Origin of the sequence: Streptomyces durmitorensis, from assembly GCF_023498005.1 — a bacterium.
Taxonomy (GTDB): domain Bacteria; phylum Actinomycetota; class Actinomycetes; order Streptomycetales; family Streptomycetaceae; genus Streptomyces; species Streptomyces durmitorensis.
In genome coordinates this window covers 5,402,728-5,632,692 of the sequence record NZ_CP097289.1, presented here as the reverse complement: position 1 = coordinate 5,632,692, position 229,965 = coordinate 5,402,728, and the positions used below count along the sequence as shown (strand labels likewise).

At 70.2% G+C, this 229,965-nt stretch carries 190 protein-coding genes, 4 tRNA genes and 1 riboswitch (1 of these 195 only partly in view); of the genes, 87 read left to right on the top strand and 107 right to left on the bottom strand.

The window, feature by feature from the left end; all coding sequences use genetic code 11:
* Positions 1–40 precede the first annotated feature (40 nt).
* Entirely contained in the window at positions 41–409 is a 369-nt protein-coding gene (locus M4V62_RS25280; RefSeq protein ID WP_249589512.1) for an STAS domain-containing protein, read from the bottom strand.
* A 238-nt stretch (positions 410–647) separates the two neighbouring features.
* Here M4V62_RS25280 and M4V62_RS25275 point away from each other — a divergent pair, with 238 nt between their 5' ends.
* Positions 648–1,619 (top strand): RNA polymerase sigma factor SigF, encoded by a 972-nt coding sequence (locus tag M4V62_RS25275; protein WP_249589511.1) that lies wholly within the window; start codon positions 648–650, stop codon positions 1,617–1,619.
* A gap of 156 nt (positions 1,620–1,775) precedes the next feature.
* On the opposite strand, the gene M4V62_RS25270 is transcribed toward M4V62_RS25275, so the two are convergent.
* On the bottom strand, positions 1,776–2,462 hold the full coding sequence (locus M4V62_RS25270; RefSeq protein WP_249589510.1) for an aspartate/glutamate racemase family protein: 687 nt from the start codon (positions 2,460–2,462) through the stop codon (positions 1,776–1,778).
* A 106-nt stretch (positions 2,463–2,568) separates the two neighbouring features.
* On the opposite strand from M4V62_RS25270, the gene M4V62_RS25265 reads away from it, so the two are divergent.
* On the top strand, positions 2,569–3,810 hold the full coding sequence (locus M4V62_RS25265) for an ATP-grasp domain-containing protein (protein WP_249589509.1): 1,242 nt from the start codon (positions 2,569–2,571) through the stop codon (positions 3,808–3,810).
* A gap of 40 nt (positions 3,811–3,850) precedes the next feature.
* Positions 3,851–5,881 (top strand): hypothetical protein, encoded by a 2,031-nt coding sequence (locus M4V62_RS25260; RefSeq protein ID WP_249589508.1) that lies wholly within the window; start codon positions 3,851–3,853, stop codon positions 5,879–5,881.
* A gap of 10 nt (positions 5,882–5,891) precedes the next feature.
* Here the strand turns inward: M4V62_RS25260 and hutI are convergent, their stop codons facing one another.
* The 4 genes from hutI to hutU form a co-directional block, all read right to left on the bottom strand.
* On the bottom strand, positions 5,892–7,064 hold the full coding sequence (hutI, locus tag M4V62_RS25255) for an imidazolonepropionase (protein ID WP_249589507.1): 1,173 nt from the start codon (positions 7,062–7,064) through the stop codon (positions 5,892–5,894).
* 246 nt (positions 7,065–7,310) lie between these two features.
* Positions 7,311–8,663: a formimidoylglutamate deiminase gene (locus tag M4V62_RS25250; RefSeq protein ID WP_249589506.1), complete on the bottom strand. Its 1,353-nt coding sequence runs from the start codon at positions 8,661–8,663 to the stop codon at positions 7,311–7,313.
* Positions 8,660–9,856, bottom strand: a complete 1,197-nt coding sequence (locus tag M4V62_RS25245; RefSeq protein WP_249592983.1) for an allantoate amidohydrolase — start codon at positions 9,854–9,856, stop codon at positions 8,660–8,662. The genes M4V62_RS25250 and M4V62_RS25245 overlap by 4 nt, the downstream gene beginning before the upstream one ends.
* A 17-nt stretch (positions 9,857–9,873) precedes the next feature.
* On the bottom strand, positions 9,874–11,538 hold the full coding sequence (gene hutU / locus M4V62_RS25240) for a urocanate hydratase (RefSeq protein WP_249589505.1): 1,665 nt from the start codon (positions 11,536–11,538) through the stop codon (positions 9,874–9,876).
* Between the two features lie 260 nt (positions 11,539–11,798).
* On the opposite strand from hutU, the gene M4V62_RS25235 reads away from it, so the two are divergent.
* On the top strand, positions 11,799–13,130 hold the full coding sequence (locus tag M4V62_RS25235; protein ID WP_249592982.1) for a type III PLP-dependent enzyme domain-containing protein: 1,332 nt from the start codon (positions 11,799–11,801) through the stop codon (positions 13,128–13,130).
* A gap of 113 nt (positions 13,131–13,243) precedes the next feature.
* Entirely contained in the window at positions 13,244–14,614 is a 1,371-nt protein-coding gene (locus M4V62_RS25230; protein ID WP_249589504.1) for an APC family permease, read from the top strand.
* Between the two features lie 24 nt (positions 14,615–14,638).
* Here the strand turns inward: M4V62_RS25230 and M4V62_RS25225 are convergent, their stop codons facing one another.
* From M4V62_RS25225 to M4V62_RS25205, 5 genes are all read right to left on the bottom strand, one after another.
* Positions 14,639–15,226 (bottom strand): hypothetical protein, encoded by a 588-nt coding sequence (locus tag M4V62_RS25225; RefSeq protein ID WP_249589503.1) that lies wholly within the window; start codon positions 15,224–15,226, stop codon positions 14,639–14,641.
* 89 nt (positions 15,227–15,315) lie between these two features.
* Entirely contained in the window at positions 15,316–15,732 is a 417-nt protein-coding gene (locus M4V62_RS25220; protein ID WP_249589502.1) for a type II toxin-antitoxin system VapC family toxin, read from the bottom strand.
* Complete coding sequence (locus M4V62_RS25215; protein WP_249589501.1) at positions 15,729–15,971, bottom strand: hypothetical protein; 243 nt, start codon at positions 15,969–15,971, stop codon at positions 15,729–15,731. The genes M4V62_RS25220 and M4V62_RS25215 overlap by 4 nt, the downstream gene beginning before the upstream one ends.
* A 68-nt stretch (positions 15,972–16,039) precedes the next feature.
* Positions 16,040–16,873, bottom strand: coding sequence for a MurR/RpiR family transcriptional regulator (locus M4V62_RS25210; protein WP_249589500.1), 834 nt, complete (start codon positions 16,871–16,873; stop codon positions 16,040–16,042).
* Positions 16,870–18,441 carry an aromatic amino acid ammonia-lyase gene (locus M4V62_RS25205; protein ID WP_249589499.1) on the bottom strand — a complete coding sequence of 524 codons (1,572 nt, stop codon included), beginning with the start codon at positions 18,439–18,441 and terminating at the stop codon, positions 16,870–16,872. Before M4V62_RS25205 ends, M4V62_RS25210 begins: the two co-directional genes overlap by 4 nt.
* 152 nt (positions 18,442–18,593) lie before the next feature.
* Here M4V62_RS25205 and M4V62_RS25200 point away from each other — a divergent pair, with 152 nt between their 5' ends.
* From M4V62_RS25200 to M4V62_RS25165, 8 genes are all read left to right on the top strand, one after another.
* Positions 18,594–19,733 carry an ABC transporter ATP-binding protein gene (locus M4V62_RS25200; protein ID WP_249589498.1) on the top strand — a complete coding sequence of 380 codons (1,140 nt, stop codon included), beginning with the start codon at positions 18,594–18,596 and terminating at the stop codon, positions 19,731–19,733.
* Entirely contained in the window at positions 19,730–20,377 is a 648-nt protein-coding gene (locus M4V62_RS25195; protein ID WP_249589497.1) for an ABC transporter permease, read from the top strand. The genes M4V62_RS25200 and M4V62_RS25195 overlap by 4 nt, the downstream gene beginning before the upstream one ends.
* A 1-nt stretch (position 20,378) precedes the next feature.
* A complete protein-coding gene (locus tag M4V62_RS25190) occupies positions 20,379–21,050 on the top strand; it encodes an ABC transporter permease (RefSeq protein ID WP_249589496.1) in 672 nt (223 codons plus the stop codon).
* Between the two features lie 20 nt (positions 21,051–21,070).
* Positions 21,071–22,006: an ABC transporter substrate-binding protein gene (locus M4V62_RS25185; RefSeq protein ID WP_249592981.1), complete on the top strand. Its 936-nt coding sequence runs from the start codon at positions 21,071–21,073 to the stop codon at positions 22,004–22,006.
* A 61-nt stretch (positions 22,007–22,067) separates the two neighbouring features.
* Complete coding sequence (locus tag M4V62_RS25180) at positions 22,068–23,486, top strand: purine-cytosine permease family protein (RefSeq protein WP_249589495.1); 1,419 nt, start codon at positions 22,068–22,070, stop codon at positions 23,484–23,486.
* 11 nt (positions 23,487–23,497) lie between these two features.
* Positions 23,498–23,923, top strand: a complete 426-nt coding sequence (locus M4V62_RS25175) for a hypothetical protein (RefSeq protein WP_249589494.1) — start codon at positions 23,498–23,500, stop codon at positions 23,921–23,923.
* Positions 23,924–24,012: 89 nt separating this feature from the next.
* Positions 24,013–24,801: a phosphodiesterase gene (locus tag M4V62_RS25170; RefSeq protein WP_249589493.1), complete on the top strand. Its 789-nt coding sequence runs from the start codon at positions 24,013–24,015 to the stop codon at positions 24,799–24,801.
* A gap of 157 nt (positions 24,802–24,958) precedes the next feature.
* Positions 24,959–25,567, top strand: a complete 609-nt coding sequence (locus tag M4V62_RS25165) for a short chain dehydrogenase (protein WP_249589492.1) — start codon at positions 24,959–24,961, stop codon at positions 25,565–25,567.
* Between the two features lie 367 nt (positions 25,568–25,934).
* Here M4V62_RS25165 and M4V62_RS25160 read toward each other — a convergent pair whose 3' ends face one another.
* Entirely contained in the window at positions 25,935–27,326 is a 1,392-nt protein-coding gene (locus tag M4V62_RS25160) for a cystathionine beta-synthase (protein WP_249589491.1), read from the bottom strand.
* A 166-nt stretch (positions 27,327–27,492) separates the two neighbouring features.
* On the opposite strand from M4V62_RS25160, the gene M4V62_RS25155 reads away from it, so the two are divergent.
* From M4V62_RS25155 to M4V62_RS25145, 3 genes are all read left to right on the top strand, one after another.
* A complete protein-coding gene (locus M4V62_RS25155; RefSeq protein WP_249589490.1) occupies positions 27,493–28,515 on the top strand; it encodes an SGNH/GDSL hydrolase family protein in 1,023 nt (340 codons plus the stop codon).
* 748 nt (positions 28,516–29,263) lie between these two features.
* Entirely contained in the window at positions 29,264–30,484 is a 1,221-nt protein-coding gene (locus tag M4V62_RS25150; RefSeq protein WP_249589489.1) for an acetyl-CoA C-acetyltransferase, read from the top strand.
* A gap of 234 nt (positions 30,485–30,718) precedes the next feature.
* Complete coding sequence (locus M4V62_RS25145; protein ID WP_249589488.1) at positions 30,719–31,546, top strand: hypothetical protein; 828 nt, start codon at positions 30,719–30,721, stop codon at positions 31,544–31,546.
* A 34-nt stretch (positions 31,547–31,580) separates the two neighbouring features.
* Here M4V62_RS25145 and M4V62_RS25140 read toward each other — a convergent pair whose 3' ends face one another.
* The gene (locus M4V62_RS25140) at positions 31,581–31,892 is read right to left on the bottom strand and encodes a hypothetical protein (RefSeq protein WP_249589487.1); all 312 of its coding nucleotides are present in this window, start codon (positions 31,890–31,892) and stop codon (positions 31,581–31,583) included.
* Positions 31,893–31,994: 102 nt separating this feature from the next.
* Here M4V62_RS25140 and M4V62_RS25135 point away from each other — a divergent pair, with 102 nt between their 5' ends.
* Entirely contained in the window at positions 31,995–32,225 is a 231-nt protein-coding gene (locus tag M4V62_RS25135) for a DUF4287 domain-containing protein (RefSeq protein WP_160505450.1), read from the top strand.
* A 104-nt stretch (positions 32,226–32,329) separates the two neighbouring features.
* Here the strand turns inward: M4V62_RS25135 and M4V62_RS25130 are convergent, their stop codons facing one another.
* From M4V62_RS25130 to M4V62_RS25120, 3 genes are all read right to left on the bottom strand, one after another.
* On the bottom strand, positions 32,330–33,244 hold the full coding sequence (locus M4V62_RS25130) for a Bax inhibitor-1/YccA family protein (RefSeq protein ID WP_249589486.1): 915 nt from the start codon (positions 33,242–33,244) through the stop codon (positions 32,330–32,332).
* Positions 33,245–33,310: 66 nt separating this feature from the next.
* Positions 33,311–34,708: an MFS transporter gene (locus M4V62_RS25125; RefSeq protein WP_249589485.1), complete on the bottom strand. Its 1,398-nt coding sequence runs from the start codon at positions 34,706–34,708 to the stop codon at positions 33,311–33,313.
* 45 nt (positions 34,709–34,753) lie between these two features.
* The gene (locus M4V62_RS25120) at positions 34,754–35,932 is read right to left on the bottom strand and encodes a 4-hydroxybenzoate 3-monooxygenase (RefSeq protein WP_249589484.1); all 1,179 of its coding nucleotides are present in this window, start codon (positions 35,930–35,932) and stop codon (positions 34,754–34,756) included.
* A 146-nt stretch (positions 35,933–36,078) separates the two neighbouring features.
* Here M4V62_RS25120 and M4V62_RS25115 point away from each other — a divergent pair, with 146 nt between their 5' ends.
* Positions 36,079–37,737, top strand: coding sequence for an IclR family transcriptional regulator domain-containing protein (locus tag M4V62_RS25115; RefSeq protein ID WP_249589483.1), 1,659 nt, complete (start codon positions 36,079–36,081; stop codon positions 37,735–37,737).
* Positions 37,738–37,765: 28 nt separating this feature from the next.
* Here the strand turns inward: M4V62_RS25115 and M4V62_RS25110 are convergent.
* A tRNA-Leu gene (locus M4V62_RS25110) sits at positions 37,766–37,848 on the bottom strand.
* Between the two features lie 387 nt (positions 37,849–38,235).
* Between M4V62_RS25110 and M4V62_RS25105 the strand changes: the two genes are divergently transcribed.
* Together M4V62_RS25105 and M4V62_RS25100 are read left to right on the top strand one after the other, a co-directional pair.
* Positions 38,236–39,006, top strand: coding sequence for an ABC transporter ATP-binding protein (locus tag M4V62_RS25105; RefSeq protein ID WP_249589482.1), 771 nt, complete (start codon positions 38,236–38,238; stop codon positions 39,004–39,006).
* A gap of 111 nt (positions 39,007–39,117) precedes the next feature.
* On the top strand, positions 39,118–41,625 hold the full coding sequence (locus M4V62_RS25100) for an ABC transporter permease (protein ID WP_249589481.1): 2,508 nt from the start codon (positions 39,118–39,120) through the stop codon (positions 41,623–41,625).
* A gap of 85 nt (positions 41,626–41,710) precedes the next feature.
* Here the strand turns inward: M4V62_RS25100 and M4V62_RS25095 are convergent, their stop codons facing one another.
* From M4V62_RS25095 to M4V62_RS25020, 16 genes are all read right to left on the bottom strand, one after another.
* Complete coding sequence (locus M4V62_RS25095) at positions 41,711–43,006, bottom strand: SAM-dependent methyltransferase (protein ID WP_249589480.1); 1,296 nt, start codon at positions 43,004–43,006, stop codon at positions 41,711–41,713.
* A gap of 204 nt (positions 43,007–43,210) precedes the next feature.
* Positions 43,211–44,641 (bottom strand): NAD(P)/FAD-dependent oxidoreductase, encoded by a 1,431-nt coding sequence (locus M4V62_RS25090; protein WP_249589479.1) that lies wholly within the window; start codon positions 44,639–44,641, stop codon positions 43,211–43,213.
* A 398-nt stretch (positions 44,642–45,039) separates the two neighbouring features.
* Positions 45,040–45,966: a Ppx/GppA phosphatase family protein gene (locus M4V62_RS25085; RefSeq protein ID WP_249589478.1), complete on the bottom strand. Its 927-nt coding sequence runs from the start codon at positions 45,964–45,966 to the stop codon at positions 45,040–45,042.
* A 64-nt stretch (positions 45,967–46,030) separates the two neighbouring features.
* Positions 46,031–46,552: a DUF501 domain-containing protein gene (locus M4V62_RS25080; protein WP_249589477.1), complete on the bottom strand. Its 522-nt coding sequence runs from the start codon at positions 46,550–46,552 to the stop codon at positions 46,031–46,033.
* A gap of 71 nt (positions 46,553–46,623) precedes the next feature.
* Positions 46,624–47,106 carry an FtsB family cell division protein gene (locus M4V62_RS25075; RefSeq protein WP_249589476.1) on the bottom strand — a complete coding sequence of 161 codons (483 nt, stop codon included), beginning with the start codon at positions 47,104–47,106 and terminating at the stop codon, positions 46,624–46,626.
* Positions 47,107–47,215: 109 nt separating this feature from the next.
* Entirely contained in the window at positions 47,216–48,508 is a 1,293-nt protein-coding gene (gene eno / locus M4V62_RS25070; protein ID WP_249589475.1) for a phosphopyruvate hydratase, read from the bottom strand.
* Between the two features lie 266 nt (positions 48,509–48,774).
* Positions 48,775–49,485 (bottom strand): transglycosylase family protein, encoded by a 711-nt coding sequence (locus M4V62_RS25065; protein WP_249589474.1) that lies wholly within the window; start codon positions 49,483–49,485, stop codon positions 48,775–48,777.
* A 3-nt stretch (positions 49,486–49,488) separates the two neighbouring features.
* A riboswitch (cyclic di-AMP (ydaO/yuaA leader) is annotated at positions 49,489–49,680 on the bottom strand.
* A gap of 181 nt (positions 49,681–49,861) precedes the next feature.
* The gene (locus tag M4V62_RS25060) at positions 49,862–50,854 is read right to left on the bottom strand and encodes a LysM peptidoglycan-binding domain-containing protein (protein WP_249589473.1); all 993 of its coding nucleotides are present in this window, start codon (positions 50,852–50,854) and stop codon (positions 49,862–49,864) included.
* 136 nt (positions 50,855–50,990) lie between these two features.
* Positions 50,991–52,358, bottom strand: coding sequence for a cytochrome P450 family protein (locus tag M4V62_RS25055; RefSeq protein WP_249589472.1), 1,368 nt, complete (start codon positions 52,356–52,358; stop codon positions 50,991–50,993).
* A gap of 46 nt (positions 52,359–52,404) precedes the next feature.
* Positions 52,405–52,809 carry a type II toxin-antitoxin system VapC family toxin gene (locus M4V62_RS25050; RefSeq protein ID WP_249589471.1) on the bottom strand — a complete coding sequence of 135 codons (405 nt, stop codon included), beginning with the start codon at positions 52,807–52,809 and terminating at the stop codon, positions 52,405–52,407.
* On the bottom strand, positions 52,806–53,087 hold the full coding sequence (locus tag M4V62_RS25045) for a type II toxin-antitoxin system Phd/YefM family antitoxin (RefSeq protein WP_249589470.1): 282 nt from the start codon (positions 53,085–53,087) through the stop codon (positions 52,806–52,808). Before M4V62_RS25045 ends, M4V62_RS25050 begins: the two co-directional genes overlap by 4 nt.
* 31 nt (positions 53,088–53,118) lie before the next feature.
* On the bottom strand, positions 53,119–54,108 hold the full coding sequence (locus tag M4V62_RS25040) for a nucleoside triphosphate pyrophosphohydrolase (protein ID WP_249589469.1): 990 nt from the start codon (positions 54,106–54,108) through the stop codon (positions 53,119–53,121).
* A gap of 58 nt (positions 54,109–54,166) precedes the next feature.
* Positions 54,167–54,832, bottom strand: a complete 666-nt coding sequence (locus M4V62_RS25035; protein ID WP_249589468.1) for a SurA N-terminal domain-containing protein — start codon at positions 54,830–54,832, stop codon at positions 54,167–54,169.
* A 132-nt stretch (positions 54,833–54,964) separates the two neighbouring features.
* The gene (locus tag M4V62_RS25030; protein WP_425575289.1) at positions 54,965–56,524 is read right to left on the bottom strand and encodes a serine/threonine-protein kinase; all 1,560 of its coding nucleotides are present in this window, start codon (positions 56,522–56,524) and stop codon (positions 54,965–54,967) included.
* A 2-nt stretch (positions 56,525–56,526) separates the two neighbouring features.
* Positions 56,527–57,093 carry a hypothetical protein gene (locus tag M4V62_RS25025; RefSeq protein ID WP_249589467.1) on the bottom strand — a complete coding sequence of 189 codons (567 nt, stop codon included), beginning with the start codon at positions 57,091–57,093 and terminating at the stop codon, positions 56,527–56,529.
* 207 nt (positions 57,094–57,300) lie between these two features.
* Positions 57,301–59,406, bottom strand: a complete 2,106-nt coding sequence (locus M4V62_RS25020; RefSeq protein WP_249589466.1) for an N-6 DNA methylase — start codon at positions 59,404–59,406, stop codon at positions 57,301–57,303.
* A 196-nt stretch (positions 59,407–59,602) separates the two neighbouring features.
* Between M4V62_RS25020 and M4V62_RS25015 the strand changes: the two genes are divergently transcribed.
* Positions 59,603–60,388, top strand: coding sequence for a hypothetical protein (locus M4V62_RS25015; protein WP_249589465.1), 786 nt, complete (start codon positions 59,603–59,605; stop codon positions 60,386–60,388).
* A gap of 32 nt (positions 60,389–60,420) precedes the next feature.
* Here the strand turns inward: M4V62_RS25015 and M4V62_RS25010 are convergent, their stop codons facing one another.
* From M4V62_RS25010 to M4V62_RS25000, 3 genes are all read right to left on the bottom strand, one after another.
* Positions 60,421–61,164, bottom strand: a complete 744-nt coding sequence (locus tag M4V62_RS25010) for an N-acetyltransferase (protein WP_249589464.1) — start codon at positions 61,162–61,164, stop codon at positions 60,421–60,423.
* A gap of 94 nt (positions 61,165–61,258) precedes the next feature.
* Positions 61,259–61,984: an HNH endonuclease family protein gene (locus tag M4V62_RS25005; protein WP_425575290.1), complete on the bottom strand. Its 726-nt coding sequence runs from the start codon at positions 61,982–61,984 to the stop codon at positions 61,259–61,261.
* Positions 61,981–62,757, bottom strand: coding sequence for an MOSC domain-containing protein (locus M4V62_RS25000; protein ID WP_283779107.1), 777 nt, complete (start codon positions 62,755–62,757; stop codon positions 61,981–61,983). Before M4V62_RS25000 ends, M4V62_RS25005 begins: the two co-directional genes overlap by 4 nt.
* A gap of 80 nt (positions 62,758–62,837) precedes the next feature.
* Here M4V62_RS25000 and M4V62_RS24995 point away from each other — a divergent pair, with 80 nt between their 5' ends.
* Positions 62,838–63,248: a nuclear transport factor 2 family protein gene (locus tag M4V62_RS24995; protein WP_249589463.1), complete on the top strand. Its 411-nt coding sequence runs from the start codon at positions 62,838–62,840 to the stop codon at positions 63,246–63,248.
* Between the two features lie 12 nt (positions 63,249–63,260).
* Here the strand turns inward: M4V62_RS24995 and mfd are convergent, their stop codons facing one another.
* The 3 genes from mfd to M4V62_RS24980 all read right to left on the bottom strand — a co-directional run bounded on the left by mfd (position 63,261) and on the right by M4V62_RS24980 (position 70,405).
* Positions 63,261–66,791, bottom strand: coding sequence for a transcription-repair coupling factor (gene mfd, locus M4V62_RS24990; RefSeq protein WP_249589462.1), 3,531 nt, complete (start codon positions 66,789–66,791; stop codon positions 63,261–63,263).
* Between the two features lie 243 nt (positions 66,792–67,034).
* Positions 67,035–69,620, bottom strand: coding sequence for an ABC transporter permease (locus M4V62_RS24985; protein ID WP_249589461.1), 2,586 nt, complete (start codon positions 69,618–69,620; stop codon positions 67,035–67,037).
* Complete coding sequence (locus M4V62_RS24980; protein WP_249589460.1) at positions 69,617–70,405, bottom strand: ABC transporter ATP-binding protein; 789 nt, start codon at positions 70,403–70,405, stop codon at positions 69,617–69,619. Before M4V62_RS24980 ends, M4V62_RS24985 begins: the two co-directional genes overlap by 4 nt.
* A 406-nt stretch (positions 70,406–70,811) precedes the next feature.
* Here M4V62_RS24980 and M4V62_RS24975 point away from each other — a divergent pair, with 406 nt between their 5' ends.
* The 3 genes from M4V62_RS24975 to M4V62_RS24965 all read left to right on the top strand — a co-directional run bounded on the left by M4V62_RS24975 (position 70,812) and on the right by M4V62_RS24965 (position 74,790).
* Positions 70,812–72,449, top strand: coding sequence for an MFS transporter (locus M4V62_RS24975; protein ID WP_425575291.1), 1,638 nt, complete (start codon positions 70,812–70,814; stop codon positions 72,447–72,449).
* 122 nt (positions 72,450–72,571) lie between these two features.
* The gene (locus M4V62_RS24970; RefSeq protein WP_249589459.1) at positions 72,572–73,135 is read left to right on the top strand and encodes a DUF485 domain-containing protein; all 564 of its coding nucleotides are present in this window, start codon (positions 72,572–72,574) and stop codon (positions 73,133–73,135) included.
* An 80-nt stretch (positions 73,136–73,215) separates the two neighbouring features.
* Positions 73,216–74,790 carry a sodium/solute symporter gene (locus M4V62_RS24965; RefSeq protein ID WP_249592976.1) on the top strand — a complete coding sequence of 525 codons (1,575 nt, stop codon included), beginning with the start codon at positions 73,216–73,218 and terminating at the stop codon, positions 74,788–74,790.
* Between the two features lie 304 nt (positions 74,791–75,094).
* Here M4V62_RS24965 and M4V62_RS24960 read toward each other — a convergent pair whose 3' ends face one another.
* The 3 genes from M4V62_RS24960 to M4V62_RS24950 form a co-directional block, all read right to left on the bottom strand.
* Complete coding sequence (locus tag M4V62_RS24960) at positions 75,095–75,994, bottom strand: coiled-coil domain-containing protein (RefSeq protein WP_249589458.1); 900 nt, start codon at positions 75,992–75,994, stop codon at positions 75,095–75,097.
* 397 nt (positions 75,995–76,391) lie between these two features.
* Positions 76,392–79,511, bottom strand: a complete 3,120-nt coding sequence (locus M4V62_RS24955) for an SUKH-4 family immunity protein (RefSeq protein ID WP_249589457.1) — start codon at positions 79,509–79,511, stop codon at positions 76,392–76,394.
* Between the two features lie 7 nt (positions 79,512–79,518).
* Positions 79,519–80,505, bottom strand: a complete 987-nt coding sequence (locus M4V62_RS24950; protein ID WP_249589456.1) for an SMI1/KNR4 family protein — start codon at positions 80,503–80,505, stop codon at positions 79,519–79,521.
* 330 nt (positions 80,506–80,835) lie between these two features.
* Here M4V62_RS24950 and M4V62_RS24945 point away from each other — a divergent pair, with 330 nt between their 5' ends.
* Together M4V62_RS24945 and M4V62_RS24940 are read left to right on the top strand one after the other, a co-directional pair.
* Positions 80,836–81,393 (top strand): YwqJ-related putative deaminase, encoded by a 558-nt coding sequence (locus tag M4V62_RS24945; RefSeq protein ID WP_249589455.1) that lies wholly within the window; start codon positions 80,836–80,838, stop codon positions 81,391–81,393.
* 39 nt (positions 81,394–81,432) lie between these two features.
* Complete coding sequence (locus tag M4V62_RS24940; RefSeq protein ID WP_249589454.1) at positions 81,433–81,957, top strand: SUKH-3 domain-containing protein; 525 nt, start codon at positions 81,433–81,435, stop codon at positions 81,955–81,957.
* Between the two features lie 35 nt (positions 81,958–81,992).
* On the opposite strand, the gene M4V62_RS24935 is transcribed toward M4V62_RS24940, so the two are convergent.
* Entirely contained in the window at positions 81,993–83,315 is a 1,323-nt protein-coding gene (locus M4V62_RS24935) for a sensor histidine kinase (protein ID WP_249589453.1), read from the bottom strand.
* Between the two features lie 167 nt (positions 83,316–83,482).
* Between M4V62_RS24935 and M4V62_RS24930 the strand changes: the two genes are divergently transcribed.
* The 7 genes from M4V62_RS24930 (at position 83,483) to M4V62_RS24900 (ending at position 89,148) form a co-directional block, all read left to right on the top strand.
* A complete protein-coding gene (locus M4V62_RS24930) occupies positions 83,483–84,355 on the top strand; it encodes a hypothetical protein (protein WP_249589452.1) in 873 nt (290 codons plus the stop codon).
* Positions 84,356–84,366: 11 nt separating this feature from the next.
* Positions 84,367–84,437: transfer RNA gene (locus M4V62_RS24925), tRNA-Gln, on the top strand.
* A 116-nt stretch (positions 84,438–84,553) separates the two neighbouring features.
* Complete coding sequence (glmU, locus tag M4V62_RS24920) at positions 84,554–86,011, top strand: bifunctional UDP-N-acetylglucosamine diphosphorylase/glucosamine-1-phosphate N-acetyltransferase GlmU (protein WP_249589451.1); 1,458 nt, start codon at positions 84,554–84,556, stop codon at positions 86,009–86,011.
* A 119-nt stretch (positions 86,012–86,130) separates the two neighbouring features.
* Positions 86,131–87,108, top strand: a complete 978-nt coding sequence (locus M4V62_RS24915; protein ID WP_249589450.1) for a ribose-phosphate diphosphokinase — start codon at positions 86,131–86,133, stop codon at positions 87,106–87,108.
* 183 nt (positions 87,109–87,291) lie between these two features.
* Complete coding sequence (locus M4V62_RS24910) at positions 87,292–87,885, top strand: 50S ribosomal protein L25/general stress protein Ctc (RefSeq protein ID WP_249589449.1); 594 nt, start codon at positions 87,292–87,294, stop codon at positions 87,883–87,885.
* Positions 87,886–88,020: 135 nt separating this feature from the next.
* On the top strand, positions 88,021–88,623 hold the full coding sequence (gene pth, locus M4V62_RS24905) for an aminoacyl-tRNA hydrolase (RefSeq protein ID WP_249589448.1): 603 nt from the start codon (positions 88,021–88,023) through the stop codon (positions 88,621–88,623).
* Between the two features lie 63 nt (positions 88,624–88,686).
* A complete protein-coding gene (locus M4V62_RS24900) occupies positions 88,687–89,148 on the top strand; it encodes a hypothetical protein (RefSeq protein WP_249589447.1) in 462 nt (153 codons plus the stop codon).
* 351 nt (positions 89,149–89,499) lie between these two features.
* Here M4V62_RS24900 and ppc read toward each other — a convergent pair whose 3' ends face one another.
* A complete protein-coding gene (ppc, locus tag M4V62_RS24895; protein WP_249589446.1) occupies positions 89,500–92,232 on the bottom strand; it encodes a phosphoenolpyruvate carboxylase in 2,733 nt (910 codons plus the stop codon).
* Between the two features lie 302 nt (positions 92,233–92,534).
* Between ppc and M4V62_RS24890 the strand changes: the two genes are divergently transcribed.
* Both M4V62_RS24890 and M4V62_RS24885 read left to right on the top strand, forming a co-directional pair.
* Positions 92,535–93,548 carry an acyl-CoA desaturase gene (locus tag M4V62_RS24890; RefSeq protein ID WP_249589445.1) on the top strand — a complete coding sequence of 338 codons (1,014 nt, stop codon included), beginning with the start codon at positions 92,535–92,537 and terminating at the stop codon, positions 93,546–93,548.
* A complete protein-coding gene (locus M4V62_RS24885) occupies positions 93,545–94,231 on the top strand; it encodes a TetR/AcrR family transcriptional regulator (RefSeq protein WP_249589444.1) in 687 nt (228 codons plus the stop codon). The genes M4V62_RS24890 and M4V62_RS24885 overlap by 4 nt, the downstream gene beginning before the upstream one ends.
* A gap of 29 nt (positions 94,232–94,260) precedes the next feature.
* Here M4V62_RS24885 and M4V62_RS24880 read toward each other — a convergent pair whose 3' ends face one another.
* The 3 genes from M4V62_RS24880 to M4V62_RS24870 form a co-directional block, all read right to left on the bottom strand.
* Entirely contained in the window at positions 94,261–94,881 is a 621-nt protein-coding gene (locus tag M4V62_RS24880; RefSeq protein ID WP_249589443.1) for a Uma2 family endonuclease, read from the bottom strand.
* Between the two features lie 123 nt (positions 94,882–95,004).
* Entirely contained in the window at positions 95,005–95,232 is a 228-nt protein-coding gene (locus M4V62_RS24875) for a VOC family protein (RefSeq protein WP_249592975.1), read from the bottom strand.
* A gap of 5 nt (positions 95,233–95,237) precedes the next feature.
* A complete protein-coding gene (locus tag M4V62_RS24870; protein WP_249589442.1) occupies positions 95,238–96,098 on the bottom strand; it encodes a trans-aconitate 2-methyltransferase in 861 nt (286 codons plus the stop codon).
* A 189-nt stretch (positions 96,099–96,287) separates the two neighbouring features.
* Between M4V62_RS24870 and M4V62_RS24865 the strand changes: the two genes are divergently transcribed.
* Complete coding sequence (locus M4V62_RS24865; RefSeq protein ID WP_160505514.1) at positions 96,288–96,785, top strand: MarR family winged helix-turn-helix transcriptional regulator; 498 nt, start codon at positions 96,288–96,290, stop codon at positions 96,783–96,785.
* On the opposite strand, the gene M4V62_RS24860 is transcribed toward M4V62_RS24865, so the two are convergent.
* Positions 96,744–97,520 carry a LuxR C-terminal-related transcriptional regulator gene (locus tag M4V62_RS24860; RefSeq protein WP_249589441.1) on the bottom strand — a complete coding sequence of 259 codons (777 nt, stop codon included), beginning with the start codon at positions 97,518–97,520 and terminating at the stop codon, positions 96,744–96,746. The genes M4V62_RS24865 and M4V62_RS24860 overlap by 42 nt on opposite strands.
* Before the next feature lie 273 nt (positions 97,521–97,793).
* On the opposite strand from M4V62_RS24860, the gene M4V62_RS24855 reads away from it, so the two are divergent.
* A complete protein-coding gene (locus tag M4V62_RS24855) occupies positions 97,794–98,249 on the top strand; it encodes a GNAT family N-acetyltransferase (RefSeq protein ID WP_249589440.1) in 456 nt (151 codons plus the stop codon).
* A gap of 18 nt (positions 98,250–98,267) precedes the next feature.
* Here M4V62_RS24855 and galK read toward each other — a convergent pair whose 3' ends face one another.
* The 3 genes from galK to galT are packed head-to-tail and all read right to left on the bottom strand — an operon-like array spanning position 98,268 to position 101,478.
* A complete protein-coding gene (gene galK, locus M4V62_RS24850) occupies positions 98,268–99,422 on the bottom strand; it encodes a galactokinase (RefSeq protein WP_249589439.1) in 1,155 nt (384 codons plus the stop codon).
* Positions 99,423–99,451: 29 nt separating this feature from the next.
* Positions 99,452–100,405: a UDP-glucose 4-epimerase GalE gene (gene galE / locus M4V62_RS24845; protein WP_249589438.1), complete on the bottom strand. Its 954-nt coding sequence runs from the start codon at positions 100,403–100,405 to the stop codon at positions 99,452–99,454.
* On the bottom strand, positions 100,402–101,478 hold the full coding sequence (gene galT / locus M4V62_RS24840) for a galactose-1-phosphate uridylyltransferase (RefSeq protein WP_249589437.1): 1,077 nt from the start codon (positions 101,476–101,478) through the stop codon (positions 100,402–100,404). Before galT ends, galE begins: the two co-directional genes overlap by 4 nt.
* 194 nt (positions 101,479–101,672) lie before the next feature.
* Between galT and M4V62_RS24835 the strand changes: the two genes are divergently transcribed.
* Positions 101,673–103,355: a sodium:solute symporter family protein gene (locus M4V62_RS24835; protein WP_249589436.1), complete on the top strand. Its 1,683-nt coding sequence runs from the start codon at positions 101,673–101,675 to the stop codon at positions 103,353–103,355.
* Positions 103,356–103,379: 24 nt separating this feature from the next.
* Positions 103,380–103,661: a hypothetical protein gene (locus M4V62_RS24830; protein WP_249589435.1), complete on the top strand. Its 282-nt coding sequence runs from the start codon at positions 103,380–103,382 to the stop codon at positions 103,659–103,661.
* A 29-nt stretch (positions 103,662–103,690) separates the two neighbouring features.
* On the opposite strand, the gene M4V62_RS24825 is transcribed toward M4V62_RS24830, so the two are convergent.
* From M4V62_RS24825 to rsmI, 11 genes are all read right to left on the bottom strand, one after another.
* Complete coding sequence (locus M4V62_RS24825; protein ID WP_249589434.1) at positions 103,691–104,416, bottom strand: helix-turn-helix transcriptional regulator; 726 nt, start codon at positions 104,414–104,416, stop codon at positions 103,691–103,693.
* 272 nt (positions 104,417–104,688) lie between these two features.
* Positions 104,689–106,560 (bottom strand): outer membrane protein assembly factor BamB family protein, encoded by a 1,872-nt coding sequence (locus M4V62_RS24820; protein ID WP_249589433.1) that lies wholly within the window; start codon positions 106,558–106,560, stop codon positions 104,689–104,691.
* A gap of 67 nt (positions 106,561–106,627) precedes the next feature.
* Positions 106,628–108,466: an outer membrane protein assembly factor BamB family protein gene (locus M4V62_RS24815; RefSeq protein WP_249589432.1), complete on the bottom strand. Its 1,839-nt coding sequence runs from the start codon at positions 108,464–108,466 to the stop codon at positions 106,628–106,630.
* Between the two features lie 146 nt (positions 108,467–108,612).
* On the bottom strand, positions 108,613–110,448 hold the full coding sequence (locus M4V62_RS24810) for an ABC-F family ATP-binding cassette domain-containing protein (RefSeq protein ID WP_249589431.1): 1,836 nt from the start codon (positions 110,446–110,448) through the stop codon (positions 108,613–108,615).
* 83 nt (positions 110,449–110,531) lie between these two features.
* On the bottom strand, positions 110,532–111,893 hold the full coding sequence (locus M4V62_RS24805; RefSeq protein ID WP_249589430.1) for an acyltransferase family protein: 1,362 nt from the start codon (positions 111,891–111,893) through the stop codon (positions 110,532–110,534).
* A gap of 76 nt (positions 111,894–111,969) precedes the next feature.
* Positions 111,970–112,857: a 4-(cytidine 5'-diphospho)-2-C-methyl-D-erythritol kinase gene (locus tag M4V62_RS24800; RefSeq protein ID WP_249589429.1), complete on the bottom strand. Its 888-nt coding sequence runs from the start codon at positions 112,855–112,857 to the stop codon at positions 111,970–111,972.
* Entirely contained in the window at positions 112,854–113,723 is an 870-nt protein-coding gene (gene rsmA, locus M4V62_RS24795; protein WP_249589428.1) for a 16S rRNA (adenine(1518)-N(6)/adenine(1519)-N(6))-dimethyltransferase RsmA, read from the bottom strand. The genes M4V62_RS24800 and rsmA overlap by 4 nt, the downstream gene beginning before the upstream one ends.
* A 334-nt stretch (positions 113,724–114,057) precedes the next feature.
* The gene (locus M4V62_RS24790) at positions 114,058–115,395 is read right to left on the bottom strand and encodes a resuscitation-promoting factor (protein WP_283779106.1); all 1,338 of its coding nucleotides are present in this window, start codon (positions 115,393–115,395) and stop codon (positions 114,058–114,060) included.
* 153 nt (positions 115,396–115,548) lie between these two features.
* On the bottom strand, positions 115,549–116,424 hold the full coding sequence (locus tag M4V62_RS24785; protein WP_249589427.1) for a TatD family hydrolase: 876 nt from the start codon (positions 116,422–116,424) through the stop codon (positions 115,549–115,551).
* 90 nt (positions 116,425–116,514) lie between these two features.
* The gene (locus M4V62_RS24780) at positions 116,515–116,970 is read right to left on the bottom strand and encodes a hypothetical protein (RefSeq protein WP_249589426.1); all 456 of its coding nucleotides are present in this window, start codon (positions 116,968–116,970) and stop codon (positions 116,515–116,517) included.
* A gap of 194 nt (positions 116,971–117,164) precedes the next feature.
* The gene (gene rsmI / locus M4V62_RS24775; RefSeq protein WP_249589425.1) at positions 117,165–118,091 is read right to left on the bottom strand and encodes a 16S rRNA (cytidine(1402)-2'-O)-methyltransferase; all 927 of its coding nucleotides are present in this window, start codon (positions 118,089–118,091) and stop codon (positions 117,165–117,167) included.
* A gap of 63 nt (positions 118,092–118,154) precedes the next feature.
* On the opposite strand from rsmI, the gene M4V62_RS24770 reads away from it, so the two are divergent.
* The 5 genes from M4V62_RS24770 to M4V62_RS24750 all read left to right on the top strand — a co-directional run bounded on the left by M4V62_RS24770 (position 118,155) and on the right by M4V62_RS24750 (position 124,985).
* Positions 118,155–119,903, top strand: coding sequence for a dolichyl-phosphate-mannose--protein mannosyltransferase (locus tag M4V62_RS24770; RefSeq protein ID WP_249589424.1), 1,749 nt, complete (start codon positions 118,155–118,157; stop codon positions 119,901–119,903).
* A gap of 147 nt (positions 119,904–120,050) precedes the next feature.
* Complete coding sequence (locus M4V62_RS24765) at positions 120,051–121,691, top strand: penicillin-binding transpeptidase domain-containing protein (RefSeq protein WP_249589423.1); 1,641 nt, start codon at positions 120,051–120,053, stop codon at positions 121,689–121,691.
* A 213-nt stretch (positions 121,692–121,904) separates the two neighbouring features.
* A complete protein-coding gene (locus M4V62_RS24760) occupies positions 121,905–123,554 on the top strand; it encodes a penicillin-binding transpeptidase domain-containing protein (protein WP_249592973.1) in 1,650 nt (549 codons plus the stop codon).
* Positions 123,555–123,633: 79 nt separating this feature from the next.
* Positions 123,634–124,137, top strand: a complete 504-nt coding sequence (locus M4V62_RS24755) for a YbaK/EbsC family protein (RefSeq protein ID WP_249589422.1) — start codon at positions 123,634–123,636, stop codon at positions 124,135–124,137.
* The gene (locus tag M4V62_RS24750) at positions 124,134–124,985 is read left to right on the top strand and encodes a DMT family transporter (RefSeq protein ID WP_249589421.1); all 852 of its coding nucleotides are present in this window, start codon (positions 124,134–124,136) and stop codon (positions 124,983–124,985) included. The genes M4V62_RS24755 and M4V62_RS24750 overlap by 4 nt, the downstream gene beginning before the upstream one ends.
* 18 nt (positions 124,986–125,003) lie before the next feature.
* Here M4V62_RS24750 and M4V62_RS24745 read toward each other — a convergent pair whose 3' ends face one another.
* Positions 125,004–125,249, bottom strand: coding sequence for a DUF397 domain-containing protein (locus M4V62_RS24745; RefSeq protein ID WP_249589420.1), 246 nt, complete (start codon positions 125,247–125,249; stop codon positions 125,004–125,006).
* Positions 125,246–126,097 (bottom strand): helix-turn-helix domain-containing protein, encoded by an 852-nt coding sequence (locus M4V62_RS24740; protein WP_249589419.1) that lies wholly within the window; start codon positions 126,095–126,097, stop codon positions 125,246–125,248. Before M4V62_RS24740 ends, M4V62_RS24745 begins: the two co-directional genes overlap by 4 nt.
* Before the next feature lie 159 nt (positions 126,098–126,256).
* Here M4V62_RS24740 and M4V62_RS24735 point away from each other — a divergent pair, with 159 nt between their 5' ends.
* Positions 126,257–126,721 carry an ATP-binding protein gene (locus M4V62_RS24735; protein WP_249589418.1) on the top strand — a complete coding sequence of 155 codons (465 nt, stop codon included), beginning with the start codon at positions 126,257–126,259 and terminating at the stop codon, positions 126,719–126,721.
* 801 nt (positions 126,722–127,522) lie between these two features.
* Positions 127,523–128,257, top strand: a complete 735-nt coding sequence (locus M4V62_RS24730) for a class I SAM-dependent methyltransferase (protein WP_249589417.1) — start codon at positions 127,523–127,525, stop codon at positions 128,255–128,257.
* On the opposite strand, the gene M4V62_RS24725 is transcribed toward M4V62_RS24730, so the two are convergent.
* Entirely contained in the window at positions 128,202–129,413 is a 1,212-nt protein-coding gene (locus tag M4V62_RS24725) for a serine hydrolase domain-containing protein (RefSeq protein WP_344646364.1), read from the bottom strand. The two genes, M4V62_RS24730 and M4V62_RS24725, sit on opposite strands and share 56 nt — an antisense overlap.
* 187 nt (positions 129,414–129,600) lie before the next feature.
* Between M4V62_RS24725 and M4V62_RS24720 the strand changes: the two genes are divergently transcribed.
* A complete protein-coding gene (locus M4V62_RS24720) occupies positions 129,601–134,172 on the top strand; it encodes a DUF6531 domain-containing protein (protein WP_249589415.1) in 4,572 nt (1,523 codons plus the stop codon).
* Positions 134,172–134,801: a hypothetical protein gene (locus tag M4V62_RS24715; RefSeq protein WP_249589414.1), complete on the top strand. Its 630-nt coding sequence runs from the start codon at positions 134,172–134,174 to the stop codon at positions 134,799–134,801. The genes M4V62_RS24720 and M4V62_RS24715 overlap by 1 nt, the downstream gene beginning before the upstream one ends.
* On the opposite strand, the gene M4V62_RS24710 is transcribed toward M4V62_RS24715, so the two are convergent.
* Genes M4V62_RS24710 through M4V62_RS24700 form a run of 3 tightly spaced genes read right to left on the bottom strand, consistent with a single transcriptional unit; the run spans position 134,802 to position 137,396 of the window.
* A complete protein-coding gene (locus tag M4V62_RS24710) occupies positions 134,802–135,584 on the bottom strand; it encodes an energy-coupling factor ABC transporter ATP-binding protein (RefSeq protein ID WP_249589413.1) in 783 nt (260 codons plus the stop codon).
* Complete coding sequence (cbiQ, locus tag M4V62_RS24705) at positions 135,572–136,333, bottom strand: cobalt ECF transporter T component CbiQ (RefSeq protein ID WP_249589412.1); 762 nt, start codon at positions 136,331–136,333, stop codon at positions 135,572–135,574. The genes M4V62_RS24710 and cbiQ overlap by 13 nt, the downstream gene beginning before the upstream one ends.
* A gap of 1 nt (position 136,334) precedes the next feature.
* Positions 136,335–137,396, bottom strand: coding sequence for an energy-coupling factor ABC transporter permease (locus M4V62_RS24700; protein ID WP_249589411.1), 1,062 nt, complete (start codon positions 137,394–137,396; stop codon positions 136,335–136,337).
* Positions 137,397–137,587: 191 nt separating this feature from the next.
* On the opposite strand from M4V62_RS24700, the gene M4V62_RS24695 reads away from it, so the two are divergent.
* The gene (locus M4V62_RS24695) at positions 137,588–137,941 is read left to right on the top strand and encodes an SsgA family sporulation/cell division regulator (RefSeq protein ID WP_249589410.1); all 354 of its coding nucleotides are present in this window, start codon (positions 137,588–137,590) and stop codon (positions 137,939–137,941) included.
* A gap of 34 nt (positions 137,942–137,975) precedes the next feature.
* Here M4V62_RS24695 and M4V62_RS24690 read toward each other — a convergent pair whose 3' ends face one another.
* Together M4V62_RS24690 and M4V62_RS24685 are read right to left on the bottom strand one after the other, a co-directional pair.
* Entirely contained in the window at positions 137,976–140,216 is a 2,241-nt protein-coding gene (locus M4V62_RS24690; protein WP_249589409.1) for an MMPL family transporter, read from the bottom strand.
* A gap of 108 nt (positions 140,217–140,324) precedes the next feature.
* Positions 140,325–140,897, bottom strand: coding sequence for a TetR/AcrR family transcriptional regulator (locus M4V62_RS24685; protein WP_249592972.1), 573 nt, complete (start codon positions 140,895–140,897; stop codon positions 140,325–140,327).
* A 189-nt stretch (positions 140,898–141,086) separates the two neighbouring features.
* Between M4V62_RS24685 and M4V62_RS24680 the strand changes: the two genes are divergently transcribed.
* Positions 141,087–144,365, top strand: a complete 3,279-nt coding sequence (locus M4V62_RS24680) for a S41 family peptidase (protein ID WP_249589408.1) — start codon at positions 141,087–141,089, stop codon at positions 144,363–144,365.
* A 125-nt stretch (positions 144,366–144,490) separates the two neighbouring features.
* Positions 144,491–144,730, top strand: a complete 240-nt coding sequence (locus M4V62_RS24675) for a hypothetical protein (RefSeq protein ID WP_249589407.1) — start codon at positions 144,491–144,493, stop codon at positions 144,728–144,730.
* A 112-nt stretch (positions 144,731–144,842) separates the two neighbouring features.
* On the opposite strand, the gene M4V62_RS24670 is transcribed toward M4V62_RS24675, so the two are convergent.
* The 3 genes from M4V62_RS24670 to M4V62_RS24660 are packed head-to-tail and all read right to left on the bottom strand — an operon-like array spanning position 144,843 to position 148,257.
* Positions 144,843–145,721, bottom strand: a complete 879-nt coding sequence (locus M4V62_RS24670) for an SDR family oxidoreductase (protein WP_249589406.1) — start codon at positions 145,719–145,721, stop codon at positions 144,843–144,845.
* Complete coding sequence (locus tag M4V62_RS24665; RefSeq protein WP_249589405.1) at positions 145,718–146,677, bottom strand: alpha/beta fold hydrolase; 960 nt, start codon at positions 146,675–146,677, stop codon at positions 145,718–145,720. The genes M4V62_RS24670 and M4V62_RS24665 overlap by 4 nt, the downstream gene beginning before the upstream one ends.
* Entirely contained in the window at positions 146,674–148,257 is a 1,584-nt protein-coding gene (locus M4V62_RS24660; protein WP_249589404.1) for a flavin-containing monooxygenase, read from the bottom strand. Before M4V62_RS24660 ends, M4V62_RS24665 begins: the two co-directional genes overlap by 4 nt.
* A gap of 177 nt (positions 148,258–148,434) precedes the next feature.
* Between M4V62_RS24660 and M4V62_RS24655 the strand changes: the two genes are divergently transcribed.
* Complete coding sequence (locus M4V62_RS24655) at positions 148,435–149,088, top strand: MerR family transcriptional regulator (RefSeq protein ID WP_249592971.1); 654 nt, start codon at positions 148,435–148,437, stop codon at positions 149,086–149,088.
* Positions 149,089–149,120: 32 nt separating this feature from the next.
* Here the strand turns inward: M4V62_RS24655 and M4V62_RS24650 are convergent, their stop codons facing one another.
* Positions 149,121–150,155 (bottom strand): DUF6528 family protein, encoded by a 1,035-nt coding sequence (locus tag M4V62_RS24650; RefSeq protein ID WP_249589403.1) that lies wholly within the window; start codon positions 150,153–150,155, stop codon positions 149,121–149,123.
* A gap of 76 nt (positions 150,156–150,231) precedes the next feature.
* Positions 150,232–151,035: an exodeoxyribonuclease III gene (locus tag M4V62_RS24645; protein WP_249589402.1), complete on the bottom strand. Its 804-nt coding sequence runs from the start codon at positions 151,033–151,035 to the stop codon at positions 150,232–150,234.
* A 71-nt stretch (positions 151,036–151,106) separates the two neighbouring features.
* Here M4V62_RS24645 and M4V62_RS24640 point away from each other — a divergent pair, with 71 nt between their 5' ends.
* Positions 151,107–151,619 (top strand): GNAT family N-acetyltransferase, encoded by a 513-nt coding sequence (locus tag M4V62_RS24640; protein WP_249589401.1) that lies wholly within the window; start codon positions 151,107–151,109, stop codon positions 151,617–151,619.
* Between the two features lie 93 nt (positions 151,620–151,712).
* Here M4V62_RS24640 and M4V62_RS24635 read toward each other — a convergent pair.
* The 7 genes from M4V62_RS24635 to galU form a co-directional block, all read right to left on the bottom strand.
* Positions 151,713–151,786 (bottom strand) — tRNA-Ala (locus M4V62_RS24635).
* Positions 151,787–151,901: 115 nt separating this feature from the next.
* Positions 151,902–153,230 carry a divisome protein SepX/GlpR gene (gene sepX, locus M4V62_RS24630; protein WP_249589400.1) on the bottom strand — a complete coding sequence of 443 codons (1,329 nt, stop codon included), beginning with the start codon at positions 153,228–153,230 and terminating at the stop codon, positions 151,902–151,904.
* 197 nt (positions 153,231–153,427) lie between these two features.
* Positions 153,428–154,051: a GNAT family N-acetyltransferase gene (locus M4V62_RS24625; protein WP_283779166.1), complete on the bottom strand. Its 624-nt coding sequence runs from the start codon at positions 154,049–154,051 to the stop codon at positions 153,428–153,430.
* A complete protein-coding gene (locus tag M4V62_RS24620) occupies positions 154,048–154,548 on the bottom strand; it encodes a MogA/MoaB family molybdenum cofactor biosynthesis protein (RefSeq protein WP_249589398.1) in 501 nt (166 codons plus the stop codon). The genes M4V62_RS24625 and M4V62_RS24620 overlap by 4 nt, the downstream gene beginning before the upstream one ends.
* Positions 154,545–155,036, bottom strand: a complete 492-nt coding sequence (gene moaC, locus M4V62_RS24615) for a cyclic pyranopterin monophosphate synthase MoaC (RefSeq protein ID WP_249589397.1) — start codon at positions 155,034–155,036, stop codon at positions 154,545–154,547. Before moaC ends, M4V62_RS24620 begins: the two co-directional genes overlap by 4 nt.
* Positions 155,037–155,215: 179 nt before the next feature.
* Positions 155,216–156,547 (bottom strand): molybdotransferase-like divisome protein Glp, encoded by a 1,332-nt coding sequence (glp, locus tag M4V62_RS24610; protein ID WP_249589396.1) that lies wholly within the window; start codon positions 156,545–156,547, stop codon positions 155,216–155,218.
* Positions 156,548–156,551: 4 nt separating this feature from the next.
* Entirely contained in the window at positions 156,552–157,457 is a 906-nt protein-coding gene (gene galU, locus M4V62_RS24605) for a UTP--glucose-1-phosphate uridylyltransferase GalU (protein ID WP_249589395.1), read from the bottom strand.
* A 94-nt stretch (positions 157,458–157,551) separates the two neighbouring features.
* On the opposite strand from galU, the gene M4V62_RS24600 reads away from it, so the two are divergent.
* Entirely contained in the window at positions 157,552–158,163 is a 612-nt protein-coding gene (locus M4V62_RS24600; RefSeq protein ID WP_249589394.1) for a 5-formyltetrahydrofolate cyclo-ligase, read from the top strand.
* 81 nt (positions 158,164–158,244) lie between these two features.
* Here the strand turns inward: M4V62_RS24600 and M4V62_RS24595 are convergent, their stop codons facing one another.
* Entirely contained in the window at positions 158,245–161,001 is a 2,757-nt protein-coding gene (locus M4V62_RS24595) for a penicillin acylase family protein (protein ID WP_249589393.1), read from the bottom strand.
* A gap of 213 nt (positions 161,002–161,214) precedes the next feature.
* Here M4V62_RS24595 and M4V62_RS24590 point away from each other — a divergent pair, with 213 nt between their 5' ends.
* The 6 genes from M4V62_RS24590 to mscL all read left to right on the top strand — a co-directional run bounded on the left by M4V62_RS24590 (position 161,215) and on the right by mscL (position 166,959).
* Complete coding sequence (locus M4V62_RS24590; RefSeq protein ID WP_249592970.1) at positions 161,215–162,735, top strand: potassium/proton antiporter; 1,521 nt, start codon at positions 161,215–161,217, stop codon at positions 162,733–162,735.
* 248 nt (positions 162,736–162,983) lie between these two features.
* A complete protein-coding gene (locus M4V62_RS24585) occupies positions 162,984–164,249 on the top strand; it encodes an MFS transporter (RefSeq protein ID WP_249589392.1) in 1,266 nt (421 codons plus the stop codon).
* Between the two features lie 67 nt (positions 164,250–164,316).
* Positions 164,317–164,688: an FmdB family zinc ribbon protein gene (locus tag M4V62_RS24580; RefSeq protein WP_249589391.1), complete on the top strand. Its 372-nt coding sequence runs from the start codon at positions 164,317–164,319 to the stop codon at positions 164,686–164,688.
* A gap of 75 nt (positions 164,689–164,763) precedes the next feature.
* Positions 164,764–165,624: an S-methyl-5'-thioadenosine phosphorylase gene (locus M4V62_RS24575; protein WP_249589390.1), complete on the top strand. Its 861-nt coding sequence runs from the start codon at positions 164,764–164,766 to the stop codon at positions 165,622–165,624.
* 180 nt (positions 165,625–165,804) lie between these two features.
* Positions 165,805–166,344: a hypothetical protein gene (locus M4V62_RS24570; RefSeq protein ID WP_425575186.1), complete on the top strand. Its 540-nt coding sequence runs from the start codon at positions 165,805–165,807 to the stop codon at positions 166,342–166,344.
* A 135-nt stretch (positions 166,345–166,479) separates the two neighbouring features.
* Complete coding sequence (gene mscL, locus M4V62_RS24565; RefSeq protein ID WP_425575187.1) at positions 166,480–166,959, top strand: large conductance mechanosensitive channel protein MscL; 480 nt, start codon at positions 166,480–166,482, stop codon at positions 166,957–166,959.
* Between the two features lie 7 nt (positions 166,960–166,966).
* Here mscL and M4V62_RS24560 read toward each other — a convergent pair whose 3' ends face one another.
* The 4 genes from M4V62_RS24560 to M4V62_RS24545 form a co-directional block, all read right to left on the bottom strand.
* Positions 166,967–167,194 carry a hypothetical protein gene (locus M4V62_RS24560; RefSeq protein WP_249589387.1) on the bottom strand — a complete coding sequence of 76 codons (228 nt, stop codon included), beginning with the start codon at positions 167,192–167,194 and terminating at the stop codon, positions 166,967–166,969.
* Between the two features lie 37 nt (positions 167,195–167,231).
* Positions 167,232–168,026 carry a pyruvate formate-lyase-activating protein gene (gene pflA, locus M4V62_RS24555; RefSeq protein ID WP_249589386.1) on the bottom strand — a complete coding sequence of 265 codons (795 nt, stop codon included), beginning with the start codon at positions 168,024–168,026 and terminating at the stop codon, positions 167,232–167,234.
* Between the two features lie 111 nt (positions 168,027–168,137).
* Positions 168,138–170,396 (bottom strand): formate C-acetyltransferase, encoded by a 2,259-nt coding sequence (gene pflB, locus M4V62_RS24550; protein WP_249589385.1) that lies wholly within the window; start codon positions 170,394–170,396, stop codon positions 168,138–168,140.
* A gap of 333 nt (positions 170,397–170,729) precedes the next feature.
* Positions 170,730–172,163, bottom strand: a complete 1,434-nt coding sequence (locus M4V62_RS24545) for a NarK family nitrate/nitrite MFS transporter (protein ID WP_249589384.1) — start codon at positions 172,161–172,163, stop codon at positions 170,730–170,732.
* A 262-nt stretch (positions 172,164–172,425) separates the two neighbouring features.
* On the opposite strand from M4V62_RS24545, the gene M4V62_RS24540 reads away from it, so the two are divergent.
* The 4 genes from M4V62_RS24540 to M4V62_RS24525 all read left to right on the top strand — a co-directional run bounded on the left by M4V62_RS24540 (position 172,426) and on the right by M4V62_RS24525 (position 177,239).
* Positions 172,426–173,664 (top strand): low temperature requirement protein A, encoded by a 1,239-nt coding sequence (locus M4V62_RS24540; RefSeq protein ID WP_249589383.1) that lies wholly within the window; start codon positions 172,426–172,428, stop codon positions 173,662–173,664.
* A gap of 26 nt (positions 173,665–173,690) precedes the next feature.
* Complete coding sequence (locus M4V62_RS24535; RefSeq protein WP_249589382.1) at positions 173,691–174,824, top strand: P1 family peptidase; 1,134 nt, start codon at positions 173,691–173,693, stop codon at positions 174,822–174,824.
* 233 nt (positions 174,825–175,057) lie between these two features.
* Positions 175,058–176,287 carry a L,D-transpeptidase gene (locus tag M4V62_RS24530; protein ID WP_249589381.1) on the top strand — a complete coding sequence of 410 codons (1,230 nt, stop codon included), beginning with the start codon at positions 175,058–175,060 and terminating at the stop codon, positions 176,285–176,287.
* A 160-nt stretch (positions 176,288–176,447) separates the two neighbouring features.
* Positions 176,448–177,239: a DUF6227 family protein gene (locus M4V62_RS24525; protein ID WP_249589380.1), complete on the top strand. Its 792-nt coding sequence runs from the start codon at positions 176,448–176,450 to the stop codon at positions 177,237–177,239.
* A 38-nt stretch (positions 177,240–177,277) separates the two neighbouring features.
* On the opposite strand, the gene M4V62_RS24520 is transcribed toward M4V62_RS24525, so the two are convergent.
* The 5 genes from M4V62_RS24520 to M4V62_RS24500 all read right to left on the bottom strand — a co-directional run bounded on the left by M4V62_RS24520 (position 177,278) and on the right by M4V62_RS24500 (position 182,425).
* A complete protein-coding gene (locus M4V62_RS24520) occupies positions 177,278–177,532 on the bottom strand; it encodes a hypothetical protein (protein WP_249589379.1) in 255 nt (84 codons plus the stop codon).
* 156 nt (positions 177,533–177,688) lie between these two features.
* A complete protein-coding gene (locus tag M4V62_RS24515) occupies positions 177,689–179,701 on the bottom strand; it encodes a PTS fructose transporter subunit IIABC (protein ID WP_249589378.1) in 2,013 nt (670 codons plus the stop codon).
* A gap of 142 nt (positions 179,702–179,843) precedes the next feature.
* Positions 179,844–180,791, bottom strand: a complete 948-nt coding sequence (gene pfkB / locus M4V62_RS24510; RefSeq protein WP_249592969.1) for a 1-phosphofructokinase — start codon at positions 180,789–180,791, stop codon at positions 179,844–179,846.
* A gap of 83 nt (positions 180,792–180,874) precedes the next feature.
* Positions 180,875–181,636 (bottom strand): DeoR/GlpR family DNA-binding transcription regulator, encoded by a 762-nt coding sequence (locus tag M4V62_RS24505; protein ID WP_249589377.1) that lies wholly within the window; start codon positions 181,634–181,636, stop codon positions 180,875–180,877.
* A gap of 129 nt (positions 181,637–181,765) precedes the next feature.
* Positions 181,766–182,425: a TetR/AcrR family transcriptional regulator gene (locus M4V62_RS24500; protein WP_249589376.1), complete on the bottom strand. Its 660-nt coding sequence runs from the start codon at positions 182,423–182,425 to the stop codon at positions 181,766–181,768.
* A 128-nt stretch (positions 182,426–182,553) separates the two neighbouring features.
* On the opposite strand from M4V62_RS24500, the gene M4V62_RS24495 reads away from it, so the two are divergent.
* Positions 182,554–183,825 carry an extracellular solute-binding protein gene (locus M4V62_RS24495; protein ID WP_249589375.1) on the top strand — a complete coding sequence of 424 codons (1,272 nt, stop codon included), beginning with the start codon at positions 182,554–182,556 and terminating at the stop codon, positions 183,823–183,825.
* A 58-nt stretch (positions 183,826–183,883) separates the two neighbouring features.
* On the opposite strand, the gene M4V62_RS24490 is transcribed toward M4V62_RS24495, so the two are convergent.
* Entirely contained in the window at positions 183,884–185,425 is a 1,542-nt protein-coding gene (locus M4V62_RS24490; protein WP_249589374.1) for an MFS transporter, read from the bottom strand.
* A gap of 62 nt (positions 185,426–185,487) precedes the next feature.
* Here M4V62_RS24490 and M4V62_RS24485 point away from each other — a divergent pair, with 62 nt between their 5' ends.
* Positions 185,488–186,486, top strand: coding sequence for a helix-turn-helix transcriptional regulator (locus M4V62_RS24485; RefSeq protein WP_249589373.1), 999 nt, complete (start codon positions 185,488–185,490; stop codon positions 186,484–186,486).
* 835 nt (positions 186,487–187,321) lie between these two features.
* On the opposite strand, the gene M4V62_RS24480 is transcribed toward M4V62_RS24485, so the two are convergent.
* Positions 187,322–188,329, bottom strand: coding sequence for a sigma-70 family RNA polymerase sigma factor (locus M4V62_RS24480; RefSeq protein WP_249589372.1), 1,008 nt, complete (start codon positions 188,327–188,329; stop codon positions 187,322–187,324).
* 184 nt (positions 188,330–188,513) lie between these two features.
* Here M4V62_RS24480 and M4V62_RS24475 point away from each other — a divergent pair, with 184 nt between their 5' ends.
* Positions 188,514–189,044 carry a GNAT family N-acetyltransferase gene (locus M4V62_RS24475; protein WP_249589371.1) on the top strand — a complete coding sequence of 177 codons (531 nt, stop codon included), beginning with the start codon at positions 188,514–188,516 and terminating at the stop codon, positions 189,042–189,044.
* 117 nt (positions 189,045–189,161) lie between these two features.
* Complete coding sequence (locus tag M4V62_RS24470; RefSeq protein ID WP_249589370.1) at positions 189,162–190,190, top strand: questin oxidase family protein; 1,029 nt, start codon at positions 189,162–189,164, stop codon at positions 190,188–190,190.
* Positions 190,191–190,199: 9 nt separating this feature from the next.
* On the opposite strand, the gene M4V62_RS24465 is transcribed toward M4V62_RS24470, so the two are convergent.
* Positions 190,200–190,982, bottom strand: a complete 783-nt coding sequence (locus M4V62_RS24465) for a dioxygenase family protein (RefSeq protein WP_249589369.1) — start codon at positions 190,980–190,982, stop codon at positions 190,200–190,202.
* 119 nt (positions 190,983–191,101) lie between these two features.
* Here M4V62_RS24465 and M4V62_RS24460 point away from each other — a divergent pair, with 119 nt between their 5' ends.
* The gene (locus M4V62_RS24460) at positions 191,102–191,617 is read left to right on the top strand and encodes a MarR family winged helix-turn-helix transcriptional regulator (protein ID WP_249589368.1); all 516 of its coding nucleotides are present in this window, start codon (positions 191,102–191,104) and stop codon (positions 191,615–191,617) included.
* Between the two features lie 22 nt (positions 191,618–191,639).
* Here the strand turns inward: M4V62_RS24460 and M4V62_RS24455 are convergent, their stop codons facing one another.
* Positions 191,640–193,154 (bottom strand): MFS transporter, encoded by a 1,515-nt coding sequence (locus M4V62_RS24455; RefSeq protein WP_249589367.1) that lies wholly within the window; start codon positions 193,152–193,154, stop codon positions 191,640–191,642.
* 134 nt (positions 193,155–193,288) lie between these two features.
* Positions 193,289–193,945 carry a TetR/AcrR family transcriptional regulator gene (locus M4V62_RS24450; RefSeq protein WP_249589366.1) on the bottom strand — a complete coding sequence of 219 codons (657 nt, stop codon included), beginning with the start codon at positions 193,943–193,945 and terminating at the stop codon, positions 193,289–193,291.
* Positions 193,946–194,267: 322 nt separating this feature from the next.
* Between M4V62_RS24450 and M4V62_RS24445 the strand changes: the two genes are divergently transcribed.
* Positions 194,268–195,551 (top strand): M6 family metalloprotease domain-containing protein, encoded by a 1,284-nt coding sequence (locus M4V62_RS24445; protein ID WP_249589365.1) that lies wholly within the window; start codon positions 194,268–194,270, stop codon positions 195,549–195,551.
* Between the two features lie 9 nt (positions 195,552–195,560).
* Here the strand turns inward: M4V62_RS24445 and rho are convergent, their stop codons facing one another.
* Entirely contained in the window at positions 195,561–196,745 is a 1,185-nt protein-coding gene (gene rho / locus M4V62_RS24440; RefSeq protein ID WP_249589364.1) for a transcription termination factor Rho, read from the bottom strand.
* 358 nt (positions 196,746–197,103) lie between these two features.
* On the opposite strand from rho, the gene M4V62_RS24435 reads away from it, so the two are divergent.
* The 3 genes from M4V62_RS24435 (at position 197,104) to M4V62_RS24425 (ending at position 201,315) form a co-directional block, all read left to right on the top strand.
* Complete coding sequence (locus tag M4V62_RS24435; protein WP_249589363.1) at positions 197,104–197,910, top strand: 3-hydroxybutyrate dehydrogenase; 807 nt, start codon at positions 197,104–197,106, stop codon at positions 197,908–197,910.
* 61 nt (positions 197,911–197,971) lie between these two features.
* Positions 197,972–199,366 carry an MFS transporter gene (locus tag M4V62_RS24430; RefSeq protein WP_249589362.1) on the top strand — a complete coding sequence of 465 codons (1,395 nt, stop codon included), beginning with the start codon at positions 197,972–197,974 and terminating at the stop codon, positions 199,364–199,366.
* A 35-nt stretch (positions 199,367–199,401) separates the two neighbouring features.
* The gene (locus M4V62_RS24425) at positions 199,402–201,315 is read left to right on the top strand and encodes a helix-turn-helix domain-containing protein (RefSeq protein WP_249589361.1); all 1,914 of its coding nucleotides are present in this window, start codon (positions 199,402–199,404) and stop codon (positions 201,313–201,315) included.
* Here the strand turns inward: M4V62_RS24425 and M4V62_RS24420 are convergent.
* The gene (locus tag M4V62_RS24420; RefSeq protein WP_249589360.1) at positions 201,288–202,922 is read right to left on the bottom strand and encodes a DHA2 family efflux MFS transporter permease subunit; all 1,635 of its coding nucleotides are present in this window, start codon (positions 202,920–202,922) and stop codon (positions 201,288–201,290) included. The two genes, M4V62_RS24425 and M4V62_RS24420, sit on opposite strands and share 28 nt — an antisense overlap.
* Positions 202,923–203,086: 164 nt before the next feature.
* Here M4V62_RS24420 and M4V62_RS24415 point away from each other — a divergent pair, with 164 nt between their 5' ends.
* Both M4V62_RS24415 and M4V62_RS24410 read left to right on the top strand, forming a co-directional pair.
* Positions 203,087–203,527: a MarR family winged helix-turn-helix transcriptional regulator gene (locus M4V62_RS24415; protein ID WP_249592968.1), complete on the top strand. Its 441-nt coding sequence runs from the start codon at positions 203,087–203,089 to the stop codon at positions 203,525–203,527.
* Between the two features lie 101 nt (positions 203,528–203,628).
* Entirely contained in the window at positions 203,629–205,746 is a 2,118-nt protein-coding gene (locus tag M4V62_RS24410; RefSeq protein WP_249589359.1) for a pectinesterase family protein, read from the top strand.
* Positions 205,747–205,758: 12 nt separating this feature from the next.
* On the opposite strand, the gene M4V62_RS24405 is transcribed toward M4V62_RS24410, so the two are convergent.
* Positions 205,759–206,835 carry a MerR family transcriptional regulator gene (locus M4V62_RS24405; protein ID WP_249589358.1) on the bottom strand — a complete coding sequence of 359 codons (1,077 nt, stop codon included), beginning with the start codon at positions 206,833–206,835 and terminating at the stop codon, positions 205,759–205,761.
* Entirely contained in the window at positions 206,829–207,584 is a 756-nt protein-coding gene (locus M4V62_RS24400; RefSeq protein ID WP_425575125.1) for a HEAT repeat domain-containing protein, read from the bottom strand. The genes M4V62_RS24405 and M4V62_RS24400 overlap by 7 nt, the downstream gene beginning before the upstream one ends.
* A 328-nt stretch (positions 207,585–207,912) precedes the next feature.
* Here M4V62_RS24400 and M4V62_RS24395 point away from each other — a divergent pair.
* The 3 genes from M4V62_RS24395 (at position 207,913) to M4V62_RS24385 (ending at position 209,235) form a co-directional block, all read left to right on the top strand.
* Positions 207,913–207,985, top strand: a tRNA-Arg gene (locus tag M4V62_RS24395).
* Between the two features lie 277 nt (positions 207,986–208,262).
* A complete protein-coding gene (locus M4V62_RS24390) occupies positions 208,263–208,886 on the top strand; it encodes a TetR/AcrR family transcriptional regulator (protein WP_249589357.1) in 624 nt (207 codons plus the stop codon).
* Positions 208,887–208,926: 40 nt separating this feature from the next.
* On the top strand, positions 208,927–209,235 hold the full coding sequence (locus M4V62_RS24385; RefSeq protein WP_249589356.1) for an antibiotic biosynthesis monooxygenase family protein: 309 nt from the start codon (positions 208,927–208,929) through the stop codon (positions 209,233–209,235).
* 42 nt (positions 209,236–209,277) lie between these two features.
* Here M4V62_RS24385 and M4V62_RS24380 read toward each other — a convergent pair whose 3' ends face one another.
* Positions 209,278–210,441, bottom strand: a complete 1,164-nt coding sequence (locus M4V62_RS24380) for a hypothetical protein (RefSeq protein WP_249589355.1) — start codon at positions 210,439–210,441, stop codon at positions 209,278–209,280.
* A gap of 455 nt (positions 210,442–210,896) precedes the next feature.
* Here M4V62_RS24380 and M4V62_RS24375 point away from each other — a divergent pair, with 455 nt between their 5' ends.
* From M4V62_RS24375 to M4V62_RS24365, 3 genes are all read left to right on the top strand, one after another.
* A complete protein-coding gene (locus M4V62_RS24375; RefSeq protein ID WP_249589354.1) occupies positions 210,897–212,969 on the top strand; it encodes a transglycosylase domain-containing protein in 2,073 nt (690 codons plus the stop codon).
* 90 nt (positions 212,970–213,059) lie between these two features.
* Positions 213,060–213,695, top strand: coding sequence for a hypothetical protein (locus M4V62_RS24370; protein ID WP_249589353.1), 636 nt, complete (start codon positions 213,060–213,062; stop codon positions 213,693–213,695).
* A gap of 70 nt (positions 213,696–213,765) precedes the next feature.
* Positions 213,766–214,650, top strand: a complete 885-nt coding sequence (locus M4V62_RS24365) for a MerR family transcriptional regulator (RefSeq protein ID WP_249589352.1) — start codon at positions 213,766–213,768, stop codon at positions 214,648–214,650.
* Positions 214,651–214,708: 58 nt separating this feature from the next.
* Here M4V62_RS24365 and M4V62_RS24360 read toward each other — a convergent pair whose 3' ends face one another.
* The gene (locus M4V62_RS24360; RefSeq protein WP_249589351.1) at positions 214,709–216,571 is read right to left on the bottom strand and encodes a DMT family transporter; all 1,863 of its coding nucleotides are present in this window, start codon (positions 216,569–216,571) and stop codon (positions 214,709–214,711) included.
* Between the two features lie 227 nt (positions 216,572–216,798).
* Entirely contained in the window at positions 216,799–219,471 is a 2,673-nt protein-coding gene (locus tag M4V62_RS24355; RefSeq protein ID WP_249589350.1) for a D-alanyl-D-alanine carboxypeptidase, read from the bottom strand.
* 168 nt (positions 219,472–219,639) lie between these two features.
* Between M4V62_RS24355 and M4V62_RS24350 the strand changes: the two genes are divergently transcribed.
* The 3 genes from M4V62_RS24350 (at position 219,640) to M4V62_RS24340 (ending at position 222,087) form a co-directional block, all read left to right on the top strand.
* The gene (locus M4V62_RS24350; protein WP_249589349.1) at positions 219,640–220,413 is read left to right on the top strand and encodes a GOLPH3/VPS74 family protein; all 774 of its coding nucleotides are present in this window, start codon (positions 219,640–219,642) and stop codon (positions 220,411–220,413) included.
* Positions 220,414–220,792: 379 nt separating this feature from the next.
* Entirely contained in the window at positions 220,793–221,650 is an 858-nt protein-coding gene (locus M4V62_RS24345; protein WP_249589348.1) for a helix-turn-helix domain-containing protein, read from the top strand.
* 227 nt (positions 221,651–221,877) lie between these two features.
* Positions 221,878–222,087: a DUF397 domain-containing protein gene (locus M4V62_RS24340; RefSeq protein WP_249589347.1), complete on the top strand. Its 210-nt coding sequence runs from the start codon at positions 221,878–221,880 to the stop codon at positions 222,085–222,087.
* A 157-nt stretch (positions 222,088–222,244) separates the two neighbouring features.
* Here the strand turns inward: M4V62_RS24340 and M4V62_RS24335 are convergent, their stop codons facing one another.
* Complete coding sequence (locus M4V62_RS24335; protein WP_249589346.1) at positions 222,245–223,120, bottom strand: hypothetical protein; 876 nt, start codon at positions 223,118–223,120, stop codon at positions 222,245–222,247.
* A 90-nt stretch (positions 223,121–223,210) separates the two neighbouring features.
* Here M4V62_RS24335 and M4V62_RS24330 point away from each other — a divergent pair, with 90 nt between their 5' ends.
* A complete protein-coding gene (locus M4V62_RS24330) occupies positions 223,211–224,002 on the top strand; it encodes an SDR family oxidoreductase (RefSeq protein WP_249589345.1) in 792 nt (263 codons plus the stop codon).
* 291 nt (positions 224,003–224,293) lie between these two features.
* Complete coding sequence (locus M4V62_RS24325; RefSeq protein ID WP_249589344.1) at positions 224,294–225,871, top strand: sodium:solute symporter family protein; 1,578 nt, start codon at positions 224,294–224,296, stop codon at positions 225,869–225,871.
* A gap of 80 nt (positions 225,872–225,951) precedes the next feature.
* Here the strand turns inward: M4V62_RS24325 and M4V62_RS24320 are convergent, their stop codons facing one another.
* Positions 225,952–227,070 (bottom strand): ADP-ribosylglycohydrolase family protein, encoded by a 1,119-nt coding sequence (locus tag M4V62_RS24320; RefSeq protein ID WP_249589343.1) that lies wholly within the window; start codon positions 227,068–227,070, stop codon positions 225,952–225,954.
* A 184-nt stretch (positions 227,071–227,254) separates the two neighbouring features.
* A protein-coding gene (locus M4V62_RS24315; RefSeq protein ID WP_344646337.1) for a tetratricopeptide repeat protein crosses the window boundary here: on the bottom strand, positions 227,255–229,965 show its 3' portion. It continues 682 nt past the right edge of the window; the window shows 2,711 of its 3,393 coding nt (coding positions 683–3,393); its start codon lies off the right edge, out of view; its stop codon occupies positions 227,255–227,257.

Genomic DNA, 229,965 nt, shown 5'->3' with positions numbered 1-229,965 from the left:
CGCGTAACTCTTGAGTACGCTCCGTCAGCGGGCCGCCCGGTCAGTCGGCCAACGCCGCTTCGAGCGTGTCGTGGACAGTGAAGACCGCCTCGGCTCCAGTGATCTCGAAGACTCGGGCCACCACCGGCTGCATCGCGGCCAGATGCACTCCGCCCCCCGCGGCCTCGGCCTTGAGCCGAGCCCCCAGCAGGACATTGAGTCCGGTGGAATCCATGAACTCCAGGCGCGAACAGTCGACGACGAGCCGCGAGAAGCCGTCGTCGAGGCAGGCCTCGAGTGGTTCACGCAACACATCGGCCGTGTGGTGATCCAACTCACCAGCCGGGGTCACGACGACGCTCGGGCCCTCGGCCCGGACTTCGACCAGAAGCCGGCCACCCTGCGCGCTACCGACTGTCCCGCGGTCCATTCCGTCACTCACTTCCGACCGTCGTGGCTGTTGATGACGCCCCTGAACATTACGCCTTCCACACGCGCTCGGGTACCCGAACATCCGCCCGGAATCGGACATTTCGCCTCAGAACGCACTTGCGACCGGGCCGTGGAAACGGGTAGGGGTAGAAGAGACAGCAATCAACACGGACGGCTTTGGAGGCGCCGCACACCGCAGTGCACGTATTGGCATCGGCAGCCATATGCCGAGAACGATGGAGGACACCATGTCACCCCGGCTCGACGAATCGCGCACTGACCGAGCGACGTCGACACTCTCACCGAACCGTATCGAGACCGAGATCCCGGGTCCCCGCACGGAAGCCACGCCGGACAACGTCCCGGCCCTGACGTCCGTACCGGAGGCGGAAGCCCTTGAGGGCCTCGCCGACCTGCCTGAGATCCCGCCGTTCGACGAGGTGGGACCGCTGGATGCGAGGGCTCTTTCCAAGACCCTCTTCGAACGCCTCGAGTCGCTCGAGGAAGGCACGCACGAGTACGCGTACGTGCGCAACACCCTGGTAGAACTCAACCTCGCCCTGGTCAAGTTCGCCGCCTCCCGGTTCCGCTCCCGCAGCGAGCCGATGGAGGACATCATCCAGGTCGGCACCATCGGCCTGATCAAGGCGATCGACCGCTTCGAGCTCAGCCGCGGCGTCGAGTTCCCCACCTTCGCGATGCCGACCATCGTCGGCGAGATCAAGCGCTTCTTCCGCGACACGAGTTGGTCGGTGCGCGTCCCGCGCCGCCTTCAGGAACTCCGACTGGACCTCGCCAAGGCGGGCGACGAACTCGCCCAGCAATTCGATCGCGCCCCCACGGTGGGCGAGCTCGCCGAGCGCCTGGGCATCTCCAACGACGAGGTCGTCGAAGGCATGGCGGCGTCCAACGCCTACACGGCGAGCTCGCTGGACGCCCAGCCCGAGGAGGACGACTCCGAGGGCGCGCTCGCGGACCGGATCGGCTACGAGGACCACGGACTCGAAGGCATCGAGTACGTCGAGTCGTTGAAGCCGCTGATCGCCGAACTCCCGTCCCGTGACCGGAAGATCCTCTCGCTCCGCTTCGTCGCCAACATGACGCAGTCGGAGATAGGCGAAGAGCTCGGCATCTCGCAGATGCATGTGTCGCGACTGCTGTCGCGGACTCTCGTCAAGTTGCGCAAGGGATTGACTGTCGACGAGTGAGGGTTCTCGCCGCTCGGCGTTTTTACGGGCTCCTGGACCGCCGCTTCGCGACGGATCACTCCCACCCACCCACCCGTTTGCCCCGCGTCATGTGCGCAGGGGCGGCGGGTGGGTTGTTTTTTGCGTCCGCCTGCGCCCGCTCGTACCCGCGGCTTCCTACAAGGCTGCCGCCACGGCCGCCTCCGCGTGCAGCCTGGTCGTCGGGAAGACCGGCACCGGGCTGTGCTCCTGCCCGATGAGCAGCTCGATTTCCGTGCATCCGAGAATCACACCCTCGGCTCCCTCTCGTACGAGATCGGCGATGACGTTCTGGTACCCGACACGGGACCGCGCATGCACCTCCCCGAGGCACAACTCCTCGTAGATCACGCGGTGCACGAGCGCGCGCCCTTCCGCGTCCGGCACCAGCACCTCAAGGCCCCGCGCGGCGAGCCGCTCCCGGTAGAAGTCCTGCTCCATGGTGAACGCGGTGCCGAGCAGCCCCACGCGCCGCAGGCCGCCGCGCAGCACCGCGTCGGCTGTCGCGTCCGCGAGGTGCAGGAGAGGCACGGAGAGAGCCTCCTGGACCTGTTCAGCGACCTTGTGCATGGTGTTGGTGCAGATGAGCACGAGATCGGCGCCCGCAGCCTCCACCCCTTTGGCCGCCCGCGCGAGCACCTCACCCGCCTGCTCCCACTCCCCCGCGACCTGGAGCTGCTCGATCTCGGCGAAGTCGACGGAGTACAGCACGCAGCGGGCGGAGTGCAGGCCGCCAAGGCGCTCGCGTACGAGTTCGTTGAGCAGCCGGTAGTACTCGGCGCTGGACTCCCAGCTCATGCCGCCGATGAGGCCGATGGTCTTCATGGGGCCAGGATCGCACCGGGCCTTGTTTGCGCGGCAGTTCGCCGGGCAGCGGTGGTCGTACCAGCCACGCCGTCGATGCGCGCGAGCGCCGAAGGAGAAACGGTCTATGACAAAGGGCGAACCGGCCACCAAGAACCCTGACAAAGGCTACGTAGCGCTTCTCGGCTGGAGTCTCAACGCGGTGGAAGCCCTCGACCGGTTCGACCGGAGATACGTCGTCGTGGCGCCGGAGTGGGCCGAGGAATACTGCGTCGACCACGGCATCCCCTTCGTACCGTGGAATTTCGAACGGCTCAACGACCGCTCCATGGAGATCGCCGAGACCCTTCAGAGCGAGGGCGTCGACGTCGCGATCCCGCTGTACGAGGAAACCGTCGAATGGGCCGGGGCGATCAACTCCGTCCTCCTCGACAACCCGCGTCTGTACGGTCAGGCCATGCTGCTGCGGGACAAGGCGCTGATGAAGCGCCGCGCACAACTCGGCGGCATCCGGGTCGGAATCTTCGAGGAGGCCCACGACCGGGACGACGTGACCCGCTTCCTCAAGCGCGTCAATCAGACCCTGCTCAAGCTGGACGGCGACCCGAACGACCCGATCCATCTCAAGGCGTTCGACAAGGCGGGATGCCTCGGGCACCGTGTCATCCGCACTCCGGACGAGGTCGACACGATTCCGGACGAGGAGTTCCCGTTTCTCATGGAATCCCATCTCGACGGCTGGGAGTTCGCGGTCGAGGCGTGGGTGCACAACGGGAAGATCAAGTTCCTCAACATCTCCGAATACGTCACGCTGGGATATTCGGTGTTCGTGCCGGCGACCCCCGAACTGGAGCGGTACCGCCCGCAGATCACTGCGCAGATCGAGAAGCTCATCAAGACGTTCGACATCGAATTCGGCTTCGTGCACCCGGAGTATTTCGTCACCAGTGACGGCGAGATGTACTTCGGCGAGGTCGCCTACCGGCCGCCGGGCTTCAAGGTGTTCGAGCTGCTGGAACGGGCATACGGGTTCAACGCGTACCAGGGTCTTGTGCTGGCCTTCGACCCGAAGACGACCGAGGAGGAGATAGACGCCTTCTTCCCGCGCGAGGTCGTCGACGCGTCCGGGATCGCAGGCTGCTTCGGTGTGTACCCGCGCCGTCGCGTCGTCAGCGACCTGGAGATCCCGGAGGAGACCGAGGACGACGACTACTACGAGTCGCACGACCTTTCGACCCCGCTAGAGGAGACTGTCACCAAGAGGACCGCGTTCGGCACCCACTGGGGTCTGGTGTACTTCTTCGGTGATGACCCTTACCGGATGCGCGACCTGTTGAAGAAGCAGGAAGAGCTCGACTTCTACGTCTGACGGCCCCGTCGACGCAGGAGGCCAACCCGAGGGAAACGCTTTGAAACCGACCGTCGACGTCAACAGTGAGGCCACGACGCTGGACAAGCGCGTGGCCTCGCTCGACGACGCCATCCAGGCCATGGCCGAGACCCGCGAGTTCGGCAAGCACACGAAGCTGCGGCGGGTCCTGGAAGCACTGCGGCGGGTGCTCATGCAGCCGGGCGGCGCCGCGGCGGTCCAGGCCAGGGCGCAGGCCCTCGAGGAAGCCGGGCTCTTCCACGAGACGGACTGGGCGTCACCGGAGATCCTCGTCCCGGCGCTGGTCGGCCCGAGCCTGCACAGCACGAACGCGGACACCGTCGTCATGGAGGCGGCCAGCGAGCTGCGCATGCTCGCCGTCGCCCGCGGCGACTTCGCGCACCCGACCTTGCCCGCCGAAGACGCCCGCCAGTTCCTCTCCCAGGTACTGGCGACCAACCTGGAGCTGCTGTTCGGCGCGCCCAGCGAGGCCGAACGCATCCAGCAGGGCCGCACCGCACAGCTCGTCCGGGACCTGTTCCGCCACCTCGCCGACGAGATCGGTTACGACAGCGTCCTGGACAACCTGGTCGACGAGATCTGGCGGATCCTGCGCCAGCGTCCGATCCAGGTCGAGACGGTGCAGTCCCTGATCACCCGGATCGCGGTCTACCGCGACGACCCGGACGTCGCTCTCGGCGTGTCGTCGGGGCAGGGCATCGACCGGCTCATCACGAGCCTGTTCGGGACCACCGAGGCGTGCCGGGACGACCCGGGCATCGACGTCTTCCGCTCCCGCCTCGAGGCGATGGACACCGGCGGCCTGCAGTACGAGGCGACGGGGTTCGCGCGGGCGATGCACGACACCGGCCTGGTGTCGCCGTACCACGCGGAACTGCTCCGGTTCCTGCTGCGCGAGAGCGACTACCTCGTCGGTGAGGCGCTCGGTCTCTCCGACACGGGCCGGAACTGCCTGCTGCGCTACAGCCAACTGGTGCACCGGCTGATCGAGGTGGCCGTGCACCCGCAGACCGCGCAGAGCATCTACGGCCTCGCGCTGCTGCTCGACCGCGGCATCCTCTACGAGCCGCCGGTCGTGCCCGCGCTGTGGCGCCAGCTTTCCCTTGAGCTCTCCCCGGTCGCGCGGGAGCGGTTGACGACGGTCTTCGGCGAGGTGCCGGGGCCTCGGGCGCGGCTGGTCGCCGGGGTGCTCTCGATGCTGGGCCAGCCGCTCGGCGTCGGCCAGGGCGACAACCCCACCTGCCAGTCGGCCCGCGCCCTTTCGATGTGGTCGTACAACGACCCGGACTACCTGCTGCAAATGGTGGTCTGGGCGGCCCGCGACGACGAGGTCCTCATGCACTTCGAGGGTCAGCCGATCTCGTCGAAGGACAGCGAGAGCGGAGTCGCGAGCACGCTGCCGATGGACCTGGATCCCGTATCGCTGCTCGTGGTGCCCCACCTGGACCGGATCTACGCCGAGATGGGGCGGCGCTGCGCCGCGCGGCCGGGGGACCCGCACCGGTGGATCAACCCCGAGTTCCACGGCTGGTGGTCGGCCCGTGGCTTCCACATCAACGTCGACGTCGCGACCGGCAACCTGGTCGATCTCGACGAGTTCCTGCGGCAGTTCCACACCAGCTACCACCCGTCCTACAACGGCGAGCAGCCGCTGATCCATCCGCAGCCGGCCGGCGTCGCCGTCACCGACAGCGCGGCCCGCTACGTCGGCTGGCACGCGATCACGATCCTGCGGACCGCGCCGGATCCGCAGGACGTCATGCGGGTGTATTTCTTCAACCCGAACAACGACAGCGGCCAGGACTGGGGCGACGGCGTCGTCGTCTCCACCGCGGGCAACGGCGAGCGGTTCGGCGAGGCCTCCCTGCCGTTCGACCAGTTCGCCTCGCGGCTCTACATCTTCCACGCCGACCCGCTCGAACACGGCGAACCGGAGCGGGTGCCCGCCGAAGACATCGCGCGGATCATCGGCTACATCGAGCGCAGCTGGGGCAACGACCGGCTGCCCGCGGGGACGCTGCAGGCCCTCGAAGGGCCCACCGGCCTGTGAGCCACGCGCGTCAGCTGGTGCGGATGCCCCGCTGCCACACCTCGCCGACCAGTGGAACGCCGGGACGGTAGGCCAGGTGGACATGGCTCGGAGCGTCGAGGAGTGCGAGGTCGGCGCGGGCGCCTTCGCGTACGACTCCGATGTCCGTGCGGCGCAGGGCCGCCGCGCCGCCCGCCGTGGCGGACCAGATCGCCTCGTCCGGGGTCATGCCCATGTCCCGTACGGCGAGGGCGATGCAGAAGGGCACTGAAGACGTGAAGGACGAGCCCGGGTTGCAGTCCGTGGAGAGGGCGACCGTCGCGCCCGCGTCCAGGATGCGGCGGGCGTCCGGCCACTCGGCGCGGGTGGAGAACTCCGCACCCGGGAGCAGTGTCGCCACCGTGTCGCTGTTCGCCAGGGCGTCCACGTCCGCGTCCGTGAGGTGCGTGCAGTGGTCTGCGCTCGCCGCGTCCAGTTCGACCGCCAGCTGGACGCCGGGGCCGTAGGAGAGCTGGTTGGCGTGGATGCGGGGGTGCAGGCCCTTCGCCCTGCCCGCGGTCAGGATCGCGCGGGCCTGGTCGCCGTCGAAGGCGCCCTTCTCGCAGAAGACGTCGATCCAGCGGGCGTGCGGGGCGCAGGCCTCCAGCATCTCGCCGGTGACGAGTTCGACGTACGCGGCCGGGTCCTCCGCGTAGTCCGGGGAGACGATGTGGGCGCCCATGAACGTGACTTCGTCCGTGTGGCGGGCCGCGATCTTCAGTGCGCGGGCCTCGTCCTCGGTGTTGAGGCCGTAGCCCGACTTCGTCTCGAACGTCGTCGTGCCCTGGCGTAGAGCCTCTCGGAGGTAGTGCGTGAGGTTCGCCTCCAGCGCGGCGTCCGTGGCCGCTCGGGTCGCCGCCACCGTCGTGCGGATGCCTCCGGCGGAGTACGCGCGGCCCGACATGCGGGCGTTGAACTCCTGGGTGCGGTCGCCCGCGAAGACCAGGTGGGAGTGGGAGTCGACGAAGCCGGGGATGGCGGCGCGGTTCTGGGCGTCGTGGGTGGTGTCCGCTGCGGGGGCCTTGGCGGCGGGGCCCACCCAGGCGATGGTCTCGCCGTCGAGGACGACGGCTGCGTCGGTGAGGAGGCCGAGGGGGGTGCCGTCCCCTTGCGAGGGGTCGTTGGTCACGAGGCTGGCGATGTTGGTGATGAGGGTGGTGGGCATGGCTGGCTCCGGGGGGGTGAGGTTTGGACAGGTTTTTCCCCAACCCCGCCCCTTCCCGAAAACCCGCTGGCGCGGGGGCCTTGGTTGCCGTCATCACCGGCTCCGCCGAGTTCGTCCTCAAACGCCGGACAGGCTGAAAGACGTACGGCCGGGCTGGGAACCTGCCGACGGGATGGGCGGGCAACCGCGGGGTATCGGGTGGGCGGGCGGGAAACATCCGCCGCGAAGCGGCGGTTCGGTCCGGCGTCAATCTCGCAGCGCCGACACCGCCTCCGCCAGCGCCCCCGGCACGTCGTCGACCAGGGTATGGACACCGTCCCGTACGACATGACGGCCCCCGGCCACGGTATGGCGCACATCCGCGGCGGACGCCGCGAACACCGCCGTCTCCGCCGCCAGGCGCGGCAGCGGGCCCGCCGTGCGGACCGAGTCGAGCGCGATCGTGGCGAAGTCGGCGAGCGCGCCCGTCTCGATCACGCCCGCATCCGACCAGCCGAGCGCCGCATGCCCCTCGGCCGTCGCCGCCCGCAGGAGCGCCGCCGCCGTCCAGTGGCCCCGCGTGTGCGAGCGCAGGCGCTCGTTCAGCTCCATGGCCCGCGCCTCTTCGAGGATGTCGATCACCGCGTGGCTGTCGCTGCCCAGGGAGAGCGGGCTGCCCGCGCGTTGCAGGCGTACCGCGGGGCCGATGCCGTCCGCCAGGTCGCGCTCCGTCGTGGGGCACATGCACGTGCCCGTCGTCGTGCGGCCGAGGAGCGCGATGTCCTCGTCCGTGAGGTGCGTGTTGTGCACGCCCGTCGTACGAGGGCCCAGCACCCCGTGGTCCGCCAGCAACCGCGTCGGCGTGCGGCCGTGCACCGCCAGGCACGCCTCGTTCTCCGCCGTCTGTTCGGAGAGGTGCACGTGGAGGGGGGCCAGGCGGGCGGTGGCCCATTCCGCCACCACTCCCAACTGCCGTGCGGGCACTGCCCGTACGGAGTGGATCGCCGCACCGATGCGTGCGTGGTCGCGATCCTTGAGCGCCGACGCCCGCTGCGCCCACGCCTCCGTCGTGCCGTCGGAGAAGCGCAGCTGGTGGCGGTTCGGGGGCTCGCCCCGTGACTCCGTCAGGAGCCCGGACGCCACGTACGCCGTGTCCAGGAGCGTGATGCGGATGCCCGCGTCCGCCGCCGCCTGGATCAGCGCCTCGCCCATCGCGTTCGGGTCGGAGTAGGCGACGCCGCCCGGCCCGTGGTGCAGGTAGTGGAACTCGCCGACCGTGGTGATGCCCGCCAGGGCCATCTCCGCGTACACCGCCCTGGCCAGCGCGTGGTACGTCTCCGGCGTCAGGCGGTCCGCCACCGAGTACATGACCTCGCGCCACGTCCAGAACGTGCCCGAGCCCACCTGGACCGTGCCGCGCAGCGCCCGGTGGAAGGCGTGCGAATGGGCGTTCGCGAGACCAGGGAGCGTCAGGCCGCGCAAGACCGTCGCGCCGGACGGCGGCGCGTCGACACCCCTGCGGACGGCCGTGATCCGGTCGCCCGTGACCTCCACCGCCACGCCCGGCTCCACCGTCGGGTCGAGCCAGGCCTGCTCCAGCCAGTACGTCTGAGTCGTCACCTGCACGCCAGCCCTTCCAGTACGTCGGCCAGTGCGGTCACCCCGGTCAGGCAGTCGTCCTCGGCGGCGAACTCGGCCGGGGAGTGCGAGATGCCCGTGGGGTTCCGTACGAACAGCATGGCGGTGGGGATCGATTCGGACAAAATGCCCGCGTCGTGTCCGGCGCCCGTGCCGAGGACGGGGATCGCCCGCTCCCCGCCCAGGATCGTGCCGAGCTCGTCCCGCAGGGCGTGCTCGAACTCGACCACCGGCGTGAAGGACTCACGTACGACATCCAGGTCGATGCCGTGCCGGTCCGCGTACTCGCGGGCCGCCTTCTCGATCCCCGTCACGACCGTGTCGAGGGTGGACTGGTCGGCAGCCCGTGAATCCAGCCAGCCCCTGACCAGGGACGGGATGGCGTTGACGCCGTTCGGCTCGACGGAGATCTTGCCGAAGGTCGCCACCGCCCCCGCCAGTTCGGCCTCCCTGCGGGCCGCGAGGACCGTCTCCGCGTACGTCAGCATCGGGTCGCGGCGGTCCACCAGGCGGGTGGTGCCCGCGTGGTTGGCCTCGCCCCTGAAGTCGAAGCGCCAGCGGCCGTGCGGCCAGATCGCGGACGCGATGCCGACCGGGTCGCCGGAGAGGTCGAGGGCCCGGCCCTGTTCCACGTGGAGCTCGACGAACGCGCCGATGCGGGCGAGTCGTTCGGGGTCGGGGCCGATGGCCGCGGGGTCGTACCCCGCCGCCTCCATCGCCCGCGGCAGCGTGATCCCGTCCGCGTCGGTCAGCTCGTACGCCTTCTCGCGCGTGAGCTTGCCCGCGGTCAGGCGTGAGCCCACGCAGGCAAGACCGAAGCGGGCACCCTCCTCGTCGCCGAAGTTGGTGATGGCGAGGGGGCGGTTGAACGACACCTTCCGTGCGCGGAGTTCGTCCAGGGCCGCGAAGGAGGAGACCACCCCGAGCGGGCCGTCGAAGGCGCCGCCGTCCGGGACGGAGTCCAGGTGGGAGCCGGTAACGACCGCGTCGCCCCGGGACGGGTCGCCGAGCCAGGCCCACTGGTTGCCGTTGCGGTCGACCTCGTAGTCGAGGCCTCGTGCCTCGGCCTGCGCCTGGAACCACAGGCGGCACTCGGCGTCGGCGCCGGTCCATGCGGAGCGGCGGTAGCCGCCGGAGGCTTCGCTGCGGCCGATGGGCCGCAGCGAGCGCCACATGGCGTGGAACGTGTCGCTCACGCGGTGCCGTCCTCGCGCATCGGGATCCGTACGCCCTTCTCGTCCGCCACCGACTCCGCGATGTCGTAGCCCGCGTCCACGTGCCGGATGACGCCCATGCCGGGGTCGTTGGTCAGGACGCGGCGGATCTTCTCGCCCGCCAGCTTCGTGCCGTCGGCGACCGAGACCTGGCCCGCGTGGATGGAGCGGCCCATGCCGACGCCGCCGCCGTGGTGGATGGAGACCCAGGAGGCGCCGGACGCGACGTTCACCATGGCGTTCAGGAGCGGCCAGTCGGCGATCGCGTCGGAGCCGTCGAGCATGGCCTCCGTCTCGCGGTACGGGGACGCCACCGAGCCGCAGTCCAGGTGGTCGCGGCCGATCGCGAGCGGGGCGGCGAGGGTGCCGTTGCCGACCATGTCGTTGAACATGTCGCCCGCCTTGTCGCGCTCGCCCTGGCCGAGCCAGCAGATGCGCGCCGGGAGGCCCTGGAAGTGGACCCGCTCGCCCGCCATCTTGATCCAGCGGTGCAGCGACTCGTTCTCGGGGAAGAGGTCCAGGAGCGCCTTGTCCGTCTTGTGGATGTCCGAGGCCTCGCCGGAGAGCGCGGCCCAGCGGAACGGGCCCTTGCCCTCGCAGAAGAGGGGGCGGATGTAGGCGGGGACGAAGCCGGGGAAGGCGAACGCACGGTCGTAGCCCGCGAGTTGGGCCTCACCGCGGATCGAGTTGCCGTAGTCGAAGACCTCGGCGCCCGCGTCCATGAAGCCGACCATGGCCTCGACGTGCTGGGCCATCGACTCGCGCGCGCGGGTGGTGAAGCCCGCCGGGTCCTTCGCCGCGGACGCCGCCATGTCGTCGAAGTCGACGCCGACGGGGAGGTAGGCGAGCGGGTCGTGGGCCGAGGTCTGGTCCGTGACGATGTCGATCGGGGCGCCCTCGGCCAGCATCCGCGGAAGCAGCTCCGCCGCGTTGCCGAGCAGGCCGATGGAGAGCGGACGGCGGGCGTCGCGCGCCTCGACGGCCAGTTGGAGCGCGTGCTCCAGGGAGTCGGCCTTCACGTCCAGGTACTTGTGCTCGATGCGGCGCCCGATGGCGCGCGGGTCGACGTCGATACAGATGGCGACGCCGTCGTTCATCGTGACGGCCAGCGGCTGGGCGCCACCCATGCCACCGAGCCCGGCGGTGAGGGTGATCGTGCCCGCGAGGGTCCCGTTGAACTTCTTCGCGGCGACGGCGGCGAAGGTCTCGTACGTGCCCTGGAGGATGCCCTGCGTGCCGATGTAGATCCACGAACCGGCCGTCATCTGGCCGTACATGGTGAGTCCGAGCTGCTCCAGGCGCCGGAACTCCTCCCAGTTCGCCCAGTCGCCCACGAGGTTCGAGTTGGCGATCAGGACGCGCGGGGCCCACTCGTGGGTCTGCATGACGCCGACGGGGCGGCCGGACTGGACGAGCATCGTCTCGTCCTGCTTGAGGGTCTTGAGCGTGCGCACCATCGCGTCGAAGGAGCGCCAGTCGCGGGCCGCCTTGCCCGTGCCGCCGTAGACGACGAGCTTGTCGGGGTGCTCGGCGACCTCGGGGTCGAGGTTGTTCTGGAGCATCCGGAGGGCGGCTTCCTGCTGCCATCCCAGGGCGCTCAGTTCACTGCCGCGCGGTGCCCGTACGGGGCGGGGTCCTGACATGGCGATGCCTCCTCCTGCTGGACTGCTGTGACCTTGTTATTCACATCCTGCGATGTTGAATAGAGCTAGTCAATACGTTGACGGGGCAGCGGGAGCGCGTCACGGATGATTGGCTGGAACGCATGAGCGATCAGGGCGCGGAGACCGCACACGCATCCGAGGCGGCATCCCAGGCGGGCACGGACCCGGAAGCCGCCACGCGACGCCTTACGGCGGCGGGTCCACCGGCGGCTCCCTCGGCAGACGCGGCCGCTGCTTCGATGGCGGATTCCGCGGCCCGGCGCGACCAGGCCGTCCGCGCCGCCGTCGAGCAGGGCCTCCTCGACCCCGCGTCCCCCATCGTCGGCCTCCTGGACGTCACCGGCATCCGCGCGTCCGCCGCAGCCCTGCGCGCCGCCTTCGAGGCGGTCACGCCCCCCGGCACGCCCGTCCTGCACGCCTTCGCGGTGAAGGCCTCGCCCCTGGTCCCGGTCCTGCGGCTGCTGCGCGACGAGGGCATCGGCGCCGAGGTGGCCAGCCCCGGAGAGCTCGCCCTCGCGCGGGCCGCCGGTGTGCCGCCCACGCACACCGTCCTCGACTCGCCCGCGAAGACCCCGGCCGAGCTGCGCGAGGCCCTCGCGCTCGGCATCGCCGTGAACGCGGACAACCCGCAGGAGCTCGCCCGCATCGACGCGATGACCCGCTCCGCGCCCACCCGCTCCCCCATCGGCCTGCGCGTGAACCCGCAGATCGGCGGCGGCTCCATCGGCGCCCTGTCCACCGCGACGGCGACCTCCAAGTTCGGCGTCGCGCTGCGCGACGAGGGCGCCCGCGAGTGGATCGTCCAGGCCTACCTGGACCGCCCCTGGCTGACGCGCCTGCACGCCCACTCCGGGTCGCAGGGCATGCCGCTGGAGCTGATGGTGCGGGGCGTCTCGGCGACGTACGAACTGGCCGAGGAGATCAACGAACGGGCCGGCAGGCAGCAGATCGACACCATCGACATCGGCGGCGGCCTGCCCGTCAACTTCGGCTCGGACGAGGAGAGCCCGACGCACGCGCAGTACGCGCGCCGCCTGAAGTCCCGCGTCCCCGGCCTGCTCGACGGGCGCTACGGCCTGGTCACCGAGTTCGGCCGCTCGCTGCTCGCCAAGCACGGCACGATCCTGGCCCGCGTCGAGTACGCCAAGTCGGCGGGCACCCGGCCCATCGCGGTGACGCACGCGGGCGTCCAGGTGGCGGCGCGCACGGTGTACGCGCCCGCGTCCTGGCCGCTGCGGATCGCCGCGTTCGACGCGAAGGGCCGCCCCAAGAGCGGACCGCCCGTCGGCCAGGACATCGCGGGCCCGGCCTGTTTCGCGGGCGACCTGCTCGCCGAGAACCGCCCGCTGCCGCTGCTCGAACAGGGCGACTACGCGGCGGTGCTCGACACGGGCGCGTACTACTTCGCGCACCACTACTCGTACAACAGCCTTGCCAGGCCCGGGATCTACGGCTTCGCGGCGGGCACGTCCGAGCCGGTCACCTTCGCCACCGTGCGGGAGCCGCAGACCCTGGAGGAGATCGTCGCCGAGTCGGGGGGCGCGCGGCGGGACGCGCTGCGCGACCTCTGAGTGCGCTCCGGGCCTCGCCCTGAAGTTCCTCTGAGGTTCCTCAACTCCCGCATCGTTGCCGCACTTCCGGGGCAGATGATCCCTCCAGGCACACCCTCGGGGGAGATGATCCTGTGACGACGTCCGACACACCCACCACCACCCCACCACCCGCGGAAGAACCCGGGCTGAAGCGCGCGATCGGCCCCAAGCTCCTGATCCTCTTCGTCATCGGCGACATCCTCGGCACCGGCATCTACGCCACCACCGGCAAGGTCGCGGGCAAGGTCGGCGGCGCGCTGTGGCTGCCGTTCGCGATCGGCTTCGTCGTGGCGATCCTGACGGCGGCGTCGTACGTCGAGCTGGTCGGGAAGTATCCGAAGGCGGCGGGCGCCGCCCTCTACACGCAGAAGGCCTTCAAGGTCCCGTTCCTCACCTTCATCATCGCCTTCATGGTGATGTGCTCGGGCCTGTCGTCGGCGAGCGCCGCGGCCCGCGCCTTCAGCGGCGACTACCTCGGGGAGCTGACGAGCGACGCGCTCCCGCCGACGCTCGTCGCGATCCTGTTCATCCTCGCGCTCGCGGCGCTGAACCTGCGGGGCGTGGCCGAGTCGGTGAAGACGAACGTGGTGCTCACGCTCGTCGAGCTGACGGGCCTGGCCATCATCCTCGCCATCGGCGCGTACGCGGTCCTGAGCGGGGACGGTGAACCGTCCCGCCTGACGGACTTCGAGGCCGGGGGCGACGGCACGGCCTACGCCCTGATGACGGGCGTGCTCGGCGCGACCGCGCTCGGCTTCTTCGCGTTCGTCGGCTTCGAGGACTCGGTGAACATGGCCGAGGAGACGAAGGACCCGACGCGTACGTTCCCGCGGGCGATCTTCATCGGGGTCGCGGTGACGGGCACGATCTACGTCCTGGTGGCGCTGGTGTCGTCCCTGCTCGTGGACTACAAGGTGTTGGAGGGATCGAGCGGCCCCCTCCTTGAGGTCGTGAAGGCGGGCGGCATCGACTTCCCGCACAAGCTCTTCGCGCTGATCGCCCTGTTCGCGGTCACCAACTCGGCGCTGATCAACATCATGATGGCCTCGCGGCTCTGTTACGGCATGGCCAACGAGCGCATCCTGCCGCGTGCGATGGGCCGGGTCCTGCCCAGCCGCCGCACGCCGGTGGTGGGCATCATCTTCGTCTCCGTCCTGGCCATCGGCCTGGTGTCGACGGGCGAGATCGAAGGCCTCGGCGACACAACGGCGTTCCTGCTCCTGTGCGTGTTCGCGGTGGTCAACATCGCGGTCCTGGTCCTGCGCAAGGACCGCGTGGACCACGAGCACTTCCGTACGCCGACGGTGCTGCCCGTGCTCGGCGCGATCACCGCCCTGGTCCTGGCGAGCCCCCTGGCGGACCGGCCCGCGGAGGTCTACATCCGGGCAGGGGTGCTCGTGGCCATCGGCATCGTCCTGTGGGCGGTCAACAAGGTGGTGATGAAGACGCAGGGCGAGGCCTGACGGCAGGACTGTTGGAAGGGGCGCTCAGACGCTCACGCGCTGCGGGCGGCGACGGGCGCCGCCCGGGGCGGCGTCCCCCGCCAAGAGGCCGGTGGAGCGGTAGCCCTTCACGCCCTTGCCCGCGGGAGCTCCGGCACGACGGCTGAGCCAGTCGACGCGCACCCACAGGAGCGCGTCGAGCTCCCGCTCGCGCCGCCCGAGCCAGGCGGCCCTGCCCCAGAGCCCGACGCCCGCCCCGGCCATGGCCATTCCACCGGCGGCGGGAATCACGAAGGCACTCCCCAGGGCCGCGAGGAACCCCGCGGCGATCCACCAGCGGTGGGCGCGGCGCCAGTTGCGTACGGTGACGGCGCGGTCCTGGAGGATGTCCTGCTTGGCGGCGCGGGTGGCCTCACCGGTGAGGGCGGTGTAGCGCTTGCGCCGGGAGTACGTGACGGCGACGGCCACCACGATGAACAGGGCGGCCCCCGCGAGAACACCGATGCGCCGCCCGGTGAGCCCCGGCGGCAGCGTCCCTACTCCTGCGGCGAGCACCCCCGCCCACCACAGGGGCAGGGCCCCCGCCCGCACGACCACCGAAACCCTGCCGAGCCCTTGCCCTCCGCGCCCCACGTCGCCCTCCCTGGCTGTCTGCCGCTGCTGTGGCGCAGGAGGTTAACGGGGAAATCTGAGGGGACGGTGAGAGCCTGAGGGGCGGCGCCTCAGGGCAGGATCGTGAAGCCCTGCACGTGCTGTGGCCGGACGGCGGAGAAGTGCCGGCGGTCGAGCGTCGCCACTTCGGCGAGACGCAGGCGCTCGGCCACGGCGACGACGGAGGCGTCCACGGTGCCGAGGGGGAAGTCGGCGTACTTGCGGACCAAATCGGCCGTACGGGCCAGATCCCGCGGCTCCAGCCCGACCAGTTCCAGCTGACCTGCCGCAACCGAGTCCAGAAAACTTGCCTCGGCTTCCGGAGACAAGTACCGCTCCAGCATCCAGGCTGTCTCGGTCACCACGGTCGGCAGCACCATGAGCCGCCCTTGAAAGCCTTCGGCGAAGGTCACGCAAGCCGCGTGGTGTGCGTCCCTTCGGTCCGCGATCGCGATCAGCACGCCTGTGTCGACCAGGATTTCCTTCACCGATCGAGCTCGATTCCGTCCTGGACCAACTCACGGTGGCGTTCCGAGAGGTCGGAACGGCCCGAATCCCCGACGCCCGCGAAGGACAGACGCCGCGCTGGCGGCTCGGCTCCGGCCTCCTCCGCGTAAGGCGCGGTCTGCGGGTCGGTGTCGACAATGACGCGGAGGTGCCGGAGCGTGGCCGGCGGCAGCGCGTCGAGCACGTGCCGGAGGTGATCGTAATCCTCTGCTGCGGTCATACCATCGAGGGTACGTCGCAGTACCAGCCACCGGCACGGAACGCGGTCCGTTCACCCAGAAGTGCTGCTCACTCCACGAACAACCCCCGCGCCGCCGCCCCCGCGTCGAACTCCTCAAGGCGCGCCTGCGCGTCCGGAAGGCCGTCGCACATCGCCTCCAGGAGCACCCGGCCGAGGAGCATCGGCGCGCACGCCGTGTCGAAGGCGAGGCCCGTTCCGACCGCTGCCGGGAGCAGGAGGTCGGAGTGTGCCGCCACGGGGGCGAACGCCGAGTCGGCCACCGTGACCACCGAGAGGCCCGCCCCCTGCGCGTAGGCCAGCGCGTCCACCACCTCCCGCGGGTGGCGGGGCAGCGCGAAGCAGAGGAGGGCCGAGGCCCCGGCCCGTACCGCCGCGTCGATCCGGTCGGCCAGCATCGTGCCGCCCGCGTCGAGGAGGCGTACGTCGGGGTGGACCTTCGCCGCGAAGTACGAGAAGCCGTACGCCTGGGACGCGGCGGCCCGCAGGCCGAGGACGGGCAGCGGGCGCGAGGAGGCGAGGATCCGCCCCGCACGCTCCACCGGCGCCGGGTCGGCGAGCACCTCCGCCAGGTTCCGGAGGTTCGCGATCTCCGCCTCGACCGCCTGCTGGTACTCGTTGAGGGAGGCCTCGCCCGCCGCCTCCGCGGGCGCCAGCTCCCGCAGGTGCCGCCGCAGCGCCGGATAGCCGTCGAAGCCGAGCGCCACCGCGAAACGGGTCACCGATGGCTGGCTCACCCCGGCGAGCTCCGCCAGCTCGACGCTGGAGAGGAAGGGGACGTCCGCCGCCCGCCGCACCATGCAGTGCGCGATGCGCCGCTGCGTGGGCGTGAGGCGGTGCCCCTCGAAGAGCACTTGCAGCCGCGCCGCAGGACTGTCACTCATACCGTTCCCCTCACAACACCCTGACTCTCAAAGGCCGTTCCGCCCACGGACCCGAGGTCCAGCCACAGCTCGGTGAACCGGTCGAGCAGCCCGGCCGCCGCCGTCACATCATCCGTCAACGGCCGGTCGGCCAGCTCCGCGTCGAGCACCGAGTCCGCGAGCGCGAAGGCCCGCCCGACGGGCAGCTCCGGGTCGAGCCGCATGTCCCGCTGCCTCAACGCCCTTACTGCCGCGACCAGTTCACAGCCGACCACCAGGCGGTACGCGTCGCACGCCCGCAGCGTCTGCCGCGCCGCGAGCGAGGCGAAGCTGGCCTGTTCCTCCACGCCGCGGGAGAGCACCGCGTGGCCGAGGGACGCCGGGGCGGAGAAGGCGCGCAGGTCACCGAGGGCCGCGCCGGCCGCGTACTCCAGGATCATCACGCCGGACGACGCCGGTTCGCCGTCCGCGAGGAAGGGGCGCAGGCGGGTGAAGCCCGGTTCGTTCAGGGTCGAGAGGCGCGAGGTCGACAGGCGTGCCGCCTGCGTCACCGCCAGCCTGAAGTGGTCGAGCGACAGGGCGAGTTGGGCCATGTAGAAGCCGCCGTGGTGGTACGCCGCCATATCCTCCGCCGAGATCAGCGGGTTCTCGGCGGCCGCGTTGATCTCGACCGTCAGGACGTTTTCGAGCGCGTCCGCCGCGTCGTGCGCGGGGCCGTGGATCTGCGGCACGCAGCGCAGGCCGTACGGGTCCTGGATCCGGCCGAGCGGCGGCGTGGGGCGATCCGGAGCGCCCAGGATCTGCCGCATCCGTTCGGCGACCGCGTACGAGCCCGCGTGGCGCCGCGCCTCGTGCACGGGCAGCGCGTACGCCTCGTAGGAACCGTCGACCGCCATCAGGGTCAGCGCCGCCACCACCTGCGTGGCCGCGACGAGCCCGCGCAGCTCGTGCAGGGCGAGCGCGGACTGGCCGAGCGTGAGGGCGTTGCTGCTGATCAGGGCGAGGGCGTCGTTGTTGTCGAGGGGCTGCGGGGCGGGGGCGGCGCCCGCGCCCTGCCAGGGGTGCTCGCCCGCGAGGGCGAGGCCCATCTGCGCGAGCGCGGCGATGTCGCCGGTGCCGACCGAGCCGAATTCGTTGACCTTCGGGTACGCGCCCGTCTCCAGGGCCTCGCAGAGCGCCGTGACGACGGTCGGGCGCAGGCCCGCGCCGCCCGCGAGGAGCTGGTTGGCGCGGACCGCGAGCATCGCGCGCACCTGCCGCGCGGGCAGCTCCTCGCCGATCGCTCCGGCGTGGCTGCGCAGCAGGCGCAGGCCGTGGTCGGAGGCCGCCTCGGTCGGCACGGACTCATTCCGGTTGGCGCCCACGCCGGTGGAGCGGCCGTAGACGCGACCCCAGGAAGCGATCTCCCGCGCCGCGTCCCAGGAAGCCTCGACGCGCTTCATGCCGTCCGTCCCCGGAACGGGCTTTGCGGTGGATTCGGCCATACGTACGACATCTGCGACCATCAGTCCGCGGCCGTCCAGGACGACGACCGAGCCGCTGTCGTCAGGTGCCCTGCCGGTCGCCCTGTCCGCGATACGAGACGACATCACTCGTAATTCCTCCTCAACCCGGACGCTCCGTCTTGCCCTGCGGCCACTCGTAACCAGTGATTTACGCCGGGGCGTGGACAAGCTATTGACAATCTATTCAGTCAACGAGAACTCTGCATGACGATATACAGCCGGGCAAGGGACTCCTCATGATCCAATTCGATACGGTCCACAAGCGCTTCCCGAACGGCACAACCGCGGTCGACGACCTCACACTTGAGATGCCGGAAGGGGGCGTGACCGTCCTCGTCGGATCTTCCGGTTGCGGCAAGACGACGACGCTCCGCATGATCAACCGGATGGTCGATCCGACCTCCGGGACGATCAGGGTGGGCGGCAAGGACGTCCTGGAGCAGGACGCCGCCGAGCTGCGCCGCTCCATCGGGTACGTGATCCAGCAGTCGGGGCTCTTCCCGCACCGCACCGTCCTGGACAACATCGCCACCGTGCCGCTGCTGCTCGGCTGGGGCCGCAAGAAGGCGAGGGCGCGGGCGGCGGAGCTCCTGGACACGGTCGGCCTCGCCGCCGACGCCGGGAAGCGCTACCCGCACCAGCTCTCCGGCGGCCAGCAGCAGCGCGTCGGCGTGGCCCGCGCACTGGCCGCCGACCCGCCGGTGCTCCTGATGGACGAGCCGTTCGGCGCGGTCGACCCCGTGGTCCGCACCCAGCTCCAGGACGAACTCCTGCGCCTCCAGCGGGAGTTGAACAAGACCATCGTCTTCGTCACGCACGACATCGACGAGGCGGTCAGGCTCGGCGACCGCATAGCCGTCTTCCGCACCGGCGGCCACCTCGTCCAGTGCGCGAGCCCCGCCGAGCTCCTGGCCCGCCCGGCGGACGACTTCGTCGCGGACTTCCTGGGCGCGGAGCGCGGCCTCAAGCTGCTCTCCCTGACGACACTTGCCGAGGTCCCGCAGGCCCCGGCTCCGGAGGGCGGCGCCTGGACGCTGCGGCTGGACTCGGCTGGGGCGCCGGTCGCCTGGCGGCACAAGGACGGCGCCGCGACGGACGTCCCCGTACGCCCCCTGCGCGACACGGACTCGCTGCTGGCCGCCCTCAACGAGTCCCTGTCCGCCCCGACCGGCCTGGTGGCCCGGGTCGACGAGACGGGCAGCCTGACCGGGGTGACGTCGCGGGAGGACATCCACGACCGGGCGGGCGCGGCGCACGAGAGGGGTCGGGCAGTCTGCGGGCCGGTGGGAACTGCGCGAGCAACCCAGGACGGCGGTCCCGACGGAGAACCCACGGAAACCACCCCTGCACCCGCTACCGCAAAGCGCACAACGTGAGCGTCGACTGGTCGTGGATATCCGACCACACCGACGACCTCACCACCCTCACCCTCTCCCACCTCCAGGCCGCCCTCACCGCCGTACTCCTCGGCCTGCTCATCTCGCTCCCCCTGGCCGTCGTCGCCCACCGCGTGCGCCCCCTGCGCGGACTGCTCCTCGGCCTGTCGAACATCCTCTTCACCATCCCGTCCATCGCCGTCTTCGTGCTGCTCCTGCCGGTCAGCGGGCTCACCCGCACCACCACCGTCATCGGCCTGACGATCTACACGCTCGTCGTGCTCCTGCGGAACACCGTCGAGGGCCTGGACTCCGTCCCCGCCAAGACCAAGGAAGCCGCGAAGGCCATGGGCACCCGGCCCCTGCGCACCCTCCTCACCGTCGAGCTCCCCCTCGCGCTCCCGGTGATCATGGCGGGCGTACGGATCGCGACGGTCATGGCGATCTCCCTCGTCTCCGTCGCGACCTACATCGGCGACGGCGGCCTCGGACAGCTCTTCACGGACGGGTTTCAGCGCAACTTCCCCACCCCCGTCATCGTCGGCGTCGTCCTGACCCTGCTCCTCGCGCTCGTCGCGGACGCGCTGCTCGTCACCCTCCAGTACGTCCTGACGCCCTGGACCCGCCGCAAGAGGAGCGCGTGACATGTACGAACTCTTCAAGGACCTCGGCGCCTGGCTGGTCAACGGCGAGCAGTGGGCCGGGTCCGACGGCATCGGGACCCGCCTCGCCGAGCACCTCCAGTACTCGCTGCTCGCGACCCTCATCGCCGCCGCCATCGCCCTTCCGGTCGGCCTGCTCATCGGGCACACCGGGCGCGGCGCCTTCCTCGCCATCAACCTCTCCAGCTTCGGGCGCGCGCTGCCCACGGTCGGCCTCGTCGTGCTGGTCTTCCTCGCCAGCGGCCTGTCGATGTGGCCCGTCTACATCGCGCTCGTCGCCCTCGCGGTGCCGTCCATCGTGACCAACACGTACGCCGGGATGACCGCCGTCGACCCGGAGGTGCGGGACGCCGCGCGCGGCCAGGGCATGCGCTGGCACCAGGTCCTCTTCCAGGTCGAACTGCCCCTCGCGCTCCCCCTGATCATGACCGGGCTGAGGCTCGCGCTCATCCAGGTCGTCGCGACCGCCACCATCGCCGCGTACGTCTCCTTCGGCGGGCTCGGCAGGTACGTCTTCGACGGGCTCGCCCAGCGCGACCTCGTACAGGTGCTCGGCGGCGCGGTCCTCGTGGCGCTCGTCGCCGTCGTACTCGACCTCGCGCTCTCCGGACTGCAGCGCGCCCTCTTCCGCCACCGCCCCGCCAAGTCGGCCTAGGAGCACACCAGATGGCCCCCATGAACCGCAGGACACTCCTCGGCGGACTCTTCGCCGCCGCGTCCGTCCCCGCGCTCGCCGCCTGCAGCGGCGGCATCACCTCCCTCGACGGGCAGGGCTCCGGCGGCACAGGCGGTGGCTCCAGCAAGAACGGCGTCACCATCGGCACCGCCAACTTCACCGAGAACCAGGTCCTCGGCTACCTCTACGCCGCCGCGCTCGAAGCGGAAGGCGTGAAGACGACCGTCCGCCCCAACCTCGGCACCCGCGAGATCCTCATCCCCGCCCTCAAGGGCGGCGACATCGACCTCCTGCCCGAGTACCAGGGCGCGCTCCTGCACTACCTCGACGCCAAGGCGAAGGCCACGGAGGAGGGCGAGATGCAGAACGCACTCGCCATGGTCCTGCCCCGCGGCCTGCAGATCCTGCCCTACGGCAAGGCCGAGGACTCCGACGCCTTCGTCGTCACCCGCGAGACCGCCGAGGAGTACGGCCTCAAGTCCCTCGCGGACCTCGCGAAGCACAACGGCAAGCTCGTCATCGGCGCCGCGCCCGAGGTCAAGAAGCGCACGGTCGGCTCGGTCGGCCTCAAGGACGTCTACGGAGTCGAGTTCAAGGAGTTCAAGTCCCTCGACTCCTCGGGTCCGCTGGTGAAGGGCGCCCTGAAGAAGGGCGACGTCGACGTCGCGAACCTCTTCACCACCGACACCGACATCGTCGCCGAGAAGTGGGTCGTGCTCACCGACCCCAAGAACCTGATCCCCGGCCAGCACGTCGTCCCGCTCATCGCCGACCGCAAGGCCGACTCGACGGTCCGTGCGGCGCTCGGCCGCCTCGGCAACGCGCTGACGACCAAGGACCTCACCGAGCTCAACCGCCTGGTGGACAAGGACAAGAAGGACCCGGAGGACGTCGCGAACGACTGGGCGGCGCGGCACGGGATCAGCAAGAAGTAGCCGACAGCAACAAGCAGCCGACCAAAGGCAGTTCGTACAGCAGCAGGGAGTTCACCGGATCATGGCAGACACTCTCGTGGAGCGGCGCTCCATCGACGTCGTCCCCGACGACGAACGGCACGGCACGGCGTTCAGCCAGTTCACCCTCTGGCTCGGTGCCAACCTGCAGATCACCGCGGTCGTCACGGGCGCGCTCGCCGTCGTCTTCGGGGGCGATGTGGTGTGGTCGGTGATCGGCCTGCTGCTCGGCAATCTGCTCGGCGGCGCGGTCATGGCCCTGCACTCGGCCCAGGGACCGAAGCTGGGCCTGCCCCAGATGATCCAGTCCCGCGCCCAGTTCGGGGTGCGCGGCGCGGTCGTGCCGCTCCTGCTCGTCATCCTCATGTACGTCGGCTTCTTCGCCAGCGGCAGCGTCCTCGCCGGACAGGCCACGGCCCAGCTCACGCACACGAACGACACCACCGGCATCATCATCTTCGCGGTGATCACCGCGGTGGTGGCGGCGGTCGGCTACCGCGTGATCCACGTCCTTGGCCGGGTGGCGAGCGTGATCTGCGCGCTCGCCTTCATCTACCTGGGCATCCGCCTCCTGGACCGCGTGGACATATCGGCACTGCTCGGCGACGCGCACTTCGACCTGCCGATGTTCCTGCTCGCGGTCTCCCTCTCGGCGTCCTGGCAGCTCGCCTTCGGACCGTACGTCGCGGACTACTCGCGCTATCTGCCGCGTACGACATCGGGGCGGGCCACGTTCTGGTGGACCCTGTCCGGCTCCGCGCTCGGCTCCCAGTGGTCGATGACCTTCGGCGTGCTCGTGGCGGCGACCGCGGGCGACGCGTTCCTCGCCAACCAGGTCGGATACGTGGTCGGCCTGGGCGGCGCGGGCCTCATCGCGTCCTTCCTCTACTTCGTGATCGCGCTGGGCAAGCTGACGATCAACGTGCTCAACACCTACGGCGGCTTCATGTCGATGGTGACCAGCATCAGCGGATTCCGCGGCCAGAAGACGCTCTCGCCGCGCGGCAGGGCGGCGTACATCGCGCTGATCATGGTGGCGGGCACGGTGGTGGCGCTGCTCGGCAAGGACAGCTTCCTGACGTCCTTCAAGGACTTCCTGCTGTTCCTGCTGACGTTCTTCACACCGTGGTCGGCGATCAACCTGGTCGACTACTACCTGATCTCCAAGGAGCGCTACGACATCCCGGCGCTCTCCGACCCCCACGGCCGCTACGGAGCCTGGCGCTGGGACGCGCTGACGGTCTACGGAGTGGGGCTGCTCGCCCAGCTCCCCTTCCTGGTGACGCACTTCTACACCGGCCCGCTGGTGGAGCCCCTTGGCGGCGCGGACATCTCGTGGATCGTGGGTCTGGTGGTCCCCGCGGCCCTGTACTGGCTCCTGGCCCGCCGCGACACGTCGCACATCCCGGCGGAGCCAGAAAGGGGGGATAGCCCCACTGTCACGCCCGCGTCGGCTGCGTAACGTAAAAGACTATGGAAGCCCGTGACGCCGAACTCAAAAAAGAACTCGACGCCACTCTGCACGCCCGCAGAGAGCTAGGCGAAGAGTATGAGTCCGCGCTGGTCGACTCTTTCCTCGGAAAGGTCGAGCAGCGCCTGGACGGCACCATCGACCGGCGGATGCGCCGGCACATGGCCGAGCAGCAGATGGTCGTCGCCCGCGGCTCCCGCGCACCGAACGGCGCCGTGGACTCCTGGGGCGAGCGCTTCGGCTTCGGCATCGTCTCGCTGATCCTCGCGATCCCGCTCTCGGCGATCGGCGTGGTCAACGCCGACCTGCCCGGCCTCTTCGTCACCTGGGGCGGCATCGTCGGCGTGAACGCGGTGCATTCGATGCGGGGCATGAACTTCGGGCGCGGCCGCAGGGAGCGCGAGCGGAAGTCGGAGTGGGACGACTGAGGTTCTGCCCCCCGGGTCACTGACGGCCGGGGTTCTGCTGTCAGCAGGACCGGTGGCGCGACCCGCCGCTCAGGGCGGACCGTGCCCTCATGACCACCTCTGTCGCACACCTCAGTGACCTGCACCTCACCACCGGCCCGCTGGCCGCCGAACCGGCGGCCGGCCTGCGCCGCGCGCTCGCCCGCGTCCTCGCCCTGGAACCCCGGCCCACCTGCGTGGTGCTCACCGGCGACCTGACGGAACACGGCCACCCCGACGAGTACGAGCAGCTGCGCGAACTCATCGCGGGCTTCCCGCTGCCCCTGCACCTGACGACCGGCAACCACGACGACCCGGCGGCCCTGGCCAAGACGTTCGGCGGCACGGCACACCTCGGCGGAACACACGCCACGCACTACACAGTCGAGTACGACGACCTGACGCTGATAGCCCTGGACTCGAACGTCCCCGGCGCCGGACACGGCCACCTGGGCGAGGCCCAACTCACCTGGCTGGACGAACAGTTGACGGCCCGTCCCGAGATCCCCGCCCTGGTCTGCGTACATCACCCGCCGACGGCCATCGGCATCCCGTACCTGGACGGCATGCGCCTCACGGACGGCGACGCCCTAACGGAGGTGGTGGCCCGCCACCCCCACGTGGTCCGGGTCCTCGCGGGCCACGTCCACCGCCCGATCACCGGCGGCTACGCGGGCACGACCCTGTCGACCGCCCCGTCGACGTACCTCCAGAGCGCCCTCGCGCTGAGCACGGACGACACCATGGGCTACGCACCCGAGCCGACGGCCTTCCAGCTCCACCTCCGGACGACCACGGGCGGCTGGGTCACGCACACGGTGGCGGTGAGCCATGCGGCGGCGAAGATCCAGGGGTACTGAAAGCCCACACCGAGGCCCGCGCCGAAGGTCATCCCCCGTGGTTATGACGACAGGTATTGGACGCGGTGACGCGCTCCCCCGAACCTGAACGAAGACCAGTTCAGCACCTCAGTGCTGCTCAACTCAGTACTGCTCAACGCCCAGGAGACGGGACCCCATGAAGATCGTCGTCATCGGTGCAAGCGGCACCATCGGATCCGCGCTCTCCGAGACCCTTGAGGCGAGCGGCGGCCACGAGGTCGTCCGGGCGTCGCGGCGCGGTCCTGTCGTGGTGGATCTGGCGCGGCCGGAGTCGATCGACGAGATGTTCGACGCGGTCGGGACCGTCGACGCGGTGGTCGCGGTCGCCGGGAGCGGGCAGATCGCGCGGATCGACGCCTCGTCCGACGAGGACTACTTCCGGGGCCTCGAAGGCAAGATGCTGGGCCAGATCCACCTCACACGCCGTGCGGCGCACCGCATCGCCGACGGCGGCTCGCTCACCCTCACCAACGGCATCTCGACGTTCTCCGAGCCCGGCCTCTCGTTCGCCGCCCTGGTCAACGGAGGCCTCGGCCACTTCGTGCCGACCGCGGCGGCCGAGATGCCGCGCGGGATCCGGCTGAACTCCGTCAGCCCGGGGTGGGTCGCCGAGACCCTGGAGAAGATGGGGCGCGACGGGGCGCAGGGGACGCCGGTGGCCGAGGTGGTCCGCGCGTACGTCGAGCTGATCGAGGGGACGGGGCGGGGCCTGGTGGTGGAACCCGGAGTGCCCGCGACGAGCTGAACTGACGGGACATCACGCGCCGCTCGGACGTACGCAGGTGTTCCGCAGACGCGTTCCGGCAGACGCGTTCCGGCAGACGTATACGAAGTTCATGCGCGGGGACCGCCGCACCCCCGGTTTCCCAGGGGGCGGGACGACGGCGGTCCCCGCGAGGGACGCGTGCCGGGTCAGGACCGGGCCTCGCGTCCAGGCGTTCAGAGGTCCGGGAGCCGCTCCGGAGTTCCTGTACGCCGACAACAACCAATGTGCCGGAGCCGTGTTAAGCGGGTGCTGCGCGGACGTGACGCGCTCGTACCACTTCCGCGAAGTTCGCCCCACGTCCCACGCCCCACGGCTCACCACACACGGCTCCCGGCGAACCCGGCGGCTACTGCCCCTGCTGCTCCGCGAGGAAGGCCAGCAGGTCCTGACGGCTCACCACACCGGTCGGCTTGCCCTCGACCAGGACGATCGCCGCGTCGGCCCCGCCGAGCACCGACATCAGGTCGGCGACCGGCTCACCGGAGCCGACCTGCGGCAGCGGGTCCGACATGTGCTTCTCCAGCGGGTCGGAGAGCGAGGCCCGCTGCGTGAACAGCGCGTCCAGGAGCTCGCGTTCGACGACGGAGCCGATGACCTCGGCCGCCATCACGTCCGGGTGGCCCGCGCCCGGCTTCACGATGGGCATCTGCGAGACGCCGTACTCACGCAGTACGTCGATGGCCTCGCCGACCGTCTCCTCCGGGTGCATGTGGACGAGTGAGGGCAGCTCGCCACCCTCCTTGCGGCGCAGTACGTCACCGACGCGAGGCGCGTCGCCTGCCTGCTCCAGGAACCCGTAGTCGTTCATCCACTCATCGCTGAAGATCTTGCTCATGTAGCCGCGCCCGGAATCGGGCAGGAGCACGACGACGACATCATCGGGACCGAGCCGCTCGGCGACCCGCAGCGCGGCCACGACGGCCATCCCGCAGGACCCGCCGACGAGCAGCCCCTCCTCCTTCGCGAGCCGCCGCGTCATCTGGAAGGAGTCCTTGTCGGACACCGCGATGATCTCGTCGGTCACGTTCCGGTCGTACGCCGTCGGCCAGAAGTCCTCACCGACGCCCTCGACGAGGTAGGGCCGCCCGGAGCCGCCGGAGTACACGGACCCCTCGGGGTCGGCACCGACGACGGTGACCGCACCCTTCGAGATCTCCTTGAGATACCCACCGGTCCCGGAAATGGTGCCGCCGGTCCCGATGCCGGTCACAAAGTGGGTGATCTTCCCTTCCGTCTGCTCCCACAGCTCAGGGCCGGTGGAGTGGTAGTGGGAGAGGGGGTTGTTCGGGTTGCTGTACTGGTCGGGCTTCCAGGCACCGGGGGTCTCGCGCACGAGGCGGTCGGAGACGTTGTAGTACGAGTCCGGGTGCTCGGGATCAACCGCCGTGGGGCAGACGACGACGTCGGCGCCGTAGGCCCGCAGCACATTGATCTTGTCCAGGGAAACCTTGTCCGGGCAGACGAAGATGCACTTGTAGCCCTTCTGCTGGGCCACGATGGCGAGCCCGACCCCGGTGTTGCCGGACGTCGGCTCGACGATCGTGCCGCCGGGCTTGAGCTCCCCGCTCTGCTCGGCCGCCTCGATCATGCGCAGCGCGATGCGGTCCTTCACGGAACCGCCGGGGTTGAAGTACTCGACCTTGGCCAGGACGGTCGCCTGAATGCCCGTGGTCACGTTGTTGAGCCTCACCAGCGGGGTGTTGCCGACGAGACTGATCATCGAGTCGTGGAATTGCACCGTTGTCTCCGGGCTGCGATGTAGTGCGACGAATGGGTGTCGTCAGACTAAGGGTCCCGTTCAGTTCCCGTTCAGTCGTTCACCTTCACCCGCGATTGGCCGACCGTCCTTACGGGGCAATGAGTTGATGTAGGGCGGTATGGCTACGAGGAGGTGGCTGCAGGGCATGTCGAGGGCGAGGGTGGCGCGGCGGATTGCTGCGGGCGCGGCTTACGGCGGCGGAGGTATCGGGCTGCTCGGGGCGGCGACCGTGGGAGTGGTCCTCGCCGAGGTGCAGCTGGCGAAGCGGTCCGTCGGGAACAGCGGGGAGCATCCGGCTCCACCGCGGGCGGACGGACGCTACGGCTGGGGGTTCGCGGACGGGCCCGAGGGCGCGGAGCCCTTGCGGTTCGCGATGCTCGGCGATTCGACCGCCGCGGGCCAGGGGGTGCACCGGGCCCGGCAGACTCCCGCCGCGCTGCTCGCGGCGGGGCTCGCCGCGGTGGCCGAGCGGCCGGTGGAGCTGCGGAACGTGGCGCTTCCCGGCGCCCAGTCGGACGACTTGGACCGCCAGGTCACGCTGATCCTGTCCGACCCCTCGTCCTGGGTCCCCGACGTCTGCGTCGTGATGATCGGCGCGAACGACGTGACGCACCGGATGCCGGCGACGCGCTCCGTGCGCCATCTGGCGGCGGCGGTGCGCAGGCTGCGTACGGCCGGGGCGGAGGTGGTGGTCGGGACGTGCCCGGACCTGGGGACGGTCGAGAACGTGTACCAACCCCTGCGGTGGATGGCGCGGCGGGTGTCGCGGCAGCTGGCCGCCGCGCAGACGATCGGCGTGGTCGAGCAGGGCGGGCGGACGGTGTCGCTCGGGGACCTGCTTGGCCCCGAGTTCCTGGCGAATCCGCGGGAGCTGTTCGGTCCCGACAACTACCACCCCTCCGCGGAGGGGTACGCGACGGCGGCGATGGCGGTGCTGCCGACGCTGTGCGCTGCGCTGGGGCTGTGGCCGGAGGAGGAGCGCCCCGACGTGTCGCGGCGCGAAGGGTTCCTGCCGGTGGCCCGTGCGGCTGCGCAGGCCGCGTCGGAGGGTGGCACGGAGGTGGCCGCGGCGATGCCCACGGGGCCCCGCGGCCCCTGGGCCCTGCTCAAGCGCCGCCGCCGCCGGCGCATCCACCACGCGCCGGACCCTTCACCGCTGCCGCAGTAGCCCTGCGGGGGGGGCTGGGGGGGATTGCTGGCCCGGCGATGCCGCCGGGGCGGGCCTGCGGGGCGCTCGCCCCGCCACGCCGGTGGGTGTCTGCGGGTCGCCACACACTGGCCCGCCGCTTCGCGCCGGATGTCTCCCTCCCACCCACCCGTTTACCCCGGAGCGAGATCGTCGCCAAGAGCAGCTGCAGGGGGGAACAGGCGGGCGGGAGCGGGTGAGACACCTGCCGGGCAATCGGGCGGGCGGGCGGGGAACATCCGCCGCGCAGCGGCAGGACAAGAAGCACCGCAGAAGCAGACGGAAGCAGGTAAGACACCTGCCGGGCAATCGGGCGGGCGGGCGGGGAACATCCGCCGCGCAGCGGCGGGACAAGAAGAACCGCAGAGACAGGCGGGAGCAGGTAAGACACCTGCCGGGCAATCGGGTGGGCGGGCGGGGAACATCCGCCGCGCAGCGGCGGGACAGGAAGAGCCGCAGAAGCAGGCGGGAGCAGGTAAGACCCGCCGGGCAATCGGGTGGGTGGGTGGGGGACATTCGCCGCGCAGCGGCGGGACAGGCCCACCGAGGTAGGAGCCACCACGGCAGGTGGGACCCCCGGCGGCACCACAGGCCCCCCAAGGCGCCCCCGCCAGACTGAGCAAGCGCTTAGAAAAATGCGGCCCGCATCACAGTCCCCGCCCGATGACTGATCGCGATACGTGCAGGTAACTTCCCAGGGAGTCCTGCCCCCTCGCCAATGGAGCCCCACATGCCCGAAGCCGTGATCGTCTCCGCCGCCCGCACCCCGATCGGTCGCGCCTTCAAGGGCTCCCTGAAGGATCTGCGCCCCGACGACCTGACCGCCACGATCATCGAGGCCGCCCTCGCCAAGGTGCCGGGTCTCGACCCGAGGGACATCGACGACCTGATGCTCGGCTGTGGTCTGCCGGGCGGCGAGCAGGGGCACAACCTCGGCCGCATCGTCGCCGTACAGATGGGCATGGACCACCTGCCGGGCTGCACCATCACCCGCTACTGCTCCTCCTCCCTGCAGACGAGCCGCATGGCCCTGCACGCCATCAAGGCGGGCGAGGGCGACGTCTTCATCTCCGCGGGCGTCGAGATGGTGTCCCGCAGCGTGAAGGGGTCGAGCGACGGGCTCCCCGACACCCACAACCCCCTCTTCGCCGACGCCGAGGCCCGCACCGAGGCCGTGTCCAAGAGCGAGGGCTCCACCTGGCACGACCCCCGTCAGGACGGCCTGATCCCGGACGCGTACATCGCGATGGGCCAGACCGCCGAGAACCTGGCCCGCGCCAAGGGCGTCACCCGCCAGGACATGGACGAGTTCGGTGTCCGGTCCCAGAACCTCGCCGAGGAAGCCCTCAAGAACGGCTTCTGGGAGCGCGAGATCACCCCGGTGACGACCCCCGACGGCACCGTCGTCAGCAAGGACGACGGGCCCCGCGCCGGCGTCACCCTCGAAGGCGTCCAGGGCCTCAAGCCCGTCTTCCGCCCCGACGGCCGCGTCACCGCCGCCAACTGCTGCCCGCTCAACGACGGCGCCGCCGCCCTCGTGATCATGAGCGACACCAAGGCCCGCGAGCTGGGCCTGACCCCGCTGGCCCGCATCGTCTCCACCGGCGTCACCGGCCTCTCCCCCGAGATCATGGGCCTCGGCCCGGTCGAGGCGTCGAAGCAGGCCCTGTCCCGCGCCGGTCTCACCGTCGACGACATCGACCTCTTCGAGATCAACGAGGCCTTCGCCGCCCAGGTGATCCCCTCCTACCGCGACCTGAACATCCCGATCGACAAGCTGAACGTCAACGGCGGCGCCATCGCCGTCGGCCACCCCTTCGGCATGACGGGCGCCCGCATCACCGGCACGCTCATCAACTCCCTCCAGTTCCACGACAAGCAGTTCGGTCTGGAGACCATGTGCGTCGGCGGCGGACAGGGCATGGCGATGGTCATCGAGCGCCTCAGCTGACCCTCCGGCCCCCTGCGGAACCCCCGCCTCTCCATTGATTCGTGACTCAATCTCCCCCAGGATGTGACCTATCTCCTGGGGGAGATGCATATGCCCAGGTCAGAGCATGTCTGTGGATAAACACCGGGCCGAAAGACCTGTCCAATTCGTGACGTAATGCACTGACAGGTGGATCGTGCAGGCTTCAAGCTGATGTAGGAAGTCGGGGGTCGACTTGAAACCGGGAGTACGTCAGTGAGCGCTTTGCCTCTTGCCTTGCTGCTCTCCACGGCCGCTGCCACGGCCGTGAGTGCCGCCGCCCTGCACGCCGTGCACGGGCTTCGGAAGCAGCTCGCAGAAATTACCGCCCTGCGAACCGAGCTGGCCCAGAGCCACTCGGCGACCGCACACGCCGCGGTGCCCGCCGCCCGCACCACTCCGGACACCGACGAGATACGCACGGCTGTCGCCGAGGCACTCGCCGAGGAACGGGAGCGCGAGCTGGCCGAGGCCCGGGCCTTCTGGGCCGCCCAGGAAGCCCGTGACGCCTCGGACGCGCCCTCGCTCCTGAGCGGCCTGCCCGGACTCTCCGACATGGCCGACGAGCTGTTCCTGCCCCGCCAGGCGGACTTCTCGGGCCTGGAGGCGGACAGCCTGGAGCCGGTCATCGAGCCGTACGGCGATCCGGCCGACGAGTTCGCGGGAGACTCCCCGGAGCTGGCCGCAGCCCGTCGCCGCCACCCCTCGCACCCGGATTTCGTCCCGGTGCAGTCGCCCGTCAACGGCGACCACGAGCGCACTGTCGCCTGTCTTGAGGAACTGGCCGACGCCCGCACGGCGCTCGCCGACGTCCGCCCGGGCCCGCTCGGCACGCTGGACGTCTACGTCTTCGCGGACGGCACGACGCTCTGCATGACCCCGGGCCACCGCGAGACCGCGGAGCTCCTGTCCGACGCCCTGCGCGACGGCCACACCCCGGTCCTGCTCGGCGGCTCCGGAGTCTCCGGCGCCTACGCCCTGACCTTCGAGTGCGGCACCGAGAACGTCTACATCCTGGCGGACCGCGTCATCGCCTCCGTCTGACCGAAGCGACCCCGGCACACGCCGGGGTCACGCGTCACACCCCGGCGCGCTTCTGCGCCTTCTCCACGAGTGTCAGTGCCTCGGCCAACTGGCCGGAATCCTCGAGCACAAGGGCCAAATCCCGCCCCGCGACCGTGATTTGGTCGGCCGCCGCGAACATCCCGGCGTCCGGCATCTCCCGCGGCTCCGCGTCCGGTACCTCGATCCGCTGCGCCCACGCCGCCAGTTCCCTGGCCAGAGCGAGCGCCTCGGTCGCCGCCCCCCGCTGCAGGCGACTCTGCGGGGCGGCCCGCAATCGGTCGGCGAATTGGTCCACTGCGGCCGTCAAAGGCGTCGTATCAAGCACCCGGCGACCTTATGCGCCTGGGCGGGACTGTTGCCAACGTCCCAACGCTCAGGCACGGTGTCGTGAAGGACGGAACACATCGCGACGCGTCCGGAGGCGCCGATGTCCCAAGTCTTCTCCGAGGAGACCCACCGCAATCTGATCGCCCGCATCCCCCACTGCACCGGTCGTGAGATCTCCGACTGGCTTCGCGCCGTAGACGAAGGCCCTTCGCTCTTCCGCTTCGAAGAGAAGGTCAGCTGGCTCCGCGCGGAACACAATCTGGCGTACGGGCACGCCAAGGCAATCATTCACGAGTACGACTTGCGGCGGGCCGCGCGCAAGCTGCTCTGACTCCCCTGTCCCCCTCACCCTCACTCACTCACACCCACCCACACACACGGCGAAGGGCCCCGCGGAACGCATGTTCCGCGGGGCCCTCCGGTGCGTCAGACGCGTCAGTCGTTGCCCTGCAAGATGGCGATCAGACGCAGGAACTCGAGGTAGATCCAGACGAGCGTCATCGTCAGACCGAACGCCGCGAGCCAGGCCTCTTCCTTCGGCGCTCCGTACGCGATGCCGTCCTCGACCTGCTTGAAGTCAAGGGCCAGGAAGCACGCACCGAGCAGGATGCCGACGATGCCGAAGACGATGCCGAGGCCGCCGCTGCGGAAGCCGAGGCCGTCGCCGCCGCCGAAGACCGCGAACAGCAGGTTCACGGCGGTCAGCAGCAGGAAGCCCATCGCCGCGGCCATCACGAAGCCGTAGAAGCGACGGTTGACGCGGATCCAGCCCGCCTTGTAGGCGATCAGGACGCCGACGAAGACGGCCATCGTGCCGAGCACGGCCTGCATGGCCGCGCCGTCCGCGATGCGGTTGTCGACGACGCTGGAGACGACGCCGAGGAAGACACCTTCCAGGGCGGCGTACGCCAGGATCAGCGGCGGCGAGGCCTTGCGCTTGAAGGCCTGCACCAGGCCGAGCACCATCGCGACGAGGCCTGCGCCGATCGCGATGCCGAACGACTTGCTGATGTTGGCGTCGTCCACCGGCAGCAGCGCCCAGGCGAGCGCGGCCGTGACCACGAGCGTGCCGAGCGTGGTGGCGGTGCGCATGACGACGTCGTCCATCGTCATGCGTCCTGCGGTGGTTACGGGCGCCTGGGGCGCGCCGTGCTGCAGGTCCTGCTGGGCGTACGGGTTCGTCGCGTACGGATTGGCCGGGGCCTGCTGGCCCGCGGTCGCGTACGGATTGCCCTGCTGGGTCTGTGTCCCGCCCGCGGGTCCCCCGGCCTGCGGCTGCGTGCCGAAGCCCGCGTAGCCGTTGTCGCGGCTGAACCCCCGTCGCGAGAAGACCGGGTTGCTGCTCCTCATTTCACTCCTCCATGGCCACCGGGCGTGGCTTTGGCTCAAGAGTAATGCGTAGGCAAAAGGAAGACCCTAGTGCTTGGGGAGGATCTTTCCCTCCTTGTGACCAAGAACGACGGGCCCGGTGCTCTCTGTTCCCGGTGAGGCGGTGGATACACCCTCGTCGGCCGGGGTCCGTCGGCTGCGCCGGACGAGTGGCACCAGCGAGATCGCGACGGCTCCGAGCACGGCGGCCACGGCGAACGTGGTGAATCCGAGTGACGCGTTTCCGCCGGAGACGACGGCGCCTCCCAGCCACGGCCCGACGACCGCGCCGGTGCGCCCGACGCCGGTGATCCAGCCGAGCCCCGTGGCGCGCTGAGCGGGCGTGTAGACGGAAGGGGCGGAGGCGTAGACCATCACCTGCGCCGAGAAGAGCCAGATGCCGGTCATGAAGACGATCACGTACGCGACGCCGAGCGGCAGCTCCGCCCTGAGCAGGAACGTGCCGCAGGCGGTGAGCAGGAACCAGATCGCGGAGATCCGCACGGCGCCGAACTTGTCGGCGGCCCGCCCCGCGACCAGCATGCCCACGATGCCGCCCGCGTTGATCACCATGAGGAAGGTCACGGAGGAGGAGAGCGAGTAGCCGGAGGCACGCATCAGCTCGGGGAGCCAGGTGGAGACCCCGTACACGAGGAGCAGACCGGCGAAGGACGCGAGCCACAGGAGCGGGGTCGCGAACCGCTGGCCGGGGCCGAAGAGCGAGGCGACGGCGGCGAAGCGGCCCTTGGCGCCCGCCTCGGGGGCTTCGGCGAGCGTCGGGGACGGCAGCAGGTACCGGGCGGCGACGGCCTCGGCCTCGCTCGCGCGGCCCTTGGCGAGGAGCACGCCCGGCGATTCGGGCAGCCACTTCAGTACGAGGGGGATGGCGACGACGGCGGGGATCACGCCGGCCCAGAAGACGACGCGCCAGCCGTGGTCGGGCCCGAGCCAGAGTCCGAGGCCCGTGGCCGCCATGCCGCCCGCGTGGTACGAGGTCATCATCAGGCCGGTGGCCAGCGCGGCCCTGCGCCGCGGCGCGAACTCGGCGACGATCGCGAGGCTGATCGGCATCAGGCCGCCGAGCCCGAGCCCGGCGATGAACCGTCCGCCGCCGAAGACGGCGGCGGTGGGCGCGAGCGCGCAGACCGCGGAGCCGAGGGAGAAGAGCGCGACGCTCCCCGTCACCATCGGCTTGCGGCCGACCCAGTCGGTGAGCGTGCCGCAGCCGAGGGCGCCGATGAGCATGCCGAAGGTGGTCCAGGAGCCGATGGTGCCCGCGGTCGACGCGGTGAAGCCGAAGCCCTTGTCGTCGATGAGGTGCGGCATCACGGCGCCGTAGATGTTGACGTCCATGCCGTCGAAGAAGACGACGAGCCAGCACAGGGCTATGACGGGGGCCACTGATCTGAAGGTGCGCTCGGGAGCGGCGCCTTGGGGAGCGGTCACGGGGTTCTCACTTCTTTGTGGGACCTGGTGGGGACGGGGATGCGTTCAGTCGAGCGGGAATCCGGTGTAGCTCTCCGCGAGGTCGGCATCGGCCGAGCGCGACGAGGCGATGCGGTCCAGCTGGGCGAGCTGGATGCGGTCGTCGAAGGGGGTGGCTTCGGGGGCGCGGTGCAGCATCGTGGTCATCGCGTACGAGAAGCGCTCGGCCTGCCAGACGCGGCGCAGGCAGGTCTCCGAGTACGCCTCCAGGCGGGCGTCGGAGCCGGTCTCGCGGTACTCGGCGAGGGCGCGGGCGAAGGTGACGACGTCGCCGACGGCGAGGTTGAGGCCCTTGGCGCCGGTGGGCGGGACGATGTGGGCGGCGTCCCCGGCGAGGAAGACGCGTCCGTGGCGCATCGGCTCGTGGACGTGGCTGCGCATGGGGGTGACGGACTTGGAGGTGATGGGTCCGCGCTTCAGCGTCCAGGCGGGGTCGTCCGTCTCCAGGCGGCGGTCGAGCTCGTCCCAGATCTCCTCGTCGCCCCAGTCGGCGGCGTCCGTGCCCGCGGGGACCTGGAGGTAGGCGCGCGTGACGGTGGGCGAGCGCATGGACAGGAGGGCGAAGCCGCGGTCGTGGCGGGCGTAGACCAGTTCGTCGTGCGAGGGCGGCACGTCGGCGAGGATGCCGAGCCAGCCGAAGGGGTACGTCCGCTCGAAGACCCGTGAGACATCGGCGGGCACGGCCTTGCGGGCCACGCCCCAGGAGCCGTCGCAGCCCACCACGTAGTCGCATGCGAGGACGTCCTCGCGGCCCTGGTGGCGGAAGCGGACGCGCGGGCTCTGGGTCTCGGCGCCCTCGACGGCGAGCGCCTCGGCCTCGAAGAGCAGCGGGCCGCCGGCGGCGAGCTGGAGGGCTATGAGGTCCTTGCAGACCTCGGTCTGGGCGTAGACCATCACGGACCGGCCGCCCGTGAGCGCGGGGAAGTCGACGCGGTGCCTGCGGCGGTCGAAGCGCAGCTCGATGCCGTCGTGCCCGATGCCCTCGCGGTCCATGCGGGCGGCGGCGCCCGCCTCGCGCAGGACGTCGACGGTGCCCTGCTCCAGGATCCCGGCGCGCTGGCGCTGCTCGACGTAGGCGCGGTCCCGGGTCTCCAGGACGACGGAATCGATGCCGGCGTTGTGCAGCAGGCGGGCGAGGAGCAGGCCCGCCGGTCCGGCTCCGATGATTCCGACGGTGGTGCGCATCGGCCGACCCCTCCACTTGTTCGTCTGGTGAACTTTCGTTCATAATGTGCTGACGGGAGTCTCCGACCGGACCCAGCGGCTGTCAACGGTTGCGGGGCAGCCACTTTCGGTGCGCCCGGTTCCACCCCCGCGCGAGGAGCGGCGCCATGCCAGAAGAGTCCGTACGCGAAAAGTCCGTACGCGAAGAGTCCGTACGCCCCCTGGAGCGCGGCCTCGCGGTCCTTCGCGCCCTCGCGGTCGCCGACCAGGCCAGGGCGGGCGACCTCGTCCGCGCCACCGGCCTGGCCCGCTCGACGGTGGACCGGGTCGTGGCGACCCTGGCCCGCATCGGGTACGTACGCGAACAGGGCCAGGAACTCCACCTCACGCCCCGCCTGATGGAGCTCGGCAACGCCTACCTCGCGGCGAGCGGGCTCAGCGGCGAGGTCGCGGCGCGCACCGCACGGCTCGCGGACGAGCTTGACGAGTCGGTGTCCCTCGCGGTGCCGGACGGCGACGGCGTCCGCTTCGTGACGCAGGCCGCGCGGCGCCGCGCCATGTCGGTGGCGTTCCGCATCGGCGATCTGCTCCCCGCCGAACGGTGCGCGCCGGGCGCGCTGTTCGCCGCCGAGTGGGACGAGGCCGCGTGGGCGGCGTGGCGGGCCCGGGTGGCCGCCGACCCCGAGGGGCGCGCCTTCCCCGCGCTGCCGCCGGGCCCCGCGTCCACACCCCCGGACCTCACGGACCGCGTGGAGCGCTCGCGCGTGACGGGCTGGGCCCTGGACGACCAGTTGATCGAGCCGGGCCTGATCGCGACGGCGGTCCCGGTGCGCGACGCGACGGGCCGCGCCCGGTACGCCCTGTCCGCGGTGAGCCACACCAGCAGGCACACGGCACAGGGCCTGGCGGATCTTGTGCTGCCGAGGCTGCGCGCGGAAGCGGCGCTCCTGGAGTCCCTGCCGACCGCACAAGCCACGTACGCGGAGCCTGAATTGACGGAGGTTCAGGAATCCGCCACGGCGGACGCCAAGGCCGAACTGGGTCCCGGCTTCCTCCAGTCGCTCGCCCGCGGCCTCACCGTCCTGCGCGCCCTGGGCCGGGCCCGCGGCGACGGCCTCCCGCTCACCGCCGTCGCCGCGGCCACGGGCCTGCCACGGGCCACCGCACGCCGCTGTCTGCACACCCTGGAGGCCGAGGGGTACGCGGCGCACGACGGCCGCCTCTACCGCCCGCTCCCCCGCATCATGGAGCTCGGCTACGCCCGCCTCTCCCGCCTCGGCTTCGCCGACATCGCCGAGCCGCACTTGCGTCAACTGACGGGCCGCGTCCACCAGTCGGCCTCGGTGACAGTGCTCGACGGCACGGACATCCTGTACGTGGCGCGGGCCGCGACGGTCCGCGTGATGAGCGTCCACATCACGCTCGGCACGCGCTTCCCCGCCTACCCCACGGCCATGGGCCGCGTCCTGCTCGCCGGGCTGCCGGAGGCGGAGCGCGCGCGCCTCCTGGAGGCGGCCCCGCCCAAGCCCCTCACCCGGCGCACCGTCACCGACCCGGCCGCCCTGCACCGCATCCTCGACCGGGCCGCCGCCGACGGCCACGCCACCGCGGACGAGGAGCTGGAGGAGGGCCTGCGCTCGGTCGCCGTACCGCTCAGGGACGCGGCAGGACGCGTGGTCGCCGCCCTGAACGTGGCCCAGCACGCGGGCACCGCCCCGCTGGAGGAGACCATCGAGGCGCTGCTTCCCGCGCTGCGCGAGACGGCGGCGGCGATCGAGGCGGACCTGCACACGGCGGCCCGCTTCAACGGCGTACTGATGCCGTAGCGCCATAGCGCCGACGGCTTGGTGGAGGTGCCCGGAGCCGGACTTGAACCGGCACGCCCGCTAGGGGCAGCGAGGTTTAAGCTCGCCGTGTCTGCATTCCACCATCCGGGCAGGCCATGGGCTCCGCATCAAGTGATTCGACCCTATCGGGAGGCGTCCCCCGAACAGCGGAACAACAGCCCGATGTTGTCTTATTTTATTGACGTCTGAGGGTGCATCAGCCACCGGTACAGCCCATCGGTACATGCCGCAGGCCCTTCCACCGCTGTGCGCCCTCCGGTACGGAATGACGGAATTTAGCCGCTTCCGGAATGTCCCCGGGTCACTGGCAGGTGCTACCCGTGTCAGGGGCCGAGGTCATCCCCAGGTATGACACAAGCGCCTCGAGTCCGACTGGAGAGGGCCCTCGGAACCGGAACAGCGGCTGACTACACGGCGCGGATCCGCAAGCACGATGGAGTACGTCCCCACTCGTCGTCCCGACAGGAGCACCGCCCCGTGACCACCACCCCCTTCGCCGCCCGCACCACCGCAGTGGCCGCGCGCGCCACGGACCTCTCCAAGGTGTACGGCCAGGGCGAGACCCAGGTGGTCGCCCTGGACCATGTCTCCGTCGACTTCCGGCAGGGCGAGTTCACCGCGATCATGGGCCCGTCGGGCTCCGGCAAGTCGACCCTGATGCACTGCGTCGCCGGGCTCGACAGCTTCAGCGGCGGCTCCGTGCGGATCGGCGAGACCGAGCTGTCCACCCTCAAGGACAAGCAGCTCACCAAGCTCCGCCGGGACAAGATCGGCTTCATCTTCCAGGCCTTCAACCTCCTCCCGACGCTGACGGCCCTGGAGAACATCACGCTGCCGATGGACATCGCGGGCCGCAAGCCGGACACTGCGTGGCTTGAGCAGGTCATCGCCATGGTCGGCCTGGCCGGGCGGCTCAAGCACCGGCCCACCGAGCTGTCCGGCGGGCAGCAGCAGCGTGTCGCCGTGGCCCGTGCGTTGGCCTCTCAGCCGGACATCATCTTCGGCGATGAGCCCACGGGAAACCTGGACTCCCGCTCGGGCGCCGAGGTCCTCGGCTTCCTGCGCAACTCCGTACGCGAACTGGGCCAGACCGTCGTGATGGTCACCCACGACCCGGTGGCCGCGGCGTACGCGGATCGCGTGATCTTCCTGGCCGACGGGCGCATCGTCGACGAGATGGTCGATCCGTCCGCCGACGGCGTGCTCGACCGGATGAAGGCCTTCGACGCCAAGGGACGAACGAGCTAGCGCCGTGCCACGTCCGCAGGTTCGCCGCCTGCGCGTACGTCGTGGCTGGTCGCGCAGTTCCCCGCGCCCCTTTGGGGCGCTCCTCTTCTCTCCCACCAGGACTTGACTCCCATGTTCCGTACCGCCCTGCGCAACGTGCTCGCGCACAAGGCCAGGCTGTTGATGACCGTGCTCGCCGTCATGCTCGGCGTCGCCTTCGTCTCCGGCACCCTGGTCTTCACCGACACCTTCGGCAACGCCTACAAGAACAAGTCGGCGAAGAGCTTCGACCATGTCTCCGTCGCCATCCAGCAGTTCGGCGGCGAGGACGACGAGACCAAGCAGAAGCCGCGCCTGACCGACTCCCTCGTGAAGAAGGCGGGCAGCCTGCCCGGCGCCGACTCCGCGATCGCCGGTGTCTCCGGCTTCACCGCGCTCGCCGACAAGGACGGCAAGCTGGTGGGCGGCGAGTGGGGCACCTCCGGCGCCAACTACTTCCCGGGCAAGGACGGCAAGGACCCGCGCTACGACTTCACCAAGGGCGCCGCCCCGAAGTCCGCCGGTGACATCGCCCTCGACTCCCGCACCGCCGCGCGCACCGGCTACAAGGTCGGCGACACCGTCCGCTACTCCACCGACGGACCGGTGAAGCAGGCCAAGGTCAGCGGCGTCTTCGACACCGAGGACGGCAGCGTCCTCGCGGGCGGCAGCCTGGTGGTGTTCGACAACGACACCGCGCGCACGGCCCTCGGCAAGACCGAGTACGACGAGATCGACGTGAAGGCCGCGGCGGGCACCTCCGAGACGGCGCTGAAGAGCTCGGTCGACAAGATCCTGCCGAAGGACACGGACGCCGTCACCGGCGCCGAGCTCAAGTCCGACCAGGACCGCATGATCGAGCAGCAGACCAGCTCGATGAGCCAGGTCCTGCTGATCTTCGCCGGCATCGCGCTCTTCGTCGGCATCTTCATCATCGCCAACACCTTCACCATGCTGGTCGCCCAGCGCACCAAGGAACTGGCCCTGATGCGCGCCGTCGGCGCCTCCCGCCGTCAGGTGACGCGCTCCGTGCTCATCGAGGCGTTCCTGGTGGGCCTGGTGGCCGCCGTGACCGGCTTCGCGCTCGGCATCGGCGTGGCCGTCGGCCTGGAGTCCCTGATGAACTCCGCGGGCGCCTCGCTGCCCGACGGGCCGCTCGTCATCGCCCCGCTCACGATCGTCGTCGCCCTGATCATCGGCGTGGTCGTGACCATGCTGGCCGCCTGGCTGCCGGGCCGCCGCGCCGCGCGGATCCCGCCGGTCGCCGCGATGAACAGCGTCCACGCGACGCCGACCGCACGTGGCCTGGTCGTCCGCAACACCATCGGCTCGGTCATCGTCGCCATCGGCACGGTCATGATGTTCATGGACGACAACTACGTGATGGCCGGGGGCGCCGCGACCATCCTCGTCGGCGTCATCGTCCTCACGCCGCTCCTGTCGCGCCCCTTCATCGCCGCGTCGGCCCCGCTCCTGAAGCCGTTCGGCGTCCCGGGAAAGCTGTCCCGGCTCAACTCGGTGCGCAACCCGCGCCGTACGGCGTCCACCGCCGCGGCGCTGATGATCGGCCTGACCCTCATCACGGCGATGACGGTCGTCGCGACCTCCATGAGCAGCGCCATCAACAAGATGGCCGCGGGCTCCCTGAAGGCCGACTACACCGTCTCCATGGCCAACTACGAGCCGCTGACCCCCGAGGTCCGCGAGAAGCTGGACAAGCTCCCCGACGTCGAGGCGAGCAGCCCGCTGCGCACGGCCTACGGCGAGCTGGACGGCTCGTACAACCAGGTCACCGGCGTCGACGAGAAGGACTTCGGCAAGGTCGCGAGCCTGGACTTCACCAGCGGCTCGCTCGCGGGCCTGAAGGGCGACTCCACGCTCCTGGACAAGAAGACCGCGGACAAGAAGGGCCTCAGGACCGGCGACACCGTCCCGGTGAAGTTCGACGACGACAAGACGGTCAAGCTGAAGATCGCCGGCATCTACGAGCAGAACGAGATGATCAACGGCCTGTTCACGCCGCTCTCCGTGGTCGACGCGCACATGTCCAAGATCACCGACCAGCAGGTCCTGGTGAAGATGGCGGGCGGCACCTCCGACAAGGCCGAGGACTCCATCGTCAAGGCGCTCGGTGACAACCCCGCCCTGAAGATCCAGGACAAGGACGCGATCAGCAACGAGATCGGTGGCGCGATCAACATGATGCTGAACATGCTCTACGGCCTCCTGGCGATGGCCATCCTGATCGCGGTGCTCGGCGTCATCAACACCCTGGCCATGTCGGTCTTCGAGCGGAAGCACGAGATCGGCATGTTGCGGGCCATCGGCCTCGACCGCGCGAAGGTCAAGCAGATGGTGCGCCTGGAGGCGGTCATCATCTCCCTGTTCGGCGCGGTGCTCGGCATCGGCCTCGGCCTCTTCATGGGCTGGGTCGCGGGCAACAGCATCTCCGGCACGGTGAAGACGTACTCCATGGAGATCCCGCTCGGCCGTATCGCGATCTTCCTCTGCATCGCGGGCCTCGTCGGTGTCCTCGCGGCGATGTGGCCGGCCCGCAGCGCGGCCAAGCTGAACCCGCTGATGGCGATCAAGGCCGAGTAGCACCGGCCGTTACGTGAACGAGTGGGGCCCCGGGCGATCGCCGCCCGGGGCCCCACTCGTTCACGTACGCACCGCCTCGTGCCGCCTAGTTCCAGTCGCGGGCCCGCAGCGGCATCCCCGAGGCGCCCACCTCGGAGGTCTTCACCGCGAGGACCTGGTTGACGCCGATGTGGTTGTGCTCGAAGGCGAGCGCGGACGCCGCCATGTACAGGCGCCAGATGCGGGCGCGGCCCGGTGACGTGAGCCGCTGGCCCTCCTTCCAGTGGGCCTCCAGGTTGGCGACCCAGCGGCGCAGCGTGAGGGCGTAGTGCTCGCGGATCGCCTCGACGTCGCGCACCTCGAACCCGGCGCGCTCCAGGAGCCCGACGGTGGACCCCACGGGGGCGAGCTCACCGCCGGGGAAGACATAGGCGTCGATGAAGTCGTCCACCGTGTACGACGACTCGTCGGCCTGCGGCCTGCGCGCGATCTGGTGGTTGAGGAGGCGCCCACCGGGTTTGAGAAGGGCGTGCAGGTCGTGTGCGTACTCCAAGTACCGCTCGGCGCCGACGTGTTCGGCCATACCGATGGAGGAGATCGCGTCGTACGGACCGTCGCGCACGTCGCGGTAGTCCTGGACGCGGATCTCGATCCGGTCGGTCAGGCCCTCCTCCGCGATGCGCTTCCTGCCGTACGCGGCCTGCTCCTGGGAGAGCGTGACGCCGACGACGGTGACGCCGTGCTCGCGCGCCGCGTGGATGGCCATGGAGCCCCAGCCGCAGCCGACGTCGAGCAGCCGCATGCCGGGCTTCAGGTCGAGCTTGCGGGAGATGAGCTCCAGCTTGTCGCGCTGGGCGTTCTCGAGGGTGGAGTCCTCTGACTCCCAGTAGGCGCACGAGTAGACCATCGAGGGGCCGAGCACCAGCTCGTAGAAGTCGTTGCCCACGTCGTAGTGGTGGCTGATGGCCTGGCGGTCGCTGCCCTTGGTGTGCAGATGGAGGGTGCCACGCCTGCGCATCTCCTCCTGCGGCGGGGACGGCGGCAGGAACGGCGCGGCGAGGCCGATCAGGGAGCGGGCGGCGGAGCGGAACTCGGGGTCGCGCAGGGACTCCCTGAGGGTCCGTGCGTCCTCCTCGCGCTGCCAGATGAAACCGGCGAGCCGGTCGAGCGCGGCGTACAGATCGCCCTCGACGTCCAGGTCCCCGGCCACCCAGGCACGGGCGAGGCCCAGCTCGCCGGGCTTCCACATGAGGCGGCGCAGGGCGCGGCGGTTGCGTACGACGAGGGTGGGGGCGCCCGGCGGGCCTGCTTCGGAACCGTCCCAGGCACGAATACGTACGGGGAGCGGGGCTCCCAGCAGTTGTTCGGCAAGGCTCTTCAGCCGCCGTGCGGCATCGGGCATGGTGCACACCTCCGTGATTCGGGATATCCCGGATAGGTTCAACACCACGTAAACACCAACCGGGCGCTCCCGCAGTCCCGTTGCCGCGTCACGGATCGGCAAAATACATGTAGCCAACACGTATAAAGGGCCGGAAAAACCCGAAGGGGCCGCCCGCACCACGGATGGCGGACGGCCCCTTCGGGGCTGTTCAACGACCGGAGGTCAGGAGGCCTTGGCCTTCTCCTCGGACCCGGCGGACCCGGCGGACCCGGCGGACCCGGCGGCGACCGGCTCGGCCTTGGCCGCGGCGGGCTTCGGCGCGGGCTTGGCGGCCTCGTAGAACTCCTCGCGCGGCGTCTCCATGGCGCCCAGCGAGACGACCTCACGCTTGAGGAAGACCGCGAGCGTCCAGTCGGCGAAGACACGGATCTTGCGGTTGAACGTCGGCATCGCCATGCCGTGGTACGCGCGGTGCATGTACCAGGCCAGACGGCCCTTGAGCTTGATCTTCATCTTGCCCATGACGATCATCGCGACGCCCTTGTGCAGGCCCAGACCGGCGACCGCACCCTTGTTGGCGTGGCTGTACTCCTTCTGCGGGAAGCCCCGCATGCCGGAGATCACGTTGTCGCCGAGGACCTTGGCCTGCCGCAGCGCGTGCTGGGCGTTCGGCGGGCACCAGGCGTTCTCGTTGCCGGCCTTGCGGCCGACCATGTCCGGCACCTGGGCGTTGTCGCCCGCGGCCCAGATGTAGTCGGTGCCCTGGACCTGGAGGGTCGTCTGGGTGTCGACGTGGCCACGGGGGCCGAGCGGCAGACCGAAGCGGGCGAGCGCCGGGTTCGGCTTGACGCCGGCGGTCCACACGATGGTGCTGGAGTCGACCTCAAGGCCGTTGTTGAGCACCACGTGGCCGTCCACGCAGGAGTCCATGCCGGTCTTGAGGTAGACCTCGACACCGCGGCCCTCGAGGTGCTCCTTGCCGTACTGGCCGAGCTTCGGGCCGACCTCGGGGAGGATCTTGTCCGCGACGTCGACGAGCACGAAGCGCATGTCCTCGCGCTTCACGTTGTTGTAGTACTTGGCCGCGTCGCGGGCCATGTCCTCGACCTCACCGATGGTCTCCGCACCCGCGAAGCCACCGCCGACGAAGACGAAGGTCAGCGCCTTGCGGCGGACGTCCTCGTCCGTCGTGGAGTCAGCCTTGTCCAGCTGCTCGAGGACGTGGTTGCGCAGGCCGATGGCCTCCTCGATGCCCTTCATGCCGATGCCCTGCTCGGCGAGGCCGGGGATCGGGAAGGTGCGGGAGACCGCGCCCATCGCGATGACCAGGTAGTCGAAAGGCAGCTCGTACGCCTCGCCCACGAGGGGGGCGATCGTCGCGACCTTGCGGTCCTGATCGATGGTGGTGACCCGGCCGGTCAGAACTTCCGCCTTGGGCAGCACGCGTCGCAGCGGGACGACGACGTGCCGAGGCGAAATGCTGCCGGCTGCGGCTTCGGGGAGGAAGGGCTGGTAGGTCATGTACGACCGGGGGTCGACGACCGTGACGGTCGCCTCTCCGTAGCGCATCTTCTTGAGGATGCGCCGAGCTGCGTACAGGCCTACGTACCCACCGCCTACTACGAGGATCCTGGGACGCTCCGTGGTGCTCATGCCATCGAGTATCCACCCGCCCGAGGGGGGTCGCTCGTGCGCCCCTTCACAAGCATGGGTAGGCCCTCTGCTACACTTCGCCGCCCACGTGACGCAGGTCATGACGCCCCAGGGGAACCACGGGATGACCCGAGACGTTGTGCACCCCTTGTGAGCTGCCGCTCTGGCCTCCGGGGCCCAGTGAACCACTCCCCCGGCCCACGCTCCGGGCCCACTCGCGAACCTTCACCATCGCGGGTCGCGAGGCCCTCTGGGATCACTTTTAGGGGTCCGGAACCCCTGAACATCGTCCAACCGAGCCGATTTCCTTGTGAAGAACTTCACGAAGTTTCCCGACGGCGTGTCGCCGCGGGGCCTTTCGACCCCCTCGACGGCCGCTCAGACGCTACATGACGCGCTCAGGCGATCGACCAGCCGATGCCGTCGAGGATGTCGTGCTCGCTGACGACGACCTCCCGGGCCCCGGTCCTTTCCATGATCGAAAGAAGCACGAGCGCGCCCGAGACGATGACGTCCACGCGCCCCGGATGCATCACCGGGATCGCGGCGCGCTCGTCGTGCGTGGCCCGGCTCAGGCGTCCGACGATCTCGCTGACCCGCTCGTACGAGACACGGGAGTGGTGGATCGCCTCGGAGTCGTACGCGTCGAGGCCGAGCGCGACGGCGGACACGGTGGTCACCGAGCCCGCGAGGCCGACCAGGGTCCGCGCCTCGCGGATCGGCACGGTCTCCTCCGCGAGGTCGAGCGCGGCCTCGATGTCGGCGCGTACGGCGTCCAGTTCGGCGGGAGCGGGCGGGTCGGTGCGGATGTGCCGCTCCGTGAGGCGCACGCAGCCGATGTCGACGGAGCGGGCGGCACGGACGTGGTCCTCGCCGACGACGAACTCCGTGGAGCCGCCGCCGATGTCCACGACGAGGTAGGGCTTGGCGAGGTGGTCGCTGCCCGCCAGCTCCTTCGTCGCGCCCGTGAAGGAGAACTCGGCCTCCTGGTCACCGCTGATGACCTCCGGCTCGACGCCGAGGATGTCCAGGACGCCGCGTACGAAGTCGTCGCGGTTCTCGGCGTCACGGGAGGCGGAGGTCGCCACGAAGCGGAGGCGTTCGGCGCCGTGGGACTTGATGACCTCGGCGTACTCGCGGCAGGCCGCGAAGGTGCGTTCCAGGGCCTCCGGAGCCAGACGGCCCGTCTTGTCGACGCCTTGGCCGAGGCGGACGATGGTCATCCTGCGGTCCAGGTCGACGAGTTCGCCTGTCTGCGGGTCCGCGTCTGCCACGAGCAGGCGGATCGAGTTCGTGCCGCAGTCGATGGCAGCTACGCGGGTCACTCTGGGGGCTCCTCAGTTGAATCGGTACTCGGCAGCTCGGCAGCTCGGCAACGAGGACGCCGACCTACTCCTCCGGCAGGGACACGCACGCGCCCTTGCGCCACCACTCCGGGAGCATCGCGATCGCCTCGTCGCCCAGGGGGTTCACTCCGGGGCCCGCGGCCAGGGAGTGGCCGACCAGGACGTGCAGGCACTTCACGCGGTCCGGCATGCCGCCCGCACTCGGGAAGCCCTCCAGGACCTCGATCGCGTCGCGGCGCGCGATGTAGTCCTCGTGCGCCGCGCGGTACGCGGCGGCGAGCTCCGGGTCCGTCGCGAGGCGCTCGGTCATCTCCTTCATGACGCCGTTCGCCTCCAGCGTGCCGATCGCGGAGGCCGCGCGGGGGCACGTCAGGTAGTACGTCGTCGGGAACGGCGTCCCGTCCGGAAGGCGCGGCGCCGTCTCGACGACGTCCGGCTGCCCGCACGGGCAGCGGTGGGCGATGGCCCGCAGGCCGCGCGGCGGGCGGCCGAGCTGCTGCTTGAAGGCCTCGACGTCGGCGTCGGTGGGCTCGGTGCGCGGGGTGGTCGGCGGGGGCGTTTCCATGCCTGTCTTTCGATCGGTTCCGTAGAAGTTCTGTGGGGCTCGGACTCGGATGTCAGAGGTTCTGATGTCGCTCAGTCGTCGTCGTCCGGGCGGTCGGCCTTGTCGACGCCGTCCCAGACGTTCGAGTACCAGGGCCTGGCGGCCGCCCCCTGGTCGGTGTGCTGCTTCTTCGCCGCCTCGGGGTCGACCACCGTGAAGCCGGTCTCGCCCGGCATCACATAGTGCAGCCGGTCCCGGATGCGCTGCTCCGCGTACTCGTCGTCCCGCCAGCGGGCCTTCTCGTCCCGCAGCTTCTCGACGTTCTCGCGGCGCTCGGCCTGCTCCTTGCGCTGATCGGCGATCTCCGCGCGCTGGGAGACGTACTGCCTTATCGGGTAGGCGAGCGCGACGACCAGCGAGCAGAGCACGAGCGCCAGGAGCGCGGCGCGTCCCGTGAGCCGGGAGCGGCGGGCCTGGCGCTTGGTCTGGGAGCGGTAGACACGCTCCGCGGTCTGTTCGCCGAGCAGCCGCAGCCTGGTCGCGGTGGAGAACCGGTCCCGGTCCTTCACGGCCATGTCCCCGCCTCCCGTTCACACGCGCGTACGTCCCCGCACACGGTACGGGACCGAGTACGGGGACGTACGTAACTACAGCGTGGCTACGGCTCAGCCCTTGCTGTGCCTATTAGTCCGCAAAGCGGAACCGCGGGAAGGCGCTGCGACCGGCGTAGACGGCCGCGTCGTCGAGGATCTCCTCGATGCGGAGCAGCTGGTTGTACTTGGCGACGCGCTCGGAGCGGGCCGGGGCGCCGGTCTTGATCTGGCCGCAGTTGGTGGCGACGGCGAGGTCGGCGATGGTGACGTCCTCGGTCTCACCGGAGCGGTGCGACATCATGCACTTGAAGCCGCTGCGCTGGGCCATCTCGACGGCGTCGAGGGTCTCGGTCAGCGAACCGATCTGGTTGACCTTCACCAGGAGGGCGTTGGCCGACTTCTCCTCGATGCCACGGGCCAGGCGCTCCGGGTTGGTGACGAACAGGTCGTCGCCCACGAGCTGGACCTTCTCGCCGAGCTTCTCGGTGATGACGTTCCAGCCGGCCCAGTCGTCCTCGAACAGCGGGTCCTCGATGGAGACGAGCGGGTACGCGGCGACGAGCTCCTCGTAGTACTCGGTCATCTCGGCGGCCGAGCGGGACTTGCCCTCGAACTCGTACTTGCCGTCCTTGTAGAACTCGGACGCGGCGACGTCGAGCGCGAGCGCGACCTGCTCGCCGGGGACGTAACCGGCCTGCTTGATGGCCTCGAGGATGAGGTCGAGCGCGGCGCGGTTGGAGTCCAGGTTCGGGGCGAAGCCGCCCTCGTCGCCCAGGCCGGTGGAGAGGCCCTTGTCCTTCAGGACCTTCTTCAGCGTGTGGTAGACCTCGGTGCCCCAGCGCAGGGCCTCGGAGAACGACTCGGCGCCGATCGGCGCGATCATGAACTCCTGGATGTCGACGTTCGAGTCGGCGTGCGACCCGCCGTTCAGGATGTTCATCATCGGAACGGGCAGCAGGTGCGCGTTCGGGCCGCCGAGGTAGCGGAAGAGCGGGAGGTCGGAGGCCTCCGACGCGGCGTGCGCGACGGCGAGCGAGACGCCGAGGATGGCGTTGGCGCCGAGCGAGCCCTTGTTGTCGGTGGCGTCGAGGTCGAACATCGCCTGGTCGATCAGGCGCTGCTCGGTCGCGTCGTACCCGACGAGCTCCGGGCCGATCTGCTCGATGACGGCGAGGACGGCCTTCTCCACGCCCTTGCCCTGGTAACGGTTGGGGTCACCGTCACGGAGTTCGATGGCCTCGAAAGCACCGGTGGAAGCACCGGACGGAACGGCGGCACGACCCGTGCTGCCGTCGTCGAGGCCGACCTCGACCTCGACCGTGGGGTTGCCTCGGGAGTCCAGGATTTCCCGGGCTACGACGACGTCGATGGACGGCACGAGCATCTCCTTCTGGGATGTGACGCGGGTACGCGGGGCGTTGGCCTCGCGGACACGAGCCTAACCGGCTCCCGGGCAACAGCCAGCCGAGCGACCGTCCTGTGGACAAACCGAGAGCAAAAAGTTTCCGAACGGAACAAAGCGGTGCGGACAAAAAAGAACCCCGCCCCGGTGCGTACGGGGGATACGCGCACCGGGACGGGGTGGACCCGTGGGGACGGGGGTGGGCGGGCGGCGCCTCCGCCGAAGCGCCGCCGCTCAGCTCTCAGCGCTTAGCTGAGGTGGAGCTGCTGGCCCGGGTAGATCATGTCGGCGTTGTCGATGATGTCGCCGTTGAGCTTGTACACCTTGTGCCAGCCGCCCTTGACGTCCTTCGCCTCGGCGATCTTGGAGAGGGTGTCACCCTTCTTGACCTTGTACTCGCCGTCGCCCTTCTTGACCTTCTTGCCGGTCGGGGTCTCGACGGTCTTCTTGGACTCGGTCTTGGGGGCCTCGGCCTTCGGAGCGGCCTGCTGCGGCTGCTCGGTCTGGGCGCTGGGCTGGCTCTTCGGCTGCTCCTGGGGCTGGGTCTGCTGCGGGGCGCTCTCCTGCGCACCGCCACCCTCGTTGGAGGCGCCCGAGAGGCCGACGCCGCAGCTCGGCCAGGCACCCTTGCCCTGACCCGCGAGGACCTTCTCGCCGATCTCGATCTGCTGGGCCTTGGAGGCCTTGTCGGCGGTGGGCGCGTACTTCGTACCGCCGTACGCGGCCCAGGTGGAGGACGAGAACTGCAGTCCGCCCGTGTAGCCGTTGCCGGTGTTGATGGACCAGTTGCCGCCCGACTCGCACTGGGCGACGGCGTCCCACTCGGAGTTGGTCGCGGCGGAGGCCGAGCCGGCCGCCATCAGCGGGGCGGCGACCGCTACACCGGTGACGCCGGCGAGCGTGGCGACACGGGTGGCCTTGGACGGGCGGCGGTGCTTGCCCTTGCTGGAAAACAGCATGAGTGATCCCCTCACCGACGCCTGCGAGGTGAGCTGTCGGGTTCGGGCCGATGAAGTTGCCCGGCCGCGCTTCCTGAGCGCGGCTTAACCCCTAGCCGTTCCCGTCCGTCTCTTCGCATCGCTCTCGCGATGCTGAACGGCCGGGCCCGGCGGAAACCTTGGTTCCCCCGCTCCTGCCTACGGCGCTTACGCGACGACTGTTCCCGAACGGCCGTTGGCAGGACTCGGCGTACCGACCGGCGGGGCCCGCTGTGGCGAGCGGTCACGACCGTAGACATGCGATCGGCCGAAACTCAAAGACGATCAGGGCTTCTGAGACCCATCTCTCACTTGCGCCAATTGGGACATCAAGCGCAAAGCGACTCGCCAACTACCCCTACTTTTCGCCCAAATCGAGGCTCTGACCGGGAAGGATGAGATCGGGGTCGGAGCCGACCGACTTCTCGTTCTCCTCGTACAGCTCGGCCCACCCGCCCTTCACGTCGAGGTCGTCCGCGATGCCCCAGAGGCTGTCTCCGGAGCGGACCGTGTACGTCCCGTCGGAGCCGTCCTTCTGACGCTCGTCGCCACGGGACGCGTGCCGGCCCGAACCCTCGCGGGTGGCGCCGTCGGAGGCCTTGTCGTCCGCGCTGCCGCCGCGGTGGCGGCCCTCACCCTCACCGGCGGGGGTGCCGGGGGCGGGTGAAGCCTCGTCGTTCTGACCGGACTTGCCCGAGTCGCCGGACTCATCCGACTCACCCGACTTGCCCGGCTCACCCGACTCGTCGTGATTCTTGTCTCGCGTCTCGTCGTCGGCGTCGGGCTTCTCGGAAGGCTTCGCCGAGGGCTTGTCCGAAGACTTGGTGTCGTCCGAGGGATCGGCCGACTCGCTCGGCGACGCACTCGGCTCGCCCGTCTCGGCCGACTCACCGTCACCGGGCTCGGTCGACTCCGACGGCTCGTCCGACGGCACCGTGGTGATCGGGGCGCCGGGGTCGACGTCGGCGGCGGCGCCGTCCTGGGTGAGACCGGCGATCGGCGCGCAGCTGGGCCAGGCGCTGATCCCCTGGTCGTCAAGAACCTTCTCGGCGACGGAGATCTGCTGCGAACGGCTGGCCTGGTCGGCGCTCGGCGCGAAGTCGAGGCCGCCGTACTCCTCCCAGACCTGCTGCGAGAGCTGGAGCCCGCCGTAGTAGCCGTTGCCGGCGTCCGCGCTCCAGGATCCGCCGCTCTCGCACTCCGCGAGCTTGTCCCACGTGGCGGTGTCCGCCGCGCTCGCACTGGTGGCGCCGAGCAGCGGGATGGCGATGGCCGATCCTGCGACTCCTGCCGCGACGATCAGGGCCGGGGCCTGGCGGGGGCGTCGGTGACGACCATTGCCGGAGATCATGCGGTTGCCTTTCGCGTGACTGGAGCGACGACTGCGGCACGGGATGCCGAGTCGTCGGTGAACGTAGCGGCAGTCGAACGCTTGTCACAAGTCGATGCAGCGGAGATCACGTGAAAGTCACAGTCTTGACGGTCCGTCAGCTAAACGTCGTTTCCGGGGTCGAATCTTTGCTCTGCTGTGCGGGTGTGAACTCCACGGGCAGCGTGCGGAGTCCGCGCATGATGAGCCCGCCGCGCCATCTCAAATCACCAGGTTCCACCGCGAGTCGCAGGTCAGGGAGGCGCCGCAGAAGAGTCGCGAGGGCGGCCTGCCCTTCGAGCCGGGCGAGCGGCGCACCGAGACAGTAATGAATGCCATGGCCGTAGCCGAGGTGTTGGTTGTCGCGCCGGGAGAGGTCGAGCGTGTCCGGCCGGTCGAAGCGTTCGGGGTCACGATCGGCGGCGGCGAGGACGACGAGGACGGGGTCGCCGGCGGCGATGTCCTCCCCTCCGATGGTCAGCGGCTCGGTGGCGAACCGCCACGTGGCGAGTTCGACGGGACCGTCGAAGCGGAGGAGCTCCTCAAGACCGGTCTCCAGGAGGCCGGTGTCGCCGTCCCTGAGGGAGCCCTGGAGCCGCTCGCGCTGCTCGGGGTGGGTGAGGAGGGCGTAGGTGCCGTTGCCGATGAGATTGACGGTGGTCTCGAACCCGGCGAAGAGAAGGATGAAGGCCATCGCGGCGGCCTCGTTCTCGGTGAGGTGCTCACCGTGGTCCGAGGCGCGGATGAGCCCGGAGATGAGGTCGTCGCCGGGTTCGAGGCGCTTGCGGTGGATCAGCTCGGCGAGGTACCCGCGCATCTTCTTCACCGACCGGGCGACACCGCCCCTGGGCCCTCCGCCGTGGCGGATCATCATCCCCGCCCAGTCACGGAAGTCGTCCTGGTCCTCGCGGGGCACGCCGAGCAGGTCGCAGATGGCGTAGATGGGGAGGGGGAAGGCGAAGTCGTGGATGAGGTCGGCTTCCCCCTTCTCCGCGAACTGGTCGATGAGCCGGTCGGTCAACTCCTGGACGCGGGGCGCGAATTCGGCGATACGGCGGGGCGTGAAGGCCTTGGAGACGAGGCGGCGCAGGCGGGTGTGGTCCGGCGGGTCGATGTTGAGCAGGTGCGTCATCAGGTTCGCGCTGCGTTCGCCCGGGATGCCGGTCTTGCTCTTCGCGTGCGCGGGCTCGCCGTGATGGGCGGGGTTCTTGCTGAGCCGCTGGTCGGCGAGCGCCTGCTTGGCGTCGACGTACCGGGTGACCAGCCAGGCCTCCACACCGCTGGGCAGCCGGGTCCTGTGCACGGGGGCGTGCTCGCGGAGCCAGGCATAGGCGGGGTAGGGGTCGGTGGCGAACTCCCACGTGAAGAGCTCTGGCCCCTGGGCCTCGTCTGACCCCTGGGCCTCGGGCGGGGCCCCTGCGGGGCAGGCCGCGGGGGTGGCCTCTGTGGGGGACGGCTCTGCGGGGGCGGGCGGCTGGTCTTGCATGACCCTGACGGTATCCGGCTCCCCGCGCCCCCGCGCCGCTGGTCCGTTACGCCGGGGAGCTCACCGGAAAGCCGAGCTCCTCGGCCGCGCGGGCTAGTTCCTGGCCGTAGGTGACGAACTCCGTGATGTCCTGCCGGAAGGGGTCCGCACTCGCCAGGTGGATGGCGTCGAGCGTGCCGAGCCGCTGAGTCCGATAGGCGGCGGCCCGCGCCATGACCGTGGTGGTGACGTCGGCGAGATAGACACCGCGTACGGCCTGCCCCACAAAGAAGGGGACGCGCTGATGGTCGACGCCCGCGCGATACAGGGTCCGGGTGATCTCCAGGCGGGCCAGTTCGCTGCCGAGCAGCTCCGTCCCGTCCGGCAGCCCGGCCCTCCAGGCGCGCAGCGCCTCGGTCTCCTTCTCCGGCTTGATGAACTTCAGGAGCACACAACTGTCGAGGTAGATCACCGGCGGCGCTCCCTGTCGCGCTCTTCGAGCAGGACGTCGGAGAGACTGCCGAGTTCGGGTGCGAGATCGGTGAACACCTCGGGCATGCCCTGCTCGGCGGGCGCGGTGACGTCGCCCGATTCGAGCAAGCGCTGCAACGTGCCGGGCGCTTCGGTCTCCGGAACCATGCGCAGGACCGGCTTGCCCCGGTCGGTGACGAGTATCGACGCCCCGGCCCGTACCCGGGCCACTGCCTTGGAGGGGTTCTGGTTCAGCTCGCGCAGGCCGATGGTTTCCATGCCCTCAATGTACCTACATCGTGTAGGTACATCAATCGGAAGGTGATCCGACCGCCTCGGCAGCGCGCACCGCATCCCGATAAGCCCGCGCCGCGCCCCGCAGCGCCGCCTCCGGGTCGACCCCCGCTGCCTCCGCGCGCAGGGCAAGCGCGAGGAGTTCGTAGCCGACTCCCTCCCCCGAGGGCAGGGACACCTCAAGGCCCGCTGTCCGCACCCGGGACGCCAGCTTCGCCGCCAGGGCGAGGCTCGGCTGGCCCAGGGGGATTCCCTCTGTCAGGGATGAGCGCTGCTTCTCCTCCGCCTTCGTGCGGAGCCAGTGCGCCTTCACGTCCTCGGGGGTGTCCGCCGAGTCGTCGCCGAAGACGTGCGGGTGGCGGTGGATCAGCTTCTCGACGATTCCGCCCGCCACGTCGTCCACAGAGAAGGGGGAATCCTCGTCGTCCTCGGCGATCCGCGCGTGGAAGACCACCTGGAGCAGGACGTCGCCCAGCTCCTCGCGGAGCTCCTCCCTGTCGCCCTCCTCGATCGCCTCGACCAGTTCGTACGCCTCCTCGATCGCGTACTTCGCCAGGCCCTTGTGCGTCTGCTGGGACGACCAGGGGCACTCGCCCCGGATCTGGTCCATGACCTGGACCAGGTCCAGGAGCCGCGCGCCCGGCAGGTCGTACGAAGCCGGGAGCAGCTCCAGGTCCGGCATCGACACGCGGCCCGAGCCCGCGAGCCTCGCCAGGCCGTCCGTCAGGGCGCGGTCCCCCTCGGCCGTGGCGATGACCAGGACCGTGCGGTCGCCTGCGCACGCCGCCACCAGGTCCTGCGCCGTGGGTGAGGCGTGGTCCACCGTCACACCCGCCTCGTGCAGATACGGCAGCTGGGGGTGCGTGGCGTCGGCGCACAGGACCTCGTCGGCCTCGTGCAGGGCCTGCCACGCGGGCCAGGAGAGCAGGCCGGGGGCCACCCGGTGGCTGGTGGTGAGGAGGATGACGCGGCCGGGGGCGTCGGCCGGGGGCGTGGTTTCGTTCACCCGTCGAACGTAACCCACGGCACTGGCAGCCCTCTCCCCGCGCCGGATCGGGCTCCTCTTACGCCTGCTTGGGACCCGCCGCGCCGTCCCCGGACACCTCACGCACCCACGGCGTCTTCGAGTCCGCGCGCTTGCTCTTGTCCACGTCCCACGTGCCGTACCGCGGGTTCAGGTCGACGTCCAGCTTCTTGGAGGCCTTGGAGAGTGCCTTCCAGAAGGTGGCCTGGCCCTCCGGGGCGTTCATGTCCGCGCCGAGGACCTTCGCCAGCTTCTGCGCCTCGATCTCCGTACGGAGGCTGTCCTCCAGGCGGGACGGGGCGACGCTGTACTGCTGGAGCCAGCCCTGTTCGAGTGCCTTCTTGCCGCCCGCCTGCTGTTCGAGGCCCGCTCTCATCGTCTGGATGTCGCGGCGCGACACCTCGACGCCCGCGTCGGCCGCGGCCTGGTGGAGGACCTTGTCCAGGACCATCGTGTGCAGCGTGCTGCGGGTGAGGCCGCCGGTCTTGGCGATGGCCTGCTCGTACTGCTGCTCGTCCGGGATCGCGGCGCGCTGCGCGTCCCGCACCTCGTTCACCCGGCCCTCCAGCTGCGAGACCGTGATCCGGTCGTTGCCCACGACGGCCGCGGCGCCCGGGTGGGCTTCGCTGCCGCAGGCGGTCAGGAGGGGGGCCGCGGCGATCGCGGCGGCGGAGAGGGTGAGCGCGGTGCGACGGCGGCGGTGCAAGTGAGCCTCCCGGTCGAGAGATTGTGCGGCGGTGCACAAAGTCTTGCGGTGATCGATGTTAGGCAGTGGCCGGTCTCTCGGCCACCCATTCGACCAACGATTCGGGTGGAGTTGGGGCACCCATGGCCCTCACTAACCGCGCACTTGTCCTAGCCACTGCAACGTACGCCTGATCTCCGCCGGGAACGGGTGCCCCACGCCATGCATCCGCTCGGCGTCCATGAGCAGCCGCGCCAGCGTGTCGTGCGCCGCCGCGCGGTCGCCGAGTGCGAGGAGCAGGTGGCCGATGCGGCGGCGGATTTCGAGGGGGCGTTCGCGGTCGTCGGAGGCGTAGCGGTTCTCGTAGTAAGGGAGGAGCGCCCGGTACTCCGCGAGTGCCGCCGCCGGTTCGCCCAGTTGTTCCAGGCACTGCGCGGCCTCGTAGCGGAACTGGAGGGAGTGCGGGTCGGCCTGGCCGGACTCGGCGGCGCGCTCGTCGGCGAGGCGGCGCAGTTCGGGCAGGGCGCGGCGGTACTGGCCGTCGTCCATGAGGGTGGCCGCGTACTGCTTGCGCAGGGAGCGGACCACCGGGGAGTGCTCTCCGTGCTTGGCGGCGGCCGCGGGCAGGATCGAGCCGAGGATGTCCACGGCCTGGGTGATGCGGCCCTCGCCCAGGAGCCGCTTGACCTCGTCGACCGCGCGGACGACGTCCGTCTGGCTGCCGGGTCCGCCCGGCACCTGGCCCTTGTCGGTCCTGTCCGGCTGGATGGCGGGGGTCGGCGCGGGTGTCGCCGCGCGGTCGGGCCACGGCGCGTGCGGGCGCAGGAAGGGGCGGGTGGGGTCGAGCGGGCCGCCGGTCGGTATGCCGCGCGCGGGCAGGAGAGGGGCCAGTTCCTCGTAGACCTCCTGGGCGCTGGCGTGCCGGTGCTGGGGGTCCTTGGCGAGGAGCCGGAGCACGAGGGCTTCGAGGGCCTCGGGGACCTCGGCGCGCAGCCGGCGGACGGGGAGCGGCGGTTCGTAGAGGTGGCGGTGCAGGACGCCGAGCGCGGTGGAGCCGGAGAACGGCACGTCTCCGCTGAGGAGTTCGTGGAGGAGGACACCCAGGGCGTAGAGGTCGGTGTACGGGCCGACCGCGCCGCCCATCGCCTGCTCGGGCGCCATGTACGCGGGGCTGCCGATGGGTGAACCGGTGTGCGTGAGGCGGGTGGTGTCGGTGTCCATGACCGAGGCGATGCCCAGGTCGAGGATGGAGATGGTGCCGTCCTGCTTGACCATCACGTTCCGCGGCTTGAGGTCGCGGTGCACGATCGGCACGGCGTGCACCGCGGAGAGCACGGCGCACAACTGCGCGGCGATCGCGACGGCCCACTGCCAGGGGTAGGGGTCGTGCTCGGCGAGGTGGTCGCCGAGGTCCGCCCCGTCGACGTACTGCATGACGAGGTAGAGGTCCTCGCCCTCCGTGCCCGCGTCGTGGACGGTGACCAGGCCCGGGTGGTCGACCTGCGCGGTGACGCGGCACTCGCGCACGAAGCGGCGGCGCAGCTCCTCGGCCTCGGCGCCCGCGACCCGGTCGGGGCGCAGGAGCTTGACCGCGACGCGGCGGTCGAGGCGTTGGTCGTACGCCGTCCAGACCTGGCCCATGCCGCCCTGGCCGATGAGCGTGGAGAGTTCGTAGCGCCCGGCGACAACGCGGCCGCCCGTCCCCGGTGACACGGTCAGTTGCCGCCTTCCTGCTTGCGCAGGTAGTCACTGAGCTCGTCGAGCTCGGCCTGTACTTGGTGGATGCGGGCCGGTGCGGGGCGCGTGGGCGGGGGCGGCGTCTGCTGGGCCGGCGGCTGGTGCGGCTGCGTGGGCCGGAGGTGGACGGGGGCGGGTCCGGGCTGCTGCGGGTAGCCGTAGGTGGGCTGCGGTCCTGCGTAGCCCATGTACTGCGGCTGCCGGAAGCGGCTGAAGTGCCGTATGTCCGCGAACAGGTAGTAGGCGACGGCGGCCACCAGTGTGCTCAGCAGGACGACCATGCCCGCGTTGCCCGGGCCCTGGAACTCGTCCTCGCCCGGGTCGATGCCCACGAGCACCAGAGCCGTCACGTCGAGCGCGGTCACGAGCCCGAACAGGACCCAGTCGTACGACTTGCGGGTCACGATCGCGAGCCGCAGCATCGGCGCCCAGGCGAGCAGACCGCATGTCACCACGGCGAGGACCACGAACACCACGCGCAGCGTCACATGAGTGCTGCCGGAGGTCGGCGGCGGTTGCTGCGGCGCATAGCCGTGGCCGTGCATGGCTGCTCCTGGTGCCTGATGCGGCCGTGCGTTCGCCTGGGGGAACGCACGGCCGAAGGTCGACATACGAACGAGTGCGGATTCGAGCGTATAGGCCGACAAGGAGAAGCGGTCCCGTGTTGTACCGAACCGTTGCCGTACTGGTCACGTCCTGATCGCGGCCCCCGGCGGAACCCGGTCGTGTCACTCCGGCGGAACCCAGTCGTGTCACTCCGGCGGAAGCGTGCCGTCCGTCAGTCCGTCGTGCAGTCCGCGCACCAACTGCTCGCCCAGCCTGCCCGCGAGACGCAGGGTGTCCTCGAAGGCGGCGAGCGCGCGGAACCGCTCTCCGTAGCCGCGCTGTCCGTCGAGGGGCAGGCGCGGAAGACGGATGCGGCGGACGTCGAGCCGGGCGGCGGTGGAGGCGTAGCTGCTCGCCTGGCGGTTGTTGGCGGTGCCGCGCAGGAACCCGGCGAGGAACCACGGGTCAAGGGCAGCCGGATCGGGGCGCAGGAGGGTGAGTCCCCGGCCGAGCGCGGCTCCGGCCGTGGTCTCGTCGATGACGCGGGCCGCGGTCCCGCCGCCGGAGAGGGGGATGACGACGTCGCCGGGCCGGGTCACCACGGAGTCGGCCGTTTCGCCGACGGCACTCTCCTGTAGTGGGGCGGCGGGCTCCCGTAGGGGGTCGACCGAGCCGGAGGGTTCCGTTCCGGCCAGCACGTCGTGCTCGGTGAGGACCCGCGTGACGCCGGGCGCCGCGGCCCCGGACACCGGACCCGTACGCAGCGAAAGCGCACCCGCGCGGGCGAGTTCACCCACCGTGGTCACCGGCCGGTGGGCCGCGTCGCCCTTCTTGGCGAGCGGCGGCATGAGGTCGGCCGTCCGCCGCACGGCGTCCCCGAGCCGCTCGCGGACGGCCGCGAGCTCCCCCGCACCGCCGCCCGCGGCCGGTGGCGGAAGGCGCCTGGCCGGGGCCAGGTCGACCTCGTCGTCGAGGAGTTCGAGCACCGGCACGCAACGCGCGAGCCCCGGCTGCTCGTCGACGCTCCCGTGCCGGTCGAAGCGCCGCCAGACGTCCACCACCGCGTCCTGCACCGGGCGCCACGCCTGCCGGTCCCTGCCGTCGGCCGCGGCGAGCCCCGCCGTCTCGACGAGGAGCAGCTCGGGCGAGGCCTGCGCGCCGGGCACCGGCTTCTTCAGGACCCACACGTGCAGCGGGATGTTGTACGGGGGCGCGGCGCCCGCGGGCAGCGCGATCACGGCACGCAGGGCGCCGCGGCGCAGCAGATCGGCCCGGACCCGGCGCCCCGAGCGGCGGGACGCGGCGGCGGGCGGCATCAGCAGGACGGCGGTGCCGCCGTCCCGGAGCCGGGCCAGCGCGTGCTGGACCCAGGCGAGTTCGGACTCCGTACGGGCCGGGAAGCCGTACTCCCAGCGGGGGTCGTAGGCGAGTTCTTCGTGCCCCCAGTTGCGCTCGTTGAACGGCGGGTGGCAGAGCACGGCGTCGGCCCGAGCCTGGCCGAAGGCGTCGGCGCGCAGGGTGTCGGCGGCGGCGGCGCGCACGGTGGCGTCGGAGTGCAGGGCCAGGCGAAGGGCCGTGAGGGCGGCGAGTTCGGGGGCGCTGTCCTGGCCGTGGAGGCACTGGTCGGGGCGCGGCTCGACGGCTCGCAGCAGGGCTCCGGTGCCGCAGGCCGGGTCGAGCACGGCCGTCGCGGGCCCGGCGAGCGCGGCCATCAGGTCGGCGGGGCCTGCCGGAGTGAGCGTGTACTGCCGGGGGTTGGCGTCGATGTGCCGCCCGATCAGGAACTCGTACGTCTGCCGGGCGCCCAGCTCGGATGCCAGCTCGGCCACGCCGCGCAGGAGCGGCACGGAGGGCAGGAGGCGCCCGGCGTCCGGGACGGACACGGCCTGCCGCGCACCCTCCGCTCCCCCGCCGAACCGCGGGGCGACCACGTCCTCCAGGACCCCCGGGAGCAGCTCGGCCATCCGCTCGTCCGACACCGCGCTCACCGTGAGCCAGTCCGGGTGCCGGTCGCGTACGAGGAGCAGGGCGCAGCCCGCGTGCAGGAGCGCGGTGACCGGGCCTTCAGGGTGGCCCGCGAGGTGCTGCCAGACGCGTTCCTTGAGCGGTACTTCGCCCAGCTTTCCCAGCTTGCCCTGGGTGCGCAGCCACTCCTCGACCTCGGCGAGTGCGAAGGAGGGGCTGGTCTCGGTGCCGCCGACGGGCTTGGGGAAGTCGGGGTGGCGGCGGCGCCAGTTGCTGACGGCCGCACGGCCGACGCCGGCGAGCCGGGCGATCCCGGCGGCGGTCACCTCTGTCGTGTTGTCCCGCACCGACTGGCTCCCCTCGGTCGCGCTGCCCCCGCCGCGGGTGTGCCCACCGCGGCGCTGTGGCGCCGATCATACCCATCCGCGCACGACCGCCCCCTTCACGACTGTTAACCCACAGTCCATCTCAATCCGTGTTGACTCGGTTCACAGCCTCTGCTGAGATGGCGAAAGCACTTCCGAGTCCCGTGGGGGGATCTTCATGCGACGTACCACTCTTGCCGCCGTGTGCCTGGCCGCTTCGGCGGCCGTCGGCCTGAGCGCCTGCGGCACCGAATCCGCCGGGTCCGGCGGGTCGGGCACCGCCAAGGAGAAGACCGCGAAAGAGGCGCCGAAGAAAGAGGCGGGCCCGTTCCCCGGCCTGTCCGGGCCGGACATCGTCGACAAGGCCGTGCGGGCGACGACCGACGCCTCGTCCCTCAGGGTGAAGGGCCGCGTCCCGGACGAGGCCGGCACCATCGAGCTGGACATGGCCTTCGACACCAAGGGCCGGTGCGCGGGCACGATGGGGATGGGCGGGGAGGGTTCGCTCGACCTGATCACGACCGCGAGCACGGTCTACATGAAGTACGACGAGGAGTTCCTGCGCGCCCAGGGCAAGGGCGAGCCCGCGGCCGACACCCAGGCCGCCGTGGACATGCTCGCGGGCAGGTGGGTCAAGACGGCCGCGACCGGTGCCGACGCGAAGGACATCGCCTCGTTCTGCGATCTGGACGTCTTGCTCGGCGAGTTCAAGGACGTCAACTCCGCCGCCCGCAGGGGGAAGCCGACCACGGTCGACGGCACACCGGCCCTCACGCTCACCGAGAGCGACGGCGCCGACCGGTACACCCTCTACGTCGCCACGGAGGGCAAGCCGTACCTGCTGAAGGTCGTGAACGAGACCGCGAAGACGCCGGAGAGCCTGGCGTTCAGCGAGTTCGACGAGCCGGTCGACGCGACGCCGCCCACCGGCGACGTCATGGACATCGACAAGCTCGCGGGCTGAACGCGCAGGGCACACGAGGGTGCGGCACGGGCTCACAGCACGTGCCGCACCCACACGTTCGGCTCCACGTACACCGCGTAGCCCCGCTCCGGCTCGCAGTGCACCGGCACCAGCGCACCGGGCACCTCGACGGGGCCCGCCGTGTCGAACGGAAGGCCCGTCCACGCCTGCCACTGCGCGGTCGATCCGGACACCGTCATCGACGCGTGCGCCACCTTCGCGATGGTGCCGCCCGCCCGCACGTGCACCCGCAGCCACGGGTCGGCGGGCAGACCGTCGTCCCGCTTGCGCTGTGCGTACGTGTCGATCAGTGCGGCCGGTTCGAGGTGCTTGGCGTTCGGGCGCACCGGAGCGACGACTTCCGCGAAGCCACGCGCGCGTGCGTTCTCGCGCATCGCGGCGAGCATCCGCCCGGACACTCCCTGCCCGAGGAAGGACTTCTCCACGGTGATCTCGATCGCGCTCACCGTGTCGGGTTTCCTGCCGTGCCGCAGGTCCGAGAACGCCCACAGCATGACCTGGTCCCAGCCGCCGTCCGGCAGCTCGCCGCGCCCGTCGGCACGCAGGGCGAACGGCACGCTGAACGCCTTGGCGACGACCGCGCCCCGCTCGTCCGTGGCGACCAGGACGTAATCGGGGAACTCCTTGACGATCCGCCCGATCAGCGACCACGCGATGGGGTCGTTGCCGATGAACTCCGGCCAGGTGTCGTCCATCTCCCAGAGCGGCCCGGCGAGTTCGGGCCGCTCGGCCAGCGTCGTGATCTTCAGGTCCATGTCCGGGACGCTAGCGGGCCATGACCCGCCTGTTAAGCGATTTTTCGCTCGTACGCGCGCAAGGGCGTACGAGCGCACGGACGAGAGCGGCCGGTCAGCGCGCGTGGAACCGTCCGGGCGCCGCCGTCGGGCTGCCCCCGGTCGGCAGCTTCTCCTGCGGGCAGCCCGTCAGGACCCGCTTCATGGCGTCCCGCTCGGCGCCCGTCACCCACACCCCGTACTTCTTCTTCACCGCCACCTGCCGGGCCACGTAGGCGCACCGGTAGCCCTTGTCCGGCGGCAGCCACGTGGCCGTGTCGCCGTCGCCCTTGCCACGGTTGGGGCCCGCGTCGACGGCGAGGAGATTGAGCGGGTCGTTGGCGAAGGCGATGCGCTTGCTCGGCTCCCACGTGCCGGCGCCCTTCTGCCAGGCGTCCGAGAGAGCCACGAGGTGGTCGATGTCGACCTGGCTGCGGCCGCGCACGAACGTCACGTCCTTGCCGGTGTAGGGGTCGGGCGAGAGCGACCCCGAGGCCACTTCGCAGTCACCCTCGCGGTACTTCACGTCCTCCAGGTCGCGCTTGAGGATGTCGTCGCGGGTGCCGCAGCCGTTCGAGTCCGTGTCGGCCCAGGGGCTGCCGAACCGGTCGCGGTCGTAACCCGTCCTGGGCGCACGGCCCTTGACAGTGAGCGCGTCGACAGCGGCGAGCGCGGGCCCCGCCTTGGCGTCGGGCCCTGCGGAGCCGCTGCCCTCCTCCTGCGGCGTGCAGCCGGTGACGGACCCCGTGACGAGGAGCACGAGCAGCAGCGCCGCCCGGACCGCGCCGGTACGGCGGTTCACTGGACGGCCACCTTCTCCCCGAGTACGAGCGCGCCGGGCGTCACGACGTCCGCGTACACACCGATGCACATGCCGCGCGACGCGGTGAGCGTCTTCAGGATGCGGCTGTCCGCCGGAAGGCCGCGCTGGGCCTGGTTGGTCATGACACAGCGGTCGATGCGATCGGTGACGCGAAGGCGCAGGCCGCCGTCGAAGGCGATCTCGCGTCCGACCCAGTCCTCCTCGACCCACGGCTCGTCGGTCCCGATCACGATGTTCTTGCGCAGCCGGCGTACGTCGACGGGGTCCCGGTCGCCGAGCAGCTCGCCGAGCGCGCGCAACGACGCGGTGCCGACGAGGGAGACGGCACCCAGGTCCTGATGGCTCGCCTCGCCCTCGCGCACCAACTCCGCACCCCCGCCGAAGAGTTCACCGATGCGGGGATCGCCGGGCCGCAGCGTCTCGCCGTCCGGCGTGGTGACGACCGGCCCTTCGGCGTCGTACACGGCGGTGTGCTCAAGGATCCCCGGCGTGCGCCGGAACCGGCGGTGGTTCTTGCCGCTCCCCAGCTTCCCGTCCTCGTACCGCAAGGCCCACAGCCGGTCACCGGCCACGCCGCGCTCGTCGACGACGACCCGCTCGCGCTCCTGGCCCAGCATCGACTTCACCGGAAAACAGACGAGCCCCACAACGGCCCCATGCCCCACGGCACTTCCCCTCCCCTGGCTCACACGCTCTCGTCCCGCACCGCCACCGTACCGAGTGACTGGTTTAGACCATAACGTCCCCCGCATTACCTCCGACGTAATCGACCCGCCCCCGGCCCTGCGGAAGTATCGACGACACCCGCAGGAACGCCGACCGAGGAGCCCGAATGACCACCGAAGACGCCACCCGCGCCGCCGTCCAGGCCTTCCTGAACCACAGGCTGACGGGCGACACCGAGGCCCTCACCGCCCTCTTCGCCGACGAGGTCGACTGGCTGCTCGCCGAGAACCCCGGCGTGCCGTGGATCCGGCCGCGGTCCACCGCCGCCGAGTGCGCGGCCCAGGCAGCCGAACTGGCCGCGCACACCGTCCCGGAGAAGGCAGGCGCCACCGTCGACACGATCCTCGTCGACGGCGCGGACGCGGTGATCCTCGGCCGCCTCTGGGGCACCGTGCGCGACACCGGCAAGTCCTTCGAGGGACCCTTCGCGCTGCGCCTGACCGTCGAGGACGGACGGGTCACGCGCCACCACCTCTACGAGAACAGCCGCTCGATCGCCGACGCCTGCGCCCCCTGAGGGAGCCGCGCGCTACGACCCCAGGATCGTCGTCAGGAACTCCCCGACCCAGCCCAGGAGTTCACGCCCGATCAACGGCTTTCCGCCGACCTTCGCCGTCTTCGGGCGCGGGACGAGGATCTGGTGGGCGTTCTCCTTGATGACCGTGCCGGGGTAGAGCCGCTTGAGCCTGAGCTCCTGCGACTCCCGCAGCTCCACCGGCGCGAACCGGATGTTGTTGCCCTGCAGCACGATCTCGCCGACCTCGCACGCGCGCGCCAGCATGCGCAGGCCCGCCACCAGGAGGAGATTCTCCACGGGCTCGGGCAACTTGCCGTAGCGGTCGGTGAGTTCCTCGCGCACCGCCTTGACGTCCTGCTCGCTGCTCGCGGAGGCGATCGAGCGGTAGGCCGCGAGGCGAAGGCGCTCGCCGGGGGCGTAGTCGTGCGGGACGTGCGCGTCGACCGGCAGCTCGACCTTGACCTCCAGCGGCGGCTCCTCCTCCACGCCGCCCTCCAGGGACGCGCGGTAGTCGGCCACGGCCTCGCCCACCATGCGTACGTAGAGGTCGAAGCCGACGCCCGCGATGTGTCCCGACTGTTCGCCGCCCAGGAGGTTGCCCGCGCCGCGGATCTCCAGGTCCTTCATCGCCACGTACATGCCCGCGCCCATCTCCGTGTGCTGGGCGATGGTCGCCAGGCGCTCGTGGGCCGTCTCCGTGAGGGGCTTCTCCGGCGGGTAGAGGAAGTACGAATAACCGCGCTCGCGGCCTCGGCCCACGCGGCCTCGCAGCTGGTGGAGCTGCGAGAGGCCGAAGTTGTCGCCGCGCTCGACGATCAGCGTGTTGGCGTTCGAGATGTCGATGCCCGACTCGACGATCGTCGTGGAGACGAGCACGTCGAACTTCTTCTCCCAGAAGTCCACCACCACTTGCTCCAGGGCCTGTTCGGACATCTGGCCGTGCGCGGTGGCGATGCGCGCCTCGGGCACGATGTCCCTGAGGCGGGCCGCCGCCCGGTCGATGGACTCGACGCGGTTGTGGATGTAGAAGACCTGGCCCTCGCGCAGCAGTTCACGGCGGATGGCCGCGCCGATCTGCTTCTCCTCGTAGGGCCCGACGAAGGTCAGGACGGGGTGGCGCTCCTCGGGGGGCGTGGTGATCGTCGACATCTCGCGGATGCCGGTCACGGCCATTTCGAGCGTACGGGGAATGGGGGTGGCCGACATGGTCAGGACGTCGACGTTGGCCCGCAGCTTCTTCAGCTGCTCCTTGTGCTCGACGCCGAAGCGCTGCTCCTCGTCGACGATGACCAGGCCCAGATCCTTGAACTTCGTCTCGGAGGAGAAGAGGCGGTGCGTGCCGATCACGATGTCGACCGAGCCGTCGCGCAGGCCCTCCAGGGTCGCCTTGGACTCCGTCTCCGTCTGGAAGCGGCTCAACGCCCTTACCTTGACGGGGAATTGGGAGTAGCGCTCGGAGAACGTACCGAAGTGCTGCTGCACCAGGAGCGTGGTCGGGACGAGGACGGCGACCTGCTTGCCGTCCTGGACCGCCTTGAAGGCGGCGCGGACGGCGATCTCCGTCTTGCCGTAGCCGACGTCGCCACAGATCAGGCGGTCCATCGGGACCGTCTTCTCCATGTCGTCCTTCACCTCGGCGATGGTGGTCAGCTGGTCGGGCGTCTCCACGTACGGGAAGGCGTCCTCCAGCTCGCGCTGCCAGGGGGTGTCGGGGGCGAAGGCGTGGCCGGGGGCCGCCATGCGGGCGCTGTAGAGCTTGATGAGGTCGGCGGCGATCTCCTTGACCGCCTTCTTCGCGCGCGCCTTCGTCTTCGTCCAGTCGGCGCCGCCCAGGCGGTGCAGGGTGGGGGCCTCGCCGCCGACGTACTTGGTGATCTGCTCCAGCTGGTCGGTGGGGATGTAGAGCCGGTCGCCGGGCTGGCCGCGCTTGGCGGGGGCGTACTCCACGACCAGGTACTCGCGGGTGGCGCCCTGGACCGTGCGCTGCACCATTTCGATGTAGCGGCCGACGCCGTGCCCCTCGTGGACGATGTAGTCGCCGACCTCCAGGGTCAGCGGGTCGATCGTCTTCCTGCGGCGCGCGGGCATCCGCTGGCCGTCCTTGCCGGCCGCCTTCTGCCCCGAGAGGTCGGTCTCGGTGAGGACCGCGAGCTTGAGGGCCGGGTCCAGGAAACCGAAGTCGATCGAGCCGCAGGAGACGTGCACGACGGACGGCGTGAGCTCGCTGAGGTCGGCGTCGAGGCGGGCCGCGATGCCCTCGCCGCCCAGGACCTCGACGGTGCGGGCCGCGGGCCCGTGGCCCTCCGTCACGTACACCGTGCGCCAGCCGTCGGCGAGCCAGCCCTTGGTGTCGGCGAGCGCCTTCGCGGTGTCGCCGCGGTAGGTCTCGGTGGCGTGCATGCCGAGCTTGAGGGTGTCCTCGTCCAGGTCCTCGTCGGCGGCGAACGGGGAGACCGACCACCACATCATGCCGAGGTCGCTCGCGTGGTCGCGGACGTCCGCGATGCCCCAGAGGGAGGCCGCGCCCACGTCGATGGGGGCCTCTCCGCCACCGGCCGTCGCGGCCCAGCTGGCCTGGAGGAACTCCTGCGAGGTCGCCACCAGGTCGGCCGCGCGGGTGCGCACGCGCTCGGGGTCGCAGACCACGGCCATGCTGTGCTCCGGCAGGACGTCGAGCAGCAGCTCCATGTCGTCGACCAGGACAGGGGCGAGGGACTCCATGCCCTCGACGGCGATGCCCTCGGCGATCTTGCCGAGCAGCTCACCGAGCTCGGGGTGGGCCTCGGCCAGTGCGGCGGCCCTTTCGCGCACGTCGTCCGTGAGGAGCAGCTCGCGGCAGGGCGGCGCCCACAGGCCGTGCGCGGCGACCTCCAGGGAGCGCTGGTCGGCGACCTTGAAGTAGCGGATCTCCTCGACGTCGTCGCCCCAGAACTCGACGCGGAGGGGGTGCTCCTCGGTCGGCGGGAAGACGTCCAGGATGCCGCCGCGCACGGCGAACTCGCCGCGCTTCTCGACCAGCTCCACACGGGAGTACGCGGCTGCCGCGAGGGCCTCCACGGTCTCGTTCAGGTCCGTGGACTCACCGGTGCGCAGGGCCACGGGCTCCAGGTCTCCCAGGCCCTTGACCTGCGGCTGGAGGACCGAGCGCACGGGGGCGACGATGACGGAGACGGGGCCCGTCTCGGGGTCGTCGGGACGCGGGTGCGCCAGGCGGCGCAGGACGGCGAGGCGGCGGCCGACGGTGTCGGAGCGGGGCGAGAGGCGCTCGTGCGGGAGCGTCTCCCAGGAGGGGTACTCGACGACTCCGTCCGGCGGCAGGATCGTGCGCAGGGCCGCCGCCAGGTCCTCGGCCTCGCGGCCGGTCGCCGTCACGGCGAGGACGGTGCGGTTCGTCTCGCGGGCAAGAGCGGCGACCGCGAAGGGGCGGGCGGCGGGCGGGCCGACCAGGTCTACGTGGGTGCGGTTGCCGTCGGTCGCGGCCTTGACCGCTTCGGCGAGTGCGGAGTCCTTGACGACAGCGTCGAGCAGACCGTGCAGGCTCATGTGGGCTTTCGCTTTCCGTCCAGGTGCCAGGGCGCGCGGGGGGCAACGCGAACCGCCCGGCACGTCGTACGGGCCGGGGGTCTCCAGCGTACGACTCCGGAGTGACAGGCGCGGCTCGGTCCGCCCCGGCGGTCACCAGGGAGGCCGAAAGCAGGCGGCCCCGGCGGCGCTGACGCGCGCCGCCGGGGCCGTTCTCCCCGCACCCCCGTGGCGGGAGCTTTTCCGTGACCGCCGCAGCGGGAGCTATTCCGTGGCGATGGCATTAAGGACGTTCATCCGGCCCGCGCGGAAAGCGGGAACCAGGGCCGCGAACAGGCCCACGAACGCGGAGCCGATGAAGACGGTGATGATCGTCGGCCAGGGGATCTCCAGGACCTTCAGACCCTCCAGGGCGAGCAGCTTCTGGGCCGTCGCCCCCCAGCCCATGCCGAGCCCCAGGCCGAGCAGCGCTCCGAAGAGGGCAATGACCACCGACTCCAGGCGGATCATGCGGCGCAGCTGTCGGCGCGAGAGGCCGATCGCCCGCATCAGGCCGATCTCCCTGGTGCGCTCGACCACCGAGAGGGCCAGGGTGTTCACGACACCCAGGATCGCGACGATGATCGCGAGACCGAGCAGGCCGTAGACCATGTTCAGCATCTGGCCGACCTGGTCCTTCAGCGTCTGCTTGAAGTCGGTCTGGTCCATGACCTTGTACTGCGGGTAGTCGGCCATGGCCGCCTTCAGCGACTTGTACGCCGCGTCCTGCTGACCCTTGGCCGCCTTGGCGAACATGATCTCGTTCGGCGGCATCCGGTCGGCGGGCACGTACTTCGCCGCGGTCGAGATGTTCACGTACATCGCGCCGGAGTCGATCGAGGTCCCGCTCGCCGTGATGGCCCGGACCGTCATCTCACCGGTCCTGCCGTGGTCGAAGGCGAGCTTCACCTTGTCGCCGAGAGCGATGCCGTGGTCCTTGGCGAAGTCCTCGTCGACCGACATCGAGTCCGGCTTGTAGGCGTCGGCGAGCTTGCCCGCGACGGTCTCGCTGCGCAGGTCCTCGGCGTACGTCGCGTCGGCGGCGCTCAGGCCGACCTTCTTCGTGGCCTTGCCGTTCGGGGCGGTCAGGTCCGCCCTGATGTCCTTGTACTGGGTGATGTGGGCGACGTGGTCGGCCTTCTCCAGGGACTTCGCAGCCTTCGGCGTGATCGCCTGGCCGTTGTCGGACTGGATGATGAAGTCCGCGCCGACCGACTTGTCGAGCTCGTCCGTGGCGGAGGCGACCATCGAGGAGCCGACCACGGAGAGGCACGCGACCAGGGCGAGGCCGATCATCAGGGCCGCGCCGGTGGCGCCGGTGCGGCGCGGGTTGCGCAGGGCGTTGCGCTCGGCCATGCGTCCCACGGGGCCGAACATCCTCAGGACGAGGACGCTGATGACGCGGACCACGCCGTTGGCGAGGACAGGGCCGATCACGACGAAGCCGATGAGGGTGAGCACCACACCGCCGCCGAGGAAGAGCGAGCCCTCGCTCGCCTTGTCCGCCTGGGACGCGGTGTAGAGGCCGAAGCCGCCGGCGCCGGTGAGGACCAGGCCGATGATGGCGCGCAGGACGCTCGCCTTGCCGTCGGCCGGTGTCCCGGCGTCGCGCAGGGCTGCCATCGGGGAGACCTTGGCGGCGCGCCTGGCGGGGAGGTAGGCGGCCAGGACGGTGACGACGATGCCGAGGACCATGCCCACCACGGGGGTCGTCCACTTGACCGTGAGGTCCTGCGTGGACAGTTCCATGCCCATGCCGGACATGAGCTGCATCAGGCCGACGGCGAGCCCGACGCCCGCGCCGACACCGAGGACCGAGCCGATGACACCGAGAAGGAGCGCCTCGACGAGCACGGAGCGGTTGACCTGCTTGCGGCTGGAGCCGATGGCACGCATCAGACCGATCTCGCGGGTGCGCTGGGCGACCAGCATCGAGAAGGTGTTGATGATGAGGAAGATGCCGACGAGGAAGGCGATTCCGGCGAAGCCGAGCATCGCGTACTTCATGACGTCCAGGAAGCCGCTGACGCTCTTGCGGCCGTCGTCCGAGGTCTCCTGCTGCGTCTTGACCTTGTACGCGGAGGCGTCCGCGCCCATCGTCTCGGCGACGTTCCGCTTGAGCACCGAGTCGCTGACACCGGCGGCGGCACTCACGTTGACGTGCGTGAACCTGCCGGTGGCGCCGAGGAGTTCGCGCTGTGCGGTCGCGGTGTCGAAGTAGACGATCGCGGCGCCGGGGTTGGTCACCTTGAAGGTGGCGATGCCGGAGATCTTCGCGGTGTGGTCGCCGGAGACGGCGATGGTGCGCAGCTCGTCACCGATCTTGAGGTGGTGCTTGTCGGCGGTGTCGGAGTCGATCATCACGTCGGTGGGTCCGCGCGGGGCGTGCCCGGAGGTGATGTCCATCGAACGCAGGTCGTTGTGCGTCCAGTTGCCGGCGATGGTCGGGCCGCCGCCGGTGGGACCGACGTTCTCCTTCTTGGAGTTGACGACGGTGACGGAGGTGCTGCTGACCGCGCCCTCCGCGGACTTCGCGCCGTCGGCCTTCTTGGCCTGGCCGACGACCGACGCGGGTATCGACTCGGGCCTGCCGCTCTCGGGGGTCTCCCCCGAGTCCTTCGCCGCCTTGCTCGTGACGGTGACATCGGCGGACGTCGCGGCGAAGAGCTTGTCGAACGTCGTGTTCATCGTGTCGGAGAAGACGAGCGTGCCGCAGACGAACGCCACCGACAGGACCACTGCCACGGCGGAGAGCGCCATGCGGCCCTTGTGCGCGAAGAAGTTGCGCATCGAGGTCTTGAGGACGGTCATGACGTACGCCCCCGCGCGTCGAAGTCCTTCATGCGGTCCAGGACGGTCTCGGCGGTCGGCGCGTACATCTCGTCGACGATCCGGCCGTCCGCGAGATAGAGCACCCGGTCCGCGTACGAGGCCGCCACCGGGTCGTGCGTGACCATCACGATGGTCTGGCCCAGCTCGGTCACCGACTTGCGCAGGAAGCCCAACACCTCTGCGCCCGCACGGGAGTCAAGGTTTCCGGTCGGCTCGTCACCGAAGATGATCTCGGGGCGCGCGGCCAGGGCGCGGGCCACGGCGACGCGCTGCTGCTGGCCGCCGGAGAGCTCGGTCGGGCGGTGCTTGAGGCGGCCCGCGAGACCGACGGTCTCCACGACCTGGTCGAGCCAGCCGCGGTCGGGCTTGCGGCCCGCGATGTCCATCGGGAGCGTGATGTTCTCGATGGCGTTCAGCGTCGGAAGGAGGTTGAACGCCTGGAAGATGAAGCCGATCCGGTCCCGGCGCAGCTGCGTGAGCTTCTTGTCCTTCAGGCCGGTGATCTCGGTCTCGTCGAGGTAGATCTGCCCGGAGGACACGGTGTCGAGGCCCGCGAGGCAGTGCATCAGGGTCGACTTGCCGGAGCCGGAGGGACCCATGATCGCGGTGAACTGCCCGCGGGCGATGTCCACATCGATCTCGTCGAGCGCCACGACCCGGGTCTCCCCGGTCCCGTACGCCTTCACGACCTGGCGCGCCCGTGCCGCCACGGCCGTACGCCCTCCAGTGCCCCCGTGCCTGGGAATGGTTACAGCCGATGTCACGGTAAGTCTCCTAAGTCGGTTACGCGGCGGGTCAGGTGTGTTCGCTACGCATAAAGAGTCTGGTCGTCCGAGGGCTCCGGCGCGCTGGTGCCCAGCGCAGTCTTTTGCGGGGGAAAACCCCACCCCCGAAGGTGTGGCTGGTCGGACCCGAGGAAGCTTTCCCTGGTCCGACCCCGTCGGCATAAAGCCAATCTAAGAAGCGGCCAAGGCCTTCTCGTCCTCCAGCAGTACGAACGGCCCCCGGTCCGTAGTACGGAGGAACCCCTAGGGGATCTCCACCCGCCGGTGGAGCCGTTCTCGGGGTCGCTCCACCCTCCTGCCGAGCGGACACCGGCCCACCTGCCCGGATGTTCTCCACCCCTGCCCCGGATGCGCACCGGGTGAGAAGGTGGCCCGGAGAAAGTAGATGCAGGGGGAAGGAATCTCGGTGGGTACAGCCGGAGCGAGCGGCACGGCAGGTTCGGGGACGGACGGCATACGTTCGGGCACGGACGGCGGACGGCGGCGCGGACCCGTCGTCGCCGCGCTCATGCTCGCCATGGCGCTCGCCGCCCTGGACTCCACCATCGTCTCGACCGCCATCCCCCAGATCGTCGGCGACCTCGGCGGCTTCTCCGTCTTCTCCTGGCTCTTCTCCGGCTATCTGCTCGCGGTCACCGTCACCCTGCCCATCTACGGCAAGCTCTCCGACACCTTCGGCCGCAAGCCCGTCCTCATCGCGGGCAGCATCCTCTTCCTGATCGGCTCGGCCCTGTGCGCCGTGGCCTGGAACATGGGTGCCCTCATCGCCTTCCGCGTCGTCCAGGGCCTGGGCGGCGGCGCGCTCCAGGGAACGGTCCAGACACTCGCCGCCGACCTCTACCCCCTCAAGGAACGCCCCAAGATCCAGGCCAAGTTGTCCACCGTATGGGCCGCTTCCTCCATCGCGGGCCCCGCACTCGGCGGCCTGATCGCCGCGTACGCGGACTGGCGCTGGATCTTCCTGATCAATCTGCCGATCGGGGCGGTGGCCCTGTGGCTGATCGTGCGCCACCTGCACGAGCCGGAGCGCGAGGCGGTCACGCGAGGGCGCACCGACTGGGCGGGCGCGCTGGCCGTCTTCGCCTGCGGCGGCGTCCTGCTCACCGCGCTCGTGCAGGGCGGCGTCGCCTGGGGCTGGCTCTCCGCGCCCTCGCTCGCGCTGTTCGCGGGCGGGCTGCTGCTCGCGGCGGCCGTCGTGGTCATCGAGCGGCGCGCGGCGGAGCCGATCATCCCCGGCTGGGTCTGGCGCAGGCGCACCATCGCGGCGGTCAACCTCGCCCTCGGCGCGCTCGGCCTCCTGATGGTCGCGCCCACCATCTTCCTGCCGACGTACGCCCAGTCCGTGCTCGGCCTCGCGCCGATCGCCGCCGGGTTCGTGCTCTCCGTGATGACGCTGAGCTGGCCGGTCTCCGCCGCCCTGAGCCAGCACGTCTACCGCAGGCTGGGCTTTCGCGACACGGCGCTCATCGGCATCGGCGGGGCCGCGCTCTTCCTCTTCGCGTTCCCCTTCCTGCCCTACCCGGGGCAGGCCTGGCAGCCGGCCCTGATCATGCTGCTGCTCGGCGCGGCGCTCGGCCTCTTCCAACTGCCGCTGATCGTCGGCGTGCAGTCCACCGTCGGCTGGTCGGAGCGCGGCACGGCCACGGCGTCCATCCTCTTCTGCCGCCAGATAGGCCAGACCCTGGGCGCGGCGCTCTTCGGCGCGATCGCCAACGGAGTCCTCACGTCGCGGCTCGGCGGCGCGGGCTCACTGGACTCGGTGGCCCACGCCCTGGAGGACCCGGCCTCGATCGCCGACCCCGAACGGCTGCGCAGGGCCGTCGACTCGGCGGTCGACACGGTGTACGTCGGTGCGGGGTGCGCGGCGGTCCTCGCACTCCTCGTTCTGGTGTTCATCGCCCCGCGGCGCTTTCCGGTAATCGGGGCCAAGGCCCCGGAAAACGGCGAGGTGGGAGCCCTGGAGGGCGCGGAGAACACCGAACTTGCCCCGCGCCAGGGCCACCTGAACAGGCCCGCCGAATAGACCGACCGAGCAGTATGTGCAAAACCCTTCGCGGCTCTACTACTTACAAGTAACGTGCTCGATTCTCACCTCTCGCTCCCTGCGGTCCCGCACCGGACCGACGCCGCGCAAGGAGAACCGGGATGCCCTACCCTCACCAGCCCCACCACCCTCACAACCCACAGCACCCCCACCGTCCACAGAACCCTCAACCCCCGCAACACCCTCAGTACCCGCAACCCCCGCAACCCCCGCAACACCCGCAACACCCGCAACACCCGCAGCACCCCGAAGCCGCCTACCAACCCCACCTCCCCCCACACGACTCCTCCCCCTCCTACCCCACCTATCCCTGGCAGCCCGTCGCGCCGCCGCCTCCCCCACCACCCCCGAGACTCCCCCGCCACCCCGCACTCGGCCGCCACAGCGACCTGCGCCACCTGCGCAGCGCCTACCGCTGGCAGCGCCGCGTCGCCACCCTCACGGCGCTCGGCTACTTCACGCTCTTCCTGATCCTCTCCGCCGTCGCCCCGTCCCTGATGACGGACACGGTCTCCGGCGGGCTGACCACCGGGCTGCTGCTCGGCCTGTGCCAGGTGCCCGTCACCCTGATCGCCATAGCGCTGTACGAGTTCACGGCCCGCCGCAGGGTCGACCCACTGGCCGAACGGCTGCGCAAACTGGCGGAGTTGGAGGCCAACCGATGAGCTCCGACACCGCCATCACCCTCACCACCGACACCGCCCTGGCCGCCGACATCACCCTGGCCACCGACTCGGCACAGGCCATGTCCCTGGTGGCGTTCACCGCCGTCGTCACCCTCACGCTGCTCCTGTGCGTGATGACGGGCCCCGACCGCGACAACCTCGGCGAGTTCTACGCGGGTTACGGCGCCCTCTCGCCGATGCGCAACGGCCTGGCCATCGCGGGCGACTACATCTCGGCGGCCACCGTCCTCGGCACGGGCGGGATCATCGCGCTCCTCGGGTACGACGGGGTCGTCCTCGCCCTCAGCACGGCCCTGTCCCTGATGCTCCTGATGTTCCTGCTCGCCGAACCCCTGCGCAACGCGGGCCAGTTCACCATGGGCGACGTACTGGCCCGCCGGATGCCGGGCCGCACCGTACGCATCACCGCGTGCGCGGCGACACTGGCCGCGCTGATCCCCCTCATGCTGGTGCAGCTGGCGGGCGCGGGCGACCTGCTCTCCTTCATCCTCGGGTTCTCCGGCGAGGGCGTGAAGACGGGATGCGTCGTCGCACTCGGCGCACTCATGATCAGCTACGCGGCGATCGGCGGCATGAAGGGCACCGCCCTCATCCAGATCCTGAAGATCGTGATGCTGCTCGGCTCCGGAGTGGTCATCGCCGCCCTGATCCTGCGCCGCTTCGACTGGGACCTGGGCGCACTCCTCGCCGCCGCCGAGAAGGGCAGCGGGGTCGGCCCGGCGTTCCTCCAGTCCGGCCTCCAGTTCCAGGGCGGCCCCAACCCCCGTCTGGACATGATCAGTTCGGAGCTGACGGTGGTACTCGGCGGCGCCTGCCTGCCGCACGTCACGATGCGCATGTACACGGCGCGCAGCGCGCGCGAGGTGCGCCGCTCGATGTCCTGGGCGGTGTCCTCGGTGGCGCTCTTCGTCCTCATCATCGCGATCGTCGGCTTCGGCGCGACGGCGATGCTCGGCCGGGCGGCGATCGCGAAGGCGGACCCGCAGGGCAACACGGCGTACCTGCTCGGCTCCAAGGCGGTGTTCGGCGCGAACGCGTCGACGGCGGAGACCCTCGTCTTCACGACGGTCACCACAGCGATCTTCCTGACGCTGCTCGCCTCGGTCGCCGGAATGATCCTGGCCTGCGCCAACTCCCTGGCGCACGACGTCTTCGCGCATCTCCGCACGGAGCTCACCCCGCGCCGGGAGATGACGCTGGCCCGCGTCTCGGCACTCGCCATAGGCGGCCTGGCGATCGCCCTCGCGGTCATGGTCCAGCACCACAACCTGCAACCGCTGGTGACGCTCTCCTTCTGCCTGGGCGCGTCCGCCCTCGCCCCGGCACTCGTCTACAGCCTCTTCTGGCGCCGCTACACCCGCAGGGGCCTGCTCTGGACCCTGATCGGCGGCACGCTCGGCTCCGTCATCCTCATGACGGGCACCAACCTGGTCTCGGGCGCCCCCACTTCGGCGTTCCCGAACCACGACTTCAACTGGTTCCCCTTCACGACGACAGGCCTGGCATCCATCCCCCTCGGCTTCTTCCTGGGCTGGCTCGGCACGGTGTCATCGGGCCGCCGGGAGGCGGAGGAACAGCGCGGCCGGTACGAGGCGGTGGAGGGGTGGATCCTGGCGGGGGTGACGAGGAGGTAAAACGCGACGGGGCAATCGACGACCCAACCCAGGGGGAACGCAACGCGGGGCAAACGACGACCCCGCCCAAGAGGGAACACGACGCGGGCCAAACGACGGCCCCACCCAAGAGGGAACACGACGCGAGGTATACGACGGCCCCACCCGGGGGAACTCGACGCGAGGCAAACGACGACCCCACCCGAGGCAACTCGACGCGAGGCAAACGACGACCCCACCCAAGGGAACTCGACGCGGGGTAATCGGGTGGGTGGGCGGGAAAGATCCGCCGCGAAGCGGCGGCCTTGAACAAGCCCGCCCAGAGCTAGGGGGCACCCTCAGCAGCAGCCCGCCCAGTCAGCGCAGCGAGACTGCTCCGCACATGCTCCATGTGCGCCCGCACCTCGTCCCACTCCTCACCATGCTCACGCAACAACCGCTCGGTCTCCCGGGCGATCCCCTCCTCCCGCGCCCCCGCGGCAGCGACAAGCTCCGCACCCCGCGCCTCGGCGTCCTCCTGCCCGTGCCGAGCGGACTCCTCCGCCTCCGCGAAGGCCCGCTTGGCCTCGGACAGGCGGGCCTCGGCGGCGGCCACGAGCGAAGCCTCGTGCGCCTGAGCCTCGGCCTCCCGCAGGGCGATCTCCCGCTCGGCGGCCTCCCAGCGCTCGGCCTGCTCCTTCTCCTGCTCCTCCAGGAGCGCGGCACTGCGCTCCCGCATCTCCCGCAGCGCGGCGAGGGCCTCGCCGCGCCACTCCTTCACGTCACGGCGGGCCGAGATCCGCGATTCGTCCGCGGTGGCGCGGCAGGCGAGCAGCCGCTGCCGGGCCCGTTCGTCGGCCTCGCCGAGGATCTCGTCGGCGTACGCACGGGCGGCCTCACGGACCTCGCGCGCCTCCGCGTCGGCCGACTCCGTCACGCGCTGCACGTCGGCATCGGCCGCCGCCCGCACGGCCACGGCCTCCGCCTCGCTCAGGGCGAGGATGTTCCGCGCGCGCTCGCCCAGCGTCTCGTACGTCTGAGGGGCGAGGCGCGACACCACGTCCCGCAGCCGTTCCGCCTCCGCCTCCATCTCCTTGGCGAGGACGGTGAGCCGGGCGGCGCGTTCCCACGCGCCGTCGCGGTCCTGGGACAGATCGAGGGCGTACGCGTCCACCTGCTCGGGACGGTAGCCACGTCCGCGTACGGAGACGAAGCCGTGCTCCGAGGCCGTTGCACCGCTGCTCATCCTGGAATCCCTCCTCCGACGCGCCACGCGCGTATTACGCGATTGGCGCACATCTTGATGGATCAAGCGGAAGTGCTCATAACGCGACACTCCGCTCATCTCATCCGCTCAAGGATGCGCTATTCCTGCCGGAAGTCGGAATCGAGGGGTGCTGTTCCTCCGGAGGGCGACGGGCACGGCTTTGGCAGCCGCACCAAGCCCGCCGCTTCGCGGCGATTTTCCCCGCCCACCCACCCGATTACCCCGGGGTGCTCGGGTGGGTGGGCGGGAAAGATCCGCCGCGAAGCGGCGGCACAGGGACGGCACCCCCGGCGGCGCGGAAACGCACAAGGCGCCCGACCCCCGCACAGGGGGTCAAGCGCCTCGCACACCTACACTGCCCCGCCCAGGGGCGAGATCAGAGCAGGCCGTCCCACATCTGCTCAAGAAGCACCGACCACCAGCTCTCCGGCGAAGCCAACGCCGCCGGATCAAGCGCAGCCAGCTGCCCCTGGAAGTCGACCGTCCAGCGACCCGCCTGCTCCTGGTTCAACCCGAACCGCAGCCGCCACATGCGGCCAAGGAGCGCCAGGCAGCGCGCGAACTCGGGCAGGCCCGTGTTCACGAACTGCGGCGGCACCGGCGCCCCGCCAGGACCCGCCTCCACCGGCACGGCGACGATGTTCGCCGTGCCGTACTGGACGCAGATCGCGCGGCCGAAGTCGCTGCCCATGACGAGGTACGAACCGGCGTCCGACGCCGGCTGCACCCCACGCTCCTGAGCCGTCTCGGCGAGCGTCGGCACCGGCCGCCCCGGCTGGGCCTGCGCCCAGAAGAACGGGCCGAAGTCGACGGGCAGACCCGCCACGACGAGCGTGTGCGCCACGAGGTCGGGCACGCCCTGCCGGGAGACCGCCCGCTGGTCGAAGCGGAAGATGCCGGGCCCGAAAGCGCCCACCAGCTCCTGCGCCACGCCCTCCGGCGGGATCGGCGGCGCGGGCTGCACCTGCGGCAGCGCCGCGCGCACCGGCGCGGGGCGCGCCGGACCGTCGGCGACCTGGTGCAACTCGGCCTGGTGCGCGATGAGCTGCTGCATGCCGCCCTGCCGGGACGCGTGGTCCCTGCCGTACGGGGCGATGCTCGTGATCCGCGCCTGCGGCCAGGTCTCGCGGATCATCCGGGCGCAGTACGCGCCGGGCAGCTCGCAGGACTCCAGCTCGGTGTGGAGTTCGAGCACCTGCTGCGGCGGCACGTTCATGCCGCGCAGCTCGTGCAGGATCTGCCACTCCGGGTGCGGGGTGCCGGGCGCCGAGCGGCGGATGAGCTGCTGCTCGGAGCCGTCCTGCGCGCGGTAGCGGAGTACGGCCTGGTAGCCGGGGCCGACGGTCGGCTGACCGGTGGGCGGCTGCGGGTAGCCGTAGGGCTGACCGGGGGCGGGCTGGTGCTGGCCCGGCGCCGGAGGCGGCATGCCGGGAACACCCGGGCCACCGGGAGCACCCGGAGCGCCAGGAGCACCCGGGGCCTGCGGCGGCATGGGCGCACCGGGGCCACCGACAGCGGGCCCGGCCAGCATCGTCGCTGCGTGGTGGACGCCACCGCCGGGAGCACCAGGGGCGCCAGGAGCGCCAGGAGCGCCAGGAGGCTGCGGCGCACCAGGAACACCGGGCGGACCGGGAGGCTGCGGCGCACCAGGAGCACCCGGAGCACCAGGAGCACCCGGCGGCTTGATCCCACCCGGACCACCCAAGCTCGGGTCCGCCAGCATCGTCGCCGCATGGTGCACACCACCGGGAGGCGTACCCGGAGCACCGGGCGGCCCAGGAGGCTGCGGCGCACCAGGAGCACCCGGAGCACCAGGAGCACCCGGCGGCTTGATCCCACCCGGACCACCCAAGCTCGGGTCCGCCAGCATCGTCGCCGCATGGTGCACACCACCGGGAGGCGTACCCGGAGCACCGGGCGGCCCAGGAGGCTGCGGCGCACCAGGAGCGCCAGGAGCACCCGGCGGCTTGATCCCACCAGGACCGCCCAGGCTCGGGTCCGCCAGCATCGTCGCCGCATGGTGGACACCCCCACCGGGGGGCGGAGTGCTGCCGGGAGCGTTCGGCGGAGCCGGCGGCTGCGGCGCACCAGGAGCCGCGGGCGGCTGAGGTCCGTCGGGGCCGAGCGCGGAGACGAGCTGCGTCGGGACGTAACCGCCCGCCGGGGTGCCCGGAGCACCGGGACCGGACGGCGGCGGCGTACTCCCGGGAGGCATGCCGGGCGGCATGCCGGGGGTCCCCGGGGCGCTGGGCGGAGGCGGCGTACTCGCACCGCCCCCACGGGCACCCCGCGGCGGCTGCGCCTTGCTGGTCGCGGCGTCGGCGATGTCCCCGGCACCGGGCGGCACGGAGTGCTGAGCCGCGGCGGGCGCCGCCCCCTGCGGGTAGCCGTACGCGGACGGGTCGGGAACACCGGCGCCCGGAGGCGGCGGCATGTTCACCGCGGCACCGGCGGGCGGAGGCGGCAGATTCGGGCCCGGAGCCGCCGTGCCCGGAGCGGGCGGCGCCTGCGCACCCGGGCCCTGCGGATAGCCGTACGCGGACGCGTCCGGAGCACCGGCGCCCGGAGGCGGCGGCATGTTCACCGCGGCACCGGCGGGCGGAGGCGGCAGATTCGGGCCCGGAGCCGCCGTGCCCGGAGCGGGCGGCGCCTGCGAACCCGGGCCCTGCGGATAGCCGTACGCGGACGCGTCCGGAGCACCGGCGCCCGGAGGCGGCGGCAGATTCGGGCCGTCGAGCGCGGGCGCGACCGTCGTCGACGGAAGGCCGCTCCCGCCATGCATCAGCGCGGTCTTGGCCTCCGGCGCCACACCGGGCGGCGGAGTGTCGTCGTCGTCACCGCCGACCAACGGCGGCGCGAACACCGTCGCGGGCGCGGGCACCGAGCGGTCGTCGTCGCCGGAATCCGCGTTGGTGTCCGTGCCCGCCCACGGGGTGGCCCCGGCGGACGGACCCGATTCCCCGGCAGCGGGCCACGGCGTACCGCCACCGGGCGCTTCGGGAGCGGCCGAGGCGGCAGGCGCCACGGGTGCCGCGGGCGTGACAGGAGCCGACGGCGCAGGCGAGGAAGACGAGGCCGACGAGTCGGCCCTGCTCGCCGACTCCGCCCTGCGATCCGGGATGCCCAGCTTGTCCGCCGCCTCCTGGAGCCACTCCGGAGGGCTCAACAGGAACGACGTCTGATTCAGGTCGACTCGCTCCGGCGGGGCGGGAGTCGCATCCTGAGGCGCCGCGTCCGGGACGCCGTACTCCTCCTCGTACCGGCGGATCACCTCACCGACCGGCAGACCCGGCCAGAGCGAGGCATCGCCGCTGTCGCGCGCGATGACGAGCCGCTGACGGCCGCCGTCGGACACCGGACCGTTCTCACGGTCCTCCGCCCACACGACGAAACCCAGCTCGAACTCCCGCACCCGCACCTCACGATGCTGGTATCCGGGCACATCGCCGTTGATCCACTCCTCGGCGCGCTCCTGCGCCTGCGCGAAGGTCACCATCGACAAGTCACTCCCCCACCGGGACGGCGCGCGCGAAGCCGCCGTCCACCATCAGGTTCGCCACGGTCTCCAGCTCCGGCGGATTCCCCGCCAGCCGGGACAAGAACGCGTCGAAGTCGTCACCGCACGGCAGCAGCAGCCGCTGCACCCGCTCGGCGGGCGCCCAGCCGTCCGTCTCCGAGACGTCCCGTGCGTCGTCGTACGCGCAGAACCACACCGAACCGATCCGGTCACCCTTGACCTTCACGGCGAGAATGCCGCCCTGCACGAAACCAACTCCCAAATAGTCCTTGGTGAGATGGTCGCGCAAGCACTTGTTCACGTACACCAGGTCGTTGACCGCGGCCTCGTCCCGCACCGTGAAGAACGGCTGGTCGATCAGGAGACCGAGCTCCGCGTCCAGGGCCGTGCCGACCGGCGCGCAGCCGCCCGCCGCCTTCAGGAACGAGCGGTAGGCACCGGGCAGCCGGTAGCCCAGCTCCTCCTCGGCGCCGAGGACCTCCTGCTCGGTCACCGCGACCGACGACTTCGGCAGCGCCAGATGCGCGGGACGGGTCTCCTGGAGCGGACGCGTACCCCGCTTGTTCTGGTCCACCGGCGTCGTGGCGAGCCCGCCGTGATGCCGCAGGAGCGCCTTCACCTCCACCGGGACCAGCTCAAGACGCCGACCGCCCGGCACGTGGTGCCAGGTCCAGCCGTGCGGGGTCGCCACCGGCGGAATCGTGTCCCACAGGTCGTGGTCCGCCGCGGCCATCGCCGCGTTCGCGGAGACGTAGTCCGTCAGACGCAGCTCGTCGACGCCGAAACCCTCCGGGGGCTCGGCGATCTCGGCGGCCGCGCGCGCGTAGACCGAGAAGTCCGGATAGCCGTGCTCGTCCACACGCACACCCCTGGGATGGCGCGTGGCCCGGACCGGATCCGGGAAGTGCACGACCTGCCCGGCGTAGGCCGCGTTCGGCGGCGCGGCTTGCTGCCCCAGCCGACCTGTCGTCATGGCGGTTGCCCCCTGCGGCACTGTTAATGGCTCTGCGGATCACTGTGCGTGGATTCGCTGTGCATGGATTCGCTGTGCGTGGATTGTGCGTACTTCGTCCTGCGTTCCGCAGACTGCGGATGTCGACAGCCTATGCGTAAGGACGACACGGGTCACCGGGCCTCCGGTTCCATGACCAGCAGCCACCGAACCGTCACCGTGCGACGAAAGCCGGGCGTGTCGCGGTGCCCCAGCTTCCGCACCACCCGCCCCATTTGGCAGGCTGTCCCCGCAACGCGGGGGCGTGGCACACGCGGTCACACCGCGAGTTGCGGGGAGGGAAGCACCACCATGCACACGGCACAGACCGGTACGGCAGGACACACGGCGGCCACGACAGCGCCTTCGGCGAGCGCCGAGAACCCCACCGACGCGGGGGACCCGCGCGTCGGCTGGAGCAGCACCTCCGCGCACGCGCCCACGCTGCGCCAGCGCCGCGACGGCATACTTCCCACCGTCGCCGCCGCACTCTCCGTCCGCGGCGCGACCCTCACCTGCACCGCCGGCCGCGGCGAGGAACCTCCCGCTCTGCACCCACTCGTACAGGACTTCCTCGACACCCTCACAAGCGGCCAGCGCGAGCGCTTCACCGGGCGGTGCGCCGAAGCCATCCTCATCTCGCGCCACCTCACGGCGGCCGACAAGAGCCGCTCCAAACGGGCCGCCCGAAAACCCATGACCAACGGCGAGGCCCGCAAGGCCCTCAAGCACGCCAAGCTCACCACCCGCCGCATCCGCGAGGACGGCGACCCCCTGCACGGCGGCTTCGCCCGCCCGTGCCGCTCGTGCACCGCCCTCACCTCGCACTTCGGCGTACGGATCGTGGACCCCACGACACAGGACTCCTGACCCCCACCACCGAGCCGCGAACCGCAACGAGGGCCACCCATGCACACGGAACAGCACACCGAGAACCACCCCGCACCCCAGACAGCCGCGTCACCCCGCTTCCCCGTCCCCGTCGATGCCGCCCTGCGCGCCGCGGGCTGGACCCCCGGACGCTGGGACATAAAACAGGCCGAGATCTGGGCCGACGTCCTGCGCCGCCACACCTCACCGGCAGGACACCAGCACGCCGTCTTCCCCGCCGCCGTCGAGGCCTGGGCCGAATTCGGCGGACTGCACATCACCCCACAGGGCCCCGGCCGCCACCTGGCACCCGCCGCCGTACACCTCGACCCCCTGTACGGACTCCACCTCGCCCGCACCCTCGGCGACCTCGGCCGCGCCCTCGACAGCGAGGTCTGCCCCATAGGAGAGGAGACGGAGACCCAGGCCCTGCTCGCCATCGACGCCGAGGGCCGCGTCTACAGCCTCGACCACAGCGGCGACTGGTACCTCGGCTCCCACATCGACGAAGCCCTCGCCACCCTGGCATCGGGCACCCAGCCGGAACGCCTCAAGGCGGGCTGAGCAAAGCCCGCGGCCCACACCGGCGACAAGGCGGCCTACGCGGCCGCGGGCAACACCGCGGACACCCGGAAACCACCCGCGTCCGTCGGCCCCGACACGAAGACACCGCCCAACGCGGTCACCCGCTCCTTCATGCCCACCAAGCCATTGCCGCCACTGGGCAGCCGGGCATCCCCCGGGCCCGCCTCCGGCGGCGGCTCGTTCTCCACCTGCATCGCGATCTCCGCACCACGGTGGGCGAGCCGGACGTACGTCTTGGCGCCCGCAGCGTGCTTGTGCACGTTCGTCAACGCCTCCTGGACCACCCGATACGCGGTCTGCTCCACGTCCGCCGCATACGCACGCGACTCACCCTCCACGGAGAGATCCACCGCCATCCCCGCCGCCCGGGACTGCCCCACCAGCTCCTCGATCTCCTCCAGGCACGGCCCGTCCTCATCCACCGCACGCGAGGCAGCAGCAGCCGCGGCGAACCCCACGGCGGCCAACGGCACCACATCGGACTCCGACCCGTGCCTGCCCCCCACCGCGGGCCTGCTCTCCCCGGTCCGCAGCACACCGAGCATCTCGCGCAACTCCGTCAGCGCCTGCCGCCCCATGTCACCGACAAGAGCCGCGTTCTTGACGGCCTTCTCCGGGTCCTTCCGCGCCACCGCCTGCAACGCCGCGGCATGCACCACCATCAGACTCACCCGATGCGCGACGACGTCATGCATCTCCCGCGCGATCCGCGTCCGCTCCTCGTTACGCGCCCACTCCGCTCGCTCCTCGGCCCGCTCGGCCAGAAGCTGCAACTCCCGCTCCAAGCTGTCCGCACGCTCCCGCAGACTCTCCATGAGCCGCCGCCGCGCCCCCACATACAGCCCGAGCAGAATCGGCGGCGCCGTCAGCCCGATGGAGGTCGTGATCGCGATGAACGGTATGAACCCCTCCGCGAACCCCAGCTCCCCGCTCTCCATGTCCTGCCGCGTCCGCACCAGCGTCACGATCAGCGTCCCGACCAACGACATCCCGGCCAGCGACCCGATGATCCGCCGAGGCAATTCAGAAGCGGCCAACGTGTAGAGCCCGACGACAGTCAGGAAGATCCCCATCTGCGCAGGCGTGATCGCGATGGAGATCAGCACCACCGCGATCGGCCACCGCCGCCGCAACACCAGCGACGCCCCCGCAAGCACCCCGAACGCGACCCCCACCCCCGTGGGAACCCCCGTATCCCCCGCGAACGTGATCCCCTCGGCCCCGCACTCCGCGGCCGAGGCCAACGCAAGCCCCACATCCAGCACGGCACTACGCCGCCGCTCCCACCACCACGGCCCGTTCACGGCCGCGCTGTGGCTATCCCCCGTCGTGGTCATGCCTTCCAGCCTACGGGCGACAAGCCCTCCTTTTCCGGCGAGTTTCCGGCTCAGTGATCGAACGCACGCGCTGTTCGATGCAAAACGAAACAGCCAGAAATCCCTCGAACTATTGAACCGCTCACCGCCTCCGGCCGGACGTCCGCATTCCGGACGAGGGTCGTCGCATGACAGAGACCACGGGCAAGTACGCCGACTTCGAGGACCTGCGGGAGCGAGCGATCGCGCTGCGGCGGGAGGGACTGAGCCGCCGCCAGATCCGGGACCGTCTACACCTCGACAACAACGACATCCTGAACCGCCTCCTGGACGGCGAGCCTGCCCCGGAGTGGACGAAGCGCCCCAACGCGAAGGACAACCTCCGGGAGCGGGCACGGGAGCTGCGGCTCCAGGGCCTGACCTACGACCAGATCCAGGTGGAGCTGGGGTGCTCGAAGGGTTCGATCTCGCTTTGGGTGCGGGATCTGCCGAAGCCTGAGCGACGGGATCCGTCGGAGCAGGCGAAGCTGGCGGCGCGGAAGCGGTGGGAGCACGAGCTCGCGGTGCGGGACGAGGAACGGCGGCAGACAAAGGAAGCAGCCGCTCAGTCGGTCGGAGAGATGTCGGAGCGCGAACTGCTCCTCGTAGGAGTCGCCCTCTACTGGGCCGAGGGCAGCAAGGACAAGCCGTACGACCGCCGGGAGAACGTCACGTTCGTGAACAGCGACCCCGGGATGATCCAGGTGTACCTGGCCTGGCTCGACCTTCTCGCGGTGGAGCGCCGACACCTGCGCTTCTCGGTGATGATCCACGAATCCGCCGACGTGGCTGCCGCCGAGCGCTACTGGGCCGACCTCGTCGGCGTCGATCGCGCCACCTTCAACAAGACGACGCTCAAGAAGCACAACCCGAAGACAGTCCGCAAGAACGTGGGCGCCGCCTACCGCGGCTGCCTGGTGGTCAAAGTCCTGCAAGGCGCCGACTTGTACCGTCGCATCGAAGGCACTTGGTACGGCATAGTGTTGTCCGCGCGTCAGCCCGATCGACAGAATCGGACATAGCGCACGAACCATCCCGGGTCGTCTAATGGCAGGACAAATGGTTTTGGTCCATTGAATGAGGGTTCGATTCCTTCCCCGGGAGCAGTACGGCACGGGTCCTGACCGCAAGGTCGGGACCCGCCCTCATTTCCGCCCCACAACGCCCCGGTATCCTGCGGATGTCCACTCCCCGCACATCCGAAGCCGAAGGGCACCCCCGTGAGCGCCAACAGCCCGGCAGCCGTCGTCGTCCTCGCAGCGGGTGAGGGCACCCGTATGAAGTCGGCCACCCCCAAGGTCCTGCATGAGATCTGTGGGCGTTCCCTCATCGGGCATGTGCTCGAAGCCGCGTACGCGCTGAGCCCCGAGCGGCTCGTCACCGTCGTCGGGTTCGCCCGCGAGCAGGTCGTCGCGCACCTGGGGACCATCGCCCCGGACGTGCGCACGGCGTACCAGAGCGAGCAGAAGGGCACCGGCCACGCCGTCCGGATCGGCCTGGACGAGCTCGGCGGTGCCGTGGACGGGACCGTGATCGTCGTCTGTGGTGACACCCCGCTCCTGACGGGCGCGACGCTGCAGAAGCTGGCGGCGACGCACACCGGTGACGGCAACGCCGTGACGGTGCTGACCGCCGAGGTGCCTGACGCGACGGGCTACGGCCGCATCGTGCGGGACGGCGAGAGCGGTGCGGTGACGGGCATCGTGGAGCACAAGGACGCCACGGAGACGCAGCGTCTGATCCGTGAGATCAACTCCGGGGTGTTCGCGTTCGACGGGCAGCTGCTCGCGAAGGCGCTGGGCAAGGTGCGCACGGACAACAGTCAGGGCGAGGAGTATCTGACGGATGTCCTGGGGATCCTTCGGGAAGCGGGTCATCGGGTGGGGGCCGCCGTCGCCGGTGATCATGAGGAGATCGCGGGCATCAACAACCGCGTGCAACTGGCCGAGGCCCGCCGCACCTTGAACGACCGCCTCCTGACCCAGGCCATGCTGGCGGGTGTGACGGTCGTGGATCCGGTGTCGACGTGGATCGACGCGACGGTGACGTACGAGCAGGACGCGCTGGTGCACCCCGGTACGCAGCTTCAGGGCGCCACGCATCTCGGTGAGGGTGCCGAGGTCGGGCCCAACTGCCGCCTGACGAACGTGCGGGTGGGTGCGGGGGCGCGCGTGGACAACACGGTCGCGTACGACTCCGAGGTCGGGGAGCAGGCGAGTGTCGGTCCGTACGCGTATCTGCGGCCGGGCACCCGGCTGGGTGTGAAGGCCAAGGCGGGTACGTACGTGGAGATGAAGAACGCGACGATCGGTGAGGGCACGAAGGTCCCGCATCTTTCGTACGTGGGTGACGCGACGATCGGTGATTTCTCCAACATCGGTGCTGCGAGCGTCTTTGTGAATTACGACGGTGAGGCGAAGCACCACACGACGGTGGGGTCTCATTGCAAGACGGGTTCGGACAACATGTTTGTGGCTCCTGTCACGGTCGGGGACGGCGCTTATACGGCGGCGGGTTCGGTGATCACGAAGGATGTTCCGGCTGGTTCGCTGGCTGTGGCCCGTGGCCAGCAGCGGAATATCGAGGGTTGGGTGGCGCGGAAGCGTCCGGGGAGCGCGGCTGCGCGGGCGGCGGAGGCGGCGTCCGGGGAGTCCAGGAATTCGGCAAGCGGAAGCTGACCGGAAACAGGTGCGTCGGACACGGCGTACCGTGATAGGTGCACACCATTTCGGCCGACTCAGCGCACGGGACGCGCGGTTTCGGCAGCGGGAAGAACTCGTCTGAGGAGACAAGTGCTGTGACCGGGATCAAGACGACCGGCGAGAAGAAGTTGATGCTCTTCTCCGGCCGCGCCCACCCCGAGTTGGCCGAGGAGGTCGCACACAAGCTGGGTGTCGGCATCGTGCCGACGAAGGCTTTCGATTTCGCCAACGGCGAGATCTACGTGCGGTACCAGGAGTCGGCTCGTGGCGCGGACTGCTTCTTGATCCAGAGCCACACGGCTCCGATCAACAAGTGGATCATGGAGCAGTTGATCATGATCGACGCGCTGAAGCGCGCGTCGGCCCGCTCCATCACCGTGATCGTGCCGTTCTACGGCTACGCACGCCAGGACAAGAAGCACCGCGGTCGTGAGCCGATCTCGGCCCGCATGGTGGCGGACCTGATGAAGACCGCGGGTGCGGACCGCATTCTCACGGTCGACCTGCACACGGACCAGATCCAGGGCTTCTTCGACGGCCCGGTCGACCACCTCTTCGCGCTGCCGATCCTGGCGGACTACGTGGGTGCGAAGGTCGACCGCGACAAGCTGACCGTGGTCTCTCCCGACGCCGGCCGCGTGCGCGTCGCCGACCGCTGGTGCGACCGCCTCGGCGCTCCGCTGGCCATCGTGCACAAGCGCCGCGACAAGGACGTCGCCAACCAGGTCACCGTCCACGAGGTCGTGGGTGAGGTGAAGGGCCGCGTCTGCGTCCTGGTCGACGACATGATCGACACGGGTGGCACGATCTGCGCCGCCGCCGACGCACTGTTCGCGCACGGTGCGGAGGACGTCATCGTGACGGCGACGCACGGTGTGCTGTCCGGTCCGGCAGCGGACCGTCTGAAGAACTCCAAGGTGAGCGAGTTCGTGTTCACGGACACGCTGCCCGACCCGGGCGACCTGGAGCTCGACAAGATCACGGTGCTCTCGATCGCGCCGACCATCGCGAACGCGGTGCGTGAGGTCTTCGAGGACGGTTCGGTGACGAGCCTCTTCGAGGAGCAGGCGTAAAGATCCACTTTGGGCTGCGGCCTCCCCGCCGGGTAGACTCACCGAGTTGCTCGGCGAGGGAGGCCGTACTCATGTGAAGTACGGTCGTCCGTTATCGACGCGCTCTTCGTAGCAGGCCAGTAGTCGCATGGCCGGGTAACCGACCCCATCCGACGTTTCTGATCCGACATACGAGGAGTGCACATGTCTGAGGTCAAGCTCGCCGCTGAGACCCGCACCGAGTTCGGCAAGGGCGCTGCCCGCCGTATCCGCCGCGAGGCCAAGGTTCCGGCCGTTGTCTACGGTCACGGCGCCGACCCCGTCCACATCACGCTTCCGGGCCACGAGCTGCACCTCGCGCTCCGTACGTCCAACGTCCTTCTCGCCCTGGACATCGACGGCAAGAAGCACCTGGCGATCCCGAAGGCCGTCCAGCGTGACGCCATCAAGGGCTTCCTCGAGCACGTCGACCTGCTGCTCGTCCGTCAGGGCGAGAAGGTCAACGTCGACATCTACGTCCACACCGAGGGCGAGCTCGCCCCGGGCGGCAACCTGCTCGAGCACGTGCTGAACGCGCTGCCCGTCGAGGCCGAGGCCACGCACATCCCGGAGTCGGTCACCGTCTCCATCGCCGGTCTCGAGGCCGGTGCGACCATCCTCGCCAAGGACATCCCGCTGCCCGCCGGCACCACCCTGAACGTCGAGGACGACGTCGTCGTTCTTCAGGTGCTCGCCGCGCAGGCCGAGGAGGCCGCCGAGACCACCGAGGGTGACGCCGACGCCGCCGCCGAGGCCTGAGCCTCGACCGCTGTCGCGATCGACTGAGCTCGATCCGGTTTCAGCTGGGCTCGATCCCGTTTCGGCTCAGCTCGACTCTGCCAACCGCCGCTCCGCGCTCCGTGCGCGGGGCGGCGGTTGGGCTATGAAGGAGACATGCAGATGACGACGGACCCCAGCGCGCCCTGGCTGATCGTGGGTCTGGGCAATCCAGGCCCTGGGTACGCCATGAACCGGCACAACGTGGGCTTCATGGTGGCCGATCTCCTCGCGGAGCGGATCGGCGGCTCGTTCAAGCGCAGCGGGCGTACGCAGGCGCAGGTGCTGGAGGGCCGGATCGGTCCGGTGGGTCCGGCGAACCGCCGGGTCGTCCTGGCGAAGCCGATGTCGTACATGAATGTGTCGGGTGGCCCGGTGACGGCGCTGCGCGATTTCTACAAGGTCCCGACGGCGAACATCGTGGCGGTCCACGACGAGCTGGACATCGACTACGGCACGCTGCGGCTGAAGCTGGGCGGCGGCGACAACGGCCACAACGGTCTGAAGTCGATGACGAAGGCGATGGGCCCGGACTACCACCGGGTGCGGTTCGGGATCGGGCGTCCGCCGGGGCGTATGCAGGTCGCGGACTTCGTCCTGAAGGACTTCTCGTCGGCGGAGCGCAAGGAGCTGGGCTACTTCGTGGACCGGGCGGCGGATGCGGCCGAGGCGCTGGTGATCGAGGGGTTGGAGCGGGCGCAGAGCTCGTACAACTCCTGAGCTTCTGGGCGGTTGGCCGAGAGCTGTTGACTCAGCGCAGCGCCATGGCCAAGGATCGCCGCCATGAATCTGCTGCTTCTGGGGCGCCGGACGGCCATGGGCGTGCTCGCGGCGCTGCTGCTCGTCGCGGGTTTCTGGGCGTCCTGGGGCACGGCTCAGCATGTGATGCTGGGCGATTCGCGTGAGCGGGGCACGATGCGGGTCGCGCGGTGCACGTCGGACGCCTGCGTCGGTCCGTACACCCCTTCGTCCGCCGGCTTCCAGCCACGCGAGCGTGTCGTGATCGACCGCTCGATCGCGGAGAAGAAGGGGGTGCGGATTCCGGTGGCGGTGAAGCCGGGTACCTCCGAGGTCGTACGCACGGGTGGCCCCGGGTTCCTCCACGCGTGGCTGCCGCTGGGCGGTGCGCTGCTCCTGTCCGCGGTGGTGGTGGCCGGGGGCCTGCGCCTGCCCCGCACGGCGTGGGCCCTGGCCTTGGCGGGCGGCACGCTGCTGACGGCGTCTTTCGCGACGCTGGCGTTCTGAGGGTCCGCGGGTCCGCTGCGCGGCGGCTGAAACGGCGCCTCAAGCCCGCCGCTGCGCGGCGGATCTTTCCCGCCCACCCACCCGATTGCCCCGCAGCGCGGGGAGGGGGTGAGGGGCGGGCTGCTCTGCGATTGCTGCGTTGTCATCGTCCGCAGCCGCCGCTTCGCGGCGATCTCCCCCACCCACCCACCCAAGCACCCAGGTAGCCCCGCCTACCCGACGCGGGGCAATCGGGTGGGTGGGCGGGAAAACATCCGCCGCGAAGCGGCGGGACAGGGGCGCCCCGCCGGGCCCGACGGCGAACGCACCCGCCCCGCGCCCCGCGAGCCAAGGCGCCCCCGCCAGGAAAAATCAGCCGGTGTTCCGCAGCCCCGCCGCCACACCGTTCACCGTGAGGAGCAGCGCGCGGCCCAGGAGCGGGTCCGCCTCCTCGCCTGCTGCTGCCGCGTCACGCTGGCGCTTCAGGAGGGCTACCTGGAGGTACGAGATCGGGTCCAGGTAGGCGTCGCGGATGCCGAACGTCTGCTGGAGCTCCGGGTGGGAGTCGAGCAGTTCCTCGCCGCCGGTGACGCGAAGGACCTCCTGCACCGTCAGCGCGTGCTCCGCCTCGATCACGTCGAAGACGTGCTTCAGCTCGTCGGGGACGAGCGTGTCCACGTAGTGGCGGGCGATCCGCAGGTCCGTCTTCGCCAGGGTCATCTCCACGTTCGAGATGAAGTTCCGGAAGAAGTGCCAGTGCTCCTGCATCTCGCCGAGCACGGTGTCCAGACCGGCCTCACGCAGCGCCTTCAGGCCCGAGCCGACGCCGAACCAGCCCGGCACGATCTGCCGCGACTGCGTCCAGCCGAAGACCCACGGGATGGCGCGCAGGCCGTCGAGCGAGACGCCCGAGCCGGGGCGGCGGGAGGGCCTGGAGCCGAGGTGCAGGTCGGCGAGCTGGTCGACCGGCGTCGACGCGAGGAAGTACGTCGGCAGGTCCGGGTCCTCGACGAGCCGCCGGTAGGCGGAGTGCGCGGCGTCCGAGACCACGTCCATCGCCGCGTCCCAGCGGGCCAGCGCCTCGTCCGACTGGCGGGGAGCGGTGTGCAGGGCCGATGCCTGCAGCGTCGCCGCCACCGTCAGTTCGAGGTTCTCCCGGGCGAGCGACGGCACGAGGTACTTGTCGGAGATGACCTCGCCCTGCTCGGTCACCTTGATCTCGCCCTCGAGCGTGCCCCAGGGCTGCGCGAGGATCGCGTCGTGCGAGGGGCCGCCGCCACGGCCGACGGTGCCGCCGCGGCCGTGGAAGAGGCGCAGGCGCACGCCGTAGCGGTGCGCGACGTCACGCAGCCGCCTCTGCGCCCGGTGGATCTCCCACTGCGAGGTCGTGATGCCGCCGAACTTGGACGAGTCCGAGTAGCCGAGCATGACCTCCTGGACGTCACCGCGAAGCGCCACCAGCCTGCGGTAGGACGGGTCGGCGAGCATCTCGTCGAGGATGACGTCGGCGGCGCGCAGCTCGTCCGTCGTCTCCAGGAGCGGCACGATGCCGATCTTCGCCCAGCCCGCGTGCAGGTCGATGAGCCCGGCCTCGCGGGCCAGGACGGCCGCCGCGAAGACGTCGTCCGCGCCCTGGCACATGGAGATGATGTACGACTCGATGACCTCGGGCCCGAAGACCTGCAGGGCCTTCTTGACGGTGAGGAAGACCCCGAGGGTCTTCTCCCCCGCGGCGTCCAGCGGAGCCGGCGAGGGACCGAGCGGCCTGCGCGAGCGCAGCTCCTTGGCGAGCAGCTTCTGGCGGTACTCGCGCGGCATGTCCACGTACCGCCAGGACTCCTCGCCCAGGCGGTCGAAGAGCTGACCGAGCGCGTGGTGGTGGGCGTCGGCGTGCTCACGTACGTCCATGGTGGCGAGCTGCAGACCGAACGCGGCGAGCGTACGGATCGTGCGGTTCATCCGGCCGTCGGCGAACAGGGCGCCCTTGTGCTCGCGCAGCGACGTCTGGACGAGGGTGAGGTCGTGCAGGAGCTCACCGGTGCCGAGGTAGTCGCGGCCGTCCTCGTGGGCGGTGCCGCGGGCCAGGCGCTCCTTGGTGTTCTCCAGCTTCTGCCGGATGCAGGTGGCCTTGAGGCGGTAGGGCTCCTCGGAGTTCAGCCGCTTGTAGCGCGGGCTGATCTCGGGCAGCCGCTCCAGGTCGAGCTGGAGGGAGGCCTTCAGTTCCTCGGTGGCTCCGGTGTAGCGGATGGAGTTGGAGAGGAAGCCGCGCAGCTCGTCGACGAGGGCGAGCGCGTCGTTGATGCCGTGCTCGTGCTGGAGGATCAGGACGTCCCAGGTGACCTCGGGCGTCACGTTCGGGTTGCCGTCGCGGTCGCCGCCGATCCAGGTGCCGAAGGTGAGCGGCCGGGTGCCTTCCGGGAGCTGGACGCCGACGCGCTCCAGCTCGGCGGTGAGGTCTTCCAGTACGTCCCCGACGGCGCCGGCGTGCAGCTCGTCCAGGTAGTAGATGGCGTTGCGTGCCTCGTCCGCGGGTTCGGGACGGACGACGCGCAGTTCGTCGGTCTGCCACACCAGGTCGATGTTCTCGGCGAGGCGGGTGTCGTGACGGCGCCGGTCGGCCTCGATGACCGGGGTCTCCAGGAGCTCGGCGACGCGGCGCAGCTTGTTGAGGACGGAGCGGCGTGCCGCCTCGGTGGGGTGCGCGGTGAAGACGGGGCGCACGTTCAGGTGCTCCACGGTCTGGCGCAGGTGCTCGGGGTCGGCGTCCTTGAGTCGGTCCGCGGTGCGGGCCAGGAGCCCGCCCTCGGCGGCGCGCCGGGCGCGCAGCTCGCGACCGCGGTGGACCTGCTCGGTCACGTTGGCCAGGTGGAAGTACGTGGAGAAGGCGCGGACCAGCTTGGCCGCGGTCTCCAGTTCGGTGCCACCGAGCAGGCGGGCCGCGGCCTCGCCGTCCTCACGGGTCAGGCGGCGGACCTTCTCGACCAGTTCGAGGAGCTCTGAGCCCTCCTGACGTACGAGGGTCTCGCCCAGCAGGTCGCCGAGGCGGCGGATGTCTGCGCGCAGCTCGGTGCTGGCTGTGGTGGTCTGGTCGTCGGCACTGCTCACAGGTGCGGCTCCTTGCAGTGTTGAAGCACGTCAGGTCTGGGAGGGGCCCTCGGCCGGATAGGAATCCGTATTCCGGGGGACTCGGGAGACAGAGAGCGGACCGCGCTGTCCGACCGTTTCCGTTTCCAAGGATAGGTGTCACATCGCGGCACGGACTCGCATCCTCTTGCCGCGAGGTTCCGCGCTGCCATACTTACGACGCCGTAGGTTACGGGACCGTAGATAACGCGGGACCCCGTGACCGTGCGCCCGCCGCACTCGCGCCGTGACCCTCAACCCTCGACCCCACAGGGGACGTGCCCATGACCACATCTTCCGATGCGTATTCCGACACCGATGTGATCGAAGACGCTTCGCGATCGACGACCGACGCCCCCTCCCCGCCTTCCGTCCCTTCCGCGACGCTGGGCGGTGAGCAGAAGCGCTCGCTGGAGCAGATCACGCTGCTTCTGTTCATCACCCTCCCGTTCCTGGCCCTGGTCGCGGCGGTGCCGCTGGCCTGGGGGTGGGGGGTGAGCTGGCTGGACCTCGGCCTGCTGGTGTTCATGTACTACCTGGGCTGCCACGGCATCACGATCGGTTTCCACCGCTACTTCACGCATGGCTCCTTCAAGGCGAAGCGTCCGCTGCGGATCGCGCTGGCCGTGGCGGGGTCGATGGCGGTGGAGGGGCCGCTGGTCCGCTGGGTGGCGGACCACCGCAAGCATCACAAGTTCTCGGACGCGGAGGGCGACCCGCACTCCCCGTGGCGCTTCGGCGAGACGGTCCCGGCCCTGATGAAGGGCCTGTGGTGGGCGCACATCGGCTGGATGTTCGACGAGGAGCAGACGTCGCAGGAGAAGTACGCACCGGATCTGATCAAGGATCCGGCGATCCGTGCCGTCTCCCGCCAGTTCCTGTTCTGGACGATCGTGTCGCTCGCGATTCCGCCGCTGGTCGGCGGCCTGGTGACGATGTCGTGGTGGGGTGCCTTCACGGCGTTCTTCTGGGGCTCGCTGGTCCGGGTCGCGCTGCTGCACCACGTCACGTGGTCGATCAACTCGATCTGCCACGCGGTGGGCAAGCGCCCCTTCAAGTCGCGCGACCGCTCGGGCAATGTGTGGTGGCTCGCGGTCCTGTCCTGCGGTGAGTCCTGGCACAACCTCCACCACGCCGACCCGACGTCGGCGCGGCACGGTGTCCTGAAGGGCCAGGTCGACTCCTCCGCGCGGATCATCCGCTGGTGCGAGCAGCTGGGCTGGGCGACGGACGTGCGCTGGCCGTCGGAGTCCCGTATCGACTCCCGCCGGAAGCCGAAGACCGTCGGCCCGGCATGATTGACGACGTGCCGACCGACTCCAGCAGTACAAGCCCCTCCAGCAAAGAGAAGCAGCCCCGGCGTACGCGCCGGACCCGGATGACGGGTGCCGAGCGCCGGGAGCAGTTGCTGGACATCGGCCGCACCCTCTTCGCCGCCAAGGGTTTCGAGGGCACGTCGGTGGAGGAGATCGCGGCGAAGGCCGGCGTCTCCAAGCCCGTCGTGTACGAGCACTTCGGCGGCAAGGAGGGGCTGTACGCGGTGGTGGTGGACCGCGAGATGCGGGCGCTGCTCGACGGTGTGACGGGTGCGCTGACGGCGGGGCATCCGCGGGAGCTGCTGGAGCAGGCGGCGTTCGCCCTCCTCGACTACATCGAGACGTACACGGACGGCTTCCGCATCCTGGTCCGCGACTCGCCGGTGGCGCAGTCGACGGGCACGTTCGCCTCGCTGATCTCGGACATCGCGACGCAGGTGGAGGACATCCTGGGTCAGGAGTTCAAGACGCGGGGCTTCGACCAGAAACTGGCGCCGCTGTACGCCCAGGCGCTGGTCGGCATGGTCGCGCTGACGGGCCAGTGGTGGCTGGACGTGCGCAAGCCGAAGAAGGCGGAGGTGGCGGCGCACCTGGTGAACCTGGCGTGGCACGGCCTTGATGGGCTTGAGCCCAAGCCGCGGTTGATAGGGCACAGGAAGAGCTGACGCCGGGGCGGGGAGGAATGCGGGCGCGGTCAGCTCCGCGTGATCTCCTCGCCGATGGCGAAACCCTTGGCGGGCCCGCTCGGGATGATCGCCTCGGTGCCGTAGGGGACGCGGTGTTCGTCCTCGTACGTGGCCTTCTTCGGGTTGGGCGCGGTCAGCACGAGGACGGCACCCTCCTCGTCGAAGTCATCGACGATCACGTAGACGGGGATGCCCGCGCGGGCGTACTCACGGCGCTTGCGGACGCGGTCGCGCTCGATGTTGCGGCGGCCCGGCGAGACGACCTCGACGACCATGGGGACTCCGGCGGCGTCGACGCCGAGGTCCTCTTCGTCGGGGATCTCGTCGGGATCGAGCGGGCCGACAAAAAGGTCCGGGATCCAGCACTTCCGGCGGTGGAAGACGTTGCCGTCATGCCACACCGTGTACTCGCTGCTGCCCAGATGTTTTTCCAGGGCGCGGCGGAGGCGGTTGATGAGCACCATGTGACGACGGCGGCCGGTGGGCGACACTTCGATGGCTCCCTCAATGATCTCGGCCCGGTAGCCCTCGGGGAGATCCATGGCCTTCCACGCCTGCCACAGGACCTCGTCCAGGTCGGGTACCGGGTTGTCCACCACGGGGGTCACCTCATGTGCGAGAGCGGTCATCGTGCAGCACCTCCTCCATCAGTGTGGGCGCGGGCGCCACTGCGGCACAAGCGACACGGGGACGCTATGGCTCGCGCCGCCCCGGTGGGCCGGAAATCCCTGCGATCACTCAAAAGTGCGAGGTCAGGCCAACGCTTCGAGGAATTCGAGCCGGTTGCCCACCGGGTCGTCCGCGTAGAAGCGCCGGTGGCCCGGCAGGGCGTGGTCCCAGGTGACGGGCACGCCCCGCGAGGCCAGCGCCCCCGGCTTGGGGATCTCCGTCATGCCGAGCACCCCGCAGTAGAAGGCCCGCAGCTCCGGCTCGCTGCCGGGGGGAGCGGCCAGCTGGACGTGGTCGATGCCGGTCAGCAAGGAGCTCACCCCTCCCGCCGGGCCACCCCGAAGACCCTGCGGAAGGGGAAGACCGTGCCGCCCGTACCCGCCGGGTAGGCGTGGCGCAGAAGCTTCGCGTACTCCGACAAGAACGCCTCCCTCGCCTCCTCATCGCCCGCGAGGGCGGTCAGCACCGGCCGCAGGCCCGTCCCCTTCACCCAGTCGAGGACCGGGTCCTGCCCCTCGAGGAGGTGCAGATACGTCGTCTCCCACGCGTCCACCTCGCACCCCAGCGAGACCAGCCGCTCCAGGTAGGCCGCAGGCGAGAGCACCGCGTCCGCGTGGCGCAGCCGCCCGCCGAGCCGGTCGCACCACCGCTCCGACTCGCTCAGCTCGCGCATCAGGACGTGGCTGGGGGCATCGAAGTTGCCGGGGACCTGGAAGGCGAACGTGCCGCCGGGGGCCAGCGCCGCGATCCAGGCGGGGAAGGAGTCCGGGTGTCCTGGGACCCATTGGAGTGTCGCGTTGGACAGGATCAGGTCGTACGTCCCCTCGGGCGGCGCCCAGTCCGACGCGTCCGCCTCCGCGAAGTCCAGGCGGCCGCCCTGCACCGTGGGTCCCGCGAGCTCCTCGGCCCGGTCCAGCATCTGAGGGGAGTTGTCGAAGCCCGTGATGTACGCCGTGGGCCAGCGCTCGGCGAGGAGGCGGGTGACGTTGCCGGGGCCGCAGCCCAGGTCCGCGATGCGCGGCGCGCGGCCGTCGGCGGTGGCGGGGAGCTCGGGGATGCGGGCCAGGAGGTCGACGAAGGGCCGGGCGCGGTGCCCGGAGTGGCGCAGATACTGGCCCGGGTCCCACGTGGGGGTGCGGTTGCTGCTGCTGGAAACGGCGGGCGTGGCGGCGGACATGGTTGGGCCTCCTCTGTGCAAGGACCTCAGGACCTCGGACCTCGGCGTCGTGGACACGTCGGCTCGACTTCGTACGGGCGTCACATCAGCGTCGTACGGGCGCCACGGACGCGTCGTAGGGCCATCCTCGACCTGAAGTATCTTGACGTCAAGAGACTTCATGTCGACAGACCCCCTACACTGATCGTCATGGAGGACGAGGTCGACCGTCTGGTCGCAGCGTGGCGCCGGGAGCGCCCTGACCTCGACGTGGAACCACTCGAGGTGCTCAGCCGCGTCAGCAGGCTCGCGCGGCATCTCGACAGGGCTCGTCGGCTCGCGTTCTCCGAGCACAATCTGGAGCCGTGGGAGTTCGACGTACTGACGTCGCTGCGGCGCGCGGGCGCCCCCTATCAGCTCTCCCCCGGACAGCTCCTCACCCAGACCCTGGTGACGTCCGGCACGATGACCAACCGCATCGACCGCCTCGCGAAGAAGGGTCTTGTCGAGCGGCTGCCGGATCCGAGTGACCGGCGGGGCGTGCTCGTGCGGCTGACGGAGGAGGGGCAGGACCGGGCCGACCAGGCGCTCGCCGGTCTCCTGAAGCAGGAGCGGGCGATCCTCGCCGAGCTCTCGCGCGGACAGCGGGGCGAACTGGCCGGGCTGCTACGCCAGTTGACCGCCCCGTTCGACAACATCCCCGGCTAGGTCGACCGGCCCCACCCCGGCCCTGCGCGCAAGGGCGACGGCCGCGAGCGTGGAGTGGACGCCCAGCTTTCCCAGGACGTTCTGCATGTGCGTACGCACCGTGTGCGGGGAGAGGAAGAGGCGCTCGGCCACGGCCTTCCTGCCCAGGCCCGCCACCATGCAGCGAAGGACCTCACGCTCGCGCGGGGTCAGGGACTCCACCAGGCGCTCGGATTCCGTGCGGTGCTTGCGCGCCGCGGTCAACTCACGCAGAACGCCGGTGAGCAGCGCGGGCGGCAGATGGGTCTCCTCCCGCAGCACGCCCCGTATGACCGTCAGGAGCCGGGACAGGGAGCAGTCCTTGGCGACCCATCCCGAGGCGCCTGCCTGCAGCGCGAGGGCGGCCCTGCGGGGGTCGTCCTTCTCGGCGAGCACGACCGTGCGGACCATCGGCTGGCCCGAACGGACCCCGGCCACCAGGGAGATGCCGTCCACCAGGGCGTCCGCGTTGCCCTCCTGGACCGAAGGCGCGGGGCGGACACCCTGCATGGCGCTCGCGGACGCGCCCAGGTCGGCGTCGACGAGCAGCACGTCGTATCTGCGCCCCTCGGCTATCGCCCGCTCCAGGCAGCGCAGCGCGGCAGGGCCGCTGCCCGCCGCGGACACGTCCACATCAGGCTCCGCCGCCAGTGCCGCCGCGAGCGACTCGGCGAAGATGCGATGGTCGTCGACGACCAGGACTCGGATCCGGACCACTGAAACCCCCTCCCCCAAGCTCTCCTCGAAGAGCAGGGGATACCCCCGTCAAAATGACGTCGGAGGACATACGGTGCGGGTACGACACCCGGAACGGGGGTCGCCGCAGTCGCACGGCCGCCGCCGTGCTGTGACTGCTACCCCCACGCCGGGCGTCGTACCCGACTGTCTCGCCCCCTGATCAGTGCCGGCCCCCACCGGCACTGCCACTCAGAGTAGGGCCGCACGGCAGGAGCGGAAGGTAATTTACAGAACTGACTGGCCAGCGCGTTTATGGTGAGCCGTATGTTTCGTATTGAGACAGGAGTCGACAAAGAGCGGTCCGCTCTGCTCCTCGCCCGGCTCCAGGAAGCGAACACCGCCGCTTCACCCGTGATCCGCGCACTGCGCGGCACCCCTCAGGACCGCGAAACACCGCTGGCCGTCTGGCTGATGGAGCGCACGGAGGGCCTGGTCGGCGGCCTCGCGGGGCACACCTGGGGCCGCTGGCTCCACGTGAACCACCTCTGGGTCAGCGAGCAGCACCAGGGCGCGGGCCTTGGCGCACAGCTCCTGGCCGAGGCGGAGCGGATCGCGCGGGACGAGCGGGACTGCCTCAACTCCCGTGTGGAGACATGGGACTTCCAGGCGCCCGGGTTCTACCGCGGTCAGGGGTACGACGTGGTGTCGGTGATCCCCGACTACCCGGAAGGGGCCAAGGAGTTCACCTTGACGAAGCGGCTCGGGTAGGCGGGGATCCGGGGGAGGTCACGCCAGGCGGCGCGCCCCCGCCGAAGGCACCGCGGGGAACACCCGCGGCGCCGTGAAGCCCGCCGAGGTGAACGCCTCCAGGATCGACTTCGTGACCGGCGCCGCGTCCACCTCGTCCACGAGGACGATCGCCGAGCCGCCGAAGCCGCCGCCCGTCATGCGCGCGCCGATCGCGCCCGCCGCGTTCGCGGTGGACACCACCAGGTCCAACTCCTCGCAGGAGATGCGCAGATCGTCCCGCAGCGAGGCGTGCCCCTCGGTCAGGACGGGGCCGATCGCCCGCACCTCGCCCGCGTCGAGCAGGCCGATGACCTGCTCCACCCGGTGGTCGTCCGAGACGATGTGGCGTACGTAGCGGCGGATCTTCTCGTCCGTCAGTTTCGCCAGGGCGGCGGGGAGTTGGGCGTACTCGACGTCCCGCAGGTGGGAGACGCCCAGGATGCGCGCGCCCTCCTCGCACCCGGCCCGCCGCTCGGCGTACGCCCCGTCGCCCAGCTCGTGCTTGACCCGGGTGTCGACCACCAGGAGCTGGAGGCCCTGTGCCGCAAGGTCGAAGGGGACCTGGCGTATCGACAGGTCGCGGCAGTCCAGGTGCAGGGCGTGGCCCTCGGTGGCGCACGCGGAGGCCATCTGGTCCATCACGCCGCACGGCACGCCGACGAAGGCGTTCTCGGCGCGCTGGGCGAGGACCGCCAACCGGGGTGCGTCCAGGCCCAGTTCGTACAGGTCGTTCAGGGCGAGTGCCGTGACGACCTCCAGGGCGGCCGACGAGGAAAGGCCCGCCCCGGTCGGCACGGTCGACGCGAGGTGGATGTCGGCGCCACCGGAGACCGCGTGGCCCGCGTCCCGCAGCGCCCACACCACGCCCGCCGGGTAGGCGGCCCAGCCGCCCTGCCCGTATTTCGACAGGGGGGTCAGCTCGTCGACGCGCAGTTCGGCGACGGGAGCGTCGATGTCCGCCGAGTGGAGCCGCAGGACGCCGTCGGTGCGGCGCGCCACCGCCGCCACCGCGGTGTGCGGCAGCGCGAGCGGCATCACGAAGCCCTCGTTGAAGTCCGTGTACTCGCCGATGAGGTTGACCCGGCCCGGGGCCGACCAGACCCCCTGCGCCTCGTACCCGTACAGCTCCGCGAACTGCCCCGCTACGTCCATCAGTTACCCCTCAAGCCCTGTTGAACCGGTTAACGCTGGGCGAACGCCCACGCGTCGGCGACGATGCCCGCGAGGTCCGCGCGGGACGGATTCCAGCCGAGCCGTTCCCGCGCGGTGGCCGCGGACGCGACGAGGACCGCCGGGTCGCCGCCGCGGCGCGGGGCCATGACCTCGGGGATCGGGTGTCCGGTGACCTGGCGGACGGTCTCGATGACCTCGCGCACGGAGAAGCCGTTGCCGTTGCCGAGGTTGCAGATCAGGTGCTCGCCGGAGGTGGCCGCCTCGACGGCGAGGAGGTGGGCCTGCGCCAGGTCCGCGACGTGGATGTAGTCGCGGACGCAGGTGCCGTCCGGGGTCGGGTAGTCGTCACCGAAGACGTTGATCGCCTCACGGCGGCCCTGCGCGACCTGGAGGACCAGCGGGATGAGGTGCGACTCGGGGTCGTGCCGCTCCCCGTACTGGCCGTAGGCGCCCGCCACGTTGAAGTAGCGAAGGGACACCGCGGCCAGGCCGTGGGCCGCGGCCTCACCGGTGATCATGTGGTCGACGGCGAGCTTCGACGCGCCGTACGGCGAGGTCGGGGCGGTCGGGTCCGTCTCGGTGATGGGGGTGCTGACCGGCTCGCCGTACGTGGCCGCGGTGGACGAGAACACCAGCTTGCGCACGCCCGCGTCGCGCATCGCGGCGAGCAGCGCCATCGTGCCGCCGACGTTGTTGTCCCAGTACTTCTCGGGCTTCACGACGGACTCGCCGACCTGCGAGAAGGCGGCGAAATGCAACACGGCGTCGAAGGAGGAGTCCAGCCACTTGGCGGCATCGCGGATGTCGCCCTCGACGAAGGTCGCGCCGGACGGGACGCCCTCGCGGAACCCGGTGGAGAGGTTGTCGAGGACGGTCACCTCGTGCCCGGCCTCGATCAGATGCTGGGCCACCACGCTTCCCACATAGCCCGCCCCGCCGGTGACCAGGTACTTACCGCTCATGAACTCGCTACCTCTCGCAGTCGCTGGGCCGCGGCTTCCGGCGGCACGTCGTTGATGAACACGCTCATGCCGGATTCGGAACCCGCGAGGAACTTCAGCTTGCCCGAAGTGCGGCGAATGGTGAAAAGCTCGAGGTGGAGCGCGAAGTCGTCCCGATTGACCCCTTCGTGCTCCTCCAGGGCACCGAAGGGCGCCTGGTGCCACGCCGCGATGTACGGAGTGAGCGCCTCGCCCTCGGTCCCGCCTTCACCCTCGCCGAAGATCCGGTCGAAGCGCCTCAACAGTTCCAGATAGACCTGGGGAAACTCTGTGCGTGCCGCTTCGTCGAGCCCGAGCAGGTCCGGCACCCGGCGCTTGGGGTAGAGGTGCACCTCGTAGGGCCAGTGCGCGGCGTGGGGGACGAACGCCACCCACTGCTCGGTCTCCAGGACCACGCGCTCACCGGCCGACTCCTCGGCGACGACGTCGTCGAAGAGATTGCGCCCCGTCGCCTCCTTGTGCGCGGCAAGCGACCTCAGCATCAGGGACGTGCGCGGGGTGACGAAGGGATACGCGTAGATCTGCCCGTGCGGGTGGCCCAGGGTCACGCCGATCTCGGCGCCGCGGTTCTCGAAGCAGAACACCTGCTGCACGGAGGGCAGGTGCGAGAGCTCGGCGGTCCTGTCCGTCCACGCGTCGAGGACCAGGCCCGCCTGCTCCTGCGTGAGGTCGGCGAAGGACGAGTCGTGGTCGGAGGTGAAGCAGACGACCTCGCACCGTCCGGCGTCCCCGGCCAGCGAGGGGAAGCGGTTCTCGAAGACCACCACGTCGTACGAGGAGTCGGGGACCTCGCTCAGCCGCTCTCCCTCGGAGGGGCACAGCGGGCACTCGTCGGCCGGCGGGTGGTAGGTGCGGCCCTGGCGGTGCGAGGCGATGGCGACCGCGTCGCCCAGGAGCGGGTCCCTGCGGATCTCCGAGGTGGTGGCGATGGGGTCCAGGGGCCTTTGGTCGATGGCGTCGCGCACCGCGTCGTCGCGCGAGTCGTAGTAGATGAGCTCACGACCGTCTGCGAGACGGGTCGAGGTCTTCTTCACGTCCGGGGCTCCTCACCAACACCCACCCAACATAACCGAACATAACAAATCACAAGGCAACAGCATCGTCAATGCGGTCGTAGCGATGAGTCCGATCACAATCCAACAAAGAACACCAACAGAAGTCTTCAGTTATTGAAGTGAGAAGCGTAGGTTCCGGTCTGATCAGTTCGCGCAACGAAGCGAGTTCACGCATGCAGTCCCCCACACAGACCCTGGCCGAGGGGCTTCGGCTGCCCACCAACGGCCTCGACTACGCGATCCTCGCGATCTACTTCATCGTGGTCCTCGGCATCGGCTTCGCCGCCCGGCGCTCCGTGAAGACCAGCCTCGACTTCTTCCTCTCGGGCCGTTCGCTGCCCGCCTGGGTCACCGGTCTCGCGTTCGTCGCCGCGAACCTCGGCGCCACCGAGATCCTGGGCATGGCCGCGACCGGCGCCCAGTACGGCGTCGCGGTCGTCCACTGGTACTGGATCGGCGCCATCCCCGCGATGGTCTTCCTCGGCCTCGTGATGATGCCGTTCTACTACCGCAGCAAGGTCCGCTCGGTCCCCGAGTACCTGCTCCAGCGCTTCGACAAATCGGCACACCTGCTGAGCTCCGTGCTCTTCGCCTTCGCGGCGATACTCATCGCGGGTGTGAACCTCTACGCCCTCTCGATCGTCGTCGAGGCGCTCCTCGGCTGGCCGCAGTGGGTGGCGATCGTGGTCGCCGGATTCTTCGTCCTCGCGTACATCACGATCGGCGGGCTCTCCTCGGCGATCTACAACGAAGTACTCCAGTTCTTCGTGATCCTGGCCGCGCTCATCCCGATCTGCGTCATCGGCCTCAAGAAGGTCGGCGGCTGGGACGGCATGTCCGACTCACTCGTGAAGGCGCACGGCGAGGACTTCATGAGCGCGTGGGGCGGCACCGGCATCGGTGACGCCAACCCGCTGGGCGCGAACTGGCTGACGATCATCCTCGGCCTCGGCTTCGTGCTCTCGTTCGGCTACTGGACGACCAACTTCGCCGAGGTGCAGCGCGCCCTGTCCGCGAAGAACCTCTCCGCCGCCCAGCGCACGCCGCTGATCGCCGCCTTCCCGAAGATCTTCATCGTCTTCCTGGTGATGATCCCGGGCCTGGTCGCGGCCGTACTCGTCCCGAAGATCGGCACGGCGGGCTCGGACCTCACCTACAACGACGCGATCCCGTACCTGATGCAGGAGCTGCTGCCCAACGGCGTGCTCGGCATCGCGGTGACCGGTCTGCTCGCGGCGTTCATGGCGGGCATGGCGGCGAACGTGTCGTCCTTCAACACCGTCTTCACGTACGACATCTGGTCGAAGTACGTGGTCAAGAACCGCGAGGACGGCTACTACCTGAAGTTCGGCCGCGTGATCACCGCGATCGGCGTCCTCGCCTCGGTCGGAACGGCCTTCATCGCCTCGTCGTTCTCGAACATCATGGGGTACCTCCAGACGCTGTTCTCCTTCTTCAACGTCCCGATGTTCGTGGTCTTCATCATCGGCATGTTCTGGAAGCGCGCGTCGATGAAGTCCGGTGTGTGGGGCCTGCTCGCGGGCACGACCGCCGCGATGGTCAACTACTTCTGGATCTACAAGCAGGGCGTCATCGACATCCCGACCGACCAGGGCGCCAACTTCGTCTCGGCGATCGTCGGCTTCGTCGCGGGCGCCGTGGTGATGGTCGTGGTCACGCTCTTCACCGCCCCCAAGCCGGAGGCCGAACTGGCCGGTCTGGTCTACGGGACGACGTCGCCGGACCTGGAGGAGCCGCCCGCGGAGGGCGACGACGCCTGGTACCGCAAGCCCGCGCTGCTCGGCTGGGGAGCGATCGTGCTCGCCGCGCTCTGCTACCTGCCGTACTCGCTCTAACCCCGATCGGAGGTCTGGAAGAACATGTCTGAACTGCGACGCGAAGTCTCCGAGCTGGAGAGCAAGTCCGCCACGGCGGCCCGCCTCTTCGACATCCGGCGGATCATCGGTGGTCTGTTCGTCGTCTACGGAATCATCGTGACGATCGCCGGAATCTCACCGTCCGACGCCGACATGAAGAAGGCGGAGGACATCAACATCAACCTGTGGACGGGCCTGGCCATGCTGGCGCTCGGGCTCTTCTTCCTCGGCTGGCTGTGGCTGCGCCCCACGCCGCCGCCCACCGAGGCACCGGAAGCCGAGTAACACCCGACACCCCCGGCCGGGGCCCGAGTTCACTGCGACGGTGACTCGGGCCCCGTCGGTGTCTCCGAGTCGTTCGCGTAGCCCGCGGCGGGCCGTTCCGCGCGGTCGAGCAGGCCGGTGCGGGCGGCGAGCGCCGCGGCCTCAAGACGGGATCCGACGCCCAGCTTCATCAGGACGCGCTGCACGTGCGTGCGCGCCGTGCTGGGCGCGATCCCCATCCCGGCGGCGATGAGACGGGTGTCCTCGCCGTCCGCGACCCGCACCAGGACCTCGACCTCGCGGGGCGTCAGCATCTGAAGGAGCCGCTGCCCCTCGTCGTCGGGCTGAGCGGCAGGATTGAGCAGCTCGCTGAAGGCGCCCTGGAGCAGCTGCGGTGCGACGGCGGCCTCCCCGGCTCTCGCCTTCATGATCGCGCGCTCGACGCCCTCGATGCGCTCGTCATGACGTACGTACCCCGAAGCGCCCGCGGCGAAGGCCGCGGCGATGCCGCGCGGGCTGGGCACCGGGCCGAGCACCACCACGGCGACCTGTGGGCGCTCCCGCTTGATCTTCACGACCGGATCGAACATTCCGGCCTCGGCGGGCGTCGCCGTACCGAGCAGGCAGACCTCGGGAGCGCGGCTGATCACCAGCTCCGCCGCCCCGGCCGCGGGTGCGGCCGCGGCGAGCACCCGGTGCCCGCGCAGCTTCAAGGCCGAGGCGAGTGCCTCGGCGAGCAGTCGGTGGTCGTCGACCACCATGAGTCGCACACCCATCGAGCAACCCCCCACTTTCCCCCACGAATCCCCCACGGATCGAGGGCCCCCCGGCCCTGCACCCACTCATCCCCCGGAAGCTACACGCTTGTTCGACGTCGCGCGCCCCCTACCGGCGATAAGCGGCCCGGAATGCCTAAATCCCGGCCATGGAGGAGTGAGAGGGAGTACGTGCGTACGGAATGGTCCGCGGGGAAAGCGGAACAGCGCGAAACGGCCCCGCTCCTCATCAGGAACGGGGCCGTCCGGTGCGTACGCGGAGGTCACAAGGCCTACTGGGCGACGAATCCCAGGGCCGTGTACTCCTTCTCGTCCTTCGAGTACGGCTTGCTGATCAGCTCCTTGCCGAGGTACAGCTTGCCGTCGCCGTAAAGGAGTTCGTTCGATTTCGGGACCATGCTGCTGATCGCGCTGCCGACGGACTCGGCGGCGGGGGTCTCCAGGAGCTTGGTCTCCTTCATCGTCTTGCCGTTGAGGGAGATGACCTGGGCGCCCTTGTCGTAACCCGCGTCCTTGTACGCCAGGATGTTGCCGCCGTCCATGCGGATCGGGAACATCTCGCCGTTCTCGCCCGCGTCGGCGCGGTCGCCGGTGGTCTTCCCGGTGGCCAGCGAGAACGAGATGATCTCGTTCGTCTGGCTGTAGCTGTCACCGCCGCCGTCGTGCTGACGGGTGGGGACGTAGAGCTTGTCGTTGCCGACCGCCAGCGAGGAGCAGGCGTAGACGACGTTGACCTCGCAGTCGTGGTCGTACTTGCCGTCGGGGAGCGAGATCTTGGCGCGGAGCTCGCCCTTGTCGTCGATCGAGAAGACGTCCGTGACGCCGCTCGCGGTGATCTCCTGGGTGTCCTGGCCGAAGACGACGGGACGGGTCGAGATGATCTTGGCGTTGTCGACGCCCGGCGTCACCGGGTAGGTCCACTTCTCGTCGCCGGTCTTGGAGTCGATGAGCTGGACCTTGAGCTTCTCGTCGCCGTAGTCACCGCACTTCTGGACGGCGACGAGCTGCTCGCCGCCGGCGTAGCCCTCGTCCTGGCACTCGTCGCCGGGGTTGGGCTCCCACAGGTGCTTGCCCTCGGTGATCTCGAAGGCGGCGCCGCCCGCGCTGGATCCGACCGCGACGGTGCTGCCGCTGATGGTGAGCTCCTCGACCCGGGCGGCCGCGCTGCCCTCGTCGATGGTCTCCGTCCAGAGCCGCTTGCCCTTCTTCAGGTCGATCGCGGAGATCTGCGAGCAGGTCTCGTGGTCGCCCTTCTTGGTTCGCTTGCCCTCTTCGTACGCGACCGCGGCGATGCCGTCCTTGGTGACCTCGCGCGATCCCGCGCAGGTCTGGCCCGCGAGCGGCAGGGTCCACAGTTCCTTGCCGTCGGCCGGGTTGTAGCCGACGATCTCGTTGACGCCCGCCTTGGCGTAGACGTCATCGGTGAGCCAGGAGCCCTTGATGCTCCAGACGTCGTCCTTGGGGACCTCCGGCTGCGGGAGCTGCATGGAGACCGTGGCGCTGGTGTTGGACGGGACCTTCTCCGTGCCGGGGCCGCTCGGCCCCTGCTCGTTGCCGCCCTTCTGCTCGCCGCCCTTGCCGTCCTTGCCACCGGTGGAGCCCTCGGAGCTCGCCTCGGTGTCGTCCTTGGCGGTCGTGGCGTAGATGACACCGCCGCCGACGATCAGGGCGATCGCGACGACCGCACCGATGATGATCTTCATCTGGCTGCTGAGCTTCGAACCGCCCCCGGCCGGGGCGCCCGGCTGCGGCGACATCGGCATCGTCGGGGGCTGCTGCTGGTAGGCACCGTAAGGCGGCTGCTGCCCGTACGGGGACGGGGCCTGCTGGCCGTACGGCTGGGTCGGCTGACCCGGGTAGCCGTAGCCCTGGGGCTGGCCGGGAGGCGGGGTGCCGGGGGCCTGCGGCGCCTGGGGGTAGCCGTAGTTGGGCTGGCCCTGCGGCGGCGGGGGCGGCGTCGGCGGCTGGGCCGGCGGCGGGGTCTGCGGGTAGCCGTACGACGGGTTCGGATCCGGCTCGGGAGCCTTGCCGAAGCCCACCGGCGGCGGATCCTGGGGAGCGCCGAAACCACCCGGCGGGGGGTCCTGGGGGGCGCCGAACCCGCCCTGCGGGGGCTCGTTGGGCGGCTGGGGCGGCTGGGTCATGACGTCGATTCCTTGGGGACGAGAGTTGAACTGAGCGACGAAGAGGGCGACGTGCCCGCGGAGAAGATCACTTGCCGTAGGCCAGCATCAGCTTCTCCTGGCCCTTTGCGCTGCCCGAGAGCCGCGTGGTGGAGATGTAGAAGCGACCGTCCACGTAATCGACCGCCTTCGAGTAGAAGCCGCTCTCGATCTCCGAGGTCCCCTCGGGGTTCTTCAGGAGCGTCTTCGGCTTGTGCGAGCCCGAGAGCGGGATCGACACGACCTGGCCGCCGGAGTCGTACGAGGGGTTGACGTAGGCGATGACCGAACCGCCGTCGACCTTCATCGGCAGCATCGATTCCTCAAGCGGGGACTTCGTGCGCCAGGCCTCCTTGCCGGTGGCGAGGCTGATCGCCACGACCTCGTTGGCGCCGGACGTCGCCTTGGTCGGCAGGTAGAGGTTCTTGTCGTCGGTCGTCGCGCCCAGGCAGCCCTGCAGACTCCCGCCGAGGAACGTCGAGCCGTCGCACTCGGGTGCGAAGTCCTCGTCTACGCCGACCTCGGAGCGGGTGTCACTGCTGTTGGGCTTCAGCGTGGTGATGTTCCACTTCTTCTTGTCCTCGTTGGTGAGGTAGATGATCGTCGGGCTCTCGGAGTAGATCCGGCCGATCTTCCAGCCCTTGGGGAACTTCTTCGTCCACACGGCGTCGCCGGTCTTCGGGTCGATCTGCTGCAGCTCGTCGTGCTCGGTGGGCGAGCTAGCCCCGCACGAGTAGGCGACGAGCAGCTTCTTGCCGCCGGCGAAGCCGCTGGGGAAGCAGGTCCCCGGGTCCTTCTTGTCGGCGACGAAGAGTTCCTTGCCGTCGCTCATCCGCAGCGCCGTGCCGGACTGGGAGCGGCCGACCATCAGGGTGTCGCCGGTGAGGGAGAGGTCCACGTTGGTGGCGAAGTCGAAGAGACCTTCCTCCTTGACCGGCTTCGCCCAGCCCTTGCCGCCCGTCTTCAGGTCGACGACCTGGATCCGGCTGCACTTGGCGTCGTCCTTCTGGCCGTCCTTGTACGCGACGACGATCTTGTTGTCCTTCGTGATCTGCGGCGTCGTGCCACAGATCTTCTGCGGGAACTTGATCGTCGGCCAGGCGCTGTCGCCCGTCTTGACGTTGTAGGCGGTGATCTCCTTGTACGCGGCCTTGACGGCGATGTCGTCCTTGACCCACATGCCCTTGGCGTCGGCGCCGGAACCGGGCACCTTGGGCGCCTCCTTGTACCAGAGCACCTTCGACTCGCCGGGTTGGCGGCCCGCGTTGAGGTCTTCCTGCTTCTCGTCCCCGTCGCCGCTGCCGTCGCCCGGGTTGACCGGCGCGGAGCCGCTGGCCTTGGGGTCGTCGGACTTGCCGGCGACCGGCTTCTTCTTCTTGCCGCCGTCGTCACCGCCGACGACCGCCCAGGCGACACCGCCGATGACGAGCGCGCCCGCCGCGACGGCGGCCACGATCAGGCCGGGCTTGCCCTTGAAGGGGTTCTTGCTCCCGCCGCCGGGCGGGGTTCCGGGCATGCCGGGGCCGCCGGGGAACTGCGCCTGCTGCTGCGGGTAGCCGTACTGGGGCTGGGCGTAGGGGCCCGGCTGCGTGGGCTGGCCGTAGGGGCCCGGCTGACCGGGCTGCGTGGGCTGGCCGTAAGGTCCGGGCTGGTTGTACGGTCCGGGCTGGCCGGGCTGCTGCGGGTAGCCGTAACCCGGCTGGGCAGGCGGCGGGGTCTGCGGGTAGCCGTAGCCGGGCTGGGGCGCGGGCGGAGTCTGCGGGGCCCCCGGCGGCGGGGTCTGCGGGGCCTGCGGTGGCTGGCCCGGTGGCTGCGGCGCGGCTCCCTGCTGCGGATCCTGCGGAGCTCCGAAACCGCCGGAGGGCGGTTGGTTGGGCGGCTGAGTCATCAGCGCTTCCCCCTTCACTGATTTTTCGGCACGCCAAGTGGTGCTCAGGCCGACCTTTCTATCACCCTGACCGCCTAGCACAGATGACCGGTCCGTCCCCTGTTCCCAAGGGAGGACCGGCCCGTGATGCGTCCGTTACGAGACCTCTACGCGCTCTCCGCGAGCTCCAGCCAGCGCATCTCCAACTCGTCGCGCTCGCTGACGAGTTCACGCAACTCCGCGTCCAGTTTGGCCACCTTTCCGAAGTCGGTGGCGTTATCGGCGATTTGGGCGTGCAGCCATGTCTCCTTCGTCGACATCTTGTCCAGCTGCCGCTCGATCTTCTGGAGTTCCTTCTTCGCGGCGCGGGCGTCGGCGGAGGAGACCGTCTTCTGCGGGGCGGCCGGTGCGGCGGACTCGGCAGAAGCCGCCGACGCGGCGAGAGGGGCCGCGGGGGTGCCCGCGTCCGCCATCCGCTTGCGCCGCTCCAGGTACTCGTCGATGCCGCGCGGGAGCATCCGCATCGTGGCGTCGCCGAGCAGCGCGAAGACCTTGTCGGTGGTGCGCTCCAGGAAGAACCGGTCGTGGGAGATCACGACCATGGACCCCGGCCAGCCGTCGAGAACGTCTTCGAGCTGGGTCAGCGTCTCGATGTCGAGGTCGTTCGTCGGCTCGTCGAGGAAGAGGACGTTCGGCTCGTCCATGAGGAGCCGCAGGAGCTGGAGCCGCCGCCGCTCGCCACCGGACAGATCACCGACGGGCGTCCACTGCTTCTCCTTGTTGAAGCCGAACGTCTCGCAGAGCTGCCCCGCGGTCATCTCCCGGCCCTTGCCGAGGTCGACCCGCTCGCGCACCTGCTGCACGGCCTGCAACACCCGCAGCGTCGGGGAGAGTTCGGCCACTTCCTGCGAGAGATAGGCGAGCTTCACGGTCTTGCCGACCACCACACGCCCCGCCTCGGGCTGCACGTCGCCGTCGGAGCGCTGGGCCTCGGCCATCGCCCGCAGGAGCGAGGTCTTGCCCGCGCCGTTGACCCCCACGAGGCCGATGCGGTCGCCGGGGCCGAGCTGCCAGGTCAGATGCTTCAGGAGCAGCTTCGGCCCGGCCTGGACGGTCACGTCCTCAAGATCGAAGACGGTCTTGCCGAGCCGCGTCGTCGCGAACTTCATCAGCTCGCTGCTGTCACGCGGCGGCGGCACATCGGCGATGAGTTCGTTCGCGGCCTCGATGCGGTACCGCGGCTTGCTGGTGCGGGCGGGGGCGCCGCGCCGCAGCCAGGCCAGCTCCTTGCGCATCAGGTTCTTGCGCTTGGTCTCCTCGGTGGCCGCGATGCGCTCGCGCTCGGCACGCGCGAAGACGTAGTCGGAGTACCCGCCCTCGTACTCGAAGACGTCCCCGCTCTGTACGTCCCACATGCGCGTGCACACCTGGTCCAGGAACCAGCGGTCGTGCGTGACGCAGACGAGCGCCGAGCGCCGCGTCCGCAGGTGCTCGGCGAGCCAGGCGATGCCCTCGACGTCGAGGTGGTTGGTCGGCTCGTCGAGCACGATCAGGTCGGGCTCGCCGATGAGCAGCTTCGCGAGCGCGATACGCCGCCGCTCGCCGCCGGAGAGCGGACCGATGACGGTGTCGAGGCCCTGCGGGAAGCCCGGCATGTCCAGGCCGCCGAAGAGCCCGGTGAGGACGTCACGGATCTTTGCGCTGCCCGCCCACTCGTGATCGGCGAGATCGCCGATCACCTCGTGCCGCACGGTGGCCCCGGGGTCGAGCGAGTCGTGCTGGGTCAGCACGCCGAGCTGCAGACCGCCGTTGTGCGTGACGCGCCCGGAGTCCGTCTCCTCCAGCTTGGCGAGCATCCGGATGAGGGTCGTCTTGCCGTCGCCGTTGCGCCCCACGACGCCGATCCGGTCCCCCTCGGACACGCCGAGGGAGACACCGTCGAGCAGGGCACGCGTGCCGTACACCTTGCTGACTGCCTCGACATTGACCAGGTTGACGGCCATTAACGCTCCAGGGAAGGGGATCGATCGACCTCCAGCGTAGTCGGAGGCGGCGACCACGGGCCCGGCGGCCGCTGCGGGGACGATCAGCCGGTCCCGCGGGCGGAGCCGGGGAGCGACGGACGCCCGGCCCGCTCCACGAGCAGCCACCCCGCCAACGCCATCCCCACCGCCACGGGCGCCGTCATCCGCACGGCCACCACCATCGCCGTACGCCCTTCGAGCAGGCCCCCGAAGCCGACCATGGAGAGCCCGAGCACCCCGAAGAGGCAGAGCACGACCCCCACCGCGGCCGCGGGCCCCGAGGCCGCGCCCGGTGTGCCGCCCGGCTCCCGCACCGCACCCGGCTTCTCGAAGCGACGGAACGCCGCGACCAGCAGCCCGGTGACCACCACCGCGGCCGCCATGCGCAGGGGCACCTGCGTCCACCACTGGGCGGTGGCGGGCTCGGGCAGCCGCACGTCCGCCGCGATCAGCACCCCGTACACCCCGAGCATCGCCGTCAGGTGCCACAGGAACGCCGTCATCGAGACCCCGTTCGCCGCCACCACACCCCGCCACACCCGCGGCCGCGCGAGCCACCGCACCGCGGGCCCCCGCAGCAGCTCCACCGCGCCCACCAGCCACATCCCGTGGCAGAGCAGCGCGAAGGTCGGCGGTGCCATGTTCGACACACGCTCACCGGGCATCCCGACCATCGACAAGGGATAGGGCCCGAAGGCCACCAGAGCCGCCGCACCCGCGAGCCCCGTCACGGCCAGGGCGACGGGCATCCGCAGCCTGCCGTCCGCCCGCAGGAAGCCCAGCTGATGGACGGCGAGCCACACGAAGGCGAAGTTCAGGAACTCCACGTACGGCACACCGAAGGCGAAGCGCGCCACGTCCACCGCGCCCGCGGCGAGGACGAGACCGCCGAACGCGCCCCACCCGTACCGCTCGTGCAGACCGAGCAGCAGCGGTGTGAAGGCGACCATCGCCAGATAGATGCCGATGAACCACAGCGGCTGGGCGACGAGCCGGAGCGTCACGTCGAGCAACGCGCCGCCCTGGCCGAGGAGTTGGACCACCAGGGCGGCAAGTCCCCACACTCCTATGAAGACCATCGTCGGCCGCAGCAGCCGCTGGAGGCGGGCCCGCAGGAACACCGAGTAGACCGACGCGCCCGCCTCGGCCTTCCGGCTCAGGGAGCGGTACGACAGCGCGTGCGAGAAGCCGCCGACGAAGAAGAACACCGGCATGATCTGCAGGACCCAGGTGAGGAGTTGCAGCTCGGGCACGACGGCGAGGAGGTTGCCGACCTCGGTGCGGCCGTCGTCCCCGACGGTCACCGCCGCCATCAGCCAGTGCCCGACGACGACCGTGCCGAGCGAGGCGACCCGCAGCAGGTCGATGTACCGGTCGCGCCCGGTGGGCGTCTTCTCGGCCAGTTCGCGAACGCTTGATCCCATGTACGTACGGTCGCGCGCACCGCGGCCCCCGCGTCAGCGCGTACATACTCAGATCCGCGCCTGAGTACCTACACCCCTAGAGCAGCGTCGCGCCCGGCGCCGGTGAGTCCGCGACGCGGGCCGTGCGGCAGGTGCCGGAGGCCGAAAGCGCCGCCGCGATCCGTCGCGCGGAGGCGGCGTCCGCGGCGAGGAACGCCGTCGTGGGCCCGGATCCGGAGACCAGCGCGGCCAGGGCGCCGGCGTCGGTACCGGCGGCGAGGGTGCCGGAGAGCGAGGGGAAGAGCGAAAGAGCCGCGGGCTGCAGGTCATTGGCGACGGCACCGGCGAGAGCCTCGACATCCCCCTTGCGCAGGGCGTCGAGCAAGGCAGCCGATGCCTTGGGGGCGGGGGCTTCCGGGGTCAGGCGGTCGAACTCGCGGTAGACCGCGGGCGTGGAGAGCCCGCCGTCGGCGACGGCGAAGACCCAGTGAAAGGCCCCGCCGACCTCAAGGACCTCCAACTGCTCGCCACGCCCGGTGCCAAGCGCGGCCCCACCCACCAGGCTGAACGGCACATCACTGCCCAACTCGGCGCAGATGTCGAGAAGTTCATCGCGCGAGGCCTCGGTCCCCCACAGCGCGTCGCACGCCACGAGCGCGCCCGCACCGTCCGCGCTGCCACCGGCCATGCCGCCCGCGACGGGGATGTCCTTGGCGATGTGGATGTGCACATCGGCCGTACGACCATGCCGGGCGGCGAGCAGCTCGGCGGCCCTGGCCGCCAAGTTCGTACGGTCCAGGGGCACTTGGGCGGCATCGGGCCCGGAGCAGGTCACGCGCAGCTGCTCGGCGGGGGTCACGGTGACCTCGTCGTAGAGCCCTACGGCGAGGAAGACATTGGCGAGGTCATGAAAACCGTCCGCGCGCGCGGCCCCCACCGCGAGCTGGACGTTGACCTTCGCGGGAACGCGTACGGTCACGCTCACGCGCCCGCTCCCTTGTGCTCGGCGATCCGCGCGAACTCCTCCACCGTCAGGGCTTCGCCGCGTGCCTGCGGCGAGACTCCGGCGGCGACGAGCGCCGCCTCCGCCGCCGCGGCCGAGCCCGCCCATCCGGCGAGCGCGGCCCGCAGGGTCTTGCGGCGCTGGGCGAAGGCGGCGTCGACGACGGCGAAGACCTCACGCTTCGACGCTGTGGTCTCGACGGGCGCGGCGCGCCGCACCAGGGAGACGAGCCCCGAGTCGACGTTGGGGGCGGGCCAGAAGACGTTCCGCCCGATGGAACCGGCGCGCTTCACGTCGGCGTACCAGTTCGCCTTCACCGAGGGCACGCCGTACACCTTCGAGCCCGGGTCGGCGGCGAGGCGGTCGGCGACCTCGGCCTGCACCATCACGAGCGTGCGCTCGATACTGGGGAAGGTGTCGAGCATGTGCAGCAGCACGGGCACGGCCACGTTGTACGGGAGGTTGGCGACCAGCGCGGTCGGGGCGGGGCCCGGCAGCTCGCGCACGAGCATGGCGTCGCTGTGCACGAGCGCGAAGGATGCGGCCTTCGCCGGGAGCCGGGCCTCGACGGTCGCCGGAAGGGCCCCGGCGAGCACGTCGTCGATCTCGACCGCGATGACGCTGTCCGCGGTGTCGAGCAGCGCGAGGGTCAGCGAGCCGAGCCCCGGCCCGACCTCGACGACCACGTCCTTCGGGCCGACTTCCGCGGTGCGGACGATGCGGCGGACGGTGTTGGCGTCGATGACGAAATTCTGGCCGCGCTGCTTGGTCGGGCGTACGCCCAGGGCAGCGGCCAGCTCGCGGATGTCGGCGGCGCCGAAAAGGGCCCCGGGCTCACTGTTACTCACCACCCCAGGTTACGGGCCCTGGCCCCTGGGCCCTGACCAGACCTCTCCCACCCACCCGCCCGTTCACCCCGCATCCGACCCTCGACGAACGAGCTTTCCCGCCCACCCACCCGATTGCCCCGCGGTGACGAGGGTTGGGTGGGCGATCGGCCCTCACGCGCTCGCAGTCGGCGACGCACGCGAGGGGACGGGCCGGTATGTCCGCCCGGAGCACGGTTCGCGGCGCTCCCCCGCCGCAGTAGCCCATCGGCCACCGGACGATAGCGAGGACGGACATACCGGCGCGGCCCCGCCCCCAAGACGGACCATCCCCGCAGCCGAAGCAGCCCCCCCCCTACAACCGCCCCCCACAATGCGGCCAAGGACTGGCCCCCCGCTGCACGTACAGCTTCTTCGCGCGGAACGTCTGTTCCTCCGCCGGAGCGTCCTGCGGGCGACCCGACCCGCCAAGGCCCTGCCACGTCCGCGTATCGAACTGGTACAGGCCCCCGTACGTCCCCGACGCGTCCACCGCGTTCGGGCGGCCGCCCGACTCGCAGTGCGCCAGCGAGCCCCAGTTCAGGCCGTCCGCGCCCGACACCGAATTCGGCAGCTGCTTCGTCCCCACCTTCACGATCTGCGTCTGCGGCTCCCGCACCACCTCCGACCGCACCCGCCGCGGCTTCTGCTTGACGCCGTTGACCGTCCGCAGCGCGTACGTGACCCGCCGGGTCCCCTGGTGGCCCTGCCGCTCCACGACCTCCGTACCGGCGAACAGCGACGGATCGTCCGTCCGTTGCACGTCGAACGGGATCGGCTCCTCCCGCACCTCCTTGCGCCCGGAGATCCGCATGACGGTGACCGTCTGCCCGTCGCGCGGGAAGCTGCCGGGCGCGACGGACGTCGTGTCCTGGCCGTTCAGGGTGATCCCGGACTCCGCGACCGCCTCCCGCACCGTCGCCGCGTTCGTACGGATGGTCCGCTCACGCCCGTCCGCCATGATCGTCACGGTGCGCTCGGTCCGTACGTCGAGATCAAGACCGTCCCGCTCGATCCGCTTGCTCCGCGAGGCCGACAGATAGGCGCCCTCGGCCCGCACCCCGAGCTGCCGCAGCGCGCCGTCCACCGTGCGCGCCGTCGTCCACACCTCGCGCCGCTGCCCGTCGAGGGTGAGCTTGACCGGCCGACCGTAGCGGACGGCGATCTCGTCGCCGCTGGCCAGGGCCGTGCTCGCGGTCGGCGCCACGATGTCGTGCGTGCCGAAGTCCACGCCTTCGTCCTCGAGCAGCTCCCCCACGTCGTCCGCGAAGGTGTGCAGGGTCCGCGACTCGCCGTCGACGCTCAGCCGCACGGCCTTGTCGTTGGCGACGAAGGCGGAGGTACCGCCCGCGAGGAAGGCGACGACCAGCGCCTGCGGCAGCAGCCGCCGGAACGTATCGGGCCGCCCGGCGGAAGGGGACGAGCCCTTCGACCGCCCGCCCGACCGCGGGCTCGACGACCGCGGCTTCGTCTTCTTCCGCCGGGCGGCCCGCCGCGCCTCGGCCCGCCCTCCGTCGGGCACGGCCCCGGTGGCCTGCCGGGGGAAGTAGTCCCCGGCATCAAGCTCCTGCTCAGGCCACAGCCCAGGCTCCGGCTCCGGCTCATAGGTCGTGCCGCCCCCATAAGACGTCTCGTACTGCGGCGCATGACTCACGACGACGCTCCAGCGTTCTCGTTCTGGTCCGGATCGGGCGAGGCGGACCAGAACCTAGCGGAGCAATCGTCACTCTCCAAAGCAGCTCGACTACGCAGTGTCGCGACCGAGCCCTGAACCCGCCCTGAACCAGGGGGCCAGGGGCGTTATCGGTCAGTAATCAAATGCGCGCGCCGTATTGACCGAGGTCGCCTCGGCCATGGCGTCCTCGCCGATACCGCGCACCTCGGCCATGGCCCGCAATGTGACCGGAATGAGATACGGCGCGTTAGGCCGTCCGCGGTAGGGAGCGGGCGTGAGGAAGGGCGCGTCCGTCTCCACGAGCACGAGCTCCAGCGGGGCGACGGCCAGCGCGTCCCGCAGTCCCTGCGCGTTCTTGAACGTCATGTTGCCCGCGAAGGACATGAAGTAGCCGTTCTCCGCGCACACTTGGGCCATCGCCGCGTCGCCCGAGTAGCAGTGGAAGACGGTGCGCTCCGGAGCGCCCTCCTCCTTCAGGACCCGCAGCACATCCTCGTGCGCCTCGCGATCGTGGATGACCAGGGCCTTGCCGTGCCGCTTGGCGATCTCGATGTGGGCGCGGAAGGACCGCTCCTGGGCGGCCTTGCCCTCGGGTCCTGTGCGGAAGTAGTCGAGCCCGGTCTCGCCCACGCCCTTGACCTGCGGCAACGCGGCGAGCTTGTCGATCTCGGCGAGCGCGGCGTCGAGCGCGCCCTCGCCGCCCGCCTCGCGCGCCCCCTGCCGGGACCAGCCGTCGGGGTCGCCGAGCACGATGCGCGGCGCCTCGTTGGGATGCAGGGCGACGGTGGCGTGCACGCTCTCGTACGCGGCGGCCGTCTGGGCGGCCCAGCGCGAGCCCCGCACGTCGCAGCCCACCTGGACGACCGTCGTCACGCCCACCGCCGCGGCCTTGGCGAGCCCCTCGTCCACCGTCCCCGACTGCATGTCGAGGTGGGTGTGGGAGTCGGCGACCGGAACCCGCAGGGGTTCGGGCAGCGGCGGCGCGGCGTTCTTGGCGTCGGAAGGCATGCCCCCGATCCTACGAAGGGGACGTCAGCCGACCCTACGAAGGGGACGTCAGCCCACCCAAAGAGCCGTCATCCCGCCTTCAAAGAGCCGTCATCCCGCCTTGCGGTGGTGGAAGGGATGCAGCAGCGCCGACAGATGCCAGTGGTGATGCTTGGCCTCATGGGTCTCCGCCGCATCGGCCCCGGACTCGGCCTCGGACTCGGCCCCGGACTCGGACTTGTCCCCCGCCGCCGCGCGCGGCGCGTGATGCCGCTGCATCAGGTTGAGCACCGACGACACCTGCCCCGCCCGCATGATCCGTACGACATGCCCGTCGCAGTTCAGGCACGTCGGCCGGGTCAGGGGCGACGGCACATGCAGGCCGTCCGCCACGTACATCACGAATTCCTTGCCCTTGCCGTCCACGTGATGCTCGATCTCGTACGACTGTTCCCAACCGTGCCCGCACCGCATACAGGCGAAGGCGTACGACTCGTGAGCGGTGTTCGTCCTGGATGTCGCGGTGGACGCCGTGGTGTCGTGACCGGTGTCGGCGATCTCACTCATGCCAGCTCCTCTTGTCCGCTGGACAAGCGCTGCCGGGCCGGGGATTCCTCCCGGCCGGAAGCGTGGGGACGGGTGCGTCCCCTTTGACCAGTGGACGCCTTTCCCGGAGCGAGCGCATCAGACCTGTCGACAGTTGAAGGCGATTTGGCCTTTCCATAGCCTTCAGGCCCGGTGCGCGGCCCGCACTTTGCTTTTTACGATAGTCCTTTGCCGTCCGATGGGGCGGCCTGAGCCGCGTTCTTTGCCGCCACGACCGCATCGAACACGTCGCGCTTGGGTACCCCCGCATCGGCCGCGACGGCGGCGATCGCCTCCTTGCGTCGCTCCCCCGCCTCCTCGCGCACCCGCACCCTGCGCACCAGCTCCTCCGGACCCAGGTCACCTGGGCTTTTCTCGGGTGCGCCCTCGACGACGACGGTGATCTCACCGCGTACGCCGTCGGCCGCCCACTCCGCGAGGTCCTTCAGCGAACCGCGCTTGACCTCTTCGTACGTCTTGGTCAGCTCGCGGCAGACCGCCGCCCTGCGCTCGTCGCCGAACGCCTCAGCCATCGCGACGAGGGTGTCGTCGATCCGGTGCGGTGCCTCGAAGTAGACGAGAGTGCGACGGTCCTCGGCCACCTCGCGCAGCCGCGAGAGCCGCTCGCCCGCCTTGCGCGGCAGGAAGCCCTCGAAGCAGAAGCGGTCCACCGGAAGCCCCGAGAGCGCGAGCGCGGTGAGCACGGCGGACGGGCCGGGCACGGCGGTGACCCGGATGTCCTTCTCCACGGCCGCGGCGACGAGCCGGTACCCGGGGTCGGAGACCGACGGCATCCCCGCGTCGGTCACGAGCAGCACCCGCGCACCGCCGACCAGCGCCTCGACGAGCTCGGGCGTGCGCGCGGTCTCGTTGCCCTCGAAGTACGAGACGACCCGCCCGCCCACCTGCACGCCGAGCGCCTGGGTGAGCCTGCGCAGCCGCCGGGTGTCTTCGGCGGCCACCACATCGGCCGATTCCAGCTCGGTGGCGAGCCGCGGCGGGGCGTCCGCGACGTCGCCGATGGGCGTGCCCGCGAGGACGAGGGTTCCGGGGGAGGTGTTTCCGGGGGACGGGTTTCCGGGGGAATCAGCGCTTCCTGTCACGGTTCCATCCTCGCAGGGGCCAGGGGACGGGACTCACACAGTCGGGTTCCCTACGATGGCGCGGTGACCAGTACCGCGTCTTCCCCGGACACCCGCCAAAGCCAGGCAGCCGAGGAGCAGCAGCCGTCGTGGCAGCACAGGCTGCGCCGCTTCGGTTACGTGGCGCGCACCACCGGGCCCACTCCCGATGTCCGGGCCCGGCTCGTGCCCGCGTACACCGAACCGAGCCCCCGGCTGTGGGCGTCGATCGGCATGCCCAGGAGCTACGCCGATCAACTGGTCCGGTGGTCCGGCTGGATCGGCCCGCTGCTGATCACGCTCGTCGCGGGGATCACCCGGTTCTGGAATCTCGGCAACCCGAAGGCCGTGATATTCGACGAGACGTATTACGCGAAGGACGCCTGGGCGCTGATCCACCGGGGCTTCGAGGTCAACTGGCCCGAGAAGGTCAACGACACCGTCCTGGAGCAGGGATCGAACGTCACGATCCCCACGGACGCCGCGTACGTGGTGCATCCGCCGGTCGGCAAGTACGTCATCGGCATCGGCGAGTGGATCTTCGGCTTCGATCCCTTCGGCTGGCGCTTCATGACGGCGGTGCTCGGCACCCTGTCGGTCCTGATGCTGTGCAGGATCGGGCGGCGGCTCTTCCGCTCGACGTTCCTGGGCTGTCTGGCGGGCGCGCTGCTCGCGGTGGACGGTCTGCATTTCGTGATGAGCCGCACCGCGCTGCTCGACCAGGTCCTGATGTTCTTCGTGCTCGCCGCGTTCGGCTGCTTCCTGATCGACCGGGACAAGGCGCGGGAGAAACTCGCGGCCGCGCTGCCCAAGGACGAGGACGGGATCGTCCGCCCGGACGTGTACGTCGCCGAGAACCTGCGCCTTGGCTGGCGGCCCTGGCGCTGGGCTGCCGGTCTCTGCCTGGGCCTGGCCTTCGGGACCAAGTGGAACGGCCTGTACATCATGGTCTTCTTCTGCTTGATGACCGTCCTGTGGGACGTGGGCGGCCGTCGCGTCGCCGGGGCCGTGCGCCCCTACCGCGCGGTCCTGAAGCGGGACGTGTTCCCGGCGTTCGTCTCGACGGTGCCGGTCGCGATCGGCACGTACGTCCTGTCCTGGCTCGGCTGGATCCTCTCCCCGACCGACGGCACGGGCGGCTACTACCGCAACTGGGCGGCCACGGACGGCAAGGGCGGCTCCTGGACGATCCTGCCGGACTGGCTGCGCAGCCTGTGGCACTACGAACACGCGGTGTACGACTTCCACGTGGGGCTCTCCTCGCCGCACACGTACCAGTCGAACCCGTGGAGCTGGATCGTCGACGGCCGCCCCGTCTCGTACTTCTACGAGTCGCCGCTGCCCGGCAAGGACGGCTGCCCCGCAGGCACCGCCGAGAAGTGCGCCCGCGAGGTCCTCGCGCTCGGCACTCCGATGCTGTGGTGGGCGGGGGCGTTCGCGCTGCTCTACGTGCTGTGGCGGTGGGTGTTCCGCCGTGACTGGCGCGCGGGGGCGATCGTGTGCGGGATCGCGGCGGGTTATCTGCCGTGGTTCATGTACCAGGAGCGGACGATCTTCTTCTTCTACGCCGTCGTCTTCGTGCCGTTCCTCTGCCTCGCGGTGGCGATGATGATCGGCGCGATCCTGGGCCCGCCCGGCTCCAGCGAACGGCGGCGGGTCGTGGGCGCCGCGGCATCGGGCGTCCTGGTGCTCCTGATCCTCTGGAACTTCATCTGGTTCTGGCCCATTTACACCGGCCAGGCCATTCCCATCGACTCCTGGCGGGCCCGCATGCTCCTGGACACGTGGGTCTAGGACATGGGGGCCATCGATGTCCATGTAGTGGGCACCTTGGACACCTTCGGATAACAGCTCCCTCGTACGTCACCTCCTCCGCTTAGGGTTCGGGGCGAACCACCCTCCCGGACGCATTCGGGAGGGCTCCTGGGGAGGGGGCGCGCGATGCGCAAAGGGGTAAAGGTCACTCTGGTCGGCGGGGTGTTCGCAGTCATGGTGGGGGGCGCCGGGTACGGCGCGTACAACCTGGTGAACGGCGTGACCGGGGGCGGCGGTTCGCCGGCCGCGGGCCCGGCGGCCGTGAAGACGGGGCCGCCGACGAGCGGCGAGATCGGCGCGACGACGGAGAAGTTCTTCACCGCGTGGGCCAAGGGCGATGCCGAGGAAGCCGCTTCGTACACGAACAACGCCGAAGTGGCCTCGAAGATCCTGACCGGCTACCGCGAGGACGCCCACCTGACGAAGGTGAAGCTCACACCGGGCAGGGCGACCGGCACGATCGTGCCGTTCTCCGTCCGGGCCACGGTGTCGCACAAGGGGAAGACCAAGGCGCTCGCCTACGACTCCGAACTGACCGTCGTGCGCGGCGAGACCACCGGCCGCGCGCTCGTCGACTGGGACCCCTCGGTCGTCCACCCGGACCTGAAGAGGGACGACACCCTGCGGACCGGCGAGGCCGCGGCGCCTCCCATCCAGGCCGTCGACCGGCACGGCACGGTCCTGGACAAGAAGGACTACCCGTCGCTCGGCCCGGTCCTTGACCAGCTGCGCGCGAAGTACGGCGACAAGGCGGGCGGCACCCCCGGCGTCGAGCTCTACGTCCAGCACGGGGACGCGGACGATGAAGCCGCGGGAACCGAGACGCTCCTCACGCTCGCCAAGGGCAAGGCGGGCCAGTTGAGGACGACGCTGAGCGCGCCCGCGCAGCGCGCCGCGGAGAAGGCGGTGGCGCGGCACGCGAACTCCTCGGTGGTCGCCGTGCGGCCGAGCTCCGGCGAGGTCCTGGCGGTGGCCAACCACCGGCAGGACGAGTTCAACGCGGCCTTCGAGGGCAAGATGGCCCCGGGCTCGACGATGAAGATCGTCTCGGCGGCGACGCTCATCGACAAGGGCGTGGCGAAGGCGAGCGGTCCCGCGCCCTGCCCGGACAGCGCGACCTGGCAGAGCCGCACGGTCAGCAACCTGCCGGGCCTGGCCCCGGACGAGAACGCGACCCTGGCGGACAGCTTCGCGCGCTCCTGCAACACCGCGTTCGTGAAGCTGGTCGACGAGGAAGGCATGACGGACGGGACCCTCAGCGAGGAGGCGCAGAACCGGTTCGGCCTTGGCCTCGACTGGAAGGTGGGCATCCGGACGGTGGACGGCTCGGTCCCCGCGTCCGGGGGCGGCGACCGCGCGATGAACATGATCGGCCAGGGCGAGGTGCAGATGAACCCGCTCAACATGGCGTCGGTCACGGCGACCGCGATGACGGGAGCCTTCCGGCAGCCGGTCATCGTCGCCCAGGGCCTGGACGACCGTGAACTGGCCCAGGCGGACGGCCTGCCCGCGTCCACGGTCCAGCAGCTGCGCCAGATGATGAACCGCACGGCGGTCAGCGGCACCGGCGCCCGCGCCATGGCCGGGCTCAGCGGCAGCATCGGCGCGAAGACGGGCTCTGCGGAGGTCGACGGCCAGGAGACGCCCAACAGCTGGTTCACGGGCTACCGAGGGGACGTGGCGGCCGCCGCGGTGGCCCAGGAGGGCGGCCACGGAGGCGATACGGCGGGTCCTATCGTGGCGGCGGTGCTTGCCGCAGGCAGTTGAGGTGATTGGTCGGGGGCTTCATGAAAGCCCCCTAGTGTGGGGCCTTCCGGTGCAGAGCTTGGGGGCTCTGGGATTTGCGGAGGGTCAGTGGGCAAGCGAGGGCGCGCCAGCGAGCGCAAGGGCATCAAGATCATCACGGGCAGACCGGGTAATCCCGGTACGCCGGGCACACCTGGCACACCTGGTGCGAAGAGCGCCAAGGTGCACCCCGGTGTGCTCGGCGGCGCCGCCGCCGTGGTCGTGTGCGGCGTGGGCATCGCCGCGTACAGCCTGATCGGCGGCTCGTCCGGCGACGACGGAGACTCGACGGTCGACGAGAAGCCGGTGGCCGCGGGCCCGCCGACGGCCGCCGAGGTCCGTGCCACCACGAACGACTTCCTCGCCGCGTGGGAGAAGGGCGACGTGGCGAAGGCCGCGGCGTTCACGGACGACCGGACGGCGGCGAAGACCGCGCTCACCGCGTACGCCAAGGACTCCCACCTCACGCGGGTGAAGATGGAGCCGGGCAAGCGGGCGGGCGCCAAGGTGCCGTTCTCGGTCTCGTCGACGGTCTCGTACGAGGGAAAGAGCAAGCCCTTCGCCTACGAGTCCGAGCTCACCGTGGTGCGCAGGAAGCACGACGGCAAGACGCTGGTCGGCTGGCAGCCCTCCGTCGTCCACCCGGACCTGAAGGACGGCGACCGCCTGGTCACCGGCGAGGCCGGGGACCCGCCGATCAAGGCGGTGGACCGGGACGGCGGCGAGCTGACCAAGGCGAAGTACCCCTCCCTCGGCACGGTGCTCGACAGCATGCGCGAGAAGTTCGGCGACAAGGCCGGCGGCAAGGCGGGCGTGGAGCTGCGCGTCGTACGCAAGAACAGCGCGAAGGACGCCGAGAAGTCGGCGACGACGAAGGACGACGCCAAGGCGACGCCCGACAAGACGCTGCTCACGCTCTCCCCCGGCACCCCCGGCACCCTGAAGACGACCTTCGACGCCTCGCTCCAAGCGGCGGCGGAGAAGGAGACGGGCAAGCGCAAGCAGGCGTCGGTGGTCCTGGTGAAGCCGAGCACGGGCGAGATCCTGGCGGCCGCCAACTCCAATCCCAGCGGCTTCAACACGGCGTTCCAGGGTTCGCTGGCCCCCGGCTCGACGATGAAGGTCATCACGTCGTCCCTCCTCCTGGAGAAGAACCTCGCGGGCGTCGACAAGAAGCATCCGTGCCCGAAGTACGTGACGTACGGCGGCTGGAAGTTCCAGAACGACGACAAGTTCCAGATCAAGGACGGCACGTTCCGCGCGAGCTTCGCCCGGTCCTGCAACACGGCCTTCATCAGCCAGGCCAAGAAGCTTCAGAACGACTCCCTGACCAAGCAGGCGCAGGAGGTCTTCGGTCTCGGCCGCGACAACTGGTCGATCGGCGCCCCGTCCTTCGACGGTGCGATCCCCGTGCAGAGCGACGCGCAGATGGGGGCGTCGCTGATCGGTCAGGGCGGGGTCCGCATGAACCCGCTGAACATGGCGTCGGTGGCGGCCACGGTGAAGTCGGGCACGTTCAAGCAGCCGTACCTGGTCTCCCCGGACGTCGACAAGCGCACGCTCGCGACGGCGCCCCGGAAGATGTCGGGCGCGACGGCTTCGGCGCTGCGAGACCTGATGCACTACACGGCTGTCGCGGGCACCGCGGTGAAGCCCATGTCCGGGCTCGGCTCCGACATGGGCGCGAAGACGGGTTCCGCGGAGGTCGACGGCCAGAAGAAGCCCAACGGCTGGTTCACGGCATACCGCGGTGATCTGGCGGCGGGAGCGGTGGTGCAGGAGGGCGGACACGGCGGCGACTCGGCGGGGCCGCTGGTGCGGGCGATGTTCCAGGCGGGTCGGTAGTCGCTCTGCCCGGTGCCGGCTGTCCGATATGCGGATACGTGGTCGCGTGCCCCGTACACGGACCGCTAGCGTGCCGGGCATGAGCGCTACAGAGTCCCCCGCCCACCCCCGTTTCGCCGCCGCCCTGGCCGAGCTCGGCCTCGCTGACCTGGTCAACGAGGTCCGCCGCTTCCCGGAGGCGACGCGCACCGCGCAGGAGGCCGCGGCGGCCATCGGCTGCGAGCTGAGCCAGATCTGCAAGTCGCTGATCTTCGCGGCGGACGGGGTGCCGGTCCTTGTCCTGATGGACGGGGCCTCGCGGGTCGACCTGGAGCTCGTGCGGTGGGAGCTGTGCGCGGCGAAGGTGACGCGCGCGAAGGCGGACGTCGTCCGGGAGACCACGGGGTACGCGATCGGCGGCGTACCGCCCTTCGGTCACGTGACGAAGACGCGCGTCCTGGCGGACCGCTCCCTGCTCGACCACGACGTGGTGTGGGCGGCGGCGGGCACTCCCTACGCGGTCTTCCCGATGTCCCCCAAGGACCTGATCAACCACGCGAACGGCACCCTGGTGAACGTGCGCGAGCTCGAGCTCGACAAGTGACGCCGCTGGTCACGGCGGCGGTCCTGCTGGCCGCCGTCACGCACGCGTGCTGGAACGCGATCGCGCACCACATCACGGACAAGTTGGTCGGCTTCACGCTGATATCGGGCGGCGGGTTGCTGATCGGCCTGCTGATCGCCCCGTTCGCGGCGATACCGGCGGCCGGGGCATGGCCGTACCTGGTGCTCTCAGCACTGATACACATCGGCTACTACGCCCTGCTCATGAAGTCGTTCAAGCTGGGCGACTTCGGCCAGGCGTACCCGATCGCGCGCGGCACGGCGCCGCTGGTGGTCACCGTCCTGGCCGCGGTCTTCGCGGGCGAGGTACCGGACGGCTGGCAGGCGGCGGGAGTCGCGGTCTCCTGCGCGGGCCTGACGGGGTTGGCGCTCTGGGGCATACGAGGATCGGGCCGACGCCCCGACTGGACGGCGATCGGCGCGGCGCTGGCCACGGGTGTCTCGATCGCGGCGTACACGGTGGTGGACGGTCTCGGCGTCCGAGCCTCCGGGTCCTCCATGGGCTACATCGCGTGGCTGATGATCCTGGAGGGCCTCGCCATCCCGCTGTACGCGGCGTACCGCTGGCGGGGCGAACTGGTGGGGCGGCTGCGGCCGTTCGCGGCGGTGGGGCTGCTCGGCGCGGCTCTGTCGGTGGCGGCGTACGGCCTGGTCCTGTGGGCCCAGACGAAGGCGGACCTGGCCCCGATCTCGGCGCTCAGGGAGTCCTCGATCATCGTCGGGGCGGCGATAGGCGCGATCTTCTTCAAGGAGAAGTTCGGGGCGCCGAGGCTTGTGGCGGCGGGGTTGATGGTGGCGGGGATCGGGTTGATGTTGCACGCGGGGTGAGGGGGGGCGGGCGTCGCGTCAGTCCTTCGTCGCGTACGAGAGGAAGGACTGCCACGCTCCCGCGGGGACCGCGAACTGCGGACTCTGCCGAAGCTTGGAGTCCCGTACGTGGACGGCCTCGGGGCACGTGGCGACCTCGACGCAGTCGCCCTGACTGCCGCTGCTGTAGCTGGACTTGCGCCAGGAGAGGGCGACCTCGACGCAGTCGTCGCCCTGCGAGCCGCTGTAGCTGCTCTTGAACCAAGCCAGGTCGGACGTGTTCATAGCGCTCCTCGCAATCGCTTCAACAGGCCCAGGGAGTCCTCTGGAGTCAGGGCCTGTGAGCGCATCTTGGCATAGCGCTGATGGAGGCGGCTCATCTCTTTCGCGTCAGTGATGAGGCGTCCGTTCTCCTGGCCTTCCGAGTAGCCGAACCAACAACTGTCAGCCGTCTCCGCCAGCCGCAACGGCCCATCCAACCCCGCATGCACCGGCTGTCGCAGGGGCATCAGCTGGAACTCCACGTTCCAGTGCCGCTCGATCACGCCGAGGAGGTGGTCGTACAGCTCCCGCGCCACTTCCTCCCCACCCGTATACCGCTCAAGTACCGCCTGCTCCACGATGAAACTGAACGCCGTCGGCGGCTTCCGGCTCGTGGCCAGCAGGTCCTGGCGGGCGAGCCGCGCCGCGATGCGCTCGCTCAGCTGCTGCTCGTCCGGCAGCGGTGGCACGCTGAAGGACACCGCCCGTGCGTACGCCTCCGTCTGCAACAGGCCTGGCACCACCCGGCATTCGTACGTGTACAGGCTCACCGCCTCCGCCTCGAACTTCGCCCACTGCCGGAACCAACTCGCCAGCCCCGGCTGGCGCGAAAGATGCCGCGCCGCACCCCGCAGCGTCCCGAAGGCGTCCAGAGTCTCCTCCGCCCGCTCCACGAAGTCCGGCTGCGGAAAGCGGCGGCCCTGCTCGATCTTGGCGACCGTCTGAACCGAGTAGCCGACCAACTCGGCGAATTCCTCCTGGGTCAGGCCCGCCCGTTTACGGAAGGCCTTGAAGACCTCGCCGAAAGTCCTCAGGCTGTCCGACACCTCAGGCTCACTGCATCCCGGCGACCCGCCCGCACCGTCCGTCATACGAGGACACCTCCGTTGCGCCTGCCCCGCGACCCGCTCCCAACTCACGTATGGTTACGGACAGTTGCCACCCCTGTCCGCTCTCCGTACTAGTACGCTGACGCAGAGTGCTATTCGCTGACCTGGTGAGTGGAGCCCCCGGGCGGCCACTTTGGGGCCATGACGCCCAGCCAGACTCCCCAAGCCCCGGTCACCGAGCGTGTGTTCGCCCAGCGGTTCAGCTCCACTCCGCGAGGTGCACGCCTCGCCCGCCACCTCGCCCTGCACCGCCTGAACGCATGGGGCATCCCGTACGACTCCGACGCCTCGGACACCGCCGCGCTGCTCGTCGCCGAGCTGGCCGCCAACGCCGTCACCCACGGCCACGTTCCCGGCCGCGACTTCGAGGTGCGGCTCAGTCTCGATGCGCAGACCCTCCGCATCGACGTGTCGGACCCGCGCGGTGAGCGTCGCGTCGACGGACCAGGAACCGTCGCCGCCCCGCCGGCCGGGGCGGACGGCGGGCGGGGGCTTCTTCTCGTCGAGGCGCTGGCCGACCGGTGGGCCGTTCTCGACCGCCTGCCCATCGGAAAGACGGTCCGCGCGGAGCTGGACGGCATCGGCACCCCGGGTGAAGGGCTTTGATTAGCGTGGTTGGTGTGGGTGGGTGGCTGAGCGAGCCTCCATCCCCCGTGGGCCCACTCGGGTCGGTGGGGGCTGACTTTCGTCGCCTGACGTTCGAACGTGGCCACGGGTTGGACACCGGGGTTTACACGACGGGCTGGGCCGACCCCGAGGGCGGCGTCAATGCCCGCCCCGAAGCAGCGCCCAACAACCACAAAAGACGCAGCAACAGCAACGGGGGCGGCTGTGGGTGGTGACGGAGGGGTGCGCCGTCTGCCGACCTCCTCGCTGGGCGTCACCGGACTGTCCAGCTCTTCCGTCGGGCCGTCCGTTTTCGGCGTCGATGAGCCTCCATTGCAGGAAAGTCCCACCTGGTTGGGCGGTGAGCTGGGGTTTACGGGGGAGGAAGTGGAACTTTTCTGCAATCGGCCCCGCGAGGCCCATCCGCGAAGCCCTCGCCCCACGCGTGCGCCACCCGCCCGCCCCCCTGTTGCTGCTGTCTTTTGGCCCTCGGGCAGACGTAGCGGGGGTGTTGTCGTTGGGGGGTGCTGTACGGGGTGTTGGCCGTTGATCGTCGTTAAGGGGATTGCTGAATCGGGGGCCGTACGTAGATCAGCCGACGAAAGTCAGCCCCCACCGAACCCGCGCGGGCCCACACGGGATGGAGGCTCGCTCAGCCACCCACTCACACCAACCACGCTAATCAATACCCCTCACCCCAGGGTGCCCTACGGCCCGTCGGCCCGTCGGCCGCCGAGCCGGAAGCGCCGATACGGTATCCAGCTCGAAGGAGACCGGTCCCGCCAGCCCCCGAGGAGCTTCATGCCCCACGAGCCCACGACACCGGCCGAGTACTGGGACAAGTACAAGCCCCACAAGGGGAAGGGCCCCCAGCCGGCACCGCAGACGGACCGGTTCAATTGGACCCAGTACTCCGATCACGGACCCGGCGCCGAAATCCTCGGCAGCCCCCGCCGCGCCCTTGAGCTGGGACCGGCCGAAGGCACGGAAGCCGCCCACCTGGCACACCAAGGCGTGGACGTGACGGCGGTGGACTTCTCCTCGGTCCAGGTCGCGCGGGCTCGGGCCCTCTGGCAGGGGACACCCGGCCTGGCCTTCGTCCATGCGGAAGCCCGCGCTTTTCTCGCCTCCGGCTCCACGGCGTACGACGCGATCTACTCGGTATGGGGCGCCGTGTGGTTCACAGAGCCCGAAGAACTGTTCCCGGCCGTCGCCAAGCGCCTCGCCCCCGGTGGCATTTTCGCGTTCTCCCAGGCCGAGCCCGTTGCCGGGCTCCACGGACCCCAGCCGATGCGAGGGAAGTGGCTCGAAGGCCGCGAGCACGAACTCACCGTACTTCGCTGGCAGTTCACTCCCGAGATGTGGGCGGACATCCTCAAACGGCACGGCTTCACCCACATCGACGCCCACATCCTCAAGGCCCTCGATCCCAGGGACCAAGGCACCCTCATGGTCCGCGCGCAGGCACCCGCGCAGCGGGCTACACCGCCTCGCGCAGCGCCCATATCAACGCCTGGGCCCGCGGGTCCGCCGTGACGCCCTTGTTCATGCCGTTGGTGACGTATCCGAAGGCCGTGCCCGACTCCGGGTCGGCGAAGCCGAGGGCGCCGCCTCGGCCGGGGTGGCCGAAGGAGCCGGGGGCGAGGAGCGGGGAGGCACCCCCGTGCAGCATGTAGCCGAGCCCGAAGCGCGTCTTCACCACCAGAACCCGGTCCGCCCCCGCGGACACCTCGCCCCGCGCCAGCGCCACCGTCTCCGGAGTGAACAGCCTTGCCCCGCCCTCGACTTCACCGATCAGCGAGGCGTAGAACCGCGCCAGTGACGCGGCCGTCGCGATGCCGTTCGACGCGGGGAGGACCGCCGCCCGGTACGCCGGGTCGTTCTCGTCCGGCGACGGGGTGATCGCACCGAAGGCCCGCTGGGTGAGGGAATCGGGGTTCGCGTACGCCTCGGCGACATTCCGCCGGGGACGGGTCTTGAGGCCGCCCGCCGCCGAAGGGGCCTCGATACGGCCGATCCGCCCGACGCGGCCCGCCTCCCCCTCCGGAAGCCCGATCCACAGGTCGAGGCCGAGCGGCCCGGCGATCTCCGAGGCCACCCACTCCCCGATGGACCGCCCCGTCACGCGTCGCACCAACTCCCCGGTGAGCCAGCTGTACGTCTGCGCGTGGTAGCCGTGATCCTCGCCCGGCTCCCAGAACGGGGCCTGGGCCGCGACCGCCGCGGCGGCGAAGTCGGCGTCGGCCGCTTCCGCGGGCGTCAGCGGACGGTCGAGGGCGGGCACCCCCGCCCGGTGCGCGAGCACATCGCGGACCAGCGCCCTCTCCTTGCCCGCCGCCTTGAACTCCGGCCAGTAGGACCCGACGGGCGCGTCCAGGTCCAGCTCTCCGCGCTGGTGGAGGAGGAGCAGGACCGCGGCGGCCACGCCCTTGGTGGCCGAGCGCACGACCTGCGCGGTCCCGCGCTCCCAGGCCCCGCCCCCGTCGAACGACTCCGTACCGCCCCACAGATCCACGACCGGCCGCCCGTCGCGGTACACGGTGACGGCGGCTCCCCGCTCCCCCCGCTCACCAAAGTTGCGAACGAAAGCATCGCGAACCGGCTCGAATCCGGCAGCCACCGTGCCCTGTACGGCAACACCCGACTCGGCGTCCACGTCCGCGTCCATACCCGCCTCCACACCGTCACTCATAGCAAGGCGAACAGTCATGCCCACCCATCGATTCCCCACCGAACGCCTCAGCAGCCCTTCAGTTCGAAACCGAAACGGAGCCCCTCCGCACCCCGGGCGCCCACACGCCCCTTCCCTCACTCTGACCGCAGCCAGTAACCTCACAGCCTCGTAGTCAGGGGTGCACGAAGGTCTCGGGGGGCAACACATGGGGGGCAATCGTCCGGCGGATTGGCATGTCCTTGACCTGGACAAGGATCCGACTCCCGGTGATCCGGACCGGGTGCGGAACCTGGCGAAGAATCTGCACGACTTCGCCGACGACGTCTCGAAGGTTCTTCGTGACATCAAGGGGATGGCAGGTGAGGACGCCATCCTCACCTGGGCGGGCAAGACCGCCGAGTCCTTCACCGCGGAGTTCGAGGATGCGCCGGGCAAGCTGAAGAAGCTCAAGAAGAGCTACGAGATGGCCGGCGACGCCCTCTCCACCTACTGGCCCGAACTCGAACGCGCCCAGGCCCTCGCCGACAAGGCCCTCGTCAAGGGCCGTGAGGCGCAGGGCGATCTGTCCTCCGCCCAGACCCGCCTCACCTCCGCCGACTCCTGGATGGACAAGGCGGGCAAGGAAGCCGACAAGTACAAGGACGACAAAGACAGCGGGAAAGACGTCCCCAAGCCCGACCCGGACAAGGTCAAGGCCGCCACCCGCAACGCCAACTCCGCCGAGAAGGCCCAGACCGCCGCCCAGTCCGACGTGTCCACCGCGAAGAGCAACCTCGACGCCGCCAAGAAGATGGCCGAGGACGCGCGCAAGATGCGCCAGGACGCGGCCGGGACCGCCAAGAAGAAGCTCGAAGACGCCTCCGACGCCGGTATTCAGAACCGCAAGTGGTGGGAGGAGGTCGGGGACTGGGTCACCGACAACTGGGACACCATCGTCGCCGTCTGCAAGGTCGTCGTCGCCGTACTCGGCGTCATCGCGATGATCATCGGCGGCCCGATCCTCGGCGCCATCGTCCTCATCGCCGCCCTCGTCGTCCTCGCCGACACCCTCAACAAATACGCCAACGGCGAGGCCTCCCTATGGGACGTAGCCTTCGCCGCCCTCGACTGCATCCCCGGCATGAAGGGCCTCACCTCCCTCCGCGGCCTCGCCAAGGGACTCAAGGGCATGAGGATGGGCCTCAAGGGCGGGCTCAAGGCCATGGGGCGGCAGATGAAGAAGCTCTTCACCTGCGGCGACCCGGTCGACATGGCCACCGGCGAGATGGTGATGGCCGCGACCGACATCGAGCTGCCCGGCGAACTTCCACTGGTCTTCCAGCGCAGTCACCGCAGCGGCGTGCGCAGTGGCCTTTTCATGGGCCCCAGTTGGACCTCGACCCTCGATCAGCGGCTGTCACTCGATGAGGCAGGCGTGCAGTTCGCCACCGACGACGGGATGATCCTGCACTATCCCGTTCCGGTGGCCGGAGCCGGTGCCGAGCCGCCCCTCGAAGGTCCGGTCTGGCCCCTGAGCTGGGATGGAGCCCCGGGCGGCGAGCTCACGGTGCACCAGCCGGAGACCGGCACGACACTGCGCTTCCGGCCGTTGCCGGGGCAGCCGCCCACCGCCCTGCCCCTCGCCGAGATCAGCGACCGCAACGGCAACACGATCACCTTCACGTACGACGCCGCGGGCCTGCCTCAGGAGATCGCCCACCACGGCGGCTACCGCATCGCGGTGACCTGCGAGAACAGCCGCGTCGTCGCCCTCACCCTGGCCAGTCATCCGGACCGGCCCATGCTGATGCGCTACGGATACGACGAGCACGGCGACCTCGTGGAGATCTACACGTCGTCGGAGCGACCGCAGCGGCTGTCCTACGACGACGCGCACCGCGTCACCGGGTGGGAGGACCGCAACGGCACCTGGTACCGCTACGAGTTCGACGCCGCAGGACGGTGCTCCGCGACGTACGGCATGGAAGGAGTCCTCAGCTACGCCTTCTCCTACGCGGAAGGCGCCGACCGGACGCGGACGACGACTGCCGTCAACTCCCTTGGCCATGCCACGGTCTACCGGTTCAACGACGCCTGCCAGCTCGTCGCCGAGACGGACCCGCTGGGCAACACCTCGGTCATGGAGTGGGACCGGCGTGACCAACTCCTGTCCGCCACCGACGCGTTGGGCCACACCACGCGCATGGAGTGGGACGCCTCCGGCAACCGGACGGCCGTCCACCTGCCGGACGGCACGCACACGTCCGCCCGCTACAACTCCCTGAACCTGCCGGTGGAGGAGACGGCCCAGGACGGCGCGGTCTGGCGGCAGGAGTACGACGAGCGCGGCAACTGCGTCTCGGTCACCGTGCCCGACGGGGCCACCACCCTGTTCACGCACGACGGGACGGGCGCCGTGACCTCGGTCACCGACGCGACCGGCGCCACCCAGCGATTCGTCAACAACGCGGCAGGGCTGCCGGTTTCGGAGACGGATCCGCTCGGCGCGGTCACCCGCGTCGTCTACGACCCGTTCGGCCGAACAGTCGAGGCCACCGACCCGACGGACGCCACCACAAAGCTGGCGTGGACGGTCGAGGGCCACCTCGCGAGCAGGACGGCCCCGGACGGCGCCACCGAGTCGTGGACGTACGACGACGAGGACAACCGGCTCAGTCACACCGACGCCGTGGGCCGCGTCACCCGCTTCTCGTACGCCCCCTTCGGCCTGCTCGCCTCGCGCACCACGGCGGACGGCGTGCGCCACGCGTTCACGCACGACACCGAGCTGCGGCTCACCAGGGTCACCAACCCCCACGGCCTCACCTGGGACTACGAGTTCGACGCCGCGGGCAGGCTCGCCTCGGAGACCGATTTCGACGGACGTACGCTCACGTACACCTATGACGCGGTCGGCCGCCTGACCAGCCGGACCAACCCGCTCGGGCAGGCCATCTCCCTGACGTACGACAGCGTGGGCTCGCCGCTCTCGAAGACCGTCGACGGCAGGACGACCACCTACTCCAACGACGCCGCGGGCCGCCTCCTGCGGGCCGCGGGTCCGGACGCGACGCTCACCTACCGGTACGACCGCAGCGGTCGCATCACGGGCGAGGCCGTCGACGAGCGCGCACTGCGCATCGCCTACGACGCGGCGGGCCGCCCGACGGTGCGCACCACACCGTCGGGTGTCACCACGGCGTACACGTACGACGCGGTCGGCAACCGCACCACGCTCACCTCATCGGGCCGCACCTTCTCGTCCTCGTACGACGCCCTCGGCCGCGAGACCTCGCGGCGGCTCGGCGCCGACGGGCCCAGGATCGGGCGGACCTGGGACTCGGGCGACCGGGTCACCGGGCAGACCCTGACGGCGCCGGGCGCCGCACGGCCGCTGAAGGCGCAGTCCTTCACCTACCGGCCCGACGGCAACCTGACCGCCCTGGACGACCAGGACACCGGCCGTCGCACCTTCGACCTGGCCACCAGCGGGCACGTCACGGCGGTCCGCGCCGCCGACTGGACGGAGTCCTACGCCTACGACGCCGCGGGCAACCAGACACGGGCCTCGTGGCCCGACCGGATGCCGGACGAGGAGGCGCGCGGCGAGCGCTCCTACAGCGGCAACCGCGTGACCGGCGCGGGATCCGTGCACTACGAGTACGACGCGGCGGGGCGCGTGGTGCTGCGCCGCAAGACGCGGCTCTCCCGCAAGCCGGACGTCTGGCGCTACGGCTGGGACGCCGAGGACCGCCTCACCTCCGTGGTCACACCGGACGGGACGGTCTGGCGCTACCTCTACGACGCGGTGGGGCGCCGCACGGCGAAGCAGCGGCTGGCCGCGGGGCACGCCGCCGGATCGGATCCGGGTGCGGCGGACCTGGAGGTCGTCGAGGAGGTGCTCTTCACCTGGGACGGGCCGCACCTCGTCGAGCAGACCACGACCTCCACCGGAGCCGGCGGCCCCGAAGCGGTCACGCTCACCTGGGACCGCGACGGTGTACGCCCCCTGGCGCAGACGGAACGCCGGGTGTCGGCCGATGCCCCGCAGGAGGTCATCGACGAACGCTTCTTCGCGATCGTCACCGATCTCGTCGGCACGCCCACGGAACTCGTCTCCGAATCCGGTGACATCGCCTGGCACGGCGATGCCACGCTGTGGGGCATCACCGCGTGGAACGACGAGGCGGCCGCCTACACACCGCTCCGCTTTCCCGGACAGTATTTCGACCCCGAGACCCAGCTCCACTACAACTATTTCCGGCATTACGACCCCGCGACCGCGCTTTACATCAGCCCGGACCCGCTCGGAATGGACGCCGGGCCCAACCCTCGTGCTTATGTGCTCAATCCGCTGGGTTGGATAGACTATTTGGGCCTTCTGACCTGTCGGCAGAACGCACGGCGGCTGCGCAGGAACATGCGGCGGGAAGGGCGCGGCCCGGCGCGTGGTGAGGCAGCGGCGCACCTCGTGCCATCGGGTGGCACGCACGGCCACTGGGCACCTGGCGTCCGCAGCCGGGCCCTTCTGGACAGATACGGAGTGAATATCAATGACGCAGCCAACGGCATCCCGCTCGGGCATCCGAGCCCGCACAATTACACGCACCGCGGGCCTTTCCTCACCCGTCTCAACGACCGTCTGCACGCGGTGGAGGCGGACCGCCTCGCCCGCGGATTCGGTGACCGCGCGATTCGTACGGAACTGCGGCGCGAACTCCGGAGCATCGGCCGTGAGGTCTCGTCGGAGCTCGCGACCGGACAGCCAGGTCGCGGGGCTTTCTGGACGGTGCCGTGATGTCTGAGAACGCTTCGAACGCCGAAAAGCCGCTTTCCGTATACCGATTGATGCCCCGCATGACCGCCGTGCGGAATCTTCAGTACGACCGCTCGCTCGTCGGCCTGATCCGCTGGCAGATCAACGGATCCGTTCCCGCGGACGCGCCGACGTCGATCAGCGGCGAATGGATCGGGAATCCGCGGGAGCGGGCATCCGAATTCCCGTCGGGGACTCCCGGGGCACCGGCGCTCAGCAGGCGGGTCGCGGATCAGTGGCGGGACGAACTGCTCAGGGCGGGACGTCTGCTGCCGGTCGACATCGTGAGCGCGGACCCCAAGGCATCCGACCCCGGTGAGTACGTGCTCTACCTCGTAGAGAGCGTCGTCGACTGTGTGGACCTGCGGAGGTCGTCGAAGCCGAAGAAGACGACGGGCGAGTTCAAGCAGGCGGTCTTCCTGCCCGACGCCGTACCCCGCGATCTGCCCGCGTTCCGCCTGCCTCAGTTCCCGGGCGGCGTCCACTGGAACGGCTGGGCGGTGGACCGTCTGACCGAACTGCTCGGTGACCGCGCCTCCGACGTCGAGGCCCGCCTGGTGTGGTCCGAGGACCCGGCGCTCACCCCGCACCCCGACCCGTGGGGCTTCTGACTAGCCGGAGGTCCGGGCCTTGACCGTCTTCGGATCGAAGCCGAACGGCAGCTCAAGCCGATGAGCCCCCATCAGGTCCTCGTCGCCGAGCAGCTCCCCCGTCGGCCCGTCCGCCGCGATCACGCCCTCGCTCAGGATCAGGGCCCGGGGGCAGAGTTCGAGTGCGTACGGCAGGTCGTGCGTGACCATCAGGACCGTCACGTCCAACGACCGCAGGATGTCGGCGAGTTCGCGGCGCGATGCCGGGTCCAGGTTCGATGACGGTTCGTCGAGGACCAGGATCTCCGGCTCCATCGCGAGGACCGTCGCCACCGCGACCCGCCTGCGCTGGCCGAAGGAGAGATGGTGCGGGGGGCGGTCCGCGAACTCCGCCATGCCCACCTGTGACAGCGCCTTGTGGACCCTGGCCTCCAGTTCGGGGCCGCGCATCCCGGCCGCCGCCGGGCCGAAGGCCACGTCCTCCCGCACCGTCGGCATGAAGAGTTGGTCGTCGGGGTCCTGGAAGACGATGCCGACCCGGCGCCTGATCTCCGCCATGTGCTTCTTGCCGACGGGCAGGCCCGCGACGGTGACCGTGCCCGCGCCGCCCGTCAGGATGCCGTTCAGGTGCAGGACGAGCGTCGTCTTGCCCGCGCCGTTCGGGCCGAGCAGCGCGACCCGCTCGCCCCGGCCGATCGTCATGTCGACGCCGAAGAGCGCCTGGTGCCCGTCGGGGTAGGCGAAGGCGAGGCCGGAGACCTCAAGGGAGGCGGGTACAGGGGCTTGAGCGGTCACAACATCCATCCCAGCAGGCAGACGACAAGAGCGGCACCCGGCAGGGCGAAGGCGTAGGTCCACTGTGCACGCGAGGCGGTCACCTCGTCGATCACCGGCATCGAACCGGCGTAACCCCGGCTGACCATGGCCAGGTGCACCCGCTCGCCCCTCTCGTACGAGCGGATGAAGAGCGCGCCCGCGGACTTCGCGAGGACGCCCCACTGCTGTACGCCCCGCGCCTCGAAGCCGCGCGACTCGCGCGCGATCTTCATGCGGCGCATCTCGTCCGTGATCACGTCGCCGTACCGGATCATGAACGAGGCGATCTGGACGAGCAGCGGCGGCAGCTTCAGGCGCTGGAGGCCGAGCAGCAGCGAGCGCAGTTCGGTGGTGGAGGCGAGCAGCACGGACGCCGCGACGCCGAGTGTGCCCTTGGCGAGGACGTTCCAGGCGCCCCAGAGGCCGTTCACGCTCAGGGACATGCCCAGTACGTCGACGCGCTCGCCCTCCGCCACGAACGGCATGAGCACCGCGAACGCCACGAACGGGACCTCGATGAGCAGCCGCTTGAGGAGGAAGGGGAGCGGGACGCGGGACGCGTACGCCACCGCGCCGAGGAGCACCGCGTACAGGCCGAACGCCCACATCGCCTCGCGCGGCGTGGAGACCACCACGACCACGAAGCAGAAGACCGCCGCCAGCTTGGTGTGCGGGGGCAGCGCGTGCACCGGGGAGTGGCCGTGCCGGTAGAGCCGGTGGGCGTGGCCCGCGCCCATGTCAGGCGTTCTCGGAGACCGACGTCGTCGACGCCGGGTCCGTGTCCGTCGTACGGCGGCGGCGCAGCGCCCAGAAGACCGCCGAGCCCGCGACGACGGTGACGCCGACGCCGATGACGCCCGCGAGGCCGCCGGAGAGGCGGCTGTCGGTGATGTCCTTGACGCCGTAGTCGGCGAGCGGGGAGTCCGAGGTGGCGTGCTCCTCGGCCTTCTTGTCGATGCCCTTGTCGTGGGCGACCTTCTCCAGGCCGTCGGGGTTCGCGGAGGCGTAGAAGCTGACGAAGCCCGCGAGGACAAGGGAGGTGACAAGGCCCGCGATCCACACCTTGCGGTGCGAGCGGGCGGCGACGGGAGCGGGCTCTTCGGCCGCCGGGGCGTCGACCAGTTCGCCGCCGACGCGGAGCTTGAGCTTCTGGGTCAGGCCGCGGGCGCCGTACACGAGGTCGGGGCGGACGGCGATGACGGCGCCGACGGTGAGCGCGGTGATGGCCGCCTCGCCGATGCCGATGAGGACGTGCACGCCGATCATGGCCGTGGCGACCTTGCCGATGGAGACGTCGGTGGTGCCGCCGAGCGCGTAGAGGAACGTGAAGGCGACCGCGGCGGCGGGCACGGAGATCAGCGCGGCGACGAAGGAGGAGGCGGTGATGGAGCGGCGGGTGCGCGGGAGCACCTTCACCAGGCCGCGGAAGATGAGATAGGCCACGACGGTCGTGACGATCGCCATGTCCGTGATGTTCACGCCGAGCGCGGTCAGGCCGCCGTCCGCGAAGAGGACGCCCTGCATGAGGAGGACGACGGACACGCACAGGACGCCTGTGTAGGGGCCGACGAGTATCGCGGCGAGCGCCCCGCCGAGCAGGTGTCCGCTGGTGCCCGCGGCGACCGGGAAGTTCAGCATCTGCACCGCGAAGATGAACGCGGCCACGAGGCCGGCCAGCGGCGCCGTCCGTTCGTCCAGTTCGCGCCGTGCGCCACGGAGGCTGACGGCTATCGCTCCGGCGGCGATGACCCCGGTGGCGGCGGAGACGGGTGCGTTGATGAATCCGTCGGGGACATGCATGCGCGCGCTCCTGGGCAGGACAGGAAGAGGAAGGCAGAGCGGATCGCTCGTGAACCGTTCAATGATAGTGCCTTGTTGCGAACGGCTTGCAAGAGCGGCGCTTACCCAGTTATCCCGGTCACACTTGGAGCAAGAATCGGAATATATGGGACATTAGAGGGCAGAAGGCACGTGATGGTGAGGAGTTCGCGATGTCCGCAGTAGAGCAGTTCGCACGTGCCCACGTCGTCACGGACTCCCCTGACGACCAGCTCACCGTCCCCGCCGTCCTCCGGTACGACCCGGAGGCCGACCCGCAAGCGGTGCGGATCGGCCTCCCTGGTTCACACGAGGGTTCCCACGAATGGACCTTCGCCCGGCAGCTGCTCGAACAGGGCCTGCGGGCCCCGACCACCAGCGGCGACGTGCACATCTGGCCCTGCGGGCGGGTCCAGACGGTCATGGAGTTCCACTCCGCGCAGGGGGTGGCGGTCGTGCAGTTCGACGCTTCGGCGCTGATCCGCTTTCTGCGCCGCACGTACGCGGCCGCCCCCGTTCCCCACTGACGCGCGGGTCACACGCGCGGGTCAGACGCGCGGGTCAGACGCGCGTGAGCTCCCGGTCCTCGTCCGACGGGCCCTGCGGGCCGGCCTCGTCGGCGTCACGCAGCCCCTCGCCCTCGACGTCGACGTTCGGCAGCGCGCGGTCCAGCCACTTCGGCAGCCACCACGCCTTCTTGCCGAGCAGCGCGAGCACGGCCGGGACCAGCGCCATGCGCACGATGAACGCGTCGAAGAAGACGGCGATCGCGAGACCGAAGCCGATCATCTTCACCATCTGCTCGCTGGACCCGATGAACCCCGCGAAGACGGCCATCATGATCACGGCGGCCGCCGAGACCACGCGCGCCCCGTGCCGGAAGCCGGTCACGATGGCCTGGCCGGGCCGCTCCCCGTGGACGTACGCCTCGCGCATGCGCGTCACGAGGAAGACCTCGTAGTCCATCGCGAGGCCGAAGACGACGCCCACCATGAAGATCGGCATCATGCTCATGATCGGGCCGGTCTGCTCGACGCCGAAGAGCGAGCCGAGCCAGCCCCACTGGAAGACCGCGACGACCGCGCCCAGGGCCGCGAGGACCGAGAGCAGGAAGCCGAGCGCCGCCTTGAGCGGGACCAGGATCGAGCGGAAGACGACGATCAGGAGGAGGAAGGCGAGGCCGACGACCAGTGCCAGGTAGGGCAGCAGGGCGTCGTTCAGCTTCTGTGAGACGTCGATGTTCATGGCCGTCGTGCCGGTGACCATGACGCTCGCGCCGGTGTCGGACTTGATGTCGGCGCCCGCGTCGCGGATCGAGTGGACGAGGTTCTCGGTCTCGATGCCGCTGGGCTTGGAGGACGGGACGACGCTGATGATCGCCGTGTCGCCCGCCTTGTTGATCATCGGCGGGGCGACCGAGAGGACGTCGTCGAGTCCGGAGATCGTCTTGGTGATCTCACCGGCCGCGGCCTTCGGGTCGTCGGAACCCTTGAGGTCGGCGACCGTCATCAGCGGGCCGTTGAAGCCGGGCCCGAATCCGTCGGACACCAGGTCGTACGCCTTGCGCTGGGTCGTGGACGTCGGCTGTGCGCCGTCGTCCGGGAGGCCCAGTTCGAGGGAGGAGACGGGCAGTGCGGCGGCGCCCAGGCCGATGACACCGACGAGCAGGACGGTGAGCGGACGGCGGACGACGAAGCGTGCCCAGCGGGTGCCGAGGTTGTCCTTCGGCTCGGCGCCTTCAGCGGCGGCGGCCTTCTTCCTGCCACCGCCGAGCACCTTGCTCTTCTCGCCCGTGGGCTTGACCTTCTTGCCCGCGTAGCCGAGCAGCGCCGGGATCAGGGTGAGTGCGATGAGTACGGCGATGACCACCGTGCCGGCGGCCGCGAAGCCCATCTTGGTGAGCATCGGGATGTTCACCACGGCGAGGCCGACAAGGGCGATGACGACGGTGAGCCCGGCGAAGACCACGGCCGAACCGGCCGTCCCCACCGCGCGGCCCGCCGCGTCCTCGCGGTCCCGGCCGTCGGCGAGTTCGCCGCGGTAGCGCGAGACGATGAAGAGCGCGTAGTCGATGCCGACCGCGAGGCCGATCATCATGGCGAGCGTGGAGGTGGTCGTCCCCAGGTCCAGCGCGCTGGCGAGCGCGGTGATCGAGGAGACACCGATGCCCACGCCGATCAGCGCGGTGAGCAGGGGAAGCCCCGCAGCGATCAGCGAGCCGAAGGTGATGACGAGGACGACGGCCGCGACCGCGATGCCGATGATCTCGGTGGCCCCGGTCTCGGGCATGGCCTGCAGCGCGTCGCCGCCGACCTCCACCGTGAGCCCGGACTCCCGCGCCTGGTCGGTCGTCTTCTCCAGCGCGTCACGGCTCTCGTCGGTCAGCTCCATCGAGGTGACCTTGTACGAGACCGAGGCGTACGCGGTGGAGCCGTCCTTGCTGACCGTCTTGGTCTGGAAGGGGCTGTCCGCCCTGGCCACCTCGTCCGAACCGGACTTGAGGGCGGCGACGGTCTTCTGGATCTCGGCCTTGTTGGCCGGGTCCGTGACCTTCTCGCCGTCCGGCGCCTTGAAGACGACACGGGCGCTCGCGCCGTCGGCCTTGGCCTCGGGCACACGCTCGTCGAGCAGGTCGAAGGCCTTCTGGGCCTCCGTCCCCGGAATGGAGAAGGAGCTGGAGGCGGCGGTGGGCGCGGACGCGGCGCCGACTCCGGCGAGCGTCAGGAGCGCCACCCAGATCAGGGCGACGAAGTGCCGTCGCCTGAAGGCGAGTCGGCCCATTTTGTAAAGGAAAGTGGCCACGAGGGCGTACTCCCGGTCAGGTCGTGGTGTCTACAGGGCAGGGGGGATCAGCCCGACGACGTGAGCGGTCGCGTCAGGTGGAGGGGGTGGTCCTGTGAGAGGGGTGGATCAGACGCCGAGAGCGGGGAGGATCACGGCGTCGATGTAGGAACGGAGGAACTCACGGTCGACCGTGCGGTCCTCGATCAGGTCACGGGCGACGAAGCCGCCGACCATCATGTGGATGACGTAGTCCAACGCGGGGTTGTCCGCGGCCACTTCACCGCGCTCCACGGCCCTGCGCAGCAGTTCGTTCAGGCCGGTGATCTCCGGCTCGATGAGCAACTGCCTGAGCGCCTGGTGGAGTTCGGGGTTCTCGTGAATGGCATGGAACAGGCTCCGCATCAGCGCGGCGTCCCGCTCCATCTGGCAGTCGTCCGAACGGTTCGCGGACTCCAGGAGGTCACCGCGGAGGGACCCGGTGTCGATGTCCTCGATGGACACCGGCTTGTTGGCCCGCAGCGCCCTGACGATCAGCTCCGGCTTGCTCCCCCACTGGCGGTAGAGGGTGGCCTTGCTGGATTTCGTGCGGGCCGCGATGGCGTCCATCGTCAGCGCTTCATAGCCGACCTCGCGGAGCAGATCGAGCACGGCCGCATACAGCTCGGCCTCGCGCTCGGGTGTGATCCGGCTGCGCCGCACCGTTGCCGCCTCAGCCATGATCCCTCCGCTCCTCGTCGAAACCGTTCCGTACGCCATGACTGTACCCGCGGCCTTAACGAAACGAAACCGTTTCGTACGTGTGCTGCGTCACGCGCTCCGCGGCTCCGCACTCCCTTCCGCCCCCGTGTACGAGTTGCCGGGCCCTGCGCACCGGAAAAGCATGGTGAAGTGACCGACGCGCGCGATGAAGCCCATGCTGACCACGCCTACCTGCGATTTCCGCACCTCAGCGGCGACCGTCTCTGTTTCGCGGCCGAGGACGATCTCTGGGTGGCCCCGCTGAACCCCGACGGCGCGCCCGCGGGCCGGGCCTGGCGGGTGACCGTCGACCGGACCAAGGTGAGCCATCCGCGCTTCTCGCCGGACGGCCGCCACATCGCGTACACGACATGGCGCAGCCTCGACCCGGAGATCCATCTCGCCCCGGTGGACGGCGGCCCGTCCCGGCGGCTCACCTACTGGGGGAGCACGGACACCCGGGTCTGCGGCTGGTCCCCCGACGGCGACATCCTCGCCGTCTCCTCGCACGGCCAGCCCTTCTCCTACTTCTGCTGGGCCTACAGCGTGCCGACCGACGGATCACCCGGCGGCAAGCTGCCCTGGGGTCCGGTGTACGACATCGCGGTCAACGACATCGAGGGCGAGCGCAAGACCCTCCTCCTGACCGGGAAGCCGCCGCACGAGCCCGCCGCCTGGAAGCGCTACCGGGGCGGGGCGACGGGCCGCCTGTGGCTGCACGGCGAGCAGCTCCTGCCCGACCTCGACGGACACCTGGACGCCCCGATGTTCGTGGACGGCAGGATCGCCTTCCTCTCCGACCACGAGGGCGTCGGCAACCTGTACTCCTGCCTGCCGGACGGCTCCGACCTGCGGCGGCACACCGACCACGACGCGTTCTACGCCCGGCACGCCTCCAGCGACGGCACGCGCGTCGTCTACCAGTGCGCGGGCGACGTCTGGCTGGTGGACGACCTGTCCGCAGGCTCCGTGCCGCGCCGCCTCGACGTACGCCTGGGCGGGCCGCGCGCCGGACGCCGGATCTATCAGGTGCCGGCCGCGCAGCACGTCGACTCGCTCTCCGTGGACACGACGGGCCGGGCCAGCGCCGTCGTCGTACGCGGCAGCCTGTACTGGCTCACGCACCGGGACGGGCCCGCCCGCACCATCACGGACACCCCGGGCGTGCGCGTGCGGCTCCCGGAGATGCTCGGCAAGGGCGGGCAGGTCGCCTACGTCACCGACGCGGAGGGCGAGGACGCCGTCGAGATCGCCTATCTGCCGCGCGCCAGCGGCGAGCGCGAGCCGCGCAGGCTGGCACAGGGCGAGCTCGGCCGGGTCCTGGAGCTGCTCTCCGACCCGGACGGCGAACGGCTCGCGATCGCCTCGAACGACGGCAGGCTCCTCCTGGTCGACGCGACCGAGGAGTCGAACGGCGAGGTGACGGAGCTGATCCGCTCCATCAACGGCCCGGTCCGTGACCTGGCGTTCTCGCCGGACGGGGCCTGGCTGACCTGGTCGCACCCGGGCATCGGCCGATCCCTCCGGCAGATCAAGATGGCCCGCATCCACGGTCCGGGCGCCCGCACGATCGTCGACGTGACCAACGGCCGCTTCGAGGACGAGAACCCGGTCTTCACCCGCGACGGCCGCTATCTGGCGTTCCTGTCCTGGCGCGGCTTCGACCCGGTCTACGACGTGCACACCGGCGATCTGTCCTTCCCGCTCGGCTGCCGCCCCTACCTGGTCCCCCTCTCGTCGGCGACCCCCTCCCCCTTCGCGCTCTCCCCCGACGGCCGCCCCGCGGCGGGCGGGCTCGACCCGGCCGACGGCGGTTCGGAGGACGGCGCGGTGATCGTGGAGGTGGAGGGCCTGGAGAGCAGGGTGACGCCGTTCCCGGTATCGGCGTCGAAGTACTCGGCGCTCCACCCCGTCAGCGGCGGCGGCCTCGTCTGGCTGCGCTGGCCGATCTCGGGCGCGCTCGGCGAGACGTTCGCCAACCCCTCGGACACCTCGGGCCGCCCCACCCTGGAGTACTTCAACATCACCAAGGGGAAGAAGTCCGCGCTTGTCGACCACCTCGACTGGTTCGCGCTCAGCGGCGACGGCTCGCGGCTCGTGGTGGTCGACGAGGGCGATCTGCGCGCGGTGCCCTCCACGGAGACCGGTGACGTCGACACGACCGTCTGGATCGACCTGCGCCGCATCCTGCACGAGGTCGACCCGGCGGCCGAATGGCGCCAGGCCTACGACGAGGCGGGCCGCCTCATCCGCGCCTACTTCTGGGAGCCGCACATGTGCGGCATCGACTGGCCCGCGATCCTGGACCAGTACCGTCCGCTGGTGGAACGGGTCGCGTCCCCCGACGAGTTCGCGGACCTGCTCCGCGAGGTCCTGGGCGAACTGGGCACGTCCCATGCGTACGTGACCGCGGCCCGCCGCAACGAAGGACCACCCCACTACCAGCGGGCGATGGGCCTGCTCGGCGCCAACCTGGTCTGCCGGGACGGCAGTTGGATGATCAAGCGGATCCTGCCGGGCGACTCCTCCGACTCCAAGGCGCGCTCGCCGCTCGCGGGCGCGGGCATCCGCGAGGGCGCGGTCCTCACGCACATCGACGGCCGCCCGGTGGACCCGGTGGCGGGCCCCTTCCCCCTGCTCGCGGCCGCGGGCGGCACGACGGTGGAGCTGACGTTCCAGCCGGCGGAGCGGGAGGGAAGGGCGAGGAGGGTGGCGATCGTCCCCCTCATCAACGAACGCCCCCTGCGCTACCAGGACTGGGTGGCCAAACGCCGTGAGGTCGTACGGGAGTTGAGCGCGGGCAAGTGCGGCTACCTGCACATCCCCGACATGGGCGGCTCCGGCTGGGCGCAGTTCAACCGGGACCTGCGCCTTGAGGTCTCGCGTCCGGCCCTGATCGTGGACGTGCGCGGCAACGCGGGGGGCCACATCAGCGAGCTGGTGGTCGAGAAGCTGACGCGGAAGATCCTGGGCTGGGACCTGACACGCAACGCCCAGCCGGTGTCGTACGCGTCGAATGCGCCCCGAGGCCCTGTGGTGGCCCTGGCCGACGAGGCGACGTCATCGGACGGCGACATGATCACGGCGGCCTTCAAGCTGCTCGGCCTCGGCCCTGTGGTGGGCCAGCGCACGTGGGGCGGCGTGGTGGGGATGACCGGGCGGCACGTGCTCGGTGACGGGACGATCATCACGGTGCCGATGAACGCGGGGTGGTTCGACGAGTACGGCTGGTCCGTGGAGAACCACGGCGTGACCCCGGACCTGGAGGTCCTGCGCACGCCCCTGGACTGGGCGGAGGGCCGGCACGCCCAGCTCGACGACGCGGTGGGGGTGGCGCTCGACCTCCTGGCACGGCAGCCCGCGGCGACTCCGCCGGGCCTGGACGACGTGCCGGACCGGCGGCGGCCGAAGCTTCCGCCGCGGGAGTAGCGGACCGTCCCGGGCAGGGCTTTTCGCGGTTCGTCACTGCCGGTCAATGATCGAAATGCGAGGAATGTGCCCTCATGTAAGTCTGGTCGAGGCCCTTCCAACCTCACCCTCTAGGAGTGAACCGCATGGGCATCAAGGACCAGTTCCAGGACAAGGCCAACGACCTCTCCGCCAAGGCGAAGGGCGCCATGGGTGGCGAGAAGGACGAGGCGAGCGAGCGCGCCTCGCAGGCCCGCGACGACGCGCAGGAGCGCGGCTCGCAGGCCCAGGAGCAGGCGCGTGAGCGTTCCGCGAAGTCTCCTGACGACGCGCAGCGTGCGGCGCGGGAGCAGCAGGACAAGTTCAACCAGGACTACGACGCCTGACGCTGCGCTGAGCTTTGACCAGTGGGGCCCACCCGGGACGCCGGGCGGGCCCCACCGCCGTGGGGGCACGGTGCGCCTCCTGCCCGCCCGGCAGCAGGACCCAAGGAATCAACTACCGCCCCGCACGGCCCTGCTCATCGGCGGAGCCCCCCGCCCCCACGAGCCCCGTGGAGACCGACCCGAGCCGGGGCTCGAACCTCCGCATCTCGCGCTGGCCCACCGAGCCGATGACCCCCGGCAGGTACCCCCGGATGCCCTGCATCCCCCGCAGCCACCACTGCGCGTACACATGGCTGGACCGGCGCTCGATCCCGGCGACGATCCGGTCCACCGCCGGACCCAGCGGGTACGTCTTGCTGGCCGGCCACGGCAGGCGCTGCCGCAACTCCCGCATCACGTCGTCCTGGTCCGCGCCCCGCACCATGTCCGTGTCCGTCCAGGACAGGTAACCGACGCCCACCTTCACGCCCTTGTAGCCGACCTCGGCCCGCAGACAGTGCGCGTACGCCTCGACACCCGACTTCGAAGCGCAGTACGCCGTCATCATCGGTGCCGGAGTGATCGCCGCCAGCGAGGCGATCTGGAGGAGATAGCCGCGGCTCTCCATCAACACCGGCAGGAACGCCCTGCCCGTCACCGCGCTGCCGATGAGGTTGACCTCGATCACCCGGCGCCACGCCTCGGGGTCGGACTCGACGAAAGGACCGCCGTTGGCGACGCCCGCGTTGGCGACGACGATGTCGACCTTCCCGAACCGCTCCTTGACCTCCTGGGCGACCCGGGCCATCGCGACATGGTCCGTCACGTCCGCGTGCCAGGCCTCGGCCTCCGTGTGCAGCCGCCCCGCCACCTGCTTCAGCTCGTCCGGCTCCAGGCCGACGAGCGCGATCTTCGCGCCCCGCGCCGACAGCTTGCGCGCGAGCAGTTCCCCCACGCCCCGCGCCGCCCCGGTGACGACCGCGACCTGACCCTCCAGGCTGACCTTGCTCATGCGCTGCTCCCCTCAAGTCCCTGGACCTGTGACTGTGACGCGTCCACCCGTACGTACGACTCCACGAGATCCCTGATCCCCGCCGTTATCGCTTCCGGCGCCTCGACCGGCGTCATGTGACCGAGCCCCGGCAGCTCGGTGAGACCGAGGGAGTCCGGCAGCATCGCGGCGATGCGCCGCGCGCCCGCGACGGGCGTCATCCGGTCCGCGGTGCCCGCGACGACCGCGGTCGGCACCGTCAACTCCAGGACGCCCGCGTCGAGTTCGAGCTCGTCGAGCACATGCGACCAGCGGTAGCGGACCACCCTCGGGCACCCGTGCACGATCCGCGCGCACACATCGACCCGCTCCGGGGGCGAACCGGCGCCCATCGTCGCGTACTTGAGGATCTTGCGGGCCAGCGGCGTCACGGGCCCCAGCGGCGCCTTCGCGCCGAGGACCGACCGCGTGATCCGCGTCCGCAGCCAACCGGCCCGCATCGGCACCACGAGCGACTCGGCGACGAGCCGCGAACTCCCCGTGCTGCACAGCAGAACCGCCGCCGCGTGCTCCCGGAACCCTGCCCGCGTGCTCGCGGCCATGATCGTCATGCCGCCCATGGAGTGCCCGGCGAGCACGGCCCGCTCCCCGGGCTCCAGCGTCGCCGCGAGCACCGCCTCCAGGTCGTCGGCGAGTGCGGTCGTGCTGTAGCCCTCGACGCCGTCCGGCGCGGCACTGCGCCCGTGCCCCCGCTGGTCGTACGCGATCACCCGGTGGTCGACGGCCAGGTCACGTATCTGCGCCGCCCAGAAGGCGGTCGAGCACGTCCACCCGTGCGCGAGCACAACGGCGGGCGCGCCCTCGGGACCGTGCACCTCGGCGTGCAGCCGTGCGCCGTCTGCCGACACGACGGTCAGCTCCCGTGCGGCGGGGGGCGGGGCGAAGGGCCCGCTCGTCACATGCGTCAGCCTGCTCATGCCTCTGCCTCGACCTTCTTCGCCTTACGGGACTTCGGCCTCGCCGCCTCCGCACTCACCTTCGGCGGCCGCACCACCTCGTACTCGGCGAGATCGACCCGCCGCGTGGCACCCCGGAACTCGCTCGTCGTACCCGGCCAGATCGTGGTGTTCACGCCGTTCTCGTCGAGGTACCAGCTGTTGCAGCCGCCGGTGTTCCACACGGTGCGCTTCATGCGCTCCTGCACCTGGTCGTTCCAGGCGTGCACGGCGCTCATCCGCGCGGCGAGCGCGGCGCGGTCGCCCAGGACGTCCAACTGCCGCATGTAGTCGGCGAGATAGTTCAGCTGGGACTCGATCATCAGGATCATCGAGGAGTTGCCGAGACCGGTGTTCGGGCCGATGACCGTCATGAAGTTGGGGAAGCCCGCGGCGGTCGCGCCGCGCAGGGACTTCATCCCGTCCTTCCAGGACTCCATCAGCGTCCCGCCGTCGGCGCCCACCACGCGGTTGGCGATCGGCATGTCCGTCACATGGAATCCCGTACCGAAGATGATCACGTCGACCTCGGTCTCGGTGCCGTCCGCGGCGACGACGGTGTTCCCGCGCACCTCGCTGAGCCCGCTGGCGACGACGTCCACATTGGGCTGCGCGAGCGCCGGGTAATAGGTGTTGGAGAGCAGGATCCGCTTGCAGCCGATGCGGTACGAGGGCGTCAGCTTGGCCCGCAGCGCCGGGTCCTTGATGGCGCGTGCGATGTTCCGCTTGGCGAGCTGCTCGACCGCGCCGAGCTCGTTCGGCCGCTTGGTGAACGCCTGGACCTGCAACTCCCTTATGCCCCACAGGATTCCGCGCCGGGCGTGCGTGGTGAACGGCAGCTGGCGGTGCACCCAGCGCTCGGCCTTGCTGATGGCGCGGTCCATGCGTGGCATCACCCAGGGCGGAGTGCGCTGGAAGAGGGTGAGCCTGCCGACCTCGCGTTGGATCGCGGGCACGATCTGGATGGCGGACGCGCCGGTTCCGATCATCGCGACGCGCTTGCCGCGCAGGTCGTAGTCGTGGTCCCAGCGCGCGGAGTGGAAGACCTTGCCCTCGAAGGTGTCCAGGCCGGGAATGTCGGGGAGCTTGGGGTCGGAGAGCGGCCCGGTGGCGGAGACGACGACGTCGGCGGTGAGGGTGCCGTCGCTGGTCTCGACCTCCCACCACAGCTTGTCCGCGTCCCAACGCAGCTGTGTCACCTCGGTGTTGAGGCGGATGTGCGAGCGCAGCCGGAAGGTGTCGGCGACCTGCTCCAGGTACTCCTGGATCTTCTCCTGGCCCGAGAAGGTGCGCGGCCAGTCGGGGTTGGGCGCGAAGGAGAACGAGTACAGATGCGAGGGCACGTCGCACGCGCAGCCCGGGTAGCTGTTGTCCCGCCAGGTGCCGCCCACCGCGCCGGCCCGCTCCAGGACGACGAAGTCGGTGACGCCCTCCCGGCGCAGCCGGACCGCGGCACCGATCCCGCCGAAGCCGGACCCGATCACCGCCACCCGCACATGCTCGCGTTCGCCCCCGAGCTCGGACCCCTGCCCGCGCTCCTGCTGGCGCTCGTCCTCGGCCATGCCGCCGCCTCCCGAACTGCTTCACGACTCTGCCAGTGACCACTGGCGCAATTGGGAGAGTAGAACAGCTGCGTACTGATGGGTAGGGGTCTGGCGTCGTGAGTTACCGCCGGTAGAACACGCGCACGATCCGGCAGCACATAGGCTGCTGCCGTGGCAGAGACACGCGAGTACCGCATGGAGGAGCTGGCCAAGGCGGCCGGTATCACGGTGCGCACCGTGCGCTTCTACCGTGAGCGCGGCCTGATCCCGCCGCCCCGCCGCGAGGGCCGTATCGCCTGGTACGACGACCACCACCTGGCCAGACTGCGCACGATCGCCGCGCTCCTCGACCGTGGCCACACCCTGAGCGGCATCGCGGAACTGGCGGAGGCCTTCGAGAACGGCCGCGACGTCGGCGAGCTCCTCGGCATCGGCGAACCCACCGAGGAGACCCCGGTCCGCCTCACCCCCGAGGAACTGGCCGACCACTTCGCGGGCGAGGTCACCCCCGAGAACCTCGCCGCGGCCCTCGACCTCGGCTACCTCGGCACGGACGGCGAGGAGATCGTGCACGTCAGCCGCCGCCTCCTGGACGTCTCGTCGGCCCTGGTCCGCGAGGGCATACCGCTGGCGGCGGTCCTGGAGGCGGGCCAGCGCGTGCGCGAACACGCGGACGCGCTGGCGGAGTTGTTCATCACGATCATCCGCGCCCACACGCCGCCCGATGCGGGCGACGTCAGCATCGACCGCCTGCGCCCGCTGGCGAAGAGCGTGGTGGAGGCGGAGCTGTCGATGGCCCTGGACCGCCGCCTCGCCTCGGAGAAGCCGGAGGAGGCGGAGGAGGCGTAGCCCCGCCGCGGCCCGCCCCGGCCCGGACGCCCCTACCTCGGCAGGAACCACCGCGCCTTGTAGATCCCGCCGCCGACCAGCTTGTACTCACTCTGCGGCTGATGCACGCCCACCTTCGTCGTCCACCAGGTCTCCTCGAGCCCGCTCTCCGGCACGGTGGTGATGACCTGTCCCGTCCGCGGATCGTTGCCGACGCCCTTGACCGACTTCCGGGAGATCTCCGCGGCCCCCGCGAAGTCCTGCACGAAGACCCCGCCCCGGATGTCGTACTGGAAGACGGACGCGTTCGTCGTCACCCAGAGCCGGTCCGGACGCCCCGCCACGGGGAAGAGGTCGTGGCCGCCGGGGGTCTTGCCCGGTGTCCCGATCGGGAGTCCGACCGAGGACCGACGCGTCAGCTCGGGCCTGGCCCGCGTGCCGCCCACCTCATACGTGACCAGCTCGTCGTCGCCGATGGCCCACAGCACCTCGCGCCCGCCGTCCCAGTGCAGCCCGTGCGCGCCCTTGAGCTCCGCCTCGGCGTACCGCGACGCTCGCGGCCCCTGCGACGCCGCGTACAGCCTGACCAGAGCACCCGTGCTGCACGCCACCGCGACATTGCCGTCCGGCAGGATCTCCGCGCTGTGCGGATTGAAGAGGTCGTCGCCGGGGCCGATCGCCGTGCCCCAGTAGCGCCTGCCCGAGGGGTAGTCGACGACGGCCACGAAACCGAAGGACGCGGTCGTCAGGACGTACGTACGCCCCTTGAGTCCGCGCACCTTCGACTCGCTCGGATACACCCAGCTGTCCTCGGGCCGAAGGTCCTTGTACCGCGCGTCCCCATGCGGCGAGAACGCCCACCGCACCACGGAAGGATCGGCCTCCCGGTCCCAGACCCTGCGCCGCGGATCGAGTACGAGAATGTGCTGGGTCGCCTGTTCCGTGAGGAGTACGGGCGGGGTGCCCCGGGGTACACCGCCCGAGGCGGCGGCGGACGACGCGGAGGCCAGCGGCAACCCCGCCCCGATCCCGGCGCCCAGAGCGCTCAGCAGCACACCCCGACGGGACGGCAATGACATACCGGACATGAAGTCTCCCCCACACGGCTGACAGTTGAGTCATTGTCAGGTACGTGCCCGCAACATGCCATGGCGCCGCGCGGCGTCACATGTCGTAGACCACCGTGACGGGTGCGTGGTCCGACCACCGCTCGTCATGACTGGCCGCCCGCTCCACGAACCCCTTGACCGCGCGCTCCGCGAGCCCCGGCGTCGCCACGTGGTAGTCGATGCGCCAGCCCGTGTCGTTGTCGAAGGCGCGCCCCCGGTAGGACCACCATGAGTAGGGCCCCTCGACATCGGGATGCAGCGCCCGCACCACGTCGACGTAGCCGCCGGACTCCCCCTCGAAGACCTCACTGAGCCAGGCACGCTCCTCGGGCAGGAAGCCCGAGTTCTTCTTGTTGCCCTTCCAGTTCTTGAGGTCGGCCTCCTGGTGGGCGATGTTCCAGTCGCCGCAGACCACGACCTGGCGCCCCTCTGCCGCGGCCCGCTGCTTGAGCCCCTTCAGATACGTGAGGAACTCCCCCATGAAGCGGATCTTCTCGTCCTGCCGCTCCGTGCCGACCTCACCGGAGGGCAGATAGAGGCTCGCGACCGTGACGCCGGGCAGATCGGCCTCGACGTAGCGCCCACTGCCGTCGAACTCCTCCGACCCGAACCCGATCTGCACGCGATCCGGCTCACGGCGCGTATAGAGGGAGACACCCGCGCGCCCCTTGGCGGCGGCCGGCGCGTGCACGACGTGCCAGCCCTCGGGCTCCCGCACGCCCTCCGGCAGCTGCTGCGGCTCGGCCCGCACCTCCTGGAGGCAGAGCACGTCGGCCGAGGTCCCGGCGAGCCACTCGACGAAGCCCTTCTTGGCGGCGGCGCGCAGCCCGTTCACATTCACACTGGTCACTGTGAGCATCCCGGAACGATACCGGCACACTTAATGGACACCCGCACACATCCCCACCGCATAGAAGTACGATGGTCCGCATGAGTATCCAGTCATCGTTGCAGCGCCCCGCCGTAGAGCTGCGCGCCACCTCCTTCGACCACCCCGACGCGGTCGAGCTCAACGACCGCGTCCAGCTCGAGTACGCGCGGCGGTACGGGGACGAGGGCGACGTCACACCCCTCGACCCGGCCATGTTCACGGCCCCGCGCGGCCTGTACCTCATCGCGTACGACGAGAACGGCACCCCGCTGGCCACCGGCGGCTGGCGCGGTCACGACGAGAACGACGAGGGGTACGCGCACGGCGACGCCGAGATCAAGCGCATGTACGTCACCCCGGAGGCCCGCGGCCTCGGCCTGGCCCGCCGCATCCTGGCGGCTCTGGAGGACGACGCGAGGGCGGCGGGCCGTACGCGCATGGTCCTGGAGACGGGCACGAAGCAGCCGGAGGCGATAGCCCTCTACACCTCGACCGGCTACACCCCGGCCCCCAACAAGTTCGGCCTCTACCGCTTCGAGGACCTGAGCCGCTGCTTCGCGAAGCCGCTGTAGTCCTCCCGAACCGCACGTTCTCCCAGGCCGCACATCCGAGGCACAGCAAAGATCCCGCCCAGTTCGATGAACTGGACGGGATCTCATGTGCAGTGGACCTGTGGGGATTTGAACCCCAGACCCCCTCGATGCGAACGAGGTGCGCTACCAGACTGCGCCACAGGCCCTTGCAACGAGTGAAACTCTAGCATCCCGATCCGGGTGCTCGGAAATCCGTTCCTGGCCGGTGACCTGCCCGGTGACCTGGCCGGTGACCTGGCTGGTCGCCCGGCCGGTCAGGCCTCACTCGTTGGCGGCCCGGGGGCGCTGCCCGTCGTCGTACTGATCGAAGAGCGGCGTACGTCCGCGCTCGCGGGCCCGGCGTGCGGACGCGGCCCGCCGTGCGTCACTGCGACCGCCGACCCCGTCCACGCCGTCGGCGCCTTCTGTGTCCTCGACGTACTCGCCGTACTCGCCGTACTCCGCGTACTCGCCCTCGTCCGACTCGTCGGCCGCGGGCTCCACGGAGCTCGACCGCGCCGAGCTCCAGGCGTCGGGCGCGCCCAGGTCGACGTCACCGGTGGCCCGCGGGGCGACCGGCGCGGTCACGTACGTCGGCAGGGGCACCGGCACCGGGTCCCAGCTGTCGCCGTGCCCCGGGCGGCGCTGCCGCTCACGCTGCTGGTCGACCCACTCGGCGTGGTCGGTCTGCTCGACCAGGGCCCGGCGGTCGGCGGCGAGTGCGGAGAGGCCGGTCTCCGTGTCGGGGGCCGGTCCTTCCTCCGCGTCGTCGACGACCGCTTCCGCGCCGCTCGAAGCGCGCCTGCGCGGCTGACGCTCCCGCAGCCGCTGCGCCGCGACCTCGGCCCGGCGCCGGTCCATGGTGTAGGTGAAGCGGCGTCGCTCCTGGCCCCGCAGGTACACGATGTACGCGCTCAGGAGCGCGGCCGGTGCGGCGGGCGCCCAGAGGAACGCGAGCCCGCCGACCGCGGCGACGATCGTGCCGATCGTGAAGGCGACGAACAGCATCACGGTCGTGCGCCGACGGCGCGCGAGCACCTTCACGCGCCGGGCGCGCGCGGCGGCTTCCGCCGATGCGGCACGCCGGGCGGGCGACTGCTGGGGCCGCGCGGCGCTCTTCGCCGGGGCCTGCGCTGACGCCTGTGCCTGTGCCTGTGCCTGCGCCTGTGCCTGCGCCTGTGCCTGCGCCTGCGCCGGGGCGTTCGCCTGGGCCTTCACGGAGGGCCTTGCCGGAGACTGCGCCGCCGGCTGCGGCTTGGACCGTGCGGGAGGCTGCTGCGCCTGGGGTTTGACCGGCGCCTTGGCCTGCGGCTCGGGCCGCTCTTCCTGGTCGCCCTGCCGATGCGCGGGCGCGACGAAGGCCCGGACGTCCACCGCGCCGGTGGCGTCGTCCGGGTCGCGCGACTCCTCCTCTTCAGGCGAGCGCGCTTGCAGGTCCTTGGCGTACCGGCGCTCCATCCCCGCCCGTCCGGACAAGAGCCGGATGGCGGTGCTGAAGCGTTCCGTCGGACGGGCTTCATTGAGCTCGTCCTGCCTACGGAGCCACATCGGCACCAAGTAGGCGGCCCAGGCCCCGACGATGACTGCGTAGATGAGGCCGCTGCTGCTCACGCCTCACACGGTAGAGGGGTTTGCTTGAGGCCATCTGCCAATTGAGCCGGTGTGTCGCACGATCTGGCTGATATCTCGAACTTTTTTTGTGACTGATGCGATCAACAGGTCACCGAGACCGTGAAATTAATGCCGTAGGGGGATCAAGTCGGGCCCCAGACGGTCGATCACCGATCAATTTCAAACACTTATTCTATTTACGCGGTCTTCCGGGGTCGTGCCTGGTGCCAGCGCCGCAGCAACCCTTCCGGTACCTCTTCCGCGGTGAGCGCGAAGACAAGATGGTCGCGCCAGGCGCCATCGATGTGGAGATAGCGTGGACGAAGCCCCTCCTCGCGGAATCCGAGTTTCTCCACGACCCTGCGACTTGGCCCGTTCTCCGGTCGAATACAGACCTCGATACGGTGCAGCCCCACCGAGCGGAAGCAATGGTCGACCGCGAGCGCGACGGCGGTCGGCATCACGCCGCGGCCCGCGACCGACTGGTCGACCCAGTAGCCGACATGGCCCGAGCACATCGATCCCCAGGTGATCCCGGCGACCGTCAACTGCCCGACAAGGCGCCCCTGGTACTCGATCACGAAGGGCAGCATGCGCCCGGCGTGCGCCTCGGCGCGCAGGTGCCGGACCATCTGACGGTACGTCGGGCGGTGCACGATCGGGCCGCTGGGCGTGGGCGGCGGGATCGTCGCCTCCCAGGGGCGCAGCCAGTCCCGGTTGCGCCGGTTGACCTCACGCCAGGGCCTCTGGTCGCGCATCTTTATCGGACGGAGGGCGACATCGCCGTCCGTCAGCTCGACGGGCCAGGAAGGGCTGTTCAGCTCGCACCACCTGAGGGTCTGGGATGGTCGCCGCCCCTGAGCTGCTCGACGGCGTGCGTCAGCAGGGGCTCCAGGACGGCGAGGCCGTCCCGTACGCCGCCGGTGGAGCCCGGCAGGTTCACGATGAGCGTGCGCCCCGCGACTCCGGCGAGGCCTCGGGAGAGCGCGGCCGTGGGCACCTTCTCCCTGCCGTACGCGCGAATCGCCTCCGGGATGCCCGGCACTTCGTGGTCGATGACGGCGCGGGTGGCCTCGGGGGTGCGGTCGGTGGGCGAGATGCCGGTGCCGCCTGTGGTGAGGATCACGTCGTATCCGGCGTCGGCTCCGGCGCGCAGGGCCTGCTCGACGGGGTCGCCGTCGGGGACGACCTGGGGGCCTTCGACGTCGAAGCCGAGGGCGGCAAGGGCATCGGCGATGAGCGGCCCGCCCCGGTCCGCGTAGACACCGGCGGCAGCGCGGTTGGAGGCGGTGACGACGAGCGCGCGGTAGGCGGTCATGCGCCGACTCCTTCGCGGCTCCAGTCCCCCGATTTCCCGCCGGTCTTCTCCTCGACGCGTACGTCCGTGATGACCGCGCCCTTGTCGACGGCCTTGACCATGTCGATCACCGTGAGGGCGGCGACGGTCACCGCGGTGAGGGCCTCCATCTCGACGCCCGTGCGGTCCGTCGTCTTCACCGTGGCGAGGATCTCGACGGCGTCGTCCGCCACGGAGAGGTCGAGTTTCACTCCGGAGACGGCCAGCGGGTGACAGAGGGGGATCAGGTCGGGGGTGCGCTTGGCGCCCATGATGCCCGCGATCCGCGCGGTGGCCAGGGCGTCGCCCTTGGGGACGCCCTCCCCGCGCAGCAGCTCGATCACGCGGGGCGATACCAGGACGCGGCCACTGGCGCGGGCGGTGCGCGCGGTCACGTCCTTCGCGGATACGTCGACCATGCGGGCCGCGCCCGCTTCGTCGATGTGCGTCAGTCGCTGCTGGCTACTCATGTGCTGTGGCGCTCCCGGTCCGGGCCCTCCCGCGGTGCGGCGCTAGGGCCTGTCGTCAAACTCCCGTCGTCCGCCCGGTGTGACGAGAGTGCGTGCATGGCGTCGCGGGGCAGACGGGCGTTTGACGACAGGCCCTAGGGGGCCTACGTGCGCGACACCGTACCGCGCGGGAGTGCCTTTCAGCCGAGCAGGACCACTTCGACGTCGGCACCCGGCTCCACCGATGCGGTGTCCTCCGGGACGACGATCAGCGCGTTCGCGTGCGCGAGGGCCGCGACGAGATGGGAGCCGGCGCCGCCCACGGGCCGCACGCTGCCCGCCTCGGCGTCGTACTGCCCGCGCAGGAACTGTCGCTTCCCCTTGGGTGAGGTCAGCGCCTTGTCGGCGCTGAGCACCGCGCGCGCCGTGGGCCGGTGCACGTCCGGGAGGCCCATCAGGGCGCGCACCGCGGGACGTACGAAGATCTCGAAGGAGACGTACGACGACACCGGGTTGCCCGGCAGTGCGAGCAGCGGGGTGTGGTCGGGGCCGATGGAGCCGAAGCCCTGCGGCTTGCCCGGCTGCATGGCGAGCTTGCGGAACTCGATGCCGCTGCCGGCCTCGTCCTCGTCCCCCACCGAGGAGAGTGCTTCCTTCACGACGTCGTACGCGCCGACGCTGACGCCGCCCGTGGTGACGATGAGGTCGGCGCGGATGAGCTGGTCCTCGATGGTGGAGCGCAGTGTCTCGGCGTCGTCGGCGACCGCGCCCACGCGGTAGGCGATCGCTCCGGCCTCCCGGGCGGCGGCGGTCAGGGAGAAGCTGTTGGAGTCGTAGATCTGGCCCTTGGCCAACTCCTCGCCGGGCTGGATCAGCTCGCTGCCGGTGGACATGACGACCACGCGGGGGCGCGGGCGCACCTTGACCGTGCCGCGGCCGATCGCGGCGAGCAGGCCGATCTGCGGGGCGCCGAGGACCGTGCCCGCGGCCAGTGCGCGGTCACCGGCCTGGACGTCGCTGCCGCGGGCCCGCACGTGCGCGCGTGCCTCGGCGGGGCGGTGCACGCGGACCTCTCCGAAGGCTCCGTCGGGGGCGGCGCTGTGCGCGCGCATTCCGGAGACGGGGCCTTCGCCGAGGCCTCCGTCGGTCCACTCCACGGGGACGACGGCTTCCGCGCCGGGCGGCAGCGGGGCGCCGGTCATGATGCGGGCGGCCTCGCCCGCGCCGACGGTGGGCTGTTCGCCCTGGCCGGCGGCGACGTCACCGATGACCGTCAGGACGGCGGGGAACTCCTCGCTCGCGCCCGCGATGTCGGCGACCCGGACGGCATATCCGTCCATGGAGCTGTTGTCGAAGGGCGGCAGCGAGACAGGCACCGTGACGTCCTCGACGAGGACGCAGCCCTGTGCGTCGAGGAGTTGGAGCTCGATGGGCTCCAGGGGGCGGACGGATCCGAGGATGTCGTCCAGGTGCTCGCTCACCGACCAGACGTGTTCCTGGCCGGTGACTTCGGTCGTCGCGCTGCTGCTCAAAGTGCTACATCTCCTCGGACACGTAACTGCGAAGCCAGGCCTGGAAGTCCGGGCCCAGGTCTTCACGTTCGCACGCGAGTCTGACAATGGCACGCAGATAGTCGCCGCGGTCGCCGGTGTCATAGCGGCGGCCCTTGAAGACGACGCCGTGCACGGGGCCGCCGACCTTCTCGTCGACGGCGAGCTGCTGGAGTGCGTCGGTGAGCTGGATCTCGCCGCCGCGGCCGGGCTCGGTCTTGCGCAGTATGTCGAAGACGTGCGGGTCAAGGACATAGCGGCCGATGATGGCGTAGTTGCTGGGGGCATCCGCCGCGTCGGGCTTCTCGACCAGGCCCGTCACCTTGACGACGTCACCCTCGTCCGTGGCGTCGACCGCCGCGCAGCCGTAGAGGTGGATCTGCTCGGGGGCCACCTCCATGAGGGCGATGACGCTGCCGCCGTGCCGCTCCTGGACCTCGACCATGCGGGCGAGGAGCGGGTCGCGCGGGTCGATCAGGTCGTCGCCGAGGAGGACGGCGAACGGTTCGTCGCCGACGTGCGGCGCGGCGCACAGGACGGCGTGACCGAGTCCCTTGGGGTCTCCCTGGCGTACGTAGTGCATGGTCGCGAGGTCGCTGGACTCCTGGACCTTCGCCAGTCTCGCCTCGTCGCCCTTCTTCAGAAGGGCCGACTCCAGCTCGTAGTTGCGGTCGAAGTGGTCCTCCAGGGGGCGCTTGTTGCGGCCCGTGATCATGAGGACGTCATCGAGGCCTGCGGAGGCGGCCTCCTCGACCACGTACTGAATCGCCGGCTTGTCGACGACCGGCAGCATCTCCTTGGGAGTGGCCTTGGTCGCCGGCAGGAACCGGGTGCCCAGACCTGCTGCCGGAATGACAGCCTTGCTGATCCTGTGGGGGTGAGACTCAGTCATGTCGGTAACCATAACCGGTGAGTATGTGCGGAATCTGTGCCTCCGGACATTTTGTTCTCATATGAGCGCACCTGGAAGGGTTTGTGAGCGCACCATGGAAGAAACCGGCCCGGCCGAGCCAACCAAGCGCACATTGCGCGGAGAATTCCTCGCGGTGAGAAGCCGGTTGACTAGGGATGACGCGCAGAAGGCCGCCGCGGTTCTCGCCGACCGCGCATCGGAGCTGCCGGAGCTCGCCGGGGCGCGCACGGTCGCGGCGTACGTCTCCGTGGGGAGCGAGCCGGGGACGCGAGCGCTCCTCGACGTCCTCCACGCGCGCGGGACGCGGGTCCTGCTCCCGGTGCTCCTCGCGGACAACGACCTGGACTGGGCGGCCTATGAGGGCGAGGGCTCGCTGGCCCGCGTGCAACACCCGGGAAAGATGGCGCTCTTGGAGCCCTCAGGGGCGCGGCTCGGTCCCGATGCCGTCGTGGCGGCGGACGCCGTGCTGCTTCCGGGCCTGGCCGTGGACGAGCGCGGGATGCGGCTCGGGCGCGGCGGCGGGTCCTACGACAGGGTGCTCGCCCGGCTCGGACGGGCCGGGGCCGATCCCGCCCTGGTGGTGCTCCTGTACGACACGGAGGTCGTCGCCCACGTACCCCAGGAGGCGCACGACAAGCCGGTGCACGCCGTCGTCACGCCGTCGGGAGTGCGGCGCTTCCGCTGACCCTCCGCCCGCACGCCAAAGGGCCCTCCACGCGCGCGTGGAGGGCCCTTTCACTGCTTCGCACCGGTCAGGTGCGGCGGCTCAGGGCCGCAGCACCAGCGTGTCGTTCGTGCTGTTCTTGACGGCATTCTTCGAGAAGGACCACGGCAGCAGCTCGCCCTTGACCCACTTGCTGGTCTGGTCGGTGTAGTGCGCGCTGTAGGCGTGCCCCGAAGCTCCGGTGAGGTTGATCCACTTGGACTTGTCGAAGTCGTCGAGGTTCACCACCATGCGCATCGACGGCACCCACTGCACTCCATAGCCGCCCGCCGCGTTCCAGCCGGTGGCGTTGACCGCCGCCTCGCCGCCGCCCAGCTTGAACGGGCCGCGGTTGAGCATGAACTGGAGCCAGCCGGGGCCTTCGACGCCCAGGGTCTGGTTCTTCAGGGTCAGCCGGTGCAGGCGGCCCCAGCTCCAGGTGTCGACGTCCTTGCCGAGCTTGGCCGTCAGGTCCCAGCGCGCGTCCTCCATGGCCCGGCCGAACAGCTGGTCGCGGGTCTTGGTCTCGGCGTCCGTGCGGGTCCCCGGCGACTTCCACCAGTCGTTGTCCTCGTCGTCGAGGATCGACCGGATCACTTCGTAGTAGCGGTCGCCGCCGTCGGGCTGCGCGGACTCCGCGTCCCGCTGGCCGCACTCGCGCACCCGCTCGGCCTCGTCGGCGGGACCGGTGTTCCCGGCCGGCTCGACGTTCAGGCACTGACCCTTGACCCGCAGCTCCTTGGGCAGCTTGTTGCCGATGGAGAGCTTGAGGATGTTGCGCCAGACCGAGTTGAAGTACGCGGCCGCCGCCGAGTCGGGATCCTGGGTGTAGTCCCAGCCCTCCAGGAGCTTCTGCGCCTCACGGACGTAGCTGTCCTTGACGTCGATCTTGAGCAGCTTGGGCACGAGGACCTTGGCGATCTCGCTGCTGTTGTCCATCTGCATCGTGCGCATGTCCTCGGTGGAGACCTTCCCACCGTTCTTGATCTTCGACTGGATCAGGTCGGTGATGCGCTGGCTGCGCGCGCCGTAGCCCCAGTCCGACGTGAGCTTGTACGGGTACTCCTTGCCGATGACGGCCTGGTTGGCGGTCACGATGTACCCGCGCTTGGGGTCGTACTCGTAGGGCAGCGCGGATTGCGGGATGTAGCCGGTCCAGCGGTAGTCGGAGTCCCAGCCGGGCGCCGGGAGCGCGCCGTCGCCCTTGCCGCGGACCGGGATCTTGCCCGGTGCCTGGTAGCCGATGTGGCCCTTGGTGTCCGCGTAGATCAGGTTCTGCGAGGGCACTTCAAAAGAAGCGGCCGCCTTGCGGAACTCCGAGAAGTCCTTCGCCTTGTTCAGCTCGAAGACGGCGTCCATCGACCTGCCCGGCTTGAGCGCGGTCCAGCGCAGCGAGACTCCGTAGCCGTCGCCCCGGTCGGGGGCGGCACTGTCGACCGTGGCCTTCTTGCCGACCTTCACCAGCTCGTCGTCGCGGTCGGACAGCAGGGGGCCGTTGTCGGTCTCCCTGACGGTGATCTTCTTGGACTTGCCGCCCGCGACCTTGATGGTCTCCACGCGGGACTTGAAGGGCAGCACCTTGTCGTCGTACGCGTAGCCGTCGCCCTCGAACTTCTCGAGGTAGAGGTCGGTGACGTCGGCGCCGAGGTTCGTCATGCCCCAGGCGATGTCCTGGTTGTGGCCGATGACCACGCCGGGCATGCCCGCGAAGGTGTAGCCGGAGACGTCGTACTGGCAGTCCTTGGAGACCGCCTTGCAGTGCAGGCCCATCTGGTACCAGGTGGAGGGCAGCTGCGGTGACAGGTGCGGGTCATTGGCGAGCAGCGGCTTCCCGCTGATCGTGTGGTCGCCCGAGACCACCCAGGAATTGGATCCGATGCCGTTGCCGTTCGGGCCGAGGCCCGCGTCGGGGACGCTGTCCAGGACGTCGGAGAGGCCCGACAGCTGGGACTGGAGCCCGTCGGGGGCCTGGGTGTTGCCCGCGAGGCCGGTGCCCGCCGCGCCGCCGGTCTGCGACTGCGACTGGCTGCCCGCGCTGCCCTTGCCCTCGTACTCCTTGGTGATGCTGTTGTAGGAGCCCTCCTGGACGATGGGCTTGTTCCGGGAGTACGGGTACTCCGGGTACAGGTCGTCGATCTGGGACGGGCCCAGGCGGCTGGTCATCAAGGAGCGGTCGATCTCGTCCTGCATGTTGCCGCGCAGGTCCCAGGCCATGGCCTTGAGCCACGCCACGGAGTCGACGGGGGTCCACTCCTGGGGCGCGTAGTCGTTGGTGAAGCCAAGGGCGGCGTACTCCAGGGAGATGTCCTTGCCGCTCTTGTCCTTCAGGTAGGCGTTGACTCCCTTGGAGTACGCCTGGAGGTACTTCTTCGTCTCCGGCGAGAGCTTGGTGTCGTACTCCTTCTGCGCCACACGGTGCCAACCGAGCGTCCGCAGGAACTCATCGGTCTTTACTTGGCCCTTGCCGAACATCTCGGAGAGGCGACCGGAGGTCGTATGACGGCGGACATCCATTTCCCAGAAGCGGTCCTGCGCCTGGACGAAGCCCTGGGCCATGAACAGGTCGGCGTCGGACTCGGCGTAGATCTGCGGGATGCCGTTGCCGTCACGCTTCACGTCGACGGGGCCGGAGAGGCCGTCGAGCTTGATCGTCCCCTTGGTCTGCGGGAAGGAGGCACGCACCGTACTGACGCTCCAGTACGCGCCGTAACCGATGCCCGCCACGATGGCCAGGACCAGGACGATCACGATGAGGCGGGCTCGGCGCCCCTTCTTCTTGCCGGACTTATGACCGGAAGAGGCGGTGGTTTTCGAGGGCATCGCTGTCCTTGCTGTCCTTACGCGAGCGGCAGGGCTGGCTGGGCGGTGGTGGGAGCGCTGGAGCAACCATAGGCGCAGGGCACTGCGGCCCCGGACGCGGAGTCAGGAACCTACATCGCGACGCATCGGATAGGTGTTCGAAGACGTCAAGGAAGCGTTAACAATTAGGTAAGGTAACGAAGTACTTGGCTCGCGCGGAGGAAGGAACGGCCCCTGACTGTCCACGACCTCAACCAGCTTCTGCTCATCTGCTCGCTCGTCCTGCTCGTCGCGGTCGCGGCGGTTCGCATCTCGTCGCGCAGTGGGCTCCCAAGCCTGCTCCTCTACCTCGGCATCGGCATTGCCATGGGCCAGGACGGCATTGGCAACGTCACGTTCAACAATGCCGAGTTGACGCAGGTCATCGGCTATGCGGCGCTCGTCGTGATCCTGGCCGAGGGCGGCCTCGGCACGAAGTGGAAAGAGATCAAACCCGCGCTGCCCGCAGCCGCCGCCCTGTCGCTCGTCGGCATCGCGGTGAGTGTCGGCGTGACGGCAGCCGCTGCCCATTACCTGGTCGGCATCGACTGGCGGCAGGCGCTCATCATCGGCGCGGTGGTCTCCTCGACGGACGCGGCGGCGGTCTTCTCCGTGCTGCGCAAGGTGCCGCTGCCCTCCCGCGTGACGGGCATCCTGGAAGCTGAGTCGGGGTTCAACGACGCCCCTGTGGTGATCCTGGTCGTGGCCTTCTCCACCGCGGGCCCCGTGGAGCACTGGTACGTCCTGATCGGCGAGATCGCCCTGGAGCTGGCCATCGGTGCCGCCATCGGCATCGCGGTGGGCTGGCTCGGCGCCTTCGGCCTGCGGCACGTGGCACTGCCCGCGTCCGGCCTCTACCCCATCGCCGTGATGGCCATCGCGGTCGCCGCCTACGCGGCCGGAGCCATGGCGCACGGCAGTGGATTCCTCGCCGTCTACCTCGCCTCGATGGTCCTCGGCAACGCCAAGCTGCCGCACTGGCCCGCCACCCGCGGCTTCGCCGAAGGCCTCGGCTGGATCGCGCAGATCGGCATGTTCGTCCTGCTCGGCCTCCTGGTCACCCCGCACGACCTGCTCGACGACACCTGGCCCGCGATCATCATCGGCTTGATCCTGACCATGGTGGCCAGACCTCTGGGGGTCATCGCCAGCCTGCTGCCGTTCCGCATGCCCTGGCAGGAGAAGGCCCTGATGTCCTGGGCGGGACTGCGCGGAGCCGTGCCCATCATCCTGGCCACGATCCCGATGGTGAACGGCGTCGACGACAGCCAGCGGATCTTCAACATCGTCTTCGTCCTGGTCGTCGTCTACACCCTCATCCAGGGCCCTACGCTGCCGTGGCTGGCCAGGAAACTGCGCCTCGGCGACTCCTCGGGCGCCGCCGACCTGGGCATCGAATCGGCACCCCTGGAGCGCCTTCGCGGACACCTGCTCTCGGTGGCGATCCCGAAGGGATCGCGGATGCACGGCGTCGAGGTGGGCGAGCTGCGAATGCCCGCGGGGGCGGCGGTCACGCTCGTCGTTCGCAACGGCGAATCATTCGTACCGCAGCCCACGACCGTGCTCCAGCGCGGGGACGAACTCCTGGTGGTCGCGACCGACCCGGTGCGGGACGCGGCGGAGAAGCGGCTGCGGGCCGTCGGACAGGGCGGAAAGCTGGCCGGATGGCTGGGAACCGCTGGCCAGGAGCCGGAAGAGCGGGTTAATCGCAGGTGACGGGCGCCTCATTCTCCGTATTCACAGGTCCGGTGGTCCCATTCCCTGTACGATGAAGGCACACTTCTTCTGTACCAACTGATCGAACCAACTCTGTCTGAAGCAGAGCTGGCGCCGACCGTATGGCGGCCGCGTGTCCTCGCAGTGGGCAACCGGCATCTACCGCAGTCCCGCGCAAGAGGACAGCTCTCGGCGCCGTCGCCCTGAAAAGGGGGGCCGCGCTACCAGGCGGCAGAAAGGCACGGGCCGTGGCATCCACGGTCACCTCCCGCCCCGGATACGGACAGCTGCTGCGCACCCGCGGCGCCTGGACGTTTCTCCTGCCCGGCTTCGCGGCACGACAGCCCTTCGCGATGCTGACCATCTCCATCGTGCTGCTCGTGCAGCACACCACCGGCTCGTACGGCGTCGCGGGCGCCGTATCGGCCGTCACCGGCGTCTCCATGGCGGTCTTCGCCCCCTTCGGCGGCAAGCTCGCCGACCGGTTCGGCCAGCGGGCCGTACTGGTGCCGGGTGTCCTCATCCACACGGTGTCGGTGCTCTCCCTGACGGTGCTCGCACTCTCCGACGCCCCCTTGTGGGCGCTCTTCGTCGCGGCGGTGCCCACCGGCGCCTCGCAGCCGCAGATCAGTCCCATGGTGCGGGCCCGCTGGGGCGTCAAGCTCCAGGACTCCCCGCTGGCGGGCACGGCGGCCGCCTTCGAGTCGGTCACGGACGAGCTGACGTTCGTCCTCGGCCCGCTCTTCGCGACCGCGCTGTGCACGACCATCGACCCGGCGGCCGGACTCTTCACGGAGGCCGGACTCACGCTGGTGGGCGGCCTGCTGTTCGCCGCGCAGAAGAGCACCCAGCCCAAGCCCGCCTCCCGCGAGGAGCACGCGCGCGTGGAGCACGTCTCGGCGCTGCGGATCCCCGGTGTGCGGGTGCTGATCGTGACCTTCCTGGGCATCGGCGCCGTCTTCGGCGGCATGCAGGTCTCGCTGGCCGCCTTCACCGAGTCCATCGGCGAACCCGGCCTGAACGGCGTCCTGTACGGCACGTTCGCGGCGGGCAACATGCTCTCCGGACTCGTCTGCGGAGCCATCGCCTGGAAGATCGCCCCGCAGCGGCGGCTCCTCGTCGGGTACGCGGCGCTGACCCTGATGGCCTCCGGCCTGTGGGCCGCGCACTCCGTGGTGCTGCTCGCCGGGCTCGGCCTCCTGGTCGGCGTCTGCATCGCGCCCGCGCTGATCACCGGCTACACGCTGGTCGACCGGCTGGTGGACCCGTCAGGCCGCACCGAGGCGTTCACCTGGCTCACCGGCGCCGTCGCGCTCGGCCAGGCGGCCGCCGTCACGGTCGCGGGACAGCTTGAGGACCGCTTCTGGGACGGCGCCGGTTTCCTGGTGCCGCTGGGCGGTACGGCGCTCGCGCTCGCGGTGCTCGTGACCCTGCGTTCGCGGCTCGTTCCGCGGTCCGTCGGACGCACCGTCGCACGTGGCGTCGGTCACCGCGAGCCGGTCACGGTGGACTGATCCCGCGGAATACGTCACTATGGACCGTCGTTAGCACTCAACGAGTGAGAGTGCCAGGAGGAAGCAAGTGCCGACGTACCAGTACCAGTGCACCGAATGCGGCGAGGGCCTCGAGGCGGTGCAGAAGTTCACTGATGACGCCCTGACCGTATGCCCCAGCTGCGACGGACGCCTCAAGAAGGTGTTCTCGGCGGTCGGCATCGTCTTCAAGGGCTCCGGTTTCTACCGCAACGACAGCCGCGGCTCGTCGTCGAGCAGCACGCCGTCGACGGCGAACGCGTCGAAGTCCTCGGACTCCAAGCCGTCGGACTCCAAGTCCACCGCGGGCGCTTCGTCCTCCTCCTCGGGCTCTTCGGACTCGAAGTCGTCCGGCTCCTCCTCGGGTTCGTCGGCCGGCTCGTCCAGCTCTTCGAGTTCCTCCAGCTCGTCGGCCGCCTAGGTTCTTTCTCCAGGCCCCCGCTGTCGTCCGACAGCGGGGATTTCGGCGTTCCGGGGCCCGGCTACTGTGCTCGGCATGGTGAATACGGCGGACACGACCAGCACGGAACGCGCCGAGATCGGTGTCATCGGCGGCTCCGGTCTCTACTCCTTCCTCGACAACGTGACCGAGCTCCAGGTCGACACCCCCTACGGAGCGCCGAGCGACTCCCTCTTCCTCGGTGACATCGCCGGACGGCGGGTCGCGTTCCTGCCCCGGCACGGCCGCGGACACCATCTGCCGCCGCATCGCATCAACTACCGCGCCAACCTGTGGGCGCTGCGTTCCGTGGGCGTACGGCAGGTGCTCGGCCCGTGTGCGGTGGGCGGGCTGCGGCCCGATTTCGGGCCCGGGACGCTGCTGGTGCCCGATCAGCTCGTGGACCGCACGAAGACGCGTACGCAGACGTATTTCGACGGGGTGCCGCTGGCGGACGGGAGCATCCCGAACGTCGTGCACGTGTCGCCGGCCGACCCGTACTGCCCCGTCGGACGCAGCGCCGCCCTGAAGGCGGCCCGCGGGCGTGAGTGGGAGCCGGTGGACGGCGGGACGCTCGTGGTGATCGAAGGGCCGCGGTTCTCGACCCGGGCCGAATCGCTCTGGCACGCGGCGCAGGGCTGGTCGGTGGTCGGCATGACGGGGCATCCCGAGGCCGTGCTCGCCCGTGAACTGGAGCTCTGCTACACGTCGTTGACGCTGGTCACGGACCTGGACGCGGGGGCGGAGAGCGGCGAGGGCGTCTCGCACGGAGAGGTGCTCCAGGTGTTCGCGGCGAATGTGGACCGGCTGCGGACGGTGCTGTTCGACGCGGTGGCGGGGCTGCCGGCGGAGGGTGAGCGGGACTGCTTGTGTGCGGGGGCGCTGGGCGGGATGGAGACGGGGATTCGGCTGCCGTGAGGTGTCCGAGTCCGTTGGGGACAAGGGGCGTTCGGGGCCGGAACTTCCCCTTCGGGTGAGGGAGTTGTCCACAACCCGCGAGTAGTCCACGGGGCTCAGCGGGATTCGGCGCGGGCCTGCATCGTGAGGGCGGAAGGCAAGATCCGCAGTTCTCCCGACTCTCTCCTCTCTCCGCAGGCGGTGGCCGTCGTGGCACACGTTCCCTCAGACATCCCGTCCTCTTCTCCTCCCGCGCCCTGTCCGGTACCCCATTTCGCCCCCGTGCGCGTACGAGGCGGGCGGCACCGGCTGCGAAGGCTGCTGCGGCACAGACGGCGGGCCATGGCCGCGGGGCTCGCGGTCACCGCGGCGGCACTGGTGGCCGCCGGGCCACGGGATGCCGAGCGGGCGCGGCCACCGGGGCATCCGACGGCTGCCTCCTCCTCGCCGCGGCCGGAGCGGGCCACCCCTTGGGTGACGGCGCCCGTGCGGATCGCGGACGCGGAGACGGTGCGGCTTCTGCACCGGGGCGACCGGGTCGATGTCGTCGCCGCCGATGGCTCCGCGTCACGGGTGGTGGCTGCCGGGGCCAGGGTGGCCGAGGTACCCGAGCCCGGCGATGGCGCGGCCGAAAGTGCCGCCGAGGCAGGGGCGTTGGTGGTGCTCTCCGTGCCACGGCCGACGGCGGCACGGCTCGCCGGAGCCGGTGCGAGCATGCGTCTGGCGGTGACGTTGTGCTGACCCACGCCGTGTGCAACTGCACTGACATCCTGTCAAGTCGCTCATTCGTGTTACCCAATTGGACAGTGCTGCCAGGCCCTGCCGTAGGTTTCGAAGCTGTTTGTTTCACGACCTGCAGTTGCAACGAAAGGCCTCGTGGTGAGCGAGAAGAACGAACCGAGTCTCTGGGAGGGCTTCAAGGCCTTCCTGATGCGCGGCAATGTCATCGACCTGGCGGTCGCGGTGGTCATCGGCGCCGCGTTCACGAACATCGTGAACTCCGTGGTGAAGGGTGTCATCAACCCGCTGGTCGGTGCCTTCGGTACGAAGGACCTCGACCACTACAGCTCATGCCTGAAGGCCCCGTGCGTCATGAAGGCCGACGGCACGGTCGAGAGCGGCATCCCGATCATGTGGGGCTCCGTGCTCAGCGCGACGCTCAGCTTCGTGATCACCGCGGCCGTCGTCTATTTCCTGATGGTGCTGCCCATGGCCAAGTACCTGGCGAAGCAGGCCGCGCGGAAGGCCGCCAAGGAGGGGACGCAGGAGGTTCTCGAGCTCTCGGAGCTGGAGGTCCTCAAGGAGATCCGCGACGCCCTGGTGGCCCAGCGCGGCTCGGGGCACGACGAGCGCTAGCGCGCGCTCAGAGGTGGTGGGGCGGCTTCTCGTCGAGGAAGCGCGCCAGGTCGGCGGCGCTGTCGCCGCCGACCGGAGGCCGCTCGCCCCACCCACGGTCCGTGTCGTCCGAAGACTGCTGCGACAGGGGGTCGTCGAAGACCAGGGCGCTCTTCGGCTTCTTCGGCGCCGCGGAGCCCTTCGGGGTCTCCGATTCCTTCGGATCGCGCGGTTCGGAGGCAGGGGCGGTGCTCATGTCTCCAGGGTACGTCCGTGGGGCGCCGCCGTGGGAGTCAGACGGCCGTGAGCCCCTGAGCTGCGAAGATCTCCTTGGCGGTGGCCACCTGCGCCGGAGTCGGCGAGGGGGTGTCGCGCAGGGTGAAGTCCTTGCCGAGTGCGTCCCACTTCGCCTCGCCCAGCTTGTGGAAGGGCAGCACGTCGACGCGCGAGACGTTGCCGAGCGAGGCGGCGAAGCGGGCGACGCCCTCGATGTTCTCCGGGTCGTCGGTCAGACCGGGCACGAGGACGAAGCGCACCCAGACCTCCTTGCCGAGGCCGGCGAGGCGGTGGGCGAAGTCGAGGGTGGGCCGCAGCGGGCGCCCGGTGACCTTCTTGTACGTCTCGCGGTCCCAGGACTTGATGTCCAGGAGCACGAGGTCGACGTCACGGAGCAGGGCGTCGGTGGCGCGCACGCCGAGGAAGCCGGAGGTGTCGAGGGCGGTGTGCAGGCCCAGTTCGTGCTTGAGGCGGTGCAGCAGTTCGCCGGTGAAGACGGGCTGCAGGAGGGGTTCGCCGCCGCTGACGGTGGCGCCGCCGCCCGCCGCCGAGATGAACCTGGTGTACTTGGCGGCTTCCTTGATCACGTCGTCGGCGGTGGTCCGCTTGCCGTCGCGCATCCGCCAGGTGTCGGGGTTGTGGCAGTACAGGCAGGTCAGCGGGCAGCCCGAGAGGAACGTGACGAAGCGGCTGCCGGGGCCGTCGACGCCGGTGGACAGGTCCCAGGAGTGGATGGATCCGGTGACGGGGCGCCGGGTGACCGCGGCCGCCGGGGTGGTGGATTCGATCGCCGTGTCGAGCAGGACAGTCATGGCAGAACTCCCGGACTACTGGCAGGACGTGATGTTCGCGGCGCCCGGAGCCGGGGTGAGGGGCCGGCTCCGGGGCCGCGGATCGGGGGTGGCTCGTGGGGAGCCGGTGGCTCAGAGGGAGCCGTGGAAGGTGCGGTTGATGACGTCCAGCTGCTGGTCGCGGGTCAGGCGGATGAAGTTGACCGCGTAGCCGGAGACCCTGATGGTCAGCTGCGGGTAGTTCTCCGGGTGCTCCATGGCGTCCTGGAGGGTCGCCTTGTCGAGCACGTTGACGTTCATGTGGAAGCCGTCGCTGGCCATGAATCCGTCGAGGACCCCGGAGAGGTTCTGGATCCGCTCGCCGGGGGTGCGGCCCAGGGCGTCCGGCGTGATGGTGTTGGTGAGGGAGATGCCGTCCTCGGCGTCGTCGTAGTTGAGCTTGGCGACCGACAGCGCGGAGGCGATGTAGCCGTGTTCGTCGCGGCCGTTCATCGGGTTGGCTCCGGGGGCGAACGGCTCGCCCGCGCGGCGGCCGTCGGGGGTGTTGCCGGTCTTCTTGCCGTAGACGACGTTCGAGGTGATCGTCAGGACGGACTGGGTGTGCACCGCGTTCCGGTAGGTGGGGTGACGGCGGATCTTGCCCATGAAGTCCGAGACGATCCGCTGGGCGATGGCGTCGGCCCGCTCGTCGTTGTTGCCGTAGGCGGGGTAGTCGCCCTCGATCTCGTAGTCGACGGCGAGGCCCGTCTCGTCGCGGATGACCTTGACCTTGGCGTGCTTGATGGCCGAGAGCGAGTCGGCCGCGACCGAGAGGCCCGCGATGCCGCACGCCATCGTGCGCAGGATCTCCTGGTCGTGCAGCGCCATCTCGATGCGCTCGTAGGCGTACTTGTCGTGCATGTAGTGGATGACGTTCAGCGCGTGGACGTACGTCTTGCCGAGCCAGCCGAGCATCGCGTCGTAGCGCTCGGCGACGGTGTCGTAGTCCAGGTAGTCGCCCTCGATGGGCTCGAAGCCCTCGACGACGCGCTTGCCGGTCTTCTCGTCACGTCCGCCGTTAATCGCGTAGAGCAGAGCCTTGGCGACGTTGACGCGGGCTCCGAAGAACTGCATCTGCTTGCCGACGGCCATCGCCGAGACGCAGCAGGCGATCGCGGTGTCGTCGCCGTACTTCGGGCGCATCAGGTCGTCGGACTCGAACTGGATGGCCGAGGTGTCGATGGCGACCTTGGCGGCGAAGTCCTTGAAGCCCTTGGGCAGTTCCCGCGCCCAGAAGACCGTCAGGTTCGGCTCGGGGGCCGGGCCCAGGTTGTAGAGGGTCTGCAGGGCACGGAACGTGGTGCGGGAGACCAGCGGGCGGCCGTCCTGGCCGATGCCGGCCATCGACCAGGTGACCCAGGTGGGGTCGCCGGAGTAGAGCTCGTTGTACTCGGGGGTGCGCAGGAAGCGGACGATGCGGAGCTTGATGACGAAGTCGTCGATGAACTCCTGGGCCTCGGTCTCGGTGATGCGGCCGGACTCGATGTCGCGCTGGAGGTAGATGTCGAGGAAGTTGTCGATGCGGCCGATCGACATGGCCGCGCCGTTCTGCTCCTTCACGGCGGCCAGGTAGGCGAAGTACAGCCACTGGACGGCCTCGCGGCCGTTGGTGGCGGGGCCGGAGATGTCGTAGCCGTACGACATCGCCATGGCCTTCAGTTCGCCCAGGGCCTTGATCTGCTCGGAGGTCTCCTCGCGGGCCCGGATGACGTCCTCGGTGGCCCACTCCTCGCCGAGGAGCGCCTTGTCGGCCTCCTTCGCGGCGATGAGGCGGTCGACTCCGTAGAGCGCGACGCGGCGGTAGTCGCCGATGATGCGGCCTCGGCCGTAGGCGTCGGGCAGGCCGGTGATGATGCCGGAGGAGCGGCAGGCGCGGATCTCGGGCGTGTAGGCGTCGAAGACACCTTCGTTGTGGGTCTTGCGGAGGTGCGTGTAGACCTCCCTGACCTCGGGGTCGGCCTCGTAGCCGTAGGCGTTGAGTGCGCCCTCGACCATGCGCCAGCCGCCGTTGGGCATGATGGCGCGGCGCAGCGGGGCGTCGGTCTGGAGGCCGACGATGAGGTCCCGGTCGCCGTCGATGTAGCCGGGCCTGAAGGCGTCGATGCGGGAGGGGGTCTTCACGTCGACGTCGTGGATGCCGCGCTCGATCTCCGCCGGGAACATCGCAAGGAGCTTCTGCCAGACCTGGGTGGTGCGTTCGGTCGCGCCGGCCAGGAAGGAGTCGTCGCCCTCGTACGGGGTGTAGTTCTGCTGCACGAAGTCGCGGACGTCGATGGCGTCCCGCCACAGGCCACCCTTGAAGCCGTCCCATGCCTCGCCGTGCACTGTCGTTTCCGCGGGAGTGGCAGTCATCGCCGGCACCTTCCGAGTCGTCTTTTCGCTATGCCTCCATTGCACTCCGGTTTGATCGATCAGCGGCGCCGCAATGGTCCCCACTTCGGGGCCCGAGGTCCCCTCTCTCCGCTCCCCCGACCAGAAGCACCCATCCTGACCTGGGGTTTCTCTCGGGACTTTGGACCTAAGTTCGCTTGTGAATGCATTCACAAGAATTTCCCGCACATCCCGTGGTACGGGGTCAGGAGGGCCAGGAATGCCAAGAGAGTCAGGAGTGCCAAGAGGGCCTGGACATGCGAGTGGGCCGGGTGCTCCCACACCCGGCCCAGCCCGCCGACGCCGCCCAGGACGTCAGCTCGGGGACTCCGCGCCCTTGCGGGCGTAGAACCACCAGCAGACCGCGATACAGCTGACGTAGAAGGCCACGAAGCCCCACATCGCGCTGGTCACCGCGAAGTTGGCGAACATCGCCGGGATGAAGAAGAAGCCGTACGCCGCGATGGCGGAGGTGAAGCCGGTGACGGCGCCCGCCTCCATCTCGGACTGCTTCAGCGCCTTCGTGTACTCGGGCGTGCCCTCCGTCAGACCCTTCAGGTGCTGGGCGCGGAAGATCACCGGGATCTGGCGGAACGTCGAGCCGTTGCCGATGCCCGAGAAGAAGAACGCGGCCAGGAAGCAGGCGAAGAAGCCGTAGAAGTTGCCGTTGTCGCCGCCGGAGGGCAGGAAGTTGATGACGCCGATGATCGAGACCGCCATGCCGACGAACGAGATGATGGTGACCCTGGCGCCGCCGATCTTGTCGGCGATCCAGCCGCCGGCCCAGCGTGCGAGCGCACCCACGGCCGGGCCCATCCAGGCGTACGTCGCCGCGGAGTAGGCCGCGTCGATCGGCGTGAACGTCGTCTTGATGAGCATCGGCAGAGCCGCCGCGAAGCCGATGAAGGAACCGAACGTGCCGACGTAGAGCCAGGTCATCAGCCAGTTGTGCTTGCGCTTGAAGATGATCTTCTGCTGGCTGAAGGGGGTCGACGCGACCTTCAGGTCGTTCTGGCCGAACCACGCGACGACGGCCAGGATCACCAGGACCGGCACCCACAGGAACGCGGCGTTCTGCAGGAACACGGGCGTGCCGTCGGCCTTGTGCTGGGCCGAGCCGACCGCGAGGACCGAGCTGGTGATGACGATCGGGGTGACCAGCTGGACGACGGAGACACCGAGGTTGCCGAGGCCGCCGTTGATGCCGGTGGCGTTGCCCTTGTCCCGCTTGGGGAAGAAGAAGCCGATGTTGGCGAGGGACGAGGCGAAGTTCGCGCCGCCGACGCCGCACAGGGCCGCGATGGCGATCATCACGCCGTACGAGGTGTTCGGGTCCTGGACCGCTATGCCCAGCCAGATCAGCGGGATGACCAGGACGATCGTCGAGAGCGCGGTGAAGCGGCGCTGGCCGATCATCGGGCCGAGGAAGGTGTAGAAGATGCGCGCCGTGCCGCCGGTGATGCCGGGGACGGCCGTCAGCCAGAACAGCTGCGAGGTGGAGAAGCCGAAGCCGACGTCCTTGAGGTTGGTCGCGGTGACCGACCACACCTGCCAGACGACGAACGCCACCAGGAGCGCGGGGACGGCGATCCACAGGTTGCGGGACGCGACCTTCTTGCCGATGGACTTCCAGAAGAGTTCGTTCTCCGGCTCCCAGTCGGTGATGGTCTTGCCGGGGCGGTACTGCGTCGTGTCGTACGTCGCGTCCACTGGTGCGGTCTGCGCTTCTTGGGTGGCAGGCGATCTCATGTTGGTTCCCAGTTCGCTACCGGTCCCGACCTTGCTCCGGGGCCTGACGTTTCCACGGTGCCGTGCACGACTCCTGTGGAGCAGAGTCGTAGGGCACGCGCCGACCAGCCCAAAGGCACCAAGATCAGGGGGCCTTCGGACCTCGTGGACCGCGGTGCGCGAGCGGGCCCCGGCCACCCGCCGTGCGGCGCCCGGGTGTCACTGCCGACCCGCTGGGCGCCGCAGCCCGATTCGGCGCGGGCCTTCTGCTGTGCTGGGGTTCATGACGTCCGCAGCGGCCCCCGAGCCGACCCCAGGCCCACCTCCCACACCCGTGACAGCTCCCGCGTCTCCTCCCGCCACCCTGCGGCCCCTGCGCGCGCGGGGGCGCGAGGAGGCGCATCGGGCCGCGACTCCGCTGGAGCTCTTCTTCGACCTCTGCTTCGTCGTGGCGGTCGCGCAGGCCGGGGCCGAGCTCGTGCACTCTGTCGCCGAGGGGCATGCGGGCGAGGGCGTGCTCAACTACGCGATGGTGTTCTTCGCGCTGTTCTGGGCGTGGGTCAACTTCTCGTGGTTCGCGTCGGCGTACGACAACGACGACGTGCTCTACCGCGTGGTCACGCTCGTACAGATCGCCGGTGTGCTCGTGTTCGCCGCCGGGGTGTCCAAGGGGTTCGAGGAGCACGACTTCCTGCTCATCTGGCTCGGCTACCTGATCATGCGGGTCGCGCTCACCGTCCAGTGGCTGCGCGTCGCCCGGTCGGCGACGGGCGCCGAACGCACCACCGCGCTGCGGTACGCGTGCGGGGTGCTGGTCTGTCAGATCGGCTGGTCGGGGCTGCTGTTCCTGCCCGAGGGCGGGCGCCTATGGCTGTTCCTGGCGATGGCGGTCCTGGAGATGTGCGTGCCGGTGTTCGCGGAGAAGAGCTACACCACGGCCTGGCATCCGCACCACATCTCCGAGCGGTACGGCCTGTTCACCATCATCGTGCTCGGCGAGACGATCGCGGCGGCGACCGTCGCCGTGAAGTCCGGCATCGAGGAGAACGACGCACTCGGCGAACTCCTGCCCATCGCGGCGGGCGGTCTCCTGATGGTCTTCGCCGCGTGGTGGATCTACTTCGTCGTGCCCATCCACGGCCGCCTGAGCGGCAACCGGCAGGCCTTCCTGTGGGGGTACGGGCACTACGTCATCCTCGGCTCGGCCGCCGCGATCGGAGCCGGGCTGGAGGTCGCGGTCGAGGAGGCGGTCGGCAAGGCGCACATCTCGACGCTCGCCGCGTCCGCCGCGGTGACCGTGCCGATGGCGCTGTATCTCCTCACCGTCTGGCTGCTGCACTCCCGCTACTACAAGGTGGGCCTCGCCCAGCAACTGGTCCTGCCCGTCAGTGCGCTGGCGACGCTCGCGAGCACGTTCGCAGGCAGCTGGGCGGTCCTGGTCGCGGGGATCGTGGCGACGGCCACCGTCACGACCGGCGTGACGCTTACCAGCCGGATGGCACGCCGGGAGAGGGCCGCGTAACTCCCGCGCGTGATACGCAAGTCGGCATGGCTTCCTCCGATCCCCTCACCTCCCCCGGCTCACCCGGCTCACTCGATTCCCCCAACTCCCCCGGCTCCCGCAATCCCCTCACCCCTCTCAACTCCCTCACCGACGTCCCCGGCCTGCGCGTGGGCCATGCCACCCGTACCGCCCCCGACCATCAAGGCCACCTCACCGGCACCACCGTCGTGCTCGCCCCGGTGGGCGGCGCCGTCGCGGCCGTGGATGTGCGCGGCGGCGGCCCCGGCACCCGGGAGACGGACGCCCTGGACCCCCGCAATCTGGTGCAGCGCGTCGAGGCCCTCGTGCTCACCGGCGGCAGCGCGTACGGCCTGGACTCGGCGACCGGCGTGATGGCGTGGCTCGAGGAGCAGGGCCGCGGCGTCAGGGTCGGCCCCGATCCCTCCCACGTCGTCCCCGTGGTCCCGGCCGCCTGCGTCTTCGACCTCGGCCGCGGCGGCGACTTCAGCGCGCGCCCCGACGCCACGACGGGCCGCGCCGCCGTGGAGGCCGCCGCGGCCACCGAGCCGTTCACGCCCGTCGAGGAGGGGAACGTGGGCGCGGGCGCCGGCGCCGTGGTCGGCAAGGTCAAGGGCGGCATCGGCAGCGCGAGCGTCAGGCTGGAATCGGGCGTCACGGTCGCCGCCCTGGTCGTGGCGAACGCCGCGGGCTCGGGGGTCGATCCGGGGACGGGCGCGTTGTACGGGCGGTACTTCGAGGGGCGGCCCGTGGTCTACCCCGCCCCCGAGGCCCACGAGGAGGCCACGCGTCGCCTCGCCGAAGCCGCGGCGGCTGCCAGGAGTGGGCCTCCCCCGCTGAACACCACCCTCGCCGTGGTCGCCACGGACGCCGAACTCACCAAGGCCCAGGCGCAGAAGCTGGCCGGTACGTCGCACGACGGCATGGCGCGCGCCGTGCGGCCCGTCCATCTCCTCAACGACGGGGACACCGTCTTCGCCCTCGCGACCTGCGAGCGCCCTCTGCCGGACGCCGCGCGGAACCCGCTCGCCCTGAACGAGATCCTCGCGGCGGGCGCGGACATGGTGACGGCGGCGATCGTCCGGGCGCTGCTCGCCGCGGAGTCGGTGAAGACACCGGGCGGCGACTTCCCCTCGTACCGCGACCTCTACAACACATAGTCCGCACATAGTCCGCACATAGTCCGCACATAGTCCGCTTCAACACATAGTCCGCAGAGGAACCTTTAAGGGAATCCCAAGAAAGAAACGCTACAAAGAGCAACAGAACAGCGCCCGTTGGGTCGCCGGCGGGCCATGCCGCTGTGCCCGCGCTCACATCAAGCGGACGGAACCTTTCCGCCTGCACACCGCTCTTAACTCGTACTGGATCAGAACGCGCACTTCGCACAAAGATGGAGCAGCCCGTGACAACGTCGCACATAGCCAAGCCCCGGCGACGCACCCTTCTGGCGGCCACCGCGCTCGCCGCCGTGGGTGCGCTCTCCCTCACGGCCTGCGGCGGCGACGCGGACACCGACGGCGACGGCAAGGACGGCAAGCCCAAGACCCAGGGCGCCGACATCACCATCTCGGCGAAGGACGGCTCGACCGGCGCGTCGATCAACGCCACGGGCGTCAAGGTCGAGGGCGGCAAGCTGACCGAGGTGAAGATGACCCTGGTCTCCACCGGGGCGGCGGTCGACGGCACGCTCTCCGCCGACGGCACGAGCTGGAAGCCCAAGGCCCAGCTGGAGCGCGGCATGAAGTACAAGATCACGGCCGACGCGAAGGACACCAAGGGCAAGGAAGCGACCGAGAACTCGATCTTCACCACCGTCTCGAAGGACAACAGCTTCATCGGCAGTTACACCCCCGACGGCGGCACGAAGGTCGGCGTCGGCATGCCGGTCTCCTTCAACTTCGACAAGGCGATCACCGAGAAGCAGTCCGTCCAGTCGCACATCAAGGTCACCTCGGACAGCGGCCAGAAGGTCGTGGGCCACTGGTTCGGGAACCAGCGCCTCGACTTCAGGCCCGAGGAGTACTGGAAGGCCGGCTCCAAGGTCACGATGAAGATCGACCTGGAGGGCGTGAAGGGCGCGGACGGCGCCACCGGCGTGCAGAACAAGACGGTCACCTTCACCGTCGGCCGCGCGCAGGTCTCCACGGTCGACGTCAAGGCCAAGACGATGACGGTCGAGCGGGACGGCAAGGTCGTCAAGACCATCCCGATCTCCGCGGGCAGCCCGTCGAACCCCACGTACAACGGGAAAATGGTGATCTCCGAGAAGTTCACCCAGACCCGGATGAACGGCGACACGGTCGGCTTCGGCGGTGAGTACGACATCAAGGACGTCCCGCACGCGATGCGCCTGTCGTCCTCCGGCACCTTCATCCACGGCAACTACTGGGGCTCGCCCTCGATCTTCGGCAGCGCCAACACCAGCCACGGCTGCGTCGGCCTCCAGGACGCGCAGGGCGCGGGCGACTCCAGCACGCCGGGCGCGTGGTTCTACGACAACTCCCTCATCGGGGACATCGTGACGGTCAAGGGCTCCCCGGACGAGACGATCGCCCCGGACAACGGCCTCAACGGCTGGAACATGTCCTGGAGCCAGTGGACGGCGGGCAGCGCGGGCTGACCCCAGCCGCCGGGCCGACCCTCTCACCAGGGCCAACACCACGAGCCGCACGGGAACTTGCCGTGCGGCTCGTACGTTTTCCCGTTCCCGGGCATGATGTCCGACGCAGGGGCTACGGTATGCACTCACAAGGTGACATGCAGCAACGCCGGGAGAAACCTTGAGCGTTCCGTACGAGTACGAGACGGCGTACGAGCCACAGTCGGCCGAGCAGAATTCTCCGCACTCTCCGCAGGAGCATCTCGAGCGGCTTCTTCGCCGCGCCCTGAACTCCTTCGACCTGCCGGACGACACGATAGGACGCCTGGAGTCGGCTCTCGCGTACGACAGTTCGCTGCACTCGGCGCACCACAGCGCGGGCATGCACCGCGAGACGTACCGGCACACGTGGCTGCTCGCCGACGCCGGCGCGCTCACCCTCTGGGAGCTCGTGCACAACACGGGCCCCGACAGCCAGCCCCAGTACGAGCTGTACGCGGACGAGGAGGAGGCCGGTGTCGCCACCTCGCGCCTGCCGCTCCCGCCCGACACCCCGGCCGCCGTCTGCGAGCAGCCCGTCGTGCTCCAGCTCTCGGTCACCGACGAGCCCCGTCACACGTACGTCCCGGACGACTCCGCGGATCACGCGCGCCGGCTGCTGCGCCGCGCGGAGAACCCGGTGAGCGAGGGACGGCCCGGCGAGGACATCGAGCGGTTACTGCGCTCGGCGTTCGCGCACCAGATCACCCAGGCCTTCGGCCGCCCCTGCCTGGCGGGCGAGGCACGCCTCTGCTTCTCGCTCTACGAACACGCGTTCCTGCTCTTCGACGGCAGCGAGCTCAGCCTCTGGGAGGTCGAGCACACGGTCACGCCGGACAAGCGGCACAGGTGCGAGGTGTACGTCTCCGAGGAAGCGGCACGCGCGGCGATGGAGCTGCGCGCGAGGAGCCTTCCGCAGCAGCGCACGAAGTAACGAAGTAGGAGCCCACCGGGCAGGGGCGACGTCCGGCCTCAGGGCCTGCTGTCGCCGAACTGCCGCACGAGACCCGCGAAGGCGGCCCGCTCGTCCGCCGTCAGATCGACCGTCTCCGCGCGCGGCGGGCCGGTCTGCGCGGGCAGCGCGCGCAGCGCCTGTGACTGGCGCCAGACGTCCACGTCGACCTGGTCGCGACGCAGCACCCGCACCAGGCCCACGGCCCAGACGACGGTCGCCACGGCCAGTACGGCCACGCCTGTCTGCTGGAGGATCGAGACATTCTGGAGCATGCCGCACAGTAGACAACACGATCCGGGGCTTACGACAGGGGGGTTGTGGGACTTACGTCCTGAAGTGACGCATGTCGCACAACCCCCCTCATAGGGGCCGAACCTCATGGGGCCCGCTCATAGGGGCCGAACCTCATGGAGCCCGGCGGCCCAGGCTCAGACCGCCGCCGGCAGCGGCTTCTCCGTCACGGCCTCATCGGCCGGGGCGCCGCTCTCGGCAGGCGCCGTCCTGCGCCCGCCCTTGAGCAGGATGACCACCACGGTCGAGACGCCGACACCGGCGGCGATCGCCACCAGGTACAGCAGCGGCTGCCCGATGAGCGGCACCACGAAGATGCCGCCGTGCGGGGCGCGCAGCGTGCAGCCGAAGGCCATCGACAGGGCGCCGGTGACCGCGCCGCCCGCCATCGACGCGGGGATCACCCGCAGCGGGTCGGCCGCGGCGAACGGGATCGCGCCCTCCGTGATGAAGGAGGCGCCAAGGAACCAGGCCGCCTTGCCGTTCTCGCGCTCGGTCTTGGTGAAGAGCCGCCCGCGGACGGTGGTGGCCAGGGCCATGGCGAGCGGCGGGACCATGCCGGCCGCCATCACCGCGGCCATGACCTTGAGGCTGCCATCGGTCGGGTGGGTGAGGCCGCCGATGGCGAAGGCGTACGCGACCTTGTTCAGCGGTCCGCCGAGGTCGAAGCACATCATCAGGCCGAGGATGACGCCGAGGATGATCGCGTTGGCGCCGGAGAGACCCTCAAGCCAGTCGGTGAGCGCGCTCTGCAGCGAGGCGATGGGCTTTCCGATGACGAGGAACATCAGGAAGCCGACGATCGCGGACGAGATCAACGGGATCACGACCACGGGCATGATGCCGCGCAGGACCGCCGGGATCCGCACGCGCTGGATGCCCATGACGACCGCGCCCGCGATCAGGCCCGCCGCGAGGCCGCCCAGGAAGCCCGCGTTGATGGTGACGGCGACGGAACCGCCGACGAAGCCGGGTACGAGTCCTGGCCGGTCGGCCATTCCGTACGCGATGTAGCCCGCGAGGACCGGCACCAGGAAGGCGAAGGCGAGCCCGCCGATCTGGAAGAGGAGCGCGGCCCAGCTGGTGGTGTCCGTCCACACGAAGTGCTCGGCGACCGACGGGGCCTTGTCGATCTTCCAGCCGCCGATGGCGAAGCCGAGTGCGATGAGGAGGCCGCCTGCGGCGACGAACGGGACCATGTAACTGACGCCGGACATCAGCCACTTGCGCAGCTTGGTGCCGTAGCCGTCGCCGCTCTCACCCGCGTCGTCCACCGGGCTCGCCTTGGCCCCCGAGGTGATCTCACCGCGGGCCGCCTTCGCCCGGACCTCCGCGATGAGTTCCGCGGGGCGGTTGATTCCTGCCTTGACGCCCACGTCGACCGTGGGCTTCCCGGCGAAGCGGTCCTTGTCCCGTACGGGGACGTCGTGCGCGAAGACGACGCCGTCGGCGGCGGCGATGACCGCCGGGTCCAGGCGGGTGAAGCCTGCTGACCCCTGGGTCTCGACCGTCAGTTCTACGCCTGCCTCGCGGGCGGCGTTTTCGAGGGACTCGGCGGCCATGTAGGTGTGGGCGATGCCTGTCGGGCAGGACGTGACGGCCACGATGCGGAACGGCTCCGCCGGGGGGTTGTCGTCTTCTTCGGGGTGCAGGTCCGTGGGTTCTTCCGCCGCGCTGCGCGCGGCGGGTTCCCCTCCCGCCCGCCCATTACCCCGGATCAGGTCCGTTGCCGCCTCCGCATCCTCAGCACTCCGCAGCGCGCTGGTGAACTCCTCGTCCATCAACTGCCGTGCAAGCGACGACAGGATGGTCAGGTGCGCGTCATCGGCACCGGCAGGCGCGGCGATCAGGAAGATCAGGTCGGCGGGTCCGTCCGGCGCCCCGAAGTCGATGCCGTCGGCCGAGCGGCCGAAGGCGAGGGTCGGCTCGGTGACGTGGGCGCTGCGGCAGTGCGGGATGCCGATGCCGCCGTCGAGGCCGGTCGGCATCTGCGCCTCGCGGGCCGCCACATCGGCGAGGAAGCCCTCCAGATCGGTCACCCGGCCCAGGGCCACCATGCGCTCGGCGAGGGCACGGGCCGCCGCTTCCTTGGTTCCGGCGGACCGGTCGATTTCGAGGTCGACCAGTTCCGCGGTGATCATCTCGCTCATCGCGGGCTCCTTCGCACGCGTATCGCCCGGAGGGCGGGGGTGGGGACGGGGGTTGAGACGGGGGTTGAGACGGGGGTCGAGACGGGGGTCGAGACGGGGGTTGGGGTGGTGCAGCTGAGGCCCTTGCGGGTCGTGTGGGGAGTCATGACACGGGCTCCGTCAGTACGCGGTCCATCGGGACCTCCGAGGTGACCGTGACCGCGTCGGGCGCGAGGTCCGAGGGGGTCGGCATCGCGCTGCCGGGGAGCTGGACCGCTGCCGCGCCGTGCGCCACCGCCGACGCGAGGGCCGTGGCGCCGGTGCCGCCCGCGATGAGGAAACCGGCCAGGGAGGAGTCACCGGCGCCGACGTTGCTGCGTACGGCGTCGACCGGTGCGCTGGCGAAGTGGGCGCCCGAGTCGTCCACGAGCAGCTGGCCGTCCGCACCGAGGCTGGCGAGCACGGCCCGTGCGCCCAACTCCCGCAGTTCCTCCGCCGCCTTGACCGCGTCGCCGACCGTCACCAGGGGGCGGCCCACGGCTTCGGCGAGTTCCTCCGCGTTCGGCTTGACGACGTCGGGGCGCTCGGCGAGCGCGGCGAGCAGGGCCGGGCCGGAGGTGTCCAGGGCGATGCGGGCGCCTGCGGCGTGTGCGCGGGCCACCAGATCGGCGTACCAGGAGGGAGCGAGCCCGCGCGGCAGGCTGCCGCAGCAGGCGATCCAGTCGGCGCCGGTGGACCGCTCCCGCACGGCCGTGAGCAACAACTCGGCCTCGACGGAAGTCAGTTCGGGCCCCGTCGCATTGATCTTGGTGAGGGTCCCGTCGGGCTCGGCGACCGCGATGTTCGAGCGGGTCTGGCCCGCGACCGGAACCGGGGCGACCTTGATGCCCTGCTCGTCGAGGAGCTGGGCGACGAGCGCGCCGGGCGCTCCGCCGAGGGGCAGGACGGCGAGTGTCTCCGCGCCCGCTGCGGCGACGGCCCTCGATACGTTGACGCCCTTGCCGCCCGGGTCCATCCGGTCGCCGGTGGCCCGGATGACCTCGCCGCGGTCCAGCGAGGGGACCTCGTAGGTGCGGTCGAGGGAGGGGTTGGGGGTGACGGTGAGGATCATGCGCGTACGTACCGTTTCCTTGCTGACCTGCGTGCTGTTGCTGCTGTTGCTGCTGCCCACGTTCGGGTCCGTGCCCGCGCCGCTCATGCCCGGATCACCTCCGTGCCGCCGGCCTCGATCGCCGTGGCGTCCTCGGGGCTGAGTCCGGTGTCGGTGATCAGCAGGTCCACGTCGGCCAGGTCGCCGAAGCGCGCGAAGTGCTCCTGGCCGTGCTTGGCGGAGTCCGCGAGGAGCACCACGCGGCGGGCCGCGCCGATCGCCGCGCGCTTGACGGCGGCTTCGGCGAGGTCGGGGGTGGTGAGTCCCGCTTCCGCGGAGAAGCCGTTCGCGGCGACGAAGAGGACGTCGGCGCGGATCTCTCCGTACGCACGCAGCGCCCACGCGTCGACGGCGGCGCGCGTACGGCTGCGGACGCGGCCCCCGATGAGGTGGAGCTGGATGCCGGGGTGGTCGGCGAGGCGGGCCGCGGTGGGCAGGCCGTGGGTGACGACGGTGAACGTCGCTTCCAGCGGGAGTGAGGCGGCTAGGCGGGCGACGGTCGAGCCGGCGTCGAGGATGACGCTGCCTTCGGTGGGGAGTTCGGCGAGGGCGGCGTGGGCGATGCGGTCCTTCTCGTCGGCGGCCGTTCCCTCTCGCTCCGCGAGGTCGGGCTCGAAGTCGAGGCGTCCTGCCGGTATGGCACCACCGTGCACGCGCCGCACGAGACCTGCCCGGTCCAGGGCCTTCAGGTCGCGCCGGATGGTCTCGGCGGTGACCTTGAACTCCTCGGCGAGCGACAGGACGTCGACTCGGCCGCCGTCGCGTGCGAGCCGCAGGATCTCCTGCTGCCGCTCCGGTGCGTACATGTCCGTTTGCCTCCGCCTGGTGCCCGAGCGTGTTGTTTCGCTTGCAGGCTACGGCTGGATATCGGCAAAGTAAACACGTTCGGACCTTTGGCAGACACAAACGGACTTACGTCCCGGCGTCACTGCGCCCTACGGCCAGCGGAAGCCCTCCAAGGTTTCGATGCAGTGTTCCGCCAGAGCCGCCGGGCCACCCCCGCCACCGGCGGGGTCGTCCCCTGCCGCCCATGTCTCCACCGCCACCCGCACCGCCGCACTGGCCACCCCCGCCACGAGCCGCAGCTCCAGCGAAGGCGCCCCCGTCCCGCGCCCCTCCCGCTCCGTCAGGACGGAGAGCAGCGTCTCCTCCGATGCGTGGCAGGCGTTCGACCACACCGCCCTGAGCGCCGCGCTCTCCCCCGCCATCCGCAGCAGCGCCCGCACCCACTCCAGCGCCTCCGCGTCCCCGATCGCGAGCCCCGGCGCGGCATCGCTGTCAGGGACCAGCGCCCTCGACGCCGCGTGCCGCAGCGCCTCCCGTACCGACAGCCCCGCGGGCGCACCCCGCACCGCCTCCGCCCACTGCTGCGCCCCGGCGGCGAAGAGCGGGGCCACAGCCTCCTCCTTCGTCGCGAAGTAGCGGTAGAAGGTGCGCGGCGCGACACCCGCCGCGCGGGCGATGTCCTCCGCGCGCGTGGCCCTCAGCCCGTTCTCGACGAAGAGCGCGGCCGCGGTACGGGCGATGTCCAGCCGCGTCTCCGCCTTACGGCGTTCGGTGAGCGAATCGGGCGCATTGAGCGAACTTGCGGGCATGCCAGGCAGGTTATGCCAGACGGCACAGCGACGGGCCCTCCCTAGGCACAACATGCCTGTGTGACAGAATCTGCCACCGTTGAGATCAAGTGCATACGCCCAAGCAGTTCGAGAAGGTGGCTACACCGGTGCGTCGTCGACAGTTCCTTTCCCACTCCGCCGGCCTCAGCGGCGTCTCCGCCCTCGGTCTCACCCTCGGCCTCGGCCCCGCCCTCGGCGCCTGCTCGTCCGGCGGCGACACCACCCTCAAAGTCCTCGTCGCCAGCTACGACAAAAGCGTCGGCTCTTCCATCGGCGACCAGTGGGACGGCCTCGTCACCGCCTTCGAGAAGGCGCACCCCACCGTCAAGATCGCCCTGGAACGCGTCCCCTTCGACAAGCTCGACCGGACGCTCGCCCGCCGTGTGAAGGACGGCGACGCCCCCGACATCGCACAGTCGAACGTCTTCGCCCCCTACGCCGAGGACGACCAGCTCTACGGCGCCTCCGACCTCTTCGACATCCGCACCGAGGCCGACTTCACCCGCTCGTACGCCGAGGCGGGATCGGTCAAGCACACCCAGTACGGCATCCCGTTCCTCGCCAGCACCCCGCGCCTCTTCTACAACAAGGCCCTCTTCAAGCAGGCCGGCATCAGCGGCGCCCCCACCTCCTGGGACGAGCTCCGCTCGGCGGCGCAGGCCCTGAAGGGGATCGGCGTGAAAACGCCGTACGGGCTCCAGTTGGGCCCCGAGGCCGCCGAGGACGAGGCCCTGTCCTGGCTGCTCGCGGACGAAGGCGGCTACGCGGGCCTGGCCGGCTATGACTTCCACACCGCGAGCAACGTCCGGACGCTGACCTGGCTGCGCGACGAGCTGGTGGCGAAGGGCCTCGCGGGCGCGGACCCGGCGGGGCTCAACAGGACGGCCGCGTACGAGCAGTTCATGCGCGGCAACATCGGGATGCTGATCGCGCACCCCGTGCTCATGGGCGCCGCCGACCAGGTCAAGTTCCCTTACGCCCATGCCGCGTTCCCCACGCGCAGGGGCGGGGCCGCGGCTCCCGTGGGCCTGAGCGACTGGCTGATGGCGTTCAAGCAGAACGGCCACGGCGACGCGTGCGGGACGTTCCTCGGCTACCTCTACGGCCGCAAGTCGGCGAAGGCGTACGGCGGTGGCCAGGCCGCGCTCCCGGTCACCAGCTCCGCCTCGTCGGCGCTGCGCGCGGACGCGGCCCAGCGCCCGCTGTGGAAGTTCATCGACCAGATGCCGCAGGCGCAGTTCCAGCCGGTGAGCCTCCGCTCGTGGCCGACCGTGCGGGCCGCCATCCGCAAGGAGATCGGGGCCGCCGTCACGAAGGGCGGCAACCCCGGCGCCGTACTCGAAGCCCTGGACACGGCGGCGGCCCAGGCGGAGCTCTAGGCTCCACCCGGGCCGCGCCCGCCGGTCCGACCCCCTCAGAGGGTCACCCCGAACCCGCTCAGGAGGTCAACACGGCCTCCCGCTCGGGAAGTTCACCGGCCGCATCCGCGACCGCGTCCTCGTCGCCGCCACCCTCGACGTGCTGCCGCGGCTTGCCCGGCAGGGCGAACATCAGCAGGAAGATGACGACGAGCACGCCGACGACCCACCACAGCGAGTTCTGGAACGCGCCCACGATCTCCGTGGGCACCTGGCTCGGCGCCGCCTTCTCGTCGATCATGCCGAAGAACACCACGGAGACCAGGCCGAGCCCCAGCGCCGTACCCATCTGCTGCACGGTGTTGAGCAGCCCGGACGCGGACCCCGAGTGCTCACGCGGCACGTCGGAGAGGATGGCGTCGGTCAGCGGCGCGACGATGAGTCCCATCCCGGCGCCCATCACGAGCAGCGGCAGCGCCATCTGCCAGGACGCGATGCCCGCGCCGTACCGGTCCGCCTCCCAGATGTAGAGCAGCACCCCGGCCGCCATGACGAGCGCGCCGGCCTGGAGCACCTTGCGCCCGAACCGCGGCACGAGCTTCTGCACGGACATGCCGGCCGCCACCGATACGGCGATCGAGAACGGCACCCCGGTGGTGCCCGCCCGCAGCGCGCTCCAGCCGAGGCCCGTCTGCATGTACACCGTCCAGACCAGGAAGAAGATGCCCATCGCGACACCGAACACCGTCTGCACCGCGATGCCCGCGGCGAAGCTCTTCACCTTGAACAGGGACAGCTCCACGAGCGGCGAACCGTCCTTCGCCGCCTTCGCCTTCTCGTACGCGATGAGCGCGCCGAAGACGACGAGCCCGCCCGCCATCATGGCGTAACCCCACAGCGGCCAGTCCAGCTCGCGCCCACGGGTGAGCGGGTAGAGCACCATCAGCAGGCCGAGCGTGACCAGGACGACGCCGACGAGGTCGAGCTTGAGGGCCTTGGGGGCCTTGGACTCACTGATGAACTTGGCGCCCAGGATCAGTCCCGCGATCCCGACGGGCAGGTTGATGAGGAAGATCGGCCGCCATTCGAGCCCGAACAGGTTCCACTGGGTCAGGAGCGCGCCGAGCAGCGGCCCCGAGACGGCGCCGAGCCCCACGATCATCCCGAAGAGCCCGAAGACCTTGCCCCGCTCGTGCGCGGGGAACGTGGCGTGCACGATCGACAGGACCTGCGGCACCATCATCGCGGCCATGGCGCCCTGAAGGATCCGCGAGGCGACCAGCATCTCCGGGTTGGCGGCGAAGCCGCAGAGCGCGGAGGCGAGGGTGAAGCCCGCGATGCCTATGAGGAACATCCGCTTGCGCCCGTGGATGTCGCCGAGCCGCCCGCCGGTGATCAGTCCGGCCGCGAACGCGAGCGCGTAGCCCGCGGTGATCCACTGGATCTGGCTGTACGAGGCGCCCGCGTCCTCCTGGATGGACGGGATCGCGATGTTGACGATGGTGACGTCGACGAGGTCCATGAAGGCCGCGGTCATCACGATGGCGAGGGCGAGCCAGCGGCGCCGGTCGGCTGCGGCGGCCGTTCCGGGCGGTGTCGTGGCGGGGCTGCTGTAAGTCATGAGAGGAGACTAGAAGCCATATAGGCCAGAACATGTCCTAGATGCGCGGCATCCTGTGTGACATGACTTCGACTTCCGGCACGACCTCGGAACGGTCCGGCGGTACGGACACCCCGGCTCGGCTGCTTCAGCTCCTCTCCCTCCTGCAGACCCCGCGCGAGTGGCCGGGCGGGGAACTGTCGGACCGGCTCGGCGTCAGCCGCCGTACGGTGCGGCGCGACATCGACCGGCTGCGGGACCTCGGCTATCCGGTGCAGGCGAGCCAGGGGGCGACCGGTGGATACCGCCTGGTCGCGGGCAAGGCGATGCCTCCGCTCGTCCTGGACGACGAGGAGGCGGTGGCGATCGCGGTGGGGCTGCGGGCGGGGGCGGGCCACGCGGTGGAGGGGGTGGAGGAGGCGTCGGTCCGGGCCCTGGCGAAGCTGGAGCAGGTCCTGCCGTCGCGCCTGCGCCACCGGGTCCAGACACTCCAGATCGCGACGATCCCGCTGACCAGCGGGGACGGGGCCAGCATCGCGCCCGAGACGCTGACGGTCATGGCATCCGCGGCGGCGGGCCAGGAGCGGCTCCGCTTCGCGTACCGCTCCGGCGACGGCACCGAGTCCCGCCGGCTCACGGAGCCGCACCGGCTCGTGTCGACGGGGCGGCGCTGGTATCTGGTCGCGTACGACATCGACCGCGACGACTGGCGCACGTTCCGCGTGGACCGGGTGTCGTCCCCGTTCGCGACCGGGGCGCGCTTCGTGCCGCGGGAGCTTCCGACGGGGGACGCGGCGGAGTACATCCGCCGGTCGATGTGGCGGGGCCAGCCTTCGTACGCGATCGACGTGACGTTCGCGGAGTCCGCGGAGACCGTCGCGACGAGGCTCCCGGCGCTGGGGGCGCCGGAGCCCCTGACGGCCACGAGTTGCCGTGTGCGGGCCACGGTGACGGATGCGGTGGACTGGCTGGCGGTACGCCTCGCCATGACGGGCTGCGATTTCGTGGCCCACGGCCCCCCGGAGCTGGTGTCTTCTCTACGTGACCTCGGCTCCCGCCTGACCCGGGCATCGGGGGCGTGAACCGGGGGCTGCCGGCCCCCGTCCGATGCGGGTTCCGCCACTGCGGCGCGACATAACGCCCTGCGGGCCGCGGGGGGCGAGCCCTGTACCGCGCTTCGCGCGGATCTTCCCCACCCACCCACCCATTACTCCGGGGCGAATCGGCTGGGCGGACGGGGAGGACCCGGGGCAGTCGGGGGGTGGGCGGGAGAACTCGCGGTGATCGGGTGGGTGGGCGGGGAAGACCCCAGGTGATCGCGCAGGAGGGCGGGGAGGACCCGTGGCAGTCGGGTGGGGTGGGCGGGAGTACTCGCGGTGATCGGGTGGGTGGGCGGGGAAGACCCGGGGTGATCGCGCAGGTGGGCGGGGAGGACCCCAGGTGATCGCGCAGGAGGGCGGGGAGGACCCGTGGCAGTCGGGTGGGGTGGGCGGGAGTACTCGCGGTGATCGGGTGGGTGGGCGGGGAGGACCCAGGGTGATCGCGCAGGTGGGCGGGGAAGACCCGGGGGGATCGGCTGGGCAGGCGGGAGAACTCACGGTGATCGCGCAGGCGGGCGGAGAGGACCCCGGGTGATCGCGCAGGCGGGCGGGGAAGACCCCGGGTGAGCGCGCAGGCGGGCGCGGAAGACCCCGGGTGAGCGCGCAGGTGGGCGGGGAGGACTCGGGGTGAGCGGGTGGGTGGGTGGGAGACGTCCGCGCGGAGCGCGGGACAGGTTCCACCGGCCCGCAGGTTCGACAAGACCCGCACGGAACAGAGCCCTCTGCCCCGCACGAGGACCCACGGAGACAGAAAAGAGCCCCGGTGCCGGGGGGGGATGGCACCGGGGCTCAGCTGATGGACGGCTTCGCGGGCCGCTCAGGCCGCCGCGTCGAAGCCCGTGTCCCGAGCCAGCTTCTTCAGCTCCAGAAGCGCGTGCTTCTCGATCTGGCGGATCCGCTCCCGCGTCAGCCCATGCTGCTTGCCGACCTCCGTAAGGGTCCGCTCGCGGCCGTCCTCGATGCCGTACCGCATCTTGATGATGGAGGCCGTGCGCTGGTCGAGGCGGCCGATCAGGTCGTCCAGTTCCTCGCTGCGCAGCAGCGTCAGGACGGACTGCTCGGGCGAGACCGCGGAGGTGTCCTCAAGGAGGTCACCGAATTGCGTGTCTCCGTTGTCGTCCACGCCCATGTTCAGTGAGACCGGGTCGCGCGCCCAGTCCAGGACGTCCGTCACACGCGCCGGCGTGGAGTCCAGCTCGGCGGCGACCTCTTCCGGCTCCGGGTCGCGCCCGTGCTTGCGGTTGAACTCGCGCATGACCCGGCGGATCCGCCCCAGCTCCTCCACCAGGTGGACGGGCAGCCGGATGGTGCGGGACTGGTCGGCTATGGAGCGCGTGATGGCCTGACGGATCCACCACGTGGCGTACGTGGAGAACTTGAAGCCCTTGGCGTAGTCGAACTTCTCGACCGCGCGGACCAGGCCCGCGTTCCCCTCCTGGATCAGGTCGAGCAGCGGCAGACCACTGCGCGGATAGCGGCGCGCCACGGCCACGACGAGGCGGAGGTTCGACCGGATGAAGACGTCCTTGGCCCGCTCGCCGTCGGCGACCAGCGCCTCCAGCTCCTCGCGGGACGCCTTCGCGCCCGCGCCGGAGCTCTCGACCTCGCCGTCGATTATCTTCCGGGCGTACACACCGGCCTCGATGATCTGGGACAGCTCGACTTCCTTGGCGGCGTCGAGCAGCGGCGTACGCGCGATCTCGTCGAGGTACATGCCGACCAGGTCGCGGTCGGCGATCTCCCCGCCTACGGCGCGAACACTGCGTGCCGCGTCGGTCTCGCCGGAGGTGGCGGACTTACGACGGGCGACGGCACGGGTTGCCATGCGTGCTCCCTTGCGTGTGGAGGTCCTGGTCGGCCCTTTTCACGGGCCTCTGTGGTGGAAACCACACCCTTCCGGGTGCCCTGCTTCCGATGGAAACAACGACTGGAATCCGGACAGAATTCCCAAGCCGTGCATCTATTTTCCTGACGTTGCAGTACCCTGTGCCGCCACAAGGGGAGGCCAGATGCCGTCGGAACGTACAGAGGTGCAGGTCAGGCCGGGCGCGGAGGCTGATCTCGCAGCCCTGACCGACATCTACAACCACTACGTACGTGAGACGGCGATCACATTCGACACGGCCGTCTTCCTGCCGGAAGAGCGCCGCCCTTGGCTGCTCTCCCATCCTGAAGACGGCCCCCACCGCCTCTTGGTTGCCCAGGAGCGGGATTCCGGCCTGATCCTCGGATACGCCACCAGTAGTCCTTTCCGAACGAAGCCCGCGTACGCCACTTCTGTGGAAGTCAGCGTCTACTGCGCCGCCGATGCCGCGGGCCGTGGCATCGGCACCCTGCTCTACAAGGCGCTCTTCGAGGCCCTGGAGGGCGAGGACCTGCACCGCGCCTACGCCGGGATCGCCCAGCCGAACGACGCGTCGGAGCGCCTCCACGAACGTTTCGGCTTCCGGCATGTCGGCACGTACCGCGAGGTGGGCCGCAAGTTCGGCCGCTACTGGGACGTCGCCTGGTACGAGCGTCCCCTGGGCGCCCGGCCCTGACCCGGGTCTTAGGTCCTGACCAGGTCCGTCCTAAGCCCTGACCTAGGGCGCGGCCTAGGACACGGCCTAGGCCGCAAGGCCGTTACGCCCCGCGCGCACCCGCCTTAGCGTGCCCGCATGGACGCCACAGCCGACACCTCAGGCACCCTCGACGAAGCCCTCCAGCGCCTGCACGCATCGGGCCCCGAGCGGCTCGGACGGCTCACCAACCACGCGCCGATGGCCGTCGAGGCGCTCGCCGCGCACGGCCGCTCCGGTGCGGTCCACCGCTGGCTCGAGCTGTACGCGCCGAAGTTGGAGGAGTACCCGAGCTCGGTCGAGACAATCACCGGCGACACCTGGCGCGAGGCTCTCGGCGATCCGCGCCGCGCCGCGGACTGGATCGCGTACTTCGGCCGGGAGATCGGCGAACGCCCGTGGCGCGACGTCCTCGCCGCCTGGTGGCCGCTCCTGCTTCCGGGGATGTACGGCGGCTCCACCCACCCGGTGATCCGCGTGGGCCACGCGGTGCGCACGCTCCTGAGAGGGGATGAGACCGAACCCCGCCTCGCGGAACTGGCCCACGGCCTCGGCTACTGGGCCGCCCGCCACCACCCCGTCACCGGCGTCGAGCTCCTGCCCCTGAGCGCGGGCACGGCAGCCGCCGCCCTGGACGCCGTCGAGCCGATCCCGGACAGGGCAGAGGGCAGCTTCCCCGCCAGGCTCGGCCGGGTCGTGGGCCTGCCCGCGTGGGCGGCCGGCGTGAGCGACCCGGACGAGGCGCACCGCGGGCTCACCGAGCTGGTGCGCGCGGCCACCCACCGGTACGCCACGCACGGCCACGGCGAGGAGACGATGCTGGTGCACGCGTCGACCGCACCCAACGCCGTGCTGCGCGCCCTGCCCGCGCTGCCCCGCACCCTGTGGGCGCCGAGCCTGCACGCGGCGTGGACGGCGTCGGCCGCCGTGACCTCGATGTACGCCCCTGATGCCCCGGTCGCGTACACGGCGCCCGGCACCTTCGCCCCCGAGGAGGTCTTCGAGCGGGCCCTGGCGCACGGCGACGAGCACGTCATCAAGTTCACCGACACGGCACTGGACGTGGGCGACGAGCGGGCCCTGACGGCGGCCCTGCGAGCGATCGAGATCAGCGAGCCGCTGGCCTGACTCCCCGGCTCAGCCGAACTGCACCGACCTCTTGGCGAGCCCCATCCAGAACCCGTCGATCACACTCCGCTGACCGCCTAGGTCCCCCGAGGCCTCGGCGGCCCCCAGGGGCACGAACAGGGGCGCGAAGTGCTCCGTGCGCGGATGGGCCAGCTCGCCCGCCGGAGACTTGTGCAGGAAGTCGAGGAGACCGTCCACGTCGCCCGCGTCGAGCGCCTCGTGCCCCCACGCGTCGAACTCCACCGACCACGACGGCGTACCGCCCTGGCGCAGCGCCGCCAGATTGTGCGTGAAGAAGCCGCTGCCGACGATCAGCACGCCCTCGTCCCGCAGCGGCGCCAGCTTGCGGCCGATGTCCATCAGGCTCGCGGGGTCGAGGGTCGGCAGGGAGATCTGGAGGACGGGGACGTCCGCGTCCGGATACATCTCGACGAGCGGGACGTACGCTCCGTGGTCGAGCCCGCGATCCGGGATGTCCTGCACCGGCGTACCTGCCCCGCGCAGCAATTTGCGTACGGAATCAGCCAGTTGAGGGGCGCCCGGAGCGGCGTACGTGACCTGGTAGTAGTGCTCGGGGAAGCCCCAGAAGTCGTACACCAGCGGCATCGTCCGTGTCGCGCCGAGCGCGAGCGGGGCCTCCTCCCAGTGGGCGGAGACCATGAGGACGGCCTTGGGCCGGGGCAGCTCCGCCGACCAGGCGCGGAGCTGGTCGGGCCAGAGCGCGTCGTCGGCCAGCGGCGGCGCGCCGTGGCTGAGGTACAGGGCGGGCATGCGCTCCTGGGTTGCGGTCATGGCGGCGCCTCCGAGAACGTACAAAGAACGATTTACTTTAACTCTCAAGCTTTCGCTCAAGAATGACTCTACTCCCGCATTGTTTAAGTTTCAAGGAAGGGCTGCGTACAGTGGAGTACATGGACATGGCACCCACTTCTCCCCCCGACGGGGAACCGCGCTGGCTCGACGACGACGAACAGCGCACCTGGCTCGCGTACCTGCAAGCCACCACGCTCCTGGAAGACCACCTCGACCGCCAGTTGCAGCGCGACGCCGGCATGCCGCACATCTACTACGGCCTCCTGGTCCAGCTCTCCGTCGCCCCGCGGCGGCGCCTGCGCATGACCGAGCTGGCCAGGAACACCAAGATCACCCGGTCCCGTCTCTCGCACGCGATCGCGCGCCTGGAGAAGAACGGCTGGGTGCGCCGCGAGGACTGCCCCTCCGACAAGCGCGGCCAGTTCGCGATCCTCACCGACGACGGGTACGAGGTCCTGCGCCGCACCGCGCCCGGCCATGTCACCGCCGTGCGCCAGGCCCTCTTCGACCGGCTCAGCCCGCAACAGCAGAAGTCCCTCGGCGAGATCATGGTGATCGTCGCCGAGGGACTTCAGCCGAAGGAGGCGGGGGCGGACCTGCCCTGGCTCCGCTAGGCCTCCCTGTGGAACAACCGGGTCAGTGCGCGACCACCGGGATCCGGATCTCGTCCTCGACACCCTCGGTGTCACCCGAGCCCGAGGCGGCGGGAGAGCCGCCCTGGGCGCCGGTGTTGATGAGCGCGAAGGCGATCGCGGCGGCGGCCGCCAGGATGCCCACGGCCCACCAGATGGCGCTGGTGTAGCCCTCGACCATGGCCTCGGCCTGCATCAGCTTCTGCGCGGCCGGGGTCGTCGCGCCCGCGGCGTGCGAGGCGATGTACGAGGTCGTGGCGGAGGCGGCGATGGTGTTCAGGAGAGCGGTGCCGATGGCGCCGCCGACCTGCTGCGAGGTGTTGACCATCGCGGAGGCGACACCGGAGTCACGCGGCTCGACACCGTGCGTGGCAAGGGACATGGCGGGCATGAACGCCGTACCCATGCCGAGGCCCAGCATCAGCTGCGCGGGCATGATCAGACCGGCGTACGAGGAACCGACCTCCAGCTGCGTCAGGAGCAGCATGCCGACGGCCGCGAGCACGAAGCCCGGACCCATCAGGAGCCGCGGCGGGACGCGGGTCATCAGGCGGGCGCCGATCTGCGTGGAGCCCGTGATCATGCCGACGATCATCGGCAGGAACGCGAAGCCGGTCTTCACCGGCGAGTAGCCCTGGACGATCTGGAGGTAGTACGTGAGGAACAGGAACAGGCCGAACATCGCGATGATCGCGAGGCCGAGCGACAGGTAGACGCCACCGCGGTTGCGCTCGGTCAGGACGCGCAGCGGAAGCAGCGGCGACTTGACCTTGGCCTCGGTGAGGACGAACGCGGCGAGCAGCACGGCCGACGCGACGAACATGCCGATCGTCAGGGAGTCCGACCAGCCGGCCGACTCGGCGCGCGTGAAGCCGTAGACGAGGGAGACCAGACCGAGGGTGGAGAGGACCACGCCGGGGATGTCGAGCGGCGAGCGGTTGCGGGCGCCGGACGGCTCACGGATGACGAAGTAGGCACCGAGCGCGGCGATCACGGCGAAGGGGATGTTCACGAAGAACGTCCAGCGCCAGTTCAGGTACTCGGTGAGGAAGCCGCCGAGGATCAGGCCCACGGCGCCACCGCCACCGGCGATCGCACCGTAGATGCCGAACGCCTTGGCGCGTTCCTTGGCATCGGTGAACATCACGGCGAGCAGCGAGAGGGCGGCGGGCGCGAGCAGCGCGCCGAACACACCCTGGAGGGCGCGGGCGCCCAGCATCATGGCCTCGCCGGTCGCGGCGCCGCCGAGGGCGGAGGCCGCGGCGAAGCCGATCAGGCCGGTCACGAAGGTGCGCTTGCGGCCCCAGAGGTCGGCTATGCGGCCGCCGAAGAGCAGCAGACCACCGAAGGCCAGGGCGTAGGCCGTGATGACCCACTGGCGGTTGCCGTCCGAGATGCCCAGGTCCTGCTGGGCGGAGGGCAGCGCGATGTTCACGATGGTCGCGTCGAGCACGACCATCAGCTGCGCGAGCGCGATGAAGATCAGCGCTTTCCAGCGCCTGGGATCTGTTTCTGACATGGGAGTAGCCACCTAGCGATACGTGTGGTGAAAAAAGTGACGGAAAGAGGCGCGCACTACGGCGTACGGCGAAGTCGAATGATGTCGGGCGAAGTCGGGTGGAGTCGAGCGAATTCGGGCGAGTCAGGCCGGGCTCAGGACTGGCGGAGATCCTCCAAGGTCGCCGACGCCCCCGGCAGCTCGGAGCGGGCCGGCGCCATCAGGCCGTCGAGGAACAGCTGGAGATGGCGGTGGACGAAACGGTCCATGTTCAGGCACGCGGTGCCGGGCAGCGGCCTGGTGAGCTGGGAGAGGGCGACCATCAGGTCTCCGACGGCGATGTCGGTGCGCAGCTGCCCGGCCGCGCGCGCCCGTTGCATGAGCCCGTCGACGACGGCTTCGAGCCGCTCGCGGGCGTCGACCAGATCCGGGTGATCGGGGTCGAAGGCCGCCTGGAGCATCGGGCACAGGGCACCGATCCGCTCGTCGGCGGAGGCGTGCACGAACCGGCGCAGGGCGTCGAACGCGACACTCGGGTCCGCGTCGGCCGCCGTGATCGCTTCCTCGGCGTGTGCCGAGACGCGGTCGGTGACCAGCAGGACGACCTGGTGGACCAGTTCGGAACGGTCGGCGAAGTGCCGGTAGACCGTGGCATTGCCGACGCCGGCCCGGCGCGCGACCTCGTCGAGCGGCACATCGGGGCCGAACTCGACGAACATCTCGCGTGCGGCGGCGACGATCCGCTCCCGGTTGCGCAGGGCGTCGGCCCGCGGGCGGGGCGTGCGGCGCTGTGCAGCGGTGGCGGTTTCCACGGCGGCTCTCCTCAAACTTGGTGATCGAGCTGGTGATCGAGCTGGTGATCAAGGTGGTGATCGAGCCTCGGGACGTCGCCTGAGCCTCGTATGCGCGATGCGGGGAATCACTCCCCGTTTCGCTCGGACACAGGTCTAAACGGGGAGAGAGTCCCCGGATATTTCCCGCCGCCCGACTTTCTTCATGTGACCCGCGTCACGCCTCCGTGCGCGAGAAACCCACGATCGGTCGCACCCAGCGAGCGCCCGCGCACCCTCCGGCACAGGGTGATCGAAAGGGTGCAGCCAGGACCGGCGGCTGCCGCAAGGGGAAGGCCCACGCATGCAGCAGCCGACCTGGAGGCAGATACGCGCAGCCCGACGTGGCGCGGCACTCGCCACGTGCGCCGTCCTTGCCCTCACGGTCACCACATCGGCGAGCACCGGCCGCCTGATGGAGGAGTCCCCCACGGCGGCGGGCCCCGTGTCCCTGGCCCGCGCGACGACACTCAGCCCGTGCATGATCAACGGCACGATGGGCGTCCAGATGTCGGAGGGCGTGCCCACGCCCGCCGGCTACTCCCGCTCCACGGGCACCGTCCGGGCCCTGAACCTCATGGTCGACTTCTCCGACGCCCCCGGCGAGGGCACCGCGCTCGACCGCCTCTCGGAGTTCTTCCCGCAGACGTCGGACTGGTTCCGCACCAGCTCCTACGGACGTCTCGACTACCGCCCCGAGTCGCCGATCACCGACTGGCTGCGGATGCCCAAGAGCTTCAAGCAGTACGGGATAGAGCGCGGCGCCCCCTTCGATCCGGGCTACCGCGATCTGGTCCAGGACATCGTGGCGGCGGCCGATCCGGACGTGGACTTCCGGGAGTACGACCTGGTGAACATCCTCATCACGCCGAACGCGGGCCCTTCCGCGCTCGACACGGTCCTTTCGGTGACCTTCGCGGGCAACACCGAGGCGCCCGTGGCGGACGGCGTCCCGGTCTCCAACGCGTCCTTCGTCTACAGCCGCCAGGACGACGGCTCGGGCAGCTACCGCGAGACCGGCTACCGCGTACTCCCGCACGAGAACGGCCACGTCTTCGGCCTGCCCGACCTCTACACGCAGGAGGGCGGCGGCGCGGTCGGCCACTGGGACATCATGAGCGAGGACTGGGGCGCCAACAACGACCTGCTTGCCTGGCACAAGTGGAAGCTCGGCTGGCTCGACGACGACCAGATCAGCTGCGCGTCGAACGCGGGCACCACCGAGCACACGCTGAGCCCGCTGCCGACGAGCGGCGGCACCAAGCTCGCCTTCGTGCCGCTGAGCACGACCAAGGGGTACGCCGTCGAGGTGCGCACCCAGGGCGGCAACGACGAGGCGGTCTGCAAGCCCGGTGTCCTGATCTACCGGGTGGACGCGGAGGTCGACACGGGCCAGGGCCCGGTCACCGTCTCCGACTCCACGAAGGACAGCGGCGGCTGCACGCGCCAGCCGAACGTCCACGCGGAACTCTCGGACGCGACCTACGAACCCGGCGAGACCTTCACGGACAAGAGGACGGGCGTGCGCATCACGGTGACGGACATCGACGCGGAGGGCCGCTACCGGGTGCACGTCACGCGCCCATGAGGCCGCGGCTCAACCGCCGTTGACCTTGGAGGAGCCCGCGCCGGGCACGGTCTGCTGCACCTGGCGCAGGAAGGCGGCGTTGCCCGGGGTCTTGCGCAGGCGTTCGATGATCGCCTCCAGGTTGCTCTGCGGGTCCCTGCCGTGCAGGGCGCGCCGCAGCCCGCGTACGGCGGTCAACTCGTCGGCGGGGACGAGCAGTTCGTCACGGCGCGTGCCGGACGGGGTGACGTCGACGGCGGGGAAGACACGGCGCTCGGCCATGCCGCGGTCGAGGCGGAGCTCCATGTTGCCGGTGCCCTTGAGCTCCTCGAAGTAGTAGTCGTCGGCGCGCGATCCGGTCTCCACGAGCACGGTGGCGAGCATGGTCAGGGACCCGCCCTCCTCCGCGCACCGCGCGGCGCCGAAGAGGCGCTTGGGGCCCTGGATGGCGGCGGCGTCGACGCCTCCGGAGAGGGTGCGGCCGCCACTGGACGCCGCGTTGTTGTACGCGCGGCAGAGCCGGGTGAGGGAGTCGAAGAGCATGACGACGTCCTTGCCCTCCTCGGTGAGCCGCTTGGCGCGCTCGACGGCCAGTTCGGCCAGGGCGATGTGCTGCTTGGCGGGCCGGTCGAAGGTCGAGGCGAGCACTTCACCCCGTACGGAACGCTTCATGTCCGTGACCTCTTCGGGCCGTTCGTCGAGCAGGACCACCATGAGGTGCGCCTCGGGGTGGTTCGCGCTGACGGCGGCGGCGATCTGCTGGAGCAGAACGGTCTTGCCGGTGCGGGGCGGCGCGACGATCAGGCCGCGCTGGCCCTTGCCGACGGGGGCTACGAGGTCGATGAGCCGGGTCGCGACACTGGCGCCGCCTTCACCCGGCGTCTCCAGACGCAGCCGCTCGCGGGGGTGCAGCGGCGTGAGGTCACCGAACCGCGCGCGCCTGCGCAGGGCTTCGGCGGAGTGTCCGTTGACCCGCTCGACGGAGGTGAGGGTGCGGGCCTTGCCGCAGGCGCCCTGGACCATGTCGCCCGCACGCAGGCCGAGTTGGCGGATGAGCGTGGAGGGGACCTGTACGTCGTTCGGGGTGGGGAGGCAGTCTCCGGTGCGGAGATGGCCGTTGGCGTTGTGACTCACGTCGAGGATGCCGGATGCGGCGACGACGGGGGTCTCGGTGGCTGTGGTGGTCTTGTTCCGGGTGATGGTTGCGGTACTCATGATGGGGTCCTTTCGCGGACATGCGAATGAGGGGCCCGGCAGGACGGTGTGTTCACGTCCCGTGCGTCGGGCGGAGAGAAGAACTGCAGCAAAGGGCTTCGGAGAAACACGAATGTCTCGGAGCTTCGGAGCTGCGGGGGCCTCGGTGAGGCGGAAGAAAAGAAGATTGGCACCGGCGCCGCAGAAGGCGGCGTACACACGTGCTGTTCGCAAGGTAGCACAGCTTTGGGACCGCCGAGGGTGACGTGGGTCACCAGGGCCGCACCCGCGACCGGCTCACTACCCACATGACCCGCCCCCCGGTTATGTGGGCCCCACACATGGGAACCCCGCCCGGCGCACCCTTACGTTTCCGGCCATGACGAGCCCCACTCCCCGCGGTGCCGGCCCCGCAGGACCCCCCGCCGAAGCCCCCGCAGGAACCGACCTCACCGGACGCACCGCCCTGGTCACCGGCGGCGCCAGCGGCATCGGCCGGGCGTGTGCCGTGGCCCTGGCGCAGGCCGGCGCCTTCGTCCACGTCGTGGACCGGCACGCCGACGCGGCCAAGGACGTCGCCGACGAGATCGACGGCGAGGCCCACGCGGTGGACCTCGCCGATCCCGCGGCGGTGGAGACCCTGCCCGCCCGCGCCGACATCCTCGTCAACAGCGCGGGGCTCCAACACGTCGCCGCCATCGAGGAGTTCCCCCCGGAGCGGTTCGACCTGATCCAGAAGGTCATGGTCACCGCGCCGTTCCTCCTGCTGCGTCGGACCCTGCCCCACATGTACGCCCACGGCTGGGGCCGCGTCGTGAACATCTCCAGCGTGCACGGCCTGCGCGCGAGCCCTTTCAAGTCCGCCTACGTCGCCGCCAAGCACGCCCTGGAGGGCCTGAGCAAGGTCACCGCCCTGGAAGGCGCGGAGCACGGCGTCACCAGCAACTGCCTCTGCCCCGGCTACACCCGCACGCCCCTGGTCGAGGACCAGATCAGCGCCCAGGCCGCCGCCCACGGCATCGCCCCCGAGCAGGTCCTCACCGACGTACTGCTGCGGCGCTCGGCCGTCAAGCGGCTGATCGAGCCCGCGGAGATCGCCGCCGCGGCGCTCTGGCTCTGCGGCCCGCACAGCGGCTTCGTCACCGGGGCGTCGCTGCCCCTGGACGGCGGCTGGACCGCCGGCTGAACAACCCCCGCTCCCCCAGCGCCAATTCACCACACGTCCCCATCGAGAAACGGATCACGCCATGGCAGCCGCAACGCCGCGTGCCCAGGGCAGGACCCCGGGCAAGCCAGGTATCGCCCGCATCATCAGCGCCAGCCTCATCGGCACCACCATCGAGTGGTACGACTTCTTCCTCTACGGCTCCGCCGCCGCCCTGGTCTTCAACACTCTCTTCTTCCCCGACAGCGACCCCCTGGTCGGCACGCTCCTGTCCTTCCTCACCTACGCCGTCGGCTTCGCCGCACGGCCCCTGGGCGGCGTCGTCTTCGGCCACTACGGCGACAAGATCGGCCGCAAGAAGCTCCTGGTGCTGAGCCTGATGATGATGGGCGGCGCCACCTTCGCGATGGGCCTGCTGCCCACCCACGCCACCCTCGGCGTCGGCGCCCCGATCCTGCTCACGGTGTTGCGCCTGATCCAGGGCTTCGCGCTCGGCGGCGAGTGGGGCGGCGCCGTCCTGATCGTCTCCGAGCACGGCGACGACAAGAACCGCGGCTTCTGGGCCTCCTGGCCGCAGGCCGGCGCCCCCGGCGGCAACCTCCTGGCCACCGGCGTCCTGGCGCTCCTGGCCGCCGTCCAGTCCGACGAGGCGTTCCTCGCCTGGGGCTGGCGCATCCCGTTCCTGCTCTCCGGCGTGCTCGTGATCATCGGCCTGTGGATACGGGTCTCGGTCTCGGAGTCCCCGCTCTTCCTCGAGGCGCAGGCGAAGGCGCGGGCCGCCGAGGCAGCGGGGGAAGCCGCCCCGCAGGACGCGCCGGTCGTCGAGGTCTTCCGGCACAACTGGCGCGGCGTCCTGACCGCCATCGGAACGCGGCTCGGCGAGAACGTCTCGTACTACATCCTCACGGCCTTCGTCCTGGTCTACGTCACCGTGCACCTGGAACTGCCCAAGAGCACCGCCCTGAACGCCGTACTCATCGGCTCCGCCGTGCACTTCGTGACGATCCCGCTGTGGGGCGCGCTCTCGGACCGCATCGGCCGCAGGCCCGTCACCCTGATCGGGTCGATCGGCATGGCGGCGTGGGCGTTCGCGTTCTTCGCGCTCGTCGACAGCAAGTCCTTCGCCGTGATCACCCTGGCGGTCACGGTCGGGCTGCTCCTGCACGGCGCGATGTACGGGCCGCAGGCCGCCTTCATCTCCGAGATGTTCGACACGAAGGTCCGCTACTCCGGGGCCTCCATGGGCTCGCAGCTCGCGTCCATCATCGGCGGCGCACTCGCGCCGATCATCGCGGTCGAGCTGCTCAAGGACTTCGACTCCGCGACACCGGTGGCGCTGTACGTCTGCGTGACCGTGGTGATCACGACGCTCACCGTGCTCGTGGCCAAGGAGACCCGGGGCCGCTCGCTCGCCGAGCGGAGTGCGGCTCCCGGGGATTCCGCCGCCACCGCACCCTCGGCGACAATCTCGACCTGACCCGCACCACCCCGCTCCCGGAGGCGACCCGTCGTATGCCAAGGTCCTCAGACGCCGCCGACCGGGAGCAGGCGTGCGCCGCCCTGCGCGAGCTGCTCGACCTGCTCGCCCGGGACGCGCCGGCCGAGCAGTTCGCCGAGCCGGCCGCGGCGGCCCGCGCGGCCGGGGCGAGCGGCGCCGAGCTCACGGCCATCGACGAGGCCACGCAGACCGCGCTGCGCGTGCGCCGCACCCTGAACCAGCACCAGCGCAGGGAGGCCGAGCTCACCGCGCTCTTCGACACCGCGGGCGACCTCGCGGCCCTGCGCGACCTGGACGCGGTCCTTCGCGCCATCGTGCACCGGGCCAAGCTGCTGCTCCGCACGGACGTCGCGTACCTCTCCCTCAACGACCCGGCGGCGGGTGACACCTACATGCGCGTGACGGACGGCTCGGTCTCCGCCGCGTTCCAGAATCTGCGCCTCGGCATGGGCGAGGGGCTCGGCGGCCTCGTCGCCCAGACCGCCCGTCCGTACGCCACCGGGGACTACGAGGTAGACCCCCGCTTCCAGCACACCCTCACCATCGACAGCGCCGTACTGGAAGAGGGCCTGCACGCCATCCTCGGCGTGCCGCTGCGGCAGGGCACGCACGTCATCGGGGTCCTGTACGCCGCCGACCGCACCGCCCGCGCCTTCACGCCGGACGAGGGCGCGCTGCTCTCCTCGCTCGCCGACCACGCGGCGATCGCCATCGACAGCGCTCGCCGCATGGAGGAGACCCGGGCCGCGCTCGTCGACCTGAACGAGGCGTCGCGGACCATCCGCGCGCACAGCGAGGCCATGCTCCGGGCCGAGGACGCGCACGACCGCCTGACCGATCTCGTGCTGCGCGGCGGGGACTTCACGGAGGTCGCCACCGCCATCGGCGCGCTCCTGCGCGGCGGCACCCTCATCCACGACGCGGACGGCACCGAACTCGCCCGCGTCGACGCCGACCCCCGCACGCCCCCGGCCAAGGCCGTCGCCGCATCGCGCGCCAGCGGCCGGGCCGTCCCCCTGGAGGGCACCTGGGTGTGCGCGGTCCTCGCGGGCCCGGAGCTCCTGGGCAGCATCGCCCTCACCGGCCGGGCCGACCTCGGCGAGGCCGACCGCCGGCTCTTCGAGCGCGCCGGGGTCGTCACCGCGCTGCTCCTGCTCCTGCGCCGCTCGGCCGCCGAGGCCGAGGACCGCGTACGCGGCGAACTCCTCGGCGACCTGCTCTCCCTCTCCGGCACCCCGGGCCGCCTCGCCGCGCGCGCCCGCCGCCTTGACGTCGATCTGGCCCTGCCCCACTCGGTGTTCGTCGCCCACAGCGAGGCGGCGTCCCGTCGGCTCCTGCTCTCGTCGGCCGCCCGCGCCGCCCGCACCCGCCAGGGCCTTTCGGGCCTGCACCACGAGCACGTGGTCCTGGTGCTCCCGGCCGACGACACCGGCTCCCGCGCCCGCACGCTCGCCGCCGAGCTCACCCAGGCCGCAGGAGCCCCGGTCACGGTCGGCGCCGCGGGCCCCGCCACCGGCCCCGAAGCCCTCGCCCAGGCGCACGCCGAGGCACTGCGCTGCCTCTCCGCCCTGCGCGCGCTCGGCCACACCGGCCAGGGCGCGGACCTGCCCGACCTCGGCTTCCTCGGCGTACTCCTCGGCGACGACACGAACCTCGACGCGTACGTGCGCCGCACGCTGGGCCCGGTCCTGGACTACGACACCAAGCGCGGCACGGAGCTTGTCCACACCCTGCGGGCCTACTTCGCCTGCGGGACGAGCCAGTCCAAGGCGAAGGAATCGCTCCACGTCCATGTGAACACCGTGGTCCAACGCCTCGACCGGATCGGCCACTTGCTCGGCGCCGACTGGCAGTCCCCGGAGCGCTCCCTGGAGATCCAGCTCGCCCTGCGCCTGCACGCCTACACCCGGGCGACCGCGTCGCCCTGATCCTCGGTGGCCTCCTCGCCGGTGGCGGTGGCGGCCGGGACGAGGAAGGTGGCGACGAGCCCGAGGACGACGAAGCCCGCGGCGACATAGCCGCCGAGCGCGACCCCGTCGGTCATCGCCGAGCGTGCCGCGTCGGCGACGGACGCGGTCTCCGGGCGCTCCGCGAGGGGCCCGATGGCGGCGCCCGCGCTGTCGGTGACGGCGCCTGTGAGCCGGTCCGCCTGCCCGCCCGGCAGTCCGGCATCGCTCAGCCGCTCCCGCAGATTCGTGCTGAGGGTGGTGAAGAAGACGGTGGTCAGGGCGGCGATCCCGAGCGCGGAACCGAGCTGGCGGAAGGCGCTCTGAATGCCGGAGCCCTGCCCCGCGCTCTCGTGCGGCACCTCGGCGAGGACCACGTTGGTGACCTGCGCGGTGGCGAACCCGACGCCGATTCCGTACAGGAAGAGCATCAGCGCCACCGTCCACCAGGAGCTGTCCGGCGCGGCGATGAACCCGACCCCCGCGAGCCCGACGACCTCCAGCGCGAGCCCGATGCGCACCTGCCCGAGCGCCGGGACCTTGGCGGCCAGCGGGAAGCTCGCACCGGTCGCGACGAAGCTGCCGATGGCGATGGGCACGAGGGCGAGCCCGGCCTCCAGGGCGCTGTAGCCGAGGGTGAACTGGAGCCACAGCGGGAGCACCGCGACGATGCCGAACTCTCCGAGGCCGATGATCAGGGTCGCGATGTTGCCGTTGCGGAAGGAGGCGATGGAGAACAGCCGTACGTCCATCAGGACCCGTGCGGAGTCATCGCCCCGGCTGAGGGCGATCTGCCGCCGGATGAACGCGAAGAGCGTGCCCGCGGAGAGCACGAGGGCGACGAGCACGGGCGAGGGACCGCTCGCCCAGCTGACCCCGAGAACGTCCAGCGGCTCGATGCTGACGATCCAGCCGTACGTACGCCCTTCGACGAGCCCGAAGGCGAGCAGCCCGAGCCCCACCGCGGAGAGCACCGCACCGGCCACGTCCAGCCGCCCCTTGGTCCGCGGCGAGGGAGCCATGTAGAGCAGCACACCGGCGGCGACGAGGACGGACAGCGGCACGTTGATGCCGAACGCCCAGCGCCACGAGACGTGTTCGGCCAGCCAGCCGCCGAGCAGCGGGCCGAGCGCGGCGGCGGCGCCGATGGTCGAGCCCCAGATGGCGAAGGCCTGGCCGCGCGCCTTGCCGGTGAAGGTCGCGTTCAGCAGGGAGAGCGAGGTCGGCAGGATCATCGCGGCGCCCGCGCCCTGAAGGAAGCGGGCCAGGATCAGCAGGCCGCTGCCGGGCGCGAGCCCGGCGAGCACGCTGGTCGCCCCGAAGACGACGACACCCGCGACGAAGATCCGGCGGGCGCCGAAGATGTCCGCGAGGCGCCCGGTCAGCAGGAGCAGCGCCGCGAAGACGATCGCGTACGACTCCTGGATCCACTGCGCCTGGCCGGAGCTCGCGTCCAGGTCCTCGATGACCGAGGGGACGATCACGTTGACGATCGTGGTGTCGACCACGATCAGGGCGACGCCGAGCGCGATGGCGATGAGGCCGAGCCATCGGCGGGCGGGGGGAGCGGTGGGGGACGGGTCACGCATCTCGTTGATACCTCCATGGTGAAGTAATTCCACGGTGAAGGTAATGTCGGGCCGGTAAGTTGTCAAAGCACTGGTACGGGCAGGCAGAGGGACGAGAGAGGGCGGGCGCGGTGGCGACGGAGGAACCGACACCCGGCGAGGTGACGGCGCAGCGCGAGCGCCTGATGGACGGGCTCAGGGGCTACGGCGAGCGCTACAACGAGCTCAGCCGCCGCTTCGCCGTCTGGCTCGGCCTGCACTCCACGGACGCGGACGCCCTCCTGGAGATCGTCACCGCCGAGGACAACGGCACCCCGCTCTCCCCGGCCCGCCTCAGCGAACGCATCCTGCTCTCGTCGGGGGCCACGACCGCGCTCCTGAACCGGCTCGAAGCCGCGGGCCACATCGACCGCACCCGCGAGCACACCGACCGCCGCGTCGTCACGCTGCACAGCCGCCCCGGCATCCGGGAAAGCGCCGACGAGTTCTTCACGCCGCTCGCGGGGCGCATGGACGCGACGATGGCCCAGTACCCGCCCGAACTCCTCGCGCGTTTCGAGACGTTGCTCGCGGATCTGCGGGCGGCGATCGACGCGGACCTCGCGGAGCGGGACGGCTCCGACTGACCGACCCGGCGGCTCCGGCAACCAATCCGCCCGGTGGCGGCGACTGCCCTGCGCAACGCAGACGCAGACGCACACCCACCATCACCAGGGCGGACGAGGCAATGAGAGCGATCAAGGATGAGCACAGGGCCGCGCGGCACCGCAGGCGCCGGCTGAGCCTGGCGGTCGGCATCCCGGTGGCCATGGCGGCCGCGGCGGGCCTGACGTACGGCACGGCCTTCGGGGTGTTCGGCGAGGACGCGCAGCCGAGGGCGTCGGCGGCCACGGCGGCTGGTGCCGCTGCTGGTGCCGCGTCGGCGGCCGACGACGTGGCCGATGGCATGGCCGATGACGTGGCCGACGGCTTCGCTTCGGTCAACGCCCTTGGCCAGAACGGGACTTACGGCGGACGCGACGGAAAGACGGTCACCGTCAAGACCCTCGCGGACCTGGAGAAGTACGCGACCGCAGCCGATCCGTACGTCATCGTCGTCGCCGCGACGATCACGATGGACCCCAAGGGCAAGGAGATCAAGGTCGCTTCGGACAAGACGATCGTGGGCTCGGGCACCTCGGGCCAGATCGTCGGCGGCGGCTTCTTCCTGGGCCAGGGCGTGCACAACGTCATCCTCCGGAACCTGACGATCCGGGACTCGTACGCGGGCACGTGGAACGACAAGGAGCACGACTTCGACGCCGTGCAGATGGACGGCGCGCACCACGTCTGGATCGACCACAACGACCTGCGGCACATGGCCGACGGCCTGATCGACAGCCGCAAGGACACGACCTACCTGACGGTGTCCTGGAACAAGCTGAGCGACAACAACAAGACGTTCGGCATCGGCTGGACCGAGAACACGACGGCCGACATCACGATCCACCACAACTGGCTGCGCGAGACGGAGCAGCGCAACCCGTCCACCGACAACGTGGCCCACGCGCACCTCTACAACAACTACCTCCAGGACGTCGCGGGCACGGACATCACGTCGTCGTACGGCAACTACTCGCGCGGCAACACGAAGATGGTCCTGGAGAACAGCTACTTCGAGGGCCTCAACAACCCTGTGACGAAGGACAGTTCGGCGGCGGTCGTGCAGCGGGGCAACGTCTTCGTAGGGACGAGCGGGCGCAACGAGAGCGGCGGCACGGCGTTCGACCCCAAGAGCTTCTACGCCTACACGCTCGACAAGGCGGCGGACGTCCCGGCCAAGGTGAAGGCGGGGACGGGCCCGCGCGCCGCGACCGGCGTCACCGCCGAGGCCGCCTCCTCCACCCTCACCGTGGCGAAGGACGGCAGCGGCCGGTACAGGACGGTGCAGGCCGCGGTCGACGCCGTACCGGCGAACAACTCCTCGCGGGTGGTGGTCTCCATCGCACCGGGCACGTACCGCGAGACGGTGAAGATCCCGGCCAACAAGCCGCACGTCACCCTCCAGGGCACGGGCGGCAGCCGCAAGGACACGGTCATCGTGTACGACAACGCCGCCGGTACCCCCAAGCCGGACGGCTCCGGCACCTACGGCACGTCGGGCAGCGCGACCGTGGCCGCGGAGGCCGATGACTTCCAGGCCCGCAACCTGACCCTCTCCAACGACTTCGACGAGAAGGCCAACCAGAACCTCGCGGGGCACCAGGCGGTGGCCCTGCGCACCGCCGCCGACAAGGCGTTCCTCGACGGCGTGATCGTCGAGGGCGACCAGGACACCCTGCTCCTGGACACGGCGGCCAAGGACAAGCTCGGCCGCGCCTACATCCGCGACTCCTACGTGGTGGGCAACACGGACTTCATCTTCGGCCGGGCCACCGCCGTGGTGGACCGCTCGGTGATCACCCTCAAGAAGCGCTGGGACGGCACGTCACAGGGCTACGTAACCGCTCCGAGCACGCCGGCCGACCGCAAGGGCTTCCTGATCACGAACACCACGGTGACCGGCGACGTGTCCGCCCGCAGCTTCTACCTGGGCCGCAACTGGCACGCGGGCGGCGACGCGACGCTCGACCCGCAGACCACGGTCCGCGACTCCGCCCTGAGCGGAGCCATCAGGACCACTCCGTGGTCGGACATGGGCGGCTTCCCCTGGAAGGACGACCGTTTCGCGGAGTACAAGAACACGGGTGCGGGGTCGGGCACGGCGAGCGGAGACCGCCCGCAATTGACGGACGCGCAGGCCAGGAACCAGGAAATCGCTGACTGGCTGGGCAATTGGAACCCGACCGCGCTCAACCCCGCCTGAGCACGGCTCACTTCACGGAACGGGCCCCTCGTCGGTGCGGACCTCGTCGGTGCGGTCCTCGTCGGTGCGGTCCTCGGAGGACGACCGCTCCTCGAGAACTCCGACGAGGGCCGAGGCGACGAGGGCGACGGCACGGTCGCCGTCGTGGGCCAGTTCGCGCAGGACCTCCTGCGCGGTGGTTCCCGCGAGCTCGACCAGCGCCTGGGCGAGGCGGATCCGCGTCGCCGAGTCCGCGGTGGGCACGGCGAGTTCGTCGGCCAGGGCGGTCGTGATCCGGTCCGCGCACGCGGGGTCCCGGGACAGCGTTCCCAGGACCTCCGCCGCGTCGACGTCGTTCGAGCCGTCGACCACCATGCCGACGAGGGTGGGCACGGCCGCGGTCACGCCGTGCCTGCCCAGAGCGAGCGCGGCGTGCCTGCGCACCGTCGCGTCCGGGTCCCCGAGGGCGTCCGCGAGCACCGCGGTGGCACCCGGAGCCTCGGTCATCGCGGCGATCGCCAGGACCGCGCGCCGCCGGATGTCCACGTCCGCCGAGTGCGCGCCGGCGTCCAGCGCCGCCACGCCGTCGCCTCCCGACCGGGCGAGCGCCCAGCGCAGGGCGCCTGCGACGTGGGGGTCGGCTTCGGTCAGGACCGCCGCGGCCAGCAGCTCGGCGGGGACCGAAACGCCCTCCGGGCGGGCCAGGACGGCCTGCTGCCTGCGCGCGGCGCTGGTCGAGTTGAGCCCCCGCATGAGTTCGACGATGCGCAGGACGCTCTCCCAGCCGGTGGGCGCCGACGCGTCGATCGCACGGAGCCGGTCGAGCAGCTCCCGCTCCCGCGCCAGGCGGTCCTCAGTCCACTGGATGAGGTCGCTCACCAGGGCGGACGGCGTGAAGGCCGGGTCCTCGAGGGCGCGCCCGATCTGCTTGAGCGAGAGGCCGAGGGACCGCAGGCTCTCCACGTGGAAGATCCTGCGGATGTCCTCGGCGGAGTACTCGCGGTAGCCACCGCCGGTGCGGCCCGTGGGACGCACAAGCCCCAGGGCGTCGTAGTGCCGGAGCATGCGGGTGCTCACCCCAGACTGGCGGGCCACATCACCGATCAGCAATCCGCGGCCTCCGTAGCCTCGGTGCCCGCCGACGCGAGCGCGGCGGCAGCGGCAGCATCGGCGGCGGCAGCAGCATCGGCGGCTCGCTCCGGGCCGAGCCGGACCACGCGCTTCGCCTCTTCAATGGCCGTGTCGAAACCGGTCTGCGGGTCCTGCCGGAGCATCTCGGTGGCACGGGCGTGGGCGGCCACGTCCGGGTCGGGATTCTCCGAAGCCTTCTCCAGGGCGGACTTGACGACGTCGCCGAGGTCGACGAAGGCCCGGCTCAGGCTCAGCTGCACGTCGCGGTCACCGCGGCCGAGCTGCGGGACCAACTCGTCGGCCAGCCCCTTCTCCTCACCCTCGGGCACGAGGACGACCGCGACGCGCCAAGCCGTACGCGCGACCTCGTCGTCGGCGTCACGCAGCATGTCCCAGGTGATCCAGGCCCATGTGCTCTTGTCACCGATCTTGGAGAGCGTGTGCAGCGCCTGACTGCGGGCCTGGTCGACCTCCGAGTCGAGCTCCGGGCGGATCCGGGGCAGGACGATCTCCGGCGGGAGACGGGTCAGCGCCCAGGACAGCATGTCCCGCACGTAGAAGTCCGGCTCGACCGCGCACCGCTCGACGAGCAGGTCCAGGAATGCGGGGTCGGGATTCGAGCCGACGGCCAGCGCCGCCTTGAGCCGGACCGAGGAGTCCTCGGCGCCCAGGGCATTGGCCACTCGGGTGTTCAGCGGGGTCGTATGGGCCGTATTGATCGGGACCACCTCCTGAACCCGAGTGGAAACCTTATCACTGTGTCAAGGTCAAGCCCGGGCCCCGCAAATCGAAAAACCCGCAGGTCAAAGCCCCTTTCCTGACACGTCGACGGGGGGGGCGGGCGGCCGTGGCTGGCCGCGCGGGCCAGCACGTCCGGCACGCGAGCACCCGGCACGTGCGGGACAGGGCGGGCCGCCACGGATCGACGCGGAGACCCGGTCCACCTCACTTCATGGACCCCAGAAGCGGGGTGATCAACTCAATAACCCCGGCACGAGCCCACCCGCTACACTGGCCGCGGTGCACGGCCTTCCAGAGGCCACGCCACCATGCCTCGCCTTCGTAGCTCAGGGGATAGAGCACCGCTCTCCTAAAGCGGGTGTCGCAGGTTCGAATCCTGCCGGGGGCACAAGGGAAAAGGCCCCGGACCGATCTTGGTCCGGGGCCTTTGACATCTACTTCTGACATCTACTGCTGACATCTACGCCGCATCTTGCCGCCCTGCGGTCCGCGGTCGGCTGGTCAGGGGCGAGCGCCTCGACGGCTGCGACTCGGCCTGCCGGGCCGTTGGGCACGTAGATCACCAGCCTCGCCTCACACGTGTACCTCTTGCCTCTTGCCGCGCCGTCCCACATTCGTTTAACGTCCCTTCTATTCAATATATGAGGCGTCCAGGAGGCGTAGGCGTGGCAGAAGCACCGGAGCGTCGCGGCTATGACTCACAGCGTCGGCAAGCCCAGGCGCATCAGACCCGCGTCGAGATCGTCGGTGCGGCGCGTCAGCTGTTCGTCTCTCGAGGCTGGGCGGCGACCACGATGCGTGAAGTCGCGCGCGAGGCAGGCGTGTCGGTGCCCACCGTGTACGCGGCCTACGGGAACAAGACCGGCCTGGTCCGGGCCCTGGTGGATGCGGCGGACCTGTCCGCGGACATGCCCCAGCTGCTCGCCGAGCTGGAGGCGTCTTCGGCGCCCGAGCGGCAACTGGCCGCGATGGCCGCTTACGACCGAAGGCTCTTCGAGCACGCCGGCGACCTCGTCAGGCTGATTCGCGAAGCAGGCCGGACCGACGCCGAGCTCGCGACTGTCTATGACCAGACCCGCCGCGATGCCGACCAGTTCCGCAGCGAGGTCTTCTCCACCTGGCCCGCCGACACGCTGCGACCTGGCTTGAGCCTGTCCGCTGCCCTCGACGTCTACGCCGCGCTGTGCAACGTCGACGTCTACACCACGCTCACAGTCGAACGTCACTGGACGCCTGCCCGCGTCGAAAGCTGGTGGGCCGAGACACTCGTCGGCCTGCTGCACCAGTAGCAAATACGACAGGACGACACCACCGGAAAGGGAACCTCCCATGACTGATCAGGGCGTCACCTTCATCAACGTCATCGAGATATCCGCCGAACGAGCCGACGAGTTCGTCGAACAGTGGCGTGAACGCGCAGCCCTCATGAGAACAGCCCCCGGGTTCCGCGACGTCCGGCTGCACCGCTCCCTGCTGCCGGACGCGCGTTTCCAGCTCATCAACATCGCACACTGGGACAGCGTCGAAGCCTGTGAGGCCGCCGGCGCCAACCCCACGGTGGTCGCCTCCGTTTCCGAAGCAGCAACCTTCGCCAGCGCCAGCCCCGGCTTCTACGAGGTTGTCGCCGAGTGCTGCTGAGCGACGACTGCGAACCGCCTCCGTGAGATGGCGCCTCCTGCCTCAGTCCGTCCCCTCGCCCTCGGGGCCCTCGGAGCCCTCGGAGCCGTCAGGCTCGTCCGCCGCGTACGGATGGATGTACCGGTCCTTGTCGAAGGGGGTGAACCAGGTCGCGATGCCCATGGGGCCCATGGGGGTGATGCCGATGGCCGTGTCCGTATCGCTTTCGTCCATGCCGTCCATCGCCTCGTCGTACAGCCACTCGTGGTCCATGTCCTCGTAGACCAGATCGGCGAAGCACCCCAGCGCCGATGAGACGCCCTCGTCCAGGAGGCCGAAGGTGTCGAGCGTGGCCGCCGCCTCGCGCAGCAGCAGCCTGAGCGTCAGCTCCTCGGCCACGCAGCTCAGCTGCTGGAAGCTGCCCTCCGTCAGCCGTGTGGTCAGCGCGATCGCCGTCACCAGGAATCGGCGGGCGAAGCGTGCGTCGTACTGCAGGGCGTAGCGCGGGGGCAGCTCGTCCAGGAGCCACATGGGGCGGTCGCACTCGGCGACGTTGGTTCCGTCGCGGTCCAGCGCGTACGCGTCCTGGAACAGCTCGTCCAGGAGTACGTCCATGCCCCAGATCAATGCCCCCGCCGCCAGCTCGGCGTCCCCCTCGGTCGTGGTGCCGGAGTCGTCGCTCTCCGGCGGCCCCTCCGGCCCCGGCCCCGGCCCACCGAACATTCCCGAGCCGAACGCCGCCAGCCGTGGCGCCATGCTGCGGATCTTGGAGCGGATCGCGTCGGAGTCGATGGTCGTCCCTGTCTCCTGGGCCGACGCCGCTCCCCCGGCAAGACCCATCAGCCGCGCGCGGCGGGACTCGACGTCGTCCGGCGGTGCGTCCGGGCCGTCCGCCGCGTCCAGGCTCTCCTTCGCCAGGTCCGGCTGCAGCTCCACCTGGCATCGTTCGACGGTCCAGTCGGCGAGCAGCTCCGTGCGGTCGAGCAGCTCCTCCACCAGTTCGCGTACGGCCTCCTCGGCGAACTCCAGTGCCGGGGCGTCCACGAAGACCTTGAGCAGCGCCCCGCCGGGATACACACCCACAAAGGTGTCGAGGACCTTCACCTCCATCCCGTCGGGGCCCTCAATCTCCTCGACGGAGTCGAAGCCGTCCTCAAGGAGAGCGCCGGCGCCGACCCGATGCAGCTCGTCCATCTCCGATGTGCCGTTGGCTATCCGCGTATCCACACTCACTGCATAGGTCACGCGACACAGCCTCGCAGGAGGTGCCGCCGCTTGCTCGCGCAATGCCGACTTCCCACCCCCGTCCCCCGTACGAGCTGCCGGGCCGGGCCGTGCCGCGCCGGGCGCATCGGCATTCGCGCATTCAACCTGTGTTGAGTGCCTCTCCCTGGGAACCCGACACGTGAACCGGCGGCATCGGACCTCGCCGGTCCGACCAACGACCAACGACCAACGACCAACGACCGACGTCACGGTTCTTGAGCTCCCATGGAGATCGGCGCACTCCCGCACGTCGACCCCCATGGTTGAGGCGGGCCGGCCGTGGCCAAGGGGAGCCGCCGCGGCCGGGCCCTGCCACCAGGGCCTCACCGCCATCGCCCCGCCATCGCCCCCGCTGTTACGTCCCCCTAATACGGTCCCGGCCAACCACACCGCCCCCGCGCCCCCTCTCCTCCACCATGGGGACACACACTCAGGGGAAGCCCGCGACGCGCAGGAAGCCCAAGCACCCCCGCGCCCGCAAGCCACGCCTCAGCAGCCTCAGCAGCCTTCGCCTGCACCGCCTCCACCGCCTCCACCTCCGTCGACGCCTCATCGACTACCCCCGTCACGGCAGACGCGGCATCCGGCGGTGGATTCCCTCCTGGCGGCAAGGCCTCGGCTCCCTCACCCTCACGCTCTCCGCCCTCGGCTGCCTCTTCGCCCTCGTGTACGCATCCGTCGACATCCCCGACGAGAACGCGACCGCCCAGCGCGAGGCCAACGTCTACTACTGGGCCGACGGCACCCAGATGGTGAGCACCGGTGAGGTGAACCGGCAGAACGTGCGGCTCTCGGAGATTCCCGATGCCGTCGAGAACGCCGTCATCGCCGCCGAGAACGACACCTTCTACAGCGACTCCGGCGTCTCGCCCAAGGGTCTCGCCCGCGCCGCCGTCAACATGGTCCGCGGCCAGGAGACGCAGGGCGGCTCCACCATCACCCAGCAGTACGTGAAGAACACCTACCTCTCCCAGGACCAGACGGTGACGCGGAAGGTCAAGGAGTTCGTCATCGCGCTGAAGGTGGACCGGAAGAAGAGCAAGCGCGAGATCCTCCAGGGGTATCTCAACACCAGTTGGTTCGGGCGTGGCGCCTACGGCATCGAAGCCGCCGCCCATGCCTACTACGGCATCCCCGCACGGCAGTTGAACCCCAGCCAAGGTGCCGCACTCGCCGCCCTGTTGAAGGGTGCCGAGCAGTACGACCCCTCCGTCAGCGAGGCCAACCACCGCCGCTCCGTGGCCCGTTGGAAGTGGATCCTCGACCGGCAGGTCAGGTCCGGCCTGATGAAGGACGGTGTGCGGGCGAAGTTCACCGTCTATCCCGAGCCCCAGAAGGAGTCCAGGACCACCAGTCTCGGCGGGCAGACCGGCTACCTCGTCGACGTCGCGAACAAGTACGTCAAGCAGCACACCACCCTCACCGACAAGGACCTCGCGCACGGCGGCTACAAGATCCACACCACCTTCGACAAGGACAAGGTGCGGAGCCTGAAGGGCGCGGTTGAGCGCGTCGTCGAGCGCGACATCGATCCGAAGAAGCGCCCGGCCGACAAGGGCGTGCAGGTGGGTGCCGCTTCCGTGCGGCCGTCCGACGGCGCCATCGTCGCCCTGTACGGAGGGGCCGACGCCACCCGGCACTTCACCAACAACGCCGACACCTCCGGCGTCCCCGTCGGATCCGCCTTCAAGCCCTTCGTGCTCGCCTCCGCCCTTGAGCACGGCCTCCGTACGTCGGCCGGGCGCAGCACGCGGTGGCAGCCCGTGTCCACCGGGAGCTTCTACGGCGACGACGGCCTGCTCCAGGGCGCCCGCTCGGACGGCTCGGGCGTCGCCGCCCCCACTCCCACCCTCGGCAGCGGCACCAGCGGGCCCGACTCCGCCCACCCCACCCTGCGCCGAGCCCTCGCCAAGGGCGGCAACGCCACCTACGTACGCCTCGGCAAGGACGTCGGCCTGGAGCGCGTGCGCCGCACCGCCGTCTCGTCCGGGCTGCTCGAGGACAGCATGGCGCGCCTGGAGAAGACCTTCCCCATCGGTACGTCGACCCCCAGCGCGATCCGCATGGCCGGTGCCTACAGCACCTTCGTCAACCGCGGCCTGCAGCACGACCCTTACTCGGTGACCAAGGTCGTCAAGGACGACGAGACCGTCGGCGGGCTCGCGCGGCCCGGCGCGCGGCGCGCGCTGGATCCGGATGTGGCCGACGAGGTCGCGGGCGCGATGCGGGGCGTCGGCGCGTCGTCCGTCCAGCGTCCGGTCGTCGCCGGGCGCACCGGTGACCAGGACCGCCTCCGGTCGGCCTGGTTCACCGCCAGCACCGAGGAGTTGTCGACCGCCGTGACGATGTTCCGGACCAGCGCGGGCGGCCAGGCGCAGTTGATGCCCATGTCGGGCGTGGGCGGGGCGCGTTCGCAGCACGGGAACGTCTTTCCGGTGCGGATCTGGCAGGACTATGTGAACTCCCCGTCCACTGACGGCGGTTCATAGCCGTTCCGTTCCGTTCCTCGTCCTCGTCCTCGTCCTCGCCCTCGTCCTTGGGGCCTTCCCCCGCCGTCGATCGGCTGTCATCGTTCCGATATGTATCCCTATGGGCCACCGCCGGGGCCGCCGCCACGCATCGACGCGCGGCAACTGCGCCCGCGACGGCGGTGGTTCGTCGTCGCGGGGGTGATCGCAGCGATCTGCGTGGGCATCGGCATCGCGAGCTTCGTCCTGACGCTCACCTCGACCGTGGACTCCGTCGACGACGGCGAGGCGTTCGCGAGCGGGCAGTCCGTCACGCTGCGGATCGGACCCGACGACCACGCCGCCATCTACGTACGCAGCCCCTTCATCGCCCGTGCGCACTGCAAGGTCGTCTCCGGCCCCTCAGGCTCCGCACCGCGCGTGACCACGCCGGACAGCAGCTTCACCGTGACCAAGGGCAGCGTCGAGTGGCAGCGGGCGTTCGTGCTGAAGACGGACACGGACGCGGACTACCGCGTCATGTGCGACGACGCACGCGGCGCCCTCACCTTCGCACCCGGCGACGACGCCGACCTCGCGTCCTTCGTCGGCGGCATCGTCGTGACCGTCGTCGTGCCGCTCCTCGGCCTCCTCGCGGGCGCCGGCATCGCGATCATCGTCGGCGTACGGCGCGGCAGGCACCGCCGATGGCTGGAGGCGCAGGCGTACTACGGCTACCGGGGCACCCCTCCCCCGAACGCCGGTTGACCTTCCCCCTGGGGCAGAGCCCATCGTCCTGCGTGCCGGGCCAAGGGGCCCGGTGACGGAGGATTCCCCCATGGACGCGCACGCACAGGTACGTGAGGGCGGCGAACCGCTGCTCACCATCGGCGACTTCGCCGCCCGCGCACGGCTCTCGCCCAAGGCACTGCGCCTGTACGACCGCCTCGGACTGCTGACCCCGGCGTACGTCGACGAGTCCACCGGCTACCGCCACTACCGCCCGGCGCAGGTGGAGCACGCCCGCATGGTCGTCCTGCTGCGCCGCCTGGGCATGCCGCTCGCGGACATCGCCGCGACGGTACGGCTCGACGGCGAGCAGGCGGGGCGGGCGGTCGCCGCGTACTGGGCGGACGTCGAGGAGCGGCACGCTGAGCAGCGCACGCTCGTGGGATACCTCCGTGGACGACTGTCCGAGAGAGGTTTTGAGATGTACGCGAAAGACTTCGAGGTCAAGACCGTCGACGTGCCGGAGCAGCACGTCATCTGCGAGAGCAGGCACGTGCTCTCCGAAGAGCTGCCGGTCTGGATCGACGCGTCGACACGTCGCCTGGAGGAGGCGGCCGAGAGCGAGTGCGGCGGCATGGCGGACTCGCCGTTCGTCGTCTACCACGCGGAGGTCACGCAGGACAGCGACGGCCCCGCGGAGGCCTGCGTACCGGTCAGGGACGCGGCGGCCGCGCGGGCGTGGGCACAGAAGGCGGGCCGCGAGCGGGGCACGAGCTACCGCGTGGAGCCCGCACGCCGGATCGCCTACACCCGCATCACCAAGGCCCAGGTCTCCTACCCGCAGATCCTCGGCGCGTTCGAGGCCGTGGAGGCATGGGTGGCCCGCGAGGGCCTGAAGGTCACGGGGCCGTGCCGCGAGATCTACTTCGTGGAGTGGGACACGGCCGGCCCGGAGGACCAGGTGTGCGACGTGGCGTTCCCCGTGGGCGAGTGAACAGGTGAACAGGTGAACAGGGTGAACAGGCCGAGCAGGTGAGCGAGCCCGCGAACCGCTAGCGCACGCTCTCGCGCAGTTCCTCCGGGCAGGCGGTGCCGCGAGGCAGTTGGTAGGGGGCGCCGAGGCGGTAGACACCGGGGCCGGGAGCGAGCAGCTCGGTCCACTTGTCGCCCTCGGCGTCCTCCTCGGCCTCCATCAGGCAGCCGTTGAGGTTGTCGAACTCCTGGGGAGCGTCCTCGTCGTTCTCGCGCTGCCGCTTGGACTCATCGGTCTCCTTGGGCCGCTCGACGCCCTTGCCGTCGGCGTCGACGAGGCTGAGCCACGGCGAGTACGGGACGCGGATCAGGACGCGGCCCGCCTCCTTCACCTCGATCGTCATGCCGCCCGCCTCGGCGCGGTCGACGACCGCGGGCGGATCGGCGAGCGGGGTCGGGTCGGTGACCTCGTACAACTGCCAGTTCGAGTCCACCCACACCTGCTTCAGATACGGCAGGCCCCGCTCGACCAGCGCGGCCTCGCGCTTGCCCCCGTCGCCGTCGGGCTCGCCCTTGGGCAGCACGACGTAATGCACGGACCAGCGCTGGAGCCACTCGTGGTAGTTCGCGGAGTTGAGGGTGTCGTCGTAGAAGAGGGGGTTGCGCTCCATGTCCGCCTGGCGGTTCCAGCCGCGGGCGAGGTTCACGTACGGCGCGAGCGCGGATGCCTCGCGGTGGCTGCGCGCGGGCACAACCTCGACGCGGCCCTTCTCGGCGCCGACCTCCTGCAGTTCGTTGACGAGGGGCGCGAGCTCACGTGTCCAGGAGGCCTGGGGCGTCGTGTGCACTATGTCGTCGACCGCCTTGAACCCGACCCAGCCGGTGAAGGCGACGAGCGCCATGACGATCGTGTACCACTTGCGGGACTTCTTCACCGTGAACGGCAGCGCGGCAAGGAACGCGACACCCGCGAAGGACATCGCCAGGCGGCTGATGTTGGAGCCGATCTGCGAGTTGATCAGCCAGACGCCGAGCACGAAGGCCGCGTACACCGCGGTGGTGATCCGCACGGTCTTCCACTGCTTCGGTACGAGGAAGAAGACGAGGCCGGAGCAGATCAGGGGCAGTGACGCCGACCCGAACGACATCGGCTGCGTGCCGGAGAACGGGAAGAGCCACGCGGACAGGCCCACGACGACGGCGGGCGCGAGCCCGAGCGCGTACGCACCGGGGTAGCGCTTGCTGAGGAAGAGCGCGACGGCGACCAGGCCCACGAAGAGCCCGGCCACCGGGCTTCCCATGGTCGCGAGCGCGGCGAACGGCGCGGCGACCAGAGCCTTCGCCCACCGCTTGTAGCGCCAGCGGTAGGGCCAGCAGAAGACGGCGGCGACGGCCATCAGCGCGAACATCTGACCGAGGCCGTACGTCACGCGGCCCGACACCGCGTTGCAGAACAGCGCGAAGACACCCGCGAAGGCGGGCCACAGGGGCTGCTTCACCGCACGGCTGCGGATGAGGATCATCGTGAGCAGCGCGGCGGAGACCGTACCGGCGACCATCATCGTGGTCCGGACGCCGAGCACCGACATCAGATACGGCGAGACGACGCTGTACGACACCGGGTGCATCCCGCCGTACCAGGCGAGGTTGTACGCGGAGTCGGGGTGCCGCCCGACGAACTCGGCCCAGGCGTCCTGCGCGGCGAGGTCTCCGCCGCTGTTGGCGAAGGTGAAGAACCACAGGACGTGCAGGACGGCCGCGGTGAGGGTCGTGATGGTCACGGGGTGCCGCAGAAACCGCATCCACCCGGGGGCCTCTTCGGGCGCCTCGGGGTGGGCTCGGCGCTGGGCGGGCAGCTGTATTCGCCCCCCGGTGCGGGTGCCGCCACCGGTGCCGGAATCAGGATCGGCGTCGTCGGCTCGCGTCGGCTCCGCTGTGGCCACTTACGGCACTCCCCGTGTCGTTCTGTCCGGCCGGGGAGCGTGGTCGGGGGGTCCGTCCCGGAACACCCCGTCACTCAGCCCCGGCGTACTTCCCCGAACTTGTGACGCTAGCACGCACGGTCCGCGGGGAGCAGGCGTGGGCGGCGGCTCGCGCCTCCGCCCACGCCTGCGTCGTACTGCTCCTGCGTCGTGCTGCGTTGCGTTGTACTGCGTGCGTCGCGTCTGCCTCAGCCGACGCGCTTGAGCTTGGCTCCGAAGCCCGGCTCGGCGAGGTCCTTCTGGAGCGCGACGGGCACCTCGACGGCGCCGTCCTTGCCGTCGCCGACGCTCAGTACGCCGACCTTGGTGCCTGCCTTCGCCGAGTGCGGGATGGTTTCGCCGCCGTCCTCGCCGAGCTTCAGCTTCACGGTCAGGCCCGACCAGCCCGCGGCGGTGACGTCCTTGGTGGCGACGACCGGGGTCGTGCCGCCCAGGCCGTCGTCGACCTCACCGACGACATCACCCTTCTTCACGATCTTCTTGGAGGTGAGCGCTTCCTGCCCGGCCTCGATGAGCGTGCGGGTGACCTTGGTGACCTCGTCGATGTTGGCCACGCCGTTCTTCCCGTACTGGCCGAGTGCGGCACCGATGATCGTCCGGGTCTCGCCGCCGATCTCCTTCTCCGCGGCGAAGAGGATGTTGCCGCCCGCCGCGGTGGTGGTGCCGGTCTTGATGCCGATGGCGACCGTCGGGACGAGCCCGAAGAAGTTGTTCTGCTTGTCGCCGTTGAGGTCCTTGTAGCTGGGCTGGCGGGAGATCTCGTTGAAGACCGGGTCCTCCATCGCGGCCCGGCCCAGCTTCACGAGGTCCTCGGCGGTCGAGACGGTCGTCTTGTCCAGGCCGCTCGGGTCCGTGTAGTGGGTGTTCTTCATGCCGAGTTCCTTGGCCGTCTTGTTCATCTTCGCGACGAACTCGTCCTCGGAATCGCTCTTGGTGTCCCAGCGGGCGAGCAGCTTGGCGATGTTGTTCGCGGACGGCAGCATGACCGCCTGCAGCGCCTCGTACTCGCTGATCTTCTGACCCTCGGTCACCTTGACGACCGACTCGTTGCCCGCCTTGCCCGTCTCGTAGTGCTTCGCCGCGGCGGCGTCGACCGGGATGTCCGGGCCGTTGTCGCCGCCCTTCTTCAGCGGGTGGTCGCGCAGGATCAGATAGACGGTCATGACCTTGGCGATGCTCGCGATCGGCACGGGCTTCTGACTGCCGCTCGTGCCGAACGTCCCGATGCCGTTGACGTCCATCGCGGCCTCGCCCTGGCTCGGCCACGGCATGGACGGCTTGTCACCCTCGAAGGAGACCGTCTCCTTCGCGGTGAGCGTGAGGGTCGGCGTCGGCAGCGGACGCACTGCCTGTACGACCGCAAAGACGATCACCATGAGCAGCACCAGCGGCGTCCAGATCTTGACCCTGCGCACGGTGGTGCGCACGCGGGTCTCCGGGGGCGGCGGGGTGTTGGTCAGCTCGGCGAGGAGGTCGAGCGGCGGCCTCGGGGGGAGAGGCTGCTGGGTGGTGCGCTCGGGGCCTACGTTGCCCTTCTCTGGCGTGGGCGCCTTCTCGGGCGTGGGCGCCTTCTCGGGCGTCGCGGCACCGGCCGCGGGCGCGGCCCCGGCTGCGGGGGTGGCCTTGGCCGGGGGCAGCGCGCCGCTGGACGAGGGGGTGTCCAGGGGCTTGAGCGCGACGAACTTGCTGGTGCGCTCGGCCTCGCCTTCCGGCTTTGCGGACGGCTTTGCGGTCGGCTTTGCAGCGGGCTTTGGGTCGGCCTTGTCCGCGGGCTTCTTGGCTTCCGGCTTCTTGGCCTCGGGCTTGTGGTCGCTCAGCTTGAGCATGGTCGTCGGCTGGTCGACTGCCTTCGGGGGCAGCGCCTTGAAGACGGCGGTGGCCTGATCGACTCCGCCGGAGGGAGGCTCGGGGGTCTCGTCCCCGACCTCTGCCTCGGCCTTGGTCTCGCCCTTGGCCTCGTCCTCGTCGGCGTCGTCCTCGGTGGAATCCGCGGAGTCGGCGGAGTCAGTGGCCTCGGAGTCCTCCGAGGCGTCGGCCTCGTCGTCAGCCGGAGCCTTGTCGGCCGCATCGCTCTCCGACGCCGCAGCCTCGGGCTCGGCCTCGTCGGCGTCGGCCTCGGTGGAATCCGCGGAGTCGGCGGAGTCAGTGGGCCCGGAGTCCTCCGAGGCGTCGGCCTCGTCGTCAGCCGGGACCTTGTCGGCCGCATCGCTCTCCGACGCCGCAGCCTCGGGCTCGGCCTCGGGCTCGGTCTCGGACTCCGGCTCCGTCTCGGACTCACCCGCAGCGTCGGAGTCGCCGGAGGAGTCGTCCTCCCCGTCGTCGGCGGCGGTCGCGTCCTCGTCAGAGGCTGCGTCCTCCCCAGAGGCAGCCTCCTCGTCGGCCGCAGCCGCCTCCTGCGCGGACTTCTCGCCCTCCGCGGCCTTGGGGCCCTCCTCGTCCGCGGAGGCCACCCACGCCGCCACAGCGGCCCGCAGCCGCGCGTCGCCCTTCTCCTCGCCCTTGGGCTCGGCCTCGGACTCGGCGGCCTCAGAGGAACCCTCAGGGGATCCCTCGGCGTCCTTGGAGCCGGAGGCCTCCGGCTCCGCCTCCGCCGCCTCAGCCACCGCCTTCGTCGAGAAGACCGCCGTCGCCTTGTCCTCCCGAACCTCGTCGCGCACCTCGTCGCGCGTCTCCTCGCGCGCCGCGGGGACCTCGCGGGCCACCGCAAGACGCGGGTCGCGTTCCTCCGGCGCCGGCACGGACGGTTCTGACCCAGTCGGTTTCCCCGACGACTTCCGCTGCTTCGACCTGTCGGGGGTCTCGCCCGCCACCGATGCCTCCTCGTACGCCATGCCGCTCGCGTTGCCGTTGCGCCAAAACATGGCCGGACCCACTGTCCGAACCATGTACCAGTGTCCTGTGTGGGGGCTTAACCCCCGTGGTAGACGAGAACGACATACCTACTGGTTCCCGTACTTACCGGTCACGCACTCTCGACAGACCAATGTGAGAGGGGTCACCCTGTCATTCATCCACGCGGGGAGGCATGGATGGGCAGGAGCCGCAGAACAATTCCGGAGGAGCTTCTGCTGCTCGCTTTGGACCCGGCCACGGGTACCACAGCGCAGCCGCAGTCGCTCGACCTCGGTCTGGCCGGAGCACAGCTAGTGGAGCTGGCGCTGGCCGGACGGATAGCCCCAGACGGGGATCGTATCGCCGTGGTGATGCCACGGCCGACCGGAGATCCGACTCTGGACTCCGCACTGGAACTGCTGCGCAGGCGCGGCAGCCCGGTTCGGGCAGTCCACTGGATTGGCGGGCCCCGACTGGGGCTGCGCCAGATTTACCTCGCGCACCTGGAGCGGTGCGGCATGGTGCATGCCGTATCGGGCCAGATGTGCGGAGTGCTGCCGACGACTCGCTATCAAGCGACGGACACGGCAATCAGCCGGGACATCAGGTCCCGACTGGACAGTGCGATCCGCACCGGCGTACCACCGGACCCGCGGACCGCGGCGCTCGCCGCGCTCGCTCACGCAGTGGGACTCGGCAAGCACCTCTACCCCGGCAACGAAGGGCGTTCATCGCGCTCCCGTCTCCGGGACCTGATCAGGCACGACCCGATGGGCGGCCTCGTGGCGCACGCCGTGATGGACGTCCAGAACGGTGTGGCCGCTCAGCCACGCCGCAGCCCGGCCCCAGCGGGACCGGGCGGGCCTGGTGGACCGGGCGGTGGCCGACAGCCGGCCAGGACCGCGCCGGAACCCGGCGGGGTTCCGATGCAGCCGCGCCGCGGGTCCATGGCACGTGCCGTGGCCCACTGAGCCGGTCGGAATGGTCGGACGCACCGCAGCAAGAGACGTACCGCAGCAACCGCAGTAAAAGACTCACCGCAGTACAGGCAACAGCAACGCCGCACCGCAGTCCCCCAGACCCGGTTCGGGAGCCGCTGGGCCGCGCGGGGCACTGGCACCGGAACGTCCGGACGACGACACCGGTACCTCCGCCCCGCGCGGCCGCACATTCAATCCGGCACCACGCGGCCGGGCCGCACCCCTCACACCAGTCCTCACGTCCGTCTTCGTGTCGCGTCGCGGTTCGCACCGCACATCGGCTGTTTCCCAGCGGTGCGCGACACGTTGGTGGCACTCTGCTGAACAGCAGATACGCAAAGTAGAGGCATGTAGTCGGAGGTGCACGTCCGTGGCGTCCAGTGTCAATCCCACCGTCAGGCGACGCCGGTTGGGCCAGGAGCTCCGCAGGCTCCGCGAGCTCAAGGGCATGACGGCCGAGGAGGTCGCCGAGCGCCTGCTGGTCTCGCAGTCGAAGATCAGCCGCCTCGAGAACGGCCGCCGCTCGATCAGCCAGCGCGATGTACGCGATCTCTGCGGGGTCTACGAGGTCGAGGACCACCGCATCGTCGACTCGCTCATGCAAATGGCCAAGGACTCACGCCAGCAGGGCTGGTGGCACTCCTTCGGCGACATCCCGTACAGCGTGTACATCGGTCTGGAGACGGACGCGGCGTCCCTGCGCGTGTACGACCCGCAGGTCGTCCCCGGCCTGCTCCAGACCCGTCCGTACGCGGAGGCGCTCATCACCGGCGCGCTGCCGGAGACCACGCCGACGGACATCGAGAAGCGCGTCCAGGTCCGCGTCCGCCGCCAGGAGCGCATCAGCGCCCCGGAGAATCCGCTGCGTCTGTGGACCGTCCTGGACGAGTCCGCGCTGCGCCGCGTGGTCGGCTCCCGGCACCTCATGCGCGACCAGCTGGAGCATCTCGTGGAGCAGTCCCAACTGCCGCACGTGACCGTCCAGGTGATTCCCTTCGAGATGGGCGCGCACCCCGGCCTCAACGGCCAGTACGCGATTCTCGAGTTCCCGGACGCCGCGGATTCCAGCGTGGTCTACATCGAGGGCGTCACGAGCGATCTCTATCTGGAGAAGGCGAACGACGTCCAGCAGTACAGCGTGATGTACGAACATCTGCGGGCACAGGCCCTGAATGTGGATCAATCACGCCAACTCATCGCAGACATCGCGAAAGAGTACGCACGCTAGATCACGAACCGCGTATACGACCGCTCCGCAAGGGAAAGCGCCGCACGGTACACCTTGGCCTCGGCGAGGCGGAAGACCCCAATGGAATATGCCATCCGGTCGAGTGAACGCTCTCTTCACTCGGCGATGTTGGCGAGTAGCGTCATTCACGCCATCAAGCAACACCTGTTGGCGCAGCCGCACTTGGCGGTGACCGCAACTCAACAACTGGGCAAACCGGAGTAACCATGGCAATTCATCAGGGCGCTACGAATACGTGGGTCAAGTCCTCGTATTCCACGGGAAACGGCGCATGTGTCGAGGTCAAGTCCCCGATTTCGACGGCAATTTCGGTCCGGGACTCAAAGGTCACCGAGGGCCCCGTCCTCGCCTTTCCCTCCGACTCATGGCGCGCGTTCGTCTCCGAGGTCGGCCGGGAGACCACACACCTCGGCTGATAGGCGACCCCTCGCGCAACAGCACCACAGGATCAGCGAGAGATCAACAACCGCATAAGCAGCACCGATTGAGCCCTCTCGACTGGCCCGCCGTCCCGGCCGAGGGGGCTCGGCCTTTTCTACCGGAGCTTCTACCGGATCCTTCTACCGGAGCTTTCTACCGGAGCTGATCGACGTACGTATCCGTTCCCGGCACCGTGGGAATGAACGGCGCCACCAGCTCCACCCTCCCCATCCCTGACTCCCCCACCGCGTCCGCCCGCCCGGCGAAGTGCTCCTGCCAGCACTCCCGCGGGTCGGCCTGCAAGAACCAGAGCAGCGTCAGCCGTGTGTCGACTCCCTCGACCTGCTTCACGTACGTCATCCGGTCCCCCGGCAGCGGGGTCGGCCGGAAGATGGTCACCATCGCGGCCGGTGACCCGGCCAGGGCGCGCGGCAGGTGCTTGGCGCGCAGCCACTCCAGGAGCTCGTCGCGCTGCTCGCCCGATTCGGCGTCGATGACTTCGAGGACCAGGCCCTGGTAGGGGTGGTCGAGCGCGTGGAAGTCGCGGGGGCCTGCCGCCCCGTCCCGGTAGACGGTGGCCTCGTGGTCCTGGAAGGCCGTGAACACGTGCGTGCGGTCCTGGTAGACGCGGCCGTCGCGGTTGAGGCGCTTGTTGATGCCGACGGTCCACTTCATGTGCTCGTCGTAGCGGCCCTCGGTGACCCAGTACGTGGAGAGGTAGCAGCCCGCGGTCAGGGGCTCGGCGACCGCCGACTTCTCGGGCAGGCGCAGGAGTTGGAGCTCCCGGGGTGCGACCCAGCGGCGGCCCGCGTACATCCAGGGCATCGCCATCGCGCCGGCGTAGTAGTGGTCGTCCTCGTACCAGCGGTTGTAGGCGTACTCATGACCCGGGTGCGGCTCGACCATGGTGATCAGGGCGTGGCCCGGGTGCACGCCGTAGGGCCCGACGGCGGCCAGTTCGCCGTACACCTCGCTGCGGGTGCCGTCGCGCGTGTCCTCGCGGGCGCTCCCGCGGGTGTCCTCGCTCATCCCTCTCCCCTTCCTCCCTCTTCCTTCCTCCGGTGGACGCCCATACTCTGACGCCCCGTCAGCAAAACTGCCAGAGCCGGGAGGCGCTCCATGCCGTCGCTCCTCGAAGGAAAGACCGTCGTCGTCTCGGGGGTCGGTGCCGGTCTCGGCCATCAGGTGGCGGCCGCCGTCGTACGTGACGGGGGCCGGGCCGTCCTCGGGGCGCGCACGGAGGCGAACCTCGCGAAGTCGGCCGCGGAGATCGACCCCGAGGGCACGCGGACGGCGTACCGCGCGACCGACATCACCGACGAGACCCAGTGCGAGGCCCTGGCGGGGCTGGCGCGCGAGCGCTTCGGCGGGATCGACGCGGTGGTCCATGTGGCCGCCTGGGACAGCTACTTCGGGGGCGTGCGGGACGCGGACTTCGCGACCTGGCAGCAGGTGATCGACGTGAACCTCCTCGGCACGCTGCGGATGACGCGGGCCTGCCTGCCCGCGCTCAAGGAGCGGGGCGGCGGCTCGGTGGTGTTCATCGGCACCCAGTCGGCCATCGCCTCGCCCTCGCAGGTGCGACAGGCGGCGTACGCGGCGTCGAAGGGCGCGCTGACGTCGGCGATGTACTCGCTCGCACACGAGGTGGGCCCCGACCGGATCCGGGTCAACACGGTGCTGCCCGGCTGGATGTGGGGCCCGCCGGTCGAGGCGTACGTCCAGTTCACCGCGCACACCGAAGGGGTGCCGGAAGAGGAGGTACGGGGGCGGCTCGCGGAGCGGATGGCACTGCCCGAGCTGGCCACGGACGGGGACGTGGCGGACGCGGCGGTGTTCCTCGCGTCGGACCGGGCGCGCGCCATCACGGGGCAGTCGCTCCTGGTGAACGCGGGAGAGCTGATGCGGTAGGCGTCGCCTGGCTGACGGACAACGGCTGTACGGGACTTGGGTTCCGTACAGCCGTTTTTGCGTGCCCTCGGAAGCGTCGCCGGAAGATCACTCAGGATCAAGCATGTGAACGCAGGTCAGCAAACAGAACGATTTTACTCGCTCTTGACCTCACGGGCGGTTGTCCGCGGCGTCCGCGCGAACCCACCATGAGCGGGCACTTCAAGGCCGCCCACGTCCCGTATGTCACGAAACTGGCGAAGTGCACGGCATTTCAGCGCAGTTCACAAGGCGGACCCCTGGAGGGGGCACATGAACAGTCTCGACTGGGCCGTGCTCATCGGCTACTTCGGCATCATGGTCGCGATCGGTGTCTGGTCCCACAAACGCGTGGACAACGTCAGCGACTTCTTCACCGCGGGCGGCAAGATGCCCTGGTGGCTGTCCGGCATCTCGCACCACATGTCCGGCTACAGCGCGGTGATGTTCACCGGGTACGCGGGCATCGCGTACACCTACGGCGTCACGTCCTTCATCACCTGGTCGTTCCCGATCGCGCTCGGCATCGCCATCGGCTCGAAGCTCTTCGCCCCCCGCATCAACCGGCTGCGCTCACGGCTGCACGTGGCCTCGCCGCTGGAGTACCTCAAGAACCGCTACAACCTGAAGACCCAGCAGGCGCTCGCCTGGTCCGGAATGCTCCTGAAGATCGTGGACGTGGCCGCCAAGTGGGCCGCCATCTCCACGCTGCTCTCCGTCTTCACCGGCATCTCGATCAACCAGGGCATCCTGATCACCGGCGTGATCACCGCCATCTACTGCACCATCGGCGGCCTGTGGGCCGACGCGCTCACCGAGCTCGGCCAGTTCATCATCCAACTCCTGGCCGGTGTCGCGATGTTCGTGGCCGTGGTGGCCAAGCTCGGCGAGCACGGCGGATTCTTCGGCGTCTGGGACGAGCCCGAACTAGCGGGCCACGGAAAGCCGTTGGTCGGCCCCTACGGCACGATCTTCCTTCTGGCGTTCCTCTTCATCAAGCTCTTCGAGTACAACGGCGGCATGCTCAACCAGGCCCAGCGCTACATGGCCACGTCGAGCCCCCGCGAGGCGACGCGCTCCGCCCGGCTCTCGGCGATCCTGTGGCTGGTCTGGCCGGTCGTCCTCTTCTTCCCCATGTGGATGTCCCCGCTCCTGGTGGACGCGCAGAAGCCCGACGGCTCGGACTCGTACGCCCTGATGACCGAACAGCTCCTGCCACACGGCCTGTTGGGCCTGGTAATCGTCGGCTTCTTCTCGCACACGATGGCCATGTGCTCCTCGGACGCGAACGCGATCGCCGCGGTCTTCACCCGGGACGTGGCACCGGTGGTGTCCAAGGCGGCCAGGAGCTGGAACGACCGCAAGGGCCTCATCGCGGCCCGCCTCACGACGGTGGTCTTCCTGGGCCTCTCCATGGCGGTGGCCACGCAGGTCAACTCCCCCGCGTTCAAGGACATCATCACCGTCGTCATCAAGTGGGTGGCAGGTCTGATGGGCCCGATCGCGATCCCGATGATGCTGGGTCTGCTGCGCACGTTCCGCAAGTCGGGACCGACCGCGGCGCTGACCAGCTGGTCGATGGGTCTGCTGGCCTTCTGGCTGGTCAACTACCCGATCAACTGGAACGTCGAGGGCGGGGTGCCGCTGGAGTACCAGGTCTCGATCCCGCTGGCGGTCTCGCTCGTCCTCTACATCCTGGTCGGCTACCTGAAGCCGGAGGACACTCCGGAGCGGGACGCGATCATCGAGAAGATCAACACGGATGGGGATGGCTCCGCCGGTGCGGCAGTGATTCCGCCCCCGGCGGAGGCGGCCGACGAAGTAGTGACCCCGCAGGGCCGGTTGCCGTAAATCACCGGCTTCGCCGAGTTCGTCCTCAAACGCCGGATGGGCTGTTCACAGCCTGTCCGGCGTGCTCCCTCCTCAGGCCCTCACGCCCGCGGATACCGCGCCAGCCACCCCGGCGACGAGACCGCCGGCCCGTGCAGCGCGGGCCCCTGCGTCATCTCCATCGCGAAGTCGTCCGCAAGCTCAAGGATCGTCGCGCGGCCCTCCAGCTCGGTCAGCCAGCCCGGAGGCAACGCGGTCTCTCCGTGCAGCGCGCCGAGCAGCGCCCCGCACAGGCCTCCCGCGGCGGCGGACGCGCCCCCGTGATTGACCGCGAGCCGCAGCCCGTGCCGGATGTCCTCGCCTACGAGGGCGCAGTACACGGCGGCGGCAAGCGCGCCCTCGGCTCCCCCGTCCCCCATCAGCTCCTCCACCCGGGAGGGCGTGGGCATCCCCTGCCGCACGGCCCCCAGCGCGTGCTTCAGCGCATCGGTGACGGGCTGATGACCGGGCCGGGCGGCAAGCAGCGCGAGCGCCCGCTGGATGGCCCCGTCCAAGGACTCGCCCCGGGCGAGACCGTGCACGAGGATCGTGTGCGCGCCGGCCGCGAGGTAGGCGGTGGGATGGCCGTGCGTCTGCACGGCGCACTCGACGGCCAGCTGAAGCACCAGCTGCGGCTCCCACCCGACCAGAAGCCCGAACGGAGCGGACCGCGTCACGGCCTCGGCCCCCCGCTCGTCCGGATTCTTGGGCGCCTCCAGCGTCCCCATGGTGTCGTCCCCGAGCCCGACGAGACAGGCACGGGCGGGGGAACGCCGCGAGTAGAGCCACTCCTCGCGGGCCAGCCATCCGTCTTCCTTGCGCCGCTCGTCGGGCCCCCAGTCGCTCTGGGTGGCCGCCCAGCGGCGATAGGCACGGTGCAGGTCGGTGGGCGGATGCCAGGCGCCGGTGTCGCGCCGCACCTGGGCGCGTATGAGTCCGTCGACGGTGAAGAGGGTGAGCTGCGTGGCCGCGGTGACGGCTCCGCGCCTGCCGTGAGCGGGGGCGGGCTCGGTCAGCCCTTCGGCGCCGTGAGCCTCCCGTATCCCGTCGAGGCTCAGCTCGTCGACGGGCGCGCCAAGTGCGTCCCCGACGGCGGCTCCGAGCAACGTGCCGCGAACCCGGCTGCGGAAGTCCTGCTGCTCGGCACGTCCCCAGACTCCGGTGGCTGCTGCGGTGCTCACGGCACCTCCTCTCCCTGCGCTCGCCGCGCACCCTCTGCGCACGTTCTGCGCAGCACTGTAATCGACCAGGAACGGTCGGTTCAGGGTCGATGCGATATCTAAGGAGTCGCCCTTCAGATCACTTTTGACCGGCCTTCACCAGGGCTTTTCAGTTCCTTGTCATGGGCGCAGGGACAGCCGGGGCCTAGGTCCCCGGGAGCCGGTCGCCCCGGAGGTCGGTCGCCCCGGCCCCCTCCGCATACCTCGCCTGAAACGCGTCCCGTGCCGCCATGACCCTGGCCAGGTGCGGGGTCAGGCGGGCTCGGTCGGCGCCGGGGGCGCGGAAGAGTTCGGCGAGGAGGTCGGCCAGCTCGGCCAGGCTGCCCCACCTGACTGCAGACTCGAGGAAGCGCGTGAGCCCGGAGTCGAGCGCTGTCCAGTCCTCAAGGCCCGCCGCGATCAGCGCGTCCAGCAAGTCGCGTACCGGGGGCATCAGATCCGCACCCGCCGTCAGACGCGCCGTCTCCCGCCACAGCGGAGCGGCAGCGGCCACTCCCTCGGAGCCGCTCGTCGCCAGAGCGAGATCGCATGTTCCGACCGTCTCGTCCTGCGCCTGGAGCCTTCGGGCGGTCTCGTGGGCGACGGACCATTCCGCCACTCTCCGATACGCCTTGCCCAGCTCCTCAAGGAACTTGGGGTGCTCCCGCTCTTCCCCTTCCACCGCGCGCAGCTCGGCCATCGCCTCGTGGTTCCGGCCGGACCAGTGATGGATCGCGGCGGCCCTGCGGTGGGCCCACTCCGGTGCGGCCCCAATCTCAGCGCAGCGGGACAGGTCGGCCAGGGCCTGTTCGACCCGGCCGGTGGCCATCAAGGTGTATGCCCGCTCACGCAAGGCCCAGGCATGGTCGGCATTGAGTCGAAGCGCATCGTTCAGGTCGGCCAATGCCTCTTGGTAGAGCAGGATTTCACGCAGGAGGCGACTTCGACAGACAAGGGCCCATACGCCGCCGGGCTCCCGTTCGACCCCACGGTCCAGGTCGGCGCGCGCCTCGTCGAATCGCCCCAGAGAACGCAGCGCGTTTCCCCGGTATATGAGGAACCAGCCGCTGTCAGGCGACAGGGCGTGAGCACGGTCCGCGTCGGTCAACGCTTCCTCGTCGGCGCCCCGGCAGAGGTGAACCGCACTGCGCTGGGCCAGTGCCCAGGCGTAGCCAGGTGACAACTCCACTGCCCGGTCGAGGTCTGCCAGTGCCTCGTCGTGTCGTCCCAGATTGCGTTGAGCCACACCACGGCTCGCATACGCCGACGCATACGCATCGTTGAGCTCGATTGCCCGGTCGTACTCGGCGAGAGCCGCCACGTAGCTGCCCGCAGCGCGCAACGCGTCACCTCGCACACAAGCCACCAACTCTGACTGTGGTGACAGCTGGGCCGCACGGTCCAGGTCCGCCATCTGTTCCGTGGTCTCCCCGCGAGCGCCTCGTATGCGAGCCCGCCGGGCCAGCGCCCATGCGTATTCAGGCGTGAGTTCCACCGCTCGGTCCAGGTCCGCGAGAGCTTCGTCGTCCTGTCTCAGGCTGTACCGGGTGGCGCCCCGGGATGCCCATGCGAACGCGTCCGCCGGCTGGAGTTCGATCGCCCGGTCCAGGTCTCTGATCGCCTCGTCGAAGCGGCCGAGGACGCGGTAACACTCACCTCGCGTCCTGAGTGCGACACAGCTCGGCGCGACAGCGACGGCCTGATTCAAATCGGTGATCGCGCCAACGTAATCGCCCTGCTTCGCACGGGTCACGCCCCTGCCGCAGTGAGCCCGTTCCAGGTCAGGATCCAATGCAACAGCGCGGTCGTACTCGACCAACGCCTCCGCATACGCACCACTCTCACCAAGGTCACGCCCCCGCAGCATCCGCGCCACCGCCTGCCCCCGCTCGTCGAACCCGGCCTGGTCGACGAGCAGTCCCAAGACGTCGACGCACGCGCCGTCCGTCAGCGCGACGAGCAGATCCCGCCCCCATCTCCCGGCGGGCCCCGTATCCGCGTCCTCCCCGGCGTCCAGAAGCACCTGCACCCAGCGCCGTGCCATGACCTCGCCCTTGCCCACGTCACAGGCGTCGACGACATCCCGCAGCACAGCGGGCAACGCCGCCCGCGTCCCCGCGCACAGCAAGTGATACGACTCCGCGAGCCGCAGCTCCCTCCATGCCTCGTCCGCCCACAACTCATCGACTTCCAGGCCCACTTCAGCCTCGGCACGCCACCCGGCAAACGTCTCCGCGAGCCGCGCATGCGCCTCGGCCCACCCCCGAGGTGACCGATTTCGCTGCAACCTCAACATCGGTGCCCGCACAACAGCGTGGTACTGCACCCGATCACCCCGGTCGCTCACAAAAGGCAGGCTTCGCAGCCAGCCGAAGAGCCCCGGCACCTCCCCCTCCGCGCAGATCCCTTCCACCGCCGCCCGGAACACATCGGCGTCGAAGCTCCTCGGCAGCGCGCACGCCAGCGCCACCGACCGGCGCTCGGGATCCCGCTCCCACTTCAGGAAGCGCTCCACGGCTGTGGCGCTGGGATCCCCCACGTCGTCCGGGGCCGCGGGCCTGCCCTCGGCAAGGGTGGAGACGAGGACTGGCAAGCCCCCGGAAAGGCGCAGCACCTCCTCCACCACCGGCTCCGCCACCACACCTTTCCCGGCCAGCAGCCCCCTCGCCTCCAGCTCTGTGAAGGGGCCCAGCGGTATGTCCGTCACGAAGTCCGCGTAGCCGCCCCAGCGGGCCGCGTCGAAGGGGTGGTGGCCCGCCGTCACCACGACAACGTTCGCGGGGAACGCACCATGCCGGTCGGTCGTCATCACTTCGTGCAGCCAACCGTCCAGGAACGGAGCCGTCCTCTCGTACGTGTCGAAGAACAGGACGACCC

What these genes read in the sequence shown, in the direction of transcription:
- M4V62_RS25215 (WP_249589501.1), bottom strand. Translation starts at nt 15,971, where the DNA reads ATGACCGCAGCAGAGGATTACGATCACCTCCGGCACGTGCTCGACGCG.
- M4V62_RS24805 (WP_249589430.1), bottom strand. Translation starts at nt 111,893, where the DNA reads ATGGGATCAAGCGTTCGCGAACTGGCCGAGAAGACGCCCACCGGGCGC.
- M4V62_RS24995 (WP_249589463.1), top strand. Translation starts at nt 62,838, where the DNA reads ATGACCACCGAAGACGCCACCCGCGCCGCCGTCCAGGCCTTCCTGAAC.
- M4V62_RS24500 (WP_249589376.1), bottom strand. Translation starts at nt 182,425, where the DNA reads ATGCCCGCAAGTTCGCTCAATGCGCCCGATTCGCTCACCGAACGCCGT.
- M4V62_RS24415 (WP_249592968.1), top strand. Translation starts at nt 203,087, where the DNA reads ATGGACGGGCTCAGGGGCTACGGCGAGCGCTACAACGAGCTCAGCCGC.
- M4V62_RS24435 (WP_249589363.1), top strand. Translation starts at nt 197,104, where the DNA reads ATGACGAGCCCCACTCCCCGCGGTGCCGGCCCCGCAGGACCCCCCGCC.
- M4V62_RS25135 (WP_160505450.1), top strand. Translation starts at nt 31,995, where the DNA reads ATGTCCCAAGTCTTCTCCGAGGAGACCCACCGCAATCTGATCGCCCGC.
- M4V62_RS24335 (WP_249589346.1), bottom strand. Translation starts at nt 223,120, where the DNA reads ATGAGCGAGGACACCCGCGGGAGCGCCCGCGAGGACACGCGCGACGGC.
- M4V62_RS24505 (WP_249589377.1), bottom strand. Translation starts at nt 181,636, where the DNA reads ATGTACGCACCGGAGCGGCAGCAGGAGATCCTGCGGCTCGCACGCGAC.
- M4V62_RS25190 (WP_249589496.1), top strand. Translation starts at nt 20,379, where the DNA reads ATGTACGAACTCTTCAAGGACCTCGGCGCCTGGCTGGTCAACGGCGAG.
- M4V62_RS24810 (WP_249589431.1), bottom strand. Translation starts at nt 110,448, where the DNA reads ATGGCCGTCAACCTGGTCAATGTCGAGGCAGTCAGCAAGGTGTACGGC.
- M4V62_RS24540 (WP_249589383.1), top strand. Translation starts at nt 172,426, where the DNA reads ATGACGTCCGCAGCGGCCCCCGAGCCGACCCCAGGCCCACCTCCCACA.
- M4V62_RS25175 (WP_249589494.1), top strand. Translation starts at nt 23,498, where the DNA reads ATGGAAGCCCGTGACGCCGAACTCAAAAAAGAACTCGACGCCACTCTG.
- M4V62_RS25185 (WP_249592981.1), top strand. Translation starts at nt 21,071, where the DNA reads ATGAACCGCAGGACACTCCTCGGCGGACTCTTCGCCGCCGCGTCCGTC.
- eno (WP_249589475.1), bottom strand. Translation starts at nt 48,508, where the DNA reads ATGCTCGTGCCGTCCATCGACGTCGTCGTAGCCCGGGAAATCCTGGAC.
- M4V62_RS25155 (WP_249589490.1), top strand. Translation starts at nt 27,493, where the DNA reads ATGTCGAGGGCGAGGGTGGCGCGGCGGATTGCTGCGGGCGCGGCTTAC.
- M4V62_RS24815 (WP_249589432.1), bottom strand. Translation starts at nt 108,466, where the DNA reads ATGACTCAGCCGCCCAACCAACCGCCCTCCGGCGGTTTCGGAGCTCCG.
- hutU (WP_249589505.1), bottom strand. Translation starts at nt 11,538, where the DNA reads ATGTCAGGACCCCGCCCCGTACGGGCACCGCGCGGCAGTGAACTGAGC.
- M4V62_RS24560 (WP_249589387.1), bottom strand. Translation starts at nt 167,194, where the DNA reads ATGAGCACCGCCCCTGCCTCCGAACCGCGCGATCCGAAGGAATCGGAG.
- M4V62_RS24465 (WP_249589369.1), bottom strand. Translation starts at nt 190,982, where the DNA reads ATGACCGCAACCCAGGAGCGCATGCCCGCCCTGTACCTCAGCCACGGC.
- M4V62_RS24720 (WP_249589415.1), top strand. Translation starts at nt 129,601, where the DNA reads ATGGGGGGCAATCGTCCGGCGGATTGGCATGTCCTTGACCTGGACAAG.
- M4V62_RS24880 (WP_249589443.1), bottom strand. Translation starts at nt 94,881, where the DNA reads ATGACCGCTCTCGCACATGAGGTGACCCCCGTGGTGGACAACCCGGTA.
- M4V62_RS24645 (WP_249589402.1), bottom strand. Translation starts at nt 151,035, where the DNA reads ATGCTCACAGTGACCAGTGTGAATGTGAACGGGCTGCGCGCCGCCGCC.
- M4V62_RS24485 (WP_249589373.1), top strand. Translation starts at nt 185,488, where the DNA reads ATGACTTCGACTTCCGGCACGACCTCGGAACGGTCCGGCGGTACGGAC.
- galU (WP_249589395.1), bottom strand. Translation starts at nt 157,457, where the DNA reads ATGACTGAGTCTCACCCCCACAGGATCAGCAAGGCTGTCATTCCGGCA.
- M4V62_RS24530 (WP_249589381.1), top strand. Translation starts at nt 175,058, where the DNA reads ATGGAGCAGCCCGTGACAACGTCGCACATAGCCAAGCCCCGGCGACGC.
- M4V62_RS24940 (WP_249589454.1), top strand. Translation starts at nt 81,433, where the DNA reads ATGCACACGGAACAGCACACCGAGAACCACCCCGCACCCCAGACAGCC.
- M4V62_RS25150 (WP_249589489.1), top strand. Translation starts at nt 29,264, where the DNA reads ATGCCCGAAGCCGTGATCGTCTCCGCCGCCCGCACCCCGATCGGTCGC.
- M4V62_RS24740 (WP_249589419.1), bottom strand. Translation starts at nt 126,097, where the DNA reads ATGACGGACGGTGCGGGCGGGTCGCCGGGATGCAGTGAGCCTGAGGTG.
- M4V62_RS24420 (WP_249589360.1), bottom strand. Translation starts at nt 202,922, where the DNA reads ATGCGTGACCCGTCCCCCACCGCTCCCCCCGCCCGCCGATGGCTCGGC.
- M4V62_RS24545 (WP_249589384.1), bottom strand. Translation starts at nt 172,163, where the DNA reads ATGAGATCGCCTGCCACCCAAGAAGCGCAGACCGCACCAGTGGACGCG.
- M4V62_RS24410 (WP_249589359.1), top strand. Translation starts at nt 203,629, where the DNA reads ATGAGAGCGATCAAGGATGAGCACAGGGCCGCGCGGCACCGCAGGCGC.
- M4V62_RS25025 (WP_249589467.1), bottom strand. Translation starts at nt 57,093, where the DNA reads ATGCACGGCCACGGCTATGCGCCGCAGCAACCGCCGCCGACCTCCGGC.
- M4V62_RS24970 (WP_249589459.1), top strand. Translation starts at nt 72,572, where the DNA reads ATGCCCTACCCTCACCAGCCCCACCACCCTCACAACCCACAGCACCCC.
- M4V62_RS25095 (WP_249589480.1), bottom strand. Translation starts at nt 43,006, where the DNA reads ATGCCCGATGCCGCACGGCGGCTGAAGAGCCTTGCCGAACAACTGCTG.
- M4V62_RS25090 (WP_249589479.1), bottom strand. Translation starts at nt 44,641, where the DNA reads ATGAGCACCACGGAGCGTCCCAGGATCCTCGTAGTAGGCGGTGGGTAC.
- M4V62_RS24470 (WP_249589370.1), top strand. Translation starts at nt 189,162, where the DNA reads ATGGACGCCACAGCCGACACCTCAGGCACCCTCGACGAAGCCCTCCAG.
- M4V62_RS25045 (WP_249589470.1), bottom strand. Translation starts at nt 53,087, where the DNA reads ATGGAAACCATCGGCCTGCGCGAGCTGAACCAGAACCCCTCCAAGGCA.
- M4V62_RS25060 (WP_249589473.1), bottom strand. Translation starts at nt 50,854, where the DNA reads ATGATCTCCGGCAATGGTCGTCACCGACGCCCCCGCCAGGCCCCGGCC.
- M4V62_RS24520 (WP_249589379.1), bottom strand. Translation starts at nt 177,532, where the DNA reads ATGCTCCAGAATGTCTCGATCCTCCAGCAGACAGGCGTGGCCGTACTG.
- M4V62_RS24900 (WP_249589447.1), top strand. Translation starts at nt 88,687, where the DNA reads ATGAATCTGCTGCTTCTGGGGCGCCGGACGGCCATGGGCGTGCTCGCG.
- M4V62_RS25270 (WP_249589510.1), bottom strand. Translation starts at nt 2,462, where the DNA reads ATGAAGACCATCGGCCTCATCGGCGGCATGAGCTGGGAGTCCAGCGCC.
- M4V62_RS24835 (WP_249589436.1), top strand. Translation starts at nt 101,673, where the DNA reads ATGCAGTCCCCCACACAGACCCTGGCCGAGGGGCTTCGGCTGCCCACC.
- M4V62_RS24965 (WP_249592976.1), top strand. Translation starts at nt 73,216, where the DNA reads ATGTCCCTGGTGGCGTTCACCGCCGTCGTCACCCTCACGCTGCTCCTG.
- moaC (WP_249589397.1), bottom strand. Translation starts at nt 155,036, where the DNA reads ATGAGTAGCCAGCAGCGACTGACGCACATCGACGAAGCGGGCGCGGCC.
- M4V62_RS25120 (WP_249589484.1), bottom strand. Translation starts at nt 35,932, where the DNA reads ATGCGCACCACCGTCGGAATCATCGGAGCCGGACCGGCGGGCCTGCTC.
- M4V62_RS25055 (WP_249589472.1), bottom strand. Translation starts at nt 52,358, where the DNA reads ATGCAAGACCAGCCGCCCGCCCCCGCAGAGCCGTCCCCCACAGAGGCC.
- M4V62_RS24665 (WP_249589405.1), bottom strand. Translation starts at nt 146,677, where the DNA reads ATGAGCAGGCTGACGCATGTGACGAGCGGGCCCTTCGCCCCGCCCCCC.
- M4V62_RS24490 (WP_249589374.1), bottom strand. Translation starts at nt 185,425, where the DNA reads ATGACTTACAGCAGCCCCGCCACGACACCGCCCGGAACGGCCGCCGCA.
- M4V62_RS25075 (WP_249589476.1), bottom strand. Translation starts at nt 47,106, where the DNA reads ATGGCCGTGAAGGACCGGGACCGGTTCTCCACCGCGACCAGGCTGCGG.
- M4V62_RS25000 (WP_283779107.1), bottom strand. Translation starts at nt 62,757, where the DNA reads ATGCGGGGGACGTTATGGTCTAAACCAGTCACTCGGTACGGTGGCGGT.
- pflB (WP_249589385.1), bottom strand. Translation starts at nt 170,396, where the DNA reads ATGACTGCCACTCCCGCGGAAACGACAGTGCACGGCGAGGCATGGGAC.
- M4V62_RS24660 (WP_249589404.1), bottom strand. Translation starts at nt 148,257, where the DNA reads ATGGCCGAGGACGAGCGCCAGCAGGAGCGCGGGCAGGGGTCCGAGCTC.
- M4V62_RS24670 (WP_249589406.1), bottom strand. Translation starts at nt 145,721, where the DNA reads ATGAGCAAGGTCAGCCTGGAGGGTCAGGTCGCGGTCGTCACCGGGGCG.
- M4V62_RS24695 (WP_249589410.1), top strand. Translation starts at nt 137,588, where the DNA reads ATGTCCGCAGTAGAGCAGTTCGCACGTGCCCACGTCGTCACGGACTCC.
- M4V62_RS24430 (WP_249589362.1), top strand. Translation starts at nt 197,972, where the DNA reads ATGGCAGCCGCAACGCCGCGTGCCCAGGGCAGGACCCCGGGCAAGCCA.
- M4V62_RS25100 (WP_249589481.1), top strand. Translation starts at nt 39,118, where the DNA reads ATGTTCCGTACCGCCCTGCGCAACGTGCTCGCGCACAAGGCCAGGCTG.
- rho (WP_249589364.1), bottom strand. Translation starts at nt 196,745, where the DNA reads ATGAGTACCGCAACCATCACCCGGAACAAGACCACCACAGCCACCGAG.
- M4V62_RS24820 (WP_249589433.1), bottom strand. Translation starts at nt 106,560, where the DNA reads ATGACCCAGCCGCCCCAGCCGCCCAACGAGCCCCCGCAGGGCGGGTTC.
- M4V62_RS24535 (WP_249589382.1), top strand. Translation starts at nt 173,691, where the DNA reads ATGGCTTCCTCCGATCCCCTCACCTCCCCCGGCTCACCCGGCTCACTC.
- M4V62_RS24700 (WP_249589411.1), bottom strand. Translation starts at nt 137,396, where the DNA reads ATGCATGTCCCCGACGGATTCATCAACGCACCCGTCTCCGCCGCCACC.
- M4V62_RS24480 (WP_249589372.1), bottom strand. Translation starts at nt 188,329, where the DNA reads ATGGCAACCCGTGCCGTCGCCCGTCGTAAGTCCGCCACCTCCGGCGAG.
- M4V62_RS25245 (WP_249592983.1), bottom strand. Translation starts at nt 9,856, where the DNA reads ATGTGGCGCTCGCTGCGGCCCATCGGCCGCAGCGAAGCCTCCGGCGGC.
- M4V62_RS24350 (WP_249589349.1), top strand. Translation starts at nt 219,640, where the DNA reads ATGGGCAGGAGCCGCAGAACAATTCCGGAGGAGCTTCTGCTGCTCGCT.
- M4V62_RS24780 (WP_249589426.1), bottom strand. Translation starts at nt 116,970, where the DNA reads ATGAGTGAGATCGCCGACACCGGTCACGACACCACGGCGTCCACCGCG.
- M4V62_RS24460 (WP_249589368.1), top strand. Translation starts at nt 191,102, where the DNA reads ATGGACATGGCACCCACTTCTCCCCCCGACGGGGAACCGCGCTGGCTC.
- M4V62_RS24710 (WP_249589413.1), bottom strand. Translation starts at nt 135,584, where the DNA reads ATGGATGTTGTGACCGCTCAAGCCCCTGTACCCGCCTCCCTTGAGGTC.
- M4V62_RS24960 (WP_249589458.1), bottom strand. Translation starts at nt 75,994, where the DNA reads ATGAGCAGCGGTGCAACGGCCTCGGAGCACGGCTTCGTCTCCGTACGC.
- M4V62_RS24425 (WP_249589361.1), top strand. Translation starts at nt 199,402, where the DNA reads ATGCCAAGGTCCTCAGACGCCGCCGACCGGGAGCAGGCGTGCGCCGCC.
- M4V62_RS24830 (WP_249589435.1), top strand. Translation starts at nt 103,380, where the DNA reads ATGTCTGAACTGCGACGCGAAGTCTCCGAGCTGGAGAGCAAGTCCGCC.
- M4V62_RS24735 (WP_249589418.1), top strand. Translation starts at nt 126,257, where the DNA reads ATGACGCCCAGCCAGACTCCCCAAGCCCCGGTCACCGAGCGTGTGTTC.
- M4V62_RS24655 (WP_249592971.1), top strand. Translation starts at nt 148,435, where the DNA reads ATGGAGGAGCTGGCCAAGGCGGCCGGTATCACGGTGCGCACCGTGCGC.
- M4V62_RS24365 (WP_249589352.1), top strand. Translation starts at nt 213,766, where the DNA reads ATGGACGCGCACGCACAGGTACGTGAGGGCGGCGAACCGCTGCTCACC.
- M4V62_RS24515 (WP_249589378.1), bottom strand. Translation starts at nt 179,701, where the DNA reads ATGAGCGAGATGATCACCGCGGAACTGGTCGACCTCGAAATCGACCGG.
- M4V62_RS25065 (WP_249589474.1), bottom strand. Translation starts at nt 49,485, where the DNA reads ATGCTGTTTTCCAGCAAGGGCAAGCACCGCCGCCCGTCCAAGGCCACC.
- M4V62_RS25210 (WP_249589500.1), bottom strand. Translation starts at nt 16,873, where the DNA reads ATGAGTGACAGTCCTGCGGCGCGGCTGCAAGTGCTCTTCGAGGGGCAC.
- M4V62_RS25180 (WP_249589495.1), top strand. Translation starts at nt 22,068, where the DNA reads ATGGCAGACACTCTCGTGGAGCGGCGCTCCATCGACGTCGTCCCCGAC.
- M4V62_RS25015 (WP_249589465.1), top strand. Translation starts at nt 59,603, where the DNA reads ATGCGACGTACCACTCTTGCCGCCGTGTGCCTGGCCGCTTCGGCGGCC.
- M4V62_RS24870 (WP_249589442.1), bottom strand. Translation starts at nt 96,098, where the DNA reads ATGTCCGCCGCCACGCCCGCCGTTTCCAGCAGCAGCAACCGCACCCCC.
- M4V62_RS24755 (WP_249589422.1), top strand. Translation starts at nt 123,634, where the DNA reads ATGAGCGCTACAGAGTCCCCCGCCCACCCCCGTTTCGCCGCCGCCCTG.
- M4V62_RS24715 (WP_249589414.1), top strand. Translation starts at nt 134,172, where the DNA reads ATGTCTGAGAACGCTTCGAACGCCGAAAAGCCGCTTTCCGTATACCGA.
- pflA (WP_249589386.1), bottom strand. Translation starts at nt 168,026, where the DNA reads ATGACTGTCCTGCTCGACACGGCGATCGAATCCACCACCCCGGCGGCC.
- M4V62_RS24640 (WP_249589401.1), top strand. Translation starts at nt 151,107, where the DNA reads ATGAGTATCCAGTCATCGTTGCAGCGCCCCGCCGTAGAGCTGCGCGCC.
- M4V62_RS25080 (WP_249589477.1), bottom strand. Translation starts at nt 46,552, where the DNA reads ATGGAAACGCCCCCGCCGACCACCCCGCGCACCGAGCCCACCGACGCC.
- hutI (WP_249589507.1), bottom strand. Translation starts at nt 7,064, where the DNA reads ATGCCCACCACCCTCATCACCAACATCGCCAGCCTCGTGACCAACGAC.
- M4V62_RS24765 (WP_249589423.1), top strand. Translation starts at nt 120,051, where the DNA reads ATGCGCAAAGGGGTAAAGGTCACTCTGGTCGGCGGGGTGTTCGCAGTC.
- M4V62_RS24340 (WP_249589347.1), top strand. Translation starts at nt 221,878, where the DNA reads ATGGCAATTCATCAGGGCGCTACGAATACGTGGGTCAAGTCCTCGTAT.
- M4V62_RS25165 (WP_249589492.1), top strand. Translation starts at nt 24,959, where the DNA reads ATGAAGATCGTCGTCATCGGTGCAAGCGGCACCATCGGATCCGCGCTC.
- M4V62_RS24955 (WP_249589457.1), bottom strand. Translation starts at nt 79,511, where the DNA reads ATGGTGACCTTCGCGCAGGCGCAGGAGCGCGCCGAGGAGTGGATCAAC.
- M4V62_RS24975 (WP_425575291.1), top strand. Translation starts at nt 70,812, where the DNA reads ATGCAGGGGGAAGGAATCTCGGTGGGTACAGCCGGAGCGAGCGGCACG.
- M4V62_RS25170 (WP_249589493.1), top strand. Translation starts at nt 24,013, where the DNA reads ATGACCACCTCTGTCGCACACCTCAGTGACCTGCACCTCACCACCGGC.
- M4V62_RS24885 (WP_249589444.1), top strand. Translation starts at nt 93,545, where the DNA reads ATGATTGACGACGTGCCGACCGACTCCAGCAGTACAAGCCCCTCCAGC.
- galK (WP_249589439.1), bottom strand. Translation starts at nt 99,422, where the DNA reads ATGGACGTAGCGGGGCAGTTCGCGGAGCTGTACGGGTACGAGGCGCAG.
- M4V62_RS25265 (WP_249589509.1), top strand. Translation starts at nt 2,569, where the DNA reads ATGACAAAGGGCGAACCGGCCACCAAGAACCCTGACAAAGGCTACGTA.
- pth (WP_249589448.1), top strand. Translation starts at nt 88,021, where the DNA reads ATGCAGATGACGACGGACCCCAGCGCGCCCTGGCTGATCGTGGGTCTG.
- M4V62_RS24375 (WP_249589354.1), top strand. Translation starts at nt 210,897, where the DNA reads ATGGGGACACACACTCAGGGGAAGCCCGCGACGCGCAGGAAGCCCAAG.
- M4V62_RS24385 (WP_249589356.1), top strand. Translation starts at nt 208,927, where the DNA reads ATGACTGATCAGGGCGTCACCTTCATCAACGTCATCGAGATATCCGCC.
- M4V62_RS24785 (WP_249589427.1), bottom strand. Translation starts at nt 116,424, where the DNA reads ATGCCTTCCGACGCCAAGAACGCCGCGCCGCCGCTGCCCGAACCCCTG.
- M4V62_RS24600 (WP_249589394.1), top strand. Translation starts at nt 157,552, where the DNA reads ATGGAAGAAACCGGCCCGGCCGAGCCAACCAAGCGCACATTGCGCGGA.
- pfkB (WP_249592969.1), bottom strand. Translation starts at nt 180,791, where the DNA reads ATGATCCTCACCGTCACCCCCAACCCCTCCCTCGACCGCACCTACGAG.
- M4V62_RS24595 (WP_249589393.1), bottom strand. Translation starts at nt 161,001, where the DNA reads ATGCCCTCGAAAACCACCGCCTCTTCCGGTCATAAGTCCGGCAAGAAG.
- M4V62_RS25235 (WP_249592982.1), top strand. Translation starts at nt 11,799, where the DNA reads ATGGCGGATTCCGCGGCCCGGCGCGACCAGGCCGTCCGCGCCGCCGTC.
- M4V62_RS25130 (WP_249589486.1), bottom strand. Translation starts at nt 33,244, where the DNA reads ATGAGGAGCAGCAACCCGGTCTTCTCGCGACGGGGGTTCAGCCGCGAC.
- M4V62_RS24475 (WP_249589371.1), top strand. Translation starts at nt 188,514, where the DNA reads ATGCCGTCGGAACGTACAGAGGTGCAGGTCAGGCCGGGCGCGGAGGCT.
- M4V62_RS24945 (WP_249589455.1), top strand. Translation starts at nt 80,836, where the DNA reads ATGCACACGGCACAGACCGGTACGGCAGGACACACGGCGGCCACGACA.
- galE (WP_249589438.1), bottom strand. Translation starts at nt 100,405, where the DNA reads ATGAGCGGTAAGTACCTGGTCACCGGCGGGGCGGGCTATGTGGGAAGC.
- M4V62_RS24985 (WP_249589461.1), bottom strand. Translation starts at nt 69,620, where the DNA reads ATGACCGTCCTCAAGACCTCGATGCGCAACTTCTTCGCGCACAAGGGC.
- M4V62_RS24455 (WP_249589367.1), bottom strand. Translation starts at nt 193,154, where the DNA reads ATGTCAGAAACAGATCCCAGGCGCTGGAAAGCGCTGATCTTCATCGCG.
- M4V62_RS24935 (WP_249589453.1), bottom strand. Translation starts at nt 83,315, where the DNA reads ATGACCACGACGGGGGATAGCCACAGCGCGGCCGTGAACGGGCCGTGG.
- M4V62_RS24855 (WP_249589440.1), top strand. Translation starts at nt 97,794, where the DNA reads ATGGTGAGCCGTATGTTTCGTATTGAGACAGGAGTCGACAAAGAGCGG.
- M4V62_RS24865 (WP_160505514.1), top strand. Translation starts at nt 96,288, where the DNA reads ATGGAGGACGAGGTCGACCGTCTGGTCGCAGCGTGGCGCCGGGAGCGC.
- M4V62_RS24675 (WP_249589407.1), top strand. Translation starts at nt 144,491, where the DNA reads ATGGGCATCAAGGACCAGTTCCAGGACAAGGCCAACGACCTCTCCGCC.
- M4V62_RS24445 (WP_249589365.1), top strand. Translation starts at nt 194,268, where the DNA reads ATGCAGCAGCCGACCTGGAGGCAGATACGCGCAGCCCGACGTGGCGCG.
- M4V62_RS24725 (WP_344646364.1), bottom strand. Translation starts at nt 129,413, where the DNA reads ATGAGTGACGGTGTGGAGGCGGGTATGGACGCGGACGTGGACGCCGAG.
- M4V62_RS24910 (WP_249589449.1), top strand. Translation starts at nt 87,292, where the DNA reads ATGTCTGAGGTCAAGCTCGCCGCTGAGACCCGCACCGAGTTCGGCAAG.
- M4V62_RS24620 (WP_249589398.1), bottom strand. Translation starts at nt 154,548, where the DNA reads ATGACCGCCTACCGCGCGCTCGTCGTCACCGCCTCCAACCGCGCTGCC.
- M4V62_RS24730 (WP_249589417.1), top strand. Translation starts at nt 127,523, where the DNA reads ATGCCCCACGAGCCCACGACACCGGCCGAGTACTGGGACAAGTACAAG.
- M4V62_RS24355 (WP_249589350.1), bottom strand. Translation starts at nt 219,471, where the DNA reads ATGTTTTGGCGCAACGGCAACGCGAGCGGCATGGCGTACGAGGAGGCA.
- M4V62_RS24950 (WP_249589456.1), bottom strand. Translation starts at nt 80,505, where the DNA reads ATGACGACAGGTCGGCTGGGGCAGCAAGCCGCGCCGCCGAACGCGGCC.
- mfd (WP_249589462.1), bottom strand. Translation starts at nt 66,791, where the DNA reads ATGAGCCTGCACGGTCTGCTCGACGCTGTCGTCAAGGACTCCGCACTC.
- M4V62_RS24745 (WP_249589420.1), bottom strand. Translation starts at nt 125,249, where the DNA reads ATGAACACGTCCGACCTGGCTTGGTTCAAGAGCAGCTACAGCGGCTCG.
- cbiQ (WP_249589412.1), bottom strand. Translation starts at nt 136,333, where the DNA reads ATGGGCGCGGGCCACGCCCACCGGCTCTACCGGCACGGCCACTCCCCG.
- M4V62_RS24825 (WP_249589434.1), bottom strand. Translation starts at nt 104,416, where the DNA reads ATGGGTGTGCGACTCATGGTGGTCGACGACCACCGACTGCTCGCCGAG.
- M4V62_RS25010 (WP_249589464.1), bottom strand. Translation starts at nt 61,164, where the DNA reads ATGGACCTGAAGATCACGACGCTGGCCGAGCGGCCCGAACTCGCCGGG.
- M4V62_RS24370 (WP_249589353.1), top strand. Translation starts at nt 213,060, where the DNA reads ATGTATCCCTATGGGCCACCGCCGGGGCCGCCGCCACGCATCGACGCG.
- M4V62_RS25205 (WP_249589499.1), bottom strand. Translation starts at nt 18,441, where the DNA reads ATGTCGTCTCGTATCGCGGACAGGGCGACCGGCAGGGCACCTGACGAC.
- M4V62_RS25115 (WP_249589483.1), top strand. Translation starts at nt 36,079, where the DNA reads ATGCCAGAAGAGTCCGTACGCGAAAAGTCCGTACGCGAAGAGTCCGTA.
- M4V62_RS24325 (WP_249589344.1), top strand. Translation starts at nt 224,294, where the DNA reads ATGAACAGTCTCGACTGGGCCGTGCTCATCGGCTACTTCGGCATCATG.
- M4V62_RS25280 (WP_249589512.1), bottom strand. Translation starts at nt 409, where the DNA reads ATGGACCGCGGGACAGTCGGTAGCGCGCAGGGTGGCCGGCTTCTGGTC.
- M4V62_RS24330 (WP_249589345.1), top strand. Translation starts at nt 223,211, where the DNA reads ATGCCGTCGCTCCTCGAAGGAAAGACCGTCGTCGTCTCGGGGGTCGGT.
- M4V62_RS24890 (WP_249589445.1), top strand. Translation starts at nt 92,535, where the DNA reads ATGACCACATCTTCCGATGCGTATTCCGACACCGATGTGATCGAAGAC.
- M4V62_RS25275 (WP_249589511.1), top strand. Translation starts at nt 648, where the DNA reads ATGGAGGACACCATGTCACCCCGGCTCGACGAATCGCGCACTGACCGA.
- M4V62_RS24650 (WP_249589403.1), bottom strand. Translation starts at nt 150,155, where the DNA reads ATGTCCGGTATGTCATTGCCGTCCCGTCGGGGTGTGCTGCTGAGCGCT.
- M4V62_RS24930 (WP_249589452.1), top strand. Translation starts at nt 83,483, where the DNA reads ATGACAGAGACCACGGGCAAGTACGCCGACTTCGAGGACCTGCGGGAG.
- M4V62_RS25200 (WP_249589498.1), top strand. Translation starts at nt 18,594, where the DNA reads ATGATCCAATTCGATACGGTCCACAAGCGCTTCCCGAACGGCACAACC.
- M4V62_RS24575 (WP_249589390.1), top strand. Translation starts at nt 164,764, where the DNA reads ATGGTGAATACGGCGGACACGACCAGCACGGAACGCGCCGAGATCGGT.